The sequence below is a fragment of the Polluticoccus soli genome (assembly GCF_029269745.1).
GTDB classification, from domain to species: Bacteria; Bacteroidota; Bacteroidia; order Chitinophagales; family Chitinophagaceae; genus Polluticoccus; species Polluticoccus soli.
On record NZ_JARJHT010000001.1, the window covers coordinates 2071512 to 2302197 of the forward strand.

Below are 230686 nucleotides of genomic sequence, written 5' to 3' on the forward strand. Positions count from 1 at the left end.
CTGAATAGCCTGAGATCCGTTCATGTGCAGCAGTGGTCTTGTGCGCTGTGGTCAGTTGTTTGGTCAATGCGTGGCGCACATAAGGGCTGTAATGTTTGCCCGGTGCATTATACTTATAAGCTTGCTGTGCCTGGACGCCAAGAGCCAGTGTCATTAAGGGTACAAATAGTACTGGTAGTTTCATGTAGAATTGATTTTAGTTATTAAACGAGAATAGACGGGTATACCCCTATGCCTCGTTAAGTAAATCGACGCAGCAGGAAATAAGTTACAATTGGATGATAAATTCTTTTAGAGGTTCTTGAGCAGCTGTTTGGAACGTGCTATGAATGCCTTGGATGGTTCGTGCGAAAGTTCGTCCTCTATAATAGTGCGTAGCTCCTGTTTGATATCGGGGTAGGTTTTGGCGAGGTTGGCCAGCACAGTCATGGCGAAAACACGCACTGCTATGGTTTCTTTCAGGTCGCCCAGCAGGTCAAAGCAAGCATTCATTATATCGCCGTGCAACTCTTCGGGGATCTCGATGAACTGCAGGATGCGAACTACATTTCGTTTTACAGCCACATGCACACCCGGCTCGCTCATTTTTTTTACCATGGCCGGAAGGTAGGGTAGGGCAAGCTCATGGTGTTTTTCGGCCACTACGCTAAGCACCCAGGCTGCACGCTGAACCACACGGTATTCATCATTCAGGAATAAATGCATGAATTCTTTGAACCGGTCCGGGTTGTTGCCGATCCATTTGGCAATTTTTTCGGACTGAACACGTGAATGTTCTTTTAATATTTCGGCGCGGAGGTCCATAAAACGCTCAAATTTAAGCTCAAATATGAACCTGTAACATGTGAATATTTTTAAGGCAAATTTTGTTTCAGTATCTGCCCGAGGCCTTTTACATTCGCAGTCCGCAAGAAAACGAGAAGTCATGACAGAATATGCAGCAGGCGTAGCCTCCAAACTGAATATAAGGGAACAACAAGTAGCCACGGTACTGGAATTATTGAACGAAGGTGCAACGATACCATTCATTGCCCGTTACCGTAAGGATAAGACTGGTGCGCTGGATGAGGTGCAGATACAATCTATCCAGGACGAAGCCAAATTCCAGAAAGAATACAGTGAGCGTAAAGCTTTTATAGAAAAGACGATAACAGAGCAAGGCAAGATGACCGAAGCGCTACAAGCCAAACTGGACGCAGCCATTACCATCGCCGAGCTGGAAGATATATACCTGCCTTACAAACCTAAACGCAAAACCAAAGCACAAACAGCGCGTGAGAACGGACTAGAGCCGTTGGCTACCATGATACTGGAGCAGGGCAATATTGTGCCGCTCACGGAAGCTGCCGGGTTCATTACCGAGAATGTGAAGTCGGCAGAAGATGCGCTGCAAGGTGCGCGCGATATCATAGCCGAACTGGTGAACGAAGACGCACAAGTACGTGCTAAGTCGCGTAAGCTGTTCGAAGATACGGCTACCGTACAAAGCAAAGTGCTGAGCGATAAAGAAACCGAAGGTGTTAAGTACAAAGACTACTACGACTTCTCTGAGCCGGTGTCGAAAATACCATCGCACCGTATGCTGGCCATTATGCGTGGCTTTATGGAAGGAGTTCTGCGTATGACCATAGCTCCCAGTGAAGAAGAGGCGCTGGCCATGATCGAACGCCTGTATGTGAAATCGGGTAACGAAGCTGGCGAGCAAGTGAAGAAAGCAGTGAAAGATGCATACCGTCGTTTATTGCAGCCAAGCCTGGAAAGCGAATTCCGCATGGCGCTGAAGACAAAAGCTGATGAAGAAGCGATCAATGTATTTGCTGAGAACCTGAGGCAGCTCTTGTTAAGCTCGCCACTGGGCAGTAAGCGCATACTGGCTTTGGATCCCGGTTACCGCACCGGCTGCAAAACAGTATGCCTGGATGATAAAGGAACATTGAAGAAAACAGATCTGATTTATATACACGAGCCAGGCAAGTTGATGAGTGCAGAACAAACCATCCGCAACCTGGTGAAGCAATATGATATACAAACGATAGCGATTGGCGACGGCACAGCAGGACGCGAAACAGAACAGTTCATCAAGAAACTTGATCTGGGACTACCGATATTTTTAGTGAACGAGGATGGCGCGTCTATATACTCTGCATCAGAGATCGCAAGGCAAGAGTTCCCCGACCAGGATGTGACTGTGCGTGGTGCAGTAAGCATTGGCCGCAGGCTGATGGATCCGCTAGCGGAACTGGTGAAGATCGATCCTAAAAGCATTGGTGTTGGCCAGTACCAGCACGACGTAAACCAGGTGCGCCTGAAAGAACGTCTCGATCAAACCGTGGTAAGCTGTGTGAACGCTGTGGGTGTAAACCTGAATACAGCCAGCAAGCACCTGCTGAGCTATGTGAGTGGTATCGGTCCTTCTATTGCCGAAAATATTGTGAACTATCGCACAGAGATAGGCGGTTTCGAATCGCGCAAGCAATTGCTGAAAGTACCCCGCTTAGGTAATAAAGCATTTGAGCAATGCGCTGGATTCTTGCGCATCAAAGAAGGAGAAAACGTGTTGGATGCAAGTGCTGTGCACCCTGAAGCTTATGACGTAGTAGCGAAGATGGCGAAAGATCTTGGCGTAGAAGTAAAAGCGCTGATTGGTAACGACAGTATGGTTAACTCGATCAATGTAAAGAACTATACGACTGAAACCGTAGGTGAGCATACCGTACGTGATATCCTGAACGAGTTGAAGAAACCAGGTCTTGACCCACGTAGTGAAGCACAACAATTTGAATTCGCGAACATCTACAGCCTTGAAGATGTACATGTCGGTATGATCGTTCCGGGTGTAGTGACCAACCTCACGCGATTTGGTGCCTTTATTGATATTGGTGTTAAACAAGATGGTCTTGTACACGTGTCGGAGATATCGCACACCTACATCACCGATCCTAACGAAGCGCTGAAGCTAAACCAAAAGGTGACAGTGAAAGTGCTGGAAGTTGACTTAGGTCGTAAACGTATCGCACTTTCTATCAAACAAACGCAGGATGCACCTGCACGTAAAGAACGCGGCGGTGGCCAGCCTCGACGCGATTTCAACAAACCGAAAGAAAAAGACCTTTCGGAAATGGGTATAAATGATGCTCTGAGTTTGCTGAAGAAGAAGTTTGGAAAATAAAAAATGGCCGGTGTTTAACCGGCCATTTTCATTTATACATAGCTTAGCCACCATTTCCTGTGAGTGGCTTTTACATTCATAAACCAGCGGCAAGGCAGGTATAATATTGCAACGGTCAATAACCAATAGGCATATACCCAGGGCAGCGAAAAGCCCCAGCCCGGTTTAGGGTCGAAGAGGTGTTCATTACTCATAAAATCGGCGATAGGTACATTCATTAATAAGGCAACTACGATGGCCATGGCATGTATCAGGTAGATATGCAGGATGTAGTAGAACATCGGCACTCTACCATATACGGTAAAGAATCGGCCCGCACTGTTGCGCATTTTCTCCAGAACAGGAAGGGCCATGATAGCCGGCCCTATAGTCATTAACAGGTATAGCAACGATGGTGGATACTTGGTGCAGTTGATGAATGACAGAAACGTATGCCACGCAGTGGGTTGACTCGCCCATGGAGTGGGGTCCCCGTAAATATTGATATAACGAATAAGGATAAAGGCTACGATAGCACTTAGGCCAATACCATATAACCACTTGTTACGTGCGTTCTCTTCCTTGCGGAATATGGTTCCAAAACAATAACCTGTAGCCATTACGCCGATCCATGGAATAAGAGGGTAAATTACCATCACGTTTAAGCCGCCAATTCGCGTAAGGTCAGACTCATGGAGTAGGTTCCACCATATCGCATCATCACCAAAACGACTGGCGTGTATAGGATCAAGCAAATTATGACCTGTGATCATTGCTAAACCTATTGTGAGTATGGCAGGCATAGGCAACCAGATAAGTCCTGCGAGAAATATCATGCTCCATCCAATGGCCCAGATAACTTGCACGAACACCTGCGTGTAATCGACATTGAATTGCCAGCCAAACCGTACGACTGTCATTTCCAAAATAATGAGCCAGATGCCGCGGGTTATTAAGAATCTCGACGTAACTCCTTTTGTGGGGCATTTACGTAACGAAAGGTAAGCGCTGGTTCCCGCGAGGAAGACAAAAACCGGTGCGCAGAAATGCGTGATCCACCTGGTAAAGAACATGGCAGTGCCGGCATATTGCAGATCGGTTGGGTTATGGTGGAAGTCAGAAAAGAAGTCGCGGGTATGATCAAGTGCCATTATGACCATGACGATACCCCTCAGGATATCGATGGAGATAATGCGTTTGTGGTGTGTGGCCGACATAGATGACAGATTCAGGATAAAAGTAATTCAATCTGTTTTCGTGCGCAAAATTACCCGGACTGTGGCAGAAACATGATCAACATCACCAGTTGCGGGAACACCGGCATGTTCGCCATCATCGTTTATGGCAGCGCAACAAAGTAGATTTGTGGTTAGAATTTGAGCAGTATGGCTTCGCAATCCCCCGAACGGTTTGAGCTGATAAAGCTGGCCGAAAAACTAAATAAAGACTATTACCCGCTGACTGAACTGTTGTGTAAGAATGCAAAAGTGCAGGCTGAGTGGTTGAAGGAGAATAATGCTGGCACTGTACCCTTTCTTCAATTCTGTAATGATCTCAGTGAAAAGATCGCACACCACGTGTCTATGAGCAGATCTGTTATAGAGGTATGCAGAGAACAGCAGCGGGACGGGGTCTTCTTTAGCAGCAATGCTTTCATGCAGTCAAGAGAATCAATCGCCAGGGTATTTGCTGATATAAGACGCGAAGGAAAGGAAAAGACACCTGTAGAATGGGAAGAAATGCACGACAACCTTGAAATGAAGCTAAACGTCTTGAATAACCTGCTGGTAGAATTGTTCCGCATCGAGGACAAAGACCTGATACCCCTGTTGGAAAAGAATCTTTCACTCAACTAGACAAAACAAAAAAAGCCGCGCAATTTGCGCGGCTTTTTTATAAAAAACTTTATTAGTTCTTCAAGTCAAATGTAATAGTCGCGCCTGGAACTTGAGAGAGAGGTGCTACAATACGCTGGGCAACTTTGTTGTCCTTGGCAATGTAATAAGTAGCGATTTCGTTAGGTTCGTCAACGCTTGCCACTTCGCATTTAAAACAAGGCTTGCCATTTACTGTTTCTGTGCCTACAACAGCAACTCTGTTCAGTTTTGCTTTGCCATCCTGTCCGGCAATATAGATACCAGCTTCGTAACCCTCTTTCAACGGCAGGCGTGCCAGTACCATGTCGTTACCACCACCGTCGTGTATGTAAGCTCCGTCCACAGTTTCTGTATTGCTTTTACCAGCCATAGTTGTGGTTACTTTGTTGCCATCGTAAGCGTAAGTGGCTTCCTGACCAGGACCGGCGCTTGCTTTGCGGCTAAGCGGTTTCAATGTCCATTTAGTGTAAACGGCTTCGTCGCTTTGTTCGCCTTGTGGTGTTTTTACAGCGTCTTTGACTATCCAGTTGCCGTTTTCTTCTTTTACGGTACGTACCATGGTCATTGGTATTTTCTGACCGCCCATATCCAATACGATGTCGTAAGTATAAGTGCCTGCAGTAAGATCAGAAGATGGTTTAGGCATTTCTTTCAGCGCAGCGACCTGTAGCTTTTTGGTTAGCGTCAAGCTCTTTGGATCGACAGTTATTTCCTGCAGTTTAGCTGCCAGCTCAGGCTTCATTTCTTCCTGGTAGCGTGCTTTCAGAATTTTGCCCAGGAATACTTCGGCGCGACCAAGAGAAGCCATGTTGTTCACTGGTTTGTGGAAGCCGTGGCCTTCGTCCGGAGCGCAGATGTATTCAACTGTGCGGTTCAGATCGCGGAGGGCAATTACTATTTGATCACTTTCTGCTTTTTTAACACGAGGATCGTTCGCGCCTTGTATGATCATCAGCGGAGCGGTGATCCTTGCTGCAGAGTTGAGCGGAGATTGTTTTTCCAGCAGTGCTTTTCCTTCAGGAGTTGCAGGATCGCCCATTCGCTCTGTGAAGATCTTCCGACCGGCTTCCCAATACGGAGGAATTGAGTTCAGCAGTGTGATCAGGTTGCTTGGGCCAACAATGTCAACACCGGCAGCATATACATCTGGTGTGAACGCAAGACCAGCCAGCGTAGCATAACCACCGTAGCTGCCACCCATGATAGCAACACGCTTAGGATCAGCAATGCCTTTGCTTACCAGGTGTTTTACACCCCAGGTAATATCGTCCTGCATCAGCATGCCCCATTGTTTGTTGCCCGCGTTGATGAATTTCTTACCATAACCAGTGCTACCACGGAAGTTCATTTGCAGTACAGCATAGCCGCGGTTGGCCAACCACTGTATCCAGCCACTAAATCCCCAGTAGTCGCGAGCCCAGGGGCCGCCATGAGGCAGTACGATCAGTGGAAGGTTCTTGGGATCAACACCTTTTGGAACTGTCAGGTAAGCAGGTATTTCGAGACCATCACTGCTCTTGTATGTGATCGCCTCCATTTTAGCAAAGTTCTTCTCGTAAGGTTTCAGCTTAGGACGAGGAGTGTATTGGAAAATGAGCTCTTGTTTTTTCCTGTCGTAGAAATAAACTTCAGGCAGTTTGTCATCGCTCCATACAGACACCAGGTATTTATCTTCTTCGTTGGTAGAGCTTTGGAAATTCACCTCCATGCCGGGGAATTTGCCCTTTACGAAGTTGAAATCTTTTTCCATTGCCTTGTCCTTGAAATAATATTTGGTTTTGGCAGCGGTATAAGTAGTATAGATGATGTCGCGGGTTTTATCGCTGAATGCGACATTGCCGAGGTCAACTTTGTTGTTGGGGTCTTTTTCTACATCAGTGAGCTTCAATGTCTGCATATCCATTACCATCAGCTTGGTAAGGTCCTGGTTGGCGCCTTTGTTTGTCTCGATGTAGATGTTCTTATTGTCGGTTGTGAACGACAGAGGTCCACAGCTTTCCAGCGTACCGCAATCGTAGATCTTAGTATAAGTTCCGTCTGTGTTCCTTTTTAGTATCTCAGTTGTGCCGTCTTCAGGAGTGCGGGTAGCCAGGCGAACATTCTCGTCCCAGTCAAACACCCAACCTGTCAACCTGTCTTTGTTGGTTTCCAGAAGGGTGAGTTTACCCGTGTTGATCTCAAGCTTGTACAGGTCATGCCAGCTGGCATCGCGGTCGTTCAGGCCAACCCAAAGCACATCCGGATTTTTACGGCTTACTGCAAAGATGTAGGCTTTTACCTTGTCGTTTGGAGTCAGGTTGCGGGCGGTAGGTACGCCGGTTGCAGGGTCTGCCGCGTCGAGCGGATTAACTGCATAAATATTGTCGTTCTCATCGCCACCTTTTGCCTGTGCGAACAGGATGTACTTGCCGTCGTGCGTCCAGAAATAGCCGCTCATTGGCTCTTTGCTGGCGGTCAGTGGACGAGCCTTTTCAAACGGTTCATCAAATCTTTTTACCCAGATGTTCAGGATGCCGTTGTTGGCCTTCAGGAAGGAAACCATCTTTCCGTCGGGGCTTAGCTGGCTACCGGCGATCTCCGGGTTGTCGAAAAATAGTTCCCTGTCTATCAGGGGGATTTGCTCTTTGGACGTATTCGTCTGAGCAGTGGCAATGCATGCTTGCATGGCAATAGCGGCAACAAGGCTCGCTTTTCTCAATAAGTGGTGGTTCATAACAAGGAAATTAAAAGGTGATCGTTTCTATTTATCGTCATTTCGGGCAAAATGTTACAGAAATATTGATGGGATATACAAATTATTAAAAAAAGTCTTGAGATGAAAGTTTTTTTAATTAAATAATTGGTTTAATGTGTCATGGAATGTTGCCAATACTTATGATTTAGCCTTTTTATCTATGGGTAGTAGATTGAATATTACTGCTGGGGTGGTATATTTGGGGACACAAAAAATTACTGAAAATGAAAAGGTGTACCCTGGTCCTGGTGTTGCTTGTAACCGTTTTGAAAACACAAGCCTTCGATCCTATTTATCAATGGATGCTGATCACAAAAGATTATTCCTACCTGAACAATGCGCTGGATGAAACTGCAAAGCTTCCGGCCGGCAATGGTATCAATGATATGGTAGAAGATAAAAATGGCCTTGTATGGCTGGGTATCGATCATGCAGGTGTGCGCACCTTTGATGGTAAAAAGATAAAAGACCCAAAATATCCTAACGACTGTTTCGTTGCCAAGGGTATTGTTTTATCGATTGCGTGCGATAGCAAAAACAATATCTGGATCGGTACGTCTCTTGGTCTTGTTAAATACGACGGCACGAATTGGACCGATATAGATGAGAGTGTCACCGGTATTCGTGCAGTGACGGATATCGTTGTTACAGCTACCGACAAGATCTACATCACCGGCATGGTGAAAAATGAAGACGAATTCATTGGAGGTGGTGCTGCTTTCTTTAACGGTGAAAACTGGACTACCTACAATAAATCAAACTCTGCTATTCCTGACAACATTCTCGAAGACCTCACTATGGACAACAATGGCCACCTGTGGGCGATAATTGGTGACCATAAACAAGGTGTGGTAAAATTCGATGGAAAGAACTGGAAAGTCTTCAATAACGCCAGCTCTGAATTTCCTGCTGCAGAAGTACACGCTATTGCTACCAACAAAAGCGGCAAAATATGGTTTGCTACCCCCAAAGGTATAGCCGAGTATGACGGTTCAAAATGGAGCATGCGTGGGTTTACCAACGGTTTTTCTCCAAGGATGCTGGAATACACTTCAGGCGATGGTTCGCTGGATGTGATTTCTCTGAATGTTGAAGATAACGGAACGGTATGGCTGGGTACACGCGATAAAGGCGTTTTCTACATGAAGAACGACCGCATGCGCGCTATCACGCAGGCAAATTCTCCGCTTGTGCAAAATGCGGTAATGAAAATTGCGATCGATAAAAACAACAGGAAGTGGTTTGTTACCGGATATAAAAATGTTGAATGGGCAAAATCCTATCCCAGGAATAAAATGAGCATGAACAATACTACCTATACATATGGTGCAGGTGGTATCACCGTATTTAAAGAATACAACAAGATCGACGATCCTAAATGGCTGGTATACGATAATACAAGTGCTGACCTGAAACTGGGTACTACATTCTCTATAGATGAAATGAATGATGGTACAGTACTGATGCCCAACACAGGTGATGGCCTGGTGATGTACAAAGACGGCAAGTTTACTACATACACGCATTCGAATCCAATGCAGAGCGCGTTCGATAAGATGTTTGTGGCTCCCGATGGAAAGATCTATTTGAATGCTAGTGTTGGTGGCGTGAAGGTATTTGAAAATGGCAAAGTGAACGACTTTGCTAAATGGCCTAACATGGGTGGCGTTACAGGCATGGCTTACGACAATACCGGCGCTTTTTGGGTATCAGGCACAGGTGGTATTTCTAAACGCACAGGCGATGAATGGCAAACCTTCGATAAAAAACATGGTGATCTGCCTACGGTTATCTTCTATTCTATATTGAAAGACAGCAAAGGCACATTGTGGGCAGGTTCGGCAAAAGGCTTGATGAAATTTGATGGTGCGAACTGGCAGGTGTTGTCTAAAAAAGAGATTGAGTTCCCTTCTGATGATATCACAGTAGTAACCGAAGCAAAGGATGGCAAGATATGGCTGGGTACAAAAGCAGGTATCTCGATCTTCGATGGTACTAATTGGACACACATCTCTAAGATAGAGTCACCTAAGGTGTCGAAATTCACCGTGAACTCTATTTCGTTCGATAAGAACGGTGTTGCATACATCGCTACTGAAAATGATGGTCTGCTGCGCTATGATGGTACAAGCTGGACGCAACTGGATAGGAAGAACACCGCAACGATCTTTGATAAAGTAACTGCGGTAAAAGCTGCGTCAAATGGTAAAATATATATAGCCACGGAAACTTCGATGTTTAATGACAGCGACTTTAGCTTGCCTTCTCAAACACCTTCTGCCCAAATCGAGCAGGGTATCAAAAAGAAAATAAAAGAAGCAGAACCTAAGCATGTTTTTGCCATTTTTGAAATATAACCCGTAACGTCAAAACAAAAATTTATGAAGCGTTTTTTATTACCTGTAGTGATGCTGGTCTCGTCGGTTGCAATGGCACAGGATGTTGATGTAGAGAAAAGCACAGGCCTGGTAAAAGTAGATGACCAGGAAGCTTTTTACCTGACGCCTAAGAACAAGTCCATGATGGAAAGTGATTTTTCACTCGAAAATCTGCAACATGAAGAGTTGGCTTACTTGAAGCTTGTAAAAGGTGAAAAATATAATTCTGGTGGCGGTACCAGCACAACGATCAATTACCAGATGGTGTTTACCAAAACCGGTAACCAGTGCATGCTCACCGGGTTTGGCATGCTGAGCATCATTAAGCCACTGGCAAAACGAATAGCAGGTGCCAATCTCGTAAAAGATGGAAAGGTCAGCGAAGCTGAGGAAAGAAAATTTATCCTGTTGAACAACGGTACTTTTCTAAAACCAATAGCCCCTGCCGCAAATAACGATAGGGTAATTGTGGTGAATGACAACCCTAAACCCAGCGGTCCCGCTGACATTAGTCTTAAGGACAATAACATCTACAATAACAGCGAGATGGTTGGCATATTCAAGCGGATGGAAGAAGGGGACATAACCGTCATTTCTGTATATAATGCAAATGATGCGCTTGTGTGCAAGGCTTCACACCCTACTGCAAATGAGGATGCCGACTGGAGCCTACAGCTGGATGGCAAAGCAGTAGCTATTTTATATAACAAGGCAGCGCCTCTTGAAAAGCTATTTAAATACCTTGTAGAAAAGGGTCATTTATAGTTCAGCTGATAGTATTGAAAAAAGGGATGTCAATCGACATCCCTTTTTTATTATGGCTTGCAAATCCTGGGGAAACTCGGCAACAACTCACTGAACCTGTGGCTTTTAAGTGCGAAATAGAAATGTTAAAACTATCCTAAAGAAGCCTTAAGGGATTGTTATCAACTGTACTGCTGAAGATGAGCTTATATCTCAACATTATCTGCCATGTGACGCTAACCACTGAATCACCATTGATATAGCCGGTTTGTGGCACAAATTCTTTGCCGAGCTCAGACAATCACAAAAACATATGCTTATGAAAGAGATCAGGACCTTGTTAGCCTGCGCATTACTGTCCGTTGCCGCCGTTGGATGTAGTAAAGACGAAAAGAAAGTTAGTCCAGCTACCGGAAGCCGTTCGGTATATTATGAAGTTAACACCGAAGAGGGCGGTGCTGAACTTGTGCCAGGGACAACCTTTGCATGGCTGTCTGGCTCGGGCTACGCCGACGAGATCAAGTTTGAGGCAAAATCGGACGATGGGTCAGAGATAACGTATAAGTCAAAAACAGACCGCGCGTTTGATCTCTTTGCACCCACAGCTTCTTTGCTTGGGAATATCATGTTACCTCCCGGCACCTATGATAAGATCAAGTACAAGATCCGCCTGGAGCCTTCATATCCGGATGCGGCACTGCGCCTTGATGGCCAGTTTACGGAGAATGGCATTTCTGTGCCGGTTGTCTTTGCGATCAACCGTGATGTGGAAATGAAAGTAGAAGGCAAAGACGTATTATTACTTGATGGCGACGACTACCTGAGTGTGCTAACGCTGCAGCTGGATAAGCTAATGAATGGTATAACACCTGATATGTTATTTAATGCAGATGTTGACGATGATGGTACTGTTTACATCACTGAAAATTCTAACCGCGAGATGTACCATATAATGATGGATAACATGGAGCATTTCATCAAGGTAGAATGCAGGAAAAAGAAAAAATAGTCAGTTGGGTTTTCTCCCAAAAAAAGCGAGCATTTTGCTCGCTTTTTTCATGTCAATTTCCTGTGTTAAAGAAAACTATTTGATGTCTTAAATCGCTGTTAATCAACCATTTTGAGGTGTTTGGTCTACGTTTCTATCGTACCTTTGCTCCGTACCCAAAACACTTGAAAAGATGATGAATTTGAAATCTACATTCTTAAAGGCATGCGTTGCGGTAACATGTATTTTGTCAAGCTCTACAGTATTTGGTTTTGCGTTCAATTCTGAAGAGCTTACCTCATCAGCCATTACCCAAAATACGCTTGCGGAATATAATGGCCCTTCGCCTTTGGTGCAGTCTCCCAACTTCTATATAAACATGCTGCAAAACAAGTATGCGGAAAAACTTGACGCTTCTGTGCAGGACATGGAGAATACAGACCTGTATGCGTTTATCGACCAGTGGTACGGTACGAAGTACGCTTGGGGCGGTACGACGCAGAATGGCGTGGACTGTTCGGCACTGGTGCAGAATATGTATCGTGAGGTATTTAAAACAGATATCGTACGTACCTCTTACTTCCAGCATGACATGAGTACAGAGGTAAGTAAGGATAGCCTGCAAGAAGGCGACCTGGTATTTTTTAAGACAATGGGCAACCGCATCTCGCACGTAGGTGTGTACCTGAAAAATAATTTTTTCGTTCACTCGTGCTCGAGCAAGGGTGTAACGATCAGCAGCCTGGACGAGAATTACTGGTCTAAGGTATATGCTGGCGCCGGACGAATAGAAAAGGGCGATTCGACTGCTCAGAACGATCAATACCTGGCTATGAACTAAGATAGTGTGTTTGGTTTAGTGTGATAAAAGATAAGGGATCCAATTGGATCCCTTTCTTTTTTAGTGGAACAGCCCCGAGTTACACTAAGAATGCTTTTTGATCTTGCCTGACCCCGATATCTCCGCATCGGTTACAGATGCGCCACCCCAATAGTTCACATCGCCAGATCCGGATATTTCAACATCCAACGATTTGTTCACTGTCATCTCAATACTGCCCGAACCGGAGATACGCATAGCTGCATTGTCGGCCTGGCATTGCTTGCCATTTATATTACCTGAACCATTGATCTTGCATTTTACATTGACAAACTCATTCTGTTCTATGTCTATATCGCCCGATCCGTTTATTTCTACATACATGTCAGGCGAGTTTTGATCCGCTTTGATGGTAGAGTGGCCTGATCCGTTGAATGAATAGGAACTCATATTGGTGGTGTAAACCGTAACATGCAGGTTGTCGTGCCTGATATTATAATACTTGTCGGCGTACTTAAGCCTGAGCTTACCGTTGATCACGTCCGTTTCAAAAATCGGTATGAGGTTAGAGTAACCGCTAATCACCACTTTGTTTGTTGTAGAAGGATAGACAACTACATCAAGGCTGCCATCGGCCTGTACACTTTCGAAGTTTTCGAGCGTACGTGTTTCTTCCACTATTGGTCCTTCGCCAACAAGGGTGTGTTTTCTGCATGAAGAGAATGCTATCATGCTGAATAGAGCTGCAAATAATACTGTCTGTTTCATTTCTATACTTTGTTTATTTTTTTAAGGTTGTTATTTGTATTACCAATGGAAATCGATGCGGTAGCTAAGGTTAGGTAGCAAGCCTATTTGATTTACGCGTTTCACCTCACCGGCATTGCTATCGAAATACGAGAAGTAATAGTTCTCGCGGTTGGTCAGGTTTTGTGCTTCGAACTGAATGGTGTGTGTAGCACGCTTGTTGTTGATCTTATAGTATACCGACGCATCTGCACGGAAGTAGACAGGACCTTTCTCGGTGAAGTATTTACCGGGAACATATTCGGTTTGTTTGGTTGCCCTTGATTTTGCCAGGTCTATCTGTGACTCGCGCAGGCCACCGCTATACAGCACCTTACCATTTAACCCCAGTATCTTCCTGCCGCTGGCCGAGAGTTTAAATTCTTTACCGCCTATGATGTTCAGCTGGTGCCCGCGATTGAACATGGTATTGTACTCGGCACCGCCGTAGGTGGTAAATGTTGACTTGTAGATAGAGCCCGTTGCTATTATATAGTAGTTATTGCTGAATGGACGCTCAAAGCTAATATCTACACCATAGTTAGTGCCCGTGCCATCGCTAACCAGTGGTTTTGTGCCAAGTAGTGAGTAGATGTTTTGTGCGTTGATGATAGAGAAGCCGCTCGCAGAGTCCTTCTCGACCGGGATGTCGTACAGATGCTGATAATAGGCTTCGATCTTCATGCGTATTTGCCACGGGAGCGCTGTTTCATAACCAGCTACGGTATGTAGTGAGCGTAATAGATCTAGGTCTTTGTTGGGATAGGTAAACGACTGACCTTTTGAATTGTCCTGGAACAGGTAGGTGGATATGTGCTCAGGTTTGCTGTGCATGCCAGCTGCCAGTGTGTATTTGCTCTTGTTTTGTTGGTAGCTCAGTGACGCGCGAGGTTCAATGCTGTATTTCTCATTGAGTGCGAGATAGGAGCCGTGTACACCACCAGTCAACGTCAGTTTTTGAGACAGTCGGGCTTTCCATTGAATGTAAGCCTGGTAGAACTGCGTCTGTCCATCGCCCGACAATACATTCTTCCACTGCTTTTTATTGCCGTCGTAATAGTTGTAAGCAAAATCATACTGCATTTGCTGGCCAATGACACCTGTCCTGAATGAGTGACGTGTATTCAGCTTTTCATTGTACATGATCGCTGCGCGGTAAGCTATGTTCTCAAAGCTGTTGTTCTCAATGGGTACTTTGGTATAAGCCTCGGAAGGATTCAGTGTATCGGCGTACTGGCTCGACTTATCGTACGATGCAGAAATGATTGTTTTGATATAAGCATCTTTCTTCACAAAGTATTGGTGTGATACACCGGCTACGCCCATTTTGCTTTTGTTGTCGAAACCAATATTCGGATTCTCATCATCCCATTTGCTGCTATCGGCTTTTGCCGCCTGGTCTACCTGGTTGTAGCCTCCGAGTCCAAACAGTGTGAAGGTGCCGGCCTTGTCGGTTGGCAGGTTTATTTTGAAAGCTGCATCCTGGTATTCAGGCACCTGCGTTCCGGTCAAGATAAAATCTCTCAGTAGTGCAAGTGTAGAGTAGCGGTAGTTGAGCAGGTAAGAAGCGCGTTTGCCTTTCTGAAAGGGGCCTTCGGTTGAAACCTCCATACCCAGCGCGCCAATTTGTACACTATGTTCGTAACGCTCGGTATTGCCATTCCGGAAGTTGAGGTCGAATACACCAGCGGTAGCATTGCCTATTTCCGGGGCAAAGGCACCCGTATAGAAATCTGATGTGCCGAGTACGTTTGCATTCAGCATGCTTACTGCACCACCAGATGCACCAAGGGAGCTAAAGTGATTAGGGCTCGGGATCTCAATTCCTTCCAGTCTCCACAGAACACCTTTAGGCGAATTGCCACGCACTACTATGCTGTTATCCATATCACCGGCGTTGGATACACCCGGGAAGTTCATGACCATACGTGCAGGGTCGGCAAAGGATGCAGCATAACGCCTTGTTTCTTCTACGGAGAAAGATCGTGCGCTGATGGTTGCATATTCATTCAACGGTTTGGTTCGTTCTTTAGTTGCACTAACGGTTACTTCTTTTAGCCTGTTGATGCTCTCCTGCATGGTAACGTTCAATTCCAGTTCCTTGCCGGATATTACCAGTACTTCATAGGCGGTATAGGTTTCAAAGCCCATGTAGCTGAACTGGAATGACTGCCTGCCAATAGGTACGCGTTCAATGCTGAAGTAGCCGTTTTCGTCTGTAGTGCCGGCAATTTGTTTGTCTGATACCAGTACAACAACAACGCCAGGTAGTGGCTGTTTTGATTCTGCATCTGTGACACGGCCGCGTACTTTTTGAGTAAGCCTGCTAGCACTGCTCGTTTGGGTATAGGTTTGTTCCTGTTGGGTTGTTTGCGCTTCGGCTGCAGCAAAAGCAACTAGCGAGGATATTAGTATGACTGATCTTTTCATGTCGAGTGATTGATGTTTTTCGTGTTCTTTAATGAGATGCCTGGGAAGGCGTGTACCCCTATGACGTGAAAGAATTTTTACAAATGGACCTGTACACCACCCATCGCGCCAAAGTGGAAACCGATAAAGCTATTCCAGGAAGTGTTTGACCACAGGTAGTTTGCTTCAAGACCGTCGTTGTGCACGTCGTATTCGGTAAAGGTGAATGTTGGACCTGCGAATATTTCCCACCTGTCTGTGATCATCAGTGAAGGCAAAGCACGGATCGATGATTTGAAGTAAGCGTCCTCGTAAAAGTTGGTGAGACTGCTGGCAACAACTTCGAAGTTTATTCGGAAGCTCTTGCTGATGTTTGCATGCACACCAAGGCCGGTTTCAATTGCCCAAAGAATATCGTCCTGGCTCAGATTGTAACCGGCACCGATAATGCCATACATGTTTTTGCCGCCTGAACGGAAGGTTGCAAGTGCTGTTAACGATTCATCAACTGTCACGCCGAGGCTCTTCTCGGCATTTCTAACAATGTTTACAATGCCTATTGGGTTATCATTTTCTTCGGCTATGTTGATAAACCCTATTTGCGTGCCCTTCACTTTGCCAGCTACGTTGATAAATCCCGCGATCTGGCTGTTTGCATCGCCAGCTACGTTGATAAATCCTGAGGCCTGCAAACCTTCCACTTTGGAGGCTGTGTTCATGAACCCCGCGATCTGCACATCTGTATTGCAGGATAGGTTCATAAAACCAGCTGCCTGGAAACCATCGTAATTGCCCGGTGTGATATTGGCAAAACCTGCCAGCTGTGCTCCCGATCCACTACTGGACAGGTTCATGAACCCTGCTGCCTGTACACCGTCAGCATCAGAGCCGATACAGTTCATAAACCCTGCCACCTGTGCACCGCCTGCATGTTCCTGGATGATGTTAGCAAATCCTGCCGCTGTAAAGCCCGTAGCGCAGCCGCTGATCACATTGCCGAAACCCGAAGCACAGAAACCGCGTTCGCCGCCGGAAAGCCCGCCGATGGCATGCATAGAGCAGTAGTTGACATAGTCTTTCGCATTGATGCCGTTGCTGCTGATGGGGTAGATCAGCCCAATATGAAATGGCCTTTCTTCCTGTGCGAATGTGGATATGGAGAGTAATAAACCTGCTGCCAGTTGGAGTGCCTTCTTTGTCATTTTTCTCGTTGTTTGAAATATGACAACGAGCTATGCGCTTACCCCTACGAGGTCTAAAAAATATTTATTCCGGCATTCCAGCCAAACCAGCCGGTCAGCAACGTGTTGTATATCTCGGCCACTGCATAGCCCTTCGCGGGTACGGTATGCATATAACCTTCTTTGGCAGTGTTGCCCTGGTTGGAGTAGTAGATGTTAATCGATGGACCCGCATATATGGAAACATCTTTACTGATCCGGAAGTTCAGGTTAAGCGTGAACTTATTCAGCAGGTTCAGATGTTCCCAGTCGCCCAGGTAGAGGTATTGCGAGGTTAATTCCGGGTTCAAAGTGAAGCGGTTGCTGATGCGGCCCTCTGTACCGAGACCGTAGCCGAAAGAATATGCTTTGCTATCGGCATCGAGATTCAGCCCACCAAACAGGATACTGTACAGGTTTTTATTGCCTGCCTTAAACGCTGCATTGAAGTGCAGCACCTCGTTGGTGCTTAGTGATAACTTATGGTAGCCTGTCCATACCAGGTTGAGAAAGCCAACACTATAGCCAGTTGAGGTATCCGCTATATTGACAAACGCGAACTGAAAGCCATCCAGTTTTTTTGCATAGTTGAACAAGCCTGCTATTTGCACGCCGTCCATTTCTCCTCCGCTGATATTGCCCAGGCCAGCTATCTGGGTACCGCTGGCATTTTTGCCGGCAACGCTGGCAACGCCGGCTATCTGCAGTCCGTCCATCGTGTCTTTGGTAAAGGAGGCCAGGCCACCGATCTGCACACCCTCTGTATTGATGGAAGAGTGGCTATATACGCCACTCACCTGTACGCCTGCCACGCCTTTCATCACAATGTTACTAAGACCAGCTACTTGCACACCGTCCACCGAACCAAGCATCTGGTTGTATAGTCCGCTTACCTGAGCTCCATCCAGGTTGCCGCCGGCTATGTTGAACGCGCCCGCCACTTGTGCATAGTGCACGTCTTTCTTTACAATGTTGAAAAGACCCGCCAGCTCAAAACCATTTACGCCCGCGGTATAGCCGCCCAATAGGTTGAACGAAAATTTATTGTTTATCTGTCCGCTCATTTTGCCCTGTGTACTCACGCCCGGTATTACCGATGCCTGGTAAGGTTTGTCGACGAAAAATTGATCGATGTTCAGGCTCTGCATGCGTTGCTTCGATGAAACGAAGAATTTGCCCAGCCAGTTTTTTTCGACATTCGGTGTTATGACAACTGAATCGAGCAGGACTTCTTTAGGTTTGATCTTAACAGCGATAGCCTGGTTTTGGCCTGGTTTTATGACGATAGCTGTATCAGAATACCAGGCTTTGCTCACGCTAATGACTGCAGGCTGCGACCGGTCTTTCATTTTGAGCTGGAAATAGCCTTTGTCATTGGTCATGGAGGCCACCAGCTGCTGTTTTTCGTACACACTCACATAGCCGAGTCCTTCATTTGTCAGCTCGTCATAAATATATCCTGATACATACCAAAACGATTCTGCACGCTGCAGAATAATGTACTTGTCTTTCTCTTTATATGAGATGTTACTACCGAACAAGTCATCAAGCACCTGGCGGACAGGTTTCCTATTAGCATTGATGGTGACAAGGCTATCGTCGTTAATGATGTTAGAGTTATAAGAAAAGATGAATCTCCCTTGTTGGCTGATAGATTGCAGCACCGACTTCAGAGGTTTTTTATTGGCACTAATAGTAACCAGTTTGTTCAGGTGATCCTGGGCAAACGCGGTGGTAGTTATCAGCAATGCAAAGCAAAACAGGAACAGTACTCTTGGGGCGGGACGCATGGAATTATTTTAAAATGTAGTCGACACCTTTTCTTTCAACATGAATGTTGAGTGTTTCGCTGACAACGACCAGTATCTTTTCAATAGGTTCATTGCGGAAAGTAGTTGTTAACTCAATGTTTTTCAGCCTTGGATTAGCAATGATGATGTTCACTCCATAGGCATCGTTCAATACGTCCACCAGTCGCCAAAGTGGTGTGGCGTTGCATATGAACTCTTTTGTACGGTAGTAGTTATAAAGCACATCCTCGTTTTCCTCTTTTATCGGGGCGTCAGCACCTTTTAGTACTGTCGCCTTTTCATTAGGACTCAAGCTTACTTCATTGTCTTTCTTCGTTACCTCCACAATGCCCGTTTCCACGATCACCTCCGTCTTTTCGGCGGTGTTTTTAACGTTAAATGAAGTGCCCACTACTTTAACGGTGACGTCATTTACCGAGATGATAAATGGTTTTTTCTTATCCGGAGTTACATTGAAGAATGCTTCACCGTTGAGCGCTATGCTTCGTGTATCGCCATCAAATTCTTCCGGGTAGCTGAGCGTAGATTGTTTATTCAGTGTTATTACAGAACCGTCAGGCAGGGTGTCGATCAGTACGTTGTTGCCGGATTGCCGGGTGATCATTGCCGGCTCACGGTTCATAATAAAATACGTGAGCAATCCACCAATAGCGATCACCAGTAGGATCGAAGCAGCCCGTGCCCATGAAAATGAAGGGCGTGACAACTTAATTGTTTTGGGTGCGTGCTGAGCAGGTGTTTCAACTCGCTGTTTGAAACGCGCCCAGGCGGCATTTTCATCAACCGTGCTTTGTGCGGCCAGTTGTTTGCTCTTGCTCCATATCAGCTCAAAATGTTCAAAATGTTTTTTGTTTGCAGGGCTGGCTTCTATCCAGTCTGTTACCAGGGTCTGCTCTTCGGCGGTAGTTTCACCTAGTAAATACTTTACCAGCAGGTCATCACTCATCTGGTTCTTTTTCACGACAGCATATTTAAAAGATGAGGAAATAAAATGATCATCGGCAGGAAGTCGGCCAGTTTCTCGCGTAGTATGCGCAGGGCCTTTCCCATCTGGTTCTCTACGGTTTTTACCGACAGTCCGAGCTGCTCGGCTATCTCGCGGTATTTCAATTCTTCAAACCTGCTCATCTGGAAGATGGTGCGGCACTGTTCCGGCAGGTCTTTCAATGCATCGGCCAGTTTTGTTTCCAGTTCTTTGAGCGAAGTTCTTTCGTTGGCTTTTTCAATATCGGTGTGCAGGTAGGTAGTGTGTGCTTTGTAGGCATCCTTTACTTTAGAATGTTTCATCATGTTGAGACACTCGTGGTAAACGGCGCGGTACAGGTAAGCACTCAACGATTCTTTAATGTTGATCTGGTCTTTCTTTTCCCAAAGCTTATAGAAAACGTTTTGAACCGCTTCTTCGGCCATTGCCTCACTCCGCAGGATGGTACAGGCATAGGCATGCAGTGCCTTAAAATGGGATTTAAAGGTTCTTTCAAATATTACTTCGCTGCCGACATCTATCAGCTGGATTCCGGCCGACTCATTTTCCATACGTATGAACGGATGCCCGAGCGCAAAGATAACGGCTTCTTTCAATGTGTACTTTTATATACGACAACCCCAACAGCATTTACCCCTACGCCAGTTCAAAATATTTTTTCTCTCGGTCAGATTATCGGTAAATTGTATAGATGAACCTTCCTTGTATGAAAAACATATACGTTCCGCTTATTGGTATCGCACTGCTCTTCTCTGCAAATGGAGTTAAAGCGCAGGCAATACCTGCCAATCGTATTACTGACTGGAGTAAAGCTGGGCTTCAGGGACCGGTGCCTGCCTACGCCAATGTCATCAATATTATGAACTATGGTGGGATTGATAATGGCTCAGCTTCCAATCATACTGCCTTCCAGGCCGCAGTGGCTGCGTTGGGCGGAGGACCGGGGGTGATTGATTTTCCCGCAGGAACATATTTGTTCACGCAACCTATTTCACTTCGCGACAGCCTGGTGATCAGGGGCGCGGGCAATGCCACAAAGTTATTGTTCGATCTCGGTGGTGCGTTTCAGAATGCGATCATTATAGAGGGCTCAATTAGCACGACTACCTGGGATGTGGTGCAAACGGCTAATAAGAACGATAGTATTCTGGTGCTGATGAATAAAACGGGTTTGGGAGTGGGAGACTGGATGATGGTGACTGATGATGATACCAGCAAAGTCACCTCACCCTGGGCTTATGGTGTTACCGGCCAGATATTTCGGATAGAAAACATAATAGGCGACACCCTTGTTGCGGATAACATACTACGAAGAAACTACCCTGTCGATTCGATGCCCTTTGTCCGGAAAATTACACCTGTGAAAGGTGCTGGTATCGAATGCCTGTATATAGAGCGCCAGGATTCAACAGCTACACAGACCTATAATGTGTACACGAATTACGTAGTCAACAGCTGGGTGATAGGTGTGGAGAGCAACAGCACCAATTTTGCACACATAGGCTTGAATGCCTCGTCGCACATGCTCATCCGTGGAAATTATATTCACCATTCACATGGCTATGGCGGTGGTGGACGTGGTTATGGGGTAGTGTTGCAATACACTACTGGCGACTGCCTGGTAGATAATAACCTCTTTGAGTTTTTGCGGCACTCAATGCTTTTGCAGTTAGGCGCTAACGGCAACGTGCTATCATATAATTACTCAAAAGATCCTAACTGGAATGAACCACCTTTGCCCGCCAACTCTGCTGGCGACGCTGTACTACATGGCGACTATCCTTATCTCAATCTTTTTGAAGGCAATGTCGTGCAGCATATAGTGATCGACAATTCGCACGGAAAGAATGGACCATACAATACCTTTTTCCGCAACCGCGCCCAGCTCTATGGTATTTTCATGAACAGTGGTACCGGGGTTACAGATAGTGTAAACTTTGTTGGCAACGAGGTGACGAATACCGGCCCTGCGATGGGTAACTTTAGCCTGGCTGGTGTTGGACACTTGCAACAAGCAAACACTATTAAAGGAATATTGACTCCCGCTGGTAGTACCGCGGCTGAGCAATCGTTGTATCTAACCAGCCCGCCACCGTTTTGGCAGGGTCAGTTGCAATGGCCAACAATAGGTACTCCATTTCCATACAATCAATACCCCAATACGGCCCAGGCAAGGTATTCTACTCAAAAAACAGATTGCAGGATCAATCCGGTGTATGTAGGTATTGACGATGTTGGCGGCGTTAGACAATTTAAAGTGTTCCCGAATCCGGCAAGTGGTCAGATAACTTTTGCGCTTGATGCTCAAAAGGACGCGGTTATCGAGGTGTCAGATGTCCTTGGCAGGAGCGTTGCTCAATTAAATCTGCCGGCAGCTCATAACAAGGTGGAATGGAATACTGCAGGTGTAAAGCCGGGAATATACTTGTATCGCGTTTCAATTGAAGGTATTGCTGTACAGACCGGCAGACTAGCCATTACTGAATAGCCTTTACCAGCACAGGTAACAGGTACCAGCAGAATAATGTTATCAGCACCGCCGATATAATGTTCATGACAAAGCCCGTCTTAATCATGTCTTTTAGTTGCAACCTGCCGCTGGCAAATACAATTGCATTGGGTGGCGTGCCCATCGGCAACATGCTCGCACAACTGGCGCCAAGTGTCATAGCCATGCCTAGTTGAAGGGCATCGATATGCAAAGCCTTTGCCATGCCCGCAATTACCGGCGCGAATACGATCACCTGGGCTACATTGCTCATCACCTCGCTGGTAAAGATGGAGACTGTAGCAATGATGAATACCAGCAGAATGCCACCCGTAGCAAAGCCTGCTATCCAGAGTCCAATTGATTCGACGATGCCTGCCTTTCCAAGTTGGTCGGCCAGGCTGATACCACCACCAAAAAGCAAAAGGATACCCCAGGCTACTTTTTTAGTGTCGTCCCAGTTAAGCAGGGCCTGGCCTTTTACATTGCCAGATGGTATCATAAATAACGACAAGGCGCCCATTACCGCAATCATTGTGTCGTCAAGCTTGAATAGGGTCTGCTGTTTATTGATGATGTCTTTAGTCATCCAGAGGAGCGCAGTGGTAGCAAAAACGACCATTACACGTTTTTCAGCCGCACTCATCTTATCAGAACATTGCAGCTCTTTTGTGATGGTAGCTTTTGTGGTCTCATCCGCCTTCATGCGAATTGGATAAAGGAATTGCGTCATCACGATGTACAGGCTGCCGAGCAGCAGAAACGATAGGGGTACGCAAAGCTTCATCCAATCTGCAAAAGCAAAAGCATAGCCATCATTCTTTTCCAGGAAGCCCACATAGGCAACATTGGGTGGAGTACCTATGATGGTTGCAATACCGCCGAAATTTGCGGAATAGCTAATGGCCAACATCAGGCAAACGTTGAGGTTTTGAACGGCCTTATCCTTTCCCATATTAGCTTCCATTACGTTCAGCACGCTCAGTGCTATAGGATACATCATCATAGTAGTGGCCGTATTACTTAGCCACCAACTCAATAGTCCCGTTGCCAGTATGAACCCAAGTACAATGCGGTTGCCACTAGTGCCTGTGATGCCGACGATCTTTAATGCTATCCGTTTATGGAGCAACCATTTCTCTACCGCCAGTCCAATCAGGAACCCACCCAGAAAGAGAAAGATAATAGGACTGCCATACGAAACTGCTGCTTCTTCGGTTTTTGCGACACCGAGAACAGGAAAGAGAACTAATGGTATAAGCGCCACAGCAGGCATTGGCATTGCTTCGGTCACCCACCAAACGATCATAAGTATAGCTACAGCTGCGACCTTGCAGGCCTTTTCATCAAGGCTAAATGGATTGAATATTAATAGTGCAGCAAAAAGGGCCACACCTGCGGTGATAGCAATAGTTTTTTTCATGTGTCGGATGCTGGATTCATGAAAACTTTGCCATGAAAATAAATAAAAAAAGAGTTTCAATTAAGAAACTCTTTTAATGTATTGTTGAGTCAGTTGACTACTTGGCTAGCTCTTTGATCTTGGCGTAAACCTCATCTTCGCTACCCTCTTCATAACCAGAGTGCATGTAGGCTACCTTACCTGTCTTGTCGATGATCATGGTAAATGGCACTGTCTGGAAGTTCAGCGAACGCTTCAGATCAGAGTTGGGATCGATGTAAAAAGGGAAGTCCCAGCCTTGTGATTTAGCATAGCTGCGAACCAGGCCCTCAGCCCTCGATTCGTCTATAGAAACGGTAACAAAGTTGAAGTCGGTTTCCTCTTTCCATTTGGGCATTTTTTCACGCACGTTCTTGATCTCTTTTTTGCAAGGAACGCACCACGTAGCCCAAAAACTTACCAGAGTTACTTTGTCCTTTTGAATGGCATCGCTGAACGCTACCTTCTTGTTTGCGTTAAGATCCTTGATCGTGGTATTGGGTAATTCTGCTGTCTGAGCGTTGGCGGTTACAGCAAAAAACAGCGCTAAACCCGCTGCCATCAAATTCTTCATATTAACTTATGTTTTAAATAAATGAATCGAAAATCTTGCCAGATTTTAATAGAAGTTTTAAATTTAGAGAAATTTTAGAATTCACCAATCAGTTGATGAAAAAGTATATTGTATTATTCGCACTCACAGCGATAAGTGTAAGTGGTTTAGCGCAGGGGACGCTATCGGGAGATCTGATGATGAACGCGAATTTCTTTAGGAGAGATTCAACTATTAATGCTGACGGGAATCCGTTGTATGACAACTACTTAAGTGGTGGTGAAGCATGGCTTGGCATGCGTTACTACAATAAGGGATTTACAGCAACTTTACGCACAGATGCATTTCATAACTCTAATCTGCTGAATCCAGTTCAGGCATTTAGTGGTTTTGGTATCGGTGCATGGAGCTTGAGTAAAGAATATCATGATCTTACTGTAACTGCAGGTTATATCTACGACCAGATCGGTAGTGGTATTCTGTTTCGTGCTTACGAAGACCGTGGTTTGTTGATCGACAACGCATTGGTGGGTGTGCACCTGAAATACAAGATCGGTGAGAACCTGTACGCAAAAGCATTTGCGGGCCAGCAGAAGTTTCTCTTCGAACGTTATTTGCCGATCATCAAAGGCGGTAATGTCGAAGGTGAAGTAAACCTTGGTGACAAAGCGCACATGACTCCGGGTGTAGGTATATTGAACCGCACGCTTGACCAGGCGTCTATGGACCAAGTGGTGTCTACCATCAATAGCCAGCCGATGGAGACAAGGTTCGTTCCCAAATACAATATGTATGCGTTCACAGCGTACAACACGCTGACATGGGGCGATTTCTCATGGTATATGGAAGGTGCCTACAAGACCGAAGAAGCATTTGTAAAAGACAACAGGCTTCAATTTGGTGATGGTAACGCACAATACACTACCCTTGGTTACGCACGTAAGGGCTTTGCCATCAACCTGACAGGTAAGCGTACTGAAGACTTCGTAATGCGCACCTCACCAAACCAGGTACTGCTGCGTGGTATGATGAACTGGCAGCCTATCGTTGCCCGTCTGCGCCCGCAACGCCTGATGGCACGTTACACTCCGGCTTCTCAGGATATTTCTGAAATGGCGCTGGGTGGTGACGTCCTGGTTGCTCCTAACGATGACCTCAGCCTTACTTTTAACTACACACACATCAACACCCTGGAAGAAAAACTGCTGTATCGCGAAGCTTATGCTGAAGCAGAATACCGAGGTCTGAAAGATATCATCCTGCAAGGTGGTGTGCAGCTGATGCAGTACAACCAGGAGATCTACCAGGTGAAACCTGGTGTTCCCATTGTTAAGTCGTTCATCCCGTTTGCAGAAGTTACCTACCGTTTCGACTCAAAGCACTCTATACGTACACAGTGGGAGTACCAGCAAACAAAAGAAGACTTCGGTTCATGGATATTCGGACTGGTTGAATTCAACATCGCTCCAAAATGGTCGTTCGCAGTATCTGATATGTACAACATCGACCCAGGTCCTGCTGCAACCAATGGTGGTCACCACTATTACAACGTGTTCACTGCCTTCACAAAAGGTCCTCACCGTTTCACCGCTTCTTACGTGAAACAAGTGGAAGGTATCAACTGTACCGGTGGCGTTTGCCGTTACGAACCAGCATTCAGCGGTGTTCGTCTCGGTATTACGTCGAGCTTCTAAAGTCAGTAAGCATAAAAGTTATAAATTACGGTCCTTCATGGACCGTTTTTTATTTAAGATATGATTCAGACTGACTTCCTGGTAATAGGTTCGGGCATAGCAGGGTTGACGTTTGCCGTAAAGATGGCGCGACAGTTTCCTGATAAGACGATCACGATACTCACTAAGGCGAATACGGATGAGACCAACACCAAATATGCCCAAGGGGGTATCGCAGTAGTGAACGACCTGGAGAAAGACAGTTTTCAGAAACATATCGACGATACGCTGGTAGCCGGTGATGGCCTCTGCAATCCTGAAGTGGTAGAGATAGTGGTGAAAGAAGGCCCGGCGCGGGTAAATGAGATAATTGAGTGGGGCGCACAGTTTGACAAAGACCCGGAAGGCGACTATATGCGTGGCAAGGAAGGTGGTCACTCTGAGTTCCGCATACTGCACCATAAAGACATAACCGGTTTTGAAATAGAGCGTGCGCTGGTAGAAGAAGCGAGAAGCCACAAGAACATCAGTATACACAACCATTGGTTCGTGCTGGACATTATCACGCAGCACCATCTTGGTCACCTTGTTACCAAATCCACCCCCGATATTGAATGTTATGGTGTCTACGCCCTCAACCTGCAGAATTATAACATTGAAAAGATACTCTCGAAGGTAACAGTAATGGCCGCTGGCGGTGTGGGACAAGCATACCGTACTACCACCAATCCGAAGATCGCGACGGGAGATGGTATTGCTATGGCTTACCGCGCCAAGGCGAGGATAGAGAACATGGAGTTCATCCAGTTTCACCCGACAGCCTTGTATGAGGCTGGAGTAAGTCCTTCTTTTCTGATAACCGAAGCTGTACGAGGCGATGGCGCCATTCTGCGCAATAAAGCCGGCGATGCATTCATGCTGCAGTATGACTCCCGTGCTGACCTTGCCCCGCGCGATGTGGTAGCGCGTGCGATAGACAATGAGATGAAGCGCACTGGTACAGAGCATGTGTACCTCGACTGCACGCACATGGATCCCATCAAATTCAAAGAGCACTTCCCGAATATCTATGCCAAGTGCAAGAGCATAGGTATAGACGCGTTGGAAGACTATATACCTGTGGCGCCGGCAGCGCACTATTGCTGTGGTGGCATCAAAACAGACCAGGTCGGCGGAACATCTATTCGCCACCTATATGCTTGTGGCGAGTGTGCCAGCACCGGCTTGCATGGCGCCAATCGCCTGGCTTCTAACTCACTACTGGAGGCTTTGGTTTTTGCCCATCGGTGCGGAAAGGACGCAGCGGCAAAGATCGATTTACTTGCCTTCGAGGAGCGCATACCTGAGTGGAATGCCTTGGGTACGACTGAACCACAGGAGATGATCCTCATAACGCAAAGCCTAAAAGAACTGCAACAAGTTATGAGCGACTACGTAGGTATCGTGCGAAATGATGTTCGCTTGCATCGCGCCCTGAACCGACTGGACCTGTTACACTCAGAGACTGAAGAACTCTATAGAAGCAGCATCGTGTCGCCACAACTCTGCGAGCTTCGTAACCTGATCACTACTGCCTACCTCATAGTAAAGAGCGCCCAGTTCAGGAAAGAGAGCAGGGGACTGCATTACAATACTGACTACCCGGCTAAAAGTGAGTTGTTACAGAACATCGTCCTGTAACAACTGTAACAATTTAAGCTTTCTGCAACTTAGGCTGCGTGTCTTTGCGCTCGCCGATCTGCTGGCGCCACATGGCGTAGTACAAGCCTTTTTCTTCTAGTAGATCGTGATGGGTACCTGTTTCTACTATGCGGCCTTTCTCCAGTACAAATATTCTGTCGGCATGCATGATGGTTGATAACCTGTGCGCGATCATGACGGTGATGTGCTGGCGTTGTTGCGTTATGTTGCGTATTGTGTAAGAAATTTCTTCTTCCGTCAAAGAATCGAGTGCAGAAGTAGCCTCGTCAAATATCATCAGCCTTGGATGGCGCAGCAATGCACGTGCTATCGACAAGCGCTGGCGCTCACCGCCTGAAAGTTTCAGGCCGCCTTCGCCTATCATGGTATCAATACCGTTCTCGGCGCGGGCCAGAAGGTTTTGACAAGCCGCTTTTTGCAACACTTCCTGTATCTCCTCGTCTGTGGCCTTGGGGTTAACGAACAGCAGGTTCTCTTTGATGGTACCTGAGAACAGCTGCGTGTCCTGTGTTACAAAACCTATCTGCCGGCGCAGCTCATCAAAATCTATTTCGGAGCTGGCAATATCGTTGTAATAGATCTGTCCGGCTTTTGGGGGATACAAGCCAACCAGCAGTTTTACCAGCGTTGTTTTACCCGACCCTGATGGGCCGACAAAAGCTACTGTTTGTCCCAGCTTTACTTCAAAAGATATCTCCTCGAGTGCAGCGCGTGTAGCAGTGTTGTGTTGAAATGTCACACCTTCAAAACGCATTGACTTTACTTCGTGGATGGCCTGGGGGTGTGCCGGTTTGCGCTCTGCAGGTTTGCTCATCAGCTGTTTGAGGTTGTTCAGCGATGCCTCAGCCTCGCGCCAGGTTAGGATGATATTTCCCAATTCCTGCAACGGACCGAAGATGAAGAAGGTATAGAACTGCATGGTCACCATCTGGCCCAGCGTCAACTTGTCTTTAAAAACAAAGTACAGCAGGGCGAACATGATACACTGCCTCAGGAAGTTGACGAACGTACCCTGCACAAAAGATATAGAGCGCATGCCGCGTACTTTCTTCAGTTCCAGGCCGAGTATCTTGATGGTTGTCGAGTTGAGGCGGTTGATCTCCTGTTGGGTAAGGCCGAGGCTTTTAACCAGCTCAATGTTGCGAAGGCTTTCGGTTGTGCTGCCTGCCAGTGCATTGGTTTCTTTGAGGATGCTGCTCTGGATTACTTTGATCTTTTTACTGAGCAAGCTGGTGAGCCAGCCCAGTATCAAAGCGCCACCAAGGTAGATAAGTACCAGCCAGCTGCTAAGGCTGATGGCATACACCACAACAAATACAATACCTACGACGGTAGTAAACAGGATGTTGACGAAGGCGTTGATGAACTTCTCGCAGTCTGAACGCACTTTTTGAAGTATGGAAAGGGTCTCACCGCTACGCTGGTCTTCAAATTCCTGGAAGGGTAGGCTCAGGGCGTGCTGCAGGCCATCGGTGTACAACCGGGCGCCAAACTTCTGGATAACGACGTTGACTGTATAGTCCTGGAAGGCCTTAGCTATCCTGGATATCATGGCAGTGCCGATAAGCAGCAGTAAACCGCCGGTTATGCCTTTGATGAACTGATCGAGTGTCCAGGCATGAGGCTGTTTGGCATAAGGGTCGATGATGTAATGACCGAATATATATGGATCAAGCAGGGAAAAGACCTGGTTGATGGCGGCCAGCACTAAGGCAAGGACGATCAGCCATTTATGTCGCGAAAGATATTGTAGGAGTAATTTCATAAGGAAGGGGCAAAGTTAATATGTTATGGCGTGCTGATTTGTTACAGCCCGTTAAATGTTCTTTATGTGCAATTCAGCTATATCAATGGTTTCGGGGCAAATTTGTTACAAATTGATACGAAATTTTCAATGTTCTAATAACTGGGCTAAAAAGTTAACTGGCTGATATTCAATTCTAATATGTTCATGGTTGTTGGCTCTTGTGTACTTTTTAGCCCGTTTTCAAAAAAAGCGAGAAACGCCAACAGTAGCTGGATCGCAAAAGGAACGATCCGTCCAGTATAGCAAATATACGATATTTTATTTATTTTATAAAGCTATATAATGGCATAGTTTTTACGCCCGCTAGCTTACAACCACTTAAATAACAGGTATGAAAAAGCTTAAAGGCATACGCGTTGCTATTCTCACCGAGGAAGGATTTGAAGAGTCGGAATTGCTGAAACCCAAGGAAGCCCTTGAAGACGAGGGCGTTAAGATCGATATTATCTCTCCCGAAAGCGGCAAGATCAGGAGCTGGGATAAAAAGGACTGGGGCAGCAAAATAGCTGTAGATAAAACTGTTGACGAGGCCAGCGAAGGCGACTATGACGCACTCATTTTACCGGGTGGGGTCATCAATCCTGATAAACTGCGTCGGAATGAAAAGGCGGTATCATTCGCAAAAATATTCCTGCAATCGGGCAAGCCGGTAGCGGCTATTTGCCATGGCCCGCAACTGCTGGTTGAAACAGGGCTACTACCCGGCATGACCTTGACATCTACAGCCGCTATAAAGACCGACCTGAAAAATGCAGGCGCCAACTGGATAGACCAGGAGGTGGTGCACCATGCCAACCTGATAACCAGCCGTAAGCCCGCCGACCTGAAGGCCTTTAACGAGGAGCTCATCAAAACCCTGGAAAATATTCATAGCCAGCGCGTTAATAACACCGCCATGGCTGGTGCGATACCAGAATAACATAAAAGAAAAAGCCCTCGCTAGACAAGGGCTTTTTTCTTTATCATGAATTCTTTAGCTCAGGTACCAGTAGGCCGCGAGTTGTATCACTATGCCCAGCGCATAACCCAACCAGATTTCTGAAGCATGATGCGCGCGCAGCAGCATGCGGGCCGTGCCAATAAGGCCCGCTATCAACAAACCGAGAAAAAGGGGCAGGGTAAGGCTAATTGGACTGATAAACATTAGGGCTATCAGCATGCCGATCATACCACCTGCACCCGTTGTGTGCATGCTTACCTTAACAAATATGTTGGCAATAAAAAGAGCCACCAGGTTCCAGTAACTGCCTAATAGCAGTAACCTCAGTAAAAACGGCGCATTAGCTTGTTTGTAGAAATAGTAGAGTGTGAAGTAAAAGATCATACACACCGTAAGTGGTATGTAGCGGTCCCTTGGTTTGTACAGGTGTATACTTTCCACAAAGCCCAGCGCTTTCATCAACAACACACTGAGTATTGGAAAGAAAGCAGTACAGGCAAATACCGGTGCCATGTATACAAAGCCGAAGTCCTTGGCATCAACACTTGCAAAGCTGGCGGGTACGAACTTGTACATAGCATACAGAAGTATACTCGGCATGAACACCGGGTGAAATATGAATGATATCACCAGGGCCAGCTTTTCAGTTGGCTTTAATGGCAGCTTTGGCTCAAACGTGTCTATAAACTCTTTTGTTTCTTTCAGCATTATCCTTCCAGTATTGGTGATAACCATTTTGTTGCCTCTTCTATGCTCATGCCTTTGCGTTTTGCATAGTCGTTCAACTGGTCTTCAGATATTTTACCTACACCGAAATAGGTGCTTTGCGGATGGCTGAAATACCAGCCGCATACCGAGGCGCCGGGATACATAGCCAGCGATTCCGTAAGCTCGATACCTGCGTTTTCGGTTGCGTTCAGCAGGTCGAACAGTTTGTACTTCTCCGTATGATCGGGGCAGGCAGGGTAGCCTGGCGCCGGACGAATACCCTGGTATTCTTCTTTGATCAGATCTTCGTTGCTCAGCGTTTCGTTCTTTACATATCCCCAGAATTCTGTACGGGTACGCTTGTGCAACACTTCAGCAAAAGCTTCAGCCAGTCTGTCAGCCAGTGCCTGCAGCATGATCTTATTATAGTCGTCGTGGTTATCTACAAATTTCTTCAAGTGCGGCTCAATGCCGTGTATGCTTACTGCGAAGGCGCCCATATAGTCATCTGCTACAGGGCTGATGAAGTCGGCCAGGGAGAAGTTAGGTTGTCCTGCAGCTTTCTTTTGTTGCTGGCGCAGGTGTTCTAGCGCAAAGAGTTCCTTACCATTGTCATCTTTTACAATTACAGTATCCGGTGCCGTTTTGTTGGCGTTCCAGAAACCTACTACGCCTTTCGCCGTTAGCCATTTCTCTGAAATGATCTGGTCGAGCAGGGCATTCGCATCGTTAAACAGCTTGGTGGCTTCGGTGCCTACGTGCTCGTCTTTCAGTATGTCGGGGTACTTGCCGCGCATTTCCCACGTAATGAAGAACGGTCCCCAGTCTATGAATTGCCTGATCTCAGCGAGATCGTAGCTATCGAACGATTTGATTCCGGTAAATGTTGGTTTCGGTGGTGTGTAGCCTTCCCAGTTTATCTTCACAGGATTTTGCTGTGCGTCACCGAAACTGATATATTGTTTCACCGTCCGCTTACTCGCAAAATCCTCGCGCAGTTTTTTGTATTCCGTATCTATACCTCCAAGGAAGCCGGGTTTCTGCTCTTTGTTCAACAGGTTACCCGCTACAGTCACGCTACGGCTGGCGTCCAGCACGTGCACCACGCCTTCCTGGTATTCTGGTGATATCTTGATAGCGGTGTGCATGCGCGACGTAGTAGCACCACCTATCAGCAGGGGTTGGTTCATGTTGCGGCGCTTCATTTCTTTGGCCACGTGCACCATCTCGTCGAGCGATGGTGTGATAAGACCACTGAGACCGATGATGTCTACATTTTCTTTCTGCGCTGTTTCCAGTATTTTATCTGCAGGTACCATCACGCCAAGGTCGATGATATCGTAACCGTTACAACCAAGTACCACGCCCACAATGTTCTTGCCGATATCGTGCACGTCGCCTTTTACGGTTGCCAGTAATATTTTAGCCGCGCCGGCTGTTTCTTCGTTCACAGTGCCCGCGGCAATGTGTGCCAGCCTGCGTTGTTCTTTTTCTGCTTCTATATAAGGGGTGAGTACAGCTACTGATTTTTTCATCACGCGTGCGCTTTTCACTACCTGTGGCAGAAACATCTTTCCGCTACCAAACAGATCGCCCACTACGTTCATGCCATCCATCAGCGGACCTTCGATCACGTCGAGTGGTTTGGGGTATTTCTGGCGTGCTTCTTCAGTATCCTGGTCTATATAGTCGGTAATACCGTTCACCAGTGCGTGTTTCAGACGTTCTTCAACAGAAGTACCACGCCATGCATCGTCTTTCTTTTCTTCTTTGCCTTTGGCTTTTACCGTTTCTGCAAATGTTACGAGGCGTTCCGTCGCATCAGGCCTGCGGTTCATTACCACGTCTTCGCACAGTTCGCGCAGTTGCGGTTCTATTTCGTCGTACACCTGCAGGGCGCCGGCGTTCACAATACCCATATCCATGCCTGCTTTGATAGCATGCAGCAGGAATACGCTGTGTATTGCCTCGCGCACCACATCATTACCACGGAAAGAGAACGAAACGTTACTTACACCACCACTCACCTTGGTAAGTGGCATTCTTTGTTTTATCTGGCGGGTAGCTTCAATGAACTCTACCGCGTAGTTATTATGTTCTTCGATACCGGTTGCAATCGCGAAGATGTTCGGATCGAAGATGATGTCTTGCGGGTGGTAACCCACTTGCTGGGTCAGTATGTCGTATGCCCTTTGGCAAATGTCTACCCTGCGTTGCAGTGTATCTGCCTGGCCATTCTCATCAAATGCCATTACGATAACAGCAGCACCAAAGCTTTTGCATATGAATGCCTGCTCAATGAATTTCTCCTCGCCTTCTTTCAGCGATATAGAGTTAACAATACACTTGCCTTGTACGCATTTCAATCCAGCCTCGATGATCGCAAACTTCGACGAATCGAGCATGATGGGGATCTTGGCAATATCTGGTTCGCTTTGCAACAGGTTCAGGTAAGTGGTCATGGCTTGCACGCCGTCTAGCAGGGCATCGTCCATGTTCACATCCAGCACCTGAGCGCCGCTTTCTACTTGCTGGCGGGCTACTGAAAGAGCTTCTTCATATTTGTTCTCCTTTATCAGTCGCGCAAACTTTTTCGAGCCGGTAACGTTAGTACGCTCACCTACATTCACAAAATTTGTCTCCGGTCGAACCACCAGAGGTTCCAGTCCACTTAAACGAAGAAACGGTTTTATTGAGGGCATTCTATTATATATGAAAAACGTTGCAAAGGTAGAAACTAATAGGCTAATTGCTGCCCTTAGCCCTTAATATTATATATGTAGGCGTATTGAGCTTAGATGAGGCTTTAAGGTAATGTATGGAGCTGCCTGTTGTGAGTTTAAGCATGGCTGTATTAGAGGGCTCGCTACCCTCGCTGATCGCTACCAGCGCAATGGTATCGGTTTTGCCAGTCAATTGAAAAGTAAGCTGTTTCCTGGTCGAGGCAAGTGAATGCCGCGACAATATCGTTTGCCTGTTGTGTAGTACCGACACAATATCACCATCTATGTGTTGATCATCCCAAAGCTCAAGCGTGGCAGTTGATGATGTGTAAGTAGTTTCAAAGCTTGAACCGCTGTTTACTGTGGTAGCGTTAGTCTGGCTCGTGTCTGGCTCCCGCAATCGCGCCTTTAGCGGTTTCAGTAGACTATCGGCTGTCGGGTTTTGCTTCATTAGCTTGTCAAGCACATCTGTAGCGCTGTATAATACAATGCTACCTTTTGCGCACTGGCTTTTACCACCTGACCGGTAGCCAGTAAAACGTCCTTTCAATGCCTTGCCCTTTTTCATGCCCGCCAACTTTAGCCGCGCGTGTACAAAACAAAAGCTATCCCTGGCAGCAGTTGATTTGGTATTAGAGATGTTAACCTCTCTAAATACCAGTTCTTTTTTGCTTTCGTTAATGGAACCGGTGACGGCCGACCTTGTCTGATTCTTGCCGCCAATGTCAGTTATAGAAAAACCTTTGATCGTGCCTGCTGAATCTTTGAACTGAAGTTTATAAGTGTAGCTACCGGCACCATCAACTGTCAATGATCCGACCAGGATATATTCCTGTGCGGTGAGTTGGCCAAAGTCACACCAAAGCAATAATAAAAAGGTTATGTATCTAAAAGCTTTGCGTTCAGGCATTTGGTTGTATATCTTGTCGCAAAATACTTTAAACCTCTATGAAAAACCTTATTTACCCGGTAATATGCTTTCTTATTGCATTAGTGTTCAGCCCGGAGCCCGTTAGTGCGGCATTCCCTGTAAATGCCGATGCGGAAATTTCTGTCAAAACAGAAAAGCGTTCCTTCGATGAATTCATCAACGCGACGGTCGCAAAATATAACCTGCCCGCTCCTCCTTACAATGGTGAGGGTGCTGACAACCCTGCGTTGAGCATCGCGTCGCTGGGACTTGCTATCGGCGGGCTAGCTGCTATAGCAGTGGCACTTTACTCCCTGATGTGGGTTTTGTTGATCCCTGCTGGTCTGCTAGGCATCGCTTCTATTATTTTGGGAGCAATGGGTGCGCGCAGGCGGCCGTTGCGCGGAATAGGTATTGCCGGATTTTCGCTGGGAATAGTTGATCTTTCTATACTTGTAGTTATCGGCATTTTCGCATTCTTCGTAGCACTCCTGCTGGGAGGATTTTAATCTGGCAGTTTGTCTCATCGGAAAAGAAAACAGTTAACCCCTATGAAAAACTTTATTTACGCCATCGTATGTCTGTCAATGATGCTCACGTTTCCGGAACGGACTGCCTATGCAGCGTTCCCGATAAAAGCTGGCGAAGAGATATCTGCAAAGACAGAGCGGCGATCGTTTGATGAGCTGGTTAACACCGCAATAGAAAGATTCCACTTACCCCTGAAGCCCACACGCGACATAACGGAAACGAAGGGTAAGGTATTGAACATCGTTTCCTTTGCTCTTGGTTTTACGGGCGCGGGCGCAATTACAGTAGCAGCCTTTGCGCCAGCCGCGGCATTGACACTGTTAGCGTTAGCTACAGGAATGGGCATAGCTGCTATCATAACGGGCGTAAAGGGATCGGAAAGCGATGCGCCGTTAAAGGGTTTAGGAATTGCCGGCTATGTTTTGGGAATTATTGATCTGACAGCACTGTTGATTGTATTAATCGCAACGGTAGTTCTTTTGGCGCTCATTTTATTTGGTAATTAGTTCAAGAAATTCGGTTTCGGTAAGAATGGTTACTGTGCCGAGTTTCTTGGCTTTTTCCAGTTTAGAGCCGGCATCTTCACCTACTACAAGATAGTTGAGTTTGCTGCTTACGCCGCTGAGTAACGTTCCGCCTTTATCTTCTACCATAGCTTCCGCATCGCTCCGTTTGAAGTGACTGAGCGTGCCGGTGAACAGGAATGTTTTTCCTAATAATCCACCTTCGGCCTGTCTTTGGCTTTTGTGGTGGCTTTCCAGGTTCACGCCTTCTTTTTCCAGCAGGTCTATCATGTGCCTGTTCTCGGGATTGTGGAAGAAGTGAGCAACGGAGGCTGCTACCTTCGGTCCCACATCTTCCAGCGACACCAGTTTCTCTTCATCCCAGTCGTATAGCTCGCGGATGTGATTGACGGCATTCGCCAATGTTTTGGCCATCGTCTCGCCCACATGGCGTATGCCTAGTCCAAATATTACGCGGTTAAGCGGTTGCTTTTTAGAGTTGTCGATTGCCGTGCGGAGATTAGTTATAGACTTTTCGCCGAAGCCTTCCAGCTGTTTTATCTTGTCGAAATCAAGATGGTATATGCCCGGAATGTCTTTCAATAATTCCAGGTCGTAGAATTTAAGAATGTTGGCACCGCCCAGGTTACGGATGTCCATAGCATCCTTGCTGGCAAAGTGTATGATGCGCTCTACCACCTGCGCAGGACAGTTGATATTGATACAACGCCACACAGCTTCCTCCTCCGGTCGTTCCAGCGCCTCGTTACACACAGGGCAGTGTGTTGGGAAAACGATCTTTTCCTCGCTGCCGTCGCGCAGTTCTGCGAGCGGTTTAACTATATAAGGAATTACATCACCTGCGCGTTCCACTAACACAGTGTCTCCAATGTGCAGGTCTTTTTCGCGCACTACATCTTCGTTGAACAGCGAAATAGACGTAACGGTAACACCGCCAATCGGTACGGGTTCTATTTTGGCTACAGGTGTCACGCTGCCGGTACGGCCGACCTGAAATTCTACACGTTGCAGCTTACTGGTGGCCTGTCGTGCTTTGAATTTATAAGCCACAGCCCAGCGTGGGTGGTGGGTGGTCATACCCATACGGTCCTGCAGGTCGAACTGGTTTACTTTGATCACCAGACCATCTACTTCAAAGGGCAGGTCATCGCGCTTTTGTTCAAACTCATCACAGAATTTAATAACGTCCTCAATATTGCTGAAGCGTTTCATTTCGCGCACTGGCGTTGGAAAGCCCAGCGAATACAGGTACTCCAGCGAGTCGTAGTGTGTATGCAGTTTTGCAGGAACGTCTTTGCCACGCTCCAGCGTGTAGTCGCTAATATGGTATAGTGTAACCGACAGTTTCCGTTTGCCCACTTCGCGTGGGTCGAGGATACGGAGGGTGCCAGATGCTGCGTTCCGCGGGTTGGCCAACGGGCTTAAACCTTCGGCAGCGCGTTGACGGTTGTATTCTGCAAATACATCTTTATGTATCACTACTTCACCGCGTATCTCTATCTGCGAGATCCCTTCTTTTGTAAAGCCAGCAGACAAAGGCATGGAACGGATCTGTTTGATGTTTACCGTCACATCTTCGCCCATGATGCCATCGCCACGGGTAGCGCCACGGGTCAACTTACCATCTTCATATATTACGGAAACGCTGGCGCCATCATATTTTGGCTCTGCGCAGTATTCTATCTGGTCGGTACCGGCCAGCTCACGGCAGCGGCGGTCCCAGTCGCGCAGGTCGTCGGCATTATAAGTATTATCGAGGCTGAGCATCGGCACCAGGTGGCTCACCGCAGGAAATTTTTCGCTCAAGCCAAGTGCCACGCGTTGTGTAGGAGAATCGGCTGTTACCTGCTCCGGGTATTGTTCTTCGAGTCCTTTCAGTTTTTTGAACAGCGTATCATATTCAACATCGGCCAGCACAGGCTCGCTTTGCACATAGTATTTCCAGTCGGCATAATTGATCACCTCGCGCAGGGCTTCGATGTCTTGCTCAACATTGCCACTTTCACTAGTCAATAAGGTTTTTGCCTGCTGGTAAAGGCGCTGTTCATCCTGGCTCGTGTACATGAGCACAAAGAAACTTTATCCCAGCAAATTTTCCCAATCGCCAGCACCCTCGCGTACTAATTGTGCTTCGCCGGAAGTACAATCGATAACCGTAGAGGAAATAGTGTTTCCAGATCCGCCATCTATCACTATATCAACCAGTTTGGCAAATCGCTCGTGCATCAGTTCGGGATCGGTGTAATATTCTACGTCCTCATCCATAGGAAGCGAAACACTCATGATGGGGTTACCCAGCTCACGGACAATGGCTTGAGTAATATTGTGGTCGGGGATGCGTATACCAACAGTGTCCTTTTTTGTCTTGAGCATTTTGGGTACCTGTTTGCTGGCTTCGAGGATAAATGTGTACGGACCGGGTAGCGCTGCCTTTAGCAGCCGGAAGATTGGCGTGCTCACACTTTTGGCATAGTCGCTCAGGTGTGCAAGGTCGGTGCAGACAAAGCTGAATTGCGCTTTTTTAGGCTCTATTCCTTTAATGCGGCAGATACGTTCTATGGCCGCCGTATTATATATATCGCACCCAAGACCATAGATGGTATCGGTAGGGTAGATGATGACACCACCACCTTTAAGGCAGTCAACGACTGTTTTGATGTTCCTGGGTTGGGGATCGTCGGGGTGGATGTGCAGCAGCATATATTAGACTAAAGCTATGGCTAAGGTATGCGAAATACTTTAGCTAATTTGCATCGGTAACCTGCATGGCATGTTCTCTATTATCATCCCTACCTGGAATAATGTCGACTTCGTAAAACTCTGTGTGGAAAGCATCCGGAAAAACTCCACGATGAACCACCAGGTGATACTGCATATCAATGATGGTTCAGATGGCACAAAACAATGGGCTGAGGAGCAACGGCTGGATTTTACTCATACTGACACCAATGCAGGCATTTGTGTGGCTGTAAATACAGCAGCAGGGCTTGCCGCGCACGACTATATCGTATACATGAATGATGATATGTACGTGTGCCCCGGTTGGGACAAGCACTTGGCTGACGAAATAAAAACACTTGGCACAGATATGTTCATGTTGTCGTCAACGATGATAGAGCCAAATGAATCGGGCAATCGTTCTGTGGTGGTTCAGGATTTTGGAAAAGACCTAACATCGTTTGACGAAGCGGGATTGTTGTCGGCCTATGAGCGGCTTGAAAAACCGGACTGGAATGGTTCTGCCTGGCCTCCAACTATCGTCCATAAGAAGTATTGGCAAATAACAGGTGGGTACAGCATCGAGTTTAGTCCCGGCCTGAGTAGCGATGATGATTTTGCTATGAAGATGTGGCAGGCAGGCTGCAGGATATTTAAAGGCGTGGGCAGGAGCAAGGTGTATCACTTCCAGTCGAAATCGTTGTACCGCATCAAAAAGAACAACGGACGAAAGCAGTTCCTGATGAAATGGGGCATTAACCAATCTACCTTCAATAAGTTTTTCCTGAGACGTGGCGCCTTGTATAAAGGACCATTGACGACGCCTCAACGCAGGCAAATACGCAGTGAGCTTTGGCGCGCCTGGCTGAAGCGCAAGTTATATTAAGCTGTTGATGGCTTTTAATGCAGCCTTTAGCCTCTCTTCCGGTGTCGATGAGACCAACGCCCATGGCACGCCGCTGTTCTCCACTATATCACGGTATATATTGAAAAAATACTGGCGCATTTCCGGTAATGGATGCTCACGTAACGGGTCGTCCTGCCATTCTATGTCGATGTCCGTAAGCAGGTACATATCATAGTGTCGTCGTGATATTTCGTCAAGTATGGATTGATGGCAGCGACCATATTTGTGTTCGCTCCATACTTTAAGCACATATAAGTCGGTGTCGCAGATGAGGAATTTATTTGCTTTCGCCAGTTGTTCATCTTCCAGCTTCAGCTGACCTTTTGCGATCTCCAGCAAGTCGCTCTCTTCATAGACGCCTTCACGCTGTTCCAAATATTCGCGCGCATATTCAGGCACCCACACCGTTTTTAAAGAAGCAGCCAACATTTCGCTGAGTGTACTTTTGCCTGTAGATTCGGGCCCTATTACGACGATCTTTTTTACCTGCATCAGGCTGCTTGTTGTTTTTGATGCGACAATTCGTACAACCTCGACCACCTGATATATCCTAGTACCGCTACAATAAACAGGAAGACCGTAAGTGCCGATGTGAGTACCAGCCCTTTATAAACGAGTAGCGGTATGGCTACGATGTTGGAGATGTTCAGCAATACCCAGTTCTCTACTTTGTGTTTGGCCAGCAGCCACATGCCTGCGCAAGCCGTAGCTGATACAAAAGCATCGATGGCCGGAACGGTTGAGTCTGTGAAGTGGGACAGTAACAAATAGAATACGGCCCAGCCGATGGTTGCAATGGCAATGGTTATCAGCCAGTCCTTTTTAGAGTTATGTGTTATGGCTATAGCATTTTCATTTTCTTTATTCTTCTGCCAACGCCACCAGCCATACACACTCATTATGAAATAATAGAAATTAAGCAGGGCTTCGGCGTATAAGCCGGTGGATGGCTTGCCCATCAGGTAGATGAATATTAACGTGCTGACTATGCCTGTGGGATAGAGCAGCACATTGTTGCGATTGGCCAGCAATACACTGGCAATGCTGAAGATCACCGCTATCCACTCGATAATACTGGTTTGAGCAATCCCTGTTTTAAATAAACTGAGCCACGCGCTAACATCCATAGTGCGCCAAAAATACAGCAGGGCCAGTTAATCTATCATGTATAGATAATTGCTAATAATTGGAGCTAAAAAAATTATTAAAACAATTGTGTTGGAAATTCACCTTTTGTTTCTATTTTTGCATCCCCCAACGGGGAGTTGGTGCGGTAGCTCAGTTGGTAGAGCAAAGGACTGAAAATCCTTGTGTCGCCGGTTCGATTCCGGCCCACACCACACAAAATGAAAGCCTTGCAATATTGCAAGGCTTTTTCTATTGATACCTTTCTGGCGTTGAATGTGGCAACCATGTCGATAAGAGATCCTGAACAGGGAGATGCTCCGTTTGTGTATACCGCCAAGCTTTCCTATATGACAGGGATGGCAGATTACTTTACCTAATACGAATATGGCATTAATGACTTTCCGTATCAGCTGGCGCGTGCAGGGGTTAGTCTGTATATTAAAAAGTTGACCCCTAAGTTTAAATAATCGGACTGCAGGGCTTTCTGGTTTGTTCTAATCAAAGTATCTATCGGTCAGTATTAGATCACAATGCCATATTCAGCGAGGTAATAAAGAAATACATTCCCCAACCCAATAGTAGAACAATAACTACCCACAGCCATGCAGGTATACTACGGGGTGTTTCGCTGCCTTCTATCAGGAATTTTTTTTGATCGCCTTTGCTGTAAGCGTGTACCATAAGCGGGAGTATTCCATCAACGACAGCATTTTCATGGATGCCTTCTATATCGATCGCTGGGCCGTTACGGACCTCGAATGCAATATTTCTAATTCCTTCACTGCCATTATTGCTCAGGCTTATGATCCTTAATGTATGCCTGCCGTCGGTCAGCTTGCTTGTGTCCAAATCAAAGCTAACAGGGGCTTTGAATTCGCCTAACGGTTGGGTTTCATTGTCCAAAAAGATCTTGACAGTACATTGGTCACGCATCTTGTTCGGGATTTAAAAATGAATATTTGATATGGTCCTTATTGTCCTCTTTGGGGCGGATGAGCCATTTGATAGTGAGAAACAGAGATACAAGCGCGATCACTGCCGTAACTATAACGATCACGTAATCCCAATTGCTCTCGGGGCCGGTGCCGTGGATGGAGATGTATTTCAAAGTCTTCGGTTTGTTGCGTTCACAAACGGGACAGGCTGTTACCATCAGCTGCATTATCATGACCGCAATAAAAAGTATCAACACTTTCATTTGGCTGCTGCTTTTATTTTGACAAAATCCATCAGCTTCTTTATTTCCTCTGGTGTAACCGTTTTGCCATTGTTGCCCCAGCTTGTGCGCTCATAATTAATAATGGCTGCTACATCGTTTTCGGTAAACGACATATTTGTTCCGACCGCGGCCATTACACCAAACTCTGGCCGTGCATCGTATCCGTTCATGATAATGTCTACATATAGTTCCAGGTTGTCGCCCGTTACAATGGGACTGCCTTTCAATGGAGGGAATGCTCCGGCCAATCCTTCACCCGTTGGCTGGTGGCAGCTCTGACAGTTTGCTTCGTATAGTGTTTTTCCCTCGGCAGCTGTTGCTCCTTTTGCGCCGGTGGTTTTCTTTTCGGGTCTTTTATATAAGAAGAGTTGCGGCTTGATGTCTCCCGGTAGGGCTGCTTGCTTCAACGACTGCAGGTAAGCTACCAATTGTAGTGCTTTCTTCGTGGCTATCACTTTGCCTTTTCGTCCCGACAGGAATTGCGCCGGCACGTTGACGATGACATCGTTCTTGCCGGGATTTTTCTTGATCTCAAATAGCCACTCATAACTAGGCATTATCGATTCAGCCACCACTGATCTTGGGTTGAATAAATGCATCAGGTTCCAGTCTTTGCTCGGTTGCCGGTTGCCTACGTCTGTAAGGTCGGGGCCTGTCCGCTCTGTTCCTGTTAGTGTGGCTGTATTAGCCCATAAGCTGGTTCTGCGTATATGTGCGTAGTCGGCAGGTATACCTGGCCGGGAGCCAAATGCTTTGTCCATGTCTACATTCCGTACCTGCTGTGTATGGCAAGCTACACAGCCTTCTGCTATGTATATCTTCTTGCCCGCCAGCACATCGCCATGCAAGGGCTCTGTGCCGGGAAGAGGCGAATTGTTCTTTTGGTTTACAAGAGCGGGCCTGATCGCAACAAAGTAAGTTAGGAACAGGAACAACGATCCGGCTAGTGCAAAGAGTTTTCGATGGTCGTGAAAGATCGACATAGTGATAAGCTTTAGTCAATTACACGGGTTAGTTTGAAGAAGATGGCGATTGATTGGCCAATTGTCTCATGGCTTCGGTTCCTACGTCTATTTCTTCTGTTCGGCTGGCGGTCATCTTGTAGAAGTTATACAGGTAGATAACGTGCGATATGAACATAAGGCTGCCCCCGATAGCACGCCAGAGCCAATAGTCAAACATTTTGACAACGCTATTTATGAAAGGTTCTCCGTTCATCCACATGGTGCCACGTATAGTTCCGCCGACCATGAGCGGGATGGCGTATAGCAGCAGCCCTATGAATGCCAGCCAGAAGTGCGCGCCAACGAGATGGTGCGGAGGTTCTTTGCCCGTTAGCCTCGGCACAATGGCATAGGAGCCCCCCCAGATAGCGAAAGTGATGATGCCGTAAAAACCAAGGTGCGAGTGGGCTACCGTAAAGTCGGTGAAGTGCCAAAGCATATTGCTGTAGCGGAACGCTTCTGCAGTACCCTGCAGGCTCACGGCAATGTAGTATACTGCCGCAGTTAGGAAGAATGGCAGCGTATAGCTATTGCTCACTTTGTGCCACTGCCCTTTGAAGGTCATCATAAAATTGAGTGTGGCTGCAATTACCGGAATGATCATTCCTGCGCTGCCGACAATAGCCACGGTTTGCAGCCACCAGGGTATGGGACTTAGAATAAAGTGGTGTGTACCGATGACAGTGTAAAAAAGAACTTGTGTCCAGAATGCTAAGATGCCTAAACTGTAGGCGTATATGGGACGGTTAAGCTGCTGCGGAATGAAGTAATAAAGCAAGCCCAGCGTGAAAAGGGTAAACCACATACCAACGCCGGAGTGCATATAATAACCTTGGATGATTGTTTCTCCGAGCCCGTTTTGCCAGAAAGGCAAATAAGCGGTGAGGGCAATGATAACCGTAAACATCAGCGCCCCAATGATGTACCAACTTGAAATGTAGATCTCTTTTGTTGTGCGGTTTCCAACCGTTGCAAAGAGGTTTACTAGTACAAGAATCAACCCTACTGCAAAAAGAGCCATTATCGGCCAGATATATTCCCTGAATTCGCCGCCACCGTTGTTAATACCTGCCATCAATGATATAGTACCGAGTATCACCTGTGCATTGATGAACGCTAATGTGATCCAGCCCATTTTGATATTGTACAACTTTGTATTACTTACTGTAGAGATAACGTAGTAACCTAAGCCGATGATACCAAGCGAGGCCCAGCCCCAGAAAACCATATTGGTATGCACAGGCCGGAGCCTGCCAAAGCTCAGCCAGCTGACGTGATCTGCATCGGGGGCTATGAACTTAATGCCGACATACTCACCAATGCCTGTGCCGACGACAAGCCAGAAGGCGGCGCAGCCAAGGTACCATACAACCAGCTTTGCGAGTGCGGGATCGACTGGAGGTCGTGTTGATGCCCTCTTTTTCACAGCAGTGAAGTGTACTTCCTGTTCGGGATGAACGTTTTGAAGGATACCTTTCACATCTGCGGGCATAGCGCTACCTGAGAGCTCGCCCACCTGGTGCGCTGCTTTTACGCCTATTTCGCGTTGCTCGAGTTCGTGCTTTAGCTGGACCTGGTCTATTTTAGTTAGCTGTTCTGCAAGCGAGTTTGCCTGTGTTCTTTTTTTCTCTGCCACCATTCTTTTCATTGCGTTGTTTGCCTTGGCAATAATGAGTATGGCCGCAAATAGCAAAGGCAATAACAGCAGCAAAACTGTAATGATGATCCCCGGTTGGGTCATCAGCTGTTTTTGGTTTGCATCTTGTGCTATGATCCAGTCCGGTGAGAATAATGCGATAAGTAGCAACATCGCTTTGAAACCACTACCGCTTCCTCCACTGCTCTCGGGGTTTTTCCCGCTCTGTCCCTTTGATCTGAGTAGTGCTTCTATTTGTTCAGAGGTGAGATTGTTGAGAATGTTTTCCTCATCTGCTGTTCTCTGTTTTAGCTGTCGCGAAACCTTTTTGAATTTTCGATACTGGTAGATAGCAACAAGCGCCAGGAATATGATCACCGCGCAAAGCAGGATGGTACCGAATGAAATTTTCTTAAAGGTCAAGTAATTGCTCTGCTGCGTTTGTGCATAAACTGAGAGGCAAAGCATATTGGCCACAAAGCAGGTCAATATGGTAGTGATTGGTTTCATGTGAGCGGTATTAAAGGTGTGTTGAGCCTTGGCTGGAATTCTATTAATCGCGCAACGTAGCTAATTTCCGGACACTGTGGCTGAATTTTTCCTCGATAAATATACGGCTGCTTGGTGTGGCGTAGCATTCATGAGTTAGAGGTAGGTCTGCCAATATTAATAAATCTAAACAGGTAAATGTTTAATGGCTAAGTCAATATGGCCGGATAGAAGTATGCGCGTTCTTTTGAATATTGTCGGATATTCTGTTTAGAAAGGTACGGGCAACATTGGTCGACAGCGAGTAGAATAATACGTGTTGCACAATGACTCATAAAAACATTAAAAACTGCCGACTTTCTTTAATGTTTTTTCTCTTCTGCTTTCAATCTGATTTTAATCTTACTCTTTTCCATTAGTAAACAGGGCTACTACGCGCGACAAATAAGCACTATGTTATGGTTTTTGTTGGTCTCGACTGTTGTGTTTTAATCTAATCTTAAACTCTGCTTCACTGCTTTTTAATTGTTGGTTAATAGCCTTTTAACCGACAGCGCGAAAAGCCCTCTCTACCTTTATTGGCGCCACATAGCGGCGAAACGCGCATATGTGATATGTCTGTTAAATTCTAAACATTTAAACAATAGTTGTGATGAAGCACTTAAACACTTGTCGGCCTTTAATGCTGTTGGTGGCGTTCTGCCTGCTCGCGGTCACGGCCTCCGCACAGCTCAGCGGTACCTACACGATTGGCGGTACAAGCCCCAACTACGCAACGCTTTCAGCGGCTGTTGCCGACTTGAATAGCCAGGGCGTGTCCGGACCTGTCGTCTTTAATATTCGCGACGGTAACTATACCGACCAGGTTGTCATCAATTCGGTGGCAGGAGCCAGTGCTACTAACCGCATCGTTTTCCAGTCGGAAAGCAATAATGCGGCAAACGTTACCATCACGGCGTCGGCAATGTCTACAAGTAACAACCATATATTTAAGCTGAACAGCGCTAAGTATGTTACTATAAGGCAGCTTACCCTGACGCCCACCAATGGTACTTATTGTACGGCGATAAATATCACGGGCGCAGCCTCGTACGACAGCGTTGTGAATTGTAACCTGTCGGGACCTAGCTCTACGTACACCGGTTATTATGGCGCGTTGGTGCAGGCATACAGCAGTGCTGCATCCAATATGGTGTTTAAGAATAATAACATTACCAATGGTGGTAGTGGTTTCTATATATACCAGTCAAGCGTTGGTGCTGCACAGAATGACTTTGTTATTGAAGGCAATAACATCTCTGGTCAGTATTATATGCCTATATATACGACCTACACCCGCGATTTTAAGATCCGTAATAATACCATTACTAAGGTTGGACCGTATAGCTATTCTATATATTGCAACTATGCAAACGATGCATATGAATGTACAGGTAACGTCATCAATATCAGCAACTGCTCTTATTCAGGCTATGGCCTGTATCACGGCAATTGTGAGGGTAGCGCTACCGATCCGACGAAACGACCACTGGTTGCTAACAATCAACTGACACAAACAGGTATTTCGACCACCACTTATCCTATCTGGAACAATGGTTCAATTTATCTGACTTTCAGGGATAACACCATCAACGTTTCTGCTATCTCAACAACTTATATCTACAACCAGACTACGCCAGGCCTCGTGTTTACTGGTAATAATATTACCATCAATTCGTCTACAACTGTATATGCTTATTATACTTACCAGTCGCATGGAGCAGTAGTAGATAGCAACACGATCAACATCAGCACCGGTAGCGGTAGCTACTATCCGTACCTGATGTACAGCGATAATACCAAGGTTTCGAACAATACGGTGAATGTCACTTCAACAAGTGGATCTATTTATGGCTTTTATCCGCAATACACTTCAAACAACACCAATCTTGAATTATCTGGGAATAAGATCAACGTAAGTTCCACCAGCGGTACTGTTTACGGAGTTTACGTTTCAGGCACAACTGGTACTCCGGATATGGGGTTACGTGTATTTAATAATGTGATCACAACCAGTACTTCCGGTACTAACCGCAGTTTTTATGCAACTTCATTGGTTGGTAATAACAAGTTTTATAACAACACATTCCACAGTCGCGCTACCGGGAGCACTAACTATAGCTTCCAGATAAGTCCATCAAGCGGCACAAATACTATTTATAATAACATCTTCTCGCGTACAGGTACTAACGGTTTCCTGGCGTCTATCGGCAACGCAGGCTTGTCGGCTATGGACAACAATCTGTACTACGCGTCTTCAGGTAATATCCTCGAGAGCTCTTCTACCACTGCAGCATACAATAACCTGCAGGGCTGGCGCACATCAACCGGTAAAGACAAGAATTCGCTTGTTTATGACCCGGGTTATATCAGTGCCACCTCAGGCAACGTAAATGACCTGGCTCCGGACCCTGCAAGTGCAAATTCATGGTCGCGCAATGGCCGTGGTATTCATATTGCAGGTAATGACAAAGACATTAACGGTAATACCCGTGTTATAGACAGGCCATCAGGTGTGCCGGATATTGGTGCCCATGAATTCACGCCCACAAGCACACCGCCGGTAGCAAGTGCTTCACCTGCTTCGCCGGTCGCTAGTGGTACCCAGACATTTACACTGGGGCAGGATACTGTTGCTACTATTGCCTGGGGTGCAAGTGTGCCCAGCTCTGTTACGGTAAGACAATATACAGGTACAGCTCCAGCAGGTATATCTGCAGTAAGCAGCAACAACATGTATTTCTACACTGATGTGAATGTGCCATCGGGTACTTTTGCTCATACATCTAATATCTACTACCAGGATCCCTGGGCGGGCAGTACCGGCAACGAAGCATCGCTGAGGCTAGCTAAGAAAGATGGTGCAAACCCATGGATCGTGTACGCTGCTGGTGTTAGCTCGGCTAATACAACCCGCAACATCATTACAACAACTGGTAGCAGCAATTTCGGTCTGCATACCGGTGTTGATCAGGGCGACAACGCGGGAACTAATGCATTGACAAACCCTGTTGCTCCATTCTGTTCTGGCAACCAGACTGTGATAGCCCAGATCAAGAATAGCGGTAACAATGTGCTGAACAGTGTGCAGGTAGGCTGGAGCGTTGACGGTATTGTCCAATCGCCGGTTAGCTATACCACGCAGATCAACACGTTGGGTAGCGGTTTGGGTAATACTGCGACCGTATCGCTGGGAACAGTAAATTTTGGTACGGCACCGAAAGTGATCAGAGTGTGGACGTATTCGCCTAACGGTAACACCGATCCGTTTACCAATGATGATACGCTTACAGTTTCATTGAGGTCGTCACTTAGCGGTACATATACCATTGGTGGTACAACGCCTAATTATTCAAACATCGCTGCTGCGGTAACTGACCTGAATAACTATGGTGTATGCGGACCGGTCGTGTTTGATATACGCAATGGTACGTATACGGAGCGTACGGTTCTGAAACCTGTTACGGGTGCCAGTGCTATTAATACTATTACGTTCAAATCTGAAACAAATAATGCTGCCAATGTAACTATCAACTACAGTAGCAGCTCATCTGCCAACTACATATTCCTGATGGATAGTGCGAGGCACTTTATATTCAGGGATCTGACCATCCAGACTTTGAACACCACCTATGGTCGTGTGTTTGAATTCAAAGGAGATGCATCGCATGACTCGATCATTAATTGTACCCTTACCATGGCTGGTACTTCGGGCTCAAGCAGAACTGGTATCTATGCCATCAGTCCATTCAATGGTACAGGCAACGTGATGAAAGGAAGCACCGTTAACAGCGGTTACTATGGTGTGTACTTGTCTGGTAGCAGCTCAGGCCTGATAGCTGACTTTACTTTTGACAACAACACTTTCACAAATCCGTATTCTTACGGTTTGTATGCCTACTATACCAATGGTATCAAGTTCACCAATAATACCATTACATGGTCAGGTAGCGCAACCTTCTACGCTGGCTATCTCTATTACTGCCACGGTGCACTTGATTTTTCAGGAAATAACATCACTGCGTCTTCTACAGGTAGCTCTCTCTATGGTATTTATGCAAACTATTCTAACGGACCGTCAGGCAACTACGCCAAGTTTAACAACAACAACCTGACGCTGAACAATACCTATACGTATGGTTATATTTATCCATTGTACTTTACCAGCATCAACTATGACTCTATAGCTGGTAATACAGTAAACGCAACTGGTAACTACTATATCTATAACTATTACCAGAACGCAGGCAGTCACGATTTTGTCGGCAATACACTGAACTTTACGTGCCAGTATTATTACGGCAGCTGGTATAATCTTGCTAACGTAAACATGGAGAATAATGACTTCACGTTTACTGCTCCCAATTACATGTACTGGAGCATTCAGACGTTGAATAACCTGAACTTTAAAAAGAACAAGGTCGTACTAACGTGTACAAACAGCTCTGCTACAACCTACATGTACTATCCAAGCAACATGGTGTTTGAAGACAATGAATGGACTGCTAATGGGTTATACACGGTATATGCCTTGTATTTATACGGTGGGCAGAGTATGTACCAGAACAACCTTATCAACAGGAATGTTATCAAAGCGAATGCAACCAACGGTACTGCTTATGGTATCTACGCCTATTACAACGATGGCTTCACTTATTCGAATAACATCATCATTGCTAAGGGCCAGTCTAACTATGCATTCTACTCGTACAATCCTTTTGATCAAAATCTTTACAACAATACACTTGTTTGTAAAAATGCTTCAGGTTATGTATTGCAGGCATATAATAGCGGCTCATCAAATGGCCAGCCATACTTCATGAAGCTGCGCAATAATATATTCTACAATAGCAATTCCAGCGGTAGTGGTTTAAACTTCCAGTCTGGCGATTTGACTAACCTTAACAGCGATTACAACAACGTCTTTGTGGGTGGTTCATCAAAATTTGTAGGTGGCGGTACTTTCAGTACACTATCGCAATGGAGAATTGCTAAAGGACAAGACATGAATTCGATCATGTATGATCCTGGCTTTACAAATCCTTCAAGTGACAATTATATACCGGACGTTGCAAACAGTTCCAGCTGGTCGCTGAATGGCCGTGGTGTACACATCACCGGTAACGATAAAGATTTTGCAGGAAACACACGCGTAGTAACTAAAGCAGCTGGTGTTCCGGACATTGGTGCCTATGAGTTCGCGCCAACATCAACTCCGCCATCGGCCGCTGCTACTCCCGCATCGCCTGCCGCCGGTACTACACAAGTATTCACCCTGGGTGAGGACACGGTAGCTACTGTAACCTGGGATGCAAGCGCCTCGGTGCCATCAACTATCGATGTAAAACAATACAGCGGTGTGCAGCCTCCTTCGTTCATTGCTGCCAACTCAATGTACCTGTACACTGATATCGCAGCTTCAAGCGCTATGCACGATGTGAAGATCTACTATAAAGACCCGCAAACCGGTACTACCATCGGTGAAAGTGGCTTAAGGCTGGTGAAGAAAGATGGTGGCAACCCATGGACTGTATTCAGCAATCCGCAAAGTTCAACCAATCCTGTGCTGAATTTCAATAATAGCACTGCCATGACCACATTCGGCCTGCATACAATGACCGATGTTCCCAATAATGCATCAGCTGCTGAGCTGGTGGCGCCAGTGACTGCTTTCTGTGCACCAAGTACACAGGAGGTAAAAGTGAAGATCAAGAACAACGGTAACAATGTGCTGAATTCAGTAAAAATCGGCTGGACCAAAAATGGCGCACCCCAAACTACGATCAGCTACACTACACCTATATATACACTCGGTAGCGCACAAGGCAACGAAGCCATTATATCCCTGGGTAATGTAACTTTCCCGAATTCAAACGCCATCAGCTTCGTTGTGTATACCTTCAACCCGAACAACGTGGCAGATCCCGCAACCAGCGACGATACGCTGAAATTTACCATCAAGCCATCGCTCAACGGTACATATACTATTGGTGGTACAACACCTGACTATCCTACTGTGGTTGACGCTATAAACGATCTGAATAGTTTCGGTATCTGCGGCCCGGTTGTGTTCAACATTCGTGACGGTAACTATACAGACGGTGGTAAGATAGACGCACCACTGCAAGGTAGCAGCGCCGTAAACCGGGTTACTTTCCAATCAGAATCTGGTGTAACAGCTAATGTGGTGATCACCCACGCTGCGTCCAATGCAAACAACAACGCGGTATTTGGACTGGATAATATATCTAATATAACCGTACGCAATCTTAAACTGGTAACTACCAATGGTAGCTTCTCTACAGCTATTGCGATGGGCGGTTCCGCGTCATACGACTCTGTTGTGGGTTGTATCCTGCAGGCGCCAACATCTGGTTCTTCAGGCGCAAATGCAGCCGTGGTGCAAGGATATTACCCATCATTCTCGGGTACTGAGAACGTGCTTCTGAAAAATACCATTATCGGCGGGTATTATGGCATATACTGGAATAGTGGTGGGGCTGCGACCAAGAACATCGTTGACAGTAATACACTTTCAGGACAGTACTACTACGGCATGTCTTTGTATTACACTTACGGTACAAAAGTGCGCGGTAATACGCTCACTTTGTCATCACCTGTTTACTATGGCGTTGATATGATGTATAACTACGCAGCGGGTACTACTTCATCGGATTTTATTGGTAATACAGTAAATGCGACTGGACCTGTGTATCCGATACGTCTCTACTATTTGAACCAGGGTGGCTCAAACACGGTTCGAGGTAAGTTTGCAGGCAATACTATCAATGGTTCTGGTTCTACTGTATACTGCTATATGTACAATCCGTACTATACAGATATGTATAACAATAAGATCAACCTGAACTCAACCGGTTATGTCAATAACTACTTTGGATATGCGGCCCAGTACACCAACGTGTATAACAACGAAATCAAAGTGAATGGTACTTATGGATATGCCTGGTATGCGTCAAGTATGTATTACAGCAACATTTACAACAACGCTGTCATAGGTAACTTTGGCTCGCTTTCTACAGCGTACGGTATGTATGCGTCATATGGCCAGTACGACTCGATATACAACAATACGATTTTGATGACGAGCACCTATTCATCGAGCTATGCACTTTACGCGTACCTCTATAGCTCGTCTTATTCAAACAACTGGATGCGCAATAACCTGATCGCTAACTTTAGCACCTCAACATCTGCTTATAGCGCGTATCTGAGTCCGGGTATTGGTTACAATAACACGTTTGACTACAATAACTACTATGCATCTAACGGCAACCACATATATAACGGTATGACCAGCCAGGTGCAAACTTTGCAGGCATGGCGTACATATAGCGGTGTCGATAAAAACTCGCTTTGCTATAATCCGGGTGTTATAAGCGCCACTGGTGACGCTCACCCCAATGCAAACGATTCTGCTTCATGGTCGTTGAATGGTCGTGGTATGCACATTGCCACCAATAATGCTGATCTTGAAGGCAACGCACGTGTCACTACCCTGGCAGCAGGCGTACCTGATATAGGTGCGTACGAATTCGTACCGAACTCAACACCGCCATTGGCTATAGCAACTCCTGCTGTCCCTGCGGTTGGTAAACAAGTATTCACATTTGGACAGGATACGGTTGCCGTTCTTGACTGGAAGCCAAACTCGCAGATACCTAATGTTGTTGACATACGGCAATACACGGGTACAGTTCCTCCGAGCTTCCCGGCAAACGTTGGCTTTATGTACTTCTATACTGATGTGAATGCAGCTAACAGTACTTACGACTTTACTGCAGATATTTACTATGACGATCCATGGAGAGGTACGATACCAACTGAAGCGAATATCCGCATGGTGAAAAAGCTGAATCCGCAGCCATGGCAGGCATACAACAGCCCCCTGAGCAGCGTGGATGTTAATCGCAACATCATACAGGCAAGTATGACCAACCTGGGCTACATGACCGGTATTGAGGATGGTACGCTGTTCTCTGCTATCATCACTCCTGGCGGTTCGGGTATCTTCTGTCCCGGTGGCAGTGTTGTCCTGAATGCGAACACAGGTATTGGTTACACTTACCAATGGCAGTTCAACTATGTAGATATTCCGGGTGCTACCGGCTCGTCTTACACAGCTACTGGCGCCGGCGACTACACAGTTAAGATCACTAACTCTGCTAACGTAACTGCTACTTCACTGGCATTCCTGGTAACTATTGTTGCTCCACCTGCAGCACAGGTATCAGCTAGCGGCCCGCTGACGTATTGTACTGGCGGCAACCTGACACTGAACGCAGCAACAGCAGTTAACCAAACTTACCAGTGGTACCTGAACGGTAACCTTATACCATCAGCTACTCAGCCAACTTACCAGGTAAACACCCACGGTAGCTATACGGTGATGGTGAAAGGTATGGGTTGTTCTAGTACTTCACCTGTGGTAACAGTGAGTGAAGGTCCGATCCAGGTAAACCTTGGCCAGGATACATCGTTCTGCGAGGGCACTCCATTTGTTCTGGACGCCGGTTATCCCGGTGCTAAATACCTGTGGAGCACGGGTGATACAACTCAGCAGATCACGATCTACAACAAACTGCAGTCTGGTACTTATACCGTTGCAGTGGATGCAGGTCCTAACTGTAAAGGTTCAGATAATATCATAGTTACAGTTAACCCGCTACCAGCAGTACTCGGTATCTCTTATGTGAAGAATGGTAGCACTTACCAATTCAGCCCAAGCGGTCCTACAGACGTGAAGAACTACCTGTGGATGTTCAGCGACAATACAACTGATACCGCTAAGACAGCAACACACACGTTCTCTATCCCTGAGTTCGAAGTGAAACTGGTCGTGTTCAATGATTGCGGTACAGATACAGCTATGCTGAAACTGCCAGTTAGTGTAGGCGAAACGGCAAATGGAGATGTACAGTTCACCGTATATCCAAACCCAGCCAGCGACTATATAACACTGACCTCTACAGGCGATGTTAAGTTCAGCGACGTAGTGATCATTAATGCAGTTGGCCAGGTGGTATACCGCGGCAACGCAGACCTGAAGCAGAAAGAGGAAGTGAACGTGGGCAGCTTTGCAAATGGCCACTACCTGATCCGCGCAACGACGGCTGCTGGTATGACTATTAGTAAACCATTTAACGTGGTGCGATAATATTTAACAATGCTTCATTTACTTCTATGCTAAGAAGTAAAAGGGCCGGCTACTCTTAGCCGGCCTTAATTTTTTCTGTGATGTGCTTGTGTGGAACAGGTGGTGCCTCTTTCTTTATTATGAGCGACGGTTTGAGTTTGGATGTCACCCGTTTGCTAAACCGTATGGATGGAAGTTCAACAGTATAGTGCAGAACTGTTGCCAAAGCGATTGATACTGCTGTGCAAACTACCATCATTATACAGACCGCGCTTATTGTGTTGGGAAACAAAGGTGCGATCAGGTTCCAATTGTCAAATATGGCTACCACCACTACCCAATGCATCAGGTAAAGGCAATAAGATATTCTGCCTAAAAAATGTAGGCTACTGTTGCTTAATAATCGCCTTACTCTAGGCGAGTCAATGATGGCAATAAGAAATATTAAAGAGGCGATGGCGGAATAAAAAGAAAAGTCGATGCCGAGAAAGGTCTGGATCCAGTATTTATACCAGGGGCCATAGATTTCTATTCTGTTGATCCTGCCCAGTTGCCGCATAGAGAACAGCATTACAGCGAGGCCTAACAGCAAATGGTGGTATTTGTATATTCTGAGTTTGCGTAAATTTCCGGAGCTGATGCGTACAAACCAACAGCTGATGAGTACGCCTAAGGCAAAATGTATGTGGTATACATACTTATTCCCCATGTTGATCCCGATAAGTGTAAAGGCTAGCATCATCCACGGCAGGTATCGCCAGCTCTTGTGCGCCAGGGCTATCATGAATGGTAGTAGGAAGGACATGGAAAGTATCACCACCAACGCCCATCCGGGCAAGTAGTATTGTGGCGTCCGCTCAAACCCCGGGCTATACCTGAAGAGAGACGCTTCTTCCCAAAACTGGCCCTTATTGAATAAGAATTGATCTGTTAGGTTATGAATGCTCAGGTCGTGACGGTATTGGTAGAGCGCATTTATCGATACAGCAACAAAGAACGCCGGCCAGAAGCGTAAAAATCTTTGAATGTAGAATTTGCGGATGTCAAGCTCGTGATCAAGGACAATATATTTATAGGACAAAACAAAGCCACTGAGCACGAACAGGAATATCGCGGTCTCACCATTGAACACGAATGATGCGAGTTTCGCCATGCTGTGTTCATGAAATCGCTGATTGATGTAATGGAAAAACATTACCCACAGGACAGCTAAGCCGCGAACGGAATCGAGGTAACTAAGGTGTTCCGGATGTTCATCATATTGACGGATAGGCTCTCTCATAATTATTATTTAAAGATAGAATCCAATACGCAATGTGACATACAGTTATGCGTTATTATCTTTGGCATTCAAAATCACACCGAAAATGGCAGCACCCTACCGCTACGACCTGCATCAAGTTGGCACAACGCTATACAGGTATAGGCGCCTTATTATTGTTATCACGATTTGCAGCGCAATTGCCGGCCTCTTACTGGCTAGCCTGCGGACAAAGAGATACCAGGCCGAAACCGAATTTTTTCTGAAAAACCCTTTTTACTCTGATCGTAATTTCCTTTACAACAACGAATCCAAGTTCCTCGACTATTTCGCTAATGAGGACGACGTGAACAGGCTTATTTTGCTGGCTGAATCGGATTCTGTGCAGCAAGAGGTCATACAGAGGTTCGATCTGCTGCGGACATATAAAGTAGAGGGTGACAAAGAAATGGCCCTGTTTTCGCTAAGAAAACAGTTGGCTGGTAATCTAAAGATAGTTCGCACACCATCTAAAAGCCTTCTTCTTCGGTACACCGACACCAGTGCTGCCCGATCAGCCGCTATCGCCAATTACTATGTTGCGGTACTCGACAATGCTCTGCGCGGATTTTATAACGATACGCGAATGAGCATGCGCCAATCGATCTTGGTTAAAATAACCGAAGAGGACAGTTCTATTGCTGTGCTGACGGATTCTTTGGTTGCTCTCAGGGATAAATACAGCATTTATGATATCGTTAGTCCTGCACGTTCCAATATCATTGTTAGCAATGTAAAATATACAGGAAAGCCCGGATTTGCAGAAGGACTGGAAGAGATCCAGAACCTGGAATCGATAAAAGACCAGACGGTTTCTAATCGTGCCTGGCATATTGCATTGGCTAGTCAATACACAACCGGCACAAAAATGAACGAATTGCCGCTGACGAAGATAATTAGAACGGCTGCTGCGCCGTTGAAAGCCAACGGACCGGGCCGGATAACATCTGCGATCATTTGCGCAATAACCGGGTTTGGTTTTAGTGTTCTATTCAGTTTGATAATGGCCTACAATAAAAACCGGTCGGCCAGCGTCTAATGGAGCAACGCGTACCTTATACCTGGAAACCTGTCCTCGCTGGTGGGCTGCTTACGCTGCTCGCCGGAATGGGGTTATTTATTTTCGGTGGACGGGTAGAATGGCTGTTGCTGCCGTTTGCTTATCTCTACTTATTGGTTCTTGCTTACGATTGGAAAGCTGCATATTGGATACTGTTATGTTCGCTCCCGTTTTCGATGCACATAGAGCTGGACGGAGGTGTGCTATCTACTTCGATCCCCGACGAGCCGATGATCTGGTTGTTTTTTCTTCTTTTCCTTTTGCTGCTAGCCTATCGGCCTAACAGCATTCCGGGATGGTTTTTAAGACATCCCATCACCATTTTGATCTCGCTTCAGTTTCTTTGGTTGTTGGTTTCGGTCTTGTGCTCACAACTCTTTTTCCCTGCTGCCAAATTTTTTATTGCTAAAAGCTGGTACCTGGTGTGCTTTTATGTTTTCCCTGTATGGATATTCAAGGATAAGCGAGATATTAAAACAGTATTCTGGGTTTTGCTACTACCGGTATTTGTAACCATTGCTGTAATTACATGGCGACACTCAACCCATGACTATAGTTTTTTATCAGTTAACCACGCGATCGGTAAGCTGTACTACAACCATGTTGAGTACGGTGCGATCTTGTCGATGTTGTTCCCTGTACTGGTTGTGGCCTTTTTGCTTTCTGGCAAAAAGGTGTTGTGGCGCATTGTCGGGTTTCTAGCAGTTGCGGCTTTTTCGGTCGTATTGTTCCTGACCTATGCGCGGGCCGCAGTATTGGGTGTTGCCTTTGCCGCGGTTGTGGCTGCCTGCATTCGTTTCCGGTTGGTAAACTGGGTAATGCCGGCAATGTACCTGTGCATCGCGGCGATCGTGATCTTTTTCGCTCACGACAATATGTATATGGAGTTCACCCCGGATTATGAACATACCTATATGCGTCACAACCTCAGCGATCATATCCGCGCTACTTTCCAGGGGCAGGATATGTCGAGCATGGAACGGGTGTATAGGTGGGTGGCAGCAGTGAGGATGAGCACTGAGCACCCGCTGACCGGGTTTGGACCGCATGGGTTTATCGAGCACTATAAGACTTACACAGTACCTGCATTCAGAACCTATGTGAGCGATAATCCTGAAAGGTCAACCACGCACAACTACTTTCTGCTGATGCTTACAGAACAGGGCTGGCCTGCCATGCTGCTCTATGCAATACTTACTCCACTTGCTTTTGCACAGGCGCAGTCAACCTACCACCGGTTTAAAGACAGGTTCTATAAGTTGTGTACGCTGGCGCTGGCAATGCTGTTGGCCGCATGTTTTATCAACAACTTTTTCTCCGAGCTCATCGAGACGCACAAAGTTGGTGCCTTGCTTTACCTGAGCCTGTCTTTGTTGGCTGTACTGTCTAACAAAAGCAGGCAGACAGATATTGCCTAGTGTTTCTCCAGGTACAATAACACTGGCAGATGGTCGCTATAGCCGTTCATCCAGTGATATCCCCGCCACGAGCGATATGGGTATCCCTGTTGTTTTCCAGAGCGTGTTATTAGAAACTCTTTGTTGAATATCTCTGCCTTTAAAAATTGCCACCCGTTGTTCTTTTTCAGAAAGGCTCTTGAAATGATGACCTGGTCAAAAAGATTCCATTTGTTTTGATAAGCCGTTGTGCCGTGTCCGCTTGTGTAAAGAGTAGCCCACGGGTTGTACAGCGAGTAAGGGATTATACGTTCGCGGCCACTGTTTGCATTTAATGTGCTCACAATGCTTTCATCGGTGGGGTCATCATTGAGGTCACCAATAACAATGATCTTGCTTAGCGGGTTTCGCTTCATTAGCGAATCAATGATCTGCTTATTAACAGCCGCCACCTGCTTACGCTTTGGTGCTGTTTCTCCCTTTCCTTCGCGTCGTGATGGCCAGTGATTGACGAACAGGTGCACGGTATCGCCGTTTAGTATTCCTGTTACAAACAGGATATCGCGTGTGGTTTCGGTGTGGCCGTTGTTCTCGATGCGTACAGCAATAGGTTTGCTGGTCAAAGGTTTGAAGAGTTTGGGCTGATAGAGTAGGGCAACATCTATTCCTCTCGGGTCCGGGCTGTTGTACGAGATGTGTTTGTATCCATATACTTTAAGCTGATCATTGTTGACCAAATCCGTCAATACGCCTCCATTCTCTACCTCTGCAAGACCGACTACCGCAGGCGCAGTTCCACTTTCTGCGATCTGCTTGATTACAAACGCCGTATTGTGCAACTTTTGCTTGTAGATATCGTTTGTGTATTTGTATGTCCCTTTAGGAGTAAAGGCGTCATCATCAGTATTGGGATCGTTGATGGTGTCAAACAGGTTCTCTACATTGTAAAAAGCGATAGCCATCTGCTTCAGCTTCTGGCAATAAGCTTGCGGACTCAATGAGAGTAATAGTAAAATGACGAGGATGCGCACAGGGTAAAAATAGGAAAGCCCCGCCAAAGCAGGGCTTTCAAACAATTGTATCCTTATTAAGCTACGGTTGCCGTAGCGTTTGTTATTTCCAGTGCTTTTTCCACCATGCTCTTCGAGCCGATGAATATCGGGCTGCGCTGGTGCAGTTCTGTAGGTACGATATCCAGGATGTTACCTGCGCCGTGGCTGGCGATACCACCTGCTGCTTCCATCAGGAAGGCCATAGGGTTGCACTCATACTGCAGGCGCAGTTTACCTTTTGGCGAGCTGCTGTCGGCAGGGTACATGAAGATACCGCCTTTGATCAGCGTGCGATGCATGTCTGCCACCATCGAACCGATATAGCGGTGCGAGTAAGGACGGCCGTCTGCTTTGTTGTTTTCCATGCAATACTCGAGGTAAGTCTTCAGGCCTGCATCGTATTTGCAGCTGTTACCCTGGTTGATCGAGTAGATCTTTCCTTTCTCAGGGCAGCGCAGGTTAGGATGTGACAGGCAGAATTCACCGATAGATGGTTCCAATGTGAAACCATTCACGCTTAGTTTTGTGGCGTATACCATCATGGTGCTCGAGCCATATATCACGTAACCGGCAGCCATCAGTTTATTGCCGGGCTGCAGGAAGTCTTCTTTGGTACAAGGTGTGCCTATCGGGCTAACGCGACGGTAGATCGAGAAGATAGTACCGATAGGTGCGTTCACATCGATATTAGAAGAACCGTCCAGCGGGTCGAATAGTACTATATATTTTGAATTGGCAGAATATTCATCGTCGAAGCATACATGATCATCGTTTTCTTCAGACGCGATACCCGCGCAGTCGTTACTGTTTTTTAGCACAGCGATCAGCGTTTCGTTGGCATATACATCCAACTTCATTTGCTCTTCGCCCTGTACATTGGTGGCACCATGTTTGCCCAATATGTCTACAAGACCGGCCTTCAATACTTGCTTGTTGATCATTTTACAAGCCAGTCCGATATCACGAAGCAGCGCCGACAGTTCACCTGTTGCCTGCGGAAATTGTCTGGTCTCCTGGATCGTGAATTCATCCAGGGTTATTAATTTTCGGGTATTCATGTATGCGTTATTTGCTGAATATTTAATGCAAAAATAACAAATCAGGCTGATACAACCCTGTGTTTGCAAGCCTTTCATGGCCCTGGAAATATATTATAAGAAAAAATGGTAAGGGTTCGATTTATAAACTATTGAAATTACCTTTGCAACGTTTCTTAACCGGGCGGAATGATACAATCCTTCAAAAATATCAACCGGCAGACGCTCGAGGTGCAGCAGACCGAAGGTGCTAACTGGATCAATGTGACGCCTCCATTCCAGGAGAACGAGATCGACAACCTGTCCGCTACCCTGAATATTCCGCGCGACCTGCTGACGGATACCCTTGATATTGAGGAACGTGCCCGTTACGAGATCGAGGATGGGGTAAAACTCATCATTATCAAAACCCCGGTGGAAAACAAGTCGCTGAACGAAAGCGATGCCGACTATGTCACGATCCCCATTTCCATCATCATTACAGAGCGCAACCAGGTAGTTACAGTTAACTCATTCGAAAATGTAGCCATACGTCGCTTCCTGAATACGTTTGCCAAACGCCATCCCGAGCGTCCAAACATGATGGTGCTCAAGATCATGGAAAAGGTGGTGATGGACTTCATGGAAGTGCTGAAGGAGATCAACCACCGCCGCAACATACTGGAGCAGAAACTGTACGACTCTAACCGTAACGAGGAATTGCTGTACCTGATGAGGGTGCAAAAAAGCCTGGTATATTTCGTTACAGCTCTGCGCTCTAACGAGTTGTTGCTAATGAAAATGGAACGTACCAACTTTCTCAATGCCGATGAAGAGGAACGAGAGTTCCTGTCGGATCTTGTGGTAGAATACTCACAGGCCCTTGAAATGGCGAATACGTACACCAACATCCTTATCAGTACGATGGATGCATTTGCCAGCATCATTAATAATAATATGAACCTGGTGATGAAACGACTCACCAGTATCACGATCCTGATATCGTTGCCAACGCTCATAGCCAGCTTCTTTGGTATGAACGTGGAGATACCGTATGCTACGGGGCCGCATAGCTTTTACCTGCCCATATTGCTTTCGGTAATTGTATCAGCCTTTGTGAGCTTCTATTTCAATAAAAAACGCTGGTTCTGATGTCGGCCGACAAACGTTTCAATATCCGTGTATACGGTATCTGGATACGTGACGGAAAACTGTTGGTGAATGAAGAGCATATCCGCGGGCAGCAGGTGATCAAATTTCCCGGCGGGGGTATGGACTGGGGAGAAGGTACGCTCGACTGCCTGAAGCGTGAATGGAAGGAAGAGCTCAACCTGGAGATCGAAATTCTCGATCATTTCTACACCACAGATTATTTCCAACACTCGGCTTTCGACGATTCGCAGGTAGTCAGCATTTATTACCTGGTATCATCTCATGTACCTCCCGAAGGTATTGTGAACAGCGAACCGAATGAGCGCACCTATTGGATGCCGCTTAGTGAAGTGTCGGGTGAAGCTTTTACACTGGCAATCGACAAGAAAGTAGGTGCCATGCTCAAGATACTGAATGATACTAACGCTTTATAGGCATTCTCTTCAATTCAGTTTTCAAGATATCTACGGCCTTGTGTAGCTCCTTTGTGTTCATCGATGCAAAGCCTATGCGGCAGGCGTTCATTTTTGCTTTATCATAGTTATACGTGCGGCCATCAGGAAAGAATACTCCTTTTGCAGCACAGCGGACTGCGATATCTTCCAGCGAAAGCGACCGGTCTACATGCGTCCAGAATGCCAGTCCACCTTCAGGCAGGTTGCAGTACATGTAATTGTTGAGCTCGCTGTTCAGTAATTCATAAGTTGCGTCGCGGCGCTCTTTGTATAGATGTGCTGCTTTCCGAATGTGGTTTTTGATGGTGTTGTTTTGAAACAGCTTTCCAAAAGCATCTTCCAGTACCTGGTCGCCCTGCCGGTCTACCAGCCTGCGGTATACCGACACCTGCTGAATAAAATCCGCGGGTGCAATGATATAACCCACACGAAAAGCCTGCGATAATATTTTGGAGAAGGAGCCAATGTAGATCACACTTCCGTGCCTGTCGTAGCTCGCAATAGGTAGCAACGGTTTGTTTTCGTAATGGTAATCGTAATCGTAGTCGTCTTCGATGATTGCAAAGCCATGCTGTTCGGCCAACTGCAATAATCTTATCCGGCGCTCGATGGATAGTGTTACTGTGGTAGGATGATGGTGATGTGAAGTGACGAACACAAACCTGACCTTCTTCTTTTTGCAAACTGCTTCCAGTTCATCTACCCTCATTCCATCATCATCTACGCCTATCTCCAGCAGGTTTGCCCCTTGTGTTTTGAATAAGTTGTTTGAGGTTAAGTAATTGGGTTTGGTAACAACCACATTATCACCTTTGGTCAGTAGCCTGTTAGCTACCAGGTATATGCTCATCTGGCTGCCGTGAGTAAGTAATACATTGTCTGCTGTTATTAGCAGCCCACGATAAGTGCGCATCATCTTCGCCAACTCTTCGCGCAACAGCAAACTGCCGGCGCCCGTTGCTACACGCGTCATTATGTTTCGGTGAGCATTTTCTGCCAATGTTTGGCTATAGGCTTTACTCAATGCCGAATAAGGTGCAATACGTATGTCCGGGTAGCCATCGTCAAAGCCAAACAGGTAACTTTTCCTGGCAACGGTCGGGTGCGTGGTTTGGTGAAAGTTAAATGAAGCCGTCGCCGGGTATGTTTTTACAGCGCTTCCGTAGGTGCGTGGTTTTATTTCGGGCAATTTGTCGTTGACAAATAGACCTTTTCGTTGTTTACTAACCAGCCATCCTTCAGCCACTAGTTCTTCCATTGCCGCCACTACCGTTTGCCGGTGTATGGCGAAATGCTCACTCAGCATACGCGACGACGGCATCTTGTTATCGCTCTGCAATGTTCCGTTAGCGATCAGTTCGCGAAAGGCGTCGCGCAGTTGCATGTATACCGGTTGCTCAGTGGCATTCCTTAGTTTGATATGAGACAGGTAAGCGTAGTTCATTGGACTAGTGTTTTTGTTGAAACTGGACTAGGTGAGTGGTCCAGTAAAATTAGAGATTTGGATATAAACCACCATCAATTATGCAATGGATAGATAACGATGTAGTGCTGGAAGGTGAGCGTGTATTGCTGCGCCCCATGCGATCAGAAGATATCGATGAACTGGTACAGGTAGGGAATGACCCTCGGATTTGGGAGTTCCTGTCTGTAAGCTTTGAGGAACAGCATATCAGGGAACAGTTTTTCGAAGAAGCATTGCGAAATCGCGATAAGGGTACACAATACCCCTTTACCATCTTCGATAGGGCGGGCAATATCATTGGTACTACGCGCTTTGGCGAGATGGAACCCGAACACCGCAAGCTGGAAATAGGTTGGACCTGGTATCGTCCTTCTGTATGGGGCAATGGCAACAACGAAGAGTGCAAATACCTGCTGTTGTCATACGCTTTCGAAAAACTAGGTGCTGTGCGTGTGCAGCTTAAGACCAACGAGAAGAACTACCGCTCACGACGAGCGATCCTGAGACTTGGCTGCAAGTTCGAGGGCATTTATCGCAATCATGTCATCCGCCAGGGTGTTGTTCGCAATTCAGCTATGTTCAGCATGTTGCCGGAGGAGTGGCCTGTTGAAAAGGAAAACCTGAAGACCATTGTTGATGCTAAATACCAAGGTGCGTATGCCTTTAAAGACGATGCCTGTAATACGCACTACAATGGATATACCATAACTACGCAAAAGCACCTGATGCAACCTGAGCGGATTCATCAATGGCTGTCTACACAATCTTATTGGTTAGAGGGCGCGCCATTACAGATCATCAAAACTGCACTCGATCATTCATTTTGTATCGGCGTATTGCACGATGGCGTGCAAATAGGTTATGCCCGGTTTGTCACCGACTATGCACGATTTGCCTACCTGGCCGATGTGTACATAGAAGAAGAACACCGGGGCAAGGGACTGAGCAAGAAAATGATGGAGGTATTGCATTCGCTCGACTGGGTGAAAGGAATATGCAAGCTGATGTTGCATACTAAAGACGCACACAGTCTGTACACGAGATTTGGCTACGCCGCTCCTCCTTATCCTGACCGCTATTTAGAAAAGTTCCAAAAACAACCCTGGCAATGATAGAGATACAACCTATGGCCACGATACACGAGCTGCGTGTTTGTGCCAGGATGATGCACACGCACTTCCCGTGGACGGAATTGAACTTCGATCTGCCCGCCTGTGAAGCGGCATTCAAAGGAGGTTTTAAGGAGAACTATGTGGTTAAAAAGAAAGGCGACATAATCGGCTTTGCTATCCTGCAGGTACAAGGTGCGTTCAGTGGATATATTCAGTCCATTTGCATTTTGCCTGCTTACCGCAATCAGCAGATAGGCACAAAGCTTATTCGTTTTTGCGAAGAGAGAATACACAAGACTATGCCCAATGTATTTCTGTGTGTTTCCTCCGTTAATCCGGATGCGCAACGCTTTTACTATCGCCATGGATACGAAAAAATAGGTGAGTTGAAAGACCACCTGGTGCGTGGGTACGATGAATACCTGCTGCGCAAATCGCAGGGGCCAAGAGACGAGTTTATGCTGAGGAAGGCTGAAGCAGAAAAACAAAGCGTTGTGTAATACACAGTGCTTTGTTTAATACTGCATCCCCTTTGCGATTGCAGCAACTATTGTATTTTGAAGTTTTTGTAATTTGTTGTATATTTGCTTTGCATGGTCATTCGTGCAAAGCTCTTTGAAATCAGGAAAGGCATTGTTAGCAAATCGCGTTTTTTCAAAACACCTAAAACGCTAACAAATGCTAACAATGTGCAGACAAGCGATTGATTGTCAACACTCATGATTGTTAGCATTGTTGCTTTTGTTTCCCGTAGAAGATTGGTTTGTTAGAAAAACGACAACAAACAGCAACAATTTTCTCCACCGAGAGACCTTGCCATTTATTCAAAGCCATTGATAATGAAGGAATACAACCTGGAATGTTGAGTTTTCGACCAGATTCTAGAGAAATTCATGACAAAAGCGGCAACAATTGCTATCAACGAATAGGCATGATGCTAATGTGTCAAGTCGTGGGGTAAAAAATAAAGGCCTCCCGAAGGAAGCCTTTAATATGATAACTGCCCGGATGGGCGGTGCTACTAGTAGCGGTAGTGGTCAGCTTTGAACGGACCAGCCTTAGGAATACCGAGGTATTCAGACTGAGAATCGGTCAGCTCGTCCAGAACCACGCCAATTTTGGCAAGGTGCAGGCGGGCAACTTTCTCGTCCAGTACTTTAGGCAGAACGTATACTTTGTTCTCGTAGTTAGCGTGGTTGTTCCACAGCTCTATCTGTGCCAGTGTCTGGTTAGAGAATGAGTTAGACATTACAAATGAAGGGTGGCCCATAGCGCAACCCAGGTTCACCAGGCGGCCTTCAGCCAGCACGATCACTTGTTTGCCATCTATAGTGTACAGGTCAACCTGTGGTTTGATGGTGTCTTTAGTGTTGCCATAAGCTTTGTTCAACCATGCCATATCGATCTCGATATCGAAGTGGCCGATGTTACAAACGATAGCTTTGTCCTTCATCAGGCGGAAGTGTTTTTCCGTGATCAGGTCGCGGCAGCCAGAAGCAGTAACGACGATGTCAGCCTCTTTTACAGCGTCTTCCATCTTCTTTACTTCAAAGCCGTCCATAGCAGCCTGCAGTGCGCAGATCGGGTCGATCTCGGTAACGATAACACGTACACCAGCGCCACGCAGCGACAGTGCAGAACCTTTACCTACGTCGCCGTAGCCACCAACAACAGCTACCTTACCGGCCATCATTACGTCTGTAGCGCGGCGGATAGCGTCAACCAGAGATTCCTGGCAACCGTATTTGTTGTCGAATTTAGACTTGGTAACTGAGTCGTTCACGTTGATAGCAGGGATAGGCAGGGTGCCTTTCTGCATACGCTCGTACAGGCGGTGAACGCCGGTAGTAGTTTCTTCGCTAAGGCCTTTGATGTGCTGTACAAGCTCAGTGTAGTTGTCGAACACGATGTTCGTCAGGTCACCGCCATCGTCCAGGATCATGTTCAGCGGGCGGTCTTCACCACCGAAGAACAGAGTTTGTTCGATGCACCAGTCAGCTTCAGCTTGTGTTTGTCCTTTCCAGGCAAACACGCCGATACCTGCAGCAGCGATAGCAGCCGCAGCGTGGTCTTGAGTAGAGAAGATGTTGCAAGAGCTCCAACGCACTTCAGCACCCAGTGCTACCAGTGTCTCGATCAGCACGGCAGTCTGGATGGTCATGTGCAGGCAACCTGCGATACGCGCACCTTTCAACGGCTGTTGAGGACCGTATTCAGCACGGATAGACATCAGGCCCGGCATTTCAGCTTCAGCCAGTGTGATCTCTTTGCGTCCCCACTCAGCCAGGCTGATATCCGCTACTTTATAGGGAAGTTTGAAGTCGATTTCAGAACGAGTCATTGTACTCATAACAATTATAGTTTGCTAAATGATTTTCTTTAGGAAGTGCGAAATTAGGCATTTCCCGCGGTATTACCACGAGGATTAATATGAAATTATTTGTACTAAAGTGTGCCCAGATAGGTCCTGATCTTCTGGCTGGTAGCCTCGCTTACAGGTACTATCGGCAGCCTCATTTGTTCCTGGCAAATACCCTGCATGCCCAGTACGCACTTTACGCCGGCAGGGTTGCCTTCTGCAAACAGCAGGTGGATGCCTTCCAGCAGTTTGTAGTGCAGCTTGCGGGCCTCGTCAAATTTGCCGTCGAGCGCGTTGTTTACCATACCGGTGAAGTCTTTGGTAAAGCAGTTGGCAGCTACGGATATAACGCCTTCCATACCAATGGCTATTTGTGGCAGCACCAGGTCGTCATCGCCGGAGAGGATGGCGAAGTGCTCAGGTTTTCCTTGAACGAGCTCCATGCATTGGCCCATATTGCCGCTGGCTTCTTTCACAGCCACTATGTGCTTGAACTCTTTGGCCAGACGCAGGGTGGTGGCGGGCAACATATTGGTTACCGTACGGCCCGGAACGTTATAAAGGATGATCGGCTTAGTGGTAGCAGATGCTATGGCTTTGAAGTGCTGGTAAACGCCTTCCTGTGTAGGTTTATTATAATACGGCACTACGCTCAGGATACCGGCTACTTTATCCAGCGGGTAGGTAGCAATGTTGTGCAGTACTTCGGCAGTGTTGTTGCCACCAATGCCGCAAACCACAGGCACGCGACCATTACATTTTTCGATAACGAAGTTGAGCACCTTCAGCTTTTCTTCGTCGGTGAGCGTTGGTGTTTCCGCTGTTGTGCCCAGCGCTACCAGGTAGTTAACGCCACCTGTTATCACTTGTTCCACCACCTTTTCAAGTGCCGGGAAATCTATTTGTCCGTCTGCGTTGAACGGTGTTACCAGCGCAACACCTGTTCCTCTGAATTGATTCATATGTTGAGAGGAGCGAACTCCTTATTTAAACGTGATTGGTACTTGTTTCTTCGAAGAAGCCCATTTTAGAGAACTTCTCAATGCGTTGATCGATGCGTGTATCAGCTTCAACTTTATTCAGCTCACCCAGCGATTTCAGCAGGTATTGTTTTAGTGTCTCCGCCATTTCATCTGGCTTGGCGTGTGCACCACCCAATGGTTCGGAGATAACATCGTCTACCAGTTTGAAGCGGCTCATGTCTTCTGATGTAAGACGGAGTTGCTCGGCTGCTTTCTCTTTAAAGTTCCAGCTGCGCCACAGGATAGAAGAGCATGACTCAGGAGAGATAACAGTGTACCAGGTATTTTCCAGCATGGCTACTTTATCGCCTATGCCAATACCCAGCGCACCACCCGAAGCACCCTCGCCTATGATCACACATATTACAGGTACTTTCAGGTTGATCATCTCAAACAGGTTACGCGCAATGGCTTCGCCTTGTCCGCGTTCTTCGGCTTCAAGGCCAGGGTATGCACCCGGGGTGTCGATCAGTGTGATGATGGGACGGTTGAATTTCTCAGCCATCTTCATTAGGCGCAGTGCCTTGCGGTAGCCTTCGGGATTGGCCATACCAAAGTTGCGCATTTGGCGCATCTTAGTATTGATACCTTTCTGCTGGCCCATTACCATTACAGGCATGCCATCCAGTTCTGCCATGCCACCCACCATAGCTTTGTCGTCTTTTACCTGGCGGTCGCCATAGAGCTCGGTGAAGTTGCTGAATATTTTTTCGATATAATATAATGTATACGGCCTTTCAGGATGGCGGCTCAATTGAACCCTCTGCCATGGCGTAAGATTAGTATATATCTGCGAGCGCGTTTTCTCTATCGACGCTTCCAACTCGCGAATAGTGTTGGTTACATCCACCTGGTTCTTTGCAGACATCTCTTTTAACTTATCCATCTGCGTGTACAAATCCTCAAGTGGCTTCTCAAAATCCAAAAACTGCATAGTAGTAGTTTAGGCTACAAAAGTAAGGTTTGAAAATTTTTAAAAGAAGATTTGCAGAATTGAAGAATTTGAACGTATCTTTGCATCCCCAACAGGGAACACGGATCGGTAGTTCAGTTGGTTAGAATGCCGCCCTGTCACGGCGGAGGTCGCGGGTTCGAGTCCCGTCCGGTCCGCAAGAAGCCTGCTAGAAATAGCAGGCTTTTTTGCGTTTATACATTAGCCATAATGTGTTATTGATTCTCAAAATTGCTCATCTGCGAGATGATTGCATACCAGCTTGCATCCATATCTATCAGTCCACGCCGCGGCCGGTCAAGATCAAGAGTTATGAATATAACGATGGAGCTTAGCACGCAGAAGCCAATGCCTGTGACCCAGTCGAACCGACCTTTACCAACTGACAGGTAACCCAGGAAAAATGCCCCGATAAGCGATAAGGAAAAAAGCATAATCACGACGGATTGCGGCACTCTGATGATCTCGCTGTTCCTGGTAAACTCAGCCGCATCAAACATGTCGGTTAGCCATGGCAACATTTGCCCTGAAATGAGAATACTTGGGTTGTGCTTTGAAAACCAGACTGCATGTCCCCACAATAACGCCTGGTGGTGTGCCAGCGCCTTGTCGGCAGCAGCAATTTTATTTAGGTCGGGTCCAGCTTTGATGTAATCGATTCTTGCCTGGAGATAGTTTTTGAAATGTGTACGTAGTATAGTGCGATCGCTGTCCGGATAAATATCGGCACGCAGGATGGCTGTACCTATGCAATTTGCTTCGTTAACTATGGCCTGGTGACGGTTTTCATAGCGTGTGCCACTCATGCTGAACGTAAATCCCAAAATAAATGCCAGCAAGCCGAGAATGGAACCGTAGACAGTAGAATTCGCAGGGTTATCCTGGTATTCTTCCTTTCGTTTGCGGTGTCTCCCAAAGTATGCTCCCAGTCTTATGAAAACGATCATCAATAGGAACAGAATGATGACCAGCACCCAGGCATCGTAGCGCAACAAAAAAGGGAGTGGGAGATTGTCGTTCATTGGATAGATAGTTCGGTCAGCACATAGTAGCCCGTGATAGTCTACTGCCTATCGACGCTATCCTAAATTTACCGACTTCCATCCGGTCGAAGCTCAGCTACAAACTAAGTTTGCCTGGAATTTTAAGGTTTAGTATTTCTTGCCAGTTTGTTGAACAGGTTCAGGAAATTGTCTCTTTGGCTCTTCGATAGCGGCACCTCTTTGTTGTTATCCATTATGATATAACCAGTTACTTCATATCGACGGATATGGTTGAGGTTGATGACGTGCGAGCGATGAGCCTGGTAAAATGTTTTATCGTCAAGCAGCTCCCTGAACTTTCCTATGTTGTATGAGCAAAGGATCTCGTTATCTGTTGTTACGATCTTGGTATATGAGTTCACCGCTTCAAGGCAAATGATGTCATTTATGTTCACGTAGTCAATTGCTTTGCCATTGGGAATGCCTATACGCTTTTGTATATGCAGCTCGTTCTCCAGAACTTTTTTAGCCAGGCGCTTGTTCCTGATCTTTTCCAACACTTTATCTACTGTAGTTACAAATTCGGTCTTGTCAATCGGTTTGATGATGTAACCAGCTGCATTGAGTCTAAAAGCTTCCACGGCATAATCTTCATGTGCTGTAATAAACACAACTTCACTCTGGAGATTTGGCGCGTACTTTATCAGGTCCATACCGTTTTTATCCTGCATTGAAATATCCAGGAATAAGATATCCGCGTCTGTTGAGCGCACAACATTGACTGCATCGTCCCATTTCGTGTAGGTTCCAATGACTTCAATGTTTTTATAGAATATGCCAAGGTTGTATTCCAGCAGATCTATTGCTTTGCTTTCGTCGTCTACAATGAGGCAAGTGTAGTTATCCATCTTTTAATGCATTTTTTATAGTGATGATTACAGTAGTTCCTGTTTCCGGTAGTTCTTTGTCAATATAGTTGATTTCAATTCCGGCGTTTTCGTACTTGTTAAGTATGTCGACCAGTTCTTTTATTAGATGGTTGCCATATGATTCCCTGCCGCTGTCCGCTCTTTGTTTATCTGTAATATGCTTTTTTCTGCCTACTCCATCATCGTCGATCATGCACTGTAATACGTTGGTAGTTGCATTCGCAGAGAATGTGAGTTTCAGATGTCCAGGTGCATCTTTAGGTAATAGCCCGTGGTTGATCGCGTTCTCTACTATTGGTTGCAACAATAACGATGGAACATAAATAGTTTTGTTATCCGGCAGATTTGTTTTGATCTCATAACTAAATGCATTTTCAAACCGTGTTTGCTGAAGGCGTATATAGTTCTGCAGGTTATTGATCTCCTCTCCCAATGTAATATACCGGTTTCGCGATGATTTCAAATATGCCCTTAATAGACTTGAAAAGCTGGATACATGGTCATAGGCTTCATCAAGCTTTTTCTTAACAATGTAATGAAGAGTAGTATTTAGTGTGTTGAAAATAAAATGCGGGTTTATTTGAGAGTGGATCGACTTGATCTCTAGCTCAAGAAGTTTATTCTTCCTCAAGTTGTTTTTCATGATAATTTTCCTGGTGATAAGAACGGTTGATAGTATTACCCCTGTGACCAGGGCTAGTCCTAGTAATAAAACGATACTCTGACCCGGATTTGTTTGCCACCAGTATGGGATAACGTAAAGATGAAGTTGCATTGGGTTGCTTTTCCACACATCATCTCTCACTTTCAGCGATAGTGTATGATATTGGCCGGGTTGCAGGTTAGGCAGGTTCAATTCATTATTGTTGAGTTCGAGCCATGTGGAGTCAACCCCATTTATCATATATTGGTATTTTACGTGTCCGTTTCCCAAGGGGTTTATCAGGTCAAACAGGAGCTTTCTATCGTTTTGGTGTATCGTAATGCTATCATTGCTATTTACCGTTGATAGATCACCGGCGTATGATAGTAACAGGCTGAAAGGGTGTGAATATTTATAAATGTCATAATCTTCGTCTTTAGGCATATTTATCGAATACAGCCCATTATTAGTGTTTAGGAATATCTCTTTTTTTGAAACCTGGACGTCATACGTGCTTTGGTAAAAGTTATATTTGTCGTTGAAGTGAATGATAGGTGCAGAGAGCTTCCCTTTTCCTTGAATTTTACTATACAGCACGCCGAATTTCCCCACAATTACTAATACATTTCCCCGCTTAAAGATTTTTGTATCCGAGAGATTACATTGATTAAATAATTGGTGGCAAGAATAGTTGTTAAGATTAAAGCATTGGAGCCTGTCGCCGTCTTTAATAAATATGTTCCCATATTTATTGTCCAATACGATCTGTTCAATACGGTTAATGCCGAGAGCCCTGGTTTGTTCGCTTGTGATAACAAATGTATTGCCCGCCTTATTGTGCAGTATGATCTTGCCGGTATTGTACGCCCATACCATTTGTCGCAGCGAATCGTAAAGAACATCTATGCATCTATCTGAATAAAGAGGTTTGAAGTAGAATGTGTCGTTAGAAATGTATGCCTTGTCGAACCCACTTGAGCTAGCTGTATATAATATGCCATTGCTTGAAACAATGTTGTTTGCGGAGAACCTAAAGGCGACTGTATGGTGTTGTAAAGTATATAACGAAAGGTTTTTTATGGCTTTGGTTTTGTGATTAATGAGCCTGGGGGCGTCATTAAAAAAAAGTATTGAATGGGTGTCATTAAGGGGCAAGACCTTATTAATGCTTTCACGCGTTTGGAGTCGGTAATTTTCGACGGTGCCGTTTTCGCCAATAGTTGCCATTATGCCTTCATGTGCGTTCCACCAGTAACCCGTACCGTTGTCAATCATTCCAATGTACTTGAATCGCGCATTTAGAAATGGCGTCAGCCGTTTAAATGGTGACATTTCAGGCGGGAGTACGAACATGCCGTTCGAAAGCGTTGCAATAGTTTTTCCCCAGAGGTCGTCTTCTACGAAGTAGACAAGTTCTGCCGGCGACGAAACAAAATTGTTTGTCAAATCGGCTATAGTAGTCGATTGCTGTATTGAGAGATCCTCGTTCAGTTTATACGCGCTGTCCCTGGTCAGAACACACAGGTATTTATCCAGGTGAAGAATTTTACTAACAGCACCTGGAAACGAAAGTGTATCGAGCTTGCAGGTGGCAAAGTTTAAGGCATAAACGTTGTTTTTTCCTGGGAAATAGGCAATGTCATAGTTATGGTAATTGAACCTTGTATAATTGAGTCTGTGTAACGAAATAATAGATGAGTCGTAAGTGCACTTGCTTTTGAGCGCCAACGTGTCGCCAGCCAGTTTATAGGTATAGATAACAAAATTAGAGTCGTCGCGGCCATTTATGAACTCCGCATTTTGGTTGAGATAGAAATACCAAATATGTATGTCGTTAAAAATACTAGCTATTGAATCGTTTCTCTCTCTAAAGAAGTAGTGTCCAGTTGTCCGGTATTTGTTGATAAAAGCAACACCATCCTTGTGTTCAGCCATTCTGGTCGTCGACAAGGTATAATCATCATTGTCTACATAAGTTTCGTGATATTTATTCTTGTAGATATATCCTGGCGCATGTGCGAAACATAACAGCCACAGACGATCTTTTTTGTCCAGGTGTATGCTCCAAACATCATTGCTGGGTAGCCCGTCCGCGATTGTATAAGTTTTGAGTTCATAACCGTTATATCTTACTACGCCATTTGTAGTGGCTATCCACAGATAACCATATTTATCCCTGACCATTTGGTAAACATGGTTGGAGGGCATTCCGTTGTTGATGTTTAGATTGATCTGACCATCAGCCCGCCAACTGCAGATGAACAAGATCAGAAACCCAAAAAGTATTTGCGGCTTACCGATGATCATGGACCTAAGTTTACAAACTTTCGTCTTTATGTGAAAGTGCGTGGAATGCACCGGTAAAGAACATTCTGCGTGTGTCAGATGCTGAATTTGTTGTTTTGATATATCCTCGCGGCTGCCTCACAGCCTCAAGCCCAAAAATAGAAAGCAATAGGTTTGGTTCAAACCGAAACCTGCCAAAGTCCGTTCTCAACCGGTAAAACTGCGTTTTGGTTCATGGAGTGGATCATATGGGTTATTTTAAATAGGTGCTTTTTGAAGGCATGCCACGTTCTGTGACTGCGCGGAAAGCGTGCGCCAACGTCAATTTTAAGATTTTTTTGAGGCTTTTATTTAGGGAGTTTAGTTGGCTATCCGGGCCTTTTAATGTAATTTTAATTGCCCTCCCCGCTTGGTTTTTATTAAATAGCGACTGCTATAGGTATATTTAGAACAATATGGTTTGTGGCCATTTGTTGAAAAATTTTAGGGTATGAAACAGAATATATTGCTTGTTGAAGATGAAAAGAAGATCGCAGACACAATCCAGGCAGGTTTGGGTGAATATAACTACAACGTTGTTACAGCTTATAACGGCCTTGAGGGGAAAGACTTGTATTATTCAGGTAAGTATGACCTGATAATCCTGGATATCAACCTTCCGGTGATGAATGGTTATGAGCTGTGTAAGATGATACGGTACAAGGACAAGCAGGTACCTATAATAATGTTAACCGCTATGGACTTTACTGAAAACAAGATAGAAGGCTTTGAGGCAGGAGCCGATGACTATATCGCCAAACCTTTTGAATTTAGGGAATTGGTGGCTAGGATCAAGGCGTTACTAAGAAGGGCCGACTTTAAAGGAGCGCCGGTAGAGGAAAAGGTGTTGAAATTGGCGGATCTGGAAATGAATGTGGACAGTAAAGAAGTAAAAAGAGGGAGTAAAAAGATAGCGCTGACTGCCAAAGAATTTCAATTGCTTGAATATTTGCTGAGGAAAAGAGGCAAAGTGGTTTCAAGGGCCGATATTGCCAAAGATGTGTGGGACATAGATTTTGATACACAAACAAATGTGATTGATGTTTATGTCAATTTTTTACGTAAGAAGATAGACAAGGATTTTGCCCCGAAATTGATCCACACCCAGGTGGGGATGGGGTATATCCTCAAGTCTGATGAAGATTAATGCCGATTAAGTATAGAATTACGCTGGTTTATACCTTCATAGTAACCATCATTATGTTACTATTATGTTGGGCTATTTATTTCTATTCTGCCCAAAACAGGGTGGTCCAGTTCCAGGAGCGTTTGTATCGTAAGGCATACAGTACCGCCCTGTTATTAAAGTCCAATCAATTTAATGCAGAGGAAGTAAAGGCGATCAATGAATCAGGCAATAGCTCACTATTCAGGAAAAGTATTATTGTTTACGATAAGCGCGATAGCCTGATTTTTACCTACCGCGACCCGGATGCCTTGCCGCTGATTGTGAATAAAACGGTGTTGAATACTGCCAAACAGCGAAAAAAGTACTTTTTTGGCTGGGATGGCAGGGATGCTGTGGCTATCAATTACAAAGATCCAAATTATGAGTATACCGTAATAGTAGCCTCGTACGACAACGATAGGGTTGAGTGGCTGTCGAAACTACAGGCGATATTGGCTGTGTGTTTTTTCGGTAGTATTAGTATAGTTATTATTACTGGTTATGTCTTCTCACTTGGATTGGTTAGCTCGATACGAAATCTTACCAATAGGATCAACCGCATTTCCGCCGATAACTTTTTGTACCGTCTTGAGACCGGCAGCGGTAAAGACGAACTACAGCAGCTCGGTATAACTATCAATGAGCTTTTGGATAGGCTGCAACGCTCATTCGACACACAGCGTCGTTTTATCGCGAATGCATCGCATGAGTTATCGACTCCGCTGACAGCCATTACGAGCCAACTTGATGTAGCCTTGCAGCGCGAACGTACGAATGAAGAATATAAAAAGATAATTAAGTCAATAAAAGACGATGCCAAACGACTTGGGCTGCTTGTAAAAAGCCTGCTTGAAATAGCAAAGGCCAGCGATTCAACCGGAGGGATCGAACTTGCTTCTGTGCGAATAGACGAATTGCTGATGGGCATTCCGACTGAAATGAAAAAGATCAGTAAGCTATATGAGGTGGAGTTGGTTTTTGATGAATTTCCCGAAGATGAAAGCCAAACGGTAGTGTATGGCAATATGCCACTACTATATAGCGCCATCAAGAATATCATCCATAATGCTTGTAAGTTTTCACCTGACAAGACTGCCTTTGTAAAACTTAGCTTTACCGCGGCTAATATTGTCGTCACTATACATGACAACGGGCCAGGTATCGCTCCGGATGACCTCGAACACATATTTCAACCATTTTTCAGGGGGTACAAACAGAATAACCTTATATATGGGTCTGGTCTTGGTTTAGCTCTTTCCAAGAGGATAATTGATCTGCATAAGGGCGATATAAGGGTCGAAACAGAGGTAGACAAGGGTACCACTTTTATAGTGATGCTTCCGATTGAACGTGTCGAGAGGCAGGAGGCTTATGGCAACGAAATGCCTGATTATTCTGCGTTGAATTAGTATCCGCTTGATATTTATTGGAGGAACTATAATATTTTTGCACCAAAACCAAAACGAATGAAAAAACAAGCACTTTTATTAATGGCCGGAGGCTTGATGTCGCTTGCGTCATGCACAACTGAAACTCGCGAAAGCGATATGTCACAAGCCCAGATAGACTCTACAGTTAATGCCAGGGTTGAAGAGATAAGGGTGGAAATGATGCGTCAGAACGATTCATTGATCAATGCCATGGCACAGATCAAGGCTGATTCGATCATCGCAGCGATGAAAGGTGGAAAAGCTGTTACAACAAAAACTACGACTACCAGGACAACAACGGTGAAGCCTGCGTCAGTTACTACACATTCTACAAGCACAGCTACGTCAGCGTCTCAACCAGCTAATACCGGTAAAAATACCGGAGAACAAGGCACGAATACAGGTAAAAAAGGCGACCAGAATCAGGGAACAAACACTGGTAAAAAATAAGGTTTCATCAAAAAATGAAAAAAGCAGCCGCAAGGCTGCTTTTTTCATTTTTTTGCATTTAGCTGATTATTTCGATAAAGTAGCAGTGCAATTATCTGTAGTTACGCCGTAAGAGGCAGTATAGTTAAACGTGATTTTGCCGTTTGCATAGTTGCCAGTGGCATTCATTTGAGTGGCACATGCGTTGTCATTAATAGTAAGTGTGGCACCGTTTACCAAGCCGTCAAATACAATCGTTCCGCCCTGTGTACAGCCATAATTACCGAGGTTAGACACCAGAACTTTTGTTGCATCTGTGCCGTCTGCGGTAATAGTAACCTGATACGGATTTGAGGTTGCTGAACCACACGTTTCTGTTACAGACCAGGTGCCGACAAACTTCGCATTTGATTTGATTTCGCAATTAGTGCCCTCATAGCCGGAAGAACACACGCAAGAACCATCAACGCAAGTGCCGCCGTTTTGGCAAACGACATCTTCACATTCGTCTTTGCTACAAGATGCATAAGTTATTGCGCTGAAGGCGCCTAAAGTCAGGAGAGCAGAAAAAGCAATGTTGCGGATTGATTTCATAGACAGTCAATTTTTTTAGTTAGAAAGTTTCAAATGCTGTGCCAAAAATACAACGGCTGTATATAGTAACCAAGTTATTTTGACAAATCTTGCGGCTAACGGCAGATTTTTGCTATCAATTGTTATTCAGAACCTTATTTGAAACAATGCAAATAATTCGTAATCAAGGCTCCGGTTATATACATTTGTTGCATGCGTCTATTGGCAGTTTTTTTTCTTTTATTACTTTCTGTTCCTGGTCTGGCCCAATATGAGTACGATTATGATACTGATTGCCGCAAAGCCTACACGTATTTTCTAAGCCTTCAACTTTCAGATGGAAACCAGGCAGTCATACAAGCGATAAAGGCGAATCCACGCAACCTTATGGCTACGTACATCGCCGATTACGAAGACTGTATGTTGTTGTTGTTCAACGGAGACCGCGCGCAGCTTGATCAACGAAAGTCGCACCTGGATGCCCGATTGGATCTGTTAGAAAATGGGGATAGAACTTCGCCATGGTATCGGTTCACCAAAGCGGGGGTCTACCTGCATTGGGCACTTATTTATACTCGCTTCGCTGATAATTTGAAGGCTGCTAACGCATTCAGAAGATCGTTCGCTCTGTTGAAAGAAAATAAGAAATTGTATCCCACTTTTGGCTACAACGATGTCTTTATCGGTTTAGAAGAAGCCGTTATCAGTACTTTGCCAGGTGATTTTAGGTGGCTCGCTGCAATTTTTGGAATGAAAGGCGACTTAAAACGTGGGATGTTGCGTTTGGAAACCTTTCTCCGCATGCACGATCAGGAAGATATCCTCTACAGAGAAACGGCACTATACTATAATTATCTGCGATTTTACCTGATGTTTCAACAACAGGAGGTATGGTCATATATAGCCAGCGATCGATTTAGTACCGACAATAACCTGATGCACTTATTTTTTAGGGCGCATATAGCACTCAACTTTAGAAAGGCCGATGTGGCTGTTGCGACGTTGCAGAAAGCAAAATTGCAAAAGGACTACAACTCATTTCCCATCCTTGATTATGAGATGGCATCGGCTTATTTGCTGTCTTTTCAACCGGCAACAATAGACTATTACCAACGCTATTTATCGCGTAGCCGAAATAGAATGTTCATAAAAGAAACCTGGATGAAAATGGCCTATTACTATTACATTTCAGGTGATATAACGAAAGCCGACCGCTGCAGACAGCAGATTCTGAATTCGGGGTCTTTGCTTGTAGATGGGGATAAGCAGGCGCAACGCTTTGCAGAAGCTGCAGAATGGCCGAACCGCCAACTCCTGCAGGCGCGTTTGTTAACAGACGGAGGTTATTATAACAAGGCTTATCAAAAAATAACTTCCTTAAAAGCAGAAGATTTGAGGACTGAAGTAGAGAAAGTCGAATATTATTTCCGCCTGGGGCGCATATATGATGAATTGCAGGATCCAGAAAAAGCGCTTGTATTCTACGCGCGAGCTGCCGAATCTGGTAAAAGCCGCAAAGAGCATTATGCCGCAAGAGCAGTACTGCAGATGGGTTTCATATACGAGAAAAAGGGTGATAAAGTAACCGCAATGTCAAAATTTAACGAGTGTCTGGAAATGAGGGGGCACGATTTCCAAAATTCCATAGATCAGCAGGCCAAAGCAGGATTAAATAGATTGGCAAATTAATTTATTTTCAATTTTCAACGTAAATTGTTGATTTTCAATTTATTAGTACACGAATGTGATTTTTTCTTTAATTTCTTTTTAATTTATTTTTAATCTTTCTTTAATGCTATTTTAATATTTTAGAGTTCTTATAAAACTAACTTTACGAATGACGTATTGTGCTTACTGAAAGATTTGCATTTACGTTAACACTAGCTGTTAAATTTTATTTAAATAAACGTTCTTAAAATAGGAGTAAATGAAGCACTTTAACAACCTACGGCAGTTATGCCTGGTGTCACTATTGTTGGCACTCTCGGCTATTCCTGCATTTGCCCAGCCCTTATCGGGTACTTACACTATCGGGGGCTCCAGTCCTAACTACGCAACGTTGGCCGCAGCAGCTGCTGACTTGAACAAATTTGGTGTGTCCGGACCGGTGATATTTAATATCCGGGACGGTATTTACACAGGCGATCAGGCTTTGATCAACCTGATCTCAGGTGCCAATCCAGCAGCCCGTGTTACCTTCAAGTCAGAATCTGGTAACAAAGCCAATGTGGTTTTCAACTTTGGTGGATCTTCCACTACGAATAACTACATCTTCAGGCTGAACAACGCTTCTTACGTTACCATCAGAGACCTGACGATGAATACCTCAGGTACTACATATGGTACTGCGGTAGATATGCCGTATGCTGCATCGTTTGACTCAGTAGCAAACTGTAACATGAATGCAGCTGTTACTACAACTACCTCGCAGTATATGTCGCTCGTTTATATGTACCAGAATACTGGTTCTAATAACGTAGTTGCAGGTAACGCGTTTACCAATGGTAGCGCCGGTGTCTACATGTATGGTATCGGTAATACTACACTAACCAAAAATCACGTTATTACCAATAATACGTTTACCAATCCATATTACTATGGTGTGTATATGTATTACCACAGCAATGTAGAAGTATCTAACAATACGATCACTGCTTCGACTCCATATTCAACGTTTTATCCAGTTTACAGCTACTATGGATACAATGCCTTAAAGATCACAGGTAACAACATCACAGTTAACACAACTGGTTCTGTATACGGTTACTATTTACAATATAGCTACGGCGATCCAAACGTTGCTGCCAGCCGTGGTCTGATCGCTAACAACAATCTTACTATCAACGCGACTACAGGAACAGTTTATCCATACTATTGTTATTATAACGATTTCGCGACGTTCAATAATAATACGTCGAACGCAACAGTTACTACCGGTAGTATCTATAACTACATTGGTATGTCGACCAACAGCCTGACAGTAACCAACAATACGATTAACTCTACCGCGTCAGGAACCAGCAATACTATTTATGGTTTATATGCGTCGGCTGGTACAACATACGTAAACGGTACCATCGCCGGTAATAAGGTAAAAGTTATAAATCCAGGTACCAGCTCTTCAAGCTATGGTCTGTTCGGATCGAGCCTGATCAACTACAATATATATAATAACGTAGTTGACGTTAACACTGCTGGTACTAACAATGGTTCTTTGTATCTGACAAGCCATCTCGGTAACGTTTATAATAATACGTTCCATAGCTCAGGTACTGGTGCCAGCACTAACCGTTCAGGTTATGTTTCAAACAGCGGTACTCCGTACTACACAACACTTCGTAACAACGTTTTCTCTCGTACTACAAATGCTTCAGTTTACAGCGTACACCTGAACAACTGCAACTTTGTTTCATCTGACTATAATAATATATACACTGCAGGTACTAACCTGATCCAGCGTACATCTCCTAGTACAATAAACGCAACAACGCTGCAACAATGGAGAAACGGTGCTATGGATCTGAATTCTATTTCAAACGATCCTGGTTATATCAGCACAACAAACCTGGCTCCAGATCCTGCAAATGCAAACTCATGGTCACTTAATGGTCGTGGCGTTCACATGGCAGGTAATAATGCAGATATCAATGGTGCTGCCCGCGTTACTACAACTGCGGCAGGTGTTCCTGATATCGGTGCTTATGAGTTTACTCCAACTGCAACTCCTCCTGCTGCTACACCAACACCGGCGTCTCCTGTTGCTAGCGGTACACAGGTATTCACTTTCGGTCAGGATACAGTAGCAACAATTGCATGGGGCGCATCAGTTCCGGCTTCTATTACGGTTAGACAGTATACAGGTACTTTGCCTCCGGGTATTGCTGCGCTGAATCCTACCAGCATGTATTTCTATACTGACATTAACGTGCCTTCAGGTACGTTCGCTCATACTTCAAATCTGTATTATCAAGATCCCTGGATAGGTACTACTGTTGGTGGAACTGATAACGGTTTAAGGCTGGCGAAAAAAGACGGCTCTAACCCATGGGTTGGTTATGCACCGCCTGCAAGTACTGCTAACATTGGCCGTAATATTATTACAACAACTGGTACTAATAACTTCGGCTTGCATACGGGTATCGATGCCGGCCTGAACGCTGGCGTTACTAACATTACCGATCCGGCAGCAGGTTTCTGCCAGGGTACTGTATTAGTAAAAGCAGATGTTAAGAACTTTGGTACTACGCCGATCAACACCGTTCAAATTCAATGGAGTGTTGATGGTGTAGCTCAGGCTCCTGTTAACTATGCTTCAACTATCGCACCGGGTGCTACAGTTAACGTTTCACTGGGTAGCGTGACTTTTGCTGGCCCTGCACGTGTTATTAAAGCATGGACCAACCTGCCTAACGGTTTGGCTGATGGTATTGCTTATGATGATACTACAACTGTTACTAGGCGCGCTGCTCTGAACGGTATATATACTATTGGTGGTACTACACCTAGCTATGCTACTGTGGCAGCAGCTCTTACAGATCTGCATACACTGGGTGTTTGCGGTCCTGTAACATTCAACATCCGTACCGGTACTTATGCATCTACGCAAATGTTGCTGCGTAAGATACCAGGTGTGAGCGCGGTAAACAGAGTAACATTCCAGGCTGAAACTGGTGTTGCTGCTAACGTAACACTGTCGTTTGCTGGTTCGTCAACTGCTAACAACTACGTTGTTCGTTTTGACTCTGCGAGATATGTTACTGTTAGAAACCTGACGCTGAGCAATACTGGTACCACTTACGGCCACACAGTAGAGTTTTATGTAGATGCATCTGATGACTCAGTTGTTAACTGCGTTCTGAACACGCCTACTACAACATCTACTTCAACTGATATGGCGGTAGTGTTCTCAAACCCGAACCTGGGTTCGAACCTGGTACTGCATAACAATACGCTGAATAACGGTTCTTATGGTATCTATTGGTTTGGTTTCAGCTTGTATGCGCCAACCAACGATCTGACCATTTCGAATAACAACCTGGTGAACCAATATTATATGGGTACTTACCTGTATAATATCGCTTCACTGAAACTGCGTAATAACACAATTCCTACTGGTGGTACTACGTATTCTACTTTCTACGGTTACTATATATATAATACTAACCGTTTTAGGGAGATATCAGGAAACAGTATAACTAAGAGTGGTACGGCTTCTTATTATGGTCTGTACAACGGATACTATTGGGGTGACGCAGCCAACCCGGCTCAACGTGGTGTGATCAGGAATAACACTATTAACATCACAAGTACTTCTGCTACCCAGTACGGTCTTTATAACTACTACGATCAGTTCGACACTGTGCGCAATAACACGATCACAATGACGAACTCATATAGCTCGGGTTATAACTACATGTACCTTGCGTATTATTCTAACGACGTTATGGTGAGGGATAACCAGATATCAATGACGGCCACCTCAACCGGTTATTACAACTATTTATACGGTGCATATTACAGTGAGCGTGCTACACTACAGGGCAACACGATCACAATGACGAACACATCTTCGGGTTTGTGGTATAACTATGCTTATATTATTAGTTATTCAAACAATTGCGCGTTCAATAATAATACGCTCACTTTAAACAATAACTACTATCAGTACCTGTACATGACGAACTATTCTCATAACTGTACGTTTGCAAATAACGCAGTTACGATGAATCAAACTGGCTCATACTATAACTACAACTATGGTATGTACTATTCAAACAACTGCCAGACAAACAACAATACATTCACGTATATTCAAGCGAGCACTGGTACTAACTATCAATACACGCACTACTACAACAACTTCTGTAAGTTTAATGGCAATACGATAACCGCGAACACAACTAGTGGTACTACCTACCTGTATGCAAACTACATGGGTCAGTGGTTTAAGTCGAACAATAATACCATTAACGCTACAAGTACCACTGGTACGGTTGTTGGTTGGTATAACTATTCAACCAGCACTTACTATGACGGTGAGGTAGCTTATAATAAGGTGAATGCTACCAGCACCAGCGGTACAGTATATGGCTATTACCACAACTACACTAACGGTGCCCATAAGGTTCACAACAACGTATTTGTTGCTAAGAGCACTGGTACCAGCTATGCTATGTACATCAGGTATTGCTATGGTGGTACTATCGATGTGTACAATAACACATTCCATAACGCGTCTACCGGCGGTACTCCATACGTTCTGTACAGTAACCAGGAATCTGCTTATCCAGGTGTAGTAACATATAACAACAACGTGTTCTCTCGTTCGTTCAACACTACACTGCCAGTTGCTTACATTTACGACAGGGCTTACAACAAAGGAGATTATAATAACTACTACAGCCCTGGTGCTACTCCTAATATCGGCCAACTGGTATTGCCAGCGGCAGGTACGTATAGCTCTATGCAACAATGGAGGAATGCAACGCAGTCTGATTACAACTCGCTTTCTTATGATCCAGGTTATCTGAACCCAGCTGCTAACGACTATCGTCCTGATGTTGCTAATCCAGCAGCATGGTCAATGCACGGTCGCGGTATGCACATCGTTGGTAACAGCACCGACTTATTAGGAAATCCTCGTCCTGTTACAAAAGCAGCCGGCGTACCTGATCTGGGTGCATATGAATTCGTTCCAACATCTACTCCTCCTGCAGCTACTGCAACACCAGCAGCTCCTGCTGCAGGTACTACACAGGTGTTTACACTTGGCCAGGATACTGTGGCTACAATTGACTGGGATGCTACTGCAACAGTTCCTGCGTCTGTAACAGTTAGACAATACAGCGGTATACAACCTCCAAGCTTTATTGCTTCGAACCCAATGTATATCTATACTGATATCCAGACGCCTAGCGTTGGTCACCTGCATACCACTAAGTTCTACTATAAGGATCCTCAAACTGGTTTGACCGCTGGTGAATCAGGTCTTAGGCTTGCTAAGAAGGATGGTGTTAACCCGTGGGTACCATACACCAGCGCTACAAGCACTACGAATCCTGTACTGAATATCAACACTACAACAAGTCTGACCGACTTTGGCCTTCACACGCTGACTGACGTTCCGAACAACGCTTCAGTTGCTTCACTGGTAGCGCCAACAACGATCTTCTGCGCTCCTAGTACGCAGACTGTGATCGTAAAGATCAAAAACACAGGTAACAATATCCTGAACACGGTGAAAGTAGGCTGGACAAAAGACAACGTTCTCCAGACTCCGATCACGATCACCACTCCGATCAATACGATTAACAGCCCATCGGGTTATGAGGTGAATGTGACTCTGGGTAACATTAACTTCCCTAACTCGAATGCTGTAAACTTCGTGGTATGGACTTATGATCCAAACAATACGACCGATCCAGCTCCGGTAGATGATACTCTGAAATTCTATCTGAAGTCTGCATTGAATGGTACTTACACTATCGGTGGTACAACTCCTGACTACACGGATGTGGTGACTGCGGTTAACGAACTGAACCAGTTTGGTGTTTGCGGCCCTGTGGTATTCAATATCCGCGACGGTAACTATACCGACGCTGGTAAGATCAACAGCCCGCTGAAAGGAAGCAGTGCAATCAATAGGGTTACCTTCCAATCTGAGTCTGGTGTTGCCGGTAATGTGGTTATCACGCACGCGGCTACAGGCGGCGCGGACAACTTTGTATTTGGCCTGGAAAATATCAACTACATCACACTGCGGAAGATCAAGATGGTAGCAACCAATGCAACCAACGCTACAGTTGTGAATATAAGTGGTTCTTCTTCTTTCGATAGTGTCGTAGGTTGTATCCTGCAAGCTCCGACTGTTGCTACAACTGCAGCGACCGCTGCCGTAATAGGTAGTGCTACTGTTTTCACTGGTACTGACAACGTGATCCTGAAAAACCAGATCATGAATGGTTCGTGCGGTATCTATTGGAATGGTAACACAAGTGGTGTTGCTGCAAGGAACATTATAGACAGTAATGCTATATCTGGTCAATACTACTACGGTACTTATTTGTACTACACATATGGTACGAAGTTCCGCGGCAATACACTGAACATGACGTCGACTTCAGCAGCCTACGGTCTTTACATGTACTATAACGCTGCTTCTGGTACTACTCCTACTGATATCATCGGTAATACCATTAACTATGCTGGTAACTCCTACGGTTTGTATGTTTATTACCCGAACATAAATGGTTCTAATACTATCAGGGGTAAAATGGCTAACAATAAGATCAGCCTAATAGCACCTAGCGGCGTTTATAACTATTTCATGTATCCGTATTATATGGATATATACGATAACGACATAGTTGTTACTGGTCCAAGCTATGCTTACAACTACATGGGTTATTATGCTCAATATTGTAACATGTACAGGAACAAAGCCGTTGTAACAGGTGGTTACGGTTATGCATGGTCTACTTACAACTCGGCCTACTCTAAGTTCTACAACAACACATTTGTCGGAAACTTTGGATCTGGCTCTACAGGTTATGGTTGCTATGGCTATTACATGGGCAATGACACTATGTACAACAACACCACACTGGTTACCAGCACGTATTCAACAAGCTATGCTGCATACTTCTACTGGAGTGGTTACAACAATAACTACCTGCGTAATAACGTGTTTGCTAACTATAGCAACCTGCCTGGCGCACTCGGTATGTGGTATTATATACCAACAACGCCTGTCACGTTAGACTACAATAACTACTATGCAGCAAGCGGTAATCACATTTCTAACAACGGTGTTACCCAGTCGCTTCAAACATGGCGTACTGCGGTTGGCCAGGACATGAACTCATTGTGTTATGATCCAGGTGTGGTAAGCCCGACATCAGATGCACACCCTGATCCGAATAATCCGGCATCATGGTCTCTGAACGGCCGCGGTGTTCATATAAACGGCAACAACGTAGACCTGGAAAACAACGCACGTGTAACTACCCAGGCGGCTGGTGTACCAGATATAGGTGCATACGAATTCGTACCGAATACAGTACCGCCTAAGGCTGCAGCTACTCCTGCTGTTCCTGCTGTTGGTAAACAAGTATTTACATTCGGTCAGGATACAGTAGCGGTTCTTGACTGGAAGCCAAACTCGCAGATACCTAACACCGTAGATGTACGCCAGTACACCGGTACAATACCTCCGAGCTTCCCAACAGGTGCAAACTTCATGTACTTCTATACAGACGTGAATGCCGCGAACAGTACTTATGACTTTACAAGTGATATTTATTATAAAGATCCTTGGAGGGGTACGATTGCAACAGAAGGTAACATCCGCATGGTGAAAAAGCTGAATCCACAACCATGGCAGGCATACAACAGCCCGCTGAGCAGCGTGGATGTTAACCGCAACATCATCCGTGCAGGTATGACCAACCTGGGCTACATGACCGGTATTGAAGATGGTACCTTGTTCTCAGCTATCATCACTCCTGGTGGTTCCGGTATCTTCTGTCCTGGTGGCAGCGTGGTACTGAGCGCTAACACGGGTATCGGTTACACTTACCAATGGCAGTTCAACTATGTGGATGTACCAGGTGCTACAGGCCCAACATTCACAGCAAGTGCAGCTGGTGACTATACTGTTAAGATCACCAACTCATCTAACGTAACTGCTACTTCACTGGCATTCCTGGTAACTATTGTTGCTCCACCTGCAGCACAGGTATCAGCTAGCGGCCCGCTGACTTATTGCACTGGCGGTAACTTGACACTGAGCGCAGCAACAGCGTTGAACCAATCTTACCAATGGTACCTTAACGGTAACCTGATACCATCAGCTACGCAGCCAACTTACCAGGTGAATACACACGGTAACTACACAGTTATGGTGAAAGGTATGGGTTGCTCTAGCACATCGCCTATCATAGCGGTAACTGAAGGTCCTATTCAAGTAAATCTTGGTCAGGATACAGCGTTCTGCGAAGGCACTCCATTTGTTCTGGATGCAGGCTTCCCCGGTGCTAAATACCTGTGGAGCACAGGTGATACAACTCAGCAGATCACGATCTACAACAAACTGCAGTCTGGTACTTACACTGTTGCAGTAGATGCGGGTCCTAACTGTAAAGGTTCAGACAACATCCAGGTAACTGTTCATCCACTACCAACTGTACTCGGTATCTCTTATGTGAAGAACGGTAGCACTTACCAGTTCAGCCCAAGTGGTCCTACAGACGTGAAGAACTACCTGTGGATGTTCAGCGACAATACAACTGACACAGCTAAGACAGCAACGCACACGTTCTCTATCCCAGAGTTCGAAGTGCGACTAGTAGTGTTCAACGATTGCGGTACTGACACAGCCATGCTTAAACTGCCAGTTAGTGTTGGCGAAACAGCAAACGGCGATGTACAGTTCACCGTATATCCGAACCCAGCTAGTGACTATGTAACACTGACCTCAACTGGTGATGTTAAGTTCAGCGACGTGGTGATCATTAATGCAGTTGGCCAGGTAGTATACCGCGGCGATGCAGATATGAAGCAGAAAGAAGAAGTGAGCGTGAGCAGCTTTGCAAACGGCCACTACTTGATCCGCGCCACTACGGCAGCAGGCATGACAATTACAAAGCCATTCAACGTGGTGAAGTAAGATAAACTGGAATTAACCAAGCAAGTGGCGGCCCCAAAGGCCGCCATTTGTATTTTACGGCATCGCCATCAGCGTAGGATGTAAGTGATGCCCGCATGAGGGGATAATCGTCTTATCCAACCGCAACCAGATGAATCCACTGGGCGTTTGAAGCACGGAAAGCCTGATCGAATGTATTTAAGATGCAGAAATCGGGATCTCTAATGGCGGATATTCTCGCATTAGTGCGTTTATGTGGCGGTTACAAGAGGAATTTGAATGCAGTTATTAGTTAGTCTGAGCAGCTAAAATTGACTGTACGTACTTATTACCCACCCTGCAGTATAATAGTTCGCTACATAAAAAAAGAACACCCACTTGTGGTTGTTCTTTTTAGTAATTGTTGAGCTAGCTAAGGTAGTGTTACATATTGTTCGGCTATCACCTGAGACCTGCTGGTGGATTGCTTGCCCTCTGCTTGTGCCAAGTAAGAAACATGTAGTTTGCCTCCTTTATAGTTGACACCAGCGTTCTTATTGAGGTTGAACTGGAAGCGCCTCAGCGCGTTAGGTGTATATATAGCCACGCCACGGGCTGTGCCAACTTCAGTTGCAGTGCCTGAAGGAGAAACATACTCAACCACAATATCCCCATAGGCCGACATGTTACCGGTCCTGTTGATTGCCATACTGATCTGCGGCATTGTGTCTCCCGTCATTTTGAACCGGATGTCGGAGAGATTTACCTGCGTATTAGACTCGCCGGCGCGAATAATAACCGGAATAGTGATACCAAAAACAGGCGTTAACTTCACCGAAATTCCTGAATCTTTTGAGGCTGTTGTTTCGCCGAGAGGCGCAGTTGTACGAACTGCCCTGAAATAGATGTGCGACCTGTATTCGCCAGGGACCATTTCACCTGTTTTCGTCAATTGAACTTTTACAGTTTGGGCTTCATTAGGCGCTAATGTAACACTCCTGGGGTAGTAGCGTAAATATTTGCTGGCGAAATTCTGACCGGGATCCGGTTCTTTTATTTCTTCAAATGCCCCGTCTTCACTCATGCGAATTTCTACCAGGGAGATCAGGTATTTAGCGGTGTCCTGGCCAGTGTTTGCCAGGTTTAATTCCTGTGTTTTTTTGTCTCCGTCAAAAACTATTCTTCGCGGGGAAATAAGCAAGTTGCCTTGTCCACTCGATCGTTCAGGAGCAAACAACGCTAACGCAATTAAACCAGGAAGTAGGACAAATTTGCCGCTAATTCCAGGCTTGATATTTTTCAATTTATAACCTGTTGTGAACATGGACTTTCTTTTATGGTTAAGTGGCATAAATGCATCAAAGGGGTTCTATCAAGCTACGCCAATCTGCATCCGTATTGGTTGCAGATAAATGTGTTTAGTAAAAATAATACAGTAAGATATAAATTGACAAACAAACATAATGAATATTTTTGAAATGTATTCATGTTTCTTTTATTTTTTATCAATATTTGTTGAGTCTGTTATTACTTGCAATTGTGATTAATGTGATGTTATTCTTCCCTGTTTGTCCCAAATAATCTACGCAGTTTTTTAATAAACGTGCCTTCGGTTTTCTGCCTTGCTTCGGTGACTTCAAGACTGTCTATAGCTGCATTCGAATCCGGCGGAAGGAGAGTTGCCGTTTTAAAACTATCGGTTACGACAGACCTAACTGTGGTATGCATGCTGTCGTCAAATTGTGTGTGGATCGGCATTATTTGCATAGAATTCTGCGACTGCGAGATACGATTTTGGGATCGGGTGACGGTGTCTGTCCGATCTTGAATACTTTCAACGGTTTTTGTGGAATCCTGCCGAATAGTTGTCTCTTTTTTCTGCCTGGCTGCTACCGGCTTAAATGTTTTTGCAGATTCTTTGCTTTTACTACTCTCCGGCTGTTTGACCGCAATCTTTTCCGGCACTGTAGGGCGCTTGGCCGCCATCATAGGACTTGGATAGGACGCGTAGTTCTTGGGTTTGAAAGCAGTTGTTGTAACCGGCTTTTTGATTGAGGTAGGAATTTTCTTTATTGTTTTAGGTGCCTTGGCAACCTTGGTAGGAACGGTGTCTATGATTGTGTTTGACGTTTGTTCGCGTTGAATGGTATCGAAAATAGAACGTAAAGTAAATTGAAGTCCTTCCACTACATCGCCATCTCTCGTGGTTGCGATCGTAAACGGCCGTGGTCCTGAACTGATCATGTTGATCTTGCGAAGTTGGGTTGAGTCAATTCGTGCAACATATTCTCCCGGCGCAAGCCCTATGTAGCTGAAGTAGCCGTCGGGTTCCGAAAGTACTTTCGAAATAAGGCTGTCATTTTTGTAAATACACACCAAAATTTGACCCTGCCCTTGTTCAATGCCACCCTTTATTAGGTTAACGTTTCCGGTTACCTCTCCAACTACGGAAATAGGAATTTCAATAAGACGGAACATGTTAGGCTCTGCAAAAACCTTGAGTGTTGTCTTCCGCATTTGCCACGCGATATTGTCAAAACTGAGACGGTTTAGTTCGACGAGATAATTGTTGTAAGGTTCGAGGCTGGTTATTCTTATGGTAGTGTCCCTACCTTCAGGCTGTACACGTCCGGCGTTTATACGAAACTTCAAGCCAGACACTCTGGGCTCATTTTCATCGTGCGTGTTATTGCAGTTGATGTCGAGGTAGGGCAGCAGGACGATACCTGCACGACCGATACTGGTGCTACTATTAAGCCCGGCATAACTTGTTTGTTGATCGTACATGACACCGCCGCGGGCGGCCTCGAGAAATGAGAATTTATTGTTGAGGTATCTCCCTGTAAATCCTACCTGTGCAAAGTCGAAATCGTAGCGCATTTGCAAGCCGAAGTTCCTAAAATGTGTTTTGAAGTTTTCTTCGTAGGACAATCCGACATAACCGCGTTTGAGCACCCTTTTTTCCAACAGCCCCTTTATTGAAAGGAATTCGTTGATTGTATATTGGTATTGAGCTTCTGGAGTAAATACAAAACCATGCGGTAACCTGCAGGCCAGGGCAAAATTGGTGTAAATATTCGGTTGTGTTTCCTTTACAAATACACCGATCGTATTGAATCGCGCATCAAACCGCTTGTAGCTGCCTGATAACAGCCACTCTGTAGTAGTGTAGTTTGTCGAGGATAGTTTTGTTTGGTTGAAGGTAAACATGGTAAATAATACAAGCTTGCGCATTCTAAAGGGAACAGACGCGACAGCGCGCATCTCTTCCTCCGCATTATTATTGATTGCCTTCTGGCCTTTGGTGTAATTGGTATAGGTCCCTTCGAACTGCCAGTTGTTGACCGTTCTGTAAAATATCCCACCTTTTGCTCTAACCTGGTAGTTGTATTCGCCAAACATGAGGAGGCCGCACGCAAGGCGTATCGCAGTAGCGGCATAGGGCATAACCGGACTAGTTGTAACCGATGATAAATATTCTACCCCTGTGCTAATGGTGATAAACCGGTTGAGACCATACGTGATGCCTCCGCGTGCGAGACGGCTTAAGCTATCATCCTCCACCACGCCTGCAGTAGCTGCGTACTCAAATTTTCCGGGTGTCATGAAGTTGAAGGGAATACTGATATTTTCCTCCTTCGATCGTTCCTCACCGAAAGGACCATAGTAACGAAGCTTTACTGCAGAGTTTCCATATACCAACGGCACATCGAAAGTAAAGAAGCCAGCTTCGTCGGCTTTTACATAGTCAACAAGTATGTTGTTGACATATAGCTCCACGATCCATCCCGGTTCGGTGATATTGCTCAACCTGTAAGAGCCAAATGAGCGTTTGGCAATTGTTGGAATGTTGGTGACATGTACGCCTAAAACCGGCGAATAGATAGAGGCTACCGTAGCCACAGGAACTTTACCCAAGGCAACCTGCTTAACCGTTTTTGCGTCATTGTTCACATATCGCCACCAGTAGAACTGTTGTTTTTCTTTAAACGGAAGGCTTGTGCTATAGTTTAGAGAGGCATTCACCTCGCCTCCCAATGCAATTCCTCCCAAGCCAAGGTTCACGCGTGTATCCCTCATCCCATCAGATTGCTGTGCGCCAATTACAGACCAGTCGGTCATACCAAAATGGATCCACGGATTCAGTCTTCTCAGAACGGTGTCGGCTACTATCTCTCCTTTCAGCTTGCGCAGATTACCACGTATAGCCTCAAGTCGTGTATCCCTCATCACAGGCAGTTCATTTTTCGAACTCATGTTTACCAACAGTGCACGATAGTTGAATACCGAGGGCAGTTCAAATACAGTACCGAAGTACGGGCTTTTCAGGTATAGGCCGGTTTCAGTTTTTAATAAGTCATTATTTGCCAGCTTTGTCTCTACACCTTTGAAAAATATTTTTTGATTGACATGGTCTATGATATAGGTGTTTTCCTGCGAAATGAAGAAGCCGGTTACTGAATCAAAATTCTGTGACGGTTCATTCTTGATCTTTAGATAATCAAAAATATCGGTGATAGGAAGGTAAAGTATTTTATTGTCTATGAGGGCAGGAACCTCTATAGTCCCCATGCCTTGAATATTGACAGACACCAGTATCTCTTCATATTCAGGTTCCTGTGCCCGGCATATTTCAGAGCTGAAAAACATGATAAACAGCAAAAAGATAATGCTGCGTGAGAACAGACACGGAAGCGATAAAAAAATACGCTTCGGCTTTATTTGTTCCCTGCTGGCTATCATGTTGGCGTCACTCCAGTTTTATTCCTGGATAAAGATTATAGAGAATTGACCGTTGTAAGCTCCCACAGGATTGGCAAGGCTATTGCCTACCGTAAGCGTTCCTCCAATGCGTATTTGCATTCTGTCCGGAGGAGTGGTAGTCACGATGAATGAGTTTCCAACATCAGCCGGTCCCAACTGTACAGTCATTGTTCCTCCGTTGCTTCCTGTAAGTACGGCGATCGGCCAATTGGCTATCCCAACCCGGGTCCCGGGATCGGCCTCCACTTCGAAAATAGCTGGAGCATAAGTATATCCCAGGCTGGCTTGTATCACATCTCCTGTAGTTGTGCGCGACCCGTCAGGATAGACTATTACAGAACCACCAGCCATACCGTGATAAAACGCGCCAAAATATAAACCTTGTGTTGGACTAGTATAAATACTTATTGGTCTTGGGGGCAATTGCTGTCCATAAGAATGCTGTACATACGTGTATGCTATTAGCAGGAGTACCAGCTTTAATAAGTATCGTTGTTTTAGTACCATCAATCGTTACCCAAGAACATTTTTTTAGAGAACACGCCATTCTGAGAATAGAAGCTTGCGATATACACTCCATTGCTCAATTGTACTGGGATCTCATGATAGCCAAAGCCATTGAGTTCATGTTTTGCTATGATTTGCCCCAAGGTGTTTACAAGTGTGAGGGTTCCTTTGTCGCCGGTGATGAGGTTGAGATAAACATATAACTTCCCTTGTGAGGAATAAGCATTTAGTTCATTCCTGGAGAAAATATCGCCAGCCAATGTTTTTTTGCTAAAGACTATCGCATATCGATTCTCGTGCTTTCCGGCTGGAAGTTGTGATTTGTATTTACTTCCTGCATTTACTTCAGAAACGATCCGGTTTTTTGAGTCGGCAAAATAGATATAGGTGTTACCTGGCATGTTTTCAATGTCTGATACGGTGAATTCTATTTCACCATCAGTTTTGGTTTCCAGGCCAAGAGGAACAATGTCAATGCTGTCTGAAGGGTAAGGGATAGCGCTAATCGACAATTTATTGCCGTCAGTTGCACTGACATACAAGTTTGGGACACCGGAGTCTGTGTTTAATATTTTCAGTGCATCGTACTGAAGTTCGAAATTCGCTTGACTGCTCTTGTCGAAATAGATCACGGTCGCATCATCCTTGCTGACACCACTATACCGGGCGTTTATCCTGATCAGTGGATTGTCTTTACCGGGAGACTTGTGGAAGAATGGTGAAAGATTATTCACACGGACTGCATTGGTCATGCCCAGCGTTCCCGATACCGGGTAGCTTCCATCAGAAACATGGACGAAGAAACCCTGCATGGCAGGAATAATGTTGCTCGCAATACCATTGCTGGATACTCCGTTGATATAGGAGCTATACGTTCCATTGTATTGGTCAGAATTGCTGGCGTCGAAATAGTAAATAGCATCGTCGACATTTGTTCGTGTCCAGCCGGTAGACGCATTCCAGTCAATAGGTGAAGGATAGGGATTCCCCACGAGGTTGAATCCTTGCGTGTAGGTTCTGTTGTTGTTAGAAACAGGCACGGACATTGGGCCGTTGTTAGCGTCACCGCGCATATCTGCTGTCACGGGTGTTCCTGTAGTTCCAAAGTTTACTGCATAGCCCTTTAATGGGGTCAAAGCGTCTGTTGGTTCTTTGTGAAAGAACCAACCGGTTGCATTGTTATCTTCTTCGTACCGATACACGGGTGGAAAATTAGCGTTCAGGCTTACCTCGTCGCTGAATTCATTTACAGTTGCAGCCTGGTAAGGAGAGCTGAAATATTTATATCCGTATGCCGACGGAATATATCGCTGCATGATGATGTCAAGAACATCGCCGGTGCTTGATCCGTCTACAAGGGCGGTTTTGCTGGCAGTAGATAACAACGTGAGGTTTCCACTGGCATTTAAAGTTCCATTGCTGATAAGAACTTCAGTCAAAGAATGCCCCGCAGTTGAAACAGTTGTTGTGCTGTTATTACTAACGGAAATATTTTTAAGGGTAGTCGCAGTACTACCGTTCATGGTCTGCGTGGTGCCACTAAAAACAAGTGTGCCGTTGTTCTGAGTGAAAGATCCGTTATTGGTAAAGTTCTTTCCCATAATCAAATTGCCGCCATCTTGTATTATGTATGAACCTGAAGGGATAATAAGGCCCTGGCAGTGAGAATCCGCCGGTATCACGAGAAGTGTAAAGGATAATATTTTTAAAAGGTTTTTCACTTTACATTAAAGCTGTCTTATCCTAAGAATGGATCCCACATACACAGTTGCCGTTCCGTTTGTAGTTTTTAGGTGTTTAATAGAAAAAACCGGGCTTCCCGTTCCTGTTACTATTATACCTTTGATAATAACGATCCCAATATTGGACGCAGTAAATAACGACGTGCCGAAAGCAGCATTTAACGATGTGATAGCGCCTGATACTGCCGTGGTTGCATTCGTTGTTCCGGTGATGATCGCATAGCCAGCTGGACTTGTTCCGGTGATATTTATGCCATAACGCGTACCTGCATTGCTTGAAGACCCACATCGAAGTACTGCTTCAAACTCATAAGAAGTATTAGTGGCTAAAGTTGAAGTGACGAGAGCTGCGATGTCGACTAAACTGGTGCTGGTAGTTGTTTCGTTTGCTCCCGATACTTTATAGGTGTCCCATTTTGGTTCTGATGGGTTGGCTACACTTGTCCAGTTAGTGCCGTCAGACTCCATTATATTGCCATCGGTGCCTGGTGCGGCATAAGTTTCGGTCGATGCTATCCAGTTAGTCCCATCAGACTTGATCATCTTGCCAGTCGTGGCCGATGCATTAGGGAATGTTGGCGTAGAGAGCACATAGTTTGTACCGTCTGACAGCAGCACTTTATTTGCTGTCGAGCCAGCATTGCCTGGGATCGTCGACGTAGACAATATCATATTAGTGCCATCTCCGATCAAAAACCTGTTAGCTGTGGCCGCGCCGATATTAATGCCTTTGCCATCGGTGCCCGCAAGGGTCAACGAATTAGTAGCAGTTAGCGTTTTTCCCGAGGTGACAGATAGATTACCTGAAATATTCGACACTGCTCCGACCGTAAGGTTTCCTGAAAGTGTGATGGTATTGGTCCCGTTATTTACTCCCGTACCACCATAAGTTGGACTGATCGCTGTTCCATTCCAGGTTCCCGATGTAATCGTACCAACCGTTGCCAGCGACGACAGCGACGTTACGGCGCTATTCACCAATGTGCCGGAAGTTGGTAACGTCAGGTTGGTTGCCCCGGTAGTAGCAAATGTTAGGTTGTTGGCACCCGATGTAGTAAGGTTACCGCCGAGTGTGATGGTATTGGTCCCGTTATTTACTCCCGTACCACCGTAAGTTGGACTGATCGCTGTTCCATTCCAGGTTCCCGATGTAATCGTACCCACCGTTGCCAATGATGAGAGAGACGTTACAGCGCTATTCACCAAAGTGCCAGAAGTTGGTAGCGTCAGATTGGTTACTCCCGTAGTTGTAAATGTTAGGTTGTTGGCACCCGATGTAGTAAGGTTGCCGCCAAGAGTAATTGTTTTAGTGCCGTTGTTAACACCCGTTCCGCCATAAGTTGGACTAATTATAGTACCATTCCACGTACCGCCGCTAATGTTGCCGCTTAGCTTTATGTTGCCAGTTACGTCAAGCGCTTCTGCTGGGGTGCTATTGCCAATGCCGATTTTGCCATCTGACTTTATACGGATCCTTTCTAAGTTGTTAGTGATAATAGGAAGATCGTGAGCCGACTTCGTACCCAATGTTTTTGTCGCGCTTAATGTATTACCGTCAAGGTCCCAACTGTTACCACCACCAACTGCAGGCTGCTCCCAGGTTGGAGGGTTACCGGGGCCGGCCGAAGTGAGGACGTAACCAGCAGTGCCGGGTTCGTTGCCTGGCATCAATGCGCCGGTGAATTTCACATTGCCTGAAACATCCAGCAGTTCAGTCGGCAGGATATTGCCAATGCCTACATAACCCGATTGGTCAATAAAGAATCTTGTATTAAAACTCGCTTCGTCGTAAATGTAAAAGTTGTGCTCATTATTGCCTTGCACATCGTTGCCCAACGACCATTGATAAGAACTTGACGAACCTCCGAATATAAATGCAGTTTTAGTTCTGGCGCCGGAATTGTTACGCAATGTAAGAGAAACCGTTCCGCCGTCTGATTCTCCTTCAAATAGAGCCGCAGGAACATCAAAGGACGCTGGTAGATGTGAATAGATATGTAGCAATGCTTCTGGTGAGGCAGTACCTAAACCGGTATAACCGTTACTACCGTCTATAAAGAGTCGCGCCAGTACCGAGTTATCATCCCACAGATAGAAATTCTGGGAGTTGTTGCCGTCTTTGTCGGTACCCATTATCCAACGCTTAGAGCTGGAGGTACTTCCTATAAGAAATTTAGTAGCGTTACTGCTGATCGATTTATTACCGAGCATCATTACTACGCTATTGCTCAGTCCGGCATCTCTTGTCTCTTCAAAAAGCGCAATGGGGGTAATGCCCGATGTTGGACTAGTTCGGCCAACGTGCAAAGGTGCAGCAGGCGAGTCCACGCCTATGCCCAGGTACCCCCCGCTGGTGAGGCGCATTTTTTCTGTATTGTTGGTGATGAATGGCAGGTCGTAGTTTGATGTTGTACCTATTTTTTTAAGAGAGGGTACACTATTGCCGTCCAGTTTCCAGGCGTAAGATTCAAAGTAGTTGGCCGGATTGCTCCATGTTGGCGCGGCGCCTGCACCTCCAGATGTTAATAAGTATGTTGCTGTGCCGGCATCATTTCCTGGCATTAGCGCCCCACTGAATTTGATGTTGCCTGTTACATCCAACGCCTCGGCAGGTGATGTATTGCCTATACCAACTTTGCCCGTATTGTAATAAATATTGTTTCCTGATGCCGTCCAGCCTGCGCCTTTTGCAATGGTTAACCAGGCCGAACCATCATAATAGTAATAGCCAGCAGTATTATTAGTTTGATATACCAACAGGCCGGTGGCAGGATTACTTATTGCAGAGCGTTGTGCTTCCGTCATGCGCGGAGCAAGAAATCCTTTTGATGTTGACTTAACATCCAGCACCGAAGACGCATCGCCTGTAGTTACGCTGTTGTCGTCTGTAACAACAACGGTCTGTGCCATGCCGCGCAGGCTGGCAAAAACTGTTATCAATATCAGGTAAGCTATCCTCCTCTTCATCTTCACATTTTTTAGGAGTTATTCTTTGCGGTTTATGGTATTCTTTCTGTCAATTTAATGTGGTTGTGTTGCTACCTGTAACGGGATTTCCTCTTGCGCGGTATTTACCAAGCGGTCCCCAGCCAGGTTGTTGTATATGATCCGGAGTTTTCCGGTGGTAAAGTCAACTTTTTCTTTCTTTGCCAGGTTCACGCGCAGGCGTCGTGTTTTCACGGGAGTATATACTGCCAGGCCTTTAACAACTTCCAGGCGAATCGGCTCTCCTGTTTCGGGCACGTAGTCTATAGAGAGATTGCCGTAGGTAGACATAGTTCCTGTCCTATTCAGCACCAGGTTGATGCGGGGACTATCGCTGGGCATCTCGAAACCCACACCAGAAAATGTAACGCCTCCAGCATAAGTGCCCACTCTTGCGATCACTGGCACCGTCAAACCAAAAACAGGCGTGAGCTTCAGGGATAAGTTCGAGACCATTCGTTTCAGCTGCTTTCCTTCTGGTTTTTCCTTGGGGAGCGCTTTGATGTAAATATGCGATCGGTATTCCCCTTCTGTCAGCTTTGTTGTGTTTGTTAGGTGTACCTTGATCGTTTGCGCCTCATTCGGCCCAAGGATAACAGTTCGTGGAAAAATGCGAAGGTTTTTACTAAGGCTGGCAACACCGGCTGTTGTATCGCTAACCTGGTCAAACGTGCCGTCCTCATTCATTCTGATCTCTATTATCGAAATGGAATATTTAGCTGTATCCATTCCTGAATTAGCGAGATTCAACTCCTGTGTCCTTTTTGTGCCCTCAAATATTACTCTCCGCGGCATTACCAGCAAACCCTGGGCTATGGCATTGGTAGGAATTATTAGACACGCTGCCAATGCTGCTATTAGCCAATTTCTCTTCTCTCTGTTTCCGTTGCTTGTTTTCAAAGAACGTTGTTTTTTGCGTGTTGGATCTGAGTCAGGTTAAGCGATATTACTTTCGGTCGCTTATGCCCTTGGGATATACTTTACATTGCTTTTTTTCTTGCTTTATAAAGCTCTTTAAATCAAAAAAACGCTGCCAACAACAGCGTTTTCTCTATTGGCAAATGAGGATATACTAGTTGTAGTTTACTATTACCTGGAAATCCTGGTCAGAGTCATAGGTGCCTGGCGCCTGACCACCTGTAACATTCAGGGTAGCACCCACTGTAATGGTTTGCTCACCGTTTGCGTCAAGTGTGCCCGTTGGCGACGGATTGCTAACAAACGTGGTTACGTTCATGTTATGTCCGTTGTTGTCATCGAGAACTACAGGAGTAGAGGGCAGGGTAATTGAATAAGTATAGTTTGCCGCCCCGGTCACATCGAATTCCGCAGATGTTACAGTTCCAGGTGTTGCCAGTGGCAGTGTAACACCTCCTGTTTGAGAACGGCTGTTGTTTGTACCCAGTACCACGGTACCGTTGTTTGTGCTATGAACTGCAATGTTACCGAAGTTCATATCGACTGTTTTGCTAATGGCAATTGGCTGGATGATTGTAGCGCTGGTATTAGCACTGGCAGACGATGATTGTTGAGCAAATGCATCTGCTGAAAAAAACATCACTGCTACAACGGCAACTAGAAGTTTGATCTTTTTCATGCGGGCAACTTTTGTGTGTTATTATTAGTTTTTTGTTTTGTATTTGTAAACGCAATATTACCGCTGAGCTCTAACATTTTGGGTAATCCCATATGTGTTTAACGGCAACTTAACTCCCGATTAACGAGCTATTAACCAGCGCCAAATTCCAACTGAATCCGTAACTTAGATGTCTTACAATATTATGCAGACAAATAATTATCGTTCAGTTCTAATGGGACTTGCAGCCCTTGGCTTGCTGGCCTCTGGTTGCCGTAAAAAGGATGATCCGGTTATTGTAGATCCACCTCCGACCCAAAAAGAGGTACACATCAATTTTGTCAACTTTGCAGGCAACGACTCACTAAAGCTGAATACCACGACATATACCAACTCAGCGAATGAACAGTTTACAGTGTCTATTTTTAATTATTACATAAGTAATGTCAGGCTGATAGCTGCAACTGGCAACGACTACGTTGAGAAAGAAAGTTACCATCTTGTAAAAGAAGGCATCAACGGTTCGCGACACTTCCACCTCGAAGATGTTCCGCAGGGTGATTACAAAGCAATAAGTTTTGTAATAGGTGTGGACAGTGCGAAAAACGTAAGTGGTGCCCAGGCTGGCGCTCTTGATGCGAGTAATGGCATGTTCTGGGATTGGAATACTGGTTACATCATGGCAAAAATGGAGGGATCTTCAAATGCATCGACCACTTCTACCAAAACTTTTAAGTACCATACAGGTGGTTTCAAAGGCGAAAATAACGTACTGAGGACAGTACAATTAGACTTCCCGGTCCCTATCTCTGTAAAAGGTGAGATGAGTGGTGACGTAGCCATAAAGGCGGATCTGTTAAAGTGGTTTGGCCCTGAGACTATAAGTATAGCGACAGTGAATACCGTAATGATGCCGGGTGCGGATGCTGTCAAGCTTGCCAACAACTATTCTAAAATGTTTAGCATTATTAAAGCAACTACAACAAACGAATAATTATGAAAGCAGTATTGTCAATAGCAGCAGGATTGATCCTTAGTTTTTCTCTGGCAAGCTGCGAGAGAGATGACCCAGATCCTGTTGCAGGCAAAGGAGGTAACGCCATTTTAAAAGTTACTCCGCAGCACCATGGAAAGAACATTGATTCCTGCACGATTTATATAAAATACAATGCGCAGGATAAGCCGGCAACATTCGACGACTCTGTAAAATGTGTTATGGAAGGCGGCAAGCCGGTAGCGACTTTCTCAGGGCTCAAAAAAGGCAAATACTACCTGTTTGGCTTTGGATGGGATCCATCAATTGGTATGAACGTTAAAGGTGGTGCGCCCTATACTATAACCCAGGAAAGCACGCAAAGCTATAATCTGGCTGTTACGGAAGATTAGAGATCACGGTTGTCCAACATTAGTTATCGAGTTTTATCTCGAATAGCTTTGGCCAGTTCTTGCCAGTAATGAAGATCCGGTTGCCTTGTTTATCATAGGCTATGCCGTTAAGGGTTTCTGGAGCAGATTCGTCGCCAGGTATCGGTTGCGGGATGTTTGTTCTTGAGCGAAGGTCTCCAAGGTTGGTTTGGCCTACCACTTTACCGGTGGACGGATCTATTTTTAGGATAAGGTCGGTCTGCCACTGGTTGGCGTAGATGTAACCTTTTATGAATTCCAGTTCATTGATGTTGCTGACCGGACCGTAATTGTCTGATACGCTGAGCTTTTTTGTCTCTTTAAGACTTGTTGGGTCGAGGAAATAAAGATTGCTGCTGCCGTCGCCGTAGATGATAGATGTTCCGTCATTTGTCATTCCCCAGCCTTCAGCCGTGGACATCGGGAAAGTCTGAAGCAGTGCTAAGGTCTTCTGGTCGTAAATGAAGCCGGTTTTTTCCCTGTACGTCAGCTGGTAGATCTTGCCATTGAGTACAGTGATACCTTCACCGAAGTATTTATTTTCCATTTTTTGTTGTTGGACAACTTTACCGGTTGCAAGTTCGGCTTTGCGTATGTCAGATTTGCCATACTGTCCCACACTTTCGTACAGCTGCCCGTCGATATATTCAAGTCCCTCGGTAAATGCACCGGTGTCGTGAGGATACTCCTTGACAAGGGTGTAACTGATAGCTGGCGTGGGCGCAGCTTCAGACGATGAGTCTGTGCTGCTTACGTTATCAGCTTGCTGGTCTTTGCATGACATCAGGAATAGTACAGAAGGTAATAGAGCAAGGCTTGCGAGCTTCAGGTATGGCTTCATCATTGGCTGTTTACTTGGCGAATATAAGTCGTTTATAAAAAAGTAGCGGCTTCCATGAAGCCGCTACAGTACAAAGTGAATTGAATTCCCTATAAATGCAGTAAGATAGTTCCGACGTCTGTCGTAGTGCCGTATTGCACCTGCACGTTTGCCACTGTGGTATCTACAAAGCTTACCACACCTGCATCAAGCATTACGCTGTAGGTACCAGCAGGCAATCCGGCAAAAGCATAACCACCGGTTGTGATGTCAGGTACTGCTGAGAATGTATCGGGGCCATTTATGGCATATACTGTTATTAGTGCAGACAGCGGCAATGCTACACCTTTGATCTTACCGTTGGTGAGTGCAGAATAAGCACGGATAACAGGTTTAAGCATGTATTTGCCATTGCCGGTTTCATGTACCGATTTACCTGCATCAAAGTCGATCCAAAAATCATAAGACTGATTTGCCTGTAACGACTGGTTCAGGTTCAGCTTTACGCCGCTTGTCTGTCCCGATGGAGTTGTCATTGCATACGACTGTCCACCTACATCTACTGAATTGTTAGTTCCCAGTACGAGACGGATCTGCTCGATGGTGCCCGTTGGAAGGTTAGTTGTGAGTAACAGGGTATCAATGCCATTGCTGAAATCCAGAAGGTCGTAAACACCCGGGCGGATAGGCGTTAATGTAACGGCGCTGCTGCCTTGCATGGTTACTTCTACTCTCTGAATATCTACATATACGTGTTCGTAATCTGCTGGCGCGTCAGTTAGATGCATATTCACTTTTGCTGTTGCCGAAGTGTTGTCATCATCGTTGCCTTTGCTGCACGAAGTCATTGTGGAGGCACAAACGCCGATCAATAACGCAAATAGAGTGGTCCTAATCATAAATGGATAATTTATCGCCAATAAAGCAAATCTGATACCAGTTTCGGGAAGGGAAATCAGTACGGATTGCTGTTTTGGCTAATGTTAACTTGTTTGTTTCAGATTTTCAGTTTCTTAGATCGTGTAAATAAATAGGGGTGGCCGGTAAACAAGCAACGGCAATCTCTCCCTATGGCACTAGCGTTACTGCACCGAGATTGGTCTCAACGCCAAAGGTCACCGGAACATTGAGGTACATAGTATCTTTTAATGTAGTATCCCCGGCATCGAACAGGACGTTGTAGTTGGCCTGAGGCAAACCACTTATAAGGAAAAATCCATCTGTAACTTCAGGAATGGCCGAAAAGGTATCCACACCATTGATCGCATACACGGTTGCGAGCGCGCTAAGTGGTAATACAAAGCCCTTTATCCTACCGTTAGTCAATGCAGAGTAAGCCCGTACAACTGGTTTCAGCATATACTTGCCATTACCTGTTTGATGGATGGATTTTGCGGCATCAAAATCGATCCAGATGTTATATGCGTTACCTGCCACAAGTGAGTCGTGAAGGTTAAGCTTGATGCCACTTGTTTGACCCGAAGGTGTAATCAGTGGATAACTTATATTATTCACAACAACAGAGTTATTGCTGCCTAATATAAGCCTGATCTGCTCAATAGAACCGGAAGGAACATCTGCACGCGCCAGCAGGGTATCGGTACCGTTGCTGAACTTCAGGAGGTCATAGATACCCGGACGGATCGCGTTCAGGGTTACCGGGCTTTGACCGTCCATTGTTACTTCAACAGACTGGATATCCAGGTAAACCGCATCGTAGTCGCCAGGACCATCAGTCAGGTACATACTTAACGAGGACTTGCCCGTATTGGGGTTGTTGGGGTTGTTGGGATCGTTTGTGGTGTTATCGTCTTTCGAACACGAGGTCGCAAATGCGCACAATGCCATTGCTGCAATGGCTAACAGTTGTTTTTTCATCATCTTGATTTGCTGAGTTTACTAAAAAATTGTGCCGTCATTTTTTGCAACACATTGTTATTTAAAGTTTTACAATGCAAGACAACGTTTTGACCCCGTGTGCTATCGTATTTTTCCTTACATTAGTGAGCTTATAACCGACCTTATGATGAATAGAAACCTCGCAATAACGTTCCTGTTCAGCTGTCTCCTCCTGGCGACCCACGGCTGCAAAAAGGAGAATGAACACACCGACGTAACCTTGATCAACCACATCAATACGCCGATAACGTTCGATATATATGGTAGCAAGGATGACTACAATGAAGGCAAGAACCGCATTATGCGCAAGGTGTTGCAGTACAACGAGGTCCTGGTTATGACCAAAGAAGAACTGCCTGCCAATAAAACCTACTATGCCGATTGGTACGACGACAATCATTTCTATAACAACTGGTTCAATGATGCATCGAAACCCGAAAGGGCATTTGTGGCATTTACAACTACGCCTGGTAAAAACACGTTTTACATAGAGCCTGATACCAAGGGTAATGCAAAAACGGTGTTTCTCGATAAGACCGGCACTAGTACCAACTGGAAAGCAGTAGACGCTTTTCAAGGTAGCGCTGCTACCACCTATGTTTCGGTGTGGAATGACCTGACCGAAAACGAGCGCGTACATGAGGTCTCAGTTCGTAAGGACTTTACTGCTTTGTATAGCTATTTGGATACATTAGGTACTCCCAATACCAAAACATACGAGTTCAAAGTGCATAACGCCGATATGGGTTATATCGAATTATTGAACAGCAATGGTTCTTATCTCCAGGCAGGTTCTCTGCCGGTGAGCACTAAGCCCGGGTATGTGAGCACCTCTACTGACTCGATCATGGCGCTGCTGCCAACTTCAGACTACTATTTCATGCTGGTAAAGCAGAAGTAAACTACCTCAAAGCCATTTTCTGACGGGCAATGTCTCGCACATTATTGACCACCAGCCATTGGTAAAATGGCTCTATGTCTTTTGTGGCGTGTTTGATGACCTGGCCAGATTTCAGGGAAATGATGAAGGTATCTATGCTCAGGATGAAGGCCGATAATTCATCGGCGCGGTAAGGAAAATTGGTGGTGAACATGGTGTCTCTCTTATCTTACTGCTAAGTTAACAACTTAATAACAAAAAACTAATATCTCCATCACGATTACCTCATAGTATTTATCCACATCGATCAAGCAGATACATATTTTCTCGTGTGACAATGTGGGGAACTCATCCTCAAACACCACAACTATTGAAAATTACAACCCTGTATTTACGCGGGTTTCAGCGGGTAGTGTGGACTGGCATCCTTTTTTCTATACTATATATAGTACAGGTTGTATTCAACTTATAGGCGCAGGACTTGCCTATCTGATGAGGGTGCATGGCCGTACCTTGAGAAAGGGGCTGCCTGCGCCTCTTTTTTTGTACCTACCCGTTATACTTCATATCCAGGTCGTGCATGGTAAAGGTTTCCTTTACCCGGATACCCCGGTCGGTATTTTGCAGGGTACAGCACTCGATCTTTGGGTCGTGCTCGAAGAACAGCACCCAGTTTTCGTTTACAGCCTGCTCCAGCAACTGGTGTTTTTCTTTCAACGTGTCGATCGGGCGCATATCATAAGCCATTACCCAGGGCATAGACACATGGGCCACGCTTGGTATCAGGTCTGCGCAATAAAGTATAGTGGTATTATTGAACTGGATCTGCGGCAGCATCATGGCATCGGTGTGGCCATTTACGATGCGGATATTGATATCCTTGATCCATTCTCCGCCATCCGAAGCGTCAATAAAATGAAACCGGGAAGCTTCCTGCAGCGGCAAAATATTCTCTTTCAGGAAAGATGCCTTTTCGCGTTCGTTGGGGTTGGTGGCTGCCTGCCAGTGCTTTTCGTTCGACCAGTAAGTGGCGTTCGGGAAAGCAGGAACCAGCTTATCGCCCTCGCGTTTTATCGCACCACCACAATGGTCAAAATGCAGGTGGGTGAGGAATACATCGGTTATATCTTCGGGCGTGTAGCCATGCTTGGCCAGCGATTTTTCGAGCGTGTCATCGCCATGCGGCTGATAGTAGCTAAAGAACTTTTCATCCTGCTTGGTGCCCATGCCGGTGTCGACCAGTATGCGGTAGTTGCCGTGATCGATCAGCAGGCAGCGCATAGCCCAGGTGCACATGTTATTCTCGTCTGATGGATTCGCTTTGTTCCACATGCTTTTGGGCACAACGCCATGCATCGCACCACCATCCAGTTTGAAATATCCTGCGTTTACGCTAAAAAGTCTCATCTTAAATAACTGTTGTTTTTAAATGTTCGCGCCTGGCTCTTACGATGGCAAGATACAAAATGACCGCTCCAACGGCAAAGAAACTGATCAATGCTATAATGGAGTTGCGCATGCTGCCCGTCAGTTCTTCTATATACCCGAACGAGAACATGCCTATTACGATCGCTATTTTTTCGGTTACATCGTAAAAGCTAAAAAATGATGCCGTGTCTTTGGTCTCCGGCATCAGCTTGGCGTAGGTAGACCGGCTGAGTGATTGAATACCGCCCATCACCAAACCTACTACAGCACCTACGATATAAAACTGCGTTGCGGTAGTAATGAAGTACGCCCCAATACATACACCAACCCAGATAAACAACACGCCCAGCAGTACTTTCAGGTTCCCGAATTTTTCCGACAACTTCGCCATCAGGTTGGCGCCAATGATGGCTACCAACTGAATGATGAGTATAGTTGTAATCAGCTGAGTCGACTCCAGCTTCATCTCCTTGCTGCCGAAGATCGTCGCTGCCAGCATCACCGTTTGCACGCCCATGCTATAGAAGAAGAAAGCACCAAGGTAGGTACGCAATACTGCCATGTGTTTTACCTGGTTCCATACTTTGCGCAATTCGTGAAAGCCATTACTGATAATGTTATGCTCCGGGTGTTGGGCCAGCGGTTTGCCTTTTGGCAGCCGCACCAGTGGGATATGCGCAAAGCCGAACCACCATACGCCTACCAGCAGGAATGAGAAACGCGATGCCTGGCTTACATTGATGCCGAATGTATCCGGTGCCAGCACAAATACAAAACAGATGATCTGCAGGATGACGCTACCGATATAACCAAACGAGAAGCCTTTGGCACTTACGCGGTCGCGGTCTTCGTCGGCGGCTATCTCGGGCAGGTAGGCATTATAAAACACCAGGCTGCCGCAATAGCCTATGGCGGCTATGGCAAACAGAACGATGCCCAGTTCCAGTGTAGACAATTCAAAGAAATACAGTCCACAGCAGGCAGCCGAGCCGATGTAACAGAACAACTGCATGAAGCGCTTTTTATTACCCCTGTAGTCGGCTATAGACGACAGGATGGGGGAGAGCAGGGCTATTACTAAATAAGCCGCAGCCAGTGCATAGTCGAACAATGCCGTATTAGTAAACGTACGTCCGAAGAACTCCACTTTATCATTGATGATCTTATCGCCTTCTTTGGTCGATGTTATGGCATCGTAGTAGGCGGGGAAGATGGTGGAGGTAATGACCAGGTTGTAGGCCGAGTTGGCCCAGTCGTACATGGCCCAGGCATTGTGCAGCTTTTTTGTTTCAGTTGGTGTTGTCACTGAAGTCATGAGTTGTGATAGCGGCTAAGATAGACAATTAGTATTATTCATATCTGATGATAGCATTTGTTGCCGTTTTTGTCATGAAATAAAATTACTCATGCATCAATGTCGCATCAAACTGTAACCGGGTTATCTGTGTAGTAAGTGTTTGTGATGGAATTGTTTGTTTCATAGTTGTTCTCATGGTTTGTTCTTTTTGTTGTCTTTTGTTGTCATTTTACTGTCTGAACCAGAATTCGTGGAATTAAAGAATTAGTAGAATTCAGGCCATTCCTACATTCTATAAATTCCAGTTCAGACGGATTTTGTTACAAATGACGCAGGGGCGGATGTAAGAAAGGCTTGCCTGTACTGCATTTGGTCTTCAATTTGTCCGCTTTTGTTGTCTTTTTTTAAGGTGCTCACGAGATCGCTGTGGCTAAGTTGTGTCAATTTGTTGCCGTGCCAGTACCCCCTCACGCCTTGTAACATTCTCCCCTTGTCATCCCGAGTTGCCGAGGTTGATGGAGGTCCATAAAATGACGCGAGGGATCCCGCGCAACGTGGGATCCCTCGCAATAAGCGTTGTTTGTCGATTGAGCTGTCGTGGCTCGGGATGACAAGTGATAAGGTTGTCAGTTTTCATTACTGCAAATATACAACAAATTTTACATTAAATGAGCTATGGAATATTTCAGGAAAGCTCCCCTCCTTAGCTAAGGAGGGGCAGTTTGCAGAGAGCCTGGACGGCTCGTTGCAAACCGGGGTGGTTGGATGGCTGAATTGCGTTCCATCAGCTGAAATCTCACTCCTTAGCATTCAACCACCCCAACCGGCAACGGGCTGTCGGCCCTCTGCCGGTGTCCCCCGCCTCTTGTTGATGATTTTTAATTTGCAAGGCTCCTCATCTGAGGAGGGGAGTTTGGGAGATTCACTTTGTACTGTCAGGAATGCTAATTTAGCAGCCCAAACAAACCTAACTCATGTCGTACCTCAAATACGCTTTAGCTATTCTGCTTGCATTATGCCTTGGCAAAGCAGCCGAAGCAAAAACAACACTGTCTATCAACTTTACTCACGATAATGTCACGGTCAATGGAAGGCTACAGCTGCCGAATGGCAACGGTCCTTACCAGGTGATCATTGTGGCACCCGGATCTGGAGCAAACGATAAAGACGGCACATTGGCAATGAGTGGCGGGAATACCATGTGTTTATATCCGGGACTGAACGGCCAGACACTTCGTCCCTACCTGGGGTTGAGTGAAGCGTTCTCTGATTCGGGCTTTGCTGTGCTGACCTACGACAAGATCGAGTACACATATCCAAGTCCGCCAGCGCCTATTACTTTTCATAAACTATGGCTGCCGGTTGAAAGCGCAATTAAGTATCTGAAGACGCGTAGCGATATCGATACAAACAATATAGTTCTGCTCGGTCATAGTGAGGGTTCGACATTGATACCTTACATCGCGCGCAGTCAGAAATCGATAAGCGCTATGATCTCGCTGGCGGGTCCACGTCGTCCGCTTGATTCTATACTGGCCTATCAGTTACCATATATCGCAACCACTTGCGGCGGCGATGTAAATGCTGCCAACCAACAGGCCGCCCAGATACTCGCTTATTTCAACGACATCCGCACCGGCAACTGGAATAGCAGCACGCCTCCAGTTTTTGGTGTATCTGCTGCCGTATGGAGCGATTATATCAAAGTGGCAGATTCAGTTTCTATCAACTATAACCTGGCTAACCGCCAAACACTGTTTGTAGGTCTCGGTGATGATATCAACGTGCCTCCTGCTGTAGAGTTGACACGCTTTCAAAGCGAGATCACGCTGGGTTCAGACTTCTACCTGGTGCCCGGCATCAACCACTACCTGACCACCGTTAATGATCCTTCGACTTCTGAAGTTGTGACCGATACTATTGTTTACTGGCTGCGCAGGCATACATTCCCTGCCAGTGTTCCGGTGGTTTCTGATAAAAGTAATTCGGTATCAGTTTTTCCTTGTCCGGCGAAAGATGTGGTGACGATAGATTATTTATTGCAACATGAAGGGGCGTTGCTGACAGTGTACAATGTTTATGGCGTAAAGCTAACCGAGATTAAACTGGATAATCGAAAAGGCAACAAGACAGTTTCTATCGCGGCGTTGCCAGCAGGTGTATATACCTATGTAGCGAGTGATAGTGGGCTGGTGGTTAAAACCGGTAAGCTGGTAGTAGCGAAATAGCAAATGTTGAAGCTTATAAAAAGGGGAAGCGATAGCTTCCCCTTTTTATATCTGGTCCTCGTTTGTAACGAGGATCCTCCGGCGCGGCGTTTGCAACGCCATTTTAAACAAAAGCAGTATTTTGTTTTCATGTCAGGCGACAAGTATTTCATCACTGATCAACATGCGAGCTATTTTCTAACTTTTACAGTAGTAGAATGGCTGGATGTATTCACACGTGTTGACTACAAGCAGACAATAGTGGACTCTTTGAACTATTGCATTGCGGAAAAAGGTCTGGAATGTTTTGCATGGGTTCTGATGACCAACCATTTGCACCTTGTTGCCAGGGCAAATCCACCAGCCCGGTTATCAGATGTCATTCGTGATTTTAAAAAGTTCACTTCAAAAAAGATAGTGGACCAGATTGAAACCGGAAACGAAAGCAGGAAGGAATGGTTGCTGCATAAGTTCAGCTTCCAGGCACGGACAACAGGAAGAGCGGAAAACTATAAAATGTGGAAGGATGACAACCACGCTATCTACCTGGATGGAACGAACTTATGGAAGCAGAAGGTCGACTATATCCACGATAATCCTGTAAGACAAATGATCGTGTCACAGGCGGAAGATTACTCATTTAGCAGTGCAGGCGATTATGCCGGCAGGAGGGGGCTGGTCAAGGTGACTGTGGCATATTAGACGTATTACGTGGGGCGTTGCAAACACCGGGCCGGTGCATCCTCGTTGCAAACGAGGACGAATGGGGGGGCGTTTTACTTATCTCTTTTTTAAAGGCTGATATTTAGCCTCAAACTCATATCCAGCTAAAATGCTATCGGGTAGATAAGCACGGGTATAATCAAACTTTAGTATAAGCGCAGCCTGGCTATAGAAGTCATCCCCATTAGCTTCATTCACAAATGGAACGGATATGTTCACAGTCTTTATAAATGGATTTGCAGTGTCGTAACTAACTTTCCAGGAACGCTCTGGGGGCATGCCGTATTTCTTATAGAACTCGTGAAATGTTTGCACATCCATTTTTACAGTTGGTCGGTCGCCTTCATTATATACTCCATGATTTAGCATTACAAATGCTTTGTCACCTTCATTGTTTTTTACGTAATCAATAAAACGGCGCACGCTAGTAAGTTTACCCGTGTCCATTTTATCTACTTCTGCACTGCATGAAATAACAGCGGCAGCAATTAGCGAGAGGAAAAGGAGTGGTTTAAATTTCATATTTGTATAGTGATAAAGAGATTAGAAGTTGATGTTCTTTAATATCTAAAAATAGAGCTTTATAGCAAAAAAGGGAAGCGACTGCTTCCCTTTTTTGCATATGGTTATGAAGGTTCCTACTTCATATTCGCCACCATAAAGTTGCACAGCTTATACAGAGCACGTGCACCTACTATAGCGTCTATACCGTCCTGGCTGTGTTCGCCTGCTGATACTTCATTGAGGTCAAAGCCTATCAGCTCGCGGCCGCTGGCTACCACTTGTTTAAAGAGATAGAATACCTGCTCCATTTCGAAACCGCCCGGTACCGGTGTGCCGGTGTTCGGGCAAAGCTTTGGATCCAGTCCGTCGATATCGAAACTGATATACACTTTTTGTGGCAGGTCGTTCACTATCTGCTGGCAGATCTGTTTCCAGGTCTGGCCTTCAAACTGCATTTCTTTTATGTCTTTATCGAAATAGGTAGAAATGCGGTCTGGATTATCGCGGATCATGAATAGTTCTTCATCGCAATAGTCGCGTATGCCCACCTGTACCAGTTTCTTCACCTGTGGTATTTCCTTCAGCACGTTGAACATGATAGACGCGTGCGAATACGTGAAGCCTTCATAAGCATCGCGCAGGTCGGCATGGGCATCTATCTGCAGCACGCCAAAATCGCTGTGTCTTTCAGCCAAGGCATGGATGAAACCCAACGGAGTACTGTGATCGCCGCCCAGCAAGCCAACTTTCTTGCCTTCCTTCAACAGGTTCGATGTCATCTCGTACACCCAGTTCTTCAACACCACGCCGCCATCGTTCACCTCGTCCAGCTTTTCTGACAGCTGTTCGTTCTCAGAAACAACACCACCATCTATCAGGTGAGAGATGATCAGCTCGGCGCATTGGCGCAGGTAGTCGCTTTTCTTTTTTATGATCTTATCGACCGGCAGCATGTGGAAGCCTTTTTTCCAGCCATCCACCACATCCGGATCGTACAGGTCAACCTGCATAGAAGCGTCGTAAACGTTCTCTGGTCCGCGCGAAGTTCCGTCACGGTAAGAGATGGTTACTTCCCAGGGCACGGGTAAGAGCACCAGGGCGGCTTCGTCTTCTTTGAAAGGAAGACCAAATATGTTGTTAGATTTTAATCCGACTGAATTGGGATCAAATGTTGTTAGATCAGCCATCTGCTTTTGAATTGGGCGACAAATTTAGAATTTATATGGTATTGACAAGTGTTAAACCCTGACTTCTAAGAAAATGTTAAAGCGGCGGTAGGCCTTTATATAATATACCGGCGCTTACCATTGTCATGCTTTTGTTGTGTTTTTACACGTAACTTTGCCTATTCTCAGACAGTTATGAAAAAGTCGCATATAGTCCTGTTGGTGTTGATCGCAGCAGCGGTAGGTATCATCGTAAGCATGTTTGGCGATTTCAGCACCTACGAAACCTTTGCCTCTGCGGCTAAGGATCCGGGCAAGAAGTATCACGTAATAGGTGTGCTCGCCAAAGGTAAAAACATGGAATATGATCCGGTAAAAGATCCTAACCACTTCGTGTTTTATGTAGAGGATAAAGCCGGCCAGGTGAACAAAGTGATCTTCAACGGCGCCAAGCCAACAGATATTGAGAAGTCTGAACAAGTGGTGATGATGGGACATATGGAAGACGGATCGTTCCGCTGCAGCAAGATCCAGATGAAATGCCCGTCGAAGTACAAGAACGATCAGATCGCGGTAGGTAGTCCCAGCTAAAGCTTTTCACACAGACATAATTAAACATTCAACTTGGATACGCAATTCATAGGTGAAAGTCTCGGACCGGGGAAACTCGGTCATTTTTTTGTTATCACCTCCTTTGTTGGCGCATTGTTTAGCGCGTTCAGCTATTTCCGCTCCGCACAAACCGAAAAGAAAGACATCAACAACAGCAACTCGTGGCTGCTGATGGGCCGCAACGGTTTCGTGGTACACAGTGCCGCTGTATTCGGCATTTTTATCGCACTGTATTATATCATCGCTAACCACTTGTTCGAGTACAACTACGCATGGCGTCACTCAGACCTGAGCCTCTCGTCAAAGTACCTGCTCTCATGTTTCTGGGAAGGACAGGAGGGTAGCTTCCTGCTATGGGCTATCTGGCACTGTGTGCTCGGCCTCATCGTGATGAAGAATGCAAAGGCGCTGGAAAGCAGGGTGATGACAGTAATATCGGTAGTGCAGGTGGCGCTGGCCAGTATGTTGTTAGGGTTTGTATTCGGCCCGGATGTGAAAGTGGGTAGCACTCCGTTCATGCTGCTGCGCCATGCTATGCAGGATGCTCCGATATTCGCTCAGGCCAACTACATGGAATTCATAAAAGACGGTAACGGCCTGAACATACTGCTGCAGAACTACTGGATGGTGATACACCCGCCGGTACTGTTCCTCGGCTTTGCATCTACGCTTATACCTTTTGCTTATACTATTGCGGCGCTGTGGAAGAACGATTACCAAACTTGGATCAAACCAACGATCAACTGGGCATTGTTCTCAGGAGGTATCCTTGGTCTTGGTATCATGATGGGTGGCGCCTGGGCTTATGAGTCGCTGACCTTTGGTGGCTACTGGGCGTGGGATCCGGTGGAGAATGCTTCGCTGGTACCTTGGTTAACATTGGTAGCTGGTCTGCATACCCTGGTAGTTTATAAGGCTACAGGGCGCTCGCTGATAATTACGATCATTCTGCTTACTGTTACTTACCTGCTGGTATGGTATTCTACCTTCCTGACGCGTACGGGTGTGCTGGGCGATACTTCGGTGCACGCCTTCACAGGTGAAGGCAAATCGCTCTACTGGCATTTGCTGATAGTACTTGGTGTTCTGCTGATATCAGTTATCGGATTTATGGCGGCAAGATGGAAATTCCTGCCCCGCGTGAAGGAAGAAGAAAAGATCAATACCCGCGAGTTCTGGATGTTCATCGGTTCGTTCATCCTGCTGTTGTCTGCATTGCAGATCATCATCAGTACTTCGATACCTGTTTGGTCGCCGCTGGCTAAAATGATAACCGGCAAAGACGTAGCGCCGCCGGTTGAACCTGTGCAGCACTACAATAGCATACAGGTTTGGGTGGCCATAATAGTAGGCCTGATGACGGCAACCATACTGTTCTTCCGGTTCAAGAACAGCGATAATAAAGTTGTATTTAAGCGCCTCGGCATTACAGCTGCCATTGCGCTGGCGGTTAGTCTTCTGATAGGCTTTACACAGAAGATCGACTCACCTCAATACGCCATCCTTCTATTTGCAGCTTGCTATACGATAGTAGCTATGATCTACTATGCTACCAAGGTGCAGGGCGGAAAACTGAAAAAGCTGGGTCCTGCAACTTCACACTTTGGCTTTGGTTTAATACTGTTAGGTATCCTGCTGTCGTCGTACAATAAAGAAGTTATATCATACAATACACTTGGCGTTCGTTTTGGCTTCAGTAAAGACGCCGGCCAGGATATAAAGGAAAGCCGCGAGAACGTGCTGCTGTATCGTGGTGTGCCGGTTGCGCTGGGCGACTACTTTGCTACCTACCAGGGCGATAGTACCTCGCCAGGCGATGCGCGTACCTTCTATAAAGTTCGCTATCAGCGCATAGATTCTGCTACTAAAGAAGTGAAGGAGTCATTCACGCTATACCCGAATGCCTTCGTAAATCCGAAAGGACAAGATGGTGGATTGAGCGCCAACCCGGCATCCAAACACTACCTGCACAAAGATATTTTCACTTATGTGACCTCGGTGATCGACCCGAAGAAGAAAACAGATACTTCGGTGTATAAGAGCCACGTGGTACATGAGGGTGATACCATTTACGCGAACACAGGTTACCTGGTATTCAAAGGCTTTGAAACGCAGGTTGAGAATCCACGCTACCAACCGGCCAGTGGCGATATCGCCGTAACGGCAAGGCTTGAAGTGTATGACCTGGCTGGCGTGCAGGACACGCTGGCTCCGGTTTACTTCATACGCGATGGATACGAGAATCACATTGAGGATACCATGAAGGCGATGACTCTTTATACCCGCCTCGCGAAGATCCTGCCTGATCAGAATGCGGCAGAGATCATGGTGCGTCAGCCTAACCCGCAGGATGAGTATATAGTAATGAAGGCGCTGGTGTTCCCATTCATTAATATACTGTGGCTAGGTATAGTGGTAATGGTATTGGGCTTCTTCCTGACCGCGTGGAACAGGGCCACCAAGAAAGATAAAAAGCCAACCGTTTTAAACGTATAAACATGGACGATGCCGTACAAGATGAAATATTCCAGTCGCTGAAGAAGATGCTGGAGCCCTATGCGCCTAAGATGGATGTGAAGGCTGACTCGGAAGAATCGTTTTACCTGGATTGCAAGAAGGAAGTAAAGAAAGGTTACCCGATGTTTTTCGGCGCGGTACGTCGTGGAAAGAGCTACATCAGTTACTACCTGATGCCAGTATATGCCCAACCATCGTTGCTGGAGGGAATGAGCCCTGAGTTAAAGAAGCGCATGCAGGGCAAGAGCTGTTTCAACTTCAAAAAACCGGAGCCTGCATTGTTTGAAGAACTCAACCAGCTGACAAAACGTGGATTTGAGTGTTACAAGAAAGACGGCTGGGTGGACTAGCCCAAAGGATATAAAAAGAAAAACCTCTTAGCATTGCTAAGAGGTTTTTTATTGGAATAAAGATCAAGCTTATTTGTGCCAGTCAGAAACATCGCCCAGGCCGTTCGTACCGAAGTCGTTCACGCGTCCGTCAGGCAGTTTGATGCTGTAAGTTACTTTCAGCTGGCCGTTTTTGCCATACAGGTCATGTTCACTAAGAAGACCCATACCTTTTATTTCATATCCTTCAACAGTTTGCTGAGGAATGAACATAGTATCACCCTTTACACGAACGTTAACCGGGGTTGCCAGTTTGTTGTAGAAGTTTTTGATAACCATGTCGGTCATGTTAGTGCCGTAGTCGATAGTAACTTCATATGCCGACGACCTTGAACGAGAACCTTTTTCAAACACACGCCACACACCCCTGTATTTGTCACGAACTATAGTTTCGCATTGGAAGCCTTCATAACCGGTTGGGCAGATACAAGTACCTTCTTTACACACACCACCATACGCACATACGATCGATTTACATTTATCGGGGCTACAAGAAGAATATGTTACCGCACCGAAAGCAGAAATAGCACCCAGTGCCGACAGAATAATAGTTTTTAAACGGGCTTTCATTAGCACAAATTATTTTATTTAACGAAGCTTAAAGATAAAAGAAACAATCTTAAAAAGCAACTGGCGCTCAAATTAATATTGACCGCAATTTTTTAATTGGTGCACCGCGCTGAAGTGCTTATATTATAAATAAGTCTATCGCTCTACTTCGGCCTTGTAAGACCTGATGCCCCTGAATATGGCATTGGTTACTTCGTTCTGTCCGGCGGCGGAATTGAGATAGATCTCCTCCTCGGGGTTGTTGATAAAACCGATCTCTACCAGCACACCCGGCATGGCGCTGCCGGCCAATACTTCCAGTCCCATTTGTTTTACGCCTTTATCCTGGCGCCCCTGGCGGGAGAACTCATTCTGAATCTTGGTACCCAGCGATACGCTGCGCGAAAGGAATGCCGAGGCATATTGCGCAACGACGATCGCGGTCTGCGGGTCGTTGACATCAAGCATTCCCGGTTCCTGGGCTACCATTTCGCCGTATTCACCTATCGCGTCCTCTTTTTGAGAGCTGCGGTGCAGACCTAGCACATAAGTTTCAGTGCCGCTGGCGGCAGTCTCTGTATGACGAATAGTTTTATATACTGCCTGCTTTACTTTCTTCTTGCCTTTTTTTACGGTTTTATAGCCGGCATGTACGCGTTCCACACGGGCAGCGGTCGCATTTACGTGAATAGATATAAAAAGATCGGCAGCCGACCGATTGGCTACTTCGTGCCTTTCTTCCAGTTTGGGGTAGATATCGGTAGTACGTGTATAGATCACTTTAACGCCGGGAAGGCTATCCTGGATCATCTTGCCAAGGCGTAGTGCCACATCCAGGGTCAGGTCTTTTTCAGCCGAGATTTTACCGCGGGCGCCATTGTCGGTACCGCCGTGACCGGCGTCTATCACAATTTTTGTTATCTTTTTGCCGTTAGCCAATACAAGGGTGGGCATCATCGCGCACGCCCATATGAATAATAAGAGTTTGGTTCGCATTTGATTACGGAAACGTTCAATGTTTTAATAATGTACAATTCCTCGATCTCAAACGCAGCAATTGCCTATTTTTGTACACCTTCATGAACTGGTGCGGTAAAATTATTCCAAAATTTCAATTGATGCACTGCCTTACCCCTATTTTGGCAGTCATTTTTACATTGTTTTTAACAACAACCGCTGAGGCCCAAAAGGTTAGGAAAGGTGCGGACAGGTTTGGCCCCGCTGACACCACAACAATCTATAAGGCGGTTGATACCATCAAACTACCTGGTGGTGCAATGAAACCGGATACGGTGTACCGCTACGAGACCGATTCTCTAACCGGCGATACGCTGGCTATTGATAGCACAGGGGCAGACACAACTGCAGGCGGAAGCATCGAAAACAGACTGGGTATCCGTTTATCGCCAGATGCGCTGGAGTCGGTGGTGACATCAAAGGCTACAGACTCTGCGGTAATGGATATGGAACGTAACCTGTTCTATCTATACGGTGACGCCCAGGTGAACTACGAGGACCTGCAGCTCAATGCAGGTGAGATAGCCTATGCGCAGGAGAGCAATTTGGTGACAGCGTCCCCCTCGTTCGATAGTTCAGGCGCACAGCTGGCGCGGCCTTCGTTTACACAGGGCCAGGAAAAGTTTACTTACGATTCGCTGCAATATAATTTCAAGAGCAAGCGCGCGATCGTAAGAAACGCACGCACGCAATACGGCGAGGGCTTTGTACACAGCCAGCAGATAAAACGTAATCCCGATCAATCTATTTATGGCTTGCAAAGCGTATATACGACTTGCGCGCTCGATACGCCACACTTTGGTATCAAAGCAAAAAAGATCAAAGTGATACCCAATAAGGTGATCGCCAGTGGTCCGGCTAATATTAATATTGAAGAAGTTCCTACCCCGATATTCCTGCCGTTTGGTTTATTTCCTATTAGCCAGGGACAGCGGTCTGGCTTCAGGCTGCCGATGTATACTATTGAGGAACGTCGTGGTGTGGGCCTGCAGCAGGGCGGCTATTATTTTGCCATTAATGAATATGTTGATTTCCTGGTGACCGGCGACGTTTACTCGCGCGGTAGCTATAATGTAAGTGGTGTGAGTAGTTATACCAACCGTTACCATTATAGCGGCGGTCTCTCGCTGGCATATGCGTATAATAAGACTGGCGAAGTATGGGAGCAAGGCGCCGGTATCAGCAAAGATTTTAAAGCTAACTGGGAGCACAGGTCAGATGCCAAATCGCGCCCGGGGGTCAATTTCAACGCCTCGGTTGTATTCGGTACTGCTACCTATAACAACTTCAACTCGTACACGGTAAACCAGATATTACAGAACCAGTACCAATCGAACATTACTTACCAGAAGTCGTGGCAGAACAAGCCGTACTCGCTAACTGTGAGTGCCCGCCATAGTCAGAATAACCAGACGCGCGAGGTGAATGTGCTGTTGCCGGAGGTGAACTTCTTTGTGGCGCAGTTCAACCCGTTTGAAGGTAAATCGAGCACAGGCAACAGGTGGTATGAAAAGATCACCGCGCAGTACAACTTCAATGCGCTGAACCGTACCGATTTTATCGATAGCACTTTTAGCCTGCGCAAACTGTCGCTGGGTGATTTCGATAACGGTATTCACCACAACATTCCGATCAGCGCTTCCTATAATGTGCTCCGCTTTATCAATATGACCTTTGGCGCCAACTATAATGAATATTGGTTGACCCGAAAAACCTACCACTTCTTTAATCCCGCAGAAGACAGGCTGGATACTAATGTCTACAAAGGTTTTTTCACTGCGCGTGATTTCAATGCCAGTGTTGGCGCGAATACACGTATCTATGGTTTGAGAATGTTCAGGGGAGGTAGTAAGTTGATGGGCATTCGTCATGTACTCACCCCGAGTGCGTCGCTTACCTTTACGCCCGATTATGCCGCGGCTCCGTTCAGGTATGGTTATCAAACCCTGGAAGGCGGGCAGACCCCGATATACAGGTCTACATTTGAAAATTCGCTTGGGTTTGCGCCCAATGGGCAGTTCGGTAATTTCAGCAGCATGCTGGCCTTTGGTATAGACAACAACCTGCAGATAAAAGTGCGCACCAAGGATGGTAAGGATTCTGTAGGTTCAAAGAACATAAGGTTGATAGATAACTTTAGCATCAACGGCGGATATGATCTTGCAAAAGACAGTTTCAGGTGGTCGCTTGTTACGATGCGTTTTGCTACAAACCTGTTCAATGTTTTGAACATACAGGCAGGGGCAGTATTCGATCCTTATGATTTTGATTATACCCTCGGACGCAATATCAACAGCACGCTGCTGGAGAGAGGCGGGGGGGTAGTGCGGTTCAGACAGGCGAATGCAAGTATCGGTGGCAGCCTACGATCAGTGCCGAACGACAGGAATAGGAACAAACCCGAAGCCCAAACTGAGGAATATGAACGCCTGTTGTCATATGGGAGGTATAATGACTATGTGGACTTTAACGTGCCCTGGAACTTGTCATTTAGTTATAATGCAACCGTAGCAAGGAATTACGACAAGTTACTGCAGCAGGATACCCTGGCATTCTATCATACGGCGATGTTCTCGGGTGATTTTAATCTGACACCTCGTTGGAAGTTCGAGATACAGAGTGGTTATAACTTTACAGAAGAACAGCTGTCAGTGACACAGTTGTCAATATACCGCGACCTGCATTGCTGGGAAATGCGGCTGAGCACCGTTCCGTTTGGTCTTAACAAGAACTTCCAGTTCCAGCTGAATGTAAAAGCCCAGATACTGCAGGACCTGAAACTCGTTCGGCGCAGGGATTTCAGGGATGCAATACAATAGTTATAAAGGCATTGTATAATTCCTTCCGGTCTTTTACTCCATTTGTTTATTTTTGCACCACATTTCAAAAAGAGATTAAATAAAAATCTATTATGGCGATAGTAGACCTGGTAATGCCCAAGATGGGTGAGAGTATAATGGAGGCTACCGTACTGAAGTGGCACAAGAAGGCCGGCGACAAAGTGCGCATGGACGAGACCGTGCTGGAAATAGCCACCGATAAGGTAGACAGTGAAGTGCCGTCTACAGCCGAGGGTACTATTACCGAAGTGCTGTTCAAAGAGAACGATGTAGTGCCAGTGGGCACCGTTATAGCCAGGATAGACACGGTAGGCGCCGGCGCAAGCCAGCCCGCACCGCAGCCAGCAGCTGCACCGGCACAACCTGCACCACAACCGCAGGCAGCTCCGGCACCGCAGCCAGCGGCACAACCTGTAGCACACACTGCTGCACCTGCAGGCGCAGCATCAGGCAACCGTTTTTATTCTCCGCTGGTACTGAACATTGCCGGTAAAGAAGGCATCGGTATGGCTGAGCTGGAAAGAATACCAGGTACAGGCAACGAAGGGCGTGTAACTAAGAAAGATATACTGAACTATGTGGCCAATCGCGGCAACGGCGCTGTACAAGCAGCACCTGCTCCGACAGCGCAACCACAGGCTGCGCCCGCTCCTGCACCTGCTGCATCAGCAGCTAGCTACGGCGGCAATGTAGAGATCATTGAGATGGACCGCATGCGCAAGCTGATAGCAGACCACATGGTGCGCAGCAAAGCTACCTCTCCGCACGTTACTAGCTTTACTGAAGCTGATGTGACGAACATCGTGAACTGGAGAGATAAAGCGAAGAAAGAATTTGAAAAGAAATATGGTGAGAAGATCACTTTCACGCCGATCTTCATTGAAGCCATCGTGAATTGCATCCGCAAATACCCGATGATCAATGCCAGCGTTGACGGTGATAAGATCATTATCAAGAAGGATATCAATATAGGTATGGCTACGGCTCTGCCTAGCGGTAACCTGATAGTGCCTGTAATTAAAAATGCAGACACTAAGAACCTGCTTGGCCTGAGCCGCGATGTGAACGGCCTGGCAAATGCAGCCCGTGGCAACAAGCTGAAAGCCGACGACACACAAGGCGGTACTTTCACTATGACCAACGTTGGTACATTCGGTAGCCTGATGGGTACACCAATTATCAACCAGCCGCAGGTAGCGATATTGGCTGTGGGCAGCATTAAAAAACGCCCGATGGTAATGGAAACTGAGCATGGTGACGTGATCGCAATCCGTCACATGATGTACCTGTCGCTGAGTTACGATCACCGTATTGTAGACGGTTCACTGGGCGCCAGCTTCTTAACTGCTGTTGCCAACGAACTTGAAGCTTTCGATCCGAACAGGGCTATCTAGTCCAGATTTATACTTTTTTGCAAACTAGCCCGCTTTTGCGGGCTAGTTTCGTTTTGATTTGTTGGTATTTGTAATATCTTCATGTGTACACTTTACCAAACACATCATATGAAAAACTCCATTCTCCTTCTTTTCACGGTAGCAGCTGTGTTTACCGCCTGCAATCAAAAATCAGAAAAGGCCGCCGAGGCGATAGCCAATGCAGAAGCCACTCCGTCCGGTACCAAAGAAGAACGCATCAAACGCGGCGAATACCTGGTGACTGTAATGGGATGCAACGACTGTCACACACCGAAAAAGATGACAGCGCAAGGACCTGTGTTGGATTCTTCCCGTATGCTGTCTGGCCACAACGGTTCAGTGCCATCCAGTGGATTTGATACGGCGCTCACTCGTAAAGGTGAATGGATCATCATGAGCAGTGGTATCACATCGTTTGCTGGTCCATGGGGTATGTCGTTTGCCGCCAACCTGACACCAGATGCAACAGGCCTGGCTGGTTGGACAATAGATAATTTTAAAACAGCTATCAAGAAAGGTAAATTCAAGGGCATAGAAGCAGAGCGAACATTGCTGCCACCTATGCCCTGGCAAAACCTCGTGAATATTTCAGATGGTGATGCGGAAGCAATATTCGACTATCTGCAGTCACTAAAACCAGTGAGCAACAAAGTGCCGAATGCCATCATTGCCCAACACTAGGTGGGCTGACCAATAAAGTTGACCGGGTTAAATAATAATGAGAATAAGTTCTGCAAATGCGGGACTTATTTTTTTGCCGCAAGTATGGACGCATGCAGTTTTTTTCTTGACAGCAACTTCAGGTAGAGAAAGCCCGCGATGCCTGCCGTGACAGATGCACCGATTATCGCAACTTTTGCGATGAGTTGTATGCCGGGATCTGCAAACGCGAGGGTGGCAATAAATATCGACATGGTGAAACCGATACCTGCTATCATGCCCATGCCTAGTAATTGTTTCCAATGCATGCCGGTTGGCAATGTGCCGATGCCAAGTTTTACTGCAGCGAAGCTGAATAGAAAAATACCTATTGGTTTGCCGGCTACCAGCCCCAGAAAAATTCCGTGGTGTACAGTAGAAGAAAAAATAACTCCAGAGTCTGCCGGCAAAACGATCGCTGTATTGGCCAGGGCAAACAAAGGCAGTATCACAAAATTCACAGGATCGTGTAATGTGTTTTCAAGCTTGTCAATTTTTCTGAGTGGGATAGTGAATGCCAGCAGCACACCTGCAATGGTTGCATGTACGCCCGAATTATAAACCAGGTACCACAACACGATGCCTGCAATAAAAAACAATGCGTGGCGCTTCACCTTTAATATGTTCATCAATGTCAGCACAACTAATGTTGTCAATGCCAATAGCAGGTAAGTTGTATTTATATCTTCAGTATAAAACAGCGCGATAGCCAGAATGCCGCCAAGATCGTCGATGATGGCGAGCGCAGTAAGAAATATACGTAGCGACAGTGGAGCGCGTTTACCCAATAGAGATAATACGCCTAACGAAAAAGCAATATCAGTTGCCATAGGTATTCCCCATCCTTTGCTAAACCCTGTGCCGCCACACCATAGTATATATATAGTTGCCGGTACAACCATTCCACCCACAGCAGCAATCACCGGCACAATTGATTTTTTTATGCTGGATAACTCGCCTACCATCAATTCGCGTTTTATTTCCATTCCTACCAGGAAGAAAAAGAACGCCATTAGTCCATCATTAATAAGATGGAGAATAGAATGTGGTAATTGTAATTGGGGAATAGGAATGTGAAATTCTTTTTCCCAAAATGCGATATAACTTCCCGACCAGGAACTGTTGCTTACAATGAGTGAAAGCAACGTGCATCCTATCAGTACAATACCCACTGCACGGCTGTCATGGATGAACTGTTTGACAGGTGAGATGATACGCTGTTCTAAAAAATTTATTACTGGACGACGTTTTGTCACTACCCAAAAATAGGTACGGAATTTGAAGAAATATTTTCTGGAAAAGCAACAAAAAACGAGATTAAATTTTGACCAAAAAGTTTTTTGCAGTAGCAAAAAGAGTTCCAAACTTACCTTGAGGCATTCTGTATTCCGAAGTAAACAAACAAGGGCTGTGAAATTTTTTTTTTACACAAATTGTTAGCAATTTCGTCCTCCTGCTTTAGAAATGCGACAGTAGGAAAAAACGAAACGTGAAACCGGTCTTGCAGCGTCTGAGATAATACATTTTTTTGGTTTGGGCTTAGTGAGAATTTGATCCGTAAAATGAAATGAATTTTTTCGGCATGGAAGTTTTTGTCGCTTTACTAATACAGGATTTACATAATTTGGTATCACTTGATTGAACGAGTAAACTCCAAAATGGATAATAATCTATACAACACAACAGACAATATTTTAAATGAGGCGGAGGGAGCTTGGGAGAAATGTTTAGGTATTATCAAAGACAACGTCAACTGGCGCACATTCCAAACATGGTTTGAGCCGATCAAGGCCGTTGCACTATCTAATAATATATTGACACTTCAGGTGCCAAGCCAGTTCTTTTACGAATGGCTGGAAGAGCACTATGTAGAATTGCTTGGTAAAACCATCAAACGTGTATTAGGCAAAGAAGGTCGTTTGGAGTATCGCATCATGATGGAGAGCAATTCGGCTCGCAAGCCGGCCTCTATCAACATGCCCGGCCGTACACACACAAAACCATCGAAGGAAAATAACTATGTGGACATGCCCCTGAAATGGGATGACCCGCATAATATTAAAACACCTTATGCTATCCCGGGCCTGAAGCGCATGCAAATAGACCCGCAGCTGAATGGCAACTACATTTTTGATAATTATGTAGAAGGTGATTGCAATAGGGTAGCACGTTCGGCTGGTATGCACGTAGCGCAAAAGCCAGGAGCAACCGCTTTCAATCCGCTGGTGGTATTTGGTGGAGTAGGTTGGGGTAAAACCCACCTGGTGCAGGCAATAGGTAACGAAGTTCGCCGCCTGCATCCAAACAAAGCTGTATTATATGTAAGTGCCGAGAAATTCATCAACCAATTTATCGAGCACTCAAAGAATAACGAGATCAACGATTTCATTCACTTCTACCAGCTGATAGATGTGTTGATACTGGATGACATTCACCTGTTCGTTCCTGCAACAAAAACGCAGGATGTATTCTTTGCTATCTTCAACCACCTGCACCAGAGTGGTAAGCAGATAATATTGACCAGCGATACACCACCTAAGGATATGGAAGGTATGCAGGAACGCCTGCTGAGCCGTTTCCGCTGGGGACTGAATGCTGACATACAGGCGCCCGACTTTGAAACACGCCAGCAGATACTGCAGGTGAAGATGAAACAGGAAGGCCTGGAGATACCTGAAGAAGTAGTAAAATACGTAGCATATAATGTGCAGAGCAATGTGCGTGAACTGGAAGGTGCATTGATCGCACTGTTCGCACAGGCTACGCTGAATAAAAAAGAGATCGATATAGACTTGGCTAAGCGTGTGATGAAGAATTTTGTGAAGACGGCAGCACGTGAGCTGACTATCGAGAACATACAGAAGATGGTGTGTGAATACTTCCATCTGCCATACGACCGCCTGCTGGCCAAGACCCGTAAGCGCGAAGTGGTGCAGGCAAGGCAGATCACCATGTTCCTGGCAAAGAAGTTTACCAAGAGCTCGCTGAAGAATATCGGCGAACACTTTGGAGGTTTCGATCATACGACCGTGATACACTCTTGCCAAACGGTGGAGAACCTGATGGATACTGATTCGGAGTACAAAGAGCATCTTCTTGAGCTTCAGCAAAAAGTGCAGTTGGCCAGCTTATAAAAATGCTGCAAAAACTTTTTGTTATTTCCGTAATAAATCTATCTTTGCAGTCCCCAAAAGGGAAACCAAGTAGTTCTTTATTAGCTGTGAGCTAGTCTTGCAGTAGTTATAGGTGAGGTGGGAGAGTGGCCGAATCCAATAGTTTGCTAAACTGTCGTACGGGTTAAACCGTACCGCGGGTTCGAATCCCGCCCTCACCGCAGGCCACAAAAACATTGACGGTTCGCTGTCAATAAGGTTCGGGAAGTAGCGCAGGCCGGTAGCGCATCTGGTTTGGGACCAGGGGGTCGCAGGTTCGAATCCTGTCTTCCCGACGAACAATGAAAGCTCAGTAGAAATACTGGGCTTTTCTATTTTATTGAAATCCCATCCTGTAAAGGGCTTCAAGGAATTTCTACATCTTCTCTCCAGATATCTGGCACACTTAAAACATCCGTTTTATAGCCGATTCTGAACACCAAAATCACTACCACAGTCAATCATTTCTGAACACCACATAGATGGTGTTTTCACAATATTTAAATCCCGAATTATGTTGTCGTATACGATCAATTTTTTCCTCCGTACAGAGAGGAAACAAGCTGATGGAACAGCACCTATTTACATGCGGATAACCCTTCCCGAGGGGAAAATTGCCCTCTCTACAAAGCAAGCTATTCCTCCTACAAACTGGAACAATAAGAAACAGCAGGTAACCGGTATTAAGACTGCATCAGGTATCAACGGAATTCTTTTTGAACTCAAAAGCAAATACATTCAGATCATCAATCAGCTTCACCTCAGTAAGCAGGAAGTAACTGCAATCACTATACAGCAGGTAGTGAACAATGAACCTGTAGCAACAAATCAGACACTCATTAAAGTGGTTGAAGAACATAACCGGGCATTTGAAATGCAGATTGGAACACAATACAGCCAGGGCAGTTACAAGAATTACAAGACCACTCTATCTCATCTACAGGAATTCCTGAAGAATGAATTCAACCGCCAGGACATACCTCTTAAGCAAGTTAACCCACGTTTCTGTGAGCAGTATTTTATCTGGTTGACCACAGTAAAGACTTGCACTCAGAATGGAGGTGCAAAGCATCTGCAACGGTTGAAGAAAGTGGTAAACTATGCTATTAAGATGGGTTACCTGGCTACAAGTCCAATATCTTCTTACTCGGTACGGATGAAGCCAGTTCACCGGGAGGCTCTAACCTGGGAGGAGATAGAGAGTATCCGGTCACTGGAATTGCAGACAGTCAAATTAGAGAAGGTAAGGGATGTGTTCATATTCCAGGTGTTTACTGGTTTAGCTTACTCCGATGTAAAGAAGTTAGCACCCAGGCATCTACTGTCACAACAATCAGGACAGGTGTGGATCAGGATGGAACGTGCTAAAACAAATAATCTGTTCTCGTTGCCACTGTTACCACCTGCAATGGAAATACTGATGAAATACCTGGACTTAGCTTCCTCTGCTGACAAACCTGTATTTCCAGTGTGCAGCAACCAGAAAATGAATAAGTATCTAAAAGCTATTCAGGAACTGGCAGGGATATCGAAAACGCTACACAGTCACCTTTCCCGCCACACTTTTGCTACTACTATAACCCTACAAAGTGGAGTGCCGCTTGAGACAGTAAGCAAAATGCTAGGACATTCTAAAATCACCATGACACAGGTGTATGCAAAGGTTGGAGAGATAAAAATAGCCGCTGACATGGAGCAGCTCCAAAAAAGTCTATTGAGTCAGAACAAATTACACAACTAAGACACTTCACATATACTTGCATTATTCTATGTTTATGAGTACTTTTTCCGTCCATTTCATCCCCTAACAGTACTTCTATGAAACTTACTAAGTCATTCGCCGGCTTACTTAAGCAAAAACTTGCTATTGGAGATTCACGGTCAATTCTATTAAATGCAAATCCTGGCCGACTAGTTTCAAGGCTTCCGCTGTCAGATCTAAACGTTATCAAGAATGGCTTAGGAAAACAATTCCTCGACACATTGACAAGCCAACGAACATTTACGTTTAATGTAGCTATCAACTTTACAAACCGAAAAGAGGAAGATGCGGGGAAACTGGCAAGGATAGGCAAACGACTGTCTTCTATAAAGTTTGACTACGATGACTATTTAAAAGAACATGGCGTGGAAACTTTTGGGTTTGGCTTTCCAATTCTGGTTAGACAACACCCTAGGGATCCGGCAAAAGTAATAGCGGCACCGGTTTTCATATTCCCACTTGATATCAAACAATCGTTTGACAAACCGAATGAATGGGTTATCTCCAGGGATAGTGACTCTGAAATTAGAGTGAATGAAGTATTAACATCATTCATGGAAAACGAAGAGCACTTGAAGCTGCCGGTTATCTCCGAAGAAATGCTGGAAGACGGAATAATGGATCCCGCTGAAATTGATTCTTTCTGTAGTGAATTGCTAAGTAAGTTCCTCAACAAATCAGCTGAAGCTATACCTCCAAACCAGGATAAAAAACTGGAACCCTTCCCGGAAAAGATCAAGAACGGCAGAAATGATGTTCCTACCAAACTATTATGGAATGGTGTGTTCGGTATCTATAAAAGCCAGAAGCAAAACCTCATCAAAGAAGTTGATCTGCTTCTGTCAGACTACGACAACATAATGTCAGAAATCGAGTCTGAATTTACATGGGACAACTCACATAGTCCCATGAGAACAGATCCAAGTCAGAATGGAGTATTGCGGTCACTTTCGGATAGCCGGAACATTGTGATCCAAGGTCCCCCTGGTACTGGCAAAAGTCAAACTCTTACTGCAATTGTATCGAGTGCACTAGCTAACAACAAAAAAGTATTGGTTGTATGTGAAAAACGAACAGCCCTTGAAGTCCTTAAGAACAATCTGGAAAAACTAATCCCTGAATCAAAAAAGGCTATTGCTCTCATTGAAGATGTATCCAGGGATCGGGCAACCATAGTGGAAACTGTTCGCGGAAGAACGGCATCTTACCTGGCCAGCAAACACCATCTGCAGCAGATACTGAACGAAAACATTTCAAGCTTCGAGGAAAAAGCCTCAACCATAGACCGCCAATACAGTGCATTAAAGCAACCGGTTTGGAAAAACCTGCAATGGAATCATATGGTAGGCCAATGGCTCAAACCAAGGAGGACTGAACAAGACAAATTCAAACTTTACAATCTGCAACGGATATTTCAGCAGGATAGAACAGCCGACAATGAATATCACAACCTGCTGAGGGTAATAGAGGAAGCTGCTAGACTATTTGGCAAAACAAAACCTACTTTAACCCAGCTCAGTGCCACCGTTAAGCTACCACTTGACCTTTCAAAAGCCTATCATCATGAGGTTGTTCACTCACTAAAAGAAGCAGCATACAAACTGTCAGACCTGGCAAACAAAATTGAAAAGCTCAAGGCTGAAATTAAAGCAACAACTACCGACCAGGTTAATGAACTGGCAAATGCCACGTTAACTCAGATAGATAAGCTAAGTACTATTCTAGATAGTGCTCGGTCTGCCGATGCAGACATTTTCAATTTACCCTTTAAGGCAAGAATCCTGTCGATCTTTAGCAAAAAATGGAAACAGCTGATTGAAATGTCATCGGCAGCTAAATCTACCAGACAGTCTTTAACCTCGTATTGGAAAGACCTATTCAACGAACCATTTTCCACAGATTTGCTCGGTGGAAAAAAATCACTGGTACTTGTAAAGCAGCCCGCAATTGCAGAAGCCAGGTACAATGAATGTATTAATGACCAAGGCAGTAAAAAATTGAACCCGGCTCACAAAGAGGTTATTAACCAAATTCACCAGGAGTTAGCTGACTTGCTTGGCATATTAAACCGCCTTTTTAGCAATTTACCCAACAGCAAAAATCTGAATGCACTCCAATCGATGGATCTATTACAGAAAGAGCTAATAGGGTATGTGACTAATTTGCTAAAGTTGGACGAAGAGATCGGATTTTATATTTCATGGGTGGGCTTCGAACGTAAGCTAAATGCCTTTGAAACTAGTTGGATAAAAGCTCTGCATGACCACAATCCGGATGAATGGGTTCGGACAATCGAAGATGCTTGGTTGTACCGGAAATTACTGGAGCACGATACCGATGATAAATTTCCTACTGATGATTCAACACTAAGAGTATTGAAGGACCTGGGAATGAAAATCCAAAAACATCAGGAACAGCTCATCTCAAAGAATATTGATGATTGGTTTGTGGCAGGGCAGCAACGGGTTAAGCAGCTTAATTTAACTGTCAATCAGCTGTATAATTTGAGAGGATCAAAAGGAAATACCAGGAATTCCCTGAGAAAAATAGTTCAGTCAGACCTTACAGCGTTTACAGACTTCTTCCCTGTACTTATGTTGAACCCAAGTACTTGCAGCTCTTTACTACCACTGCAACGGGAATTCTTCGACCTTGTAATTTTTGACGAAGCCAGCCAGCTTAGGATAGAAGACACGTTTACAGCTCTTATCCGGGGTAAGCAGGTAATCGTATCCGGTGATAGTCAACAGATGCCACCATCTAACTATTTCGGTAGTTCAGCACAGTTTGTGGATGATGATTCTGATACTGACGACGAAACTGAGGAGGATGATTCTTCAGCCTTACTTGACGAGGCATCCAAAGGAATGGCCACTAAAGAGTCCCTACTGGAATTTGCCATTGATGCAGACTATAAAGAGACCTACCTTGATATGCACTACCGGTCAAAACACCCTGATCTGATAGAATTTTCCAATGCATGTTTCTATAACAGCAGGCTGGTACCCATGCCTGAACGGTCATCTGAAAAACCAATAAGCTATATACATGTCAACGGCATGTATGAGCAAAATAAGAACACGAAAGAGGCAGAAGAGATCATCCGGATATTGCGGGATGAAATAGACCCTCAATACTCGGTAGGCATAGCTACTTTCAACCTCACGCAAAGGAATCATATCCTTACAATGATCGGTGACGAACGGTTAAACGACAAAGACTTTCACATCAAGATGGTCAAGCTGGAAGAAAACGGCTTCTTTGTAAAGAACTTGGAGAACATACAAGGTGACGAAAGGGATATCATCCTAATCTCTACCACTTTTGGTGTAAAGCCCGATGGCAAGTTCATCATGAACTTTGGCCCGATCATTAAACAAAATGGTCACAGGCTGTTAAATGTGATCATTACCAGGGCCAAGGTTAAGGTATACCTTCTTACCTCTATACCCGAAGCCAAAATATCCGAGTATCGGGATAGACTGGAAAGCTACCGCAAGGTTGATGGAAGAACGGGATTAATGGCTTACCTGGACTATTGCAAAGCTGTAAGTGACGGAGACAATCTCGAAAAGAATAACATTCTGGATTACATCCGTTCAAAAGTTTCTTTAGGGCAAGCCAATTTTTCAAGTACTTCTACAGGTTTGACTGAGTCACCTTTTGAAGAGGAAGTATACTCCTGGTTGGCAGATGCAATAGGCCCCGAACGGGTACTGCTTCAATACAAGTGCGGAGGATTCAGAATAGACATGGTAGTATTGCCCAAATCACCGGAAAGTAAAACCCTACTGGCTATAGAATGTGATGGAGCGGCCTACCACAGTGACCAACTATCATGGCATTATGACATATACAGGCAGGAACAACTGGAACAGGAAGGTTTTGTGTTTCACCGGATATGGTCTACTAATTGGTGGAGGAAGCCTGAAAAGGAATTCCAGAATCTGTTAGAAATCGTAAATAGGTATTCATAGCAACTGCAATACAATTGTTACCCTGTACAACAAGCCGAAAACTATGCAAGTCTACATTTCAAACATTATCCCACGACTCCGAAAATTCGGTAATATGCTCAATCATATTGAGCTTATTGTAGACAGGCCATGGACGATTGTTGATGATAAAAATAGATTGATTACGTACCGTTTTAAGCGGGACAACAGTCTTATAATAGCGGTAGATGGACAATTTGAGGAGTGGGCATGGGAGCTACTGGACAATGAAACTATTATTGTCAAACACCATGGAGCAACGAGCGGTAAGTTATTCAAGCATGGGTTTGTTTTTGATGGACTGTTATTCTTACAGCAAGAATCAGTAACGGATATTCCCGGAGTTTTTTACGATAAGAACATAATCGCAGATGGAGATGTCGTTAGCTATCTTGACACATACATTGTAAAAAGATTAGAACCGATTGTTTCAACTAGTGGTAAAAATTTTTTCGTTCCTAAAGCAGACGAAATGAAAATTGGTAGCATCGTGTGTGACAAAGATTTTCAGCCAGCAAATGGAAATCTGACAATTCATGGGAAAACAGCGACAGTAATTCACGGCCGAATCGCATCTATAACGTCTCCGACGATCATGGATTTGTTTGAAGAGAATTATTATTGGTTCTTCATTATAGCCGCAATCATTTCGCTGGTATTTATTGGCCTACAGCTTTAATGAGCTACCTTTAAACCCTCAATATCACAACCACTTAACGAGTATTTAATAAACATACATGATCACCGGAGATCTGAAGAATAAAATTGACAAGGTTTGGGATGCCTTCTGGACGGGAGGTCTTTCAAACCCCATTACGGTCATTGAGCAGATGACGTACCTGTTGTTCATTAAGAGGCTTGATGAACTGCAGCTGCAGAAAGAACAGAAGGCCAGCTTTACTAAGAAGCCGGTAGAGGATCCCATATTTACCGACAAGGAAGCCAAACTGAGATGGAGCCAGTTCCGGAATGCAGACCCGGATGTCATGTTCAAACTCTTTACAAGGGATAATGGTGTATTTGATTTCCTGAAAAACCTGGGGGCATCTGATAGCTCTTTCTCCAGGTACATGAAAGGTGCCACCTTTATGATACCTACCCCTAGGCTGCTGGCACAGGTGGTGGACATGCTCTCTGATATCAACATGGAGGACAGGGACACCAAAGGTGATGTATATGAATATCTCCTTAGCAAGATAGCTACCGCTGGACAGAATGGTCAGTTCAGAACTCCCCGACACATCATTAAGATGATGGTGGAGATGATGCAACCTACACCGGAGGACATAATCTGTGACCCTTCAGCGGGAAGCTGTGGTTACCTCGTAGCAGCAGGTGAATACCTGAGAGAACACTATGCTACTGAGTTGTTGAAACCTGCAGCAGCAAAAAAGTTCCAGGAAAATACTTTCATGGGTATGGAGTTTGACCCTACCATGATCAGGATAGGAGCTATGAATATGATGCTGCACGGTATAGAAAATCCGAAGCTGATAGCAGTAGATGCACTCTCTGAAGCCAACCAGTCATTTACCAATAAGGCCACACTCATCCTGGCTAATCCGCCGTTCAAAGGCTCACTGGACAGGGAAGCAGTAGACCCGAAGCTGTTGAACATTGTTGACAGTAAGAAAACCGAGCTCTTATTCCTGGGTCTGATACTGAAAGGGCTGCAACCGGGCGGACGGGCAGCAGTGATCATTCCGGATGGTGTATTGTTTGGCAACAGCAATGCACACAAAACAATCAGGAAAACCATTATTGACGGCCACAAGCTGGAAGCAGTAATATCTATGCCCTCAGGTGTATTTAAGCCTTATGCAGGAGTAAGCACCGGTGTCTTGATCTTTACTAAGACAGACAGTGGCGGTACAGATAAAGTGTGGTTTTACGATATGCAGGCGGATGGTTTAAGTCTGGATGACAAGAGGACGGAGATCAAGGACAATGATATAGCTGATATAGTAGAACGTTTTAAGAACCTGGGCAAAGAGGCCAAACGGAAACGGACTGACAAAAGCTTCCTGGTACCGGTAAAGGAGATAAAGGATAACAATTACGATCTGAGCATTAACCGCTATAAAGAAGTGGTGTATGAACAGAAGCAGTATGAAAAGCCGGAAACCATTATTGCTCAGATAGAGCAACTGGATGAGGAACGTAGACAGCTACTTGGTGAATTGAAGAACTTGTTACAGGAAGATACTACACTAAGTATGGCCGCGGAACCAGATGTCATATACAATTAACAGAGACCAGATGAAAAACGTTAAGCTAGGAGATTGTCTGGAAAAAGTTGAAAGTATTGCACCTCAAAAGCAGTACGGCTCTGATTCTTTTGATTACATTGATATATCTGCAGTAAACGCTGAGACTAAAGCGGTTGAAGAAGTTAAACTGTGTACTGGTGAAACGGCTCCATCACGAGCACGTCAACTCTTGAATCAGTCAGACATACTTGTATCCACAGTACGTCCTAACCTGAATGCAGTAGCAGAAGTAAAAGAAGAACACCATCTTGCCATTGGATCAACTGGATTTTGTGTGCTCAGGCCTAAGTCCACGTTGTTAAACAGTAAATACTTATTTTATTGGGTCCAGTCCAAAGTGTTTGTTGACGACATGGTAAAGAAAGCAACCGGGGCTAGTTACCCGGCCGTTAGTGATACAATCATCAAATCATCTGAAATCCCCCTCCCCCCTCTCCACATACAACAACACATAGCTGACACCCTTGACAAAGCAGATGCCCTCCGCAGAAAAGACCAGGAGCTATTGAAAAAATATGATGATCTAGCTCAAAGCATCTTCTATGATATGTTCGGTGACCCGGTGAAGAATGAGAAGGGATGGGACAAAACCAAGATCGGTGATATTACTGAATTTATGACAAGTGGCTCGAGGGGCTGGGCAAAGTATTATTCGGACAAGGGAGAAATTTTCCTACGGATTAATAACGTCAAAAACGGAAAGCTCTTACTAGACGACATAGCATTTGTAATTCCGCCGAACACAGCGGAAGCTAAAAGAACCATAGTCCAACCGGGTGACTTGTTGGTTTCAATTACAGCTGATCTCGGCAGAACTGCAGTAATTCCTAAGAATCTTAAATCAGCCTATATTAATCAGCACTTAGCTCTTATTAGATTAAAACCGAAAGCTAATCCATATTATCTCTCTGCATTTTTATCGTCATCTGCAGGGCAACTTCAGTTTGTTCAAGCTGACAAGGGCGGGGTAAAAGCAGGATTGAATTTTGCTGACATTAGGAGAATTGAAGTTTTATTGCCGCCGATAGAGATTCAGAATGAATTTGCGAATATTTTGTCTAAGCTTGGGTTATTAGAAATAAATCAAATTAAAGAACTGAAGGAGTCCGACACCTTATTCAATAGTTTGTTACATCGGAACTTCTCATGAACTCCAACTTCTCCTATATACCATCTCCTTTCCAAACGCTTGTAGCCACACTGCAGGAGGCGGAGAAGTTTGTATATACGGCTCCAACCTATGCTGCGGTACTCTGCCGCAAGAGCCTGGAAGAATGGGTGATCTGGTTGTATGAACATGATGAGACCCTGGAGGAACCATACGATCAAAGCCTTAGTGCCCGCATACACGCACAATCATTCAAGAACTTATTGGGCAGCACTCTGTTCCCGCAGATAAACCTGGTGCGGAAAATGGGTAATGATGCCGCCCACTCTAATATCACCATACAACCCGCACAGGCCCTGCATGCTCTAAACATCATGCACGGGTTCACCGGCTGGGTGGTCCGGCTCTATGCAGATGGTCCTTTAGTAACAGTGCCTCAATTTGATCCTAGCCTGGTTCAAAAAAACGCACCTGCTGTAGCTTATAAGGATAAGATCAAGGAGCTGGAAGAAACGCTGCTACAGGTACAGGAGATAAACCGCAAGCAACAGGAAGAGCTGGACCGTATACAAGCCAATAAGCAAAAACACGGTAAGCTACCTCCACCACCAGATCCAAATGAAAAAGTTACCCGTGAGCTATACATCAACCTCTTACTGCGGGAAGCCGGTTGGGATCCTTCAGGAGCCAATGTAGCCGAGTATCCGGTTACAGGTATGCCCACAGGTGATGGTAAGAACAATGGCCCCGGTTATGCAGACTATGTGCTGTGGGGAGATGATGGCAAACCGTTGGCAGTGGTAGAAGCCAAACGTACCAGTAAAGATGCCACCATAGGCCAGCACCAGGCCAAACTGTATGCAGACTGTCTGGAAAAGATGCATGGTCAGAGGCCCATCATATTTTTCACCAATGGCTTTGAAACATCCATCTGGGATGATATGCATTACCCGGCACGTAAGGTGCATGGTTTCTACAAAAAGCCGGAGCTGGAACTGCTGATACAAAGAAGGACAAGCCGTACCTCTTTACAACAGGCAACAATAGATGCCTCTATAGCCGACAGGTATTATCAGATAGAAGCCATCAGAAGTGTAGGCAAGGTGCTGGAGAATAACGGCAGGGAAGCCCTGCTGGTTATGGCCACCGGTACAGGTAAAACCCGGACAGCTGCCGCACTGGTAGATGTACTGAGCAAATGCAACTGGGCTAAAAGAATACTCTTCCTGGCCGACCGTACAGCACTGGTAAGGCAAGCTAAAAATGCTTTTACCAATTACCTGCCCAACATGCCAGCAGTCAACCTCACGGAGGAAAAAGAAAATACTAAGGTCCGGGTCGTATTCAGTACCTATCAGACAATGATCAACCTGATAGACCAGGAGTACGACGACAACCAGAGACATTTCGGGGTAGGCCATTTTGATATCATCATCTTCGACGAGATACACCGGAGTGTATATAACAGGTACCAGGCCATCTTCCAGTATTTTGATGGCTGCCGTATTGGTCTGACTGCCACTCCCCGGAGTGAAGGAGACAGGGACACTTATCACCTGTTTGGTCTCGAACCTCAGAACCCTACTTATGCATACGAGCTGGAGCAGGCAGTAAAAGATAAATTCCTGGTACCGCCTAAGTCATACCCTGTAGCTCTTAAATTCCATAGAGAAGGCATCAGGTACGATGAACTAAGCCCGGAGGAACAAAGAGCCTATGAGGAAATGTTCACCGACCCGATTACAGGCGAATATCCGGACGAAATCGATAGTACAGCACTCAACCAGTGGCTGTTCAATGCCGATACCGTTGACCATGTACTGGCCCACCTGATGGAGCATGGTATAAAAGTAGCCGGAGGTGACAGGCTTGGTAAGACCATCATATTTGCCCGTAACTATAAACATGCGAAGTTTATTGAGGACCGTTTTAATATTCAATATCCCCGGTACAAAGGAGATTTCTGTAAGACCATAGCTCATAACGAGCCGTATGCTTACGATATACTAAAAGCCTTTACCGAGAAGGATAAGGGTCCCCATATAGCGGTGTCGGTTGACATGCTGGACACAGGTATAGATGTACCGGAAGTAGTGAACCTGGTGTTTTATAAGCCAGTCAGGTCAAGAACCAAATTCTGGCAGATGATAGGCCGTGGTACCCGCCTGTGTAAAGACCTGTTTGGTCCCGGACTAGACAAAAAGGATTTTGTAATCTTCGACTTCTGTGAAAACTTCGAGTTCTTTGGTAAGAAACCGGAAGGTCTGGAAACCGGCCAGGGCAAATCAATAACGGCCCGCCTGTTTGGGCAAAGACTGAAACTCATTTTCCACCTGCAGAAAAAGCAGGAACCTGAATATACTCAATACACAGATGAACTCATTAGCTACCTGCACGGTCAGGTAGACCAGCTGGATGAAACCAGTTTCCTGGTACGGCAGCACTGGCGTACAGTCGAGCAATACCGGGATAAGTATAAATGGAATGCTCTGAATGACCTTCATATAAAAGAACTGGTGGACAACATAGCCGGTATTGTTTACGAGAAAGATGAAGATGAAGCTGCCAAGCGGTTTGATAATCTCTGCTACACCATCCAGCTGCAGCTACTGGAGAAAGCATCCATTTCTGACAACCTTATTATTGAAGTTCAGACACTTGCAGCAAACCTGTCCCGCAGGGGAGCAATACCCTTGGTAGCTGCTAAGATGGACCTCATTAAAGAAGTTCAATCAAAAGGCTATTGGCAGAACCTGAGCATCTTTAAGATAGAATCTACCCGCCGTGACCTCAGGACATTGATGAAATTCCTAGAGAAGAATACTGGCAGGATTCTGTATAGCAATTTTGATGATGAAATTGTATCAGCAGCAGCGGAAAGCAAGGACATCACTTACGAAGTAGGCCTGGAGGCTTACAAACGGAAAGTCCGTCAATATGTTTTGGAGAATGCAAACCACCTGACGATATATAAACTGAGGACTGCCCAACCGATCACAGCAGCAGAGATCCAGGATTTGGAAAAGATGCTCTTTGAGCAAGGGCCGGCCGGTAGCAGAACTGAATTTGAAAAAGTGTACGGCAAACAACCCCTCGGTACATTTATCAGATCCATACTCGGCATGGATATCAATGCCGCGAAGATGGCCTTTGGTAAGTTCATTAACAATCCTTCCCTCAATGCCCAGCAGATCCGGTTTGTGGATATGATAATAGCCTATCTAACCACCAATGGCACCATAGATGTGGGCAAGTTATTCGAACCACCATTTACAGAAATCAACAGCAGTGGTTTACTTGGGGTGTTCAACCCCGACGAGGCTAATGAGCTTGTCAGGGTTATTGAAGAATTGTCAGCTGCATAAGCAGAATTATCCCCAAAAAATATCCACAATACATCAACACGTTTGATATTGATCGGTGATTTTCGTAAATTCACTAACTATCAAATCCTATCAAATGATACCAACAAGAAAGCCGTCTCCAAAGGAGGTTGCAGATACCCGTAAGTACGTTGCCAATTTTATCGACCAACCTGATTTTTACAATGAACCACTAGCTTATCGGGTCCCTAAAAACCTCAGTAAAACATTTCTCATCAGCAAAACCCCGCCATGGTGTTCCCCCGATGAATGGGTGAATGCCTGCTGGTATGTTACCGGAACCATTTGCCTATTACAAAGAAAAGCTAAAGCCAAAGGGAAAAAGGACTTCTTCAACGTGCCTCTGCACGCTGCAACGTTGAGGAAAACTCTTGGTGAAAATTATTCGTCGTTTATTGACCACATGAAGTCGGCCGATGTTGGACTAATAATTCGCACGGGTGACTACTATCCTGGCCTACAAAGCACCCAATATTCATTAGGAACAGATTACCGGGATCAGCCAGGAAAATTCCGACCAATTACAAATCCGGCCATTAAAGAGCGGCTTGCCCGGTGGAAACACGATGATTGGAAGGAACAAAAACAGCGGCTTGTTGACTACTATTATATCACTCGTTGGCTTTATTCAGGCAAGCTAGCTATTAACATGGAGGCGGCATTAACAGAATTACCTGGCTACAGAGAAAGAAAAGTCTCGGTTATAAATAACAGCAATTGGTCAGAGGAAAAAAAATCCCGGGAGTTGCAGAAACTCGATGACGAGCTGAAAAGGATGACAAAGCATATAACCTGCTTTGACCCTAGCGTCGGAGTGAAAGTTGACGATCGGGGGCGTTTATACAGCTCAGTAACTAAAATAAACAGCATACTTAGAACTTTCATTACTTATGACGGACAGGAAATGGTCTGCATCGACCTCAAAGGAAGCCAACCGCTACACTTTCTATTCTGTACACGTCAGGAATTCTACAGCAAGACTGACGAGTTCAGTCTGCATAAACTGAAACCAGAGCAGGCAAAGCACGTAATGGAATACACAAACGTTAAACATCTAAAGACAGTATACAAGACTCTTTCCATTATCCTTCTAAAAAACACTCAAACCCTTACTGACAAAGGGTTTCAGCTTCCCAATTTTGCAACCATCATACGTGAAGGCAGATTATATGAGCATATCCAAGAATACTTCGAGCTGCATTATCCAACCTCCAAATGCTGCAATTCTAGAAGTAAGGCCAAACTCTGGGTAATGGAGATGTTCTATAATAAAGTCGTCCGGTTTGGCAAACAAAAAGTCAAACACTGGAGGATACTTAAGGTTCTGTTTCCGGAAGTGGCAGCACTGATAACCATATTAAAGGCCGAACGCTACCAAGACCTTGCCCACCTCCTGCAGATGATCGAAGCAAAAATGCTGTTGGAGAAAGTATGCAAGAATATTTTCAACGCCAATCCTAGTATTCCCATTTTTACCGTTCACGACTCTATCCTTACAACCAGGGAGCATGCAAGCACGGTTAAGGAGATACTTTTAGCTACGTACCGTGAATATCTCGATTTTGACGCACAGCTTCATGACAAGGCCCTCAATCCCAAGGAATATACAGATACGGTAGATGACTACATTCTTGACAAATTAAAACTGGCTCGCAAAGAGTCTAAAAATAGAGCCGCGGCATAATTTCAATTATCCTTCCTAGACGTCCTTGTCTACATTTTTCGTCCTGAAAATCTTGACTGGGTGGTTCTCTATGAGTGGTTACCCTTGATGTGGTTATTGCCAAGTTTGCAAGGTTTACACCTTTTAAGTTTAGCCGGAAGCCGGACTAAATAGCTACAAAAAATTTTGGAAGTGTAGTCCTGTGTATCAGTACTTACCTATCCAACCTCCCCCGGCCCTAATCCTGACAGCGGATACCCCCACCCTTTCCTACAGGGGAATTCCGCATTTACTTTCTCAAACCAAATTAATTTTTGAACCTATGGTAAAGATCACAGGGTATGCTCTACGTGAGCGAAAAGATGGCACTCCCTTTGTCACTCTGCAACTCACTGGTGGCGTTGAATTAGTTCAATCCCAGGCAACGGGTAACTTTTATGCTACTGTCCGGAAGTGTAACATTCCTGCCACCTTTCCTGAAGACGTGGCTAAGATGATGATTGGCCAACAGCTGGACGGTGAAATTGTCCGTGTTCAGGTTGACCCCTACGAGTATTTGAACCAGCGTACCGGTGAGGTAATGATGTTGACCCATTCGTATGCATACCGGCCTAAGGGAGCTATTGAGCTCATTGGCCATACACCGGTAATGGAAACCGTGCACTAAGTACAAGGGCTGGTTATTCCGGCCCTTTTTTATTCAACCTTTTAATTCAGAAAACATGTTATTAGAAACTGCTAAAAGACGGCGGGCTAAGATCCGTATGTCTTTACAAGGCCCGTCAGGAAGTGGAAAAACTCATTCATCCTTACTGCTAGCATTCGGCCTGTGTGGAGACTGGAACAAAATAGCCGTTGTAGACACAGAACACCACTCAGCTGAGTTGTACTCTGACCTAGGACCGTATAAAGTGCTTAACCTGGCTGCTCCATTTACTCCTGAACGTTACATGGACGCCATCACCATTTGTGAGCAGGGTGGTATGGAGGTCGTAATACTCGACTCTATAACACACGAGTGGGAATACCTATTAGACTATCACTCCTCCCTGCCCGGCAACAGCTTTACTAACTGGAACAAGATTACACCCCGGCATAATGCCCTGGTACAAAGAATTCTGCATTCATCCAGCCATGTCATAGCTACCGTCCGTACCAAGCAAGATTATGTGCTGACTGAAAAAAATGGCAAACAGGTTCCGGAAAAAGTTGGACTAAAATCTGTACAGAGAGACGGCCTGGAGTATGAATTCACCCTTGTATTTGACCTGGATATTAAGAACAATGCCACTGCCAGTAAGGACAGAACCGGGTTATTCCATGGCAAGCCGGAGCAGAAGATTACCATTGATACAGGCAGAGAGATCCTTAACTGGTGCAAGAGTGGAGATCCCATAACTGCAGATGACATCACCCGCAGAATTGGTGACACAAAATCTATTGAGGAACTACTGACCATCTTCTACCAGTACCCGGATTTTCAGGCATCACTAAAGCCGGAATTTGAGCAGCAGAAAAGAAGACTGATAATAAATGATGAGGCTCATAGGGAACTCGGCACCGGTAATATTCCAATGAACGGTACTGGCCATTAATACACTTCTAAAACTTTGTTTATGGACCCACCGCAGATAAATTTCGTTGACAACAACAGCATCCTGATAATAAACCGACATGGGTTGATGAAGCAGGTATTCGTTCCCTTTAAAGTCATCGTAGCCGTCAATATATCCATCTTCCGGATTGGCAATGTGGTATATGTAGATGAGGTGAGCCAGGACAGGCAGAACCGGTTAATGTACCGTGTCGCTGGTAAATGGTGGCATTATGACCTGTTTGTAATAGCAGTTGGGTTCTGATGCTTACAAACCGTCTATAAGCTCAGACATTTCAATATTCAGGCCTTTACAGATGTCTTTGAGATAAAGAAATGACGGGTTGATGTTTCCCTTTTCAAGCCGGTGAACCGATTGCTTATCCTTATCTACGGCATGTGCCAATTGTTCAAGAGTGAAGTTCTTTGCCAGCCGGAGAGACTTCACTCTTTCTCCCAACCGGACCAGGTACTCCCTCTGAGCTTTACTAATTGGCATCGGGCCAATAGTAGAAAGACCACCAAAAAATTAAGTCAACGGATTCGTTTACTTTTCAAATATATTATATATTTTGCATTTCACTATTTTATCACTTTAATAACCAATCTATGAAAAATCTTCGCCTGATTATTCTTCTGGTTTTTGCAGCATCGTGCAAAAAATCCTCTACCGGAAACAATCCCACCTCCACCCTTAATGCAACTGAACAAAAGCTTGTCGGCACCTGGTATCTGAAGAAAGAAAGACTTATCCAAACTCCCATGGATACCACTTACACTATTTTTTCCGGCAAGCCTTATGTTAAGTTTACTGATGCTCCGTACCTGGATAGTGCATACAAAAACAGGAAAAGGTATACTGATAATGCAGGCATGGCTATACCTAGCATAGGTAATATGCGGGGTAGTACCACATTTGAAGAGTTCGGCTGGGAATACGATGAAAATTCGGATCAGCTTATAGTGTATGCCTTCAACTATACTATAGCTGCTATAGATCAGAAGAACCTTATTTTATGCCCGACAATCCACAATACGGGTGCTTCAAAGGACACCCTTTGGTTTGAAAAATAAAGCCATTCCAATACCATCAAAATGTCATTACAACCAATACTTGCTGTTGTGTTTAGATTCATGTATACACAAAGCAAGCCCGGAGACATGTTTGCCTTTTGGGGAGGAGTTTTACTTATCTGGATAGTAGTAAAGCTTATTAACTGGTTCTTAAAACTGTTTAAATGAGCATTTTTGAAACCATGCTTGCTATACTGGCATAGGCCACAAATAGAATAGCATTACATTTTTTAACACAGCCTGTACTTCCTTGAAGAGGTACGGGCTTTTTTCATTTTTATTTATGGAGCAACTATATAAGCTAGCTGAAATTAAGGTCCGGTATAACCGGTCCACACGTAAGGAGATTGAGCCTCTGATAAAGGGATCAGATGATGCCATCACTGTACTGAGGAAATTCTACAGCTCCGACACTATTGAGCTGCAGGAGCAATTCATTGTTCTATACCTAAACCGGGCAAACCAGGTTATAGGGGTATATAAGATGTCTACAGGAGGAATAACCGGTACTATTGCTGACATCAGGATCATGCTGGGAGTAGCCCTGCAAACGGCTGCCTCGTCCATTATTATGAGTCATAATCACCCAAGCGGAAATCTTATTCCCTCCGGTGCAGATAAGGAGCTAACTAAGAAAATGTCCGAAGCCTGCCGGTACATGGATATTAAGCTACTGGACCATCTGATCCTATCGGCGGAAGGTTACCACAGTATGGCCGAGGACGGATTGACTTCATGAGTCAGCAATATTCGGTAATTTGTACTAAGTATGGCCATGTGCTCAAATAATACACCAAATCTGCTACCAGGTAACCAAAATCGGTCTACCGCCGCTATTGTGCCCAGAAATTCAAAGCTTAAATCATTGACTGTAAAGAGTTTCGGAATACTGGTTTGGGACCAGGGGGTCGCAGGTTCGAATCCTGTCTTCCCGACGAACAAGAAAACGTCACTCATTTGAGTGACGTTTTTCTTTTATACCTAGTTTAGCAGGAATGTCTGCTGAGATTTCCATTTTCTGGTTTCGCCGCGATCTGAGGCTGCATGATAATGCAGGACTATACTATGCACTTAAAGCCAGCAGACCAGTATTGCCAGTTTTCATTTTCGATACTAATATTCTCGAGGATCTTAAGGATAGACAGGACAAGCGTATCCAGTTTATATACGATGTGCTGGCGAAAATGCAGGCACAGCTGGAAAAGAAGGGTAGCACGCTGCGTGTATTACATGGAACGCCGAAAGAGTGTTTTGCGAAACTGTTGAAGGAATATAAAGTAACGGCAGTTTACACCAACAACGACTACGAACCATATGCTACTAAGCGTGACAGCGAAATAGCGAAGCTTTTGGATAAAGAAGGTATAACATTTCACAGCTATAAAGACCAGGTGATATTTGAGAAGGGAGAAGTAGTAAAAGATAATGGCGAGCCATACACCGTGTTTACCCCTTACGGCAAAAAATGGTTGCAAAAGCTGGACGAGTTTTACCTCAAGTCGTATCCTACAGCCAAATACTATAAACACTTTATTAAGCATGCTCCGAAGCGAATGCCAAGTCTGAAAGCTTTGGGTTTTGAGAAAACAGAATACTTTGCTGTACCGCCAAAGCTGAATGAAGCGATTGCCATAGACTATGAAAAGACGCGCGATATTCCGTCATTAGAAGGTACTACCCGTTTAAGTGTCCATCTTCGTTTTGGTACGGTTAGTATAAGAGAGCTGGTAAGAGATTCGTGGCAGCTGAATAAAACGTTGCTGAATGAATTGATCTGGCGTGAGTTCTACCAGATGATATTGTGGCATTTCCCTAATGTGGTGACCGAGTCTTTCAAGAAGGAGTATGACAACATTAAATGGCGTAACAACTACGACGAATTTGAAAAATGGTGCAACGGCCAAACCGGCTACCCAATAGTGGATGCAGGTATGCGGGAGCTGAATGAAACTGGATTCATGCACAACCGAGTGAGAATGATAACAGCAAGTTTTTTAGCGAAACATCTGCTGATAGACTGGCGTTGGGGTGAAGCATATTTTGGTGAGAAGTTGCTGGATTATGATTTAGCTGCTAATAATGGCAACTGGCAATGGGCGGCAGGCTGCGGCTGCGATGCTGCTCCTTATTTCAGGATATTCAATCCGCAACTGCAGACAGAAAAATTTGATCCGGAAAGAAAGTACATTTTGCATTGGGTGCCTGAGTTGGGAACCGAAGACTATCCTCAACCAATAGTAGATCATAAAACAGCGCGTGAACGTTGTCTGCAGGTATATAAACGCGCACTAAGCAGATAAGTGATAAACAAAAGAAAGCTCCATCACGGAGCTTTCTTATTGCTTAATTATAACGAACGGCGGAGTTAATCATCTATTTCAACCTTACGTTCACCAGTCTTACCATCTATCTCGATCTTCACGTTGCCATTTTTTATCTTGACGTCTCCATCTTTTTCCACTTCTTTTTTATAATTGTCGCCACGTTTTATCTTGTAGCTACCATTGCTTTTTCGTTCTATCTTGTAGTCATCGTCACGCTTGCGCTTGTAATCGCCGTCCCTGTCATACTTCACTTTGTTGTCATCGCCTGCTTTTTCTTTGTAGCTACCATCGGCATCTGATTTTACTTTGTAGTCATCACCGTATTTTTCCTCGTAGTCGCCGTCTTTCTCGATCTGCAGTTTATAATCTTCATCGCCATTATAGACATACATATCTTGCAGACGCACTACTTCGTTGTTCACAATCTTGCCTGATGGACCATAGATGGTATCCTTACTTTTTGCATTGACGTAAAGCTTGACTGGTTCACCCGTTTCTACGTTGATCATCTCTCCGTTTTCTTCGTCACGTTCCAGTATCACTTGCTGACCGGTATTTAGGTCAATGTATTTTGCGTTAGCGCTTTCACACGCGGTCCATATGGTGGCACCGGCCGCTATGGCCAGTATCCATGTTAAAGCTTTCATATTTTTCACTTTTTCGTTCTTGATCACTTGTCCCATAGCAGAGGTTTAAAAAATGGTGCCAGACAGCGGCCGTGTGTCTACAATCGGTTGACATTCTTTTGCTGATGAATGTCATTTTTAAATGAAAATTGTTTTCCGCTACATTCGCCAACAATTCATAGCTTTCAGGAATGAAGATATCTTTTCATGGTGCTGCACGCACGGTAACAGGTTCTAAGCATTTGCTGCATTTAGATAACGGCAAAAAAGTATTGCTCGATTGTGGTATGTTTCAGGGGTTGGGCAAAGAAACTATAAAATTAAACTCAGAGTGGGGCTTCGAACCAACTGAGATCGATTATGTGATCATTTCGCATGCGCACGTAGACCATACAGGCTTGTTGCCCAAGCTGGTGAAGGATGGCTACCAGGGACCAATATATTGTACTCCTGCTACTGCCAGCCTTGCCAAGCTATTGCTGATCGACTCCGCGCATATACAGGAAGCAGACGTGAGATTTTTGAACAAAGACCGTGAAAGAGAAGGCAGACCTCTTGTTGAGCCTCTATATACCGAAGCTGATGCAACAAATGTTTTTCCATTGTTTGAAACTATTCCCTACAATGAGCGCTTCAAGATCGAGAATGGTTTAGAGCTACTGTATACTGATTGCGGTCATATTCTGGGGAGTGCAGCTGTGAACTTGCGTATCACGTACAAAGGCAAAGAAACAAAATTGACCTTCAGCGGTGATATTGGGCGGTACCGCGATATGATTTTAAAGTCGCCTGACGTTTTTCCGCAAGCCGATTATATCATCATGGAGTCGACCTATGGCGACAAGTTGCACGATCTCATGACCACATCTGTCGACAAGCTGCACGACGAGATAGTGCGTACTTGTATAGAGCAAAAAGGGAAGCTAATAGTGCCCGCCTTCAGCCTGGGCCGCACCCAGGAGATATTGTATTTGCTCAACAGGCTGGAATTAGAGAACCGCTTACCAAAACTTAATTATTATGTAGATAGTCCTCTTTCTGTAAAGGTTACCAATGCAGTGAAGCAGTATCCCGACCTTTTCAACCGGCCTACACAAAAGTTGCTATTGAAAGATCAGGATGTATTTGCGTTTACCGGCTTAAAATATATTGAGGAAGTTGAAGACTCGATGAACCTCAATACCAGTACTGAGCCTTGTGTGATCATATCAGCGTCAGGCATGGCCGAAGCAGGCAGGGTTAAGCATCATATTGCGCACAACGTGAGCGATGCACGGAATACGATCATGCTGACCGGCTATTGCGAACCCGCTTCGTTAGGAGCCAAGCTGAAACTGCAACCTTCCGAGGTGAGGATATTTGGCAGGATGATACCTGTTAAAGCTTCGATCACCGAAATAACAAGCCTAAGTGCGCACGGGGATTATGAGGACATGTCGCAGTGGCTGGGTTGCCAGAATCCACGCGAGGTAAGCAAGATATTCCTAGTGCACGGCGAGTACGATGTACAAATGAATTTCCAAAACCGGTTGATCAAAAAAGGTTTCAGGGATGTGGAGATACCCTCGTTGCACCAGATGATCGGCTTAGGAGAGTAATAGCTTTAAATAAAAAAAAGCCCCGCATCGCGGGGCTTTTCTATTGTTATGCTTGTTTTACAAGTTGTATCTCAGCGTGTATCTTGATCTCGTCGCTTACTACTACCTGGCCGGCTTCTGTTACCGCGCTCCAGGTCAAGCCAAATTCTTTACGGCTTATTTTACCATTGACGGTAAAGCCTGCCTTCGTTTGTCCGTAAGGGTCTACAACAATACCTCCATATTCCACGTTCAGGCTCACGGGTTGGGTTGTTCCCCTGATCGTGAGGTCGCCTTCTAACACATAGTCATCGCCTTTTTGCTTCAGGCTTTTTCCTTCAAAGGTCAATTGCGCATGACTGGCGGCATCAAAAAAGTCGGCAGACTTCAGGTGCGCATCACGCTGTTCGTTGTTGGTGCTTATAGAATCGATATCGGCAGTGAATGATATTTTAGATGCTTTTGTAAAATCATCGCCTTCTGTTTCCACGTTCAGATCGAATGTTTTAAAATGACCTGTAACCGTAGTGATCATCAGGTGTTTTACCTTAAACAGTACTTCTGAGTGCATCGGGTCGAGCTTCCATGTGGTCTTTTGCATAGTCTATTGTTTTAAAGTTATTTAATTGTCTTAACAACTGTTGTAGGTACAAAGGTACGAAAAAGTTTTTAATGTCCAATCGGTTTAGCCTATACACTCATAAAGCCTAATCCAGGGACAACAAAAAAGCCGCTTATTTCTAAGCGGCTTTTAACATATCCTTGAAAGATTTACTGTTTGGTAATTCTTACAGTTTCTGATCGATTGTCGTCTGTGTATTTCAACAGGTATACGCCCGAGGCCATGTTGCTCATGTCGATAGCTGTTTTAGCACCGTTAACTTGAGCATGACGCAACACTTTGCCACTGATGTCTGTGATGGTAATGGCGGCATTACCGTTAACAAGACCATACACATTTACATTCAGTGTTCCCTGTACAGGGTTAGGATAAGCTTCGATGTATGCTTCGTTGCCGTTGACGTTTGATACAGACACAGGGAAGGTTTTGAATGAAGCGGTACCCCAGTCTGAAGTGCTGTTAATGTTAACACTGCTGCAATGCGAGCGAACGTGAATATAATAGTCTTTGCCATCGTACAGAGCCGATGTTTGTAAGCTGGTGTAGTTATACTTAGTACCTACTGCCGGTGGCGTTGGAGAAGTAGTTATCGCATATTCGTAGTACAGGGCTGATAATACTGGTTCCCAATAGGCAACAGCATGATCGGTGCTGATATGGCTTACGCCGATAACAGGAGGACGACACACAATAGGTGTAAGGAACGAATCAAGTCCCCAGTTTGATACTTCGCCACCTACGCAGTTTGACCTGATGTGTATGTAGTACCATGTGTTCTCATTAAGACCGTTCGGAATATTGTCTGCAGGATTGGTTACGTTTTTCAGGCCTGTAGTGGTAGTAGGATCAGTTCTTACCTGGTCTACAAGGTAATCATAGTTAGTAGCAGATGGCCATGCATTCCATTTAAGGCCAGTGCCTGTAGGCGTGAGGTTAACTGTTTGGAATCCCAAAGGTGGTTTGCACGGAGGCAGTGTGGTGAACGGATAGTGCGCCCATGCTGATGGTGCAGTAGGGGAGCACTTGTTGCGTACGTGCAGGTAGTAGTTTGTAGACGGCGTAAGGCCGGAAACATTGGCGCTCGTACTTGTTGTTGGAATAGGTGTAGCCGTAGGGCTTGTGGCCGACTGGTCAACACAGTAGTCGTATCCTACAGAAGGTGTAACAGCACTCCAGCTTACTACAGCAGTTTTCGATGTTATTGAACTCACGTTAAGACCTGTTGGACCTGCGCAAGGAGAAACGATATCAAACTTATAATCTTCAGCTTCGCTAAAGGTTTCGTTAGAGCAATAATCCCATGTAGATGCAGGATAGTACGCGCAACGAATACGCAGGCGCGAAGTGCCCGGTGTAGCCGACATAGGCACCGTAAAACTACCGGTCACGGTAGCGTTGTTAGACAGGATGTTATTATACATCTGCTCGCCAGCGTCTGCCCAATCACCATCCAGGTTCCAGTCTACCCATATTTGATAATACTCGGTAAACGATGGACAGTTGGTGATGGAAAAATTCACTGTTGCGCCAAGAGATGCGGTATGCACCATGCTCGAATAATAAGTTAATACACCACCGCAACCGCTGTTGTTATTAGTAATGTTGGTGATGCCGTTGGTTGTAGAAAACGATTGTATGTAATCGCTCGAGCTACAACCGTAGGTAGAGGTTGGTGTGCAGTATTGAGCCTCTGCACTTATCGCTGCACCCGCCAGCAGGCAGGTAAGCGATAATTTGTTTAGAAAAGGGTAGAATGCCTTCATATATAAATAATAAGCGTTAACAAATGGATAACACCTAAGTTACCTTACATTATTAATAGACAGTTTTAAAATCCAATTAAAATATAAATCAAATGTAGAAGGCTGCCCACGTGGGCAGCCCTACTGAATTTCGATATAATATTATTTTTATTGTTTTGTTAGTCTAACTGTTTCAGTGCGTTGATCGTCTGTATACTTTAACAGGTATAATCCGGATGCAAGGTCACTCATGTCTATCGTTGTTTTAGACGATTTTAATGTCAGGTTACGTAGTACTTTGCCGTTGATATCGGTTATCGCTATTGTCGCATTACCATGCATTAAACCATGTACATCAATGCTAAGTGTTCCTTTTACAGGGTTGGGATAAGCCTCAATATAAGCCTCGTCCCCATTAGCGCCTGATACGGAAACAGGGAAGGTTTTGAATGATGCCGTCGCCCAGTCTGAAGTGGAAACGGTGTTCACACTCGAACAATGAGCACGTACATGGATATAATAATCCTTGCCATCGTACAATGCAGACATTTGGATGCTGGTGTAGTTGTACTTAGTTCCGATAGCAGGCGGTGTTGGCGATGTAGTGATGGCATATTCGTACTCCGTTGCCGATAGCACCGGGCTCCAGTAAGCCACTGCATGATCTGTGTTGATATGGCTGATATTGATCACCGGCGGGCGACAAACGATCGGTGTCAGGAACGAGTCGAGGCCCCATAGAGAAGTTTCCTCGCCCACACAGTTTGATCTAATGTGAATGTAGTACCAGGTGTTTTCCTGGAGACCGTTTGGAATATTGTCGGACGGGTTGGTCACATTCTGCAAGCCCGTTGTACTTGTCGGATCTGTTCTTACCTGGTCAACTATATAGTCATAGTCAGTAGCAGAGAGCCATGGATCCCATTTGAGCCCGCTCGCCGTTGGTTTCAGGTTAAAGGTTTTAAAGCCCAGGGGCGGTTTGCAAGGAGGCAAGGTAGTGAAGGCGTAGTGGGCCCAGGCAGATGGCGCTGTCGGCGAGCATTTGTTACGCACGTGCAGCCAATAATTAGTAGAAGGCGTTAAACCTGAAACCGGCGCGCTTGTACTGGTAGTAGCTATAGGTGTGCCTGTAGGACCGGTGGCTGATTGATCGACAGCATAGTCATAGCCAATTGAAGGAGTTACAGCGCTCCAGCCAACCGTGGCGGCCTGCGAAGTAATGCCGGTCACATTGAGACCGGTAGGTCCTACGCATGGCGACAGGATTACGAAGTTGTAGTCTTCGCATTCGCCCTCGTACAATTGGGTGCAAGGTCCGGGAGTGCTACCGTAGTTGCATCTTACACGCAGGCGTGAGTTGCCCGGAGTGGCTGTTGGAGGAATGGCAAACGATCCTGCAGCAGAACCTCCGCCACCCAGTGTTCCTGTATATACTTGCTCTCCGGGGTCGTCAAAATCTCCATCAATATTAAAGTCCACCCACATCCCATAACCCTCGGTCCAGCTGGCGTTGTTCAGTATGTTATAGTTAACAGTACTGCTTAACTGCCCTGTATGGGTTTGAGACGAATAGTAGGTATACCCTGTACCGTTGGTATTGGTACAGCCGGTATTGGTGTTGTTGATGTTGGTAATGCCATTAGTGGTAGTAACAGATACGATATAGTCAAGGCCACATCCAAGAGAATACAAACCAGTGGTACAGTACTGGGCAGCTACGCTGCCGCTTAGCAACAAGCCACCAAGGCTTGCAGCCATGAATTTAGCTAAGGCGTATAGACGTTTCATATGGTGTTGTTTCGATTATTGTCGAACGGGTACTGTAATTTAAAGAATTTGTAACAACTAATTAAATTTTTATTGAATTTGAAGGTCTGCTGTAGCAACGGTTAGAATTGAAGCTTGAGGTGTTTAGAGTTGGCCCGATGCTCCCGAATGCGTCTGAAAATTGTATTTTTAGTAAATGCTCAGGCAGATATTGACACTTATAATGGTGATAATTCCCTCATTATCAATAGCTCAACTATATGAGATTAACATAGCGTCTGTCAGTTTTAATTCAAGCGCTCCCAAAGAACTCATCCATGCGTCGACTGATAAATTGAAAGGTTATATAGACCCGCAGAAAAAAATATTTGCCTTTAAGCTCGACATTGCAAGTTTCAATGGTTTTAACTCGCCGCTTCAGCGCGAACACTTCAATGAAAATTACATGGAGAGTATTCTTTACCCCCAGGCCGTGTATGTGGGTAAGATCATTGAAGATGTAGACCTGACTAAGGATGGCGTGTATAAAGTCAGAGCTAAAGGCAAGCTGACTATACATGGTGTAGAACAGGAACGTATCATTAATTCTCTTGTTGAGACCCAAGGCGGCAAAATGGTTATTACTTCGGATTTTATAGTGCCGCTGGCCGATCACAACATTAAGATCCCCCGCATTGTTTATGAAAAACTCGCGTCGGACATAAATGTTACGGTGAAGGCCACGCTTGTTCCCAAAGACGTTAAACGCTAATGCGCGCAGGCTTACTGATAATTTTTTCTTTAGTTGCACTGGTACTTAGGGCGCAAAAGCCCTTCATGCAGGATGCATGGCTAAATGAACAAAACATTCCCGTCAAAGTAAACGCGATCGCCAGGGATGGTAAAGGGTATCATTGGCTGGCAACAGATGCAGGTTTGTGCCGTTTCAATGGCCGCAGTTTTGTTTTGTTACAGGATAGTGTCCATAAACCGGCCACTGCACTAACTGTACTCAGGGGTGTGGTGTTTGTTGGTTATAGTGATGGCAGCATCGGACATGTAAATGACGAGAATACTGTAGTACGTGTACGTCCTAAAAATGCGGCACCATCTTCGTCTATCACTTCGCTTCACTCTTTTGGCGGCGTGCTGTGGATATGTACAGAAGGTGAGGGCATATTCATTGTGGTAAACGGAAACAGCCTGGTGTTAAATACGACATCGGGGTTGTCTGATAATTTTGTGTACACGCTTGCGCTACTTCCAGATAATCACTTGCTGGCTGGCACCGACAAAGGGATAAACGAACTATGGCTGCGAGAAGGAAAGCTCCAGGTGCGCAATTATACCATGGCACAAGGTCTGCCAGATAATATTGTCAGGGTGATAAAACCGATAGCAGGCACTGGGCTTTATTGGTGTGGTATGCAACAGGCCGGCCTTGTTTTGTTTGATGGTAGCTCACGTAAGATCATTCAGCCGCATGTGGAACAGGGCTGGCAATGGGGGCAGGTTAACGATATCCTTCCAGTTGATAGCACGCGGGCCTGGGTGGTTACCGAAGAAGGTTATCTTCTGGAGACTAGTTTTAATCATGCTACTCATCAGCTCGATGTTGTTGCATCTCATATGCCGGGCAAGAGGCTAAAGGGGTTATTGATAGGCAGGTCGGGCGTCATCAGGATTGCCACCAATACAGGGTTGACGTTGGTGAGCGGCGAGTATATGCGCTACATTGATATGCCTGCAGACTACAAGCTGGGCGATATCCAGGCAATGACATGCGATAAGCAAAACAACTTGTGGTATGCGTCCGGATCTAAATTGTATACCATGCCCCTGGGCAACGCACAGTCTCCGCACCTTGTTGCTCAGCTGCCCGGAAACATTACCTGTTTGTATGCCGATAAAGACAACCGTGTTTGGATCGGTACGTTTGGCAATGGCGTGTGGTATTATGATGCCGACAATGGTTTGGTTGCAGTGAAAGGAATTGTGCCTTTACAGAATGAAAGTGTACTAGATATTGCCGGTACATCTGACAGGCTTTGGGTAGCGGGTCTCAACGGCGTTGAAGAAATTTATTATTCCGGCATTGACCCCAGGCACCTGGAGTTGCTGCGGCAACATAACAAGAACTCGGGTGTTGGCAGCGATTACATCTACCAGCTTTATCCCGATAGTAAAGGTCGGGTATGGATGGCTACCGATGGGGCGGGAGTTTGCATGTATAACGAAGGACGATATGCCAGGTGGGATTCCACCTCCGGTATGACGAGCAAGGTAGTATATTCAGTAGTTGAAGACGCTTTTGGGAATATATGGGCGGCTACGCTTACTGATGGTCTTTACCGCTTTGATGGCGACAAATGGATATCGATGCGTGGACTGGGAATGCAGGACGCAAATGTTTCGACAATAGCTGCCAATGCATCGGGCCAGGTGGTTGTTGTTAACGCAAAGGGCGTAGATATCTGGTATCCGCAAAGCGGTTTATTCCGTAACTACCCACATAAAACGTTTGGGATAGATAGTGCATCGTCGGTACTGAAATTATCGGCAAGGGATTCTCATGGCAATGTGTACATACCGTTTGAAGATGGTTTTATTGTTTTTAAGAATGTGGACAAGCGTTATGATATCAGGCCTGCAATTACCATCTCATCTACAAGTGTATTCTTTGAGCCTGTGCCATCCGGTACCAAGGATTTTAAGCATGACCAGAACCATATTAGCTTTCGTTTTGAAGGCATCAACTTTGCAAACCCCGAACGCCTGCATTACCGATATAAGCTGGAAGGCTATAACGATCGCTGGATAGTGACGAATGATGAATCCGTCACATTCCCGCAATTGCCAGACGGCGATTATACGTTCAGGGTACAGGCTTCGCTCAATGACATGTTCCATAAAGCGAGTGAAGCAAGGTATTCGTTCACAATAGCAAGGCCATTTTGGAAGCACGCATGGTTTATCATGCTGGTGACATTTTTTATAGGCGGTCTTACTGTGGTGTATGTACGACTTCGCGAAAGCAATCTGCGAAAAGTTTCGTCGCTGCAACGCGAGCGGATGATGTTTGAATATGAGCATCTGAAAAGTCAGGTCAATCCGCACTTCCTGTTCAATAGCTTGAACACGCTCGCCAGCCTTATAGAAGAAGATAGAAATGCTGCGGTTGATTACACTACACACCTTTCCGATCTCTATCGAAACATGTTGTCGTTTAGAGATAAGGATCTTATATCGCTGGAAGAAGAATGGGAAATATTGGAGAACTACCTGTTCATTCAGAAAAGCCGCTTTGGCGAGGCTCTGCGTGTGCACTTCAATGTATCCGACGATATTAGGAAGGAACGAAAGATCGTACCTCTTGCACTACAACTGCTGGTTGAAAATGCTATCAAGCACAATATTGTTTCCATGCTAAAGCCACTCGATATAGTTATTGAGACAATTGAAGATTCGCTGGTTGTAAAAAACAGTTATCAGCCTAAGCTGAGTAAAGAAAAAGGGGCGGGCCTTGGGCTCATCAACATTAAAAAGCGTTATGCCTTGCTTTCAAAAAAGCATACTAGATTTGGTATCCGCAATAACGAATATGTTGTAACATTGCCACTGTTATGAGAATCGCCATCATAGAAGACGAAATGCCCGCCTACCGCCGCCTTAGCAAGCTGGTAGAAGAGACTATCGCAGGTGCAAACATCGTTGCTCATCACGATAGTGTACAAGCGGCCAAGCCATGGTTCGAGCAAAATCCTGAAGTAGACCTCGTGTTCCTGGATATACACCTCGCAGACGGATCAGCCTTCGATCTGCTGAAGATGGTCAAGATCAACGCACCTATTGTATTCACAACTGCTTATGATCAATATGCACTCGAAGCATTCAAATCATCGAGCGTAGGTTATCTTTTAAAGCCGGTGAAAAAAGAAGAGTTGAAAAGTGCGCTTGAAAAGTTAGACGAGTTTAAAAAGATGTTTAGTAAGGCAGAAGAGAAATTGCTGCAAACGTTTTCGCAGGCCGAGTATAAAAAGCGTTTTGTTATACGTTTTGGCGAGCATATCAAGACGTTGAATGTAGAAGATATTGCGTACTGCTACAGCGAGAATAAAGCAACCTATGCCAGGACATTTGAAGGTCGTACCTTTCCTATGGATCATAATCTCGACGCCCTGGAGCACATGCTCGATCCCCAGGTTTTTTTCCGCATCAACAGGCAGTACCTTATCAACCTGAAGTCTATCGATGAAATGAAAACTTATAGCAAAGCTCGTGTCATCGTGACGCTAAAGCCCACGGTAAAGGAGCAGCCCATTGTTAGCTCAGAGCGTGCTGCTGATTTCAAACAATGGCTTGCAGGTGAACTGTAGCGTTTGTAGATGAGAAATATTTATCATAATTGCAAGGTGTTGGTATATTCATCGCAGCGTTTTCCCGCTTCGTCATAGTACTGTAAGTTCAATATTCGCTAACATTTATTTTTGAAACCAATTCAGATGAAAAGAAAAAAATGGCCGCTGATACTTGTTTTTGTTGGAGCGCTTGTAGCAATAGGAGCGGGCGTTGGAGTGGTAATGTGGAACAAGGCACCTGAGAAGGTAGAGGATAGTAAGGGTATTCCAGTTACAGCTACGCAACTCTGTACAGATTTCAGCACGGACGAAGCAAAAGCGAACCAGAAGTATCTGAATAAAGCTCTTGAAGTTACCGGCACGGTGAGTGAGATCACAAAAAACCAGGATGGTATCCCGGTGGTGATCGTACAGGGAGATGACCCTACACTGAATGTGCAATGTACGATGCGCGAAAAAGATGTAGTGCTGGAAACGGGTAAGACGGTAACGGTTAAGGGATTTTGCTCTGGTAATACAATGTTCGACGTGTTGTTGACAGATTGTATTGTCAAATAGAGCTTTAAAGACCGAACCCTAAAAATGGATATAGACTATGAGAAAGGTTTTTTTGTTTATCGCTTTGGCTGCAATGATCGGAACTGGGTGTAAACACGAGAACACGCCTCAACCATCAGGCGCCCCGACGCCAACACCCAATCCTGGCCCTAATCCCAATCCAAATCCAAATCCAACATCTGTTGATACAGTTCTTTGTTTTCAGCGAGACATATTGCCTATATTTTTGTCAAACTGCGCGATGAGTGGTTGCCACGATGCTGTAAGCAAGCAGGATGGCTTCCAGTTCACCGATTACAACTCTATTGTGAGCAAAGAGTTTGTTTCAGGCAATGCCAACGAAACAGAATTGTTTGAAAAGATAACGGAAGACAATGACGATAAGCGCATGCCACCGCCTCCACGCCCGGGACTGACGGCCACGCAAATAGCGCTGATAAAAAGATGGATAAACGAAGGGGCAAAAAATACAACGTGTAGCAGTGGTTGTGATTCGACCAATTTCAAGTATTCTTCGGCTATTAAACCGCTTACGGAGCAGTACTGCAGGGGGTGTCACAATTCAGCCGCAGCATCTGGCGGAATTATGTTGGATAGTTATGATGGTGTTAAAACAGTAGCACTGAATGGCCGGATGTTGGGCGCTATCAAACATTTGACGGGGTACCAGGCAATGCCGCAGGGAGGGAGTAAATTGTCAGATTGCCAGATATTGCAGGTAGAAAAATGGATAGCTGCAGGGGCGCAGAATAACTAAGGTTTAGTAATTTGTATTTTTAACTTATACTCATTCCAAAAGTCTAAATAAAAAGCATGAAAAAGCTTCTTGTAGTGTTATCGATGGTTGTATTGGCCGGTTGCTATAATGACAATGAACAGGATCTTTACCCCACACCGTCTAATCCGACCCCGACACCAGGCGGCGGTGACACCGTGTCTTTTGCAACGCAGGTAAAGCCGATAATAGATTCTAAATGTGCGACAGCAGGTTGTCATGACGCTAACGGCCTGGGTGGTGGATATAACTTCACTAATTATGCCGGCGTAAAATCGGCAGTGACCAACAACCGCCTGCTGGGTGCTATCAATTGGGAAAGTGGCTTTTCGCAAATGCCTAAGGGAATGCCTAAACTTGATCAGGCATCCATTACCCTGATCACCAACTGGGTGAACCAGGGTGCGTTAAACAACTAAGAAATCAGTTTAAATAGAATAGATCAAAAAGCATAGTGTATGAAAAAGATGATGATCGTAGCGGTTTTGGTATGCAGCTCCACAACCCTATTTGCCCAGAAATACATGACACGCACAGGCAAAGCCTCTTTCTTTTCAGCTACATCTTTAGAGAATATCGAGGCATTCAATAACGAGGTGGCCGGAATTGTTGATTCGAAATCAGGTGATGTTGTTTTCCAGGTGCCTATCAAAAGCTTTAAATTTGAAAAGGCGCTGATGCAAGAGCACTTTAATGAGAACTATATGGAAAGCGATAAGTTTCCTAAAGCAGAATTTAAGGGAAAGATCGTAGATCTAAGTGGTGTTAACTTTTCTAAAGACGGCACTTACAACGTAAAGACGAATGGTAAGCTTACCATACACGGCGTAACACGCGATGTTAGCATGCCCGGCACCGTTGTAGTAAAAGGCAACACTGCTACTGTAAGTTCAAAATTCAATGTAAAGACAGCAGATTACAATATCTCGATACCTAAAATGGTGGAAGGAAAAGTGGCGAAGACAATAGAGGTAACGGTAAACAGTATTCTAACTCAAAAGTAATATCTTAGGCCCGTTAAAAAATAACTATGCGCCTCACATCAGCAATTCTATTCACAGCATTGGTGGTAGTTTCAACACCATCAGTGCTGTTTGCACAAGACGATAAAAAAAAGCAGCAAACTGAGGAGAAAGATTCATCGGACGATCTGATGAATATGCTGGAGGAAGAAGGAAATGCCGCTCCAAAGAAAAAAGAATACGTATCAGCGACATTCAAGTCTACGCGCGTTATTAACGGCCATAGTATCGAGAATACACCGAAAGGTGTCCTCGATTTTCGCGTGAGCCACCGCTTTGGTCCTGTTAATTCTGGCTTGAGGGATTTCTTCGGCCTGGATGCTGCCAATACCATGATCGGGTTCGATTATGGTGTTACAGACTGGTTGATGGTTGGCCTGAACAGGAGTACTTATCAAAAAGAAATTGGTGGTTTTGCAAAGGTGAAATTGTTGCGCCAGACGGAGAGCAATTCGATGCCTGTATCACTGAGCTATATGGGTGGTGTGTCTGTACAAACCATGCCTGCTCCCGTATATTCTGCAGTAGTAGACAGTGCAACAGGCGACACGGTGATCCCGCAATACCATTTTACCAACAGGCTCTATTTTGTAAACCAGTTGATACTGGCCAAAAAGTTCAGCAATGTGTTCTCGCTTCAACTGATGCCGACTCATATCCATTACAACCTGGTGCCTACGCGGGATGAGCCGAATAACATATTTGCACTTGGTATTGGAGGACGCGTAAAACTGTCTAACCGTATTTCGCTCACAGGTGAATACTACTACCGTTTTAATGAACTGAATGGTTACCACAACTCGGTGTCGCTGGGTATGGACATCGAGACCGGCGGACACGTATTCCAGCTGATGCTGACCAATGCAATTGCTATGACGGAACGTGCGTTCATTGGCCAAAGTTCAGACGATTGGTTTGATGGTGGCATCCACTTCGGATTCAACATTTCGCGTGTGTTCACTATTGTAAGGCCGAAAGGTTTTGAGACTTCACGCAACAAGATCTGGTAAGGATAAATACATCGATATTGAAAAAGCCACCTTAACAGGTGGCTTTTCTTATGCATAAACAGGAGCTTTTTGCGTTGTTATTATTAGGTTTATTGTTGAACGACTAAGATTGCTTGTGAAAATACAAACACAAAAAACAATAGCGGTATTTGAACTGGCCGCGCGGGTATACTTAGCGTATATGCTGGTGGAGTATGGAGTTTCTAAGCTGACCGGTGGCATGTTCAATAATGCGTCGCCGCAGGTATTAAATACACCACTGAAAGATGTAGATCTGTTTCACCTAACATGGTACTGGTTCTATAAGAACAAGTTGCTTACCTATTTTATAGGTATCATTCAGATAGCTGCAGCCGCGTTGCTGCTTTTTAGCCGAACAGTTATCATAGGTGTCCTGCTGGCATTGCCGGTTTTGTTTTCAATTTTGCTAGTGGATATATACTGTGTTGGCAGTGCAGCATTGATAATCAGGGTAGCGTTTTACAACTTGCTGCTGCTAGGTTTTATAGTCTATCGCTGGCAGGTATCTAAAACAATATTTACCCAATTGGTTTTGGTGAATAAAACCCGTGTAGGAAACAAGCCTATATTGCTTGCAGCGACCGCCGGTGCAGTTATAGTATTGGCGATAATGGAACTGATAATTGTCTGGGGCCTTGCTCTACTGGCAAACTAATAGACGTTCTTAAAATAATTACCGAGGAACTCTGCTTCCGGTAGCACTGCCTTCAGGTGGTGTTTCAAATGCTCCACATAGTCCTGTGCAATGAATTCAAGTGTAAATGGACCTTTGCCGCCTATGGATATCGTGTGTTGCAACGCATCTGCTGGCAGGTGCTGAATGATATGGGCCAAATGAATATTGTAATCTTCCCACAGGTTCAGGATGTTTTGCCAGGAGGCGTCGTTGTAACGCTGCACTGCCACCCATTCGTCCTGCGCATAGGGTGGGAAATCATGCTCGGTATGCATGATGGTGCGTACGAACTTTTGCTGGTTGTTGGCTGCCGAGTCTACCAGGTGGCCGATGATCTCTTTTTTAGACCATTTTCCCGGTGCCGGTTTGATGGAGGCTTCTGCATCTGCGATCGTTCTTAGCAGCGGCAGCGCCTGCTGCATGGTGTTGAGTAGTTGCGTGGCTGTGTGTTTCATATGGTGTGTTTATTTGTTGATCAATTGCATCGCCCTGTTGTAAACAGGGTCGTCGCCGGAAAGTAGCTGGTCTATGGTGGCGTTTACCTCAATGTCAGGTATCACGCCACGCGCATTCTGGCCTTTATTTGTCTCCGGGTGGCTTGCAGCCGGAGATACGAATTTACGAATAGGAAAGTGAACCCTCAGCTGCGAGTTCGGCAACATCACCATAGGCAGGTTGCCGCTGCACCCTTCAAATGCGCCGCCTGTTTCTTCTCCAATGAAAACAGTGTTATTCCTCTTTGCCCTTAGCATAGAAGCCAACAAGCCGGTAGTCGAGAATGTATATCCATCAGCCAGTACATACAGCTTGCCTGTAAATGGTGTCTTAGACGGCTTTTGGACGAAGGTCCACTGGTAAGTGTCCCATACATAAATGCTATCGCCTTTCAACACTGTGTCTAAACGCATGCCATAAGTATTGGTCAGGAAACTTCTGCCAAGCGATGTATGCACTACCGAAGGGAACATGTGGGGATAGCGTAATTCAACCCTATCTATAAATTTGAAATCACTATCAGTAAGATGGCTGTAAACTTTGCCGGGATAATTCATCCGGCCACCATAGTTGCCGCGTATGTCGAGCACCAGGTTTTTTACTTTCACTTCGTTTACAACAGCAAAGCTGGAGTCGATGAACTTTTCCAACTGTGCATCCGTCATGCCAAATACATTCGGGTCGAAGCTGCGTAACGTTAATACCGCTGTTTGTCCATCTGTAAAAAGTAGAAATCCCGGAGGGGGCGTTTGGCCGATGTGTTGTCTTGTCCTGCTGTCTTCAATCGTTCGCCACTTTGCAGCAGGCACTTTTACATTACTTGTTTTGCCTTCAGGATATTCTTTTATCTGGAGGTCGAATTGTTGTGGTCTTCCGTAGGCTATGCTGTAGTAACTGCGGAATGAAGCTTCGATATCGCGCAACTTCTTTGTTTGTGTAGCTGCACCATCGGCTACGATATACTGCTTTAGCTTGTTGATGATGGTGGATGCCGGAACATTGTTGATCTTCAATACTTCGGTTACATGCTTAGCAGCAATTTCAGGTTTCTCCGAGTGGTTTACCCAGAGATACATTTTGCCATTTGCGATCTTGATATCGAAAGGAAAGTAGTATCCATTCTCTGCGAGGTAAGCTTCAGCTGCACGCGAAGGGTACACAACAAAATGCAGGTCTTGCAGAAAAACGATCGCAGGTAATACGATATCTTTTCTAAAAGCTTCTTCGGTCATCGGCTGGTTGATATGCGCCGATTGCGCTACAAACATCGAGTCAACCTGCTTCTTTGTTTTATAACGATAAAGTGCAGGGTCTAGTTCTGTCAGTGTTTCATGCAGCACATGCAGGTCTTCTTTCAATTGCTCCGCAGTGAATTGCATTCCGGGAGTGTAGTCCGAACGTTCCTGGGCAATCGCATTGCTAGTGAAGGATAGAGCCAGTAAACAGCCTAAGATGCGTAAAGTCGAAAATCGCATGGTTGTGGTATGATACCACAAAATACAATTATTCTTTTACCAGCCTTTGGGTGAAGCTTATTCGGCTTGTACCTCAGTCTGTTCTTCTGATTGCTTCTTCTTTTTATTGCCAAGCGTAAAGCAGAAATTGATTGTGGCAGGCAGTGTGGCAAAAACTGCGTTGTGATCCATACGTGCCGGCGGGTTGAACATCCTGATGTAATAGACCCGCGGCGATACTTCAACGCCTATCGCGATGTTTTTCTCGAGGTAGTAAAAATACCTTGTTGCTCCGCCCACCATCAGTCCAATGCTGCCGTTCGATGAAAAGCCGAACACGGGCCCGGCAGATCCGTAATAGCTAAGGCTGGAGCCGCCTTTTCTTATTTCCCTGCCCAAGTTAGCGGTCAGGGCAATGGCTGGATGGCCGTAGTTGTGGCGAATGCGGTAGACGTACGTCCGTTTAAACTCTGTTACTTTGGCCGTATCCATGGTTGATACTTCAGTTAGGTCGATGCTTACGCCTTTTAAAACGCTAGTCTTCGATGTCGTCATAAACCTGAATCGCGATGAATATCCACGGGATACGGGATCATCGACCTGTTGGGTAAATCCATACGTCACCGCGGGCCCCACGCCGAAGCTAAATGACCGCTCCTGTGCTGCGGCAATCTTGATCGTACATAGAAAAGCGGTAAGCAGCGGCAAGTGTCGGATCATCGGTAGTTGCGTTAGTATAAATATAAACAGAAAAAAGCCCCGCGTTATTGCGGGGCTTTTCAGAAATATTAGGAATGCCAATTACGCTACCAGTGTATCCAGTACCTGGTTCATGTTGCGTACTGCTTCAGCCGATTTGTTGAACAGTTCTTGCTCTTCAGCATTCAGTTTGTAATCGATAATTTTTTCCCAACCGTTGCGACCTACTACTACAGGTACGCCCAGGCAGATATCGTTTTGACCGTACTCACCTTCCAGCGATACGCAGCAAGGGAATACTTTCTTTTCGTTGCGGATGATGCTTTCAACCAGTGCAGCTCCTGCAGCACCTGGTGCATACCATGCAGATGTACCCAGCAGTTTGGTCAGGGTAGCACCGCCCACCATTGTGTCGGCAGAAATTTGTTTCAGTTGTTCTGCGCTCAGGAAGTTGCTAACCGGAGTACCGTTCAGCGTAGCCAGGCGAGTAAGAGGTATCATGGTAGTATCACCGTGACCACCGATCACAACACCGTGCAGGTCGTTTGGAGAGCAATCCAGTGCAGCTTGCAGGTAGCATTTGAAACGTGCGCTGTCCAGGATACCGCCCATACCAATGATACGGTTCTTAGGAAGGCCTGTAGCTTTCAGCGTCAGGTAAGTCATAGTATCCATTGGGTTGCTGATCACCACGATGATAGCATTAGGTGAATACTCGAGCAGGCTTTTCGCAACACCTTCAACGATCTTAGCGTTAGTGCCGATCAGTTCTTCGCGGGTCATACCTGGTTTGCGGGGAATACCAGAAGTGATAACGCAAACGTCAGAGTTAGCAGTTTTGCTATAGTCGTTCGTGCTGCCTATAACACGTGTGTCAAAGCCCAGCAACGATGCTGTTTGCATAATGTCGAGAGCTTTACCTTCAGCAAAACCTTCTTTAATGTCAACGAGCACCAGCTCTTCTACCAATTCTTTGCGGGCAATGTTGTCAGCGCAAGTTGCGCCTACTGCGCCTGCACCCACTACGGTTACTTTCATTTTATTGTATAGTTTTTGTCTGTTAGAGAATGGCTGCAAATATAGGGCAATACAGCTATTTATCCCATTGGGACGCCATTTTGGAATGCCTGAATTTTGGGATTTAATGCGGCTTACTCCTGCGATGCCGTATAGATGAGGTCGACGGCGTAGGTGCCTTCGGGGATGCTTTGGCCCGGTTTGGTCTTGTATTTCACCGAATAGTTCTGGTTGCCACCCGTACCGCCGCCAATGATCACGTTCTGGCTTTCGGTAGAAAGTGGGAAATACTGGTTGTTGCCGCCGGTGCCCGGTGCTATGGTGCCACCTCTGCCATTGTCGCTTACCGACATGCTCAGGGTGCTGTCTATCGGCATTTCCGGGGCGGGGTATTGTGCCCCGCTATAATTGAACATGCCCGACTTGGCATGCACGTTCACATTAAAAGATTTGTTGGTGCGTACCCTGATCTCTTGTTTCGGCGATTCTATACCATGTATATAGTCGCCCGGGTTTTTGAATTGCATGGATATCGGTCCGTCGAAACCAGAATTGTTGCCGCCAAATGATACTTCAATCACATTCGACAGGCTCATCATCAGCATCTGAGAAGAGCCTACGTTCTGCGCATAAGAGGCCATGCAACAGCCAAAAGTTGATATGAAAAGGATGGCGAACTTTTTCATGTGGGCAGAGGTACTGTTATCTGCACTGCAAATATGCAAACATTTTGCCGTAGCCTCCAACCACCCATGAGGTTTTAACGGCTGGTTTGTAACCAGTTAACGAGCAATTAATAAAACCGTTAGGGTTTTATGCTCCCGTCAATGCTGTCGTCCATGGTTTTGCCCACCGCAGCCGATACCATCATTTTAAAATATGCCACCATGCCGCCATGTTTGGTATCCCAATAATATCCTTGTTCGGGCCTGACCCTGATGACGCTGATATTGGGATCATCTTTACCTTCTGTAAACCAGGCTTTAGCGTGCGGCTTCCACAGTTCTTCAATTTTCTGACGGTCGTAGAGCACGTCTGCATGGCCAAAAACGGTCATGTATTCTGAGTTGTTCCTGTCGGCATACGGCAGCTGAACTTTGTCATCCTGTTTGATCTCGCGGTCCTTGTCGCTGTCTTTCCCACTGAAGAACCAAAAATTCCCCTCGTCATCCACACCCTGCGTACTCATGGGCCGCACTTCGAACGGTGTTTGAGCCAATTGTGTGCAAAACATGCATATGTCTACATCTTTGGCCATTTTCTTCATTTTTTCAATGGCTTCTTTCTGCTCCAGGTTTTTGGTATTGCCCATCAGGTTTGTTTTGGCCAACTAACTACAAAACCCTGCCATATATGTGCTTTTCAGGCTGTTCAAAACTATTTTTTACCTTCGCGCCATGAATCCCAACAAGCGCGTTTACGATAACATACTGCAAACCATTGGTAATACCCCGCTGATCAAGCTGCATAAGGTGACATCTGACCTGCCTTGCACGGTGTACGCCAAAGTGGAGAGCTTCAATCCGGGCAACTCTATCAAAGACCGTATGGCTCTGAAGATGCTGGAAGTGGCTGAAAAAGAAGGTAAGATCAAACCGGGCGGTACTATAATAGAAGGTACTTCTGGTAATACCGGTATGGGACTGGCGCTGGCCGCCATCGTGAAAGGCTACAAGTGCATATTCGCTACTACCGATAAACAATCGAAAGAAAAAGCGGATATCCTGAAAGCCCTGGGTGCTGAGGTGATCGTTTGCCCAACAAACGTAGAGCCTGAAGATCCGCGTTCTTATTATTCTGTATCAAAACGCCTATCTACAGAGATACCTAACAGCTGGTATGTGAACCAGTACGACAACCTGGCTAACCGCCAGGCGCACTACGAACAAACTGGTCCGGAGATTTGGGAACAAACCGAAGGTAAAATCACGCACCTGGTAGTAGCCGCAGGTACCGGTGGTACTATCGTAGGTACGGGTATGTACCTGAAAGAAAAGAATCCGAATGTCAAAGTTTGGGCGATAGACACCTACGGTTCGCTGTTGAAAAAATGGTTTGAAACTGGCGAGCTGGACATGGGCGAGGTATATCCGTATATATCTGAAGGTTTTGGTGAAGACTTCCTTCCGCAGAACTATATCAAAGAAGCCATCGACAAATTTGAAAAAGTGACCGATAAAGACGGTGCGGTAATGGCTCGTAAGATCGCTAAAGAAGAAGGCATCTTCGCTGGTTATTCTGCCGGTTCGGTAATAGCTGGTTTGAAACAACTGAAAGCTGAATTGAAACCTACAGACGTTGTTGTAGTGATCTTCCACGACCACGGTAGCCGTTATGTAGGTAAAGTATATAACGACGAGTGGATGCTGGATCGTGGTTTCCTGGATGTTGATACAGTAAAAGACCTGATAGGTGGCCTGGGCCGCCGCAGGCTGGTAACGATAGATGAAGATGCAAAGGTGAGCGATGCACTGGAGCTGATGAAGAAATATGATATCGAGCAGATACCGGTAACGAAAGGCGGCGACGTAACAGGCGCTATCACACAAGCAGGCTTGTTCAAAAAACTGATCGAGAATGCCGACGTGAAGGACTTCCTGATAGCCGATGTGAAAGAGCCGGCGCTACCTGAAGTGAGCATGGACACACCGCTGGAAAGGCTGACGCACTACATCACTAAAGAGAATGGCGCCATCCTGACCAAAGACGAAAGCGGTCAGCATCATATCCTTACCAAGTACGATATTCTGAACGCGTTTAGCAAAGGGTAATCAATGAGCTTCATTCAACGTTTTATAAAAAAGCCACCGGTACTATTCCCACTGGTGGCTTTATTTCATATCGGGCTGCTGCTGTACAGCATTTATGATTACAGCAGCGAGCCATTAAGCTCGCCCATCTGGCTGCAACCGATATGGCTGCTAGCTTATGCTGTCAGCTGGCTGTTCATCTGCGATATGAGGAAGTGGGCAGCTTATGCCTACCTGGGTCTTACTGCGCTTAATCTCATTCTACACTTTGCATTAAAATCGCCTACCGACCTGGCTTACTTTACAGATGCCTTGTTCCCTGTAGATATCCTCTTCTCATTTTTTGTACTGTTCTATTTCAGGTATTTCGAATGAGGCGCACAATAATAGATATGATGGGCAGGGAGGTGGAGTATTCATATCCACCCAAACGCATTGTGTCTGTGGTTCCCTCGCAAACAGAATTGCTGTATGATCTCGGTCTTGACGAAGAAGTAGTAGGCATCACCAAATTCTGTGTGCATCCTGAGGCGTGGTTTCGCAGCAAAACAAGAATAGGCGGAACCAAGCAGTTGTACATCGATAAGATCCGCGACTTAAAGCCTGATCTCATCATCGCTAATAAAGAAGAAAATACGCAGGATCAGATAGAAGAACTTGCCAAAGAGTTTCCAGTCTGGCTGAGCGACATACAGAATATACCGCAGGCACTGCAAATGATACAGGTAGTTGGTCAGCTGGCTGGGAAAGAGCATAAGGCTGCCGGGATCGTTGATCATGTAGTTGGCGGCTTTAATGCGCTGAAACGTGCCACCGCTCCTAAACGCGTAGCGTATTTCATCTGGTACAAACCCTGGATGAGTGTAGGTAAAGACACATTCATCAGCAACATGATACACACCATTGGTTGGCAGAATGTGTTTGCCGATAGATCTCGCTATCCCGAGATCACGCTTGAGGAGCTGAAAGAATACAACCCTGAACTCGTATTGCTTTCTTCAGAGCCTTTTCCTTTCAAAGAAAAACACATTGACGAGATCAAAGCTATTCTCCCCAATGCTGATGTGAAACTCGTAGACGGCGAAATGTTCAGCTGGTATGGGAGTAGGATGTTGAAGGCAGTAGGGTATATGCAGGCAATATCCAACAGCTAACCATGTTCTAACCAGTGATGGTGCGTTAATTCGCTACTGCATTCAGATCAGCAATTGTGATGCTGTTTCGGTTGATGCCAATTGCTTTGTTTCCGGCGATTATTGCATTGTCAAGATTGAGTATCGCTGAATTTTTTCCGTCTTTTAATATGACCAGCGCTTTGTCGCTTAGCATCAGTGTTTTGCCCTTGTGCTGCACAGTTTGCCATACAGGTAGCATAAAACGTTCGGCTGTAGTAGCTCCATTGTCAAAACTGTAAATGAAGTTTCCTTTGTCTTTAACAAAGAATTTTCCTGGATAGGCTTCTGCGAGCAATTTATAAGTGCCACCTTTTTGTTCTACGTAGGTTGTACGCGGATCAATAAATGTGGCTATCGGTGATAGTCCTGTTTTCTTTAGATTTTTAGTGAAAATACGCTCTCCGGTTGTCGTGTTTATTGCAACGATATATTGGTCATTGTAATTCGCAAAAAATGTTTGACCAATAAGTTGCCAGGACGCGATCACACCCTTTGTTCCAAGGCTATCCATGTATATCGGCTTCCCCGTATGCTTGTCGTAACATGCGAAAAAGGGATGTCCGCATAGCATGAATGTATTTTGTCCTGTGGGTACGTAGCCCTGGTTTATGAGAAAAATATCATCTCCATTAGCAGAAAGGATCGAGGAGCTCGTTTTCGCGCCATTGAGAGGAGTTTCGAACTTCTTAATACCCGTGTTGATATCTACAGCTACCAGGTTTTCCAGCGAAGCAAAATAAGCTAGGTTCCCGTCTACAAGGATGTTTGAGTTGGCATTGCTGATCGCGGTTCCATTACCGAGCTGACCGGTTGCATGAGCCGCGGCAACTCCACCGATCGCACCCAATGCCAGTGTGGAAACGAATACGAGGCTGGAATTGGCAACTTCAAATCTTTGACCCTTGTGATAGTCCCAGCCGGTTTTTGAGGGATAGCCCCAGCTTTTGCCTGTCTTTGTATTTACTCCGAACAGCCCGTCGGCTGCAATGACATAGGTATTGTTATCTATGTGCTTTGCCTCGTTTACGCCATAACGGTGTTGTGTCCCGGCATTAGCTATCCTTTGTCCATTTTCCGGGTTGAACACATTCCCCGTTTGATCGATAACAGTGTTGAAATGTGGATCGATGCCTGCCAGCTGCCCTTTTTTCGAAAAAGTGGTCATACCATTTGCCTTGCTCAGGTAATCAGTGCGTCGCCCGTCATATCGGGTAATTCCTTGTTGAGCCATTTTAACACCGTAGGTACGGGTATCGGGCTTGATGGACCAGGTCAGCTTTTGGTTCTTAAGGTCAACAAATGTCAGTTCCTCTTTGTCGCCGGTTCGTGGTGGAGTTGAAACAATAACCAGTTGCTGCTTAAGCGTGTCGATGTCAAAATAAGTGATGGGATTGGGGAGAGTAAGCTGCTGCCCATAGATAGGCTGGCCATCTGTTCCTATTATAATCTCTTTGAATTGCGCGAAAGTCGGGTGAGCAAGCAGGCTTAGCACTGCTATAGTCAGTTTCTTCATAGTGTACTGCAAAAATTATCTATTAATGGGGAAGGATTGATAGTGATTTTGATTTAATTAATTTTTTGTTGTATATTTGTTATCGGCACGTTGGCAATGCAAAATAGCTTGTGCGAGGCGGTTGCAAAATAATAAACCTACAAGTTCAGTAGCAAATTGTAACATTGTATTTCGTTGAAACAGGCGCTGTAGGCTAAGTAGTTTAAAAATGACAATTCGTTCAGACTGAAAAGCAGGCTGGGAGAGTTACCCACTATGAACAGGATACTTACTAAAAGAGATTTCCGTTTTTTGCTGCTGCTGCTGGTAGTGCACGGTTTTTTCTTTGTCATAGCCCTCAATTATAAGAGGATCTATACCGGAGATTCGTTCGAGTATGTGTACGCAGCGCTGAACATAAAAAACCATGGTTGGTTCTATGCCGGTAACCCGGCTCTGCCTGTCGAAGCGGAATACCTGACTATCCGCCCGCCCGTTTACCCGTTGTTCCTCGCTTTTGTCTATTTGTTTACGGTCAACAATTGGGTAGTGATCATTCTGCAGAACCTGCTTTCGATCTTTAATATCTTTTACCTGCGCGATACACTGCGTAAGCTTGGCTATACCCGGCACATGGACTACCTACTGGTAGCCTTTATCATTTTGTATCCCGCGCAGTTTGTGCATACCAACACAATTGTTCCTGACCTGTTTTTACAAACCTGCGTACTGGTATATTTCCGACACTTCACCTGGCTATGGAAAACAAAACGGTGGCGCAATGCATTCTGGATGAGCGCGGCATTGATAGTAGGCCTGTTTACTAAGCCGGTATTATACCCGTTTGCGCTGGTGCATTGCGTATTGTTGTTGTATATAGCGGCCCGTTGGAACACTGGTTACTTCAGGGCTTTGTTAGCTGCAGCTATTCCGCTGTTGTTGGTGTTTAGTTATATGAGTTGGAATTACACGCGCACAGGGAAAGTGCATTTTTCCAGCAACCAGTCATTCAATGCCATCTATTATTACTATTTCTATTTCAGCGATACACAAGGAGCCGCCTATGCGCAGGATTTCCTGGACAGCGAGCGGGAAAAAATAGCAGCAATGCCCGATTTTACAGAACGGTACGACTATGCTAATAAACGAGGGGTAGAACTTCTTAAGGAGAATTTTGCACCCTATATGCTGTACCACCTGAAACACAGCGCAAGGTTGCTGGTTGATCCGGGAAAAGGAGAGTGGGATATGTTTACAGGCAGGCTGACATTGGGCAATCTTTATAAAGGCAGCAAAGTAGGGTTCTATGCCACTTTTAAAAAAGGAGGCTTCCAGGCGCTGTGGCAATACATTGAAGAGAACCCTTCATTCTTCCTGGCAATAGTGGTTTTGCTGTTTAACTGCCTGAGGCTGGTTGGGCTGTTCATTTTTTTGTTGGACCGCGACCAATACCTGGCCATCCGGTTGATGGTTGTATTGCTTATAGGTTATTTTGCGATCACTACCGGGCCTATTGCCAACTCACGTTATTTCATGCCGATATCTTTGCTCACCATCGGGTGCGCTACGCTTGGCTATCAAAGCGTATTGCGGAAGCACCACAATAAAGCTATTATTGCATCAACCGTTGCCTGATCGTTGCAAAACAATACCACATACAAACCGGCGCTGTTGTCAGGCTTGCTCCTGTGCATAGGCCTGTTGGTTATTTACCCCTACTATCAATACTTCGTTGATCCCGATGCTACTGCATACCTCACCATCTCCAGGCGCTATGCTGCCGACGATTTCGCCCGGGCGGTGAACGGCTACTGGAGTCCGTGGAGTTGTTGGTTGACGGCGCTGGGCATTAAGACAGGGTTAGCTGCTTTTCCGGCTGCCATCATTGCTAATGCACTTGGGGCGCTGTGCTTTTTGTTCGTCAGCCATTCACTTTTCATACTGTTTGCCATAGAGCGCAGGCTGCAATGGGCGCTGAATAGTGCGCTTGCTGGTTTTTTACTCTACGCCACATTCAAACAAACCTTCGATGATCTTTGGGAATGTGTTTTCCTGTTGACCAGCCTTCGGGTTATGCTCAGTGCCGGTTATCTGCATAGGCCGCGCCTGTGGGTATTGAACGGCGTCATTGGCGTATTGGCTTATTTCGCCAAAGCGTATGCTTTCCCCTTCTTCATACTCAATACGGTTTGCTGTAGTTACTTCCTTAGCAGGCTTGAAGATGAAAAAGGCAATGGCTGGATAAAAGCATCTGTATTTCCTGTTGTAGTAATGATCGTTTGTAGTAGCTGGTGGATATATCTGCTGTATAATAAATACGGGATCATAACCACCTCTACCGCCGGCACCTTAAATACATCATGGTATCTTGTTGGGCATCCGCTTTGGGCCGACGGTATCAAGGCGCTGGTTCCACCCATCTATCATGACTCGCCTTATTATTGGGAAGACCCTTACCTGGTAAATGGTGACACTCCGCATTTCTGGAATGGCCTGAGATTATTTCTACTACAGATCGTAAAGGCGGGCTTCAACCTGCTGAAAATGGTAAAGAGCATGGGTGAGATATCGGCTTTTATGCTGGCAACCTGGATCCTGGCTTGGGGAGTCCTTTTTGCGTCGCGCTTACGCATGGTGTTTGACCGGAAACTTCGCGTACTTACACTGTCGTTCCTGCTATTCCCACTGGGCTTTGTGCTCATCAATTTCGAGGCAAGGTACATCTGGTATATGCTGCCGCTGAGTATGGTGCTGGGCGCGCTGGCTATACAACGGTTCCGTGAAAATATGGGTGGCTACGCGAAGATCGTGGCTGCGGTATTTGCGCTAAGCTATCTTGTATGGCCCATTTGGGACATGAAGGGGATGGCCAACGAGGGTAGGACAGAGCATCAAACAGCAAAGAAGCTAAAGGCTTTAAATGTAAACGGGAGTTTTACCGCCAATGTTGTTTATGGTCCGCAAATGCCGGCGGTAGCCAGGCTGGCCTATTTTTCTGGCTGTCGTTATTATAATATGCCTCATTCGGACGTCCCCAAACAGCAACTGTTGCAGGAAATGCGCCGCTACCGGGTGAAATACTATTTCCACTACCAGCCGAATATTGACGGCAACGATTTCCAATTCAGAGACGAGGCCGGGGTGCCGTTTCCCGAGGTGTCGCAGGGTAGGTTGTCAGGTCTTAAGGTGTTCCTGGTGAACCCTTAAACAATTATTGATAATCGCATATACGACCTTTTCCTTTTATTGCTACCTTTGCGGCACTTTTAATAAAATACCACCTTTATATGGCATCGAAAAAAATTCAAGATCTGTTGGGCGACCAGGCCGGATTCTATCTTGATCATACCTGCAAAACGATTGACAAATCTCAGCTGCATACTCCATCGGCTGACAGCGTAGATAACGTATGGATCCCTTCAAACAGGAACATCCAGACTATCCGCAGCATCCAGGCCCTGAACAATCACGGTCGTCTTGCCGGTACCGGTTTCGTGTCTATCCTGCCAGTTGACCAGGGTATCGAGCACAGCGCCGGTGCGTCTTTCGCTCCAAATCCTATCTATTTCGATCCTGAAAATATCGTGAAACTGGCCATGGAAGGTGGTTGCAACGCAGTTGCTTCTACTTATGGCGTACTGGGTGCAGTTGCCCGCAAATATGCGCACAAGATACCTTTCATCGTAAAGGTGAACCATAACGAATTCATTTCTTACCCTAACCGTTTCGACCAGATCATGTTCGGCACCATCCGCGATGCATGGAACATGGGTGCTACGGCTATCGGCGCTACTATCTACTTCGGTTCTGATGAAAGCGCCCGCCAGATCGTTGAGATCGGTAAAGCTTTTGAATATGCGCACGAACTGGGTATGGCAACTGTACTATGGTGCTACCTGCGTAACCCAGGTTTCAAGAAAGACGGTGTTGATTATCATACCGCTGCTGATCTTACTGCTCAAGCTAACCACCTGGGTGTGACCCTGCAGGCTGATATCATCAAACAAAAGCTTCCTACCAACAACGGTGGCTACACTGCCCTGAACTTTGGTAAGACGCACAAGAAAGTATACGAAGAACTGACTACTGATCACCCGATCGATCTGTGCCGCTACCAGGTAGCTAACTGCTACATGGGTCGTGTAGGTCTCATCAACTCAGGTGGTGAATCTAAAGGTGCTTCTGATATGGCTGAAGCTGTAATGACCGCGGTGGTAAACAAACGTGCAGGTGGTATGGGTCTGATCAGCGGACGTAAAGCATTCCAAAAGCCAATGAAAGATGGTGTGGAACTGCTGAACACTATCCAGGACGTTTACCTTGATAAAGACATCACGCTGGCGTAAGTTCACGCTGAGCTAATCAATATTAAAAAGGCTGCCTTCAGGCGGCCTTTTTTTATTCTTTTTTAATTACCTATTAAGTTTTATTTAATCGGTTTTTCAAGGTGTCGCCTGTTGTATAGGATAAATTTAGTATTGGTGCGATGAAGCACTTCTTCTTGACCATTATTAAATACATACAGTCTATGCGAAACCTTTATCTTTTCCTCCTGGCAGCGCTTTCATGTTCCCTTAATACAATAGCGCAAACTACCATCAACACTACCGTAGGAAGCAGCGGTTATACCGGAACCAATAGCTCTGGTACCAACAGTTTCGTCACGTTTGTGGTTGAAAATAACAGCGGTGGCGGAATCATTCTTACTGCAGTGGGCAACTGGACCACCACGTCGCACAATAACACTACGTCAACGCTATGGTATAGTTCAACTTCGCTTAGCGGTTCTCCCGGTACATTAGGAACGCCCACGTGGACTCAAGTTGCTTCTAATGTAGTTTCGGGCATAACTTCAACGGGCGTCAATCCTGTGATCACAGGTATGAGTTTCCTGATCCCGAATAACGCAGTGTACCGCTTTGCGCTGAATACTACCGGTACAAACTATTACAGCGGGTCGGGAAGTAGCTGTCCTTCACCTACCTCGTTCACTTCAAACAGTGTTGCGTTAAGAGTGTGCAATGAGCAGATCAGCGGCATGAACATAGGCTATGGGGGAAGTAACAGTCCACGTGCTTTTACCGGTTCGATCACATTTATGCCAGCGTGTACTTCCGTTGCCAGTGTGACAGCATCAAATGTGACAGCAACTGCGGCAACACTAAGCTGGCCTACAGTGAGCGGTTCGCAAGGGTATGAATACGCACTTACGACTTCAGCAACTCCGCCAACAGCAGGTACGTCAACCACAGGAACTAATTATAATGCATCTGGTCTTACGCAGTCCACAACTTATTATATGCACGTGCGCAATTCGTGCAGCTCTACATCCTTTTCCGGTTGGACAACGACGTCATTTACAACCCTTACTTCCTGCTTTCCGGTTACTGCTGTTAGTGTAAGCAATCTTACAGCCAGCGCGGGTGTGCTCAGTTGGTCACCTGGTGCGAGCACTACAGGTTATGAGTGGGTGATCAACCAGGCTTCGGGTAACCCGGCAGGCAACGGAGCAGCCACCGCAACTACCAGTACATCTTTCTCAGGTCTTACAAGTGGAGCTACTTACTGGGCGCACGTGCGCAATGTTTGTGGCGGCGGGGATAAATCATCGTGGAATCATTTTCAATTCACTATGCCTGTTTGTAATAAGCCAACCAACATGCTGATCAGCAATGTAAGTGACAGTTCTGCTGACCTACTTTGGAGTCAAATGCCGAGTGCCAACGGTTACGATTATGCCGTTAACTTCAGTATTCTGCCACCTACAATTGGTATTCAAACCACAACCAATATTGCTGCTCATCTCGATGACCTTGTGCCTAACTCAAAGTATTATGTACATGTCCGTTCCAAATGTTTTGCGTCTGATGCATCTGACTGGCGACTAGATTCATTCATTACGAAGATGGTATGTTATGCACCTATTGTGCAGGTAAATAATTTAGGTACTAATGTTCCTTACGCTTTCTGGGATGCTGTACCTACCGCAGTCGCTTATGAATATGCGCTGAAGAATACTTCGCAGGAACCTGCTTTTGGTACTACAGTGTATACTACTTATACCGAGTTAGAGCTGCCTGCAGATGGTAAGGACTATTACCTGCACGTGCGATCAAAATGTAATAGCATGTTCACATTCTCGCCCTGGTCAACGGTTGCACTGCGCACGGGGATGACGAGTATATCTGCCGTGGGAAAACAGCATGCCGAGATATATCCCAATCCTGTCAGCGATTGGCTATTCATTAAGAATGCGCAACCTGGAACTGTTTACGCAGTAATAGATATGGCTGGACGCGTATTGATAGATGGCGTGATCACGCAGAATGTTCAGCAAATTGATGCAAGTCGTTTATCATCAGGAGTGTACTTGCTCAAATTGAACGATGAAGGATCAACACAATCCCGATTCGTAAAGCAGTAAGTGGTTTTTAGTAGTTGCTATGTCGGACATTAAAACAATAATGTCCGACATATTTTTTTAATGTCATTTTAATTTTTATTTAATGTTTTGGCTGAAAATGTTATTAATTTCAGTAATAACATAAAAACGGCCTTAAAATGAGAAAGTTCTACCTTGCTATTTCGACTTTTATACTGGTCCTTTTAACCACATCAGCTCTTTTTGCCCAGGTACCGGAGCTAATGTATTTCCAGTTCAACACTGCTTCTGGCTCGTCTGTTAACAACGATGCCCAGACAGGTACCAAGGTCAGTACCACCGGCACGCTCACAGCTTTGACACTTACAACCGGAGGGCAATTTAATAGTGCCCTGTCTGGCAACGGCGGTGTGTCCAGCTCAAATAATTTCAATTCAGGCGCAAGTTTGAATTTATCCGGACCGTGGACAATATCCATGTGGTTTAGTGGGGTTACTAACGCCCTCAGTTCCAACTACATGTTTGGCGACGCTGGTGGTGTTACATTCCGCGCGCTTACTGGTTCGGGCGTGGTAGCAGGTGCCGGTAATCTCGAGATCCGTGCCACGGGAATGACAGATGTATTTTTATACAACGTTTTTGACGCAATCGGTACACCGGTTGTTTGTACCTATGTGTACGATCCAACGATCCCGGCCATAAAAGGTTATATCAATGGTGTATTGTCAACAACCGTCTCGCAACCGAATAATCTTGTACTAACCGGCGGTAGCGGCTTCCTCATTGGCGGCTACGGCAGCAATAATTGCCTTCCTTCCGGTGCAAAGCTGGATGAGTTCAGGATGTATAACCGCGCACTGAGCGCAACAGAAATATCAAACACCTGGAATATTGATCTGCTCGCGTCAACCTGTTCAGCACCAACCGGCCTTGCAGCAGGCAGCGTTAGCAACAATAGCGCATCGTTGACATGGAATTCTGTGGCGGGTTCAATAGGATACGAATATGTGCTCGATCAAACATTGGCCAACCCTTCTGGCTCAGGAACGTTGGTCTCTACCACCAATTATAACGCTTCTGGTCTGAATCCTAATACTACGTACTATATCCACGTGCGAAACAAGTGTAGTGCATCTTCGTTTTCAAGCTGGGTTACCACCTCGTTCACTACTCAGAATTTTGTGTCGTGTTCAGCCCCTGCTGTAGCGAGTGTTGTGCCAACCTCCACCAGTACTGCAATATTGAGTTGGTCGCCCGTACCAGGAACGACAGGCTATGAGTATGTGATCAACCAAAATTCTGGCAATCCTGCAGGTAATGGTACCCCGCTTGCAACTACCAGTACAACCCTCGCTGGTCTTACAAGCGGTGCAAGCTATTACGTTCACGTAAGAAATGTTTGTTCACCGGTCGATAAATCTGTATGGCTGCATCAACAATTCACCATGCCAGTATGTAACACTCCTACAAATGTTTTGATCAGCAATATCACTGATAGTACAACGGACTTGTTGTGGAGCCAGATGCCTAATGCTTCGGGTTACGACTATGCAGCAGACTTTAGTAAACTTCCACCAACAACGTATAAAAATTCAAACGGCTTTGCTGCGCACCTGTCTGGGTTAGTGCCTAACTCAAAATATTACTTGCACGTGCGGTCGCGGTGTTTTGCTGCAGATACTTCAGCCTGGCGACTTGATTCATTTGTGACGCTGATGGTTTGCTATGCACCGATAGTGCAGGTAAATGGCCTCGGCACAAACACACCATATTCCTTCTGGGATCCAATACCAACTGCAGTAGGTTATGAGTATACGCTAACAAATACAACAGCCGATCCGGCTTTTGGTAATCCCATCTACACTCCGTTTACGGGTTTGACCTTACCGGACGATGGCAAAGACTATTATTTGCATGTAAGAACGAAATGTAACAGCATGTTTACGTTCTCGCAATGGTCTACAGTTGCTTTGCGCACGGGTATGACCGATATACCTGTCGTTACCAGCAGCGGTGTAGAAGTATATCCGAACCCTGTTAACGAGGTGCTTTACGTTAAAAAAGCACTAGCAGGTACGAAGTATAGCATAGTTGATATGGCGGGACGCGTGCTGGTGAGCGATGTGATCAGGCAGGACAACCAGCAAATAAATGCGAGCCATTTACCAGCGGGCATCTACTTGTTCAGGTTGAATGATGAAACATTGACCCAGGTGAAGTTTGTGAAGCTATAAGCTGTAACCTAATCAGTTAACGTCAAAATAAACCAGGTTAAAATGAAAAGATTTCACCTATTGACCGCTTTGCTTTTGTTGTTGTGCATGTCCAAAGCGGGTGCACAACAATACACTTATTCGATAACCACTTCAGTTGGAAATTCTATCCCGCTAGGTGGTACAACCAACATCCGCCAGAACATTTACTATCCATCGGATTTTCCAACTGCTCCGGTCGGTACGATAACCAAGGTGTATTTCCAGCCAAGTTCAGGAACCAGCTTCAGTTTTACAACGCTGGTCATTAAAATGGGTTATACCAGCCTGAGCACTTTTACTGCCGGGCCTTTTGCTACGGGATTAACCACGGTGTATTCAAATACTGCCAGTTTTACCACCAATAGCGGAGGATGGATAGAGATACCTTTGCAGACGCCGTTTTTTTATACTGCCAGTCAAAATTTCATTGTGGAAGCATCGCAGCAGGGTTATACTACCAGTATGTCTGCTATTTGCGATAACTCAACAGCTGCAACAGACAGAACACTTTACGGCACTACCTCATCTTCAACCGGCAGCCTGCAGGCACGTGTGATGCGTCTTGGTTTTGATCTTACTCCTGGCACTCCATGCAGTGCGCCTACGGGCCTTGCTTCCGGCAGTGTAACCAACAATTCAGCAGCGCTGAACTGGTCGGCTGTGTCCGGTTCAATAGGATATGAATATGTTGTTGATCAGACATCCGCAAACCCATCGGGTTCGGGCACGTTGACAACGTCAACTAGTTTTAACGCTACTTCGCTGACACCGAATACAACCTATTACGTGCATGTGAGAAACAAATGCAGTTCCAGCTCTTTTTCATCCTGGGTTACAATCTCGTTCACTACTCAGAATTTTGTGTCCTGTTATGCACCGTCAGTTGTTAGTGTGGTGCCAACCTCTACCAGCACGGGCATATTAAGTTGGTCGCCTGTTCCCTTAACACAGGGGTATGAGTATGTGATCGATCAAAATTCTGGAAGTCCATCAGGTAATGGTACATCTACAACTACAACCAGCATATCACTTAGTGGTCTCACTGGTGGCGCCAGCTATTACGTGCACGTCCGGAATGTTTGCGCCGTGGCAGATAAATCAGTATGGTTAAATCAGCAGTTCACTATGCCGGTTTGCAGTACCCCTGCCAATGTGTTGATCAGTAATATTACCGATAGCACGACCGACCTGTTGTGGAGCCAGATGCCTAACGCGTCCGGATACGACTATGCAGTTGACTTCAGCAAACTTTCACCAACGACGTATAAAAATACATCGGGCTTTGCTGCACACCTTTCAGGCTTAGTGCCTAACTCTAAGTATTATCTGCATGTGCGGGCGCGGTGTTTTGCTGCGGATACTTCTGCATGGCGTCTCGATTCATTTGTTACGCTGATGGTATGTTATGCACCAATAGTGCAGGTAAATGGCCTTGGCACAAACACGCCTTATGCCTTCTGGGATCCTATACCGACAGCAGTGGGGTATGAATATACACTGACAAACTCAACCGTAGATCCAGCTTTCGGCAGTCCACTTTATACGCCGTATACCGGACTCACTCTGCCAGACGATGGTAAAGATTATTATCTGCATGTAAGGACAAAATGTAACAGCATGTTTACCTTCTCTCAATGGTCAACCGTCACATTGAGAACCGGAATGACCAATGTATCAATTCAGCAACAAGGCGACGCGCTACAGATATATCCTAACCCTACACGGGATAAGCTTTATCTCAAAGGCGATATTGCAAACTCTATGATTACTGTTACCGACGTAACTGGTGCTGTTGTTCTAAAATATCTGGCAGCTGGTAACGCCATTCAGGAAATAAATACTTCTGAATTGCCAGCGGGTATTTACCTGCTAAAGATATCAGATGGTGAACAGTTACAATCAGTTAAGTTCACCAAAGAGTAGAAAATGAAAATGCCAATTATACAAGAAAGCCATACAACAGTATGGCTTTCTCATTACCGGTCGTTGTTCTCTTGTTAATGATTTTAGAGTTAAATTTTTTTAATCTAACTTTATACTTCCTATTAAACTTTTAACTGTAAACTTTATGCGTAAGCTCTTTTCTTATCTTAACCTTCTTGCGCTTTTGGTCTTTTCGTCACAGACCTTAAAAGCCCAAATGCCTTCTACAGCTGCAGGCTATGCATTCACAACGTACAATGCCGCATACAACCAATTGTCGGGAGGTACAACAATAGCTATTAGCTCTGATGACAAAACAGTTTCTGGTATCCCGATCGGTTTTACGTTCCCTTTTACAACGGGCAACTACACGACGGTAAGCGTTAGCTCTAATGGCTGGTTATCTTTCAACACCACAACCAGTTCGGGCCTGACCAACAGTGCTACCGATGCGAATACTTTTGGTCCAATGGTAGCGCCGTTGTGGGATGATCTCAGTGGTTCTCCCAGTGGTGTCGCTTCTTATCAAACAAGTGGTGCGGCGCCCAATCGTGTTTTTACTGTTGAATGGCGTAGCTGGCGCTGGAACTATGGTAGTGGCAACAACGTTATCGCCTTCCAGGTAAGGCTATTTGAAACAGGCCGTATCGAGATCACTTACAACCAGGGACCGGATGCTCCCAATAGTCCTTCGGCTACTATCGGTATTGCCAAGTCTGGTTCAGACTATCAGACTTTGAATGCGCCTACTGCATCACCTACGTCCTCTTCTTCAACGTTTACAACAACCATAAGCACGAAACCGCCAACCGGGCAGGTGTATATCTGGGACCGTCCATGCAATGCTCCCGGCAGCCTTTCTGCAGCGAATATTACCAACAGCGGTGCAAACATAAGCTGGGGTGCAATACCAGCTTCGCTGGGTTATGAATACATAATATCGACATCGGCTACACCACCGGCTTATACTGCATCTGGCGCAAATACTACTACTAGTGCAAATGTCAACCTTAGTGGCCTTGCCAGTGGTACAACTTACTACATCTACGTACGTAACAAGTGCAGCACCAATTTTTCTGCCTGGACGGCTTTGTCATTCAGTACGCTTGGATGCTTTAATCCCTCGATGTTGTTGATAAAGTATGTAAGCGATACATCGGCCAGTATGTTGTGGAGTCCTATGGTGTCTTCAGATTATTATCAATACGCATTGACCTTCGACAAAACGTTTCCACCTGCGGGCATTGTTAATACTACCAACATCAATCAAACCTTTAATGGACTAACTCCTAATTCAAAATACTATTTCTTCCTGCGTTCACGGTGCTTTGGTACTGATAGCTCGGGATGGAGAGTGGATTCTTTCGTGACGCTGATCAATTGTTATCCGCCTGTTGTAAAGGTGAACGCCCTGGGTACTAATGAACCGTATGCTTACTGGGATCCTGTACCAACGGCGTTTGCATACGAGTACGCGGTCACCACAAGCCAAACACCGCCTGCTTTTGGTAGCCCGCTGTATACCACCTTTGTGGGTCTGACCTTGCCAGCCGACGGTAATAATTATTACCTGCATGTACGCACTCAGTGCAATACGATGTCCACGCGTTCAGGATGGTCTACGACCACGTTGCGCGAGGGCATCACGAATGTTCCGGTTGTGTCTGGTAAAGAGATCAAAGTTTATCCAAACCCTGTGAAGGACGTGCTGTTTGTAGACGGCCTGGATCATGGACAGTATAGGATCATGGACGTTGCCGGCCGCGAAATTACTTCAGGTAATATCGAGCAACGTAAGGCGACAATTTCTACTGCTAGCCTGCCTGCCGGTGTATATATGCTGCAGGTTGAAGCTAATGGAGCACGTCACACGCAACGGTTCACAAAAGAGTAAGATGACCTTAGCGAATAGAAAGAGGCCGCATTTAGCGACCTCTTTTTTTATGGGTTAAAAATATGGGGTTATTGACAACTGCCGGTTTATAAATATTTCTGTTTTACCTGTTTTTAATTCAAATCCAACCTTTCATTGCGTTTTTCCTGTCTTTTTTGAATACGTGCAGTAATTTTGTGAAAAACTAAGCAGGTATAAGACGCGTTTCGATAGTGTTTTTAAAGGTTGTTTTAATCAACCTTTAATGCCATTTTAATCGGTCCTTAATCGGTATTTCTGTCTATGTAAAATAGTTTTAATGCGCGGTTTTTTACCCTACAACCTAGTTCTTTTTAAAATAGATAATTGTATGAAACACATTTACGTTTTGATGGCGATCATTCTTGGCTGGGCAACTTCAGGATGGTCGCAAACTATGATCCCTTTGCCCGTACACAGCTCTGTTTACTCTGGCTCGGTTCGTGGCTACTGGTTTGTAGCGCCTACCAATTTCACCATTGTCGGTCTTCGCGTATCTCCTGATGCTGGTTCAGGTGACCAGTACATTCATCTTATGAAGATCAATGACCCAACGCCTGTGGTGTACTCTGCCTCCTCAAGTAACTTTACTACGTTGGCTTATATTTCCGCAGCAACTAATGGCGTTATTCAGCCGGTCAATATCAATGTGACCAATGGTGATATCATCGGTGTTCTGGGCCACGTTGGTACAGGTACTGCTAATTCTTACAGTGCTTCTGCAACGCCGTTTGCCGCAACCATCGGTGCGTTCAACATTAGCCTGAATCGCTTGTTGTATCAAGGCAGCCTCACCGGTGGCCCTGCACCCAACTATTCTACCGAAGGCAATGGTACGCCTATCAGTCGCGTAGAGATCTATTACCAGATAGGTCCTCCATGCCCGGTGCCAACGGCATTGAATGCAAGCGCTATTACTTCAAAAACGGCTACTGTTAGCTGGACTGCTGTTGCAGGTTCGGTAGGTTACGAATACGCAGTAACAACATCGGCTACTCCTCCGATGACTGGTCTTACTACCACCACACTTACATCAGTAAACCTTACTGCACTTACTCCTTCAACTACTTATTACCTGCATGTGCGCAACAAATGCACTGGCAACGGTATATCGCAGTGGGTGACCTATAGTTTTATGACGCTGCCACCATGCCAGCCGCCTATTGGTTTTAAAGTAAGCAACCTTTCACCTACATCGGGAACTATTAACTGGAATGTCTGGGCTTCAGCTTTAAGCTATGATTACCTGATCGATCTGTCGCGCAATGATCCAACGTCAACTACAGGTATTACGAATACCTTGACCACAAGCGCTAATTCGGGTGTGCTTTTAGAAAACACCTGGTATTATGTACATATCCGCTCCAAATGTGCTGCAGGCGAAATATCTAACTGGTCGCTCGATTCGTTCCTGACGCCGATACCATGCCGCGCACCTATTGTTAAGATAGATCACATCAATACCGACGAAGCTGTAGCTTACTGGGATCCGGTACCTACTGCGCTGAACTATGAATACGCAGTAACTACTTCGCCAACGCCACCTATCCTGGGTACTAAATATTTATACACTACACTGCACACTGCTGCGCTGAATGACGGTAAGGATTATTATGTGCATGTACGCAGCCAGTGCAACAGCCTGGGTGTAGCAGGTACATCGGACTGGGGTACCGCATCATTTAAAACTTTCCCTGTGTCAGTTGGCACTGCCGGCAACAAAGATTTCAATGTTGCCTTGTCGCCAAACCCCGCACGCACGCAAGTGACTGTTACGGTAAATGGCAGCATGGGTAACAATAGCCTGGAGATAACAGATATATCGGGTAAGGTATTGATAGAGATGAAAAATGTTTCTAACGCTGTTGTAGTTAACACAAGCAGCCTTGCGCCGGGTGTTTATCTTCTTAAATACAAAGACAGTATTCATTCGCAAGTATCGCAACTTGTAAAAGAATAGCCTACACAACAATTTTGGTTTGAATTAAAGGTTGCTTTTTAAGCAACCTTTAATTTTTATTTAACCGGCCCTTAATCGTCCCGACTGTCTATATAGAATAGCTTTAAATACGCAGTGATAAATGCTGCGATCAAGCTCTTTCTAAAATAGTACAGTTATGAAACACGTTTGCTCTATCTTGCTGATGCTTGCCTGTTGGATAACAGGAAGCGCACAAACAACGATCAACACGACCATTGGCAGTACCGGCTACAGCGGTAACACGTCAACGTCTACCAACAGCTTTGTAACGTTCGTTGTTGAAAACAATAGCGGCGGGCCGATCTTGCTCACGGATGTCGGCAGCCAGTCGAGTACCAGCTTCAATGGTGTAACTGCTACGCTGTGGTATAGTTCTACTTCACTAAGCGGCACAGTCGGCACGCTTGCAAATCCAACATGGACACAAGTATCGTCCGCCACAATCAGTGGTATCACTTCTACCGGTGTCAATCCTTTCATTACAGGTATGACCTTCCTTATTCCCAACGGAGCAGTTTACCGTTTTGCATTAAACGTAAATACCGTGTCAATTCAATATAGCAGCGGTACGCCGACACCCAACAATTTTACAGCGAATGGAGTGAGCTTATATACCGGCAACTACCAGATTAGCTCACAGAATGTTGGCTATGTTCTGACCATCACACCCAGGTACTTTACTGGTTTCATTACGTTTGCGCCAGCAGGTCCGCCATGTCCGTCGCCTGGCAGTCTTGCGGCAACCAATATCACATCAACTACTGCTGATCTTAGCTGGAGTGCTGTTTCAGGCTCTGTGGGTTATGAGTACATAGTAGATCAGAACGCAACGGTTACTTCTCCTTTTACGGTAACGGCTACTACACTTACCAGTTTCAATAAAACAGGCTTGCTACCGTCCACCAACTATTACCTGCATGTGCGCAATAAATGTAGTGCCAACAATCCGTCGCCATGGGTAGACTATTCGTTCACTACACTACCGCCTTGTAAGCCACCTATCAAATTTCATGTAACCAATCTTGCGCCAAACGCTACGACTATTAATTGGGACCCGTGGCTCTCGGCGCTTACATACGATTATATCGTCGACAAGTCGCGCAATGATCCTACGTCCTCTACCGGTTTAAAGAATATTGCAACAACGCTTGATAATATAGGTGGGCTTTCGGAGAATACCTGGTACTATGTGCATATCCGTTCCAAATGTGCAGCCGGCGAGATATCCAATTGGTCACTCGATTCGTTTTTGACACCGATACCTTGCAGGGCGCCGGTTATTAAGATCGATCATATCAATACAGACGAAGCAGTGGCGCACTGGGAGGGAATTCCTACGGCGCACGATTATGAATATGCGATCACGACTTCGCCAGCGCCTCCTGCACTAGGTACTAAATATGGATATACTGCCGTGCACACATCTGCTCTGTACGACGGCAAGGATTATTACATACATGTGCGCAGTCAATGCAATAGCCTCGGCATAGAAGGTCTTTCTGATTGGGGTACTGCATCGTTCAAAACTTTTCCAGTGTCTGTAGGTAACACTACAACAGCAGATTTTGGTCTTACGTTACATCCCAACCCGGCGCAATCGCAGGTAACGTTGTCGCTTAGCGGCTCGCCAGGTGTCTCTGCAAAAGTTGAGATCACCGATTTGTCGGGCCGGGTAGCTAAAGAGCAGGCGGTTACTGCAACAAAGATGATCATCAATACTTCTGATCTGGCGCCGGGTGTGTACTTGGTAAAATATGCAGATGATACCCGCAACGCGGTGGCGAGAATGATAAAACGCTAAAACGCTAAAACAGAACTCCTTCTTTATCAATTCATTAAAGATCGCTTTTTAAGCGGTCTTTAATGTTTTTAATCCATTTTTAATGCAATCTGTACATTTTTAAATTAACTTTAAATTAATCCTGGAAATAATATTGCGGGAGGCCTTTTAAGTTTTTAAAAACCAGAATCAAGATGGAGAAAAAAATTCTACTCATTTGTTTCCACCTGCTCTTCCTATTAGCAGGTGTAGCCACCGCCCAACCGCCTCAATATTCAACCCCTCAAGGGTCTTCTAACAACATTTACCCTTTCGGGTCGACGACCAGTAATAACAAGGTGCAGTGGTTGTATCAGCCGAGCGACTTTACTATACAGCCGCCAACGGGTCAGATCACCAAAATATATTTTAAAACCTGGAGTGGGTCGTACTCGGCCACGTATAGCAACTTTACTATCCGTATTGGTATGACCAGCCTTACGGGTCTGCCCACAACCAATGTTTTTGTAACTGGACTTGCTACTGCTTACCAGGTAACATCGCATGTAGTGCCTACTACTGCAGCGTACACCTGGTTTAGCGTTACGCTGCAGAACCCGATTCCGTATACTACTGGTACCAATTTCATAGTAGAAATTGAGCACAATGGTATGAGTGGAACGATCACTGCCAACTGCCAGGGAACTATGTCTACCACCCGTCGTATATGGGGTAACTATGGTGCAACAACAGGTACCGGTAATGCCACATCTTCTTTCGGCGACCTCGGTCTTGATATCCAGACAGGTCCTCCTTGTCCCGGCCCAGGTAGTCTGAATGCAACTAACATTACATCTACCACTGCTCTGTTAAGCTGGGGTGCTGTATCTGGTTCAGTGGGCTATGATTATATCATCGATCAGAATGCTACCGTACCATATCCAAACACGCCTACCACTGTTACAACTACCAGTGTAAATGCTACCGGTCTTACTCCATCAACAAACTACTACCTGCACGTACGCAATCTTTGCAGCCCAACTAATCCATCTCCATGGGTAGACTATGCTTTTACTACGCTGCCTCCGTGTAAACCGCCTGTAGGTTTTAAAATGACTAATCTTCTGCCCACATCCGGCACCATCAACTGGAATCCATGGGCTTCAGCACTTGATTACGACTACCTGGTTGACCTGAGTCGAAACGATCCTACCAGCACCACTGGTCTTAAGAATATTACTACTACAGCCGATAACCTAAGTAACCTGCAGGAGAACACCTGGTATTATGTGCACATCAGGTCTAAATGTATTGGTGGCGAGATATCTAACTGGTTGCTGGATTCATTCCTGACACCTATACCTTGTCGTGCGCCAAAGATCAAAATAAGCCACCTGAATACTGATCATGCTGTGGCATACTGGGATCCGGTGCCGACGGCTACAGAGTACGAATATGCGCTGACCAGTTCGCCAACGCCACCGGCATTAGGTACAAAATATCCTTATACCAGCATGCAGACCTCGTCGCTTGAGGATGGTAAAGACTATTACATTCATGTACGCAGCCATTGCATCAGCGTAGGTGTTAGCGGTATCTCCGATTGGGAAACAGCATCGTTTAAAACCTGGCCTACAGATATAAATAACCTGACTGGCGAAAGGTTCTCTGTAACGGCGTTCCCTAACCCGGTAAAGAACGTATTGACCCTGCAGGTAGGCGGCAACAGGAGTGGCGATGCCTCACTGCTGGTGACTGATGTAGCCGGCAAAATAGTACGCACTGTCAATGTCCTCGCCAACAAAACGGATATCGATATGACTGGTTTGCCTTCGGGAGTGTACATTTTGAGGTATACCGATGCGGCACATGCAGAAACCTTAAGGATCAATAAGAACTAATTCAAATTCAGGTAAAAGAAAACGCCAGCCCTCTCCGGGCTGGCGTTTTCTTTTTAACTACGGTTTGAAAAAAATGCCTGTTTTTTTATCAGTGGATTATATTTTGTCAGTTTTTTAATTTATTTTTAATGTATTCGCATCAAGCGTTAACGCTGCTTATATATTCAATAAACACTAACAATACTCAAGATGAAAAGAATTTTATTGTTCTCTTTTCTATTGGCGTGTTCGTTTGCAGGCATGTCGCAAACAAATATCGCACTTACTGCCACCGCTGCGCATAACGGCGGCGGCGTTACTACGTACGGCCCTCAGAATTACAACGATGGTATCATCACAGCAGCGCCTGCTACCACGCCCTGGGGCTGGCTTAACACCGGCGGCTGGATAGAGTATACCTGGCCAACCGTACAAAGCGGTATTACCAAAGTGAAATTCTGGAAAGCCGACAGGCCCATGGGATCTTGTACAATTCAATATTGGGATGGCACATCGTATATAACCGTACAAACTTATTCGACGCCGCTTACCAATTTTGTCGATTCTGTTGTATTCGCTGTGCCCATTACTACCACAAGGTTAAGGTTTGACCTGGTGAACGGCTCTTCGAACCCTAACCACAGGGAGATAGAGGTATTTGCAGGCCCGCCATGTCCTGGTCCAACCAATCTGTCTGTAACCAACATACTCAGTACATCTGCTACAGTAAGCTGGACCGGCGTATCAGGGTCATTTGGCTACGAATATTTTGTAGACCAGAATCCCTCACCTGTGTGGCCTTATACTACTACGCCTACAACAAATACCACGGCCAATGTGACCGGCTTACAAGCAGGAACGAATTATTATTTGCACGTGTTTAATAAGTGCAGCGCTATTAACTTTTCGCCCTGGCAAAATTTTTCGTTTACAACGCTGCCGCCATGCTTACCGCCTGTCGGTTTCAACACCACCAATCTTACTCCTACAACGGGTACTATCAACTGGAATGTGTGGCCTTCAGCGATCACTTATGACTACCTCGTAGACCAGAACCGCAACGATCCGACCTCAACTACCGGTCTTCAGAATATTGCTACTACGAGCGATAATATTGCAGGCTTACAGGAGAATAAATGGTACTATGTGCACATCCGTTCTAAATGTGCTGCAGGCGAAATGTCTAACTGGTCGCTTGATTCGTTCCTGACGCCGATTCCTTGCCGTCCGCCAACGCTCAATATTCAGAATATAGATGTAGACCACGCGGTTGCCTATTGGGATGCTGTGCCTACAGCAACACAGTATGAGTACGCGCTGACCAGTTCTCCAACTCCGCCGGCATTGGGTACTAAATATCCATATACCAGCATCCAGGCGTCTTCGCTTAACGATGGCAAAGACTATTATATCCACGTTCGCAGCTATTGCACCAGCGTGGGTGTAGACGGTGTTTCAGATTGGGCTACTGCCAGCTTCAAAACATGGCCTGTAAATGTGAACAATTTGAATTCGGCTGCTGTAAACGTTCATGCTTTCCCTAACCCTGTAAAAGGTATTGTTACCATACAGGTGAAAGGCAACAGGTCGGGAACGGCTAGCATCCTGGTTACCGATATGGCCGGCAAAACAGTCCGTACTGCCAATGTAAGTTCAGAGAAAACTGATATTGACATGAGCACTCTTCCGGGTGGTATCTACCTGGTAAAATATACCGACCAGCAAAACTCAGAAGTTATACGGGTTACCAAGCAGTAAACCATTAATATTCAAGTAAAAGGGCGCCTTGTGGCGCCCTTTTTTGTTTTGGAGATGTTTTAAAATATTTGAATATTTGTTATTGAAAAACGGTCGCTGTATTTGACCGCGCGTTTTGAGTTTGCAGCAAACTAAATTTTTTGACATGGGGATAAGGCAAGCAGTGTTGATCACTATGAAAATGGTAACATTCTGTAACAAATTCGGACGTAAAGGCGCACTTGTACTGCGTTTGTCTAAAATCAGGTCAAAAGACTGTGTTTTTGTTCGGACCATAAAATCGACAACAAATGACAACAAAAGTCCAGAAATATCTATCTAAAAGATAATGTATGATGGCCAGGAAGTATAATAAGTGAAATTCAACCCTTTGGAACTTTAACTTTTTATAGTATTTTACTAACTTTAAAACCTCGACTACTGTCTATAACAGAGATAACACCTTTATTTTATTAATACAGATCCAATGAAAAGATCGCTACTCTTATCCCTTTTAATGCTGGTTTGCACGGCCGCTTTTGCGCAGCCGCCACATTACTGGAATGCAACGTACGTAACTCCTACGGAAACCTGGCCATTCAATGCCAATAACCAGAAAGTGCAGATATTGTACCTGCCGGGCCAATTCACCCTTGCAACTCCTGCGCCGAACGGTCTTATTACTTCGTTCTGGGTTAGGGCATCAGGCAATGCCACGAACACGTTAATAGAGGATCTGGAGATCAGAATGGGGCAAATGACAGGCAACGCTTTCAGTCCTACCACTACCTTCGTAACGACACCGCCTATGCAAATAGTGCGTGCCGCAGCGGACTTGAGTATTCCGACTGTCTCATCCAATACTTGGGTAGAAATACCGTTGGATGCAGCTGGCTTTACTTATGATAATACTAAGTCACTCATCGTCGAAATTTCTCAGACAGCGGTAACCAATGGCTTCCTGACGAGCTTCGCAAACGTGACCACGTCTAGGGGTATATTTGCAACCACAGGTTCTTCTACTGGTACGGCAACCGCACTTAGGATACCAGTTGGTGGTCTTACGGTCAAGTTCCCATGCGCTCCTCCTTCAAATTTTAGCGCTTCTAATATTACTCCTACGACTGCTGATTTGAGTTGGTCAAACCAATACCCCAATGTAAAAGAATATGAAATTGTGATCGATCAGTCTCCGCTGGATCCTCCCAACACTGGTTACCAGACAGTTAATCCTCCTCTGCACATAGATACGTTGGTGCCTAATACATGTTATTATGTTCACCTGAGGACTAATTGCACCTTTGGCGCCATCCCTGATTCTTTTGCACAAACCTGGTTGCTGGATTCATTCTGTACCATGCCAGTGTGTGAGATCCCGCCGGTAACTATCGACGTGAACAAGATCACTTCGACAACGGCGCTTGTATCATGGACAGCCGTACCTAACGTAACAAAGTATGAGTATGCAGTCAGCATCGATCCCCAGTCGCCTCCTCAAAAAGGTACATTCACAACCTATACACAGGTTGTACTGAAAGGTCTGCACAGCAACCTGCCATATTTCTTCTACCTGCGCGCTTACTGCTCCCTGGGCGAGCCAGTATCTCCGTGGGGCGAGGTTCAGTTCCATACAGCCATGACTACCGGGGTGGATGATCTGAACTCTGGCGATTTCGCGATCGACGCGTATCCCAATCCTGCTGGCAATACGGTAACTATCCTTACTGTAGGCCGCAGCAACAATGCGAAGGTTACTATAGTGGATATGACTGGTAAGCTGGTGAAAACAACTAGCGTAACTGAAGACCGCACAGTGGTAAGCCTGGAAGGCCTGACTCCTGGTCTGTACTTCGTTCGCTACACAGACGAAACACGCAGCGAGGTTATCAAGCTGACCAAACAATAAGTCCAGAAGCACTTTTCATAACTACATCCCGCACCAAAAGTGCGGGATGTTTTTTTGTGTAGATACTCCAATAAAAAAGCCCCGGTAAATCCGGGGCTTTTTGAACTATAGTCTAATTCCTATTTCAGTTTGAAGGCTTTTTTCACCTTGTCTACGTGGTCGAGTTTTTCCCATGTAAACAGCTCAACTTTCACGTTCTTGGTTTTGCCATCAGCCGATTTGAAGGTTTTTGTAACCGTCTGTGGTTCGCGGCCCATGTGGCCATAAGCAGCACACTCGCTATACATAGGCTGGCGCAGTTTCAGGCGCTGCTCTATGAAGTAAGGGCGCATGTCAAATACCTGCTCAACGATCTTAGCGATCTGGCCATCGGTCATTTTTACTTTAGCAGTACCGTATGTGTTTACATATACACCCATTGGCTTGGCAACACCAATAGCGTATGATACTTGTACCAGTGCCTCGTCGCATACACCGGCAGCTACCAGGTTTTTAGCAATGTGGCGGGTTGCGTAAGCAGCCGAGCGGTCAACCTTGCTGGGATCTTTACCAGAGAAGGCACCACCACCGTGTGCACCTTTACCACCGTAAGTATCAACGATGATCTTGCGGCCTGTAAGGCCAGTATCGCCGTGTGGACCACCGATAACGAACTTACCAGTTGGGTTGATGTGGTATTTTATCTGTTTGTTGAACAGGTGCTTGTACTGAGGATAAACCTTGATAACCCGAGGGATCAGGATCGACTGTACATCTTTAGAGATGCGCTCCTGCATTTTTTTCTCAGTATCGAAATCATCGTGCTGTGTAGAGATAACGACTGTATCGATACGTACAGGTTTGTTATCATCGTTATACTCAAGCGTTACCTGACTCTTAGCATCAGGACGCAGGTACTTCATTTGCTTGCCTTCGCGACGGATCAAAGAAAGCTCGCGGAGCAGCAGGTGTGCCATATCCAGGGCCAACGGCATGTAGTTGGCAGTTTCGTTTGTAGCATAGCCAAACATCATACCCTGGTCGCCAGCGCCTTGTTCTTCTTTCTTCTTCTTATCAACACCCTGGTTGATATCAGGAGATTGCTCGTGTATAGCAGAAAGCACGCCGCACGAGTTAGCTTCGAACATGTATTCGCTCTTGGTATAACCGATCTTAGTAATTACCTCGCGAGCGATAGTTTGAACATCTATATAAGTATTACATTTTACTTCACCGGCCAGTACTACTTGTCCCGTAGTTACAAGCGTTTCACAAGCGATCTTTGCAGTTGGGTCCCAGGCCAGGAAATTATCAACAAGGGCATCAGATATCTGGTCCGCTACTTTGTCAGGATGACCTTCTGACACGGACTCTGAAGTGAATAAATAAGGCATGTGTAATTATAGTTTTCTAAAATTGTTGGGTGCGAAGATAATAATTTATTCTACTGTTACAGATTTGGCAAGGTTCCTCGGTTGGTCAACATTACAGCCGCGCATAATGGCTATATGGTAAGCCAACAGTTGCAATGGAACGATAGTGACCAGAGGAGACAGCACTTCTTCCGTTTCTGGTACCTCGATAACGTGATCGGCCAGGGCGCGTATCTGTGTATCGCCTTTGTTTACTACGGCAATGATCTTTCCTTTGCGTGCCTTCACTTCCTGCACGTTCGAAACGATCTTTTCGTAGGCGCTTTGGTTAGTAGCCAGGAATACCACAGGCATTTCCTCATCTATCAGCGCGATAGGGCCGTGTTTCATTTCAGCTGCAGGATATCCTTCAGCATGTATGTAAGAGATCTCTTTCAGTTTCAGGGCACCTTCCAGTGCTACAGGGAAGTTGTAGCCACGGCCAAGGTATAAGAAGTTGCGTGCGTCTTTATAAATAGCAGCTAATTCTTTTATCTGGCTGTCCAGCTCCAGCGTCTCTTTTATCTTCTTCGGTATGTTCTCCATTTCGTACAAAATGGTGCGCAGCCTCGAAGTAGATATAGTACCCTTCGATTGTGCGATCTGCAGGGCGATGAGCGTCAGAAGAGTGATCTGTGTAGAGAATGCTTTTGTAGATGCTACGCCTATTTCCGGACCGGCGTGTGTATACGAACCGGCGTGGGACACGCGTGCTATCGACGAGCCAATAACGTTGCATATACCGTAGATCAGCGCCTGGCGTTCTTTAGCCAGTTCTATAGCAGCAAGGGTATCTGCGGTCTCTCCCGATTGAGATATTGCAAATACAACATCGCTTTCTTTTATGATCGGATTCCTGTAACGGAACTCTGAAGCGTATTCTACTTCTACCGGTACACGTGCCAGGTCTTCTATCAGGTATTCGCCAATAAGACCGGAGTGCCAGGAAGTACCACATGCTGTTATCACGAAGCGCTCTGCATTTTCGATGCGGCTCAGGTATTCGCTAAGGCCACCGAGTTTGATCCAGCCTTGCAGGGCGTTCATACGGCCGCGCATAGCATCTTCAAGAGCTTTGGGTTGCTCATGTATCTCCTTCAGCATGAAGTGTTCATAGCCGCCTTTTTCAATGGCTTCCAGGCTTAGTTCCAGCTTTTGGATAGCATGAGATTTTTCTACGTTGCCCAGTGTTTTGATGACATAGGTACCATCACGGTGGACTGAGGCATATTCCTGGTCGTCGAGGTAGATCACGTTTTGCGTGTACTCGATGATAGGTGATGCGTCTGACGCGATGTAGAATTCGTCTTCGCCAATGCCGATAACCAGCGGACTGCCTTTACGAGCAGCTATAAGATGGTTAGGGTCCTTTTTGTCGAGGATGACGATGGCATAAGCGCCTACTACCTCGTTCAGTGCCACGCGAACAGCATCTTCCAATGAAGATTTCTCTGTTTTGCGTACTTCTTCTATCAGGTTGATCAGTACTTCAGTATCAGTATCTGATTGAAAGTTATAACCACGTTTCTCCAGCTCTGCCTTGATCGCTGCATAGTTCTCAATGATACCATTGTGAATGATGGCCAGCTCGTTGGACTGAGACAGGTGAGGGTGGGCATTGACATCGTTGGGTTCACCGTGCGTAGCCCAGCGCGTGTGGCCTATACCAATATTGGCGCCTACCGATTTTCCGTTAGTTATCTTTTCAAGTTCACTTACCTTTCCTGCCTTCTTAAAAACATTCAGGTCGCCATTCAGCAGTGCGATACCGGCACTGTCATAGCCACGGTATTCCAGCCTTTTGAGGCCCTTGATCAGAATTGGAAAGGCTTCTTTATTGCCTATGTATCCTACAATGCCGCACATAAGTTTGAGGGGGTGCTTAAAGTTTAGAATAAGTGATGTGCAACGACACTTTGAATTGGGACGGATTGCCGCCGGCGATCAGCCTGTAAGCTCCAAAGAACCGTTGTACACCGTTCAATTGCAAATGTAACGCATCAGACTTGTTTACAATAGCTCGCTGAACCTCCCTGGGAATATTAAGAGAATACTGGTTAACGGTTATTCCGCCCGGCAGGGTCACGGTTTTCTTGCCGCCGTCGATGAACGCAAGAGCTCCTGCATCTGTCAGGGGTTGTTTGTCAAGCGGTACATATTTATTGCCGCTGGCATCTACGCCGGTTGCATCGAGCAGCAGCGGTGCCCAGAATTTATCAGCTTCGGGGTCGCCGGGGGCGCTGATTTGTGTAATAACAAGCTCAGCACGGTTCACAACGATCTGCGGCAGGTTTTTTAATGTCGGGAATCGAATATCAAGCGTGGCTCCGGGCAGGTTTTGCAGGTATACTACTTCGTCTGATTGTGCAGTCGATGCAAAAGCACTTTTCAGAGTATTTGAATAATTGCGGGTAACGCGGTTGTAGTGCGCGCAGCCAGTCGTGAAGTTGAAAAAAGCTGTTTTGGTATCCGCTGTATTGCCGTTTTCGTAATAAAAGAACTGGATAGCAGCACGACGGTAGTCGGTGCTATTGTTCAACATGAAATACGGAATAGCCCGGCCTTTGGTTGTATCTGCCGATGCTATATAAAGCCCCTTCATCGCTGAAAGAAAAGCTGCTGCATCGTTGCTGGAAGCTGCCAGTGATACCAACTCATTCTTGAACGCATCTGTAAGCTTTATACGCAAATGGGGGGCTTTGTTGCCGCCCAGTACCGATACTGAATCTGTCAACTTATCAACATTCACGCCGGTAATTGAACCAACAGGGGTCGGGTCGTAATTCTTATTAGTATTACTATAGTAGGTCTCGTCGGTTGTCAGATTGTCGGTAATCCGGTACACATTGTAGTCCTGGATGTCCGTTGTATCTCCCCATGCAAAACCTGAAAACGGCAGTACAACGTAAGCTTCTGTGACTGTTGGATTGTTGGCCGAAAATGTGAAGTTGCCTCTTTCCGGAAGCACCTGCACATAGACCCCGGCGTTGGTGCGACCAAAATAGGGGTCGTTGACAGTACCAAGTCCATGTACCACAACCTGGTTGGAAGGTGTAAGGCTGGTTACTACAGTATCAATGAGCACGGTCTTGGTATAGACCGTGAATGTATCGGGTATCGAATCGACTGCGATAGGACCTAATGTGGGAGAAACATTAGCATTTATAATTGTATCCTCTTTACAACCCACCTCGAACATCGTGGCGGCGAGCAAAGACAAAAAGGCGAAGTTCCGGAGCTGTTTTTTCAACTTAAATTTTTCCGCTAATGTGATAAATGATATTCTAAGACTCTGTTAAGCTTTTGTACAAGTCGAGCAGCGGCGTTACATCTTCTTTCCACGACTCTTCATATTTTACTACTTTCTTATACCTGCTTGGTTTTATTTCTTCCATAACCTCTTTGTCGAGATCAGGTGCACCCTGTATCACAACATCGGCACATTTTGCTGCGCCCAATGTCAGTGCTGTATTGGTGCCTTCTTTGAAAGCGTCGAGGTCTTTCTCTTTGATCTCGTTGCTTACGATGGCCTTCTTTACAAAGTTAGGGCTGAGCTTTTCTGTGAATATTGTAGGCTGTGCAGTGTAAATTACCTTTGAATAGCTGAATACAGGTTCTTTCTTATAAGCTGTTTTCAGGTACAAAGGCACTAACGATGTCATCCAGCCATGGCAATGTATGACATGCGGAGGCCAGCCAAACTTCTTAACGGTTTCCAGCGCGCTCTTACAGAAGAAGATCATGCGTTCTGCATTGTCGTCGTAAAAGTTATCGTGCTCATCGCGGTACACGCCTTTACGTTTGAAGTAGTCATCATTATCCATGAAGTAAACCTGGAGCCTTGCATTAGGCAGCGACGCCACTTTGATTATCAATGGATAGTCATCCTTATCGATGATCACGTTGATACCAGAAAGACGAACCACTTCGTGAAGACGATGGCGACGCTCGTTGATGGTGCCGTATCTCGGCATGATCACACGTACTTCCAACCCAGCATCAAAAGACTTAACTGCGAGCTTGTTCAGTATATGGGCGAAATCTGTAAGTTCAACATAAGGCGATAGTTCACTAGCAACTATAAGAACACGTTTTTTGTCGGCAGACATGAGGATGTGCTTAGATTAAAGAAAATTAAATGAAGAGTACTTTCTAAAAATTGTCTGCAAAATTACGAAAATATTAAATTCCAAGCTTTTACTTTGTGTTTCCTTTATCTTAAGCCGTTTTATGGTCATATTTAAGAAGATCAGCGACCTGCAGGATTACCTCTTAAAGCTTCGTGCAACTGATAGTCGCAGGGTAGGATTTGTTCCAACGATGGGAGCGCTTCACGCAGGACATATCTCGCTGATCGGCCGGTCCAAAGCCAATAACGACATAGCGGTCGCCAGCATTTTCGTTAATCCAACCCAGTTCAACGACCGCAGCGATTTTGATAAATATCCTTCTTCGGTGGATATGGACATTACCATGCTGGTGGAAGCGGGTTGCGACGTTCTGCTGCTGCCCAGCGAACAGGAGGTGTACCCGGAAGGCGACCAAAAGATGCAGAGTTACGGCTTCGGCTACCTGGATAACATATTGGAGGGAGCGCAAAGGCCCGGTCATTTCAAAGGAGTAGGCCAGGTAGTAGCCAGGCTGCTGGACATAGTTAACCCTGATTTCGTATATGTGGGTCAAAAAGATTACCAGCAATGCATCGTTATTAAGAATTTGATCGGACTGTTGAGAAAGGAAAATGAGATCACGCTGATGGTATGCCCTACGGTGCGTGAAGCCGATGGCCTTGCAATGAGTTCGCGCAACAGGAGGCTTACTGAGCCACAACGTGCTATCGCAGGTTTGCTTTATCAGTGCCTTGTGTCTATCCAGGCCAAGCAAATAGATTCGTCGTTCAAGATCGTACAGAAGGAATGCCTTGATCTGTTGGCAGAAAAAGGCTTCACACCAGAGTATGTGTCGCTGGCAGACGCCGGAGATCTTTCCCTGTTGGAAGAATATGACAAGAGCAAGAAAATGGTAGCGCTGGTAGCTGCCAAACTGGGCGATGTACGCCTTATCGACAACCTGGTGATCAACTAACGTATCAGCACCTTCTTTACTACGGTTTTATCGGTAAATTCTATTTGAGCAAAATAGATACCTGTACCTGCGCCCGACAGGTCGAAATAGTAAAATCCTTTCTGCGCAGAAACAATCTGGCTTGCAACGGTTTGCCCCATCATGTTGATGATGCGAATGCCTTTCACGTTGTTCGATACACGGTTGAAACGAATGTTGATTCGACCATCGCCGGGATTGGGGTAGATGACATAACTGTTATCACTGCTTGTTTCGGTAGGGAATTTCAACACATCCGGATGTTGCGTTAATGCATAAGATGTTCCGAATGGCTGTATTTGTGCACGCATTTTGGCTACTTGCTGGTGAGTGAACATTTGCTGGCATTGGTCATCAGTATAGTCCATAAAGTTCATGAACATCAGTCCGGCTCCAGCTCTTGTGCATCCATCGTATTTCGGGAAGACCGGACATCCATAGTTTTCATAAGCCTGCGGCGGCGTATCCTCAATACCATCGTCCTGGCCCCCTGTTGAAGGGCACTTGCCTTCGTCATCACCCCATATATGGAAAAGCTCAAAAAAATGTCCCAGCTCATGGGTCAACGTGCGTGCCTGGAAGCTATTGAGCGAGGGACGCCAGTTGCGGTAACTAAGCACAACGCCTGTTTCAACCGAAGGGAAATTGTGCGAACTCACAAACGAGGGAGGGATGCATAAGCCCAGGAGTTGCGCGTTGTCAGCCACATTCAGCACCCATACATTCACATAAGTAGCAGGATCCCAACTATCAAGACCTCCTGATGTTGCATATTTCGCATCACTGAAGGCTGTTTCTGATCCGTAAGTATTTTGCTGAAGATTAAATCCCGTTTTGGTGGTCACCTTTATTTCATAACCTGGGGTTGCGGAGCCGTCAGGCGCAGTATGCGCAAGTGCAAATTGCATACGCGCCTTGCCATAAAACTCTTTGAAGGCTGGGGGTATTTTAGTGCTATCGGCATTCTGTCCCATAAAGTCGTTAGTGATCTTCGTCACCTGAGTGTTGATGAAATCTGGGATCACAGTTTCCCCGCCTAGTTGTGCCAATTGTAGTTTGGTTAATACTATATGGAATACTATGGGTATCGTAACAACGCTGTCCGATTGAGTGGTTTTCATAGCAACTGTTTCCGGTAAAGCGAGTACTGCGGGATATTTGGCAGCAACCACGTTGTAAACAAAGCTATGACCGCATTTTTGTATTGACTGGCTATAAGAATTGGATAGGAAACCTACTGAAAGCAGAAGAAACAGGATAACCCTCATAATGACATGAAATTAGCGATAATTAACTAATCAACGCCTGGTCGGGTAGTTTTGTTGCTAGTTGTATCCTATAGTTACATCAAAAGGTACTTCAGCGTCATATTCGCCTTGTTCTTTTGCTGCGTCAATATCAACTGTTGCCCCAACTGAGAATGATTGAGTACCTGTTGTTAGTTCATTAGGCGCAGGATAGCTGGTGAAATTGCTGATCTTCAGCATATCGGGGATAGAGTCGTTTTCCGACACAGGTTGTTGAGGGAGATTGATATTGTAGGTATAACCCGGTGGTGCTGAAACCGTGAAACTGGCCGGTGCTCCGGGGCCGTTGGCTGAGACGCCACCTTTTGTTGTCTTGGTGCCGTTAGGCTGTATTACCACCGACCCACTGTTTTTGGAGGAAACTTTGATCTCTTCAAATTCTATGTCTGACGTCTTAAAGATAGCAGTTGGGGTAGTAATGGTAGCGCCAGCTGTCGTCGAGGCGGCGGCGGTTTGCTGGCCTTTTGCGGTGCCACAAACTATCATCAAAACCAGTAGTGCTAAACCTGTACGCATGGAATGGCGGCAAATTAGCTATTTTATGAGGATCAGTACCATGTTGCGCGTTGATTAACTTGTGATTAACCACGTAAGGCTAACGTCTTCTTCGGTTTGGTATGACCTCGTCTTCTGTTCGGTCCTGGTAATCGGGGGCATCGCGTGGATCTTTATATTTTTTAAGATAAACGGTGACGTTTTTCCGATCATCGGGATTGAACTTATTGACGATCGTGAAATTTACCTTCTCAAAGTCGCGTTGCTTTGGCAATATCCACTCCAGTCCGCGCATGCTGCCAACATCGCTGGTCACAGCTACAAAATTTGAATCAAGAGGGAAGACGCGCCCACTCGAGAACTTACCCTCAACATTGAGGTAATAGTTCAGCACTGGTTTAATGCTGTCGGTATACAAATTTGTGTTTATTTCCTGGAGCACGGGCAGTGCGAGCGTCAGTGGCACTGCTTTACTGCCGGCTACAAGGTCAAAATGAACAACGCCATTGTTGTCGTACAACCTTTGCCTGTTGAATGTAAAACTGTTGCCGTCAAGCTGGCCCTCGGTCGTCTGCAAACGATACTTGTTTGCATTTAGTTTACGATAGCCACCATCTTGTTTTACCTCAGCAAAAATGTAAATGTTGTTGTATAGTTCCGGCAACGATTGTTCATCGTACACCAAGCGATATTCCTGCGCAAACAACTTTACGCAACCCAAGATCATTATCGCAAAACACGCCATTCGCTTCATGTATCAAAGTTACGCGCAGGCGCAACAATACCGCAGAGCGGATGCACTTGTGATTTGTTAAAAATCTAATTGTCGGTTGCTTGCAATTATGCCACCTTAGTGATCTTCAGCATGTTGGTAGGCAAGTGTTCGTGCACCGGCGTGCTACCAGTATTCACAACAATGTCTCCGGATTGAAGCAAGCCTTTGTCCTTCAGCAGCTCAATCTGGTCAGCTACGATCTGGTCAAGGCTTTCTTCTTTTTCATAAAAGAATGCCTGAACTCCCCAGCTGAGGCTCAGTTGGTTTACTAAGGTCACAGTTTTAGTGAACACATACAACGGCGATCTTGGGCGGAAGCTGGAAAGCATAAAGCCGGTATATCCAGATTGGGTCATGCCGATAAGGGCATTTGCACTTATGTCTTTGGCAATTTCGCAGGCGTTATAGCAAAGCGCGTCGCTGAGGAACGATGGTGAGTGCGGCTGCGGCACCAGGTTGCGGTTGTACACTATCTCTTCCTTCTCCACTTCTTCAATGATGCTTACCATTGTACGAATGACCAGGTCGGGATATTGGCCCATCGCGGTTTCGCCGCTGAGCATTACGGCATCGGCCCCTTCCAGCACTGCGTTGGCTACGTCAGTTATCTCGCTACGGTTTGGTCTGGTACGGTCAATCATACTCTCCATCATCTGGGTAGCTATGATCACCGGTTTGGCCCTGTGAATACACTTGCGAATGATATTTTTCTGGATCATCGGGATCTGCTGCAGTGGCAGTTCCACGCCCAGGTCACCGCGGGCAACCATTACAGCGTCCGAGGCGAGGATGATCTCCCTGAGATGTTCCAGCGCTTCCGGCTTTTCGATCTTTGCGATGATCTTGGCCTGGCTGTTCTTTTCCTGTATCAGCTTTCGCAGTCCTGTAACATCATCTGGCCTGCGAACAAATGATAGCGCTACCCAGTCGATCTTTTGCGCGATGATAAAATCAAGATCGATGAGGTCTTTTTCAGAAAGAGATGGCAGAGAGATCTTGGTATCGGGGAGATTAACTCCTTTTTTGGGCAGCAGGACTCCGGAAGTCAGCACTTTTACACGCACACAGTTGTCCTTAGTGATCTCAATGACAAGTACCTCTATTTTGCCGTCATCCAGCAATATTTTTTCGCCTATGCGAACGTCTTTGTAAAAATTGGGGTAAGAGATATAGACGCCTTCTTTGGTGCCCATGCATTTTTCATGGGTGAAGATGAACTCGTCGTCCTTCTCAAGCTTCAATGCGCCACCTTCAATATCACCTACACGCAGCTTTGGACCTTGCAGATCGGCCAGGATCGCGATGTTAAAAGGGAAATCATGGTTGATGCGATTGATGTGAGTGATCACCTCTGCGTGCTCATCGTGTGTGCCATGCGAGAAGTTGAGTCGAAATACATTCACGCCTTCCTGAACGAGCGTAAGTAGTTTTTCATAAGTGTTGCAAGCAGGGCCTACAGTAGCAATGATCTTCGTTTTGTGCAGCATACAGTAATCTTTTTCCAGTCAGCAAAATATCATCAAATCCTCATCAAAGCAAAAGTATGCTAAAGGTGGTATAAAATTATTAAGGCCGGATAGTCCGGCCTTAATAAACAAATAACTTACAGTTTGTTACTTAGTCACCTGGAATTGTTTAGCTGCCGTACCCATTGACGTAGTTATCCTGATGCTATACATTCCATTGGGTAGGTGCGCAACATCCAATACTACATTTTTCTCATTATTGTACGACCTGCTTACAACCAGGGCGCCCAATGTGTTGTATACCCTGATGTCTTTTATCAAAGCTGATCCGTTTGTGCCGACATTCAGACTGTTTTGTGCTGGATTAGGATACAATGTCAATCCTTCGACGCCGTTTACGTCATTAATTCCAACGGCTACCGGCAACTTGCTTTCGATCATTCCGCAGCTGTTGAACACTTTCAGTGTTACGTTGTAGGGGGGGGCAATTGAGTAGGTGTGTGTAGCGATTTGCGCCGTGTCGGTGCTGCCATCGCCAAAATCCCAGAGGTAGCTGTTTACATACGTGTTGCCAGCCGGTGAGAATGTGTAGGTGGACGTGCCTTTATTGATGAACGAAATGCCATTCACTCTTGGTAGAGGATCGATAGTCAGATTTACAGTGTCAGATGCTTTACACATAGTGCCTAACGTTGCTTCGACCCAGTAAATATTGTTGCCCTCCTTAGTATGGATCACCTGCGTGGTGTCACCAGTGTTCCATTTATATCTGGAACCAGGCTCGCCCGCATCCAACGCTAAAGCGGGTTGCTTTTCGCATGTGATCAGGTCCGGACCAAGATCGATCGCCAACGGTTTTACAGTTATCTTGACAGGTGCAGCTTGCTGGCTACAACCCGGGTTGAAAACTTTTACAGAATAGTAGCCGTCTTTTTTAGCGTATATAGCGCCTTGGCTGGTAATAGGTCCTGTGGGGTCGGCATTGAATTGCCATTGGTAGAAGTAGTTTGTACCTGTTCCCGCCTGAAGCAAAACGCTGTCTCCGGGACAGAGGCGCGTTGTGGGGTAATAGATCACAGCATTGGGTAGATCCAGCGGCTTACGAATTATTTCCATAGAATCGTCGGTCGGCATAGGGTCAACAACACCGTTTGGAAGCGAGGTCCATACGCGAATAGTGTTATTAGCAACCGGGTTCATCAGCGAAACGTTGCCCAGCATTATGGGTGCACTGGTAGTAGTGATAGGTATGGGCGAATTGTACATAACCGGCGGTTGTATTGCACCATTAACCGACCAGTTGAGCTGCACATTATTGATCGTATTCGAGCCCATATTCTTTACTTGTGCCTTAACCGCATAAGCTCCCACGCAGATATCAACACCCGGTTCAGGTATGGCAGATATGCTTGCATTGTTCTGGTAAGCTAAAAGCTGGTAGCCAAAGTCCGCAAGACCGGTACCGGCACTTCCAGTTGTAGCTGTTACGGCACCCCATGTACGTTTGTTGCCGCCTGCACTGTTTTGTAATACAGTAAAGCCGCTGGGAGTAAAAGCTGTCTGAGAAGCTTCCACAACGAGATTTTGCGTGTTGTTGTAAAAGAATGGAGTGGTGAGCGTAAGTTCTACCCACTGTCCGTTTGTAACAGTAGGTACAACGATCGATGGGGCAAAAAACACGGTTGTCAGACCGGGAATGAAGGTAGTGGTAGTGTTGATCTGGGTTGTATAGCCCATTTTGATGGTAAGGTTCGTAAAGGTCTTATTGGTACCTGTAGTGCCCGACCTGAAATAGACCTTGGTAATAACTCCCGTGGGAGAACCGGCAAAACTGCCTGCAACATATATCCACTGGACTTTATTGCTGGTAGTGCTGTTGAAAGGAAAAGAGTTGGCACTCGTGCCGCCCGTTATAAAATATTGTGGTGTTTGTGCCAGTGAAATGAGGGCTAAAGACAATAATACAGCCGTGACACAAAGCGTTTTAAGCGTGTAGAAAAAATATTTCATATTGCTTCATTTAAAGGGATTTCGAAAGAATATATTGGCGTAATAAAATTATGACTATATGTCGGATGCCTATTCTGTTTTTAATTAAAAGGCAATTAAAAAAGGGCTGCATTTGCAGCCCTTTTTTAACTATCGGTTCAAATATTACCTGACTACCTGGAATAGCTTGCTCGCTACTCCCGAATCGGTGTTGATCAGTAAGTTATAACTACCTGGAGGTAGATTATGAATATCGACTGTTACCAGTTTTTCGCGTTCTATTTTGAGTTCCTTAACAACAGCGCCAAGCGTATTGAATACCTTAATACTATTTATGCGATAAGCGTCTGTTGTTTGTATATACACCACATCGTTTGCCGGATTTGGATATATGGCCATTTGTGCGCCGGTAATATCATCCACTTTTACAGGCAAATCGCTGATCTTGGCTGTGTCTTCGCCGCAACTGTTGTACACGGTAAGACTTACGTTGTACGGACCAGGTATAGCATAGGTGTGTATTGGATTAGCAACGGTATCAGTTGCGCCATCTCCAAAGCTCCACAGGTAACTTGCCACGTTGGTTGGGCCGCCAGGCGCAAAGAAATAGGTGTTACCTACGTTCACGAATGATATACCATTGATGTCTGGAAGTGGTTCTATTGTAGATTCAATAGTATCTGAGGCTTTGCACATTTGGCCTAATGTTACCTCAACCCAGTATTTATTATACCCTTCTCCCACTGGTATTGTTTGCGTAGTATCGCCCGTGCTCCACACGTAGCGCGCTCCAGGTTCACCTGCATCTATCTCTATAGGAGGTATGGTTTCGCATGTTATCAGGTTCGGTCCAAGTTCAACCGACAACGGTTTCACTGTGATCTTATGGAACACCGATTGTGCTTTACAGCCGGGATTGTTAATCGTCACAGAATAAAAACCATCTTGTTTAGCGTAATATGAGCTTGCCGTTCCTCCGGGAATGGGGGTAGCATCCAACTCCCACTGGTAAGTAAAGTTGGGGCCAGTTGGTGCATACAACATCACGCTATCTCCCGGACAAACTCTTGAAGTTTCATAGTATACTATTGCTCCCGGAGGGTCCAGCGCCTTGCGTGATACGGCGAATGAGTCATTGCCTGGTTCCGGATCTGTGCCTCCGTTTGGTGAAGATGTCCATGCCTGGATTTTTAAGGTAGTTGATGAGGTCGGGAAGTTTACGTTACCAAGGGTAATGAGACCGGAACTACCGCCAACTGGTATCGGTGTTGAAAACGGTATGGCGGGTTGCATGATGCCATTTATAGACCAGTTGATAGTAACATTGCTGATCGTATTACCACCAAAGTTTTTCATTTGTGCTTTAACGGTATGAGTACCGAGGCAGATAGCACTGGTAGGCTCACTGATGGCGAATATACCCGCATTGTTAGGCAGGGGTTTATCCCAGCAATATACCTGGCCACTTATGGGCCTTATTGTAAGGTTATCAATAAAGGTAGCTGTAGAGATACCAGGAGATGTGGTTGTATTTGTCAGCGTTTGATAGTCTGTACTATTACGGGCTATGCCGATAGTGGCACTTGGTGATCCCCCAACGGGGTCGGGGCCCTCATTGTAGTGGTATTCGATCCGTCCAGATTCGAACAGTTTTACCTGGAAGGAAACAATATTGTTACCTGCTGCACTCCAGGTCCATCTCCAAGATCTCCATTCAAACGTAAATACCCTATTGGGTGCTGTGCCAGTTGTTTGATAGAAAGCGTCGCCATTAGGGCTGCCGTTAAGGTCATCCCATAGCGGCATCATCATCGGACCATAGTTGCCTGCTTCACTCGCAGTGTTGGACAACGTATTTGTGCTGATATTCGACAGCGCCAAAAAACCATTGGAACATGCGTTGAGCATGGAATACGTTCCTGTGCAAAACGGAAAAGCAAAGCCGATAGGAATGTTTGGCTGATTGGCGTCATCACCTTCCACGTTGGTAACCTGGGTGCCTGTAATAGGGGCGTAAGGTTCCTGATAGGCACTAAAAAGGTACTGGGTGGCATTGGGTGGGACCTGGGCGTTGGCGGTTCCTGAACCGATCAGAGCTGTAACAGCTAGGGGTAAGAGCTTCTTAAGACCTCTTAAGAAAGGGTTGTAGTGGTTTCTCATATTAGTGATTTATACGGTAAATGCGAGCTCAATTTAGAAAGAATTATTAATATACTCTATTCTTTTAATGGGAGGGAATATAGAGATTAATGATATAGTTAAACGGATGGGTTCTACCTTTTGCCATTTGAACAGCTTATAGTACCTTTGCGGCCAAATTATCATTGAACATATTATATGTCGGGACAGCTTAAAGAAGTTCGCAACCGGATAAAATCAGTTTCCAGCACACAGCAGATCACCAAAGCGATGAAAATGGTGAGCGCTGCAAAACTGCGTCGTGCACAGGATGCTATATTGCAAATGCGCCCTTATGCACAGAAGCTGCAGGAGATGCTTAGCAATATCGTAAGCAGTTCATCTTCTGATATCGACCTGGCACTGGCTAGTGAGCGTACGGTAGAAAAAGTACTTTTGATCCCCATCACCAGCGACAGGGGTCTTTGCGGCGCTTACAATGCAAACGTGATCAAAGCTACCCGTTCATTGATCAATCAACAATATTCAACTCAGTTCAGCAAGGGTAACGTTACCATAATGCCACTGGGTAAAAAAGGTTACGAATTCTTCTCGAAATACGGTTACAAAGTAATCGATACCTATTGGGAAGTGTTTGCTGATCTGAGCTTCGACAATGTGCGCAAGGCCGCAATCTATGCGCAGGAAGCGTTCCTTAATAAAGAGTTCGACAAAGTAGAGATCGTATACAGCCAGTTTAAAAATGCGGCTACCCAGGCTTTCGTGAGCGAAACTTACCTGCCAATTCCTAAGGTGGAGCAAAAAGAAGGCGAAAAGAGCGTTGATTTCATCTACGAACCTTCGCAAGAGATACTGGTGCAGGAACTGATGCCGAAGATCCTGAATACACAGGTATTTAAAGCAGTACTGGATGCGAATGCTTCTGAGCATGGCGCCCGTATGACAGCAATGGATAAAGCAAGCGAGAACGCTAACGAACTGCTGCGCAACCTGAAAATATCTTATAACCGTGCCCGCCAGGCCGCCATCACCACCGAGCTTACCGAGATCGTGAGCGGTGCTGCTGCCCTGCAAGGTTAATCATAGGCTTACCGTTTTTGGAAAACCGCTGCGATTGCAGCGGTTTTCTTATTTTTAGCCAAATTAACTAACAGTATGGGCCGTTCGGCGATCACAGTTTTGTTGTCAATTTTAGTTTGCAATGTATGGGCACAAAATGCCCGGGTACGGCTTTACCAGGCGCCTATTGCCGGAGGGGTGATATTGAGGGAGGTGGAAGATAGGTTCAATGCGCAGCTTTATAGTTTGGAAAGTCCCTCGCCAGATGCCAGCATAGAAAAGCGCAGGCTCTACGAGGCGAAGAAAGAAGTTGGACGCTTGTATCCTCACACAGAGAATTCTTCCAAACACACTGAATCGGCTGTGCCGTTGCCAACTGTTGTTAGTGGATTTGTTGCTGATTCTTCTACAGGCATCCCGCCAGATAATGACATGGCCATTTCAAAAGCAAACCGGGCGGTGTCTGTTATCAATTCATCTATTGCAGTGTCCGACGGCGACAGCAAGAAGATAACACAGAGAAGAACGCTTAACCAATTTTCCAGCAAAGTTGGATTGAACAGTTCTAATGATTACCGGTACGATCCTAAGGTTATCTATGACCCGGAAAAAGATCGGTTTATTTGTGTGATGCTTAATTCCACTAATGAATTCAACTGGATCGTTGTTGGTTTTTCGCAGAGCAACGATCCGGCAGGGGCCTGGGCGTTTTATAAATTTTATGGCGATTACAAAGGCGATACCACATGGTTTGATTATCCTTCGATAGCTATTACCAAAGATGAATTTTTCCTGACAGGTAATAAGATCAAATTCAATACAAGCTGGCAGGCTGGATTTTCAGAGTCGGTTATCTACCAGATACGCAAACAGGATGGTTATGATAGTCTTTCAACCGTAACTTACCAGGTGTGGGATAGCATCACTTATGCTGGTCGTTCTGTTAGAAATCTTTATCCCGTAAAAGGTGGTAGAAACATTAAAGGTCCGGATCAGTATTTTCTTTCCAATAGGAATTTTGATGTACAGAATGACACCATTTTTCTCGCCCGTGTACCCGGTACTATTGGCAGTCTGAAAAAAGGGTTCGACATACAGGCGCTGAAGTCGCCGGTTTCCTATGGTGTGCCACCAGACGGCAGGCAGCCAGACACCTCGGCTACGCTGGCTACAAACGATGGGCGTATTCTTGGCGCATTTATTGAAGGGTCGGAGATACAGTTTGTGAGCACGACGGTTCATCCTGAGTCTGGTGCGGCTGCTGTCTATCACGGCAAAATATCTTCAGTAAAAAAATCGCCATCGATCTCTGCCCAAATATTTACAACAGGTGGCTACGACTTCGGCTATCCCAACATCTCATATGCGGGTCAGCTGTTCGATACGATCCACTCGATTATTTCCTTTAACTATACGGGTCCGGCAATTCATCCTGGAGTAGGTGCTGTATTGTACGATGGTAAACAATTGTCTGACCTGATGCAAGTCAAGACGGGTGATAATAGTATTAAGATACTTACGGGCAAACAACAACGGTGGGGCGACTATATGGGTAGCCAGGTAGATTGGAATGAGGCCGGGGCTATATGGGTTGAAGGAATTTATGGTAGAAAAAATGGCCAGTACGGCAGTTGGATGGCAAAGCTTGCATCTCCGCTCAAGCGTAAAGAAAACCGTCCGTTTCCGTTTACTGTTCCTACACAACCAGTGCTCTACCCCAACCCCGCCATGCAGATGTTGAATGTCGAATTTTCGCATGGTGCCGATGAATTGCTGAATTTCATTGTATTCAACGCAAGCGGACAAGAAGTGGCGAGCATTCTGAAAGCAAAATGCCATGCAGGGAAAAATCTTATTCGTTTTGATATTGCTTCATTACCAGCAGGCGTATATTTTTTGAAAGCGACCAATCAGTCGGGAATTCAATTTACACTTCAACGTTTTGTCAAGCAGTAGATTCGGGTTCAGTTATACTATGAGTTCATGATGCGCTTTTTGTTCAATTTGAGTTTAGCCTTCAGGGCCATTCGCAACAACAAGCTGCGATCGATACTTACTATTGCCATCATTGGTATTGGCATTACCGCTTTGGTAGGCATACTTACGGCAATTGAGGTAATGAAAGCCAGCGTATACAGCAGCTTCAGCAGCATGGGCGCTAACTCGTTCCAGATCACAAGCGACATTATTAAGCAAAAGCGAGGTAGGGGGCATTTGAACATTAGTATCACCGAAGGTAAAAACATCAGGTACGAAGAAGCTGTAGCATTCAAAGAACGGTTTAAGTTTCCTTCTGTCATCGGGATATCTATGTCGGCCGGAGGAACTTCGATCGTGCGGTTTGGTTCTGCCAAGACAAATCCGAATATCGCGATCATGGGTATAGATGAGAGCTACCTTCGTATAGCGGATACAAAGCTGGATGCGGGCCGCACATTTTCGCCTTATGAATTGCAGAATGGAAGCTATACTTGCATACTCGGCAATGGTATTGCAGCAAAACTATTTAAGGGCAAGGCTGCAAACGCATTGGGAGAAGTTGTTTCCGTGGGTGATGTGAAATATCGTGTTGTGGGTGTAACCGAAGCTAAGGGCGGCAGTATGATCATGAACGCGGATAATACAGTACTGGTGCCGCTTAGTAACGGTCGCGCAGTGTATGGTGGTGACCAGAAGTTTGTGATCAACGTTATGGTTGACGATGTAAGCCAGCGAGCCATTGCTGCCGAGGAAGCAGAAGGACTTTTTCGGGTGATACGAAAGATACCGATCGGTAAGACAAACGATTTTACGGTTAGTCAGAATGATAGTCTTGCTGAAATGCTTTACGATAGTATATCGGTTATTAGTTGGGCTGCTGTTATCATAGGAATGATCACCCTGTTAGGCTCGGTTATTGGACTAATGAATATTATGCTTGTTTCGGTAGCGGAACGTACCAGGGAAATTGGTGTTAATAAGGCGCTGGGGGCAAAATCATCGGTAATCAAACAACAGTTTCTTACAGAATCTGTTTTGATCAGTTTGTTTGGTGGCTTGGTTGGTATTGTATTGGGAATACTAATTGGTAACCTGATAGGCCTGGCTTTGAAAACAGGTTTTATTATTCCGTGGATGTGGATATTGCTTGGCGTAAGCCTGTGTGCTCTTGTGGGAATACTATCTGGCATCTATCCGGCTATTAAGGCTTCAAAACTCGATCCTATTGTAGCTTTGCGATATGAATAGGATCTCTAACACGGATACGTTGGTTAAATGAACGAACTCAAAGGACTTATATATAAATCGACCGGCAGCTGGTATTCTGTAAAAACAGACGACGGAGTGTTTTGGAAAGCGCGTATCAAAGGCAAGCTGAAGATCGACGAAGAAATATCTTCCACCAACCCGATAGCAGTTGGCGACAAGGTGGTGTTTGAAGAAGAAGATGCAGAGAACAAAGTCGGTACCATTAAAACCATCGAGCGGCGTAATAACTACATTGTTCGTGTTTCGCCCCATAATAAAAATCAAAAACACATTGTAGCAGCCAACCTTGATGCTGCGTTGGTGATGGCTACAATAGCCGAACCGCGAACATCTTTGGGTTTTGTAGATCGCTTCCTGATCACGGCGGAAGCCTATCATATACCAGCCATCATTGTTATTAATAAAATTGACCTGCTAAAGGAAAAACACAGGCTGATATTGGAAAAGTGGCGGCAGATATATGAAGGCGCAGGCTACGAAATGTATGCTATTGTTGCAAAAGAGCCTGATACTATTCGTCCATTGCAAGAGCGGCTAAAAGATAAGACAACATTATTCAGTGGCCACTCGGGCGTAGGTAAAAGCACTTTGATCAATCAGCTCATGCCCGGTATCAACTTAAAAACACAAGAGGTGTCTGACTGGAGTGGCAAAGGACAGCATACAACAACCTTTGCCGAAATGTTTGATCTGCCGGATGGCGGCTGCATCATCGACACGCCCGGTGTAAAAGAATTTGGGCTTATTGATTTTGAGAAAGAAGAGCTTTCGCAGTACTTTCCGGAAATGCGTGCAGTGATGTCTGATTGTCGTTTCAATAATTGCCTGCACATAAATGAACCTGGATGTGCAGTGAAGCAGGCAGTAGCGGATAAGAAAATAAGCGAGGATCGCTACATTAGCTATGTTACAATCCTCGATAGTATAGAAACCAAGTGGTAAGTTTTTTATGATCATTTATAACGTTACTGTAAAAGTAGACACTAGCATTGCCGACGAATGGGTTAGTTGGATGAAACAAGAACATCTGGCTGATGTAGTAGGTACTGGAATGTTTTTCGATTCACGTTTGTACCAGCTGCTTGATCAGGATGAAACAGAAGGGAAAACCTACGTGGCGCAATACTATTGCGAAACCATGGAGCAGTACAATACCTATATTGCAGAGCATGCGCAAAAGATGCGCGATAAAGGTTTTGCCCGTTTCGGTAATAAATTCATTGCTTTTCGTACTGTAATGGAAAAGCTTGCGTAAACGCCATTTGCAGCGATTTCGTTAATAGCAAATTCCCTGCCAATATGCTGAAAAGCTTAATCAGTAAGGTTTTAGACAATGTTGATTTAGAGCATGCATGTTGATAAACTGTGGAAGCAGCGACTGGCAAGGGTTTTGGCCTGCAAAAAAAAATTGAGAATATTTGGAACTGATAGAAAGCTAAGTATATTTGCTTATTCCTCTTAAAAAAGTATTGTTTCACAACCAAACACACAAGCTATGAACAAAGCTGAACTGATCGACAAAATTGCCAAAGATTCAGGCATTACCAAAACACAAGCAAACGAAGCATTGGATTCATTCACTAATGCAGTAGTTTCTTCTTTGAAAAAAGGCGACCGCGTAACGCTGGTTGGTTTTGGAACTTTCTCTGTTTCTGAGCGTTCTGCCCGCAACGGCCGCAACCCACAAACAGGCGAAGTGATCAAGATCAAAGCACGCAAAGTTCCAAAGTTCAAAGCTGGTAAAGAATTCTCTACCAAAATCGGTACAGGTAAGAAATAATTTACCTACCTGAGAGAGTTGAAAGCAAGGGGCATGCAAGTGTTTCTTGCTTTTTTTTGACTATTTTTGCATCCTAAAATATTTATTATGGGCAGAGGTGATAAACGCACTAAGCGCGGCAAGATAGCTAAAGGAAGCTTTGGCAGAACAAGGCTGGCTCGCACAAAAAAGACAACAGCAAAAGCAGACAAGAAAGCTTAATCTGCAACTGAATTTTAAAAGCCACTCGCAAGAGTGGCTTTTTACGCACTTATAGTTCGATCGCTAATGGTTTTCCATAATAAAGACATCAGCAAAAGCAGTTTCCTGGTAACGGGGGGCGCTGGCTTTATTGGTTCGCACATAACTGAATACCTGCTGAAGAATGGAGCTGGTAAAGTGCGTGTGCTCGACAACTTGTCTACCGGCCTTCAATACAACATTGAGCTTTTCGTCGGCTATCCCAATTTTGAATTTATAGAGGGTGATATTCGCAATGCGGCTATTTGCAGGCAAGCCTGCGAGAGCATGGATTATGTGAACCACCAGGCGGCGCTGGGTTCCGTACCGCGTTCCATTATCGATCCGGCTGCCACTAACGACGTGAACGTGGGCGGCTTTGTGAATATGATCACTGCAGCTAAGGATGCAGGGGCAAAGGCATTTGTGTATGCATCATCTTCTTCGGTGTATGGCGATGAGCCGAACCTGCCTAAAACCGAAGCGAGAACTGGAAACCTGTTATCGCCCTATGCCGTGTCTAAAATGGCCGATGAACTGTATGCTGCTGTGTTTGCCATGCAGTACAACCTGAAAGTAGCAGGGTTGCGTTACTTCAATGTATTCGGCCCGCGCCAGGATCCTAACGGCCCTTATGCTGCGGTTATTCCCTTATTTGTAAGTGGCATCATGAATGGCTCAGCCGTACACATAAATGGCGACGGCGAACAAACCCGCGACTTCACTTATGTAGACAACGCCGTACAAGCTAACATCCGCGCGTTACTGGCCGATAATGATAACGCATACGGCCATGTATACAACATTGCGGTAGGTGAGAACTTCTCAGTAAACTCCCTGTACAACAGCATCCGTGAGATACTTGGATCGAAACATGCACCAACTTACCGTGAGCCTCGCTCCGGTGATATTCGTGATTCTCTTGCAGACATCTCAAAGGCACAAGAGCTGTTGGGTTATACACCCGCATATCGCTTCCAGGACGGGCTAAAGAAAACGGTTGAGTACTTCCAGCAAATAATGAAATGATCTAAGGCGCAAGCCTTGTTTTTACCCACTCACCCATTGCGTCTTCGCTGAAGACGATACGATCGTGCATGCGGCTGCTGCGCCCTTGCCAGAACTCTATATAGTGTGGGATCACCCTATAGCCACCCCAGTGTGGCGGACGGGGAATGTCGTTTCCGAATTGATCGGCGTATTGTTTGTAGTTATTTTCCAGGATGCTCCTGTCGGGTATCGACTGGCTTTGGGGCGATGACCAGGCACCAATCTTACTACCGTCGGGGCGGGTAGAGAAGTAGTGGTCGCTTTCCTCCTCACTTATCTTTTCTATCCTTCCTTCTATACGTACCTGCCTTTCCAGCTCGGTCCAGAAGAATACCAGTGCTACGAATGGATTGCTTTCTATTTCCAGACCCTTGGCGCTGCTGTAGTTGGTAAAGAAGACGAACCCTTTTTCATCCAAACCTTTCAGCAACACTATGCGGGCATGTGGTTTGTTGTGCAGGTCTACGGTAGCAAGCACCATCGCGTTTACCTCCTCGGCTTGTGCGGCTTCGGCTTCGGCAAACCACTTGCCAAAAAAGGCGAAAGGATCACCACCGGCAGTCGCTTCATCCAGCTCCGCCATCTGATAATCCTTTCGTATGTCCGCTATATTTCTGTTGGACAAAATATGGGGTTATTTTTTTGAGCCCAGGTACTTAGCCATTACGTATACCAGTGCAACGGTCATCAAGAAGATAGCCAAATAAGTCAGGACTGGTCCGATAGATTCACCAGCATCAAAAAACGCGCTAAGTATTAAAGACTGCATATGATTTTCCGATTTTGGGCTGCAAGATACAAAACACGGGGCGGAAATGCCAGCTTTTATGTATTTCCCTATTTTGTAACTAATTTTCGCCTCAAATCCGCTTTACTCCTCATGTTTTTGCGGCATGTCCCGTTCCTGAAATCAGTACTGATGTACTCATTTACCGCTTTTGGCGGACCCCAGGGGCATTTGGGCATGATGGTGAAGACCTTTGCCCAGCGCAGACATTACATTACTGAGGAGGAACTACAGGAGTACAACGCCTTTTGCCAAATGCTGCCGGGCCCATCGTCTACCCAAACGGTGATGCTGATAGCCATGAAGCGCGGCGGCATCCCCCTTGGTTTACTGACCCTGCTTTTATGGTTGCTGCCGGCAACGGTCATGATGAGTGCCTTCGCCTTCATCGTGTACTACTTTAATGTAAAGGACGTACAAACCAACCTGTTCACCTATGTACAGCCGATGTCGTTTGGCTTCATCTGCTTTGCGGCTGTGCGTATGATGCGGAGCAGTGTACAGCACGTGGCCACGTTCGGTATCATGCTTGGTAGTATCGTGGTCACCTTACTATTCAAGTTCCCGTGGATCTTTCCTATAGTACTGTTTGCTGCGGGCACCATTAGCAACTTCAGTAACAAGCGTATCCCCGATGCTACCGAAAAGCCCAAGCCCATACGCTGGATCAACCTCTGGCTGTTTGCGGTGCTGTTCATAGCCGCGGGTATCGTGTCCGAGATGGCCAGGGTGCACGACTGGCCCAACAGGCGCATCTTCAACCTCTTCGAGAACTTCTACCGCTTTGGGGCCATCGTGTTTGGCGGCGGACAGGCGCTGATGCCAATGATGCTCTTCCAGTTCGTGAACAGGCCTATATTCCTGGGCCATCCGCCACTCATTACCGGCGAAGACCTGCTGACGGGTTATGGTCTTGTACAGGCTGTGCCGGGACCGGTGTTCTCCATATGCTCGTATGTGGGCGGTATGGTCATGAGCGACCAGGGACCGATGTGGCAGGCTGCGGGTAGCGCGGTAGCCACCATCGCGGTGTTTCTGCCCAGCACCTTACTATTGTTCTTTTTGTTTCCTATCTACCAAAACCTGCGGCAACATGTTATCATCTATCGCGCGCTGGAGGGGATCAATGCCGCCATCGTAGGTATCATCTGGGCATCGGGTATCGTGCTGTTCCAGGCTATGCCTTTCGAGTATATGAACATCGTTGTGGCAGTCATCACTTTCTGCCTGCTGTCGTTCACCCGCATACCGGCGCCGCTTATTGTGCTGGGCTGGTTGCTGCTGGGGTGGACGATGAATATGTAAGACTAGTCTTTCAGCAACTCTTTAATGTCGCCTATCAGTTGGTTCACTTCGCCAACGTTGGTGCCTTTGTATTGGCCGCGTATCTGTCCTTCGCGGTCTACCAGTACAAAACGGTCTGTGTGTATAAAGTCGTTGGCTATATCAACTGCAGCTGTATCGTCCGATGCGGTTACCAGGTAGCTGTAGCGCGCCATGTCGTACAGTTCTTTTTTGTCGCCGGTCAGGAACATCCATTGCTGCGGGTCGGCTTCAAAGCGAAGGCTGTATTGTTTCATCGCACCAACAGTATCTTTCTTAGGGTCCACTGTATGCGATAGGATCTTCACGCTTTCGTTGCCTTTGAACGCGTCGTACACCTTGGTCATGTTCTCGTTCATCTTCGGGCAGATGCCTTTGCAGGTAGTAAAGAAGTACTCCACTACATAGATCTTTCCTTTCACGTCGGTGATCGTCCTGGTTTTGCCATCCTGGTCGGTGAAGGCGAAATCAGTTACACGGTGTCCTTCGTGGCCTATGACCGGCAACACTTTAGCATCAGTGCGTGTCACCTTGTAGAAATAGGTCATGAACACTGCTGCCAGGATGATAAAGAAAGAAACGAGAGCGATGGTTACTTTTTTACGACTCATAACGACTTGATTGTGCGTGTGCAAAGGTACGGGAAATGCGTGTTGGATACTGGATATTGGATATTAGATAGTTGATATTGGATGGTGAAATTTGCGATTTTTCTATGTGTTGATAGCAAATGTTGCCGTTTTTGTCACGAATTAAGGAAAAACAACATTTTGGTCAGCCGTTTTCCCAGGTTTCCTCAACCGATCTATACTGCGGATAGCGTTTTGTAAAGCTGTCTTTCAGGTTCAGCACGAAGCGCGCAGCCTTCAGTTTATCAGTAACGGTAGGCTTTTCAAGCCGTTTTTCGCCGTTGCGTACCTTTTCTACCAGGCCGCCCTCTATGATTTTTAAGAACCCAGCCTGCTGGTCGTAGTACGCTTCCAGCCGTTGGATCCGGGCCAGAATTGTTGCTTTTGTTGCCTGTTCATCCAGCGCTGCATCATTTTCCGACAACATTTGGTGTACATATTGGTTTTTGAGCAACCGGCAGACATTGGCTCTTGCTGCGGCGTCTGTTGAATTAGGGTAGGCTACTTTATAAGCCGTGATTCGATCGCTGCCTGCTTTCATAGCAGCAACAAACCGCTCGTGGGCGAGGTTGGTGGTGGGCATAGGGTTGTGGTTTTATCCGCAGCTTTGGGCTGCGGTTTTATTATAGCAAATATACGGAAATTTATTGTGATTTGATGGTCCTCTGTAACCCCTCCGCCCGTCTCCATCTCCTTCCTTCCCCTCCCATCACCACCAAACGTCATTGCGAGGGAGTATCTGTGAACACAGATACGTACGAAGCAATCCAGCCACGCGTAGGACAGGCAATACGGTAGACTCAATCGCTGGACAAACAACATGTATCCACTATCTTTAATTCATGTACAAAGGTGGCACTGTTTATATACTATCGTCTGTCAGCAAGCGGGTGCTGTATACTGGTGTCACGTCCGATCTTGAACGCCGTATGATCGAACACAAGTCCAAAGCTTTTCCTGGTAGTTTTAGTGCGCAGAATAATTGTTGTCAGCTTGTTTACTACAAGCACTTCGGCAGCATTGAAGAAGCTATAGCCGAAGAAAAGCGTATCAAAGGTGGTAAAAGGAAGCAGAAGGAAAGCCTGATAGCGGGCATTAACCCGAATTGGTCAGATCTTTCGTTAACCCTGACAGATTGGTGGCCTGAGCAATGGTAGTACTATGCCCAACACGTGGCTGGATTGCTTCGTACATATTTGCATTCGCAAATATTCCCTCGCAATGACGTTTGGTGGGGTGGAAGCTCCAGCTGGCCTCAATTCCCAGCCAACGATTTAAGAACTAAAGGTTTTAACTGGGTGCCGATCAATTCTATAGACTGCATCAATTTCTCATGCGGTAGCTCTGCACTGTCTAGCTGAAAAGTAAGCCTTGAAATACCGCCAAGCGCCTTGGAATGGCGAAGAATTTTTGCTGCGACATCTTCCGGGCTGCCAACCAGCAAAGCGCCACCGGGGCCCACCTGGTCGTCAAAGCTTCTCCTGGTCATTGGTGGCCAGCCTCGTTCCTTACCAATTTTTGTCATAGAGGCTGCATAGCCGGGATAAAAATCGTCTATTGCCTGCTGTGTTGTACTTGCTACATAGCCTAGCGAGTGCATGCCTACCTTTAATTTATCGGGTGCATGACCCGCTTTTTGTCCAGCCTCGCGGTAAAGATCAACCGACGGACGAAAATAGTGTGTCTGTCCGCCTATGATAGCAACCATCAGCGGCAACCCAAGAATACCAGCACGAACAAACGATTGTGGTGTGCCGCCTACCCCCAACCAAATGGGTATGGAGGTTTGGATAGGTCTTGGATATACCGGCTGATTGTTAATTGCAGGACGGAATTTGCCTGACCATGTTACAAACTCATTGTCGCGAATTTTAAGCAAGAGATCGAGCTTCTCAGCAAACAGCTCATCATAATCGTTAAGGTCATATCCAAAAAGCGGGTAAGCTTCTATAAATGAACCGCGCCCCACTACCATTTCCGCCCGCCCTTTCGAGATCAGGTCAAGCGTAGCAAAACTTTGAAAAACCCTTACAGGGTCTGCCGCACTTAGCACTGTAACTGCACTTGTAAGCCGTATCTTCTCTGTACGGGCGGCAGCAGCGGCAAGGATAAGGGTGGGAGCTGAGTCAAGAAATCCCTTCCTGTGGTGTTCTCCAATGCCGAACACGTCGAGGCCCATGCGATCCGCATGTACTATCCGATCCAGCAGCTGCGCCATGGCGTCTGCATCGCTTATCATTTTACTGCTGTCGCCACTAAACATGGCTGCGAAACTATCAACTCCGATTTCCATGATATCCGGGTTATGATTTAATGATCAAATTTACCCAGGAACGAATTAGCATGCTCATCAATAATGCGGGCCACTGAAAAAGCCGCTGACTATCAGTGGCTTTGCCTACCGTCTTTTGGAGGGTAATTTTTTCATCATATACCTGAATGCCTTGTCTACCACAATAGAATAAGATTTATTAATAAACTCTTCTGAAGAATTATCCCTCTTATCAAAGATCATAAGTTGCATTTCTCCATCTTCATTCATATCGAGGGTTACGGTGTATAGTTGCAATATATGTTTCAGTTTTGTGGTGCTACGCATGGAGCATGAAGGTAAAGAAATGATAAGTGCAGACCTATTACTGGCGCGGGTGTTCCGCAGGACCACTCGTGTCAATCCAGTCCAGCCGGTCTCTGACCGGCATTCAAGGAACGGTCGTAAGATGAGATGTTCAGTTGGCTGATAGATGAAGAATACACGAACAACTGGATACTGCGTTTCTCGCTTTGAGCTGCTGTATTTCAAATGCCGGTCAGAATTTAACGCAGAGGATGACCGGGAAGTGTCACAACCAATCATTGATGACGTTGTCAATGAAAAATTGATAAAGTACAATCTTAATTAGCTTGTAGCACGTAGTTAGAAATTACGCGAGACTGTTTTATTTGTAACGCTACCGCCTTTTTGAGAAGACCAGCCTAGTTGCTGTAAAACAGGTAGCTTGCAATGCTTCAATTATCAATGGTTGGTGATGAATCTTTGTGTGCTAGTGAAGTGAAGAGGTTTGCCGCAGGTGCTGGAGCATAAACAACTATATGATATGTTTTAGCGTTTATTGTATGGGTTGCAGTTTGTTTCAGCATCTTTCGATCTGAGCGGGCGTAATAAAATAAGACTGCATGCCGAGCGCCCGTCGCATTCATGTAGGTTATCACCTGGTGTATATCAGCATCTCTCACGCCAATGTCTATTCGCCGCTTTACTTCAAGAATACATGGGCTATTGTTAATCTCAAACACAAAATCCGGCCTTAAAAGATAGTTGTTACTAACAATAAGGGGTTCTCGGCGTATTTTTATTTGAGGGAACGTTTGTGCTAAAAAGCCATGAAGCATCCCTGAAAATACCTGCTCTTTCATACTGGTGTCTACACTACTTTTTTCAAATTGTTGTAAGAAAGAGTCGATAATTAATTCAATTGCTTCCGTAATAGCAAGATTGGCAAGCGATTCACTATTCCGTGGCAGATTGTTGCTTTGTGCGACACTGTTGGCAAAGCCCAGCTGTTCAAGTATCTGGTTGAATAATAGGTATATAAAAGCGGACACACTGACTAGTGCTAAAAAAGCTTCGCTTTGGTCAAAGAACAGCTTATGGTCGTGTGTTGACTTGTTTCTCCATTCTTTCCGATAATTTTCGAACTGTTTTAATACTCTGTCTTTGAACAGCTTATTTGATGCAAAATATTTTTCAATATTATTCGGAGTTTCCTGAGAAACAGAATGTTCGTCCTTTTGAGCTAGTATTTTATACGCCTCCTTCAGCCCACCTTCAAAGGCCTGATTACACCTGTATATTACATCCGTATAAAATTGATCGTCACTAGTTTCCTTTCCTTGGCGAAAGAAATACTCAGCACGTTGTAAATGAGTAAAGACCGTGTCAAGGAAAATAGAGCTATCATATTTTTTGATAGCCGCCATCTGCTCCTGAATTGTTTTAACTATGTCCATTATGCTCAGTTATAACACGTCTGATGTTTCCTTGACTTCCGTTGTTTTATTTTCTTTGGGGGCGTCAAAGTTTTCAGGTAAATATTCGGAATACTTTTCCTTTAGCAGAGCTAATGCATTTTCATTGTCTGAAAAATTGATATTTACTTTATCCTTGACATATTGGTAGCGTATTTTCGCCTTTTGTATTATGTTCCCCCAAGGCAATACCCAAACATCGGCGTTAGAATGTTCGGTTACATGTCCATATTCTCGGTGTTGCTGCCCTACCTGCGGCTCAATTTCGTCCTTAATATTTCTAGTGAGGAGTATGAAGACCCACTTGGTATTTTCTTTAGGGAACCTGCTATCTTTAATGACTTTTTGAGCATAGGATTGAATTTGTCTTAGCTGGTCGAAACCAGCATCCACATCCGGTTTTTTTAATTCAACTACTAAATTGATATAGCTTTTCCCGGCACCAGTTGAAAATTGCTTCCAAAGACAAACATCCGGTATTGTTTGTAATTGGGAATTGTCTTCACTTTTTACAACCTCTTCAAAATCCTCTCTGCCTAATTCTTTTAAATATTGCCTTAAAACGTTTTGTAGCGTTATGTCATCTGCGCCATATGTATATTCATCGCCGAACACCCATGTTTCTTTAACAATGATTTTGTGTAAATGACGTCTCTCTAAAACACTTTTAGAATGCTCCGGATCGTAAATTAAAAGTTCAAGCGCGCGCAAGAAGGTCAACCGGTCTGTCAGCTCCTTCATCGTATCAATAATATTTTCCAAAGACGTCTTTTCAAGAAGATCTGCTAATTCATCTCTCTTATCATCAGGTAATCCAACAACTTCAGCTAATATTTTTTGCAGGCTAGAGGTATTGCTTTCCAATGCCTCTTTAAGAAGCATTAAAGTAAGTTTTTTGCTTGCAATATCTTGTTCATTAAATGAAGGTAGATATTCATTTACCTGAAGAGCTACTATATCAAATACTTGTCTTTTTGCTATTTCTACATCGTTGACCGCTTCATCGGTGTATGGGTAGACTTTTTCCCTTTTTAAATCATTGATAAACTCTTTAGAATAGAAGTGTAGTCTTTCGCGGACGTAATTTCTTGCGATTTTTTTCGCCTCGTTGTAAATCGCCTCTACATTTTCATCCATTTCCGACAGTACCAGCTTGTTTTCTCTATGAAGCTTTTCAATGTAGTCTGATTGGATGAAGATTGAAATTGGTAAGCTTGATCGTATTCCTAAAGCGATTTCCTTGAATGGAATCCCTTTGTCACCACACAAGTATGTTTTTTTCTTATTGTCGAAATTCCATTCGATGACTTTGATTTTGAAAGTGTACCGTTTATCCTCTATTAGTACTTCATCGATGTCTTTTTCAAAGGTATTACGCTTTAAATTGTCAAATTCCAGGTTTTGACCATTAATGACAATTTGAAAATCGGGATAACTAATGTGATATGATGCAAACTTTTCCTGTAGGTCTGAACGACTTTCTTTCCTAAATGCTTCATCAGCAACCTTATCATCAATGTTATGAATCGTCACAACGAAGGATGATGATGCCTTCGATGGTAGGCTTTTTAAGTCTCCCAATATCGGCTTTCGCAAAGTATTGCGGTCGATCGTAAGGTTAAATGTTTTGGAACTCCCATTTTCCGAATAGATGCTTTCGAACTGCACAAGATCGCCGAGCGCAAATGATTTGTAGCGGCCTTTCCCTTCTTTACCATGATAAGGTCTTCCATTTGGACTCGTGGGCTGTGATTTTTTCTGTGATCCTCCTAATCTTTTAAAAACTTCTTCAGCTTTCGTGTATTCGAGACCGTGTCCGTTGTCCTGAACCACAATCTTTTCATATTTACCGAGTGCATTTTTATGATAGTTGACTCGCACTTCTGTAGCATCAGCATCAAGGGCATTCCAGATTAATTCAGATAATGCGGTAATTCCATTAGCTCGAGTAAGAGACTCGATATGATCTTGTTCGACGGTTATAGTTAGATCTTTTGACATGGCTTGACAAATTTACAGATATTTTGCATTGAAGGATATGCGCTGTCACGGTTACATTTAAATAAACGTTGCCTAATGGCCATCCTTCCTTTCAACGGTGCCAACGCCACTGCAGATTTATAGGCATACAGTCCCCTGGTACATAAGGCTGCTTTACATTTCGCTTTATTATTGGGCTGCACCGCTGAGTCTCAGGAGATTCTTCGCACGGCTCAGAATGACAAGGCTATTAGGCAGGTTGATACTGCCAGTTCAGCAGGGTAAAATAAGAAAGCCGCCATCCGGCGGCTTTTCTGTTTTGTAATTTCCAAGAAGCTTACACTACCACATTGATCATCTTCCCTTTCACATATATGATCTTCTTCGGCGTTTTGCCTTCCAGCCATTTTTGAACAGTGGCATCGGCCAGCACTTCGGCTTCCAGTACTTCGCTGGCTATATCCAGCGGGAATTCCATTTCCACCCTCGTCTTACCGTTTACAGCAACAGGATATTTCTTACTGCTTTCAGCAATGTGCTTTTCATCTGCTACAGGGAAGGCTGCATCCAGCACCGTGGTCTTGTGGCCAAGGTGACTCCACAGCTCTTCGGCCAGGTGCGGCGCAAATGGCGCGATGGCAACAGCCAGCGGCTCCAGCACTTCTTTTTTGTGGCAGTTCAACCCGGTCAGCTCGTTCACGCATATCATGAACTGGCTTACTGCTGTATTGAACGAGAAGCGTTCTATGTCTTCGCCTACTTTCTTGATGGTTTTGTGTGTGGCGCGCAGTTCTGCTTCTGTCGCTTTTTCGTCCGTTACGATCCAGCCTTTCTGCTCGTCGAAGTACAAGCGCCAGAATTTTTTCAGGAAGCGGTGCACGCCTTCAATGCCTTTGGTATCCCATGGCTTGCTCACGTCTATCGGCCCAAGGAACATCTCGTACATGCGGAAGGTATCGGCACCGTATTGAGCAACGATATCGTCAGGGTTCACCACGTTGTACTTGCTCTTACTCATCTTCTCTACCTCGCTCACGCATACAAAGCTGCCTTTGCCGGTAATAACGTTACCATCTTCGCCAATAAAGGTTGCATTAGCATAGTCAGGACGCCATGCTCTGAAGCGGTCGATATCCAGTTCGTCCTTATCGTTCACGAAAGAGATATCGGCATGCAACGCCTGGCTCGGCACTTCACCGGTAAACAATGCAGACTCACCCGCCTTGTACCTGTTCTGCTCACGCAGGAACTCAATGGCTTCGTCGTTGTTGTTCTTGTCTTTTATTTTTTCCAGCACGCCTTTCGAAACAAAAGTGCCGGTCTTTATCAGCTTGTAAGCAAACTTTGAAATCCCCTGTATCATACCCTGGTTCACCAGTTTCTTGAACGGCTCTCCAAAGTCAATATGGCCAAGATCGTACAGCACTTTGGTCCACATGCGGCTATACAGCAGGTGGCCTACCGCGTGCTCGGTACCGCCTACGTATATATCCACCTCGCGCCAGTAGCTGGTGGCTTCTTTGCCTGCAAATTCTTTATCGTTGTGCGGGTCGGCATAGCGCAGGAAATACCAGCTGCTGCCTGCATAACCCGGCATCGTGTTGGTCTCGCGCATGCCGCCGGGGGTTTCTACCCAGTTGCGCACGTTGGCCAGCGGGCCCTGTCCTTCAGGACCGGGCTTGTAGTGTTCTACCATTGGCAGTTCTACCGGCACCTTGCGCAGTTGGTCGTCTATGTCCAGTTCTTTTTCATCAATGCCATAAGGCGTATCGTGAATATAGATGATCGGAAATGGCTCACCCCAATAGCGCTGACGGCTGAAGCCCGCATCTCGAAGCCTGTAGTTGACCTTTGAGTGGCCCACGCCTGCGTCTTCGATAGCCCTGATGGCTATAGGGGCAGCCTGCGCAATGTCAATGCCCTCCAGGAAACCACTGTTATCCAGCTTGCCCGCTTTTGACGTATATGCATCGTTGCCGCTATAGTTCAGCCCGAAGATATTGGTGATGGGTATCTCAAAATATTTCGCAAAGGCATGGTCGCGTTCATCGCCGCTGGGCACAGCCATGATAGCGCCGGTGCCGTAACCAGCCAGCACATATTCAGATATCCAAACGGGGATCTGTTTGTGCGTGAACGGGTGTGTGGCATAAGCGCCGGTAAAGCAACCTGTCACCTGTTTTACTTCCGACATGCGCTCGCGTTCGGAGCGGCTCATTACGTAGGTCTTGTATTCTGCAATGGCTTCCTTCTGTTCATCCGTTGCTATCTCATCTACCAGCGGGTGTTCAGGCGCCAGCACCATAAAGTCTACACCGAATATCGTATCAGGCCTTGTGGTGAAGACAGTGATCTTTTTATCAGAAAAGCCGAATACATCGAAGTGTACTTCAGCGCCGTTGCTTTTGCCTATCCAGTTGCGCTGCATTTCCTTCATAGCCTCGGTCCAGTCGAGCGTATCGAGGCTGCTCAGCAGGCGGTCGGCATATTCGGTAATACGCAAGAACCACTGGCGCATTTGTTTCTTCACAACAGGGTAGCCACCGCGTTCTGATACGCCGTTCACTACTTCGTCGTTGGCCAGTACAGTACCCAGGGCTTCGCACCACCATACTTCTGCATAGCTCAGGTAGGCTATGCGGTAGTGCATCAGTATGTCGCGCTTCTCGGTTTCCGTATAGCCTTTCCATGTCTTTGAGTCGAAGCATAGTTTTGCATCGGCCGGACAAGTGTTCTTGCTGTTGCCTTCTTTCTCAAATATTTTGATCAGCTCAGAGATGGGCCTTGCTTTGTTGAGCTTGCGGTCGTACCAGCTATGGAACAACTGCAGGAATATCCACTGCGTCCATTTGTAGTACGACGGATCGCTGGTGCGCACTTCGCGGTCCCAGTCGTAGCAGAAGCCTATATTATCCAGCTGCTCCCTGTAGCGGGCAATGTTCTTTTCCGTTGTCACTGCAGGGTGCTGGCCTGTTTCCAGTGCATATTGTTCTGCCGGCAGACCGAAGGCATCGTAGCCCATTGGGTGCAGCACGTTAAAACCTTTCAGCCTTTTGTAGCGGGCATAGATATCTGAAGCGATATAACCGAGCGGGTGCCCTACGTGCAGCCCCGCACCGCTTGGGTAAGGGAACATATCGAGCACATAACATTTGGGCTTGTCAGACTTGTTGCTGACCTGATATACTTTATTCTCTTTCCAGTATTGTTTCCACTTCTGTTCTAATTCCCGAAAACCGTATTCCATAGCATTATATATAAAAATCGAATGCCAAAAGTACGAAAGCGGCGGGTTATAAGAAAAGCGCGCCGGTGAGGGCGCGCTTTATTCTGTTATGGCAGTATGTATGTCTCTAATGATTCAGGTCAATACCAATGGCAAGAATTCCTGCGGCGGTGAAACTGTTTGTATTGATGTCTGTATAAGTTGATTGTCCGCCCAACAGCACATCTAAGAGCACCTGTGTTGGCCACTTCGTATCAAGATTCATCCTGATGGTGAATACATTATACTCCTGTCCATCCATAGTTGCTTGTTTATTATAGCTGGAGGTTACGTCTTTTATTGGCGTTCTTGAACTACCGGCAGTGTGCTCAAAGCCGGCGGTAAGGTTTTCCAGCTTGACAGAATATGCCTTGCTGTTGTTGGGTACGTATAACAGGAATTCCCATTTCTGGGTTTCTGTTGGCATGTCGGCGTGGCTTGCCCAGTAAGAAAAGTACCCGGACTTTTTGGTCAATGGAGCAGGTATGCCGTCTACCTTGAAATCGGTAATGATACATGGCCTGTTCCAGTATTTGGCAGTGTCTTTAACAACGGTAGGCTGGGGAGTAGGAGCCGGATCGTCGTTTTTAGAGCAGGCGGTCATTAATAGGGTTGTAGCTACAAGTAGGGTCAATAAACGGACAAAATTTCTCATTAATGGATTGTTTTCGCAAAACTACTGCTGCCGGTTGCAGGATAAAATACCCAATAGTGGGTATTGTTATAGTATACTGCCATTTCGTACTGTATTGGCGGTTTTATCAATGCTTTTTACTTTTGCCGCATGCAAACACTGAAAACATCGAAGGCACGCGAGAATATCCTTGGTAAGATCCGCAAGGCGCTGAGCGCTGATAAACTGCCGATGCCGTTCCCGGAAGCTGAGAAATCGGCCAATGTGGATGTTTTCGCCGAATCAGGCCTTACCGTAGAAGAGACCTTTGCGGAAAGCTTCATTAAGCTGGGAGGCAAGTTCGTGTTTTGCAACAATGAGCAGGAGCTGCTGGAATCCATAGCCGAGCTGCATGAAAGCCGCGGCTGGCAGCAGCTGTATTGCGCGGAAGAGCGCCTGTTGCAGCTGTTCCAGAACAATAAGATAGACGTGGTGCACCGCGCCGATGTAAGCGACGGAACCGCCGACGCCTGCATTACCGGCTGCGAATACCTGGTAGCCCGTACCGGCTCAGTATTCCTGAGCAGTAAGCAGCACCTGGGGCGTACCGCCACTGTTTTCTACCCGGTTCATATCATTGTGGCCTACGCGGGGCAGGTGGTGCCCGATATCCAGCATGGCCTTGACCTGCTGACGAAAAAATATGGCAATAACCTGCCATCTATGATCAACCTGAATACCGGTCCCAGCCGTACGGCAGATATTGAAAAGACACTGGTGGTGGGTGTGCACGGTCCCGGCGAGGTGTTCTGCTTCCTTGTAAACGCCTAAAAAACTAATGCTGAAACATAATTACCACGCGAGATAATTAATGTTTCAGCATTTAAACTATAGGTTTTATAGACAGTGTAGTGGGTATACCAATTAAGGGCACATAAGGGCTGGGGCGCGTTAATTGATAGGAGGTTAGGTAAACCTCTGAGTACAAAGCAACGCACTTATGTTGGTACACTATTGACCCATTTGCCCAAAATAGGGTTTCATCCACCGAAATGTTGTTCCCGTCCGACGAACGGCAGGCTTATTCCGAATCTTTTTGTTTGAAACCGGCTGTGCGGTTGATGGTATTGAACATATTCACAAAATCTGTTCTAACGTTCTTTGACACAGGTATTTGCATGTTGTCTTCCATGATCAGGACACCTGCTATTTCATAGCGTTTTATGTGGTGGATATTCACAATGTATGACCGGTGCACCTGGTAAAAGTCGTTTTCGTCGATCACCTTTTTGAACTCGCCCAGGTTGTACGAGCTCATGATACTGGTGTTTTTGGTCACCACCTTGGTGTATTTGTTCACGCTCTCGAAATACAATATGTCCTCGGCGTTCAGGTAGTCGATACCCTTTACGTTAGGTATGCCGATCTTGATGGCGTTGTTGGGAAGTTGGTGCTGGGTTTTTGAATTGTTCGAAGTGCCTTTAATGTTCTCCAGGGCCTTGTTGACCGCAAACGACAGTTCGTAGTCGTCGACCGGTTTCAGCACATAGCCCGCAGCAGAAAATTTGATGGCCTGCAGTGCGAATTCGGTATGAGCGGTTACGAAGATCACCTGGAAAGGAATAGAGGGAAACAGCTTCAAGAAATCTATTCCCGACTTCTCCGGCATCGAAACATCGAGAAAAAGCAGGTCGATGGCTTCGCTGCGCAGCACTTCAAGCCCTTTCCGCCAGTCGGTAAATGTTCCCTTGATCTGGATATTGGGGAACAAGATGTTCAACCGCTCCTGCAGCAGTTCAATGGCTTTCGGCTCATCGTCGATGATGATACAACGGATCTCAGGCGACATACTTCAAATTTCTTATGGTTAGTTTCACAATGGTTCCGGATTCAGGTTCGGGTTTATCAATATACTCAAGATAGATATTCATCTTCTCATATTTCTTGAAAATATTGATGAGTTCCTGCGTCAGTTTCGTTCCATACGATTCATATTGCGCATCGCTGCTTCTCCTTATTTCGCGCGATTTTCTCCTGCCTACGCCATTGTCTTCAATGGTGCAGATGAGTTCGTCGCTCGAAGAACCCTGGTAGAAGCGTATTTGCAGCGATCCTTTTTTTCCTTCCGGTAGGTGGAACAATCCGTGGTTGATGGCATTTTCAACTAACGGTTGCAACAGCAACGAAGGTATCTGAATAGCGTCCGCGGCTACCTTGTTCTCCACATTTATTTCGTACCCAAATTTATTCTCAAACCTGATCTGCTGCAGCTCAATATAGTTCTTCAGCATTTCCAGCTCTTCAGACAGGGTTACGTACCTGTTGCGCGAGGCCTGTAAGTATGACCGCAGCAGCCGCGAGAATTTATTTACGTGCAGGTAAGCATCGTCCATCTTTTTCTTGCTAATGAAGTACATGGCGCTGCCCAGCGTATTGAAAATGAAGTGCGGATTGATCTGCGCGTGTATGGCCCTCAATTCCAGGTCGGTCAACAGTCGTCGTTTTTCATTAGAGCGGGCCACGATATTTCTTGTAAGCAGTACGATGCCAAGGACGAGTGTAGCAAATAGTAACGCGCCTGCTATCCAGAATACAATTCGCCAGGTAGATGTTTGGTACCAGTAGGGGCTGCGATAAATGTAAAAGGTGTACGTTTTGCTCTTCAGGATATCGTCGTGAACATAGCATTGTATCTTGTACATGCGGCCTGCGGGTACCTCGCCGATATATACCTCACCCGCCTCCGTTGTTTGCCATTCGTTCTTGTCGCCGATCTTATAGATAAATTGTCGTCTGCCACTGCCATAAAAATTGATCAGGTCGAAGTTGAGCATTTCGGTTTCCTGTTGCAGGTGGATAGTGTCTCCTGATTGAATAGATTTTTGTTCGGGAGAACTAACGACCAATCTTGAATCCTGTTTTGCGTTTAGCTGCGCTTTTGCCGCCAATAGCTCACTTACGCTGAGCGAATAGGCAGCCTGGTCGGTGGTAATGATGATATTATTCTGGCTGTTCACCATCAGATCGTAAATACGGTTGTAGTAGTGGCGCCGGATGTTGCGGAATATCGTGAAAGGCGATAGCATGCCGTCATCAGAAATGGTAGCATAACCCAGGCCAAAATTACCGGCAAGGAACACCATGTTGCCTTGTATCCGCATTAATACGTTCGTGAGATCTACATTGGGATGTAGGTAACGTAGTTTGAACGATCTTAAATTGAACTGGAAGATCAGCTTATCGGTGAGAATGTAGATGTTATTATGCTTGTCGACCTGCAGTTGCGAAATGCTGCTGATGTTCAGTCTTTTTAACTGTTCGATAGGCATGATCGCCTGCTTCCCGGTTTCAGGATCGAACAATGCAAGGCGTTCTTTATTGTACAGCCAGTATTTGTTATTGAAACTATCAAATACCATATTGGGGTACCTGTCTGAAAAGAATCTTTGAATGTGTGCAGAGTCATTGCTTCGGGTGATCTTGAATATGCCGCCGCCACGTGACGATGAAAAAAATATCCCCGGCCGGTATTCGTTCAGGTTAAATATGCTGGTCAGGAAATGGTCATCATAACCGACTTGTTTTTTTTCTTCTTCGTGCGACGTATAACTGATATACCGTCCAGCTGTGAAAAAGTCAAGTTTACGTTGGGGGACATTGTACGTGTAAACGCCATTAAAAACGCTTTGGGTAAAAGCAATGTATAGTTCATCGCCATGTTCGCGAACTGCCTGTACATCGGCATTGGGAAAAGAGGTAAAGAACCGGATAGACAGGTCGGGGCTTACGGCGTATAGCGTTTTTTGTTTACTGCTCCACCAATAGCTATTGCCTGATGTGGTATTGCCCACATTTACACTTTTGGTCAATGCAGCGATATGTTTGTTTCCTCTAAATAATATGGGCGTACTTGGCCGCATCAAGACGCCGTCTGCTGTAGTAGCGTACCATTCGTTAGCTGAACCGTCTGTGATGAAAAAGCTAACCTGTGATAAATTCTGAATAGTGTTGTGGTCGATCTTTCTTTCTATAAGCCGCAGGTTGAGGTCAAGTAGATACAGGGCTTCATTTGTGATCACGCACACCCGGTCGTCTAAACGATAGAACAACAATATGCCTTCTGACTCTTTAGCTCCATAACGTGTCAGGTCTATATGCTCGTAAGTGCAGGTGTAAATATTGTAGAAATGAAGAAAGCTGGCGCCAGGTGCGTACCCGAGAAATCCACTGTCGGTTACGTTTCGCTGTATGATCTGCGCATTTACCATAACCTCGGGCAGCGTACACAGGAATTTGCATGCCAGCTGGCCATCGGCAATGCGACATTCAAACAGCCGGTTGCCGTATATGTTCAGAAACTTGTCAGGTTCGGGGTGAATGAATATTCTTGGGCGTGGTGACGGAACAGGGTAGGCAATTGGCTTGTCGTTCGAATCAATTTCAACCAGGTCGTCATCGGCCAGGAAGAACACGCGGCCATTCCTGACCATTGTCCGGAAGCCTTTTATCGCGTCCTTAGCAAATTCGTAGTCAATGAATTTGACCTTGTTGTCTTTTATATATCCAAGGGTATATCCATAATAGTCTACCCACAGCCGGCGCTGTGCATCTTCAAATATGCCGAACATTTCCAGCGGCAGCCCGTCGGCTGCGTTGAATGTCCGGAAGGTATAGCCGTTATATTTTGCTATACCGTTATCTGTTGTCACCCAGAGATAACCATTACGGTCCTGAAGCAGGCTATACACGTTATTTGAAGGCAACCCCTCGGCCATGGTCAGGCGGATCATGCGGCTGGAATCCTGCCCCAGGCAGGCGGGGATGCTATAGAGCAGCAGTAATAATATGTACGATAATAGCCGGGACATGACGATAATCAGTGGCCTGAAGCCGAAATATACGATATATGGAAGGAATGGTGGCCTAACTTTGCTGCATGACACAGCTGAATGATATTGAGTGCAGGGCAGATATCGAGAACTTGATAAATACTTTTTACGACAGGGTGAAGGCCGACGAGGTGATAGGTCATATCTTTCATAAGATCATAGGCGAGGACTGGTCGCACCATTTGCCAACCATGTACCAGTTTTGGGAAACGGTCATGTTTGCGAAGCCCGGTTACTCAGGTAATCCTGTGCGGGCGCATGTGGAGGTGGACAAACGCATTGAGCTAAAAAAGGAGCATTATGAAAGATGGCTCGAGTTGTGGCGCAAAACGGTTGATGACCTGTTTGCAGGTCCAAGGGCTGAAGAAATAAAACAGCGTGCAGTGATGATGATGCAGATGATCAGCATGAAGGTAGACTGGGCCCGGCAGGGTAAATCAATATTGTAGTATCTTGGATGGATGCATTCCTACTCCATTACCGGCAACCTGGTAGATATTTTTGAGAAACGTATCTACCCGGCCACTATCTACATCAGCAACGGCAAGATCGTTTCTGTAGATGAACTGCCCGGAACTTCTGACCGCTATATACTTCCCGGTTTTGTTGACGCACACGTACACATCGAAAGCTCGATGCTGGTGCCAACAGCCTTTGCGCGACTGGCAGTGATACACGGCACCGTGGCCACAGTTTCCGATCCGCACGAAATAGCAAACGTTTGCGGTACACAGGGTGTGCAGTACATGATCGACAACAGCAAACGAACTCCATTTAAATTCTTTTTCGGTGCGCCTTCGTGTGTGCCGGCCACTACATTTGAAACAGCAGGCGCAACATTAGATGCCTATGCTGTTGAGGATTTGCTGGCGAGTGAGGATATCTGGTACCTGTCGGAGATGATGAACTACCCCGGTGTGCTGAACAAGGATAGGGAAGTAATGGCCAAGATAGCCGCTGCAAAAAAGCTGAACAAACCTGTAGACGGTCATGCTCCGGGTTTGCACGGCGCGCAGGCCACGGCATATGCTTCCGCCGGCATCAGTACTGACCACGAATGCTTTACTCTTGATGAAGCACTAGATAAGATAGCAGCCGGAATGAACATCATTATTCGCGAGGGTAGTGCTGCGCGCAATTTTGAAGCACTGCACGAACTGATCAGCAAGTACCCTGATCGCGTTATGTTTTGCAGCGATGATAAACACCCGGATGAGCTGGTGGTTAGTCACATAAATGCGCTTGTAAAACGCGCACTTGCAAAAGGCCACGACCTGTTCGATATTCTGAAAGCTGCGTCTGTTAACCCAGTACTGCATTACAATCTTCCTGTTGGTATGTTGCGCCCCGGTGACGCGGCGGATTTTATCATTGTAGATAATACTACTGACTTCAACGTGCTGCAAACTTATATAGGTGGCGAGGTAGTGGCAGAAAAAGGCAAGACCCTATTGCCGCATGTGAATGCGGCGAACATCAATAACTTCAATACCGACATGAAGAAGCCGGCTGATTTCGTCGTGCCTGCTTCTGAGCCTGAAACAAGCATCCGTGTTATTGAAGCCATAGAAGGGCAGCTTGTGACGAATGAACTGATAGTTTCCGGCAAAGTAGTCGATAATAATCTTGTCAGCGATGTGACTAACGATGTGCTCAAGATAGCCGTGGTGAACAGGTATGCACCCGGTCAGCCTA

General features: G+C 45.6%; 176 protein-coding genes and 4 tRNA genes (2 of these 180 only partly in view). 94 read left to right on the forward strand and 86 right to left on the reverse strand.

All coding sequences use genetic code 11. From position 1 onward, the window contains the following. Both P2W83_RS09140 and P2W83_RS09145 read right to left on the reverse strand, forming a co-directional pair. Window positions 1-184, reverse strand: the beginning of a protein-coding gene (locus P2W83_RS09140) for a T9SS type A sorting domain-containing protein (protein WP_276133414.1). 1202 nt of this gene lie to the left of the window's left edge; the window shows 184 of its 1386 coding nt (coding positions 1-184); it begins with the start codon at window positions 182-184; the stop codon falls past the left edge of the window. Between the two features lie 107 nt (window positions 185-291). Next, entirely contained in the window at window positions 292-804 is a 513-nt protein-coding gene (locus P2W83_RS09145) for a hypothetical protein (RefSeq protein ID WP_276133415.1), read from the reverse strand. Window positions 805-925: 121 nt separating this feature from the next. Between P2W83_RS09145 and P2W83_RS09150 the strand changes: the two genes are divergently transcribed. After that, complete coding sequence (locus P2W83_RS09150) at window positions 926-3169, forward strand: Tex family protein (protein WP_276133416.1); 2244 nt, start codon at window positions 926-928, stop codon at window positions 3167-3169. Between the two features lie 32 nt (window positions 3170-3201). On the opposite strand, the gene P2W83_RS09155 is transcribed toward P2W83_RS09150, so the two are convergent. Next, complete coding sequence (locus P2W83_RS09155; RefSeq protein WP_276133417.1) at window positions 3202-4365, reverse strand: acetyltransferase domain-containing protein; 1164 nt, start codon at window positions 4363-4365, stop codon at window positions 3202-3204. 168 nt (window positions 4366-4533) lie between these two features. Between P2W83_RS09155 and P2W83_RS09160 the strand changes: the two genes are divergently transcribed. Next, window positions 4534-5004: a hypothetical protein gene (locus tag P2W83_RS09160; protein ID WP_276133418.1), complete on the forward strand. Its 471-nt coding sequence runs from the start codon at window positions 4534-4536 to the stop codon at window positions 5002-5004. A 52-nt stretch (window positions 5005-5056) separates the two neighbouring features. On the opposite strand, the gene P2W83_RS09165 is transcribed toward P2W83_RS09160, so the two are convergent. Continuing rightward, a complete protein-coding gene (locus tag P2W83_RS09165; RefSeq protein WP_276133419.1) occupies window positions 5057-7738 on the reverse strand; it encodes an alpha/beta hydrolase family protein in 2682 nt (893 codons plus the stop codon). Between the two features lie 245 nt (window positions 7739-7983). Here P2W83_RS09165 and P2W83_RS09170 point away from each other — a divergent pair, with 245 nt between their 5' ends. From P2W83_RS09170 to P2W83_RS09185, 4 genes are all read left to right on the forward strand, one after another. Continuing rightward, window positions 7984-10116: a ligand-binding sensor domain-containing protein gene (locus P2W83_RS09170; protein ID WP_276133420.1), complete on the forward strand. Its 2133-nt coding sequence runs from the start codon at window positions 7984-7986 to the stop codon at window positions 10114-10116. 24 nt (window positions 10117-10140) lie between these two features. Beyond that, window positions 10141-10902, forward strand: a complete 762-nt coding sequence (locus tag P2W83_RS09175; protein ID WP_276133421.1) for a hypothetical protein — start codon at window positions 10141-10143, stop codon at window positions 10900-10902. A gap of 298 nt (window positions 10903-11200) precedes the next feature. Then, window positions 11201-11890 (forward strand): hypothetical protein, encoded by a 690-nt coding sequence (locus P2W83_RS09180; RefSeq protein ID WP_276133422.1) that lies wholly within the window; start codon window positions 11201-11203, stop codon window positions 11888-11890. Between the two features lie 226 nt (window positions 11891-12116). Continuing rightward, the gene (locus tag P2W83_RS09185) at window positions 12117-12710 is read left to right on the forward strand and encodes a C40 family peptidase (RefSeq protein WP_276133423.1); all 594 of its coding nucleotides are present in this window, start codon (window positions 12117-12119) and stop codon (window positions 12708-12710) included. Window positions 12711-12794: 84 nt separating this feature from the next. On the opposite strand, the gene P2W83_RS09190 is transcribed toward P2W83_RS09185, so the two are convergent. The 6 genes from P2W83_RS09190 to P2W83_RS09215 form a co-directional block, all read right to left on the reverse strand. Beyond that, window positions 12795-13457, reverse strand: a complete 663-nt coding sequence (locus P2W83_RS09190) for a head GIN domain-containing protein (RefSeq protein ID WP_276133424.1) — start codon at window positions 13455-13457, stop codon at window positions 12795-12797. A 39-nt stretch (window positions 13458-13496) separates the two neighbouring features. Further along, window positions 13497-15905 carry a carboxypeptidase-like regulatory domain-containing protein gene (locus P2W83_RS09195; protein WP_276133425.1) on the reverse strand — a complete coding sequence of 803 codons (2409 nt, stop codon included), beginning with the start codon at window positions 15903-15905 and terminating at the stop codon, window positions 13497-13499. Between the two features lie 77 nt (window positions 15906-15982). Then, a complete protein-coding gene (locus P2W83_RS09200; protein ID WP_276133426.1) occupies window positions 15983-17086 on the reverse strand; it encodes a hypothetical protein in 1104 nt (367 codons plus the stop codon). 53 nt (window positions 17087-17139) lie between these two features. Beyond that, window positions 17140-18894 carry an STN and carboxypeptidase regulatory-like domain-containing protein gene (locus P2W83_RS09205; protein ID WP_276133427.1) on the reverse strand — a complete coding sequence of 585 codons (1755 nt, stop codon included), beginning with the start codon at window positions 18892-18894 and terminating at the stop codon, window positions 17140-17142. Window positions 18895-18898: 4 nt separating this feature from the next. Next, on the reverse strand, window positions 18899-19876 hold the full coding sequence (locus P2W83_RS09210) for a FecR domain-containing protein (RefSeq protein ID WP_276133428.1): 978 nt from the start codon (window positions 19874-19876) through the stop codon (window positions 18899-18901). Then, window positions 19873-20496: an RNA polymerase sigma-70 factor gene (locus P2W83_RS09215; protein WP_276133429.1), complete on the reverse strand. Its 624-nt coding sequence runs from the start codon at window positions 20494-20496 to the stop codon at window positions 19873-19875. Before P2W83_RS09215 ends, P2W83_RS09210 begins: the two co-directional genes overlap by 4 nt. Before the next feature lie 110 nt (window positions 20497-20606). Between P2W83_RS09215 and P2W83_RS09220 the strand changes: the two genes are divergently transcribed. Next, entirely contained in the window at window positions 20607-22388 is a 1782-nt protein-coding gene (locus P2W83_RS09220; RefSeq protein WP_276133430.1) for a T9SS type A sorting domain-containing protein, read from the forward strand. Here the strand turns inward: P2W83_RS09220 and P2W83_RS09225 are convergent. After that, a complete protein-coding gene (locus P2W83_RS09225; RefSeq protein ID WP_276133431.1) occupies window positions 22378-23811 on the reverse strand; it encodes an SLC13 family permease in 1434 nt (477 codons plus the stop codon). The genes P2W83_RS09220 and P2W83_RS09225 overlap by 11 nt on opposite strands. Window positions 23812-23908: 97 nt before the next feature. Then, entirely contained in the window at window positions 23909-24403 is a 495-nt protein-coding gene (locus tag P2W83_RS09230; protein WP_276133432.1) for a TlpA family protein disulfide reductase, read from the reverse strand. A gap of 95 nt (window positions 24404-24498) precedes the next feature. On the opposite strand from P2W83_RS09230, the gene P2W83_RS09235 reads away from it, so the two are divergent. Further along, the gene (locus tag P2W83_RS09235; protein ID WP_276133433.1) at window positions 24499-26076 is read left to right on the forward strand and encodes a DUF6029 family protein; all 1578 of its coding nucleotides are present in this window, start codon (window positions 24499-24501) and stop codon (window positions 26074-26076) included. Window positions 26077-26136: 60 nt separating this feature from the next. Further along, window positions 26137-27735 (forward strand): L-aspartate oxidase, encoded by a 1599-nt coding sequence (gene nadB, locus P2W83_RS09240; RefSeq protein WP_276133434.1) that lies wholly within the window; start codon window positions 26137-26139, stop codon window positions 27733-27735. 13 nt (window positions 27736-27748) lie between these two features. Here the strand turns inward: nadB and P2W83_RS09245 are convergent, their stop codons facing one another. Then, the gene (locus P2W83_RS09245; protein WP_276133435.1) at window positions 27749-29521 is read right to left on the reverse strand and encodes an ABC transporter ATP-binding protein; all 1773 of its coding nucleotides are present in this window, start codon (window positions 29519-29521) and stop codon (window positions 27749-27751) included. 373 nt (window positions 29522-29894) lie between these two features. On the opposite strand from P2W83_RS09245, the gene P2W83_RS09250 reads away from it, so the two are divergent. Then, window positions 29895-30482 carry a type 1 glutamine amidotransferase domain-containing protein gene (locus tag P2W83_RS09250; protein WP_276133436.1) on the forward strand — a complete coding sequence of 196 codons (588 nt, stop codon included), beginning with the start codon at window positions 29895-29897 and terminating at the stop codon, window positions 30480-30482. A gap of 54 nt (window positions 30483-30536) precedes the next feature. Here the strand turns inward: P2W83_RS09250 and P2W83_RS09255 are convergent, their stop codons facing one another. From P2W83_RS09255 to P2W83_RS09265, 3 genes are read right to left on the reverse strand one after another with little or no spacing between them, the layout of a single operon-like run. Then, window positions 30537-31211 carry a hypothetical protein gene (locus P2W83_RS09255; RefSeq protein WP_276133437.1) on the reverse strand — a complete coding sequence of 225 codons (675 nt, stop codon included), beginning with the start codon at window positions 31209-31211 and terminating at the stop codon, window positions 30537-30539. Continuing rightward, on the reverse strand, window positions 31211-33913 hold the full coding sequence (metH, locus tag P2W83_RS09260; RefSeq protein WP_276133438.1) for a methionine synthase: 2703 nt from the start codon (window positions 33911-33913) through the stop codon (window positions 31211-31213). The genes P2W83_RS09255 and metH overlap by 1 nt, the downstream gene beginning before the upstream one ends. 43 nt (window positions 33914-33956) lie before the next feature. Further along, complete coding sequence (locus P2W83_RS09265; protein ID WP_276133439.1) at window positions 33957-34844, reverse strand: hypothetical protein; 888 nt, start codon at window positions 34842-34844, stop codon at window positions 33957-33959. Window positions 34845-34882: 38 nt separating this feature from the next. Here P2W83_RS09265 and P2W83_RS09270 point away from each other — a divergent pair, with 38 nt between their 5' ends. Continuing rightward, entirely contained in the window at window positions 34883-35353 is a 471-nt protein-coding gene (locus P2W83_RS09270) for a hypothetical protein (RefSeq protein ID WP_276133440.1), read from the forward strand. Between the two features lie 42 nt (window positions 35354-35395). Further along, a complete protein-coding gene (locus P2W83_RS09275; RefSeq protein ID WP_276133441.1) occupies window positions 35396-35881 on the forward strand; it encodes a hypothetical protein in 486 nt (161 codons plus the stop codon). On the opposite strand, the gene ligA is transcribed toward P2W83_RS09275, so the two are convergent. After that, window positions 35867-37963, reverse strand: coding sequence for an NAD-dependent DNA ligase LigA (gene ligA, locus P2W83_RS09280; protein WP_276133442.1), 2097 nt, complete (start codon window positions 37961-37963; stop codon window positions 35867-35869). The genes P2W83_RS09275 and ligA overlap by 15 nt on opposite strands. 15 nt (window positions 37964-37978) lie before the next feature. Continuing rightward, window positions 37979-38599 (reverse strand): L-threonylcarbamoyladenylate synthase, encoded by a 621-nt coding sequence (locus P2W83_RS09285; RefSeq protein WP_276133443.1) that lies wholly within the window; start codon window positions 38597-38599, stop codon window positions 37979-37981. A gap of 70 nt (window positions 38600-38669) precedes the next feature. Here P2W83_RS09285 and P2W83_RS09290 point away from each other — a divergent pair, with 70 nt between their 5' ends. Then, window positions 38670-39503 carry a glycosyltransferase family 2 protein gene (locus tag P2W83_RS09290; protein WP_276133444.1) on the forward strand — a complete coding sequence of 278 codons (834 nt, stop codon included), beginning with the start codon at window positions 38670-38672 and terminating at the stop codon, window positions 39501-39503. Here P2W83_RS09290 and P2W83_RS09295 read toward each other — a convergent pair. After that, a complete protein-coding gene (locus tag P2W83_RS09295; RefSeq protein ID WP_276133445.1) occupies window positions 39495-40016 on the reverse strand; it encodes an ATP-binding protein in 522 nt (173 codons plus the stop codon). The two genes, P2W83_RS09290 and P2W83_RS09295, sit on opposite strands and share 9 nt — an antisense overlap. Further along, entirely contained in the window at window positions 40016-40651 is a 636-nt protein-coding gene (pnuC, locus tag P2W83_RS09300) for a nicotinamide riboside transporter PnuC (RefSeq protein ID WP_276133446.1), read from the reverse strand. The genes P2W83_RS09295 and pnuC overlap by 1 nt, the downstream gene beginning before the upstream one ends. Window positions 40652-40791: 140 nt before the next feature. Here pnuC and P2W83_RS09305 point away from each other — a divergent pair. Beyond that, window positions 40792-40864, forward strand: a tRNA-Phe gene (locus tag P2W83_RS09305). A 6-nt stretch (window positions 40865-40870) separates the two neighbouring features. Continuing rightward, window positions 40871-41029, forward strand: coding sequence for a hypothetical protein (locus P2W83_RS09310; RefSeq protein ID WP_276133447.1), 159 nt, complete (start codon window positions 40871-40873; stop codon window positions 41027-41029). 148 nt (window positions 41030-41177) lie between these two features. Here P2W83_RS09310 and P2W83_RS09315 read toward each other — a convergent pair whose 3' ends face one another. The 4 genes from P2W83_RS09315 to P2W83_RS09330 are packed head-to-tail and all read right to left on the reverse strand — an operon-like array spanning window position 41178 to window position 45021. Beyond that, window positions 41178-41585 carry a cytochrome C gene (locus P2W83_RS09315; protein ID WP_276133448.1) on the reverse strand — a complete coding sequence of 136 codons (408 nt, stop codon included), beginning with the start codon at window positions 41583-41585 and terminating at the stop codon, window positions 41178-41180. Further along, window positions 41578-41850 (reverse strand): hypothetical protein, encoded by a 273-nt coding sequence (locus P2W83_RS09320; RefSeq protein WP_276133449.1) that lies wholly within the window; start codon window positions 41848-41850, stop codon window positions 41578-41580. The genes P2W83_RS09315 and P2W83_RS09320 overlap by 8 nt, the downstream gene beginning before the upstream one ends. Continuing rightward, on the reverse strand, window positions 41847-42854 hold the full coding sequence (locus P2W83_RS09325) for a cytochrome c (protein WP_276133450.1): 1008 nt from the start codon (window positions 42852-42854) through the stop codon (window positions 41847-41849). The genes P2W83_RS09320 and P2W83_RS09325 overlap by 4 nt, the downstream gene beginning before the upstream one ends. A gap of 28 nt (window positions 42855-42882) precedes the next feature. Continuing rightward, a complete protein-coding gene (locus P2W83_RS09330) occupies window positions 42883-45021 on the reverse strand; it encodes a cbb3-type cytochrome c oxidase subunit I (RefSeq protein ID WP_276133451.1) in 2139 nt (712 codons plus the stop codon). A gap of 631 nt (window positions 45022-45652) precedes the next feature. Between P2W83_RS09330 and P2W83_RS09335 the strand changes: the two genes are divergently transcribed. Next, window positions 45653-54214, forward strand: a complete 8562-nt coding sequence (locus tag P2W83_RS09335; RefSeq protein ID WP_276133452.1) for a T9SS type A sorting domain-containing protein — start codon at window positions 45653-45655, stop codon at window positions 54212-54214. A 55-nt stretch (window positions 54215-54269) separates the two neighbouring features. Here the strand turns inward: P2W83_RS09335 and P2W83_RS09340 are convergent, their stop codons facing one another. Beyond that, on the reverse strand, window positions 54270-55475 hold the full coding sequence (locus tag P2W83_RS09340; protein WP_276133453.1) for an acyltransferase family protein: 1206 nt from the start codon (window positions 55473-55475) through the stop codon (window positions 54270-54272). Window positions 55476-55560: 85 nt separating this feature from the next. Here P2W83_RS09340 and P2W83_RS09345 point away from each other — a divergent pair, with 85 nt between their 5' ends. Next, window positions 55561-56532, forward strand: coding sequence for a GumC domain-containing protein (locus tag P2W83_RS09345; RefSeq protein WP_276133454.1), 972 nt, complete (start codon window positions 55561-55563; stop codon window positions 56530-56532). Further along, on the forward strand, window positions 56532-57971 hold the full coding sequence (locus tag P2W83_RS09350) for an O-antigen ligase family protein (RefSeq protein WP_276133455.1): 1440 nt from the start codon (window positions 56532-56534) through the stop codon (window positions 57969-57971). The genes P2W83_RS09345 and P2W83_RS09350 overlap by 1 nt, the downstream gene beginning before the upstream one ends. Here P2W83_RS09350 and P2W83_RS09355 read toward each other — a convergent pair. Both P2W83_RS09355 and fbp read right to left on the reverse strand, forming a co-directional pair. After that, complete coding sequence (locus tag P2W83_RS09355) at window positions 57968-58981, reverse strand: endonuclease/exonuclease/phosphatase family protein (RefSeq protein WP_276133456.1); 1014 nt, start codon at window positions 58979-58981, stop codon at window positions 57968-57970. The two genes, P2W83_RS09350 and P2W83_RS09355, sit on opposite strands and share 4 nt — an antisense overlap. 56 nt (window positions 58982-59037) lie before the next feature. Beyond that, a complete protein-coding gene (gene fbp, locus P2W83_RS09360; RefSeq protein WP_276133457.1) occupies window positions 59038-60060 on the reverse strand; it encodes a class 1 fructose-bisphosphatase in 1023 nt (340 codons plus the stop codon). 168 nt (window positions 60061-60228) lie between these two features. Here fbp and P2W83_RS09365 point away from each other — a divergent pair, with 168 nt between their 5' ends. Together P2W83_RS09365 and P2W83_RS09370 are read left to right on the forward strand one after the other, a co-directional pair. After that, entirely contained in the window at window positions 60229-61170 is a 942-nt protein-coding gene (locus P2W83_RS09365; protein ID WP_276133458.1) for a magnesium transporter CorA family protein, read from the forward strand. Continuing rightward, on the forward strand, window positions 61170-61604 hold the full coding sequence (locus P2W83_RS09370; RefSeq protein WP_276133459.1) for an NUDIX hydrolase: 435 nt from the start codon (window positions 61170-61172) through the stop codon (window positions 61602-61604). The genes P2W83_RS09365 and P2W83_RS09370 overlap by 1 nt, the downstream gene beginning before the upstream one ends. Here P2W83_RS09370 and pdxR read toward each other — a convergent pair. Further along, window positions 61591-63069: a MocR-like pyridoxine biosynthesis transcription factor PdxR gene (gene pdxR / locus P2W83_RS09375; protein WP_276133460.1), complete on the reverse strand. Its 1479-nt coding sequence runs from the start codon at window positions 63067-63069 to the stop codon at window positions 61591-61593. The genes P2W83_RS09370 and pdxR overlap by 14 nt on opposite strands. An 80-nt stretch (window positions 63070-63149) precedes the next feature. Between pdxR and P2W83_RS09380 the strand changes: the two genes are divergently transcribed. Beyond that, the gene (locus tag P2W83_RS09380; protein ID WP_276133461.1) at window positions 63150-64202 is read left to right on the forward strand and encodes a GNAT family N-acetyltransferase; all 1053 of its coding nucleotides are present in this window, start codon (window positions 63150-63152) and stop codon (window positions 64200-64202) included. After that, on the forward strand, window positions 64199-64702 hold the full coding sequence (locus P2W83_RS09385; protein ID WP_276133462.1) for a GNAT family N-acetyltransferase: 504 nt from the start codon (window positions 64199-64201) through the stop codon (window positions 64700-64702). The genes P2W83_RS09380 and P2W83_RS09385 overlap by 4 nt, the downstream gene beginning before the upstream one ends. A gap of 521 nt (window positions 64703-65223) precedes the next feature. Here P2W83_RS09385 and ahcY read toward each other — a convergent pair. The 3 genes from ahcY to P2W83_RS09400 form a co-directional block, all read right to left on the reverse strand. Beyond that, window positions 65224-66552 (reverse strand): adenosylhomocysteinase, encoded by a 1329-nt coding sequence (gene ahcY, locus P2W83_RS09390; protein WP_276133463.1) that lies wholly within the window; start codon window positions 66550-66552, stop codon window positions 65224-65226. Between the two features lie 95 nt (window positions 66553-66647). Beyond that, entirely contained in the window at window positions 66648-67523 is an 876-nt protein-coding gene (gene dapA / locus P2W83_RS09395; protein WP_276133464.1) for a 4-hydroxy-tetrahydrodipicolinate synthase, read from the reverse strand. Window positions 67524-67548: 25 nt separating this feature from the next. After that, window positions 67549-68517 carry an acetyl-CoA carboxylase carboxyltransferase subunit alpha gene (locus tag P2W83_RS09400; protein WP_276133465.1) on the reverse strand — a complete coding sequence of 323 codons (969 nt, stop codon included), beginning with the start codon at window positions 68515-68517 and terminating at the stop codon, window positions 67549-67551. Window positions 68518-68619: 102 nt separating this feature from the next. On the opposite strand from P2W83_RS09400, the gene P2W83_RS09405 reads away from it, so the two are divergent. Then, window positions 68620-68693, forward strand: a tRNA-Asp gene (locus P2W83_RS09405). A gap of 57 nt (window positions 68694-68750) precedes the next feature. On the opposite strand, the gene P2W83_RS09410 is transcribed toward P2W83_RS09405, so the two are convergent. The 3 genes from P2W83_RS09410 to P2W83_RS09420 form a co-directional block, all read right to left on the reverse strand. Continuing rightward, entirely contained in the window at window positions 68751-69557 is an 807-nt protein-coding gene (locus P2W83_RS09410; RefSeq protein WP_276133466.1) for a hypothetical protein, read from the reverse strand. A 122-nt stretch (window positions 69558-69679) separates the two neighbouring features. Beyond that, window positions 69680-70426, reverse strand: a complete 747-nt coding sequence (locus tag P2W83_RS09415) for a LytR/AlgR family response regulator transcription factor (protein WP_276133467.1) — start codon at window positions 70424-70426, stop codon at window positions 69680-69682. After that, window positions 70419-73397 carry a sensor histidine kinase gene (locus P2W83_RS09420; protein ID WP_276133468.1) on the reverse strand — a complete coding sequence of 993 codons (2979 nt, stop codon included), beginning with the start codon at window positions 73395-73397 and terminating at the stop codon, window positions 70419-70421. The genes P2W83_RS09415 and P2W83_RS09420 overlap by 8 nt, the downstream gene beginning before the upstream one ends. Window positions 73398-73866: 469 nt before the next feature. Between P2W83_RS09420 and P2W83_RS09425 the strand changes: the two genes are divergently transcribed. From P2W83_RS09425 to P2W83_RS09435, 3 genes are read left to right on the forward strand one after another with little or no spacing between them, the layout of a single operon-like run. After that, window positions 73867-74562: a response regulator gene (locus tag P2W83_RS09425; protein ID WP_276133469.1), complete on the forward strand. Its 696-nt coding sequence runs from the start codon at window positions 73867-73869 to the stop codon at window positions 74560-74562. A 53-nt stretch (window positions 74563-74615) separates the two neighbouring features. Next, a complete protein-coding gene (locus P2W83_RS09430) occupies window positions 74616-75992 on the forward strand; it encodes a sensor histidine kinase (RefSeq protein WP_276133470.1) in 1377 nt (458 codons plus the stop codon). Between the two features lie 57 nt (window positions 75993-76049). Then, complete coding sequence (locus P2W83_RS09435; protein ID WP_276133471.1) at window positions 76050-76463, forward strand: hypothetical protein; 414 nt, start codon at window positions 76050-76052, stop codon at window positions 76461-76463. 66 nt (window positions 76464-76529) lie between these two features. Here P2W83_RS09435 and P2W83_RS09440 read toward each other — a convergent pair whose 3' ends face one another. Further along, complete coding sequence (locus P2W83_RS09440) at window positions 76530-77036, reverse strand: calcium-binding EGF-like domain-containing protein (RefSeq protein ID WP_276133472.1); 507 nt, start codon at window positions 77034-77036, stop codon at window positions 76530-76532. Window positions 77037-77237: 201 nt separating this feature from the next. Here P2W83_RS09440 and P2W83_RS09445 point away from each other — a divergent pair, with 201 nt between their 5' ends. Continuing rightward, window positions 77238-78704: a tetratricopeptide repeat protein gene (locus tag P2W83_RS09445; RefSeq protein ID WP_276133473.1), complete on the forward strand. Its 1467-nt coding sequence runs from the start codon at window positions 77238-77240 to the stop codon at window positions 78702-78704. A 238-nt stretch (window positions 78705-78942) separates the two neighbouring features. Next, window positions 78943-87681: a right-handed parallel beta-helix repeat-containing protein gene (locus P2W83_RS09450; RefSeq protein WP_276133474.1), complete on the forward strand. Its 8739-nt coding sequence runs from the start codon at window positions 78943-78945 to the stop codon at window positions 87679-87681. Window positions 87682-88072: 391 nt separating this feature from the next. Here the strand turns inward: P2W83_RS09450 and P2W83_RS09455 are convergent, their stop codons facing one another. From P2W83_RS09455 to P2W83_RS09485, 7 genes are all read right to left on the reverse strand, one after another. Then, a complete protein-coding gene (locus P2W83_RS09455; protein WP_276133475.1) occupies window positions 88073-88963 on the reverse strand; it encodes a fimbrial biogenesis chaperone in 891 nt (296 codons plus the stop codon). 230 nt (window positions 88964-89193) lie between these two features. Beyond that, on the reverse strand, window positions 89194-92289 hold the full coding sequence (locus tag P2W83_RS09460; protein ID WP_276133476.1) for a dihydrolipoyllysine-residue succinyltransferase component of 2-oxoglutarate dehydrogenase complex: 3096 nt from the start codon (window positions 92287-92289) through the stop codon (window positions 89194-89196). Between the two features lie 111 nt (window positions 92290-92400). Then, entirely contained in the window at window positions 92401-92910 is a 510-nt protein-coding gene (locus tag P2W83_RS09465) for a DUF4402 domain-containing protein (RefSeq protein WP_276133706.1), read from the reverse strand. Beyond that, a complete protein-coding gene (locus P2W83_RS09470; RefSeq protein WP_276133477.1) occupies window positions 92910-94511 on the reverse strand; it encodes a T9SS type A sorting domain-containing protein in 1602 nt (533 codons plus the stop codon). The genes P2W83_RS09465 and P2W83_RS09470 overlap by 1 nt, the downstream gene beginning before the upstream one ends. A 126-nt stretch (window positions 94512-94637) precedes the next feature. Beyond that, on the reverse strand, window positions 94638-97619 hold the full coding sequence (locus P2W83_RS09475) for a beta strand repeat-containing protein (RefSeq protein WP_276133478.1): 2982 nt from the start codon (window positions 97617-97619) through the stop codon (window positions 94638-94640). A gap of 54 nt (window positions 97620-97673) precedes the next feature. After that, complete coding sequence (locus P2W83_RS09480; RefSeq protein WP_276133479.1) at window positions 97674-98537, reverse strand: fimbrial biogenesis chaperone; 864 nt, start codon at window positions 98535-98537, stop codon at window positions 97674-97676. Between the two features lie 172 nt (window positions 98538-98709). Beyond that, complete coding sequence (locus P2W83_RS09485) at window positions 98710-99234, reverse strand: DUF4402 domain-containing protein (protein WP_276133480.1); 525 nt, start codon at window positions 99232-99234, stop codon at window positions 98710-98712. Window positions 99235-99403: 169 nt separating this feature from the next. Between P2W83_RS09485 and P2W83_RS09490 the strand changes: the two genes are divergently transcribed. Together P2W83_RS09490 and P2W83_RS09495 are read left to right on the forward strand one after the other, a co-directional pair. Further along, a complete protein-coding gene (locus P2W83_RS09490; protein ID WP_276133481.1) occupies window positions 99404-100207 on the forward strand; it encodes an MbnP family protein in 804 nt (267 codons plus the stop codon). 2 nt (window positions 100208-100209) lie between these two features. Then, window positions 100210-100599 carry a hypothetical protein gene (locus P2W83_RS09495; protein ID WP_276133482.1) on the forward strand — a complete coding sequence of 130 codons (390 nt, stop codon included), beginning with the start codon at window positions 100210-100212 and terminating at the stop codon, window positions 100597-100599. 19 nt (window positions 100600-100618) lie between these two features. On the opposite strand, the gene P2W83_RS09500 is transcribed toward P2W83_RS09495, so the two are convergent. The 3 genes from P2W83_RS09500 to P2W83_RS09510 form a co-directional block, all read right to left on the reverse strand. Further along, window positions 100619-101461, reverse strand: coding sequence for a glutaminyl-peptide cyclotransferase (locus P2W83_RS09500; RefSeq protein WP_276133483.1), 843 nt, complete (start codon window positions 101459-101461; stop codon window positions 100619-100621). 86 nt (window positions 101462-101547) lie between these two features. Continuing rightward, window positions 101548-102336 (reverse strand): DUF4382 domain-containing protein, encoded by a 789-nt coding sequence (locus P2W83_RS09505; protein ID WP_276133484.1) that lies wholly within the window; start codon window positions 102334-102336, stop codon window positions 101548-101550. Between the two features lie 169 nt (window positions 102337-102505). Then, window positions 102506-103318 carry a DUF4382 domain-containing protein gene (locus P2W83_RS09510; protein WP_276133485.1) on the reverse strand — a complete coding sequence of 271 codons (813 nt, stop codon included), beginning with the start codon at window positions 103316-103318 and terminating at the stop codon, window positions 102506-102508. A 142-nt stretch (window positions 103319-103460) separates the two neighbouring features. Here P2W83_RS09510 and P2W83_RS09515 point away from each other — a divergent pair, with 142 nt between their 5' ends. After that, window positions 103461-104237 carry a hypothetical protein gene (locus tag P2W83_RS09515; protein ID WP_276133486.1) on the forward strand — a complete coding sequence of 259 codons (777 nt, stop codon included), beginning with the start codon at window positions 103461-103463 and terminating at the stop codon, window positions 104235-104237. Between the two features lies 1 nt (window position 104238). Here the strand turns inward: P2W83_RS09515 and P2W83_RS09520 are convergent, their stop codons facing one another. The 3 genes from P2W83_RS09520 to P2W83_RS09530 all read right to left on the reverse strand — a co-directional run bounded on the left by P2W83_RS09520 (window position 104239) and on the right by P2W83_RS09530 (window position 106959). After that, window positions 104239-104430, reverse strand: a complete 192-nt coding sequence (locus P2W83_RS09520; protein WP_276133487.1) for a hypothetical protein — start codon at window positions 104428-104430, stop codon at window positions 104239-104241. Window positions 104431-104765: 335 nt separating this feature from the next. Next, complete coding sequence (locus tag P2W83_RS09525; protein WP_276133488.1) at window positions 104766-105623, reverse strand: MBL fold metallo-hydrolase; 858 nt, start codon at window positions 105621-105623, stop codon at window positions 104766-104768. 1 nt (window position 105624) lies between these two features. Continuing rightward, window positions 105625-106959, reverse strand: a complete 1335-nt coding sequence (locus P2W83_RS09530) for an MFS transporter (protein ID WP_276133489.1) — start codon at window positions 106957-106959, stop codon at window positions 105625-105627. 956 nt (window positions 106960-107915) lie between these two features. On the opposite strand from P2W83_RS09530, the gene P2W83_RS09535 reads away from it, so the two are divergent. Together P2W83_RS09535 and P2W83_RS09540 are read left to right on the forward strand one after the other, a co-directional pair. Then, window positions 107916-109169, forward strand: a complete 1254-nt coding sequence (locus P2W83_RS09535; protein ID WP_276133490.1) for a T9SS type A sorting domain-containing protein — start codon at window positions 107916-107918, stop codon at window positions 109167-109169. Window positions 109170-109298: 129 nt separating this feature from the next. Further along, window positions 109299-109850 carry an REP-associated tyrosine transposase gene (locus P2W83_RS09540; RefSeq protein ID WP_276133491.1) on the forward strand — a complete coding sequence of 184 codons (552 nt, stop codon included), beginning with the start codon at window positions 109299-109301 and terminating at the stop codon, window positions 109848-109850. A 78-nt stretch (window positions 109851-109928) separates the two neighbouring features. Here P2W83_RS09540 and P2W83_RS09545 read toward each other — a convergent pair whose 3' ends face one another. Together P2W83_RS09545 and P2W83_RS09550 are read right to left on the reverse strand one after the other, a co-directional pair. Continuing rightward, the gene (locus tag P2W83_RS09545; protein WP_276133492.1) at window positions 109929-110393 is read right to left on the reverse strand and encodes a hypothetical protein; all 465 of its coding nucleotides are present in this window, start codon (window positions 110391-110393) and stop codon (window positions 109929-109931) included. Window positions 110394-110509: 116 nt separating this feature from the next. Then, window positions 110510-111562, reverse strand: coding sequence for an agmatinase family protein (locus P2W83_RS09550; protein ID WP_276133493.1), 1053 nt, complete (start codon window positions 111560-111562; stop codon window positions 110510-110512). A 174-nt stretch (window positions 111563-111736) separates the two neighbouring features. Here P2W83_RS09550 and P2W83_RS09555 point away from each other — a divergent pair, with 174 nt between their 5' ends. From P2W83_RS09555 to P2W83_RS09565, 3 genes are read left to right on the forward strand one after another with little or no spacing between them, the layout of a single operon-like run. Beyond that, window positions 111737-112132: a cytochrome c maturation protein CcmE domain-containing protein gene (locus tag P2W83_RS09555; protein WP_276133494.1), complete on the forward strand. Its 396-nt coding sequence runs from the start codon at window positions 111737-111739 to the stop codon at window positions 112130-112132. A gap of 33 nt (window positions 112133-112165) precedes the next feature. Then, window positions 112166-114649: a cytochrome c biogenesis protein CcsA gene (gene ccsA, locus P2W83_RS09560; protein ID WP_276133495.1), complete on the forward strand. Its 2484-nt coding sequence runs from the start codon at window positions 112166-112168 to the stop codon at window positions 114647-114649. 2 nt (window positions 114650-114651) lie between these two features. Next, window positions 114652-115020 carry a hypothetical protein gene (locus P2W83_RS09565; RefSeq protein WP_276133496.1) on the forward strand — a complete coding sequence of 123 codons (369 nt, stop codon included), beginning with the start codon at window positions 114652-114654 and terminating at the stop codon, window positions 115018-115020. A 69-nt stretch (window positions 115021-115089) separates the two neighbouring features. On the opposite strand, the gene P2W83_RS09570 is transcribed toward P2W83_RS09565, so the two are convergent. After that, window positions 115090-115629 carry a hypothetical protein gene (locus P2W83_RS09570; protein WP_276133497.1) on the reverse strand — a complete coding sequence of 180 codons (540 nt, stop codon included), beginning with the start codon at window positions 115627-115629 and terminating at the stop codon, window positions 115090-115092. 135 nt (window positions 115630-115764) lie between these two features. Next, window positions 115765-116604 carry an N-acetylmuramoyl-L-alanine amidase family protein gene (locus P2W83_RS09575; RefSeq protein WP_276133498.1) on the reverse strand — a complete coding sequence of 280 codons (840 nt, stop codon included), beginning with the start codon at window positions 116602-116604 and terminating at the stop codon, window positions 115765-115767. 122 nt (window positions 116605-116726) lie between these two features. Between P2W83_RS09575 and P2W83_RS09580 the strand changes: the two genes are divergently transcribed. From P2W83_RS09580 to P2W83_RS09590, 3 genes are all read left to right on the forward strand, one after another. Next, entirely contained in the window at window positions 116727-119444 is a 2718-nt protein-coding gene (locus tag P2W83_RS09580) for a putative LPS assembly protein LptD (RefSeq protein WP_276133499.1), read from the forward strand. A 92-nt stretch (window positions 119445-119536) separates the two neighbouring features. Beyond that, window positions 119537-120859: a dihydrolipoamide acetyltransferase family protein gene (locus tag P2W83_RS09585; protein WP_276133500.1), complete on the forward strand. Its 1323-nt coding sequence runs from the start codon at window positions 119537-119539 to the stop codon at window positions 120857-120859. A 108-nt stretch (window positions 120860-120967) separates the two neighbouring features. After that, entirely contained in the window at window positions 120968-121561 is a 594-nt protein-coding gene (locus tag P2W83_RS09590; protein WP_276133501.1) for a diheme cytochrome c-553, read from the forward strand. Window positions 121562-121626: 65 nt separating this feature from the next. Here P2W83_RS09590 and nhaA read toward each other — a convergent pair whose 3' ends face one another. Further along, window positions 121627-122835 carry a Na+/H+ antiporter NhaA gene (gene nhaA / locus P2W83_RS09595; RefSeq protein ID WP_276133502.1) on the reverse strand — a complete coding sequence of 403 codons (1209 nt, stop codon included), beginning with the start codon at window positions 122833-122835 and terminating at the stop codon, window positions 121627-121629. Window positions 122836-123237: 402 nt separating this feature from the next. Here nhaA and dnaA point away from each other — a divergent pair, with 402 nt between their 5' ends. From dnaA to P2W83_RS09660, 13 genes are all read left to right on the forward strand, one after another. Next, a complete protein-coding gene (gene dnaA, locus P2W83_RS09600) occupies window positions 123238-124713 on the forward strand; it encodes a chromosomal replication initiator protein DnaA (RefSeq protein ID WP_276133503.1) in 1476 nt (491 codons plus the stop codon). A gap of 111 nt (window positions 124714-124824) precedes the next feature. Next, window positions 124825-124913, forward strand: a tRNA-Ser gene (locus P2W83_RS09605). 40 nt (window positions 124914-124953) lie between these two features. Then, window positions 124954-125027: transfer RNA gene (locus tag P2W83_RS09610), tRNA-Pro, on the forward strand. Between the two features lie 218 nt (window positions 125028-125245). After that, window positions 125246-126472: a site-specific integrase gene (locus P2W83_RS09615; RefSeq protein ID WP_276133504.1), complete on the forward strand. Its 1227-nt coding sequence runs from the start codon at window positions 125246-125248 to the stop codon at window positions 126470-126472. Between the two features lie 77 nt (window positions 126473-126549). Then, a complete protein-coding gene (locus tag P2W83_RS09620; RefSeq protein ID WP_276133505.1) occupies window positions 126550-130470 on the forward strand; it encodes an AAA domain-containing protein in 3921 nt (1306 codons plus the stop codon). Between the two features lie 94 nt (window positions 130471-130564). Continuing rightward, window positions 130565-131167: a hypothetical protein gene (locus P2W83_RS09625; RefSeq protein WP_276133506.1), complete on the forward strand. Its 603-nt coding sequence runs from the start codon at window positions 130565-130567 to the stop codon at window positions 131165-131167. 58 nt (window positions 131168-131225) lie between these two features. Beyond that, window positions 131226-132737, forward strand: a complete 1512-nt coding sequence (locus P2W83_RS09630; protein ID WP_276133507.1) for a type I restriction-modification system subunit M — start codon at window positions 131226-131228, stop codon at window positions 132735-132737. A gap of 10 nt (window positions 132738-132747) precedes the next feature. Beyond that, a complete protein-coding gene (locus P2W83_RS09635; protein ID WP_276133508.1) occupies window positions 132748-133908 on the forward strand; it encodes a restriction endonuclease subunit S in 1161 nt (386 codons plus the stop codon). Next, window positions 133905-137231 (forward strand): DEAD/DEAH box helicase family protein, encoded by a 3327-nt coding sequence (locus P2W83_RS09640; protein ID WP_276133509.1) that lies wholly within the window; start codon window positions 133905-133907, stop codon window positions 137229-137231. Before P2W83_RS09635 ends, P2W83_RS09640 begins: the two co-directional genes overlap by 4 nt. A gap of 94 nt (window positions 137232-137325) precedes the next feature. Next, window positions 137326-138933: a hypothetical protein gene (locus P2W83_RS09645; RefSeq protein ID WP_276133510.1), complete on the forward strand. Its 1608-nt coding sequence runs from the start codon at window positions 137326-137328 to the stop codon at window positions 138931-138933. A gap of 301 nt (window positions 138934-139234) precedes the next feature. Beyond that, a complete protein-coding gene (locus tag P2W83_RS09650) occupies window positions 139235-139579 on the forward strand; it encodes a hypothetical protein (protein ID WP_276133511.1) in 345 nt (114 codons plus the stop codon). 55 nt (window positions 139580-139634) lie between these two features. Then, the gene (locus tag P2W83_RS09655; RefSeq protein WP_276133512.1) at window positions 139635-140507 is read left to right on the forward strand and encodes an AAA family ATPase; all 873 of its coding nucleotides are present in this window, start codon (window positions 139635-139637) and stop codon (window positions 140505-140507) included. 21 nt (window positions 140508-140528) lie between these two features. Beyond that, window positions 140529-140771 carry a hypothetical protein gene (locus P2W83_RS09660; RefSeq protein ID WP_276133513.1) on the forward strand — a complete coding sequence of 81 codons (243 nt, stop codon included), beginning with the start codon at window positions 140529-140531 and terminating at the stop codon, window positions 140769-140771. Window positions 140772-140774: 3 nt separating this feature from the next. Here P2W83_RS09660 and P2W83_RS09665 read toward each other — a convergent pair whose 3' ends face one another. Then, window positions 140775-141005 carry a helix-turn-helix domain-containing protein gene (locus P2W83_RS09665; protein ID WP_276133514.1) on the reverse strand — a complete coding sequence of 77 codons (231 nt, stop codon included), beginning with the start codon at window positions 141003-141005 and terminating at the stop codon, window positions 140775-140777. Window positions 141006-141115: 110 nt separating this feature from the next. On the opposite strand from P2W83_RS09665, the gene P2W83_RS09670 reads away from it, so the two are divergent. The 3 genes from P2W83_RS09670 to P2W83_RS09680 all read left to right on the forward strand — a co-directional run bounded on the left by P2W83_RS09670 (window position 141116) and on the right by P2W83_RS09680 (window position 143880). Further along, complete coding sequence (locus tag P2W83_RS09670; protein ID WP_276133515.1) at window positions 141116-141580, forward strand: hypothetical protein; 465 nt, start codon at window positions 141116-141118, stop codon at window positions 141578-141580. Between the two features lie 283 nt (window positions 141581-141863). After that, complete coding sequence (locus tag P2W83_RS09675; protein ID WP_276133516.1) at window positions 141864-142319, forward strand: JAB domain-containing protein; 456 nt, start codon at window positions 141864-141866, stop codon at window positions 142317-142319. Window positions 142320-142575: 256 nt separating this feature from the next. Next, window positions 142576-143880, forward strand: coding sequence for a cryptochrome/photolyase family protein (locus tag P2W83_RS09680; RefSeq protein WP_276133517.1), 1305 nt, complete (start codon window positions 142576-142578; stop codon window positions 143878-143880). Window positions 143881-143945: 65 nt separating this feature from the next. Here the strand turns inward: P2W83_RS09680 and P2W83_RS09685 are convergent, their stop codons facing one another. Further along, complete coding sequence (locus P2W83_RS09685; RefSeq protein ID WP_276133518.1) at window positions 143946-144587, reverse strand: hypothetical protein; 642 nt, start codon at window positions 144585-144587, stop codon at window positions 143946-143948. A gap of 134 nt (window positions 144588-144721) precedes the next feature. Here P2W83_RS09685 and P2W83_RS09690 point away from each other — a divergent pair, with 134 nt between their 5' ends. Beyond that, complete coding sequence (locus tag P2W83_RS09690; RefSeq protein WP_276133519.1) at window positions 144722-146128, forward strand: MBL fold metallo-hydrolase; 1407 nt, start codon at window positions 144722-144724, stop codon at window positions 146126-146128. Between the two features lie 46 nt (window positions 146129-146174). Here P2W83_RS09690 and P2W83_RS09695 read toward each other — a convergent pair whose 3' ends face one another. The 3 genes from P2W83_RS09695 to P2W83_RS09705 form a co-directional block, all read right to left on the reverse strand. After that, on the reverse strand, window positions 146175-146708 hold the full coding sequence (locus tag P2W83_RS09695) for a YceI family protein (RefSeq protein WP_276133520.1): 534 nt from the start codon (window positions 146706-146708) through the stop codon (window positions 146175-146177). A gap of 170 nt (window positions 146709-146878) precedes the next feature. Then, complete coding sequence (locus P2W83_RS09700) at window positions 146879-148492, reverse strand: T9SS type A sorting domain-containing protein (protein ID WP_276133521.1); 1614 nt, start codon at window positions 148490-148492, stop codon at window positions 146879-146881. A 147-nt stretch (window positions 148493-148639) separates the two neighbouring features. After that, window positions 148640-150259 carry a T9SS type A sorting domain-containing protein gene (locus tag P2W83_RS09705; RefSeq protein ID WP_276133522.1) on the reverse strand — a complete coding sequence of 540 codons (1620 nt, stop codon included), beginning with the start codon at window positions 150257-150259 and terminating at the stop codon, window positions 148640-148642. 175 nt (window positions 150260-150434) lie between these two features. On the opposite strand from P2W83_RS09705, the gene P2W83_RS09710 reads away from it, so the two are divergent. From P2W83_RS09710 to P2W83_RS09750, 9 genes are all read left to right on the forward strand, one after another. Next, on the forward strand, window positions 150435-150989 hold the full coding sequence (locus tag P2W83_RS09710; RefSeq protein WP_276133523.1) for a YceI family protein: 555 nt from the start codon (window positions 150435-150437) through the stop codon (window positions 150987-150989). Next, a complete protein-coding gene (locus tag P2W83_RS09715; protein WP_276133524.1) occupies window positions 150989-153844 on the forward strand; it encodes a sensor histidine kinase in 2856 nt (951 codons plus the stop codon). Before P2W83_RS09710 ends, P2W83_RS09715 begins: the two co-directional genes overlap by 1 nt. Beyond that, window positions 153841-154593, forward strand: a complete 753-nt coding sequence (locus tag P2W83_RS09720; protein ID WP_276133525.1) for a LytR/AlgR family response regulator transcription factor — start codon at window positions 153841-153843, stop codon at window positions 154591-154593. The genes P2W83_RS09715 and P2W83_RS09720 overlap by 4 nt, the downstream gene beginning before the upstream one ends. 126 nt (window positions 154594-154719) lie before the next feature. Beyond that, the gene (locus P2W83_RS09725; RefSeq protein WP_276133526.1) at window positions 154720-155133 is read left to right on the forward strand and encodes an OB-fold protein; all 414 of its coding nucleotides are present in this window, start codon (window positions 154720-154722) and stop codon (window positions 155131-155133) included. Window positions 155134-155170: 37 nt separating this feature from the next. Continuing rightward, complete coding sequence (locus P2W83_RS09730; RefSeq protein WP_276133527.1) at window positions 155171-155890, forward strand: c-type cytochrome domain-containing protein; 720 nt, start codon at window positions 155171-155173, stop codon at window positions 155888-155890. A 56-nt stretch (window positions 155891-155946) separates the two neighbouring features. After that, window positions 155947-156327: a hypothetical protein gene (locus P2W83_RS09735; protein ID WP_276133528.1), complete on the forward strand. Its 381-nt coding sequence runs from the start codon at window positions 155947-155949 to the stop codon at window positions 156325-156327. Between the two features lie 39 nt (window positions 156328-156366). Then, window positions 156367-156912, forward strand: coding sequence for a YceI family protein (locus P2W83_RS09740; RefSeq protein WP_276133529.1), 546 nt, complete (start codon window positions 156367-156369; stop codon window positions 156910-156912). Window positions 156913-156938: 26 nt separating this feature from the next. Next, window positions 156939-157940 (forward strand): DUF5777 family beta-barrel protein, encoded by a 1002-nt coding sequence (locus P2W83_RS09745; RefSeq protein WP_276133530.1) that lies wholly within the window; start codon window positions 156939-156941, stop codon window positions 157938-157940. Between the two features lie 115 nt (window positions 157941-158055). Then, entirely contained in the window at window positions 158056-158616 is a 561-nt protein-coding gene (locus tag P2W83_RS09750; RefSeq protein ID WP_276133531.1) for a hypothetical protein, read from the forward strand. Here P2W83_RS09750 and P2W83_RS09755 read toward each other — a convergent pair. From P2W83_RS09755 to P2W83_RS09780, 6 genes are all read right to left on the reverse strand, one after another. Continuing rightward, the gene (locus P2W83_RS09755; RefSeq protein WP_276133532.1) at window positions 158613-159092 is read right to left on the reverse strand and encodes a DinB family protein; all 480 of its coding nucleotides are present in this window, start codon (window positions 159090-159092) and stop codon (window positions 158613-158615) included. The two genes, P2W83_RS09750 and P2W83_RS09755, sit on opposite strands and share 4 nt — an antisense overlap. 9 nt (window positions 159093-159101) lie before the next feature. Beyond that, on the reverse strand, window positions 159102-160607 hold the full coding sequence (locus P2W83_RS09760; RefSeq protein WP_276133533.1) for a S41 family peptidase: 1506 nt from the start codon (window positions 160605-160607) through the stop codon (window positions 159102-159104). Window positions 160608-160664: 57 nt separating this feature from the next. After that, a complete protein-coding gene (locus tag P2W83_RS09765) occupies window positions 160665-161306 on the reverse strand; it encodes a hypothetical protein (protein ID WP_276133534.1) in 642 nt (213 codons plus the stop codon). An 81-nt stretch (window positions 161307-161387) separates the two neighbouring features. After that, window positions 161388-162323 carry a malate dehydrogenase gene (mdh, locus tag P2W83_RS09770; protein WP_276133535.1) on the reverse strand — a complete coding sequence of 312 codons (936 nt, stop codon included), beginning with the start codon at window positions 162321-162323 and terminating at the stop codon, window positions 161388-161390. Between the two features lie 113 nt (window positions 162324-162436). Then, on the reverse strand, window positions 162437-162988 hold the full coding sequence (locus P2W83_RS09775) for a hypothetical protein (RefSeq protein ID WP_276133536.1): 552 nt from the start codon (window positions 162986-162988) through the stop codon (window positions 162437-162439). A gap of 119 nt (window positions 162989-163107) precedes the next feature. Continuing rightward, window positions 163108-163614: a pyridoxamine 5'-phosphate oxidase family protein gene (locus tag P2W83_RS09780; RefSeq protein ID WP_276133537.1), complete on the reverse strand. Its 507-nt coding sequence runs from the start codon at window positions 163612-163614 to the stop codon at window positions 163108-163110. A gap of 85 nt (window positions 163615-163699) precedes the next feature. Between P2W83_RS09780 and P2W83_RS09785 the strand changes: the two genes are divergently transcribed. Genes P2W83_RS09785 through P2W83_RS09795 form a run of 3 tightly spaced genes read left to right on the forward strand, consistent with a single transcriptional unit; the run spans window position 163700 to window position 166206 of the window. Continuing rightward, window positions 163700-165073 (forward strand): pyridoxal-phosphate dependent enzyme, encoded by a 1374-nt coding sequence (locus P2W83_RS09785; RefSeq protein ID WP_276133538.1) that lies wholly within the window; start codon window positions 163700-163702, stop codon window positions 165071-165073. 3 nt (window positions 165074-165076) lie between these two features. After that, window positions 165077-165427 (forward strand): hypothetical protein, encoded by a 351-nt coding sequence (locus tag P2W83_RS09790; protein ID WP_276133539.1) that lies wholly within the window; start codon window positions 165077-165079, stop codon window positions 165425-165427. Then, entirely contained in the window at window positions 165424-166206 is a 783-nt protein-coding gene (locus tag P2W83_RS09795; protein WP_276133540.1) for a helical backbone metal receptor, read from the forward strand. Before P2W83_RS09790 ends, P2W83_RS09795 begins: the two co-directional genes overlap by 4 nt. A 25-nt stretch (window positions 166207-166231) precedes the next feature. Here P2W83_RS09795 and P2W83_RS09800 read toward each other — a convergent pair whose 3' ends face one another. Then, window positions 166232-167740 carry a hypothetical protein gene (locus P2W83_RS09800; RefSeq protein ID WP_276133541.1) on the reverse strand — a complete coding sequence of 503 codons (1509 nt, stop codon included), beginning with the start codon at window positions 167738-167740 and terminating at the stop codon, window positions 166232-166234. A 255-nt stretch (window positions 167741-167995) separates the two neighbouring features. Here P2W83_RS09800 and P2W83_RS09805 point away from each other — a divergent pair, with 255 nt between their 5' ends. From P2W83_RS09805 to P2W83_RS09860, 12 genes are all read left to right on the forward strand, one after another. Continuing rightward, window positions 167996-169354 (forward strand): hypothetical protein, encoded by a 1359-nt coding sequence (locus P2W83_RS09805; RefSeq protein ID WP_276133542.1) that lies wholly within the window; start codon window positions 167996-167998, stop codon window positions 169352-169354. Window positions 169355-169390: 36 nt separating this feature from the next. Beyond that, window positions 169391-170926, forward strand: a complete 1536-nt coding sequence (locus tag P2W83_RS09810) for a hypothetical protein (RefSeq protein ID WP_276133543.1) — start codon at window positions 169391-169393, stop codon at window positions 170924-170926. Between the two features lie 80 nt (window positions 170927-171006). Next, window positions 171007-172065 carry a class I fructose-bisphosphate aldolase gene (locus P2W83_RS09815; protein ID WP_276133544.1) on the forward strand — a complete coding sequence of 353 codons (1059 nt, stop codon included), beginning with the start codon at window positions 171007-171009 and terminating at the stop codon, window positions 172063-172065. A gap of 182 nt (window positions 172066-172247) precedes the next feature. After that, window positions 172248-174143 (forward strand): T9SS type A sorting domain-containing protein, encoded by a 1896-nt coding sequence (locus tag P2W83_RS09820; protein ID WP_276133545.1) that lies wholly within the window; start codon window positions 172248-172250, stop codon window positions 174141-174143. 137 nt (window positions 174144-174280) lie between these two features. Then, window positions 174281-176335, forward strand: coding sequence for a T9SS type A sorting domain-containing protein (locus P2W83_RS09825; protein ID WP_276133546.1), 2055 nt, complete (start codon window positions 174281-174283; stop codon window positions 176333-176335). Window positions 176336-176377: 42 nt separating this feature from the next. Then, window positions 176378-178279: a T9SS type A sorting domain-containing protein gene (locus tag P2W83_RS09830; protein ID WP_276133547.1), complete on the forward strand. Its 1902-nt coding sequence runs from the start codon at window positions 176378-176380 to the stop codon at window positions 178277-178279. Between the two features lie 145 nt (window positions 178280-178424). Continuing rightward, window positions 178425-180173, forward strand: a complete 1749-nt coding sequence (locus P2W83_RS09835) for a T9SS type A sorting domain-containing protein (protein WP_276133548.1) — start codon at window positions 178425-178427, stop codon at window positions 180171-180173. A 349-nt stretch (window positions 180174-180522) separates the two neighbouring features. Next, the gene (locus P2W83_RS09840; RefSeq protein ID WP_276133549.1) at window positions 180523-182151 is read left to right on the forward strand and encodes a fibronectin type III domain-containing protein; all 1629 of its coding nucleotides are present in this window, start codon (window positions 180523-180525) and stop codon (window positions 182149-182151) included. 157 nt (window positions 182152-182308) lie between these two features. After that, the gene (locus P2W83_RS09845) at window positions 182309-183973 is read left to right on the forward strand and encodes a fibronectin type III domain-containing protein (RefSeq protein ID WP_276133550.1); all 1665 of its coding nucleotides are present in this window, start codon (window positions 182309-182311) and stop codon (window positions 183971-183973) included. Window positions 183974-184146: 173 nt separating this feature from the next. After that, window positions 184147-185832: a T9SS type A sorting domain-containing protein gene (locus tag P2W83_RS09850; RefSeq protein ID WP_276133551.1), complete on the forward strand. Its 1686-nt coding sequence runs from the start codon at window positions 184147-184149 to the stop codon at window positions 185830-185832. Between the two features lie 189 nt (window positions 185833-186021). Then, window positions 186022-187569, forward strand: coding sequence for a T9SS type A sorting domain-containing protein (locus tag P2W83_RS09855; RefSeq protein ID WP_276133552.1), 1548 nt, complete (start codon window positions 186022-186024; stop codon window positions 187567-187569). Between the two features lie 466 nt (window positions 187570-188035). Beyond that, on the forward strand, window positions 188036-189454 hold the full coding sequence (locus tag P2W83_RS09860; RefSeq protein ID WP_276133553.1) for a T9SS type A sorting domain-containing protein: 1419 nt from the start codon (window positions 188036-188038) through the stop codon (window positions 189452-189454). A 119-nt stretch (window positions 189455-189573) separates the two neighbouring features. Here P2W83_RS09860 and metK read toward each other — a convergent pair whose 3' ends face one another. From metK to P2W83_RS09880, 4 genes are read right to left on the reverse strand one after another with little or no spacing between them, the layout of a single operon-like run. Then, a complete protein-coding gene (metK, locus tag P2W83_RS09865; RefSeq protein ID WP_276133554.1) occupies window positions 189574-190827 on the reverse strand; it encodes a methionine adenosyltransferase in 1254 nt (417 codons plus the stop codon). Window positions 190828-190872: 45 nt separating this feature from the next. Further along, window positions 190873-192711, reverse strand: coding sequence for a glutamine--fructose-6-phosphate transaminase (isomerizing) (gene glmS, locus P2W83_RS09870; protein WP_276133555.1), 1839 nt, complete (start codon window positions 192709-192711; stop codon window positions 190873-190875). A 16-nt stretch (window positions 192712-192727) separates the two neighbouring features. Next, complete coding sequence (locus P2W83_RS09875; RefSeq protein ID WP_276133556.1) at window positions 192728-194095, reverse strand: DUF4270 family protein; 1368 nt, start codon at window positions 194093-194095, stop codon at window positions 192728-192730. Window positions 194096-194129: 34 nt separating this feature from the next. Further along, entirely contained in the window at window positions 194130-194954 is an 825-nt protein-coding gene (locus tag P2W83_RS09880) for a glycogen/starch synthase (protein ID WP_276133557.1), read from the reverse strand. A gap of 121 nt (window positions 194955-195075) precedes the next feature. On the opposite strand from P2W83_RS09880, the gene panC reads away from it, so the two are divergent. Beyond that, on the forward strand, window positions 195076-195930 hold the full coding sequence (panC, locus tag P2W83_RS09885; RefSeq protein WP_276133558.1) for a pantoate--beta-alanine ligase: 855 nt from the start codon (window positions 195076-195078) through the stop codon (window positions 195928-195930). Here the strand turns inward: panC and P2W83_RS09890 are convergent. The 6 genes from P2W83_RS09890 to P2W83_RS09915 form a co-directional block, all read right to left on the reverse strand. After that, the gene (locus tag P2W83_RS09890) at window positions 195927-197216 is read right to left on the reverse strand and encodes a zinc-dependent metalloprotease (RefSeq protein ID WP_276133559.1); all 1290 of its coding nucleotides are present in this window, start codon (window positions 197214-197216) and stop codon (window positions 195927-195929) included. The two genes, panC and P2W83_RS09890, sit on opposite strands and share 4 nt — an antisense overlap. 57 nt (window positions 197217-197273) lie before the next feature. After that, a complete protein-coding gene (locus P2W83_RS09895; protein WP_276133560.1) occupies window positions 197274-197771 on the reverse strand; it encodes a DUF4402 domain-containing protein in 498 nt (165 codons plus the stop codon). Between the two features lie 79 nt (window positions 197772-197850). Then, the gene (locus tag P2W83_RS09900) at window positions 197851-198504 is read right to left on the reverse strand and encodes a hypothetical protein (RefSeq protein WP_276133561.1); all 654 of its coding nucleotides are present in this window, start codon (window positions 198502-198504) and stop codon (window positions 197851-197853) included. A gap of 86 nt (window positions 198505-198590) precedes the next feature. Next, on the reverse strand, window positions 198591-200012 hold the full coding sequence (gene pyk / locus P2W83_RS09905) for a pyruvate kinase (RefSeq protein ID WP_276133562.1): 1422 nt from the start codon (window positions 200010-200012) through the stop codon (window positions 198591-198593). Window positions 200013-200138: 126 nt separating this feature from the next. After that, window positions 200139-202001 carry a T9SS type A sorting domain-containing protein gene (locus tag P2W83_RS09910; protein WP_276133563.1) on the reverse strand — a complete coding sequence of 621 codons (1863 nt, stop codon included), beginning with the start codon at window positions 201999-202001 and terminating at the stop codon, window positions 200139-200141. A 144-nt stretch (window positions 202002-202145) separates the two neighbouring features. After that, window positions 202146-204140, reverse strand: coding sequence for a T9SS type A sorting domain-containing protein (locus P2W83_RS09915; RefSeq protein ID WP_276133564.1), 1995 nt, complete (start codon window positions 204138-204140; stop codon window positions 202146-202148). A gap of 177 nt (window positions 204141-204317) precedes the next feature. Here P2W83_RS09915 and atpG point away from each other — a divergent pair, with 177 nt between their 5' ends. The 8 genes from atpG to P2W83_RS09955 all read left to right on the forward strand — a co-directional run bounded on the left by atpG (window position 204318) and on the right by P2W83_RS09955 (window position 211455). Further along, window positions 204318-205199 carry an ATP synthase F1 subunit gamma gene (gene atpG / locus P2W83_RS09920; protein ID WP_276133565.1) on the forward strand — a complete coding sequence of 294 codons (882 nt, stop codon included), beginning with the start codon at window positions 204318-204320 and terminating at the stop codon, window positions 205197-205199. 75 nt (window positions 205200-205274) lie between these two features. After that, window positions 205275-207134 (forward strand): T9SS type A sorting domain-containing protein, encoded by a 1860-nt coding sequence (locus P2W83_RS09925; protein ID WP_276133566.1) that lies wholly within the window; start codon window positions 205275-205277, stop codon window positions 207132-207134. Window positions 207135-207161: 27 nt separating this feature from the next. Then, the gene (locus tag P2W83_RS09930; protein ID WP_276133567.1) at window positions 207162-208406 is read left to right on the forward strand and encodes an ABC transporter permease; all 1245 of its coding nucleotides are present in this window, start codon (window positions 207162-207164) and stop codon (window positions 208404-208406) included. 27 nt (window positions 208407-208433) lie between these two features. Further along, window positions 208434-209369 carry a ribosome small subunit-dependent GTPase A gene (gene rsgA / locus P2W83_RS09935; protein ID WP_276133568.1) on the forward strand — a complete coding sequence of 312 codons (936 nt, stop codon included), beginning with the start codon at window positions 208434-208436 and terminating at the stop codon, window positions 209367-209369. Window positions 209370-209376: 7 nt separating this feature from the next. Further along, entirely contained in the window at window positions 209377-209682 is a 306-nt protein-coding gene (locus P2W83_RS09940; RefSeq protein WP_276133569.1) for a DUF4286 family protein, read from the forward strand. A gap of 240 nt (window positions 209683-209922) precedes the next feature. Continuing rightward, a complete protein-coding gene (locus P2W83_RS09945) occupies window positions 209923-210207 on the forward strand; it encodes an HU family DNA-binding protein (RefSeq protein ID WP_276133570.1) in 285 nt (94 codons plus the stop codon). A gap of 87 nt (window positions 210208-210294) precedes the next feature. Further along, window positions 210295-210408: a 30S ribosomal protein THX gene (locus tag P2W83_RS09950; protein ID WP_276133571.1), complete on the forward strand. Its 114-nt coding sequence runs from the start codon at window positions 210295-210297 to the stop codon at window positions 210406-210408. A gap of 66 nt (window positions 210409-210474) precedes the next feature. Next, entirely contained in the window at window positions 210475-211455 is a 981-nt protein-coding gene (locus tag P2W83_RS09955; protein WP_276133572.1) for an SDR family oxidoreductase, read from the forward strand. A gap of 1 nt (window position 211456) precedes the next feature. On the opposite strand, the gene pdxH is transcribed toward P2W83_RS09955, so the two are convergent. Then, window positions 211457-212101, reverse strand: a complete 645-nt coding sequence (gene pdxH, locus P2W83_RS09960) for a pyridoxamine 5'-phosphate oxidase (RefSeq protein WP_276133573.1) — start codon at window positions 212099-212101, stop codon at window positions 211457-211459. 294 nt (window positions 212102-212395) lie between these two features. On the opposite strand from pdxH, the gene chrA reads away from it, so the two are divergent. After that, window positions 212396-213568, forward strand: a complete 1173-nt coding sequence (gene chrA / locus P2W83_RS09965) for a chromate efflux transporter (RefSeq protein WP_276133574.1) — start codon at window positions 212396-212398, stop codon at window positions 213566-213568. A gap of 2 nt (window positions 213569-213570) precedes the next feature. On the opposite strand, the gene P2W83_RS09970 is transcribed toward chrA, so the two are convergent. Then, window positions 213571-214197, reverse strand: a complete 627-nt coding sequence (locus P2W83_RS09970) for an SCO family protein (protein ID WP_276133575.1) — start codon at window positions 214195-214197, stop codon at window positions 213571-213573. 163 nt (window positions 214198-214360) lie between these two features. Further along, window positions 214361-214798 carry a hypothetical protein gene (locus P2W83_RS09975; protein ID WP_276133576.1) on the reverse strand — a complete coding sequence of 146 codons (438 nt, stop codon included), beginning with the start codon at window positions 214796-214798 and terminating at the stop codon, window positions 214361-214363. Window positions 214799-215057: 259 nt separating this feature from the next. Here P2W83_RS09975 and P2W83_RS09980 point away from each other — a divergent pair, with 259 nt between their 5' ends. Beyond that, the gene (locus P2W83_RS09980) at window positions 215058-215372 is read left to right on the forward strand and encodes a GIY-YIG nuclease family protein (protein WP_276133577.1); all 315 of its coding nucleotides are present in this window, start codon (window positions 215058-215060) and stop codon (window positions 215370-215372) included. Window positions 215373-215470: 98 nt separating this feature from the next. Here the strand turns inward: P2W83_RS09980 and P2W83_RS09985 are convergent, their stop codons facing one another. The 6 genes from P2W83_RS09985 to P2W83_RS10010 form a co-directional block, all read right to left on the reverse strand. After that, complete coding sequence (locus tag P2W83_RS09985) at window positions 215471-216508, reverse strand: LLM class flavin-dependent oxidoreductase (RefSeq protein ID WP_276133578.1); 1038 nt, start codon at window positions 216506-216508, stop codon at window positions 215471-215473. Between the two features lie 105 nt (window positions 216509-216613). Next, a complete protein-coding gene (locus tag P2W83_RS09990) occupies window positions 216614-216814 on the reverse strand; it encodes a hypothetical protein (protein WP_276133579.1) in 201 nt (66 codons plus the stop codon). Window positions 216815-217224: 410 nt separating this feature from the next. Further along, window positions 217225-218226: a hypothetical protein gene (locus P2W83_RS09995; RefSeq protein ID WP_276133580.1), complete on the reverse strand. Its 1002-nt coding sequence runs from the start codon at window positions 218224-218226 to the stop codon at window positions 217225-217227. A gap of 9 nt (window positions 218227-218235) precedes the next feature. Further along, window positions 218236-220245 carry an ATP-binding protein gene (locus P2W83_RS10000; RefSeq protein ID WP_276133581.1) on the reverse strand — a complete coding sequence of 670 codons (2010 nt, stop codon included), beginning with the start codon at window positions 220243-220245 and terminating at the stop codon, window positions 218236-218238. A gap of 316 nt (window positions 220246-220561) precedes the next feature. Further along, window positions 220562-223471, reverse strand: coding sequence for a leucine--tRNA ligase (locus P2W83_RS10005; protein WP_276133582.1), 2910 nt, complete (start codon window positions 223469-223471; stop codon window positions 220562-220564). Window positions 223472-223577: 106 nt separating this feature from the next. After that, window positions 223578-224144: a hypothetical protein gene (locus tag P2W83_RS10010; protein WP_276133583.1), complete on the reverse strand. Its 567-nt coding sequence runs from the start codon at window positions 224142-224144 to the stop codon at window positions 223578-223580. A 129-nt stretch (window positions 224145-224273) separates the two neighbouring features. Between P2W83_RS10010 and P2W83_RS10015 the strand changes: the two genes are divergently transcribed. Continuing rightward, window positions 224274-224933 (forward strand): LutC/YkgG family protein, encoded by a 660-nt coding sequence (locus P2W83_RS10015; RefSeq protein WP_276133584.1) that lies wholly within the window; start codon window positions 224274-224276, stop codon window positions 224931-224933. A gap of 250 nt (window positions 224934-225183) precedes the next feature. On the opposite strand, the gene P2W83_RS10020 is transcribed toward P2W83_RS10015, so the two are convergent. Next, window positions 225184-225951, reverse strand: a complete 768-nt coding sequence (locus P2W83_RS10020; RefSeq protein ID WP_276133585.1) for a LytR/AlgR family response regulator transcription factor — start codon at window positions 225949-225951, stop codon at window positions 225184-225186. Then, on the reverse strand, window positions 225941-228970 hold the full coding sequence (locus P2W83_RS10025; protein WP_276133586.1) for a sensor histidine kinase: 3030 nt from the start codon (window positions 228968-228970) through the stop codon (window positions 225941-225943). Before P2W83_RS10025 ends, P2W83_RS10020 begins: the two co-directional genes overlap by 11 nt. 68 nt (window positions 228971-229038) lie before the next feature. Here P2W83_RS10025 and P2W83_RS10030 point away from each other — a divergent pair, with 68 nt between their 5' ends. After that, window positions 229039-229440: a group III truncated hemoglobin gene (locus tag P2W83_RS10030; RefSeq protein WP_276133587.1), complete on the forward strand. Its 402-nt coding sequence runs from the start codon at window positions 229039-229041 to the stop codon at window positions 229438-229440. 12 nt (window positions 229441-229452) lie between these two features. After that, on the forward strand, window positions 229453-230686 hold the 5' portion of the coding sequence (ade, locus tag P2W83_RS10035; RefSeq protein ID WP_276133588.1) for an adenine deaminase. Its footprint extends 407 nt past the window's final position; the window shows 1234 of its 1641 coding nt (coding positions 1-1234); the start codon lies at window positions 229453-229455; its stop codon lies off the right edge, out of view.

What these genes read in the sequence shown, in the direction of transcription:
- P2W83_RS09145 (WP_276133415.1), bottom strand. Translation starts at nt 804, where the DNA reads ATGGACCTCCGCGCCGAAATATTAAAAGAACATTCACGTGTTCAGTCC.
- P2W83_RS09150 (WP_276133416.1), top strand. Translation starts at nt 926, where the DNA reads ATGACAGAATATGCAGCAGGCGTAGCCTCCAAACTGAATATAAGGGAA.
- P2W83_RS09155 (WP_276133417.1), bottom strand. Translation starts at nt 4,365, where the DNA reads ATGTCGGCCACACACCACAAACGCATTATCTCCATCGATATCCTGAGG.
- P2W83_RS09160 (WP_276133418.1), top strand. Translation starts at nt 4,534, where the DNA reads ATGGCTTCGCAATCCCCCGAACGGTTTGAGCTGATAAAGCTGGCCGAA.
- P2W83_RS09165 (WP_276133419.1), bottom strand. Translation starts at nt 7,738, where the DNA reads ATGAACCACCACTTATTGAGAAAAGCGAGCCTTGTTGCCGCTATTGCC.
- P2W83_RS09170 (WP_276133420.1), top strand. Translation starts at nt 7,984, where the DNA reads ATGAAAAGGTGTACCCTGGTCCTGGTGTTGCTTGTAACCGTTTTGAAA.
- P2W83_RS09175 (WP_276133421.1), top strand. Translation starts at nt 10,141, where the DNA reads ATGAAGCGTTTTTTATTACCTGTAGTGATGCTGGTCTCGTCGGTTGCA.
- P2W83_RS09180 (WP_276133422.1), top strand. Translation starts at nt 11,201, where the DNA reads ATGAAAGAGATCAGGACCTTGTTAGCCTGCGCATTACTGTCCGTTGCC.
- P2W83_RS09190 (WP_276133424.1), bottom strand. Translation starts at nt 13,457, where the DNA reads ATGAAACAGACAGTATTATTTGCAGCTCTATTCAGCATGATAGCATTC.
- P2W83_RS09195 (WP_276133425.1), bottom strand. Translation starts at nt 15,905, where the DNA reads ATGAAAAGATCAGTCATACTAATATCCTCGCTAGTTGCTTTTGCTGCA.
- P2W83_RS09200 (WP_276133426.1), bottom strand. Translation starts at nt 17,086, where the DNA reads ATGACAAAGAAGGCACTCCAACTGGCAGCAGGTTTATTACTCTCCATA.
- P2W83_RS09205 (WP_276133427.1), bottom strand. Translation starts at nt 18,894, where the DNA reads ATGCGTCCCGCCCCAAGAGTACTGTTCCTGTTTTGCTTTGCATTGCTG.
- P2W83_RS09220 (WP_276133430.1), top strand. Translation starts at nt 20,607, where the DNA reads ATGAAAAACATATACGTTCCGCTTATTGGTATCGCACTGCTCTTCTCT.
- P2W83_RS09225 (WP_276133431.1), bottom strand. Translation starts at nt 23,811, where the DNA reads ATGAAAAAAACTATTGCTATCACCGCAGGTGTGGCCCTTTTTGCTGCA.
- P2W83_RS09230 (WP_276133432.1), bottom strand. Translation starts at nt 24,403, where the DNA reads ATGAAGAATTTGATGGCAGCGGGTTTAGCGCTGTTTTTTGCTGTAACC.
- P2W83_RS09235 (WP_276133433.1), top strand. Translation starts at nt 24,499, where the DNA reads ATGAAAAAGTATATTGTATTATTCGCACTCACAGCGATAAGTGTAAGT.
- nadB (WP_276133434.1), top strand. Translation starts at nt 26,137, where the DNA reads ATGATTCAGACTGACTTCCTGGTAATAGGTTCGGGCATAGCAGGGTTG.
- P2W83_RS09245 (WP_276133435.1), bottom strand. Translation starts at nt 29,521, where the DNA reads ATGAAATTACTCCTACAATATCTTTCGCGACATAAATGGCTGATCGTC.
- P2W83_RS09250 (WP_276133436.1), top strand. Translation starts at nt 29,895, where the DNA reads ATGAAAAAGCTTAAAGGCATACGCGTTGCTATTCTCACCGAGGAAGGA.
- P2W83_RS09255 (WP_276133437.1), bottom strand. Translation starts at nt 31,211, where the DNA reads ATGCTGAAAGAAACAAAAGAGTTTATAGACACGTTTGAGCCAAAGCTG.
- metH (WP_276133438.1), bottom strand. Translation starts at nt 33,913, where the DNA reads ATGCCCTCAATAAAACCGTTTCTTCGTTTAAGTGGACTGGAACCTCTG.
- P2W83_RS09265 (WP_276133439.1), bottom strand. Translation starts at nt 34,844, where the DNA reads ATGCCTGAACGCAAAGCTTTTAGATACATAACCTTTTTATTATTGCTT.
- P2W83_RS09270 (WP_276133440.1), top strand. Translation starts at nt 34,883, where the DNA reads ATGAAAAACCTTATTTACCCGGTAATATGCTTTCTTATTGCATTAGTG.
- P2W83_RS09275 (WP_276133441.1), top strand. Translation starts at nt 35,396, where the DNA reads ATGAAAAACTTTATTTACGCCATCGTATGTCTGTCAATGATGCTCACG.
- ligA (WP_276133442.1), bottom strand. Translation starts at nt 37,963, where the DNA reads ATGTACACGAGCCAGGATGAACAGCGCCTTTACCAGCAGGCAAAAACC.
- P2W83_RS09285 (WP_276133443.1), bottom strand. Translation starts at nt 38,599, where the DNA reads ATGCTGCTGCACATCCACCCCGACGATCCCCAACCCAGGAACATCAAA.
- P2W83_RS09290 (WP_276133444.1), top strand. Translation starts at nt 38,670, where the DNA reads ATGTTCTCTATTATCATCCCTACCTGGAATAATGTCGACTTCGTAAAA.
- P2W83_RS09295 (WP_276133445.1), bottom strand. Translation starts at nt 40,016, where the DNA reads ATGCAGGTAAAAAAGATCGTCGTAATAGGGCCCGAATCTACAGGCAAA.
- pnuC (WP_276133446.1), bottom strand. Translation starts at nt 40,651, where the DNA reads ATGGATGTTAGCGCGTGGCTCAGTTTATTTAAAACAGGGATTGCTCAA.
- P2W83_RS09310 (WP_276133447.1), top strand. Translation starts at nt 40,871, where the DNA reads ATGAAAGCCTTGCAATATTGCAAGGCTTTTTCTATTGATACCTTTCTG.
- P2W83_RS09315 (WP_276133448.1), bottom strand. Translation starts at nt 41,585, where the DNA reads ATGCGTGACCAATGTACTGTCAAGATCTTTTTGGACAATGAAACCCAA.
- P2W83_RS09320 (WP_276133449.1), bottom strand. Translation starts at nt 41,850, where the DNA reads ATGAAAGTGTTGATACTTTTTATTGCGGTCATGATAATGCAGCTGATG.
- P2W83_RS09325 (WP_276133450.1), bottom strand. Translation starts at nt 42,854, where the DNA reads ATGTCGATCTTTCACGACCATCGAAAACTCTTTGCACTAGCCGGATCG.
- P2W83_RS09330 (WP_276133451.1), bottom strand. Translation starts at nt 45,021, where the DNA reads ATGAAACCAATCACTACCATATTGACCTGCTTTGTGGCCAATATGCTT.
- P2W83_RS09335 (WP_276133452.1), top strand. Translation starts at nt 45,653, where the DNA reads ATGAAGCACTTAAACACTTGTCGGCCTTTAATGCTGTTGGTGGCGTTC.
- P2W83_RS09340 (WP_276133453.1), bottom strand. Translation starts at nt 55,475, where the DNA reads ATGAGAGAGCCTATCCGTCAATATGATGAACATCCGGAACACCTTAGT.
- P2W83_RS09345 (WP_276133454.1), top strand. Translation starts at nt 55,561, where the DNA reads ATGGCAGCACCCTACCGCTACGACCTGCATCAAGTTGGCACAACGCTA.
- P2W83_RS09350 (WP_276133455.1), top strand. Translation starts at nt 56,532, where the DNA reads ATGGAGCAACGCGTACCTTATACCTGGAAACCTGTCCTCGCTGGTGGG.
- fbp (WP_276133457.1), bottom strand. Translation starts at nt 60,060, where the DNA reads ATGAATACCCGAAAATTAATAACCCTGGATGAATTCACGATCCAGGAG.
- P2W83_RS09365 (WP_276133458.1), top strand. Translation starts at nt 60,229, where the DNA reads ATGATACAATCCTTCAAAAATATCAACCGGCAGACGCTCGAGGTGCAG.
- P2W83_RS09370 (WP_276133459.1), top strand. Translation starts at nt 61,170, where the DNA reads ATGTCGGCCGACAAACGTTTCAATATCCGTGTATACGGTATCTGGATA.
- pdxR (WP_276133460.1), bottom strand. Translation starts at nt 63,069, where the DNA reads ATGAACTACGCTTACCTGTCTCATATCAAACTAAGGAATGCCACTGAG.
- P2W83_RS09380 (WP_276133461.1), top strand. Translation starts at nt 63,150, where the DNA reads ATGCAATGGATAGATAACGATGTAGTGCTGGAAGGTGAGCGTGTATTG.
- P2W83_RS09385 (WP_276133462.1), top strand. Translation starts at nt 64,199, where the DNA reads ATGATAGAGATACAACCTATGGCCACGATACACGAGCTGCGTGTTTGT.
- ahcY (WP_276133463.1), bottom strand. Translation starts at nt 66,552, where the DNA reads ATGAGTACAATGACTCGTTCTGAAATCGACTTCAAACTTCCCTATAAA.
- dapA (WP_276133464.1), bottom strand. Translation starts at nt 67,523, where the DNA reads ATGAATCAATTCAGAGGAACAGGTGTTGCGCTGGTAACACCGTTCAAC.
- P2W83_RS09400 (WP_276133465.1), bottom strand. Translation starts at nt 68,517, where the DNA reads ATGCAGTTTTTGGATTTTGAGAAGCCACTTGAGGATTTGTACACGCAG.
- P2W83_RS09410 (WP_276133466.1), bottom strand. Translation starts at nt 69,557, where the DNA reads ATGAACGACAATCTCCCACTCCCTTTTTTGTTGCGCTACGATGCCTGG.
- P2W83_RS09415 (WP_276133467.1), bottom strand. Translation starts at nt 70,426, where the DNA reads ATGGATAACTACACTTGCCTCATTGTAGACGACGAAAGCAAAGCAATA.
- P2W83_RS09420 (WP_276133468.1), bottom strand. Translation starts at nt 73,397, where the DNA reads ATGATCATCGGTAAGCCGCAAATACTTTTTGGGTTTCTGATCTTGTTC.
- P2W83_RS09425 (WP_276133469.1), top strand. Translation starts at nt 73,867, where the DNA reads ATGAAACAGAATATATTGCTTGTTGAAGATGAAAAGAAGATCGCAGAC.
- P2W83_RS09430 (WP_276133470.1), top strand. Translation starts at nt 74,616, where the DNA reads ATGTTACTATTATGTTGGGCTATTTATTTCTATTCTGCCCAAAACAGG.
- P2W83_RS09435 (WP_276133471.1), top strand. Translation starts at nt 76,050, where the DNA reads ATGAAAAAACAAGCACTTTTATTAATGGCCGGAGGCTTGATGTCGCTT.
- P2W83_RS09440 (WP_276133472.1), bottom strand. Translation starts at nt 77,036, where the DNA reads ATGAAATCAATCCGCAACATTGCTTTTTCTGCTCTCCTGACTTTAGGC.
- P2W83_RS09450 (WP_276133474.1), top strand. Translation starts at nt 78,943, where the DNA reads ATGAAGCACTTTAACAACCTACGGCAGTTATGCCTGGTGTCACTATTG.
- P2W83_RS09455 (WP_276133475.1), bottom strand. Translation starts at nt 88,963, where the DNA reads ATGTTCACAACAGGTTATAAATTGAAAAATATCAAGCCTGGAATTAGC.
- P2W83_RS09460 (WP_276133476.1), bottom strand. Translation starts at nt 92,289, where the DNA reads ATGTTTTTCAGCTCTGAAATATGCCGGGCACAGGAACCTGAATATGAA.
- P2W83_RS09465 (WP_276133706.1), bottom strand. Translation starts at nt 92,910, where the DNA reads ATGGTACTAAAACAACGATACTTATTAAAGCTGGTACTCCTGCTAATA.
- P2W83_RS09470 (WP_276133477.1), bottom strand. Translation starts at nt 94,511, where the DNA reads ATGGGAAAGAACTTTACCAATAACGGATCTTTCACTCAGAACAACGGC.
- P2W83_RS09475 (WP_276133478.1), bottom strand. Translation starts at nt 97,619, where the DNA reads ATGAAGAGGAGGATAGCTTACCTGATATTGATAACAGTTTTTGCCAGC.
- P2W83_RS09485 (WP_276133480.1), bottom strand. Translation starts at nt 99,234, where the DNA reads ATGAAAAAGATCAAACTTCTAGTTGCCGTTGTAGCAGTGATGTTTTTT.
- P2W83_RS09490 (WP_276133481.1), top strand. Translation starts at nt 99,404, where the DNA reads ATGTCTTACAATATTATGCAGACAAATAATTATCGTTCAGTTCTAATG.
- P2W83_RS09495 (WP_276133482.1), top strand. Translation starts at nt 100,210, where the DNA reads ATGAAAGCAGTATTGTCAATAGCAGCAGGATTGATCCTTAGTTTTTCT.
- P2W83_RS09500 (WP_276133483.1), bottom strand. Translation starts at nt 101,461, where the DNA reads ATGATGAAGCCATACCTGAAGCTCGCAAGCCTTGCTCTATTACCTTCT.
- P2W83_RS09505 (WP_276133484.1), bottom strand. Translation starts at nt 102,336, where the DNA reads ATGATTAGGACCACTCTATTTGCGTTATTGATCGGCGTTTGTGCCTCC.
- P2W83_RS09510 (WP_276133485.1), bottom strand. Translation starts at nt 103,318, where the DNA reads ATGATGAAAAAACAACTGTTAGCCATTGCAGCAATGGCATTGTGCGCA.
- P2W83_RS09515 (WP_276133486.1), top strand. Translation starts at nt 103,461, where the DNA reads ATGATGAATAGAAACCTCGCAATAACGTTCCTGTTCAGCTGTCTCCTC.
- P2W83_RS09520 (WP_276133487.1), bottom strand. Translation starts at nt 104,430, where the DNA reads ATGTTCACCACCAATTTTCCTTACCGCGCCGATGAATTATCGGCCTTC.
- P2W83_RS09525 (WP_276133488.1), bottom strand. Translation starts at nt 105,623, where the DNA reads ATGAGACTTTTTAGCGTAAACGCAGGATATTTCAAACTGGATGGTGGT.
- P2W83_RS09530 (WP_276133489.1), bottom strand. Translation starts at nt 106,959, where the DNA reads ATGACTTCAGTGACAACACCAACTGAAACAAAAAAGCTGCACAATGCC.
- P2W83_RS09535 (WP_276133490.1), top strand. Translation starts at nt 107,916, where the DNA reads ATGTCGTACCTCAAATACGCTTTAGCTATTCTGCTTGCATTATGCCTT.
- P2W83_RS09540 (WP_276133491.1), top strand. Translation starts at nt 109,299, where the DNA reads ATGTCAGGCGACAAGTATTTCATCACTGATCAACATGCGAGCTATTTT.
- P2W83_RS09545 (WP_276133492.1), bottom strand. Translation starts at nt 110,393, where the DNA reads ATGAAATTTAAACCACTCCTTTTCCTCTCGCTAATTGCTGCCGCTGTT.
- P2W83_RS09550 (WP_276133493.1), bottom strand. Translation starts at nt 111,562, where the DNA reads ATGGCTGATCTAACAACATTTGATCCCAATTCAGTCGGATTAAAATCT.
- P2W83_RS09555 (WP_276133494.1), top strand. Translation starts at nt 111,737, where the DNA reads ATGAAAAAGTCGCATATAGTCCTGTTGGTGTTGATCGCAGCAGCGGTA.
- P2W83_RS09565 (WP_276133496.1), top strand. Translation starts at nt 114,652, where the DNA reads ATGGACGATGCCGTACAAGATGAAATATTCCAGTCGCTGAAGAAGATG.
- P2W83_RS09570 (WP_276133497.1), bottom strand. Translation starts at nt 115,629, where the DNA reads ATGAAAGCCCGTTTAAAAACTATTATTCTGTCGGCACTGGGTGCTATT.
- P2W83_RS09575 (WP_276133498.1), bottom strand. Translation starts at nt 116,604, where the DNA reads ATGCGAACCAAACTCTTATTATTCATATGGGCGTGCGCGATGATGCCC.
- P2W83_RS09580 (WP_276133499.1), top strand. Translation starts at nt 116,727, where the DNA reads ATGCACTGCCTTACCCCTATTTTGGCAGTCATTTTTACATTGTTTTTA.
- P2W83_RS09585 (WP_276133500.1), top strand. Translation starts at nt 119,537, where the DNA reads ATGGCGATAGTAGACCTGGTAATGCCCAAGATGGGTGAGAGTATAATG.
- P2W83_RS09590 (WP_276133501.1), top strand. Translation starts at nt 120,968, where the DNA reads ATGAAAAACTCCATTCTCCTTCTTTTCACGGTAGCAGCTGTGTTTACC.
- dnaA (WP_276133503.1), top strand. Translation starts at nt 123,238, where the DNA reads ATGGATAATAATCTATACAACACAACAGACAATATTTTAAATGAGGCG.
- P2W83_RS09615 (WP_276133504.1), top strand. Translation starts at nt 125,246, where the DNA reads ATGTTGTCGTATACGATCAATTTTTTCCTCCGTACAGAGAGGAAACAA.
- P2W83_RS09620 (WP_276133505.1), top strand. Translation starts at nt 126,550, where the DNA reads ATGAAACTTACTAAGTCATTCGCCGGCTTACTTAAGCAAAAACTTGCT.
- P2W83_RS09625 (WP_276133506.1), top strand. Translation starts at nt 130,565, where the DNA reads ATGCTCAATCATATTGAGCTTATTGTAGACAGGCCATGGACGATTGTT.
- P2W83_RS09630 (WP_276133507.1), top strand. Translation starts at nt 131,226, where the DNA reads ATGATCACCGGAGATCTGAAGAATAAAATTGACAAGGTTTGGGATGCC.
- P2W83_RS09635 (WP_276133508.1), top strand. Translation starts at nt 132,748, where the DNA reads ATGAAAAACGTTAAGCTAGGAGATTGTCTGGAAAAAGTTGAAAGTATT.
- P2W83_RS09640 (WP_276133509.1), top strand. Translation starts at nt 133,905, where the DNA reads ATGAACTCCAACTTCTCCTATATACCATCTCCTTTCCAAACGCTTGTA.
- P2W83_RS09645 (WP_276133510.1), top strand. Translation starts at nt 137,326, where the DNA reads ATGATACCAACAAGAAAGCCGTCTCCAAAGGAGGTTGCAGATACCCGT.
- P2W83_RS09650 (WP_276133511.1), top strand. Translation starts at nt 139,235, where the DNA reads ATGGTAAAGATCACAGGGTATGCTCTACGTGAGCGAAAAGATGGCACT.
- P2W83_RS09655 (WP_276133512.1), top strand. Translation starts at nt 139,635, where the DNA reads ATGTTATTAGAAACTGCTAAAAGACGGCGGGCTAAGATCCGTATGTCT.
- P2W83_RS09660 (WP_276133513.1), top strand. Translation starts at nt 140,529, where the DNA reads ATGGACCCACCGCAGATAAATTTCGTTGACAACAACAGCATCCTGATA.
- P2W83_RS09665 (WP_276133514.1), bottom strand. Translation starts at nt 141,005, where the DNA reads ATGCCAATTAGTAAAGCTCAGAGGGAGTACCTGGTCCGGTTGGGAGAA.
- P2W83_RS09670 (WP_276133515.1), top strand. Translation starts at nt 141,116, where the DNA reads ATGAAAAATCTTCGCCTGATTATTCTTCTGGTTTTTGCAGCATCGTGC.
- P2W83_RS09675 (WP_276133516.1), top strand. Translation starts at nt 141,864, where the DNA reads ATGGAGCAACTATATAAGCTAGCTGAAATTAAGGTCCGGTATAACCGG.
- P2W83_RS09680 (WP_276133517.1), top strand. Translation starts at nt 142,576, where the DNA reads ATGTCTGCTGAGATTTCCATTTTCTGGTTTCGCCGCGATCTGAGGCTG.
- P2W83_RS09685 (WP_276133518.1), bottom strand. Translation starts at nt 144,587, where the DNA reads ATGGGACAAGTGATCAAGAACGAAAAAGTGAAAAATATGAAAGCTTTA.
- P2W83_RS09690 (WP_276133519.1), top strand. Translation starts at nt 144,722, where the DNA reads ATGAAGATATCTTTTCATGGTGCTGCACGCACGGTAACAGGTTCTAAG.
- P2W83_RS09695 (WP_276133520.1), bottom strand. Translation starts at nt 146,708, where the DNA reads ATGCAAAAGACCACATGGAAGCTCGACCCGATGCACTCAGAAGTACTG.
- P2W83_RS09700 (WP_276133521.1), bottom strand. Translation starts at nt 148,492, where the DNA reads ATGAAGGCATTCTACCCTTTTCTAAACAAATTATCGCTTACCTGCCTG.
- P2W83_RS09705 (WP_276133522.1), bottom strand. Translation starts at nt 150,259, where the DNA reads ATGAAACGTCTATACGCCTTAGCTAAATTCATGGCTGCAAGCCTTGGT.
- P2W83_RS09710 (WP_276133523.1), top strand. Translation starts at nt 150,435, where the DNA reads ATGCTCAGGCAGATATTGACACTTATAATGGTGATAATTCCCTCATTA.
- P2W83_RS09715 (WP_276133524.1), top strand. Translation starts at nt 150,989, where the DNA reads ATGCGCGCAGGCTTACTGATAATTTTTTCTTTAGTTGCACTGGTACTT.
- P2W83_RS09720 (WP_276133525.1), top strand. Translation starts at nt 153,841, where the DNA reads ATGAGAATCGCCATCATAGAAGACGAAATGCCCGCCTACCGCCGCCTT.
- P2W83_RS09725 (WP_276133526.1), top strand. Translation starts at nt 154,720, where the DNA reads ATGAAAAGAAAAAAATGGCCGCTGATACTTGTTTTTGTTGGAGCGCTT.
- P2W83_RS09730 (WP_276133527.1), top strand. Translation starts at nt 155,171, where the DNA reads ATGAGAAAGGTTTTTTTGTTTATCGCTTTGGCTGCAATGATCGGAACT.
- P2W83_RS09735 (WP_276133528.1), top strand. Translation starts at nt 155,947, where the DNA reads ATGAAAAAGCTTCTTGTAGTGTTATCGATGGTTGTATTGGCCGGTTGC.
- P2W83_RS09740 (WP_276133529.1), top strand. Translation starts at nt 156,367, where the DNA reads ATGAAAAAGATGATGATCGTAGCGGTTTTGGTATGCAGCTCCACAACC.
- P2W83_RS09745 (WP_276133530.1), top strand. Translation starts at nt 156,939, where the DNA reads ATGCGCCTCACATCAGCAATTCTATTCACAGCATTGGTGGTAGTTTCA.
- P2W83_RS09755 (WP_276133532.1), bottom strand. Translation starts at nt 159,092, where the DNA reads ATGAAACACACAGCCACGCAACTACTCAACACCATGCAGCAGGCGCTG.
- P2W83_RS09760 (WP_276133533.1), bottom strand. Translation starts at nt 160,607, where the DNA reads ATGCGATTTTCGACTTTACGCATCTTAGGCTGTTTACTGGCTCTATCC.
- P2W83_RS09765 (WP_276133534.1), bottom strand. Translation starts at nt 161,306, where the DNA reads ATGATCCGACACTTGCCGCTGCTTACCGCTTTTCTATGTACGATCAAG.
- mdh (WP_276133535.1), bottom strand. Translation starts at nt 162,323, where the DNA reads ATGAAAGTAACCGTAGTGGGTGCAGGCGCAGTAGGCGCAACTTGCGCT.
- P2W83_RS09775 (WP_276133536.1), bottom strand. Translation starts at nt 162,988, where the DNA reads ATGAAAAAGTTCGCCATCCTTTTCATATCAACTTTTGGCTGTTGCATG.
- P2W83_RS09780 (WP_276133537.1), bottom strand. Translation starts at nt 163,614, where the DNA reads ATGGGCAATACCAAAAACCTGGAGCAGAAAGAAGCCATTGAAAAAATG.
- P2W83_RS09785 (WP_276133538.1), top strand. Translation starts at nt 163,700, where the DNA reads ATGAATCCCAACAAGCGCGTTTACGATAACATACTGCAAACCATTGGT.
- P2W83_RS09790 (WP_276133539.1), top strand. Translation starts at nt 165,077, where the DNA reads ATGAGCTTCATTCAACGTTTTATAAAAAAGCCACCGGTACTATTCCCA.
- P2W83_RS09795 (WP_276133540.1), top strand. Translation starts at nt 165,424, where the DNA reads ATGAGGCGCACAATAATAGATATGATGGGCAGGGAGGTGGAGTATTCA.
- P2W83_RS09800 (WP_276133541.1), bottom strand. Translation starts at nt 167,740, where the DNA reads ATGAAGAAACTGACTATAGCAGTGCTAAGCCTGCTTGCTCACCCGACT.
- P2W83_RS09805 (WP_276133542.1), top strand. Translation starts at nt 167,996, where the DNA reads ATGAACAGGATACTTACTAAAAGAGATTTCCGTTTTTTGCTGCTGCTG.
- P2W83_RS09815 (WP_276133544.1), top strand. Translation starts at nt 171,007, where the DNA reads ATGGCATCGAAAAAAATTCAAGATCTGTTGGGCGACCAGGCCGGATTC.
- P2W83_RS09820 (WP_276133545.1), top strand. Translation starts at nt 172,248, where the DNA reads ATGCGAAACCTTTATCTTTTCCTCCTGGCAGCGCTTTCATGTTCCCTT.
- P2W83_RS09825 (WP_276133546.1), top strand. Translation starts at nt 174,281, where the DNA reads ATGAGAAAGTTCTACCTTGCTATTTCGACTTTTATACTGGTCCTTTTA.
- P2W83_RS09830 (WP_276133547.1), top strand. Translation starts at nt 176,378, where the DNA reads ATGAAAAGATTTCACCTATTGACCGCTTTGCTTTTGTTGTTGTGCATG.
- P2W83_RS09835 (WP_276133548.1), top strand. Translation starts at nt 178,425, where the DNA reads ATGCGTAAGCTCTTTTCTTATCTTAACCTTCTTGCGCTTTTGGTCTTT.
- P2W83_RS09840 (WP_276133549.1), top strand. Translation starts at nt 180,523, where the DNA reads ATGAAACACATTTACGTTTTGATGGCGATCATTCTTGGCTGGGCAACT.
- P2W83_RS09845 (WP_276133550.1), top strand. Translation starts at nt 182,309, where the DNA reads ATGAAACACGTTTGCTCTATCTTGCTGATGCTTGCCTGTTGGATAACA.
- P2W83_RS09850 (WP_276133551.1), top strand. Translation starts at nt 184,147, where the DNA reads ATGGAGAAAAAAATTCTACTCATTTGTTTCCACCTGCTCTTCCTATTA.
- P2W83_RS09855 (WP_276133552.1), top strand. Translation starts at nt 186,022, where the DNA reads ATGAAAAGAATTTTATTGTTCTCTTTTCTATTGGCGTGTTCGTTTGCA.
- P2W83_RS09860 (WP_276133553.1), top strand. Translation starts at nt 188,036, where the DNA reads ATGAAAAGATCGCTACTCTTATCCCTTTTAATGCTGGTTTGCACGGCC.
- metK (WP_276133554.1), bottom strand. Translation starts at nt 190,827, where the DNA reads ATGCCTTATTTATTCACTTCAGAGTCCGTGTCAGAAGGTCATCCTGAC.
- glmS (WP_276133555.1), bottom strand. Translation starts at nt 192,711, where the DNA reads ATGTGCGGCATTGTAGGATACATAGGCAATAAAGAAGCCTTTCCAATT.
- P2W83_RS09880 (WP_276133557.1), bottom strand. Translation starts at nt 194,954, where the DNA reads ATGTCTGCCGACAAAAAACGTGTTCTTATAGTTGCTAGTGAACTATCG.
- panC (WP_276133558.1), top strand. Translation starts at nt 195,076, where the DNA reads ATGGTCATATTTAAGAAGATCAGCGACCTGCAGGATTACCTCTTAAAG.
- P2W83_RS09890 (WP_276133559.1), bottom strand. Translation starts at nt 197,216, where the DNA reads ATGAGGGTTATCCTGTTTCTTCTGCTTTCAGTAGGTTTCCTATCCAAT.
- P2W83_RS09895 (WP_276133560.1), bottom strand. Translation starts at nt 197,771, where the DNA reads ATGCGTACAGGTTTAGCACTACTGGTTTTGATGATAGTTTGTGGCACC.
- P2W83_RS09900 (WP_276133561.1), bottom strand. Translation starts at nt 198,504, where the DNA reads ATGAAGCGAATGGCGTGTTTTGCGATAATGATCTTGGGTTGCGTAAAG.
- pyk (WP_276133562.1), bottom strand. Translation starts at nt 200,012, where the DNA reads ATGCTGCACAAAACGAAGATCATTGCTACTGTAGGCCCTGCTTGCAAC.
- P2W83_RS09910 (WP_276133563.1), bottom strand. Translation starts at nt 202,001, where the DNA reads ATGAAATATTTTTTCTACACGCTTAAAACGCTTTGTGTCACGGCTGTA.
- P2W83_RS09915 (WP_276133564.1), bottom strand. Translation starts at nt 204,140, where the DNA reads ATGAGAAACCACTACAACCCTTTCTTAAGAGGTCTTAAGAAGCTCTTA.
- atpG (WP_276133565.1), top strand. Translation starts at nt 204,318, where the DNA reads ATGTCGGGACAGCTTAAAGAAGTTCGCAACCGGATAAAATCAGTTTCC.
- P2W83_RS09925 (WP_276133566.1), top strand. Translation starts at nt 205,275, where the DNA reads ATGGGCCGTTCGGCGATCACAGTTTTGTTGTCAATTTTAGTTTGCAAT.
- P2W83_RS09930 (WP_276133567.1), top strand. Translation starts at nt 207,162, where the DNA reads ATGATGCGCTTTTTGTTCAATTTGAGTTTAGCCTTCAGGGCCATTCGC.
- rsgA (WP_276133568.1), top strand. Translation starts at nt 208,434, where the DNA reads ATGAACGAACTCAAAGGACTTATATATAAATCGACCGGCAGCTGGTAT.
- P2W83_RS09940 (WP_276133569.1), top strand. Translation starts at nt 209,377, where the DNA reads ATGATCATTTATAACGTTACTGTAAAAGTAGACACTAGCATTGCCGAC.
- P2W83_RS09945 (WP_276133570.1), top strand. Translation starts at nt 209,923, where the DNA reads ATGAACAAAGCTGAACTGATCGACAAAATTGCCAAAGATTCAGGCATT.
- P2W83_RS09950 (WP_276133571.1), top strand. Translation starts at nt 210,295, where the DNA reads ATGGGCAGAGGTGATAAACGCACTAAGCGCGGCAAGATAGCTAAAGGA.
- P2W83_RS09955 (WP_276133572.1), top strand. Translation starts at nt 210,475, where the DNA reads ATGGTTTTCCATAATAAAGACATCAGCAAAAGCAGTTTCCTGGTAACG.
- chrA (WP_276133574.1), top strand. Translation starts at nt 212,396, where the DNA reads ATGTACTCATTTACCGCTTTTGGCGGACCCCAGGGGCATTTGGGCATG.
- P2W83_RS09970 (WP_276133575.1), bottom strand. Translation starts at nt 214,197, where the DNA reads ATGAGTCGTAAAAAAGTAACCATCGCTCTCGTTTCTTTCTTTATCATC.
- P2W83_RS09975 (WP_276133576.1), bottom strand. Translation starts at nt 214,798, where the DNA reads ATGCCCACCACCAACCTCGCCCACGAGCGGTTTGTTGCTGCTATGAAA.
- P2W83_RS09980 (WP_276133577.1), top strand. Translation starts at nt 215,058, where the DNA reads ATGTACAAAGGTGGCACTGTTTATATACTATCGTCTGTCAGCAAGCGG.
- P2W83_RS09985 (WP_276133578.1), bottom strand. Translation starts at nt 216,508, where the DNA reads ATGGAAATCGGAGTTGATAGTTTCGCAGCCATGTTTAGTGGCGACAGC.
- P2W83_RS09990 (WP_276133579.1), bottom strand. Translation starts at nt 216,814, where the DNA reads ATGCGTAGCACCACAAAACTGAAACATATATTGCAACTATACACCGTA.
- P2W83_RS09995 (WP_276133580.1), bottom strand. Translation starts at nt 218,226, where the DNA reads ATGGACATAGTTAAAACAATTCAGGAGCAGATGGCGGCTATCAAAAAA.
- P2W83_RS10000 (WP_276133581.1), bottom strand. Translation starts at nt 220,245, where the DNA reads ATGTCAAAAGATCTAACTATAACCGTCGAACAAGATCATATCGAGTCT.
- P2W83_RS10005 (WP_276133582.1), bottom strand. Translation starts at nt 223,471, where the DNA reads ATGGAATACGGTTTTCGGGAATTAGAACAGAAGTGGAAACAATACTGG.
- P2W83_RS10010 (WP_276133583.1), bottom strand. Translation starts at nt 224,144, where the DNA reads ATGAGAAATTTTGTCCGTTTATTGACCCTACTTGTAGCTACAACCCTA.
- P2W83_RS10015 (WP_276133584.1), top strand. Translation starts at nt 224,274, where the DNA reads ATGCAAACACTGAAAACATCGAAGGCACGCGAGAATATCCTTGGTAAG.
- P2W83_RS10020 (WP_276133585.1), bottom strand. Translation starts at nt 225,951, where the DNA reads ATGTCGCCTGAGATCCGTTGTATCATCATCGACGATGAGCCGAAAGCC.
- P2W83_RS10025 (WP_276133586.1), bottom strand. Translation starts at nt 228,970, where the DNA reads ATGTCCCGGCTATTATCGTACATATTATTACTGCTGCTCTATAGCATC.
- P2W83_RS10030 (WP_276133587.1), top strand. Translation starts at nt 229,039, where the DNA reads ATGACACAGCTGAATGATATTGAGTGCAGGGCAGATATCGAGAACTTG.